This is a genomic window from Variovorax sp. 05N34, from assembly GCF_056397405.1.
This window is the reverse complement of the sequence record NZ_JBFTNI010000006.1, coordinates 1-230,686: the sequence shown is the minus strand read 5'-3', so window position 1 is coordinate 230,686 and position 230,686 is coordinate 1. Positions and strand designations below refer to the sequence as shown.

General features: G+C 63.5%; 200 protein-coding genes and 5 pseudogenes (1 of these 205 cut by a window edge). 83 read left to right on the top strand and 122 right to left on the bottom strand.

Going from position 1 to position 230,686, the window contains the following annotated elements; all coding sequences use genetic code 11:
• Window positions 1–1,138: the 3' portion of a nitrogen regulation protein NR(I) gene (ntrC, locus tag AC1DMA_RS18070; RefSeq protein ID WP_478145079.1), read on the top strand. It extends 401 nt beyond the left edge of the window; only the last 1,138 of its 1,539 coding nucleotides appear in the window; its start codon lies off the left edge, out of view; it ends in the stop codon at window positions 1,136–1,138.
• 23 nt (window positions 1,139–1,161) lie between these two features.
• Here ntrC and AC1DMA_RS18065 read toward each other — a convergent pair whose 3' ends face one another.
• Both AC1DMA_RS18065 and xth read right to left on the bottom strand, forming a co-directional pair.
• Window positions 1,162–1,665 (bottom strand): hypothetical protein, encoded by a 504-nt coding sequence (locus AC1DMA_RS18065; protein WP_478125787.1) that lies wholly within the window; start codon window positions 1,663–1,665, stop codon window positions 1,162–1,164.
• The gene (xth, locus tag AC1DMA_RS18060) at window positions 1,662–2,441 is read right to left on the bottom strand and encodes an exodeoxyribonuclease III (RefSeq protein WP_478145078.1); all 780 of its coding nucleotides are present in this window, start codon (window positions 2,439–2,441) and stop codon (window positions 1,662–1,664) included. Before xth ends, AC1DMA_RS18065 begins: the two co-directional genes overlap by 4 nt.
• A 254-nt stretch (window positions 2,442–2,695) precedes the next feature.
• On the opposite strand from xth, the gene AC1DMA_RS18055 reads away from it, so the two are divergent.
• Window positions 2,696–4,897 carry a hypothetical protein gene (locus AC1DMA_RS18055; RefSeq protein WP_478145077.1) on the top strand — a complete coding sequence of 734 codons (2,202 nt, stop codon included), beginning with the start codon at window positions 2,696–2,698 and terminating at the stop codon, window positions 4,895–4,897.
• A 278-nt stretch (window positions 4,898–5,175) separates the two neighbouring features.
• Window positions 5,176–5,613 carry a hypothetical protein gene (locus tag AC1DMA_RS18050; protein WP_478145076.1) on the top strand — a complete coding sequence of 146 codons (438 nt, stop codon included), beginning with the start codon at window positions 5,176–5,178 and terminating at the stop codon, window positions 5,611–5,613.
• Window positions 5,614–5,859: 246 nt separating this feature from the next.
• Here AC1DMA_RS18050 and AC1DMA_RS18045 read toward each other — a convergent pair whose 3' ends face one another.
• From AC1DMA_RS18045 to AC1DMA_RS18035, 3 genes and pseudogenes are all read right to left on the bottom strand, one after another.
• Window positions 5,860–6,360 carry a dihydrofolate reductase gene (locus AC1DMA_RS18045; RefSeq protein WP_478125856.1) on the bottom strand — a complete coding sequence of 167 codons (501 nt, stop codon included), beginning with the start codon at window positions 6,358–6,360 and terminating at the stop codon, window positions 5,860–5,862.
• Window positions 6,361–6,738 (bottom strand): annotated as a pseudogene (gene thyA, locus AC1DMA_RS18040) (thymidylate synthase); the annotation flags it as partial.
• A 457-nt stretch (window positions 6,739–7,195) separates the two neighbouring features.
• Window positions 7,196–7,471: a helix-turn-helix domain-containing protein gene (locus AC1DMA_RS18035; protein WP_478145195.1), complete on the bottom strand. Its 276-nt coding sequence runs from the start codon at window positions 7,469–7,471 to the stop codon at window positions 7,196–7,198.
• A gap of 215 nt (window positions 7,472–7,686) precedes the next feature.
• Between AC1DMA_RS18035 and AC1DMA_RS18030 the strand changes: the two genes are divergently transcribed.
• The 6 genes from AC1DMA_RS18030 to AC1DMA_RS18005 all read left to right on the top strand — a co-directional run bounded on the left by AC1DMA_RS18030 (window position 7,687) and on the right by AC1DMA_RS18005 (window position 10,250).
• Window positions 7,687–8,154: a hypothetical protein gene (locus AC1DMA_RS18030; protein ID WP_478145075.1), complete on the top strand. Its 468-nt coding sequence runs from the start codon at window positions 7,687–7,689 to the stop codon at window positions 8,152–8,154.
• Window positions 8,155–8,295: 141 nt separating this feature from the next.
• Window positions 8,296–8,655: a hypothetical protein gene (locus tag AC1DMA_RS18025; RefSeq protein ID WP_478145074.1), complete on the top strand. Its 360-nt coding sequence runs from the start codon at window positions 8,296–8,298 to the stop codon at window positions 8,653–8,655.
• 34 nt (window positions 8,656–8,689) lie between these two features.
• Window positions 8,690–9,082: a hypothetical protein gene (locus tag AC1DMA_RS18020; protein ID WP_478145073.1), complete on the top strand. Its 393-nt coding sequence runs from the start codon at window positions 8,690–8,692 to the stop codon at window positions 9,080–9,082.
• The gene (locus AC1DMA_RS18015; RefSeq protein WP_478145072.1) at window positions 9,079–9,288 is read left to right on the top strand and encodes a BPSL0761 family protein; all 210 of its coding nucleotides are present in this window, start codon (window positions 9,079–9,081) and stop codon (window positions 9,286–9,288) included. Before AC1DMA_RS18020 ends, AC1DMA_RS18015 begins: the two co-directional genes overlap by 4 nt.
• Window positions 9,281–9,928, top strand: coding sequence for an RNA 2'-phosphotransferase (locus tag AC1DMA_RS18010; RefSeq protein ID WP_478145071.1), 648 nt, complete (start codon window positions 9,281–9,283; stop codon window positions 9,926–9,928). Before AC1DMA_RS18015 ends, AC1DMA_RS18010 begins: the two co-directional genes overlap by 8 nt.
• 13 nt (window positions 9,929–9,941) lie before the next feature.
• On the top strand, window positions 9,942–10,250 hold the full coding sequence (locus AC1DMA_RS18005) for a hypothetical protein (RefSeq protein WP_478145070.1): 309 nt from the start codon (window positions 9,942–9,944) through the stop codon (window positions 10,248–10,250).
• Between the two features lie 420 nt (window positions 10,251–10,670).
• Here the strand turns inward: AC1DMA_RS18005 and AC1DMA_RS18000 are convergent, their stop codons facing one another.
• Complete coding sequence (locus AC1DMA_RS18000) at window positions 10,671–10,979, bottom strand: hypothetical protein (protein ID WP_478145069.1); 309 nt, start codon at window positions 10,977–10,979, stop codon at window positions 10,671–10,673.
• Between the two features lie 444 nt (window positions 10,980–11,423).
• Between AC1DMA_RS18000 and AC1DMA_RS17995 the strand changes: the two genes are divergently transcribed.
• On the top strand, window positions 11,424–12,239 hold the full coding sequence (locus AC1DMA_RS17995; protein WP_478145068.1) for a hypothetical protein: 816 nt from the start codon (window positions 11,424–11,426) through the stop codon (window positions 12,237–12,239).
• Between the two features lie 135 nt (window positions 12,240–12,374).
• On the top strand, window positions 12,375–12,851 hold the full coding sequence (locus AC1DMA_RS17990) for a hypothetical protein (RefSeq protein WP_478145067.1): 477 nt from the start codon (window positions 12,375–12,377) through the stop codon (window positions 12,849–12,851).
• Window positions 12,852–13,082: 231 nt separating this feature from the next.
• Here AC1DMA_RS17990 and AC1DMA_RS17985 read toward each other — a convergent pair whose 3' ends face one another.
• Window positions 13,083–13,982 carry a helix-turn-helix transcriptional regulator gene (locus tag AC1DMA_RS17985; RefSeq protein ID WP_478145066.1) on the bottom strand — a complete coding sequence of 300 codons (900 nt, stop codon included), beginning with the start codon at window positions 13,980–13,982 and terminating at the stop codon, window positions 13,083–13,085.
• A gap of 346 nt (window positions 13,983–14,328) precedes the next feature.
• Here AC1DMA_RS17985 and AC1DMA_RS17980 point away from each other — a divergent pair, with 346 nt between their 5' ends.
• From AC1DMA_RS17980 to avs1c, 8 genes are all read left to right on the top strand, one after another.
• Window positions 14,329–16,071: an HsdM family class I SAM-dependent methyltransferase gene (locus AC1DMA_RS17980; protein WP_478145065.1), complete on the top strand. Its 1,743-nt coding sequence runs from the start codon at window positions 14,329–14,331 to the stop codon at window positions 16,069–16,071.
• Window positions 16,072–16,423: 352 nt separating this feature from the next.
• Window positions 16,424–18,901 (top strand): hypothetical protein, encoded by a 2,478-nt coding sequence (locus tag AC1DMA_RS17975; RefSeq protein ID WP_478145064.1) that lies wholly within the window; start codon window positions 16,424–16,426, stop codon window positions 18,899–18,901.
• Entirely contained in the window at window positions 18,898–23,109 is a 4,212-nt protein-coding gene (locus AC1DMA_RS17970) for a DEAD/DEAH box helicase family protein (RefSeq protein WP_478145063.1), read from the top strand. Before AC1DMA_RS17975 ends, AC1DMA_RS17970 begins: the two co-directional genes overlap by 4 nt.
• Window position 23,110: 1 nt before the next feature.
• Window positions 23,111–25,342, top strand: a complete 2,232-nt coding sequence (locus AC1DMA_RS17965) for a hypothetical protein (protein ID WP_478145062.1) — start codon at window positions 23,111–23,113, stop codon at window positions 25,340–25,342.
• A complete protein-coding gene (locus tag AC1DMA_RS17960) occupies window positions 25,332–26,180 on the top strand; it encodes a phospholipase D-like domain-containing protein (RefSeq protein ID WP_478145061.1) in 849 nt (282 codons plus the stop codon). Before AC1DMA_RS17965 ends, AC1DMA_RS17960 begins: the two co-directional genes overlap by 11 nt.
• Before the next feature lie 307 nt (window positions 26,181–26,487).
• Window positions 26,488–27,669: an AVAST type 1 anti-phage system MBL fold metallo-hydrolase Avs1a gene (gene avs1a / locus AC1DMA_RS17955; RefSeq protein WP_478145060.1), complete on the top strand. Its 1,182-nt coding sequence runs from the start codon at window positions 26,488–26,490 to the stop codon at window positions 27,667–27,669.
• A complete protein-coding gene (gene avs1b, locus AC1DMA_RS17950; protein ID WP_478145059.1) occupies window positions 27,662–33,484 on the top strand; it encodes an AVAST type 1 anti-phage system protease Avs1b in 5,823 nt (1,940 codons plus the stop codon). The genes avs1a and avs1b overlap by 8 nt, the downstream gene beginning before the upstream one ends.
• Before the next feature lie 13 nt (window positions 33,485–33,497).
• Entirely contained in the window at window positions 33,498–33,761 is a 264-nt protein-coding gene (avs1c, locus tag AC1DMA_RS17945) for an AVAST type 1 anti-phage system protein Avs1c (protein ID WP_478145058.1), read from the top strand.
• 349 nt (window positions 33,762–34,110) lie between these two features.
• Here avs1c and AC1DMA_RS17940 read toward each other — a convergent pair whose 3' ends face one another.
• From AC1DMA_RS17940 to AC1DMA_RS17900, 9 genes and pseudogenes are all read right to left on the bottom strand, one after another.
• The gene (locus tag AC1DMA_RS17940; RefSeq protein WP_478145057.1) at window positions 34,111–35,328 is read right to left on the bottom strand and encodes a hypothetical protein; all 1,218 of its coding nucleotides are present in this window, start codon (window positions 35,326–35,328) and stop codon (window positions 34,111–34,113) included.
• Window positions 35,329–35,640: 312 nt separating this feature from the next.
• A complete protein-coding gene (locus AC1DMA_RS17935; protein WP_478145056.1) occupies window positions 35,641–36,951 on the bottom strand; it encodes a tyrosine-type recombinase/integrase in 1,311 nt (436 codons plus the stop codon).
• The gene (locus AC1DMA_RS17930; RefSeq protein ID WP_478145055.1) at window positions 36,944–37,489 is read right to left on the bottom strand and encodes a hypothetical protein; all 546 of its coding nucleotides are present in this window, start codon (window positions 37,487–37,489) and stop codon (window positions 36,944–36,946) included. Before AC1DMA_RS17930 ends, AC1DMA_RS17935 begins: the two co-directional genes overlap by 8 nt.
• Window positions 37,473–39,449, bottom strand: a complete 1,977-nt coding sequence (locus tag AC1DMA_RS17925) for a hypothetical protein (RefSeq protein WP_478145054.1) — start codon at window positions 39,447–39,449, stop codon at window positions 37,473–37,475. The genes AC1DMA_RS17930 and AC1DMA_RS17925 overlap by 17 nt, the downstream gene beginning before the upstream one ends.
• A 5-nt stretch (window positions 39,450–39,454) precedes the next feature.
• On the bottom strand, window positions 39,455–41,539 hold the full coding sequence (locus AC1DMA_RS17920; RefSeq protein ID WP_478145053.1) for a hypothetical protein: 2,085 nt from the start codon (window positions 41,537–41,539) through the stop codon (window positions 39,455–39,457).
• Between the two features lie 245 nt (window positions 41,540–41,784).
• Complete coding sequence (locus tag AC1DMA_RS17915; protein ID WP_478145052.1) at window positions 41,785–42,603, bottom strand: thymidylate synthase; 819 nt, start codon at window positions 42,601–42,603, stop codon at window positions 41,785–41,787.
• Between the two features lie 165 nt (window positions 42,604–42,768).
• Window positions 42,769–43,231: pseudogene (thyA, locus tag AC1DMA_RS17910) on the bottom strand (thymidylate synthase); the annotation flags it as partial.
• Complete coding sequence (locus AC1DMA_RS17905; RefSeq protein WP_478145051.1) at window positions 43,228–44,658, bottom strand: FAD-binding oxidoreductase; 1,431 nt, start codon at window positions 44,656–44,658, stop codon at window positions 43,228–43,230. The gene AC1DMA_RS17905 and the pseudogene thyA (AC1DMA_RS17910), both read right to left, overlap by 4 nt.
• On the bottom strand, window positions 44,655–45,152 hold the full coding sequence (locus tag AC1DMA_RS17900) for a DUF2069 domain-containing protein (RefSeq protein WP_478125793.1): 498 nt from the start codon (window positions 45,150–45,152) through the stop codon (window positions 44,655–44,657). The genes AC1DMA_RS17905 and AC1DMA_RS17900 overlap by 4 nt, the downstream gene beginning before the upstream one ends.
• Between AC1DMA_RS17900 and AC1DMA_RS17895 the strand changes: the two genes are divergently transcribed.
• The 3 genes from AC1DMA_RS17895 to AC1DMA_RS17885 all read left to right on the top strand — a co-directional run bounded on the left by AC1DMA_RS17895 (window position 45,139) and on the right by AC1DMA_RS17885 (window position 47,486).
• Window positions 45,139–46,347 (top strand): YihY family inner membrane protein, encoded by a 1,209-nt coding sequence (locus AC1DMA_RS17895; RefSeq protein ID WP_478125794.1) that lies wholly within the window; start codon window positions 45,139–45,141, stop codon window positions 46,345–46,347. The two genes, AC1DMA_RS17900 and AC1DMA_RS17895, sit on opposite strands and share 14 nt — an antisense overlap.
• A 70-nt stretch (window positions 46,348–46,417) precedes the next feature.
• Entirely contained in the window at window positions 46,418–46,801 is a 384-nt protein-coding gene (locus AC1DMA_RS17890; RefSeq protein ID WP_478145050.1) for a thioredoxin family protein, read from the top strand.
• A 22-nt stretch (window positions 46,802–46,823) separates the two neighbouring features.
• Entirely contained in the window at window positions 46,824–47,486 is a 663-nt protein-coding gene (locus tag AC1DMA_RS17885) for an NAD-dependent epimerase/dehydratase family protein (protein ID WP_478125796.1), read from the top strand.
• A 33-nt stretch (window positions 47,487–47,519) separates the two neighbouring features.
• Here AC1DMA_RS17885 and AC1DMA_RS17880 read toward each other — a convergent pair whose 3' ends face one another.
• Window positions 47,520–48,326, bottom strand: a complete 807-nt coding sequence (locus tag AC1DMA_RS17880) for an alpha/beta fold hydrolase (protein WP_478145049.1) — start codon at window positions 48,324–48,326, stop codon at window positions 47,520–47,522.
• A complete protein-coding gene (locus tag AC1DMA_RS17875) occupies window positions 48,326–49,636 on the bottom strand; it encodes an O-acetylhomoserine aminocarboxypropyltransferase (protein WP_478145048.1) in 1,311 nt (436 codons plus the stop codon). Before AC1DMA_RS17875 ends, AC1DMA_RS17880 begins: the two co-directional genes overlap by 1 nt.
• Window positions 49,637–49,773: 137 nt before the next feature.
• Here AC1DMA_RS17875 and AC1DMA_RS17870 point away from each other — a divergent pair, with 137 nt between their 5' ends.
• The gene (locus AC1DMA_RS17870) at window positions 49,774–50,214 is read left to right on the top strand and encodes a CBS domain-containing protein (protein WP_478125799.1); all 441 of its coding nucleotides are present in this window, start codon (window positions 49,774–49,776) and stop codon (window positions 50,212–50,214) included.
• 1 nt (window position 50,215) lies between these two features.
• Here the strand turns inward: AC1DMA_RS17870 and add are convergent, their stop codons facing one another.
• Both add and AC1DMA_RS17860 read right to left on the bottom strand, forming a co-directional pair.
• Window positions 50,216–51,280, bottom strand: coding sequence for an adenosine deaminase (gene add, locus AC1DMA_RS17865; protein WP_478125800.1), 1,065 nt, complete (start codon window positions 51,278–51,280; stop codon window positions 50,216–50,218).
• Window positions 51,281–51,315: 35 nt separating this feature from the next.
• Window positions 51,316–52,533 (bottom strand): polyhydroxyalkanoate depolymerase, encoded by a 1,218-nt coding sequence (locus tag AC1DMA_RS17860; protein WP_478145194.1) that lies wholly within the window; start codon window positions 52,531–52,533, stop codon window positions 51,316–51,318.
• A gap of 115 nt (window positions 52,534–52,648) precedes the next feature.
• Here AC1DMA_RS17860 and AC1DMA_RS17855 point away from each other — a divergent pair, with 115 nt between their 5' ends.
• A complete protein-coding gene (locus tag AC1DMA_RS17855; RefSeq protein WP_478125801.1) occupies window positions 52,649–53,305 on the top strand; it encodes a glutathione S-transferase in 657 nt (218 codons plus the stop codon).
• 44 nt (window positions 53,306–53,349) lie between these two features.
• On the opposite strand, the gene AC1DMA_RS17850 is transcribed toward AC1DMA_RS17855, so the two are convergent.
• Entirely contained in the window at window positions 53,350–59,904 is a 6,555-nt protein-coding gene (locus AC1DMA_RS17850; protein ID WP_478145047.1) for an autotransporter-associated beta strand repeat-containing protein, read from the bottom strand.
• Between the two features lie 179 nt (window positions 59,905–60,083).
• Window positions 60,084–60,440, bottom strand: coding sequence for a DOPA 4,5-dioxygenase family protein (locus AC1DMA_RS17845; protein ID WP_478145046.1), 357 nt, complete (start codon window positions 60,438–60,440; stop codon window positions 60,084–60,086).
• A 132-nt stretch (window positions 60,441–60,572) separates the two neighbouring features.
• Between AC1DMA_RS17845 and AC1DMA_RS17840 the strand changes: the two genes are divergently transcribed.
• On the top strand, window positions 60,573–61,667 hold the full coding sequence (locus AC1DMA_RS17840; protein WP_478125804.1) for a PA0069 family radical SAM protein: 1,095 nt from the start codon (window positions 60,573–60,575) through the stop codon (window positions 61,665–61,667).
• Here the strand turns inward: AC1DMA_RS17840 and AC1DMA_RS17835 are convergent.
• The 8 genes from AC1DMA_RS17835 to AC1DMA_RS17800 all read right to left on the bottom strand — a co-directional run bounded on the left by AC1DMA_RS17835 (window position 61,618) and on the right by AC1DMA_RS17800 (window position 71,681).
• A complete protein-coding gene (locus AC1DMA_RS17835; protein ID WP_478145045.1) occupies window positions 61,618–63,102 on the bottom strand; it encodes an efflux transporter outer membrane subunit in 1,485 nt (494 codons plus the stop codon). The two genes, AC1DMA_RS17840 and AC1DMA_RS17835, sit on opposite strands and share 50 nt — an antisense overlap.
• Window positions 63,102–64,310 carry an efflux RND transporter periplasmic adaptor subunit gene (locus tag AC1DMA_RS17830; RefSeq protein WP_478145044.1) on the bottom strand — a complete coding sequence of 403 codons (1,209 nt, stop codon included), beginning with the start codon at window positions 64,308–64,310 and terminating at the stop codon, window positions 63,102–63,104. Before AC1DMA_RS17830 ends, AC1DMA_RS17835 begins: the two co-directional genes overlap by 1 nt.
• A gap of 4 nt (window positions 64,311–64,314) precedes the next feature.
• Window positions 64,315–67,521 carry an efflux RND transporter permease subunit gene (locus AC1DMA_RS17825; protein WP_478145043.1) on the bottom strand — a complete coding sequence of 1,069 codons (3,207 nt, stop codon included), beginning with the start codon at window positions 67,519–67,521 and terminating at the stop codon, window positions 64,315–64,317.
• A gap of 109 nt (window positions 67,522–67,630) precedes the next feature.
• Window positions 67,631–68,239: a 3'-5' exonuclease gene (locus AC1DMA_RS17820; RefSeq protein WP_478145042.1), complete on the bottom strand. Its 609-nt coding sequence runs from the start codon at window positions 68,237–68,239 to the stop codon at window positions 67,631–67,633.
• A gap of 12 nt (window positions 68,240–68,251) precedes the next feature.
• The gene (gene fghA / locus AC1DMA_RS17815; protein ID WP_478145193.1) at window positions 68,252–69,118 is read right to left on the bottom strand and encodes an S-formylglutathione hydrolase; all 867 of its coding nucleotides are present in this window, start codon (window positions 69,116–69,118) and stop codon (window positions 68,252–68,254) included.
• A gap of 34 nt (window positions 69,119–69,152) precedes the next feature.
• Window positions 69,153–70,259 (bottom strand): S-(hydroxymethyl)glutathione dehydrogenase/class III alcohol dehydrogenase, encoded by a 1,107-nt coding sequence (locus AC1DMA_RS17810; protein ID WP_478145041.1) that lies wholly within the window; start codon window positions 70,257–70,259, stop codon window positions 69,153–69,155.
• Between the two features lie 43 nt (window positions 70,260–70,302).
• Complete coding sequence (locus AC1DMA_RS17805) at window positions 70,303–71,139, bottom strand: amidohydrolase family protein (RefSeq protein ID WP_478145040.1); 837 nt, start codon at window positions 71,137–71,139, stop codon at window positions 70,303–70,305.
• A gap of 2 nt (window positions 71,140–71,141) precedes the next feature.
• A complete protein-coding gene (locus AC1DMA_RS17800) occupies window positions 71,142–71,681 on the bottom strand; it encodes an RbsD/FucU family protein (RefSeq protein ID WP_478145039.1) in 540 nt (179 codons plus the stop codon).
• On the opposite strand from AC1DMA_RS17800, the gene aroQ (AC1DMA_RS17795) reads away from it, so the two are divergent.
• Window positions 71,680–72,135 (top strand): type II 3-dehydroquinate dehydratase, encoded by a 456-nt coding sequence (gene aroQ / locus AC1DMA_RS17795; RefSeq protein ID WP_478145038.1) that lies wholly within the window; start codon window positions 71,680–71,682, stop codon window positions 72,133–72,135. The genes AC1DMA_RS17800 and aroQ (AC1DMA_RS17795) overlap by 2 nt on opposite strands.
• Window positions 72,135–72,770: a DNA-3-methyladenine glycosylase I gene (locus AC1DMA_RS17790; RefSeq protein ID WP_478145037.1), complete on the top strand. Its 636-nt coding sequence runs from the start codon at window positions 72,135–72,137 to the stop codon at window positions 72,768–72,770. The genes aroQ (AC1DMA_RS17795) and AC1DMA_RS17790 overlap by 1 nt, the downstream gene beginning before the upstream one ends.
• A gap of 9 nt (window positions 72,771–72,779) precedes the next feature.
• On the opposite strand, the gene AC1DMA_RS17785 is transcribed toward AC1DMA_RS17790, so the two are convergent.
• From AC1DMA_RS17785 to AC1DMA_RS17765, 5 genes are all read right to left on the bottom strand, one after another.
• The gene (locus tag AC1DMA_RS17785) at window positions 72,780–74,408 is read right to left on the bottom strand and encodes a SpoVR family protein (protein WP_478145192.1); all 1,629 of its coding nucleotides are present in this window, start codon (window positions 74,406–74,408) and stop codon (window positions 72,780–72,782) included.
• Window positions 74,294–75,577 carry a YeaH/YhbH family protein gene (locus AC1DMA_RS17780; RefSeq protein WP_478125860.1) on the bottom strand — a complete coding sequence of 428 codons (1,284 nt, stop codon included), beginning with the start codon at window positions 75,575–75,577 and terminating at the stop codon, window positions 74,294–74,296. The genes AC1DMA_RS17785 and AC1DMA_RS17780 overlap by 115 nt, the downstream gene beginning before the upstream one ends.
• Window positions 75,578–75,606: 29 nt before the next feature.
• On the bottom strand, window positions 75,607–77,529 hold the full coding sequence (locus AC1DMA_RS17775) for a PrkA family serine protein kinase (RefSeq protein WP_478125814.1): 1,923 nt from the start codon (window positions 77,527–77,529) through the stop codon (window positions 75,607–75,609).
• Window positions 77,530–78,047: 518 nt separating this feature from the next.
• Window positions 78,048–79,019 carry a tripartite tricarboxylate transporter substrate binding protein gene (locus tag AC1DMA_RS17770; RefSeq protein ID WP_478145036.1) on the bottom strand — a complete coding sequence of 324 codons (972 nt, stop codon included), beginning with the start codon at window positions 79,017–79,019 and terminating at the stop codon, window positions 78,048–78,050.
• A gap of 27 nt (window positions 79,020–79,046) precedes the next feature.
• A complete protein-coding gene (locus AC1DMA_RS17765) occupies window positions 79,047–79,919 on the bottom strand; it encodes a fumarylacetoacetate hydrolase family protein (protein WP_478145035.1) in 873 nt (290 codons plus the stop codon).
• A gap of 120 nt (window positions 79,920–80,039) precedes the next feature.
• Here AC1DMA_RS17765 and AC1DMA_RS17760 point away from each other — a divergent pair, with 120 nt between their 5' ends.
• From AC1DMA_RS17760 to AC1DMA_RS17750, 3 genes are all read left to right on the top strand, one after another.
• On the top strand, window positions 80,040–80,711 hold the full coding sequence (locus AC1DMA_RS17760) for a FadR/GntR family transcriptional regulator (RefSeq protein ID WP_478125817.1): 672 nt from the start codon (window positions 80,040–80,042) through the stop codon (window positions 80,709–80,711).
• 181 nt (window positions 80,712–80,892) lie between these two features.
• The gene (locus tag AC1DMA_RS17755; RefSeq protein WP_478145034.1) at window positions 80,893–81,888 is read left to right on the top strand and encodes a tripartite tricarboxylate transporter substrate binding protein; all 996 of its coding nucleotides are present in this window, start codon (window positions 80,893–80,895) and stop codon (window positions 81,886–81,888) included.
• Window positions 81,885–82,589 carry a molybdate ABC transporter substrate-binding protein gene (locus AC1DMA_RS17750; RefSeq protein ID WP_478145033.1) on the top strand — a complete coding sequence of 235 codons (705 nt, stop codon included), beginning with the start codon at window positions 81,885–81,887 and terminating at the stop codon, window positions 82,587–82,589. The genes AC1DMA_RS17755 and AC1DMA_RS17750 overlap by 4 nt, the downstream gene beginning before the upstream one ends.
• Window positions 82,590–82,868: 279 nt before the next feature.
• Here the strand turns inward: AC1DMA_RS17750 and dnaJ are convergent, their stop codons facing one another.
• The 10 genes from dnaJ to AC1DMA_RS17700 form a co-directional block, all read right to left on the bottom strand.
• Window positions 82,869–83,999 carry a molecular chaperone DnaJ gene (gene dnaJ / locus AC1DMA_RS17745; protein ID WP_478125820.1) on the bottom strand — a complete coding sequence of 377 codons (1,131 nt, stop codon included), beginning with the start codon at window positions 83,997–83,999 and terminating at the stop codon, window positions 82,869–82,871.
• 100 nt (window positions 84,000–84,099) lie between these two features.
• Window positions 84,100–86,034: a molecular chaperone DnaK gene (gene dnaK, locus AC1DMA_RS17740; RefSeq protein WP_478145032.1), complete on the bottom strand. Its 1,935-nt coding sequence runs from the start codon at window positions 86,032–86,034 to the stop codon at window positions 84,100–84,102.
• Window positions 86,035–86,137: 103 nt separating this feature from the next.
• Window positions 86,138–86,713, bottom strand: coding sequence for a nucleotide exchange factor GrpE (gene grpE, locus AC1DMA_RS17735; protein WP_478145031.1), 576 nt, complete (start codon window positions 86,711–86,713; stop codon window positions 86,138–86,140).
• A gap of 131 nt (window positions 86,714–86,844) precedes the next feature.
• Window positions 86,845–87,195 carry an FKBP-type peptidyl-prolyl cis-trans isomerase gene (locus tag AC1DMA_RS17730; RefSeq protein ID WP_478145030.1) on the bottom strand — a complete coding sequence of 117 codons (351 nt, stop codon included), beginning with the start codon at window positions 87,193–87,195 and terminating at the stop codon, window positions 86,845–86,847.
• A gap of 90 nt (window positions 87,196–87,285) precedes the next feature.
• Entirely contained in the window at window positions 87,286–87,636 is a 351-nt protein-coding gene (locus AC1DMA_RS17725) for a winged helix-turn-helix transcriptional regulator (RefSeq protein ID WP_478145029.1), read from the bottom strand.
• Between the two features lie 183 nt (window positions 87,637–87,819).
• Window positions 87,820–88,668 (bottom strand): archaetidylserine decarboxylase, encoded by an 849-nt coding sequence (gene asd / locus AC1DMA_RS17720; protein WP_478125825.1) that lies wholly within the window; start codon window positions 88,666–88,668, stop codon window positions 87,820–87,822.
• A gap of 130 nt (window positions 88,669–88,798) precedes the next feature.
• Window positions 88,799–89,794 carry a Bug family tripartite tricarboxylate transporter substrate binding protein gene (locus AC1DMA_RS17715; protein WP_478145028.1) on the bottom strand — a complete coding sequence of 332 codons (996 nt, stop codon included), beginning with the start codon at window positions 89,792–89,794 and terminating at the stop codon, window positions 88,799–88,801.
• Between the two features lie 95 nt (window positions 89,795–89,889).
• Entirely contained in the window at window positions 89,890–91,464 is a 1,575-nt protein-coding gene (gene garD, locus AC1DMA_RS17710; RefSeq protein ID WP_478145191.1) for a galactarate dehydratase, read from the bottom strand.
• 23 nt (window positions 91,465–91,487) lie between these two features.
• A complete protein-coding gene (locus AC1DMA_RS17705) occupies window positions 91,488–92,786 on the bottom strand; it encodes an MFS transporter (RefSeq protein ID WP_478127907.1) in 1,299 nt (432 codons plus the stop codon).
• Entirely contained in the window at window positions 92,783–93,592 is an 810-nt protein-coding gene (locus tag AC1DMA_RS17700; protein ID WP_478128028.1) for an NAD-dependent epimerase/dehydratase family protein, read from the bottom strand. The genes AC1DMA_RS17705 and AC1DMA_RS17700 overlap by 4 nt, the downstream gene beginning before the upstream one ends.
• A 247-nt stretch (window positions 93,593–93,839) precedes the next feature.
• On the opposite strand from AC1DMA_RS17700, the gene AC1DMA_RS17695 reads away from it, so the two are divergent.
• Entirely contained in the window at window positions 93,840–94,664 is an 825-nt protein-coding gene (locus tag AC1DMA_RS17695) for a FadR/GntR family transcriptional regulator (RefSeq protein WP_478145027.1), read from the top strand.
• Between the two features lie 7 nt (window positions 94,665–94,671).
• Here the strand turns inward: AC1DMA_RS17695 and AC1DMA_RS17690 are convergent, their stop codons facing one another.
• The gene (locus tag AC1DMA_RS17690) at window positions 94,672–95,775 is read right to left on the bottom strand and encodes an ATP-dependent DNA ligase (RefSeq protein ID WP_478145026.1); all 1,104 of its coding nucleotides are present in this window, start codon (window positions 95,773–95,775) and stop codon (window positions 94,672–94,674) included.
• 91 nt (window positions 95,776–95,866) lie between these two features.
• On the opposite strand from AC1DMA_RS17690, the gene AC1DMA_RS17685 reads away from it, so the two are divergent.
• The 3 genes from AC1DMA_RS17685 to AC1DMA_RS17675 all read left to right on the top strand — a co-directional run bounded on the left by AC1DMA_RS17685 (window position 95,867) and on the right by AC1DMA_RS17675 (window position 98,587).
• Window positions 95,867–96,922, top strand: a complete 1,056-nt coding sequence (locus tag AC1DMA_RS17685) for an RNA methyltransferase (protein ID WP_478145025.1) — start codon at window positions 95,867–95,869, stop codon at window positions 96,920–96,922.
• A gap of 215 nt (window positions 96,923–97,137) precedes the next feature.
• Window positions 97,138–97,419 carry an immunity protein Tsi6 family protein gene (locus AC1DMA_RS17680; protein WP_478145024.1) on the top strand — a complete coding sequence of 94 codons (282 nt, stop codon included), beginning with the start codon at window positions 97,138–97,140 and terminating at the stop codon, window positions 97,417–97,419.
• 34 nt (window positions 97,420–97,453) lie between these two features.
• The gene (locus AC1DMA_RS17675) at window positions 97,454–98,587 is read left to right on the top strand and encodes a serine hydrolase domain-containing protein (RefSeq protein ID WP_478145023.1); all 1,134 of its coding nucleotides are present in this window, start codon (window positions 97,454–97,456) and stop codon (window positions 98,585–98,587) included.
• A gap of 31 nt (window positions 98,588–98,618) precedes the next feature.
• Here AC1DMA_RS17675 and AC1DMA_RS17670 read toward each other — a convergent pair whose 3' ends face one another.
• Entirely contained in the window at window positions 98,619–99,065 is a 447-nt protein-coding gene (locus AC1DMA_RS17670) for an SRPBCC family protein (protein WP_478145022.1), read from the bottom strand.
• A gap of 199 nt (window positions 99,066–99,264) precedes the next feature.
• Here AC1DMA_RS17670 and AC1DMA_RS17665 point away from each other — a divergent pair, with 199 nt between their 5' ends.
• Window positions 99,265–99,621, top strand: coding sequence for a hypothetical protein (locus AC1DMA_RS17665; protein ID WP_478145021.1), 357 nt, complete (start codon window positions 99,265–99,267; stop codon window positions 99,619–99,621).
• 115 nt (window positions 99,622–99,736) lie between these two features.
• On the top strand, window positions 99,737–100,282 hold the full coding sequence (locus AC1DMA_RS17660; RefSeq protein ID WP_478145020.1) for a gluconokinase: 546 nt from the start codon (window positions 99,737–99,739) through the stop codon (window positions 100,280–100,282).
• On the opposite strand, the gene AC1DMA_RS17655 is transcribed toward AC1DMA_RS17660, so the two are convergent.
• A complete protein-coding gene (locus AC1DMA_RS17655) occupies window positions 100,253–100,684 on the bottom strand; it encodes a hypothetical protein (RefSeq protein WP_478145019.1) in 432 nt (143 codons plus the stop codon). The genes AC1DMA_RS17660 and AC1DMA_RS17655 overlap by 30 nt on opposite strands.
• On the opposite strand from AC1DMA_RS17655, the gene AC1DMA_RS17650 reads away from it, so the two are divergent.
• Window positions 100,668–100,979, top strand: a complete 312-nt coding sequence (locus AC1DMA_RS17650) for a M23 family metallopeptidase (RefSeq protein WP_478145018.1) — start codon at window positions 100,668–100,670, stop codon at window positions 100,977–100,979. The two genes, AC1DMA_RS17655 and AC1DMA_RS17650, sit on opposite strands and share 17 nt — an antisense overlap.
• A 62-nt stretch (window positions 100,980–101,041) precedes the next feature.
• Here the strand turns inward: AC1DMA_RS17650 and AC1DMA_RS17645 are convergent, their stop codons facing one another.
• From AC1DMA_RS17645 to AC1DMA_RS17580, 14 genes and pseudogenes are all read right to left on the bottom strand, one after another.
• Window positions 101,042–101,860, bottom strand: coding sequence for an ABC transporter substrate-binding protein (locus AC1DMA_RS17645; protein ID WP_478145017.1), 819 nt, complete (start codon window positions 101,858–101,860; stop codon window positions 101,042–101,044).
• Window positions 101,857–102,477 (bottom strand): annotated as a pseudogene (locus AC1DMA_RS17640) (ATP-binding cassette domain-containing protein); the annotation flags it as partial. The gene AC1DMA_RS17645 and the pseudogene AC1DMA_RS17640, both read right to left, overlap by 4 nt.
• A 62-nt stretch (window positions 102,478–102,539) precedes the next feature.
• The gene (locus AC1DMA_RS17635; RefSeq protein ID WP_478145016.1) at window positions 102,540–103,289 is read right to left on the bottom strand and encodes an ABC transporter permease; all 750 of its coding nucleotides are present in this window, start codon (window positions 103,287–103,289) and stop codon (window positions 102,540–102,542) included.
• A complete protein-coding gene (locus AC1DMA_RS17630; RefSeq protein ID WP_478145015.1) occupies window positions 103,286–105,217 on the bottom strand; it encodes a molybdopterin biosynthesis protein in 1,932 nt (643 codons plus the stop codon). The genes AC1DMA_RS17635 and AC1DMA_RS17630 overlap by 4 nt, the downstream gene beginning before the upstream one ends.
• Window positions 105,214–106,467 carry a molybdopterin molybdotransferase MoeA gene (locus AC1DMA_RS17625; protein ID WP_478127920.1) on the bottom strand — a complete coding sequence of 418 codons (1,254 nt, stop codon included), beginning with the start codon at window positions 106,465–106,467 and terminating at the stop codon, window positions 105,214–105,216. The genes AC1DMA_RS17630 and AC1DMA_RS17625 overlap by 4 nt, the downstream gene beginning before the upstream one ends.
• Window positions 106,468–106,555: 88 nt before the next feature.
• On the bottom strand, window positions 106,556–106,954 hold the full coding sequence (locus AC1DMA_RS17620) for a hypothetical protein (protein ID WP_478145014.1): 399 nt from the start codon (window positions 106,952–106,954) through the stop codon (window positions 106,556–106,558).
• A complete protein-coding gene (locus tag AC1DMA_RS17615) occupies window positions 106,951–108,153 on the bottom strand; it encodes a formate dehydrogenase subunit gamma (protein ID WP_478145013.1) in 1,203 nt (400 codons plus the stop codon). The genes AC1DMA_RS17620 and AC1DMA_RS17615 overlap by 4 nt, the downstream gene beginning before the upstream one ends.
• Window positions 108,154–108,165: 12 nt before the next feature.
• Window positions 108,166–108,417, bottom strand: a complete 252-nt coding sequence (locus AC1DMA_RS17610; protein WP_478145012.1) for a hypothetical protein — start codon at window positions 108,415–108,417, stop codon at window positions 108,166–108,168.
• The gene (gene fdh3B, locus AC1DMA_RS17605; protein WP_478127923.1) at window positions 108,414–109,040 is read right to left on the bottom strand and encodes a formate dehydrogenase FDH3 subunit beta; all 627 of its coding nucleotides are present in this window, start codon (window positions 109,038–109,040) and stop codon (window positions 108,414–108,416) included. The genes AC1DMA_RS17610 and fdh3B overlap by 4 nt, the downstream gene beginning before the upstream one ends.
• Before the next feature lie 8 nt (window positions 109,041–109,048).
• Entirely contained in the window at window positions 109,049–112,036 is a 2,988-nt protein-coding gene (locus tag AC1DMA_RS17600; RefSeq protein ID WP_478145011.1) for a formate dehydrogenase subunit alpha, read from the bottom strand.
• Between the two features lie 360 nt (window positions 112,037–112,396).
• Complete coding sequence (locus AC1DMA_RS17595) at window positions 112,397–113,014, bottom strand: TorD/DmsD family molecular chaperone (protein WP_478145010.1); 618 nt, start codon at window positions 113,012–113,014, stop codon at window positions 112,397–112,399.
• Entirely contained in the window at window positions 113,011–115,089 is a 2,079-nt protein-coding gene (locus tag AC1DMA_RS17590; protein ID WP_478145190.1) for a 4Fe-4S binding protein, read from the bottom strand. The genes AC1DMA_RS17595 and AC1DMA_RS17590 overlap by 4 nt, the downstream gene beginning before the upstream one ends.
• Complete coding sequence (locus AC1DMA_RS17585) at window positions 115,049–115,687, bottom strand: DUF3306 domain-containing protein (protein WP_478145009.1); 639 nt, start codon at window positions 115,685–115,687, stop codon at window positions 115,049–115,051. Before AC1DMA_RS17585 ends, AC1DMA_RS17590 begins: the two co-directional genes overlap by 41 nt.
• Window positions 115,680–116,270 carry a DUF3305 domain-containing protein gene (locus AC1DMA_RS17580; RefSeq protein WP_478127927.1) on the bottom strand — a complete coding sequence of 197 codons (591 nt, stop codon included), beginning with the start codon at window positions 116,268–116,270 and terminating at the stop codon, window positions 115,680–115,682. Before AC1DMA_RS17580 ends, AC1DMA_RS17585 begins: the two co-directional genes overlap by 8 nt.
• Before the next feature lie 217 nt (window positions 116,271–116,487).
• On the opposite strand from AC1DMA_RS17580, the gene AC1DMA_RS17575 reads away from it, so the two are divergent.
• From AC1DMA_RS17575 to AC1DMA_RS17565, 3 genes are read left to right on the top strand one after another with little or no spacing between them, the layout of a single operon-like run.
• Complete coding sequence (locus AC1DMA_RS17575; protein ID WP_478145008.1) at window positions 116,488–118,386, top strand: NADH-ubiquinone oxidoreductase-F iron-sulfur binding region domain-containing protein; 1,899 nt, start codon at window positions 116,488–116,490, stop codon at window positions 118,384–118,386.
• Window positions 118,383–121,268 carry a formate dehydrogenase subunit alpha gene (gene fdhF, locus AC1DMA_RS17570; RefSeq protein WP_478145007.1) on the top strand — a complete coding sequence of 962 codons (2,886 nt, stop codon included), beginning with the start codon at window positions 118,383–118,385 and terminating at the stop codon, window positions 121,266–121,268. Before AC1DMA_RS17575 ends, fdhF begins: the two co-directional genes overlap by 4 nt.
• On the top strand, window positions 121,265–122,182 hold the full coding sequence (locus tag AC1DMA_RS17565; protein WP_478127930.1) for a formate dehydrogenase accessory sulfurtransferase FdhD: 918 nt from the start codon (window positions 121,265–121,267) through the stop codon (window positions 122,180–122,182). The genes fdhF and AC1DMA_RS17565 overlap by 4 nt, the downstream gene beginning before the upstream one ends.
• 222 nt (window positions 122,183–122,404) lie before the next feature.
• Here AC1DMA_RS17565 and AC1DMA_RS17560 read toward each other — a convergent pair whose 3' ends face one another.
• Complete coding sequence (locus AC1DMA_RS17560; RefSeq protein ID WP_478145006.1) at window positions 122,405–123,268, bottom strand: LysR substrate-binding domain-containing protein; 864 nt, start codon at window positions 123,266–123,268, stop codon at window positions 122,405–122,407.
• Window positions 123,269–123,440: 172 nt separating this feature from the next.
• Between AC1DMA_RS17560 and phnD the strand changes: the two genes are divergently transcribed.
• From phnD to phnY, 6 genes are read left to right on the top strand one after another with little or no spacing between them, the layout of a single operon-like run.
• Complete coding sequence (gene phnD, locus AC1DMA_RS17555; protein WP_478145005.1) at window positions 123,441–124,322, top strand: phosphonate ABC transporter substrate-binding protein; 882 nt, start codon at window positions 123,441–123,443, stop codon at window positions 124,320–124,322.
• Entirely contained in the window at window positions 124,319–125,134 is an 816-nt protein-coding gene (phnC, locus tag AC1DMA_RS17550) for a phosphonate ABC transporter ATP-binding protein (RefSeq protein WP_478145004.1), read from the top strand. Before phnD ends, phnC begins: the two co-directional genes overlap by 4 nt.
• Before the next feature lie 2 nt (window positions 125,135–125,136).
• Window positions 125,137–125,952 carry a phosphonate ABC transporter, permease protein PhnE gene (gene phnE / locus AC1DMA_RS17545; RefSeq protein WP_478127934.1) on the top strand — a complete coding sequence of 272 codons (816 nt, stop codon included), beginning with the start codon at window positions 125,137–125,139 and terminating at the stop codon, window positions 125,950–125,952.
• The gene (gene phnA, locus AC1DMA_RS17540; RefSeq protein WP_478145003.1) at window positions 125,952–127,190 is read left to right on the top strand and encodes a phosphonoacetate hydrolase; all 1,239 of its coding nucleotides are present in this window, start codon (window positions 125,952–125,954) and stop codon (window positions 127,188–127,190) included. Before phnE ends, phnA begins: the two co-directional genes overlap by 1 nt.
• A gap of 8 nt (window positions 127,191–127,198) precedes the next feature.
• Window positions 127,199–128,296 carry an iron-containing alcohol dehydrogenase PsrA gene (gene psrA, locus AC1DMA_RS17535; protein WP_478145002.1) on the top strand — a complete coding sequence of 366 codons (1,098 nt, stop codon included), beginning with the start codon at window positions 127,199–127,201 and terminating at the stop codon, window positions 128,294–128,296.
• Window positions 128,293–129,738 (top strand): phosphonoacetaldehyde dehydrogenase, encoded by a 1,446-nt coding sequence (gene phnY, locus AC1DMA_RS17530; protein WP_478145001.1) that lies wholly within the window; start codon window positions 128,293–128,295, stop codon window positions 129,736–129,738. The genes psrA and phnY overlap by 4 nt, the downstream gene beginning before the upstream one ends.
• Before the next feature lie 5 nt (window positions 129,739–129,743).
• On the opposite strand, the gene AC1DMA_RS17525 is transcribed toward phnY, so the two are convergent.
• The 13 genes from AC1DMA_RS17525 to dctP form a co-directional block, all read right to left on the bottom strand.
• Window positions 129,744–131,198, bottom strand: coding sequence for an amidase (locus AC1DMA_RS17525; protein ID WP_478145000.1), 1,455 nt, complete (start codon window positions 131,196–131,198; stop codon window positions 129,744–129,746).
• Window positions 131,162–132,583, bottom strand: coding sequence for an enolase-like domain-containing protein (locus AC1DMA_RS17520; protein WP_478144999.1), 1,422 nt, complete (start codon window positions 132,581–132,583; stop codon window positions 131,162–131,164). The genes AC1DMA_RS17525 and AC1DMA_RS17520 overlap by 37 nt, the downstream gene beginning before the upstream one ends.
• Before the next feature lie 59 nt (window positions 132,584–132,642).
• Window positions 132,643–133,512, bottom strand: coding sequence for an ABC transporter ATP-binding protein (locus AC1DMA_RS17515; RefSeq protein WP_478127940.1), 870 nt, complete (start codon window positions 133,510–133,512; stop codon window positions 132,643–132,645).
• 5 nt (window positions 133,513–133,517) lie between these two features.
• Entirely contained in the window at window positions 133,518–134,555 is a 1,038-nt protein-coding gene (locus tag AC1DMA_RS17510; protein WP_478144998.1) for an ABC transporter substrate-binding protein, read from the bottom strand.
• A gap of 51 nt (window positions 134,556–134,606) precedes the next feature.
• A complete protein-coding gene (locus AC1DMA_RS17505) occupies window positions 134,607–135,377 on the bottom strand; it encodes an ABC transporter permease (protein WP_478127942.1) in 771 nt (256 codons plus the stop codon).
• A 22-nt stretch (window positions 135,378–135,399) separates the two neighbouring features.
• Window positions 135,400–136,458, bottom strand: coding sequence for a dihydrodipicolinate synthase family protein (locus AC1DMA_RS17500; protein WP_478144997.1), 1,059 nt, complete (start codon window positions 136,456–136,458; stop codon window positions 135,400–135,402).
• A 4-nt stretch (window positions 136,459–136,462) separates the two neighbouring features.
• Window positions 136,463–137,332, bottom strand: coding sequence for a GNAT family N-acetyltransferase (locus tag AC1DMA_RS17495; protein WP_478144996.1), 870 nt, complete (start codon window positions 137,330–137,332; stop codon window positions 136,463–136,465).
• On the bottom strand, window positions 137,319–138,398 hold the full coding sequence (locus tag AC1DMA_RS17490) for an NAD-dependent epimerase/dehydratase family protein (RefSeq protein ID WP_478144995.1): 1,080 nt from the start codon (window positions 138,396–138,398) through the stop codon (window positions 137,319–137,321). The genes AC1DMA_RS17495 and AC1DMA_RS17490 overlap by 14 nt, the downstream gene beginning before the upstream one ends.
• A 128-nt stretch (window positions 138,399–138,526) precedes the next feature.
• The gene (locus tag AC1DMA_RS17485) at window positions 138,527–139,177 is read right to left on the bottom strand and encodes a TetR/AcrR family transcriptional regulator (protein ID WP_478144994.1); all 651 of its coding nucleotides are present in this window, start codon (window positions 139,175–139,177) and stop codon (window positions 138,527–138,529) included.
• A 97-nt stretch (window positions 139,178–139,274) separates the two neighbouring features.
• The gene (gene aroQ, locus AC1DMA_RS17480; protein ID WP_478144993.1) at window positions 139,275–139,718 is read right to left on the bottom strand and encodes a type II 3-dehydroquinate dehydratase; all 444 of its coding nucleotides are present in this window, start codon (window positions 139,716–139,718) and stop codon (window positions 139,275–139,277) included.
• Window positions 139,719–139,754: 36 nt separating this feature from the next.
• The gene (locus AC1DMA_RS17475) at window positions 139,755–141,053 is read right to left on the bottom strand and encodes a TRAP transporter large permease (RefSeq protein WP_478127948.1); all 1,299 of its coding nucleotides are present in this window, start codon (window positions 141,051–141,053) and stop codon (window positions 139,755–139,757) included.
• Complete coding sequence (locus AC1DMA_RS17470; RefSeq protein WP_478144992.1) at window positions 141,050–141,562, bottom strand: TRAP transporter small permease; 513 nt, start codon at window positions 141,560–141,562, stop codon at window positions 141,050–141,052. The genes AC1DMA_RS17475 and AC1DMA_RS17470 overlap by 4 nt, the downstream gene beginning before the upstream one ends.
• Before the next feature lie 45 nt (window positions 141,563–141,607).
• Window positions 141,608–142,594: a TRAP transporter substrate-binding protein DctP gene (gene dctP / locus AC1DMA_RS17465; RefSeq protein ID WP_478144991.1), complete on the bottom strand. Its 987-nt coding sequence runs from the start codon at window positions 142,592–142,594 to the stop codon at window positions 141,608–141,610.
• Window positions 142,595–142,800: 206 nt separating this feature from the next.
• On the opposite strand from dctP, the gene AC1DMA_RS17460 reads away from it, so the two are divergent.
• The 8 genes from AC1DMA_RS17460 to dctA all read left to right on the top strand — a co-directional run bounded on the left by AC1DMA_RS17460 (window position 142,801) and on the right by dctA (window position 151,075).
• Complete coding sequence (locus AC1DMA_RS17460; protein WP_478127951.1) at window positions 142,801–143,484, top strand: GntR family transcriptional regulator; 684 nt, start codon at window positions 142,801–142,803, stop codon at window positions 143,482–143,484.
• A gap of 22 nt (window positions 143,485–143,506) precedes the next feature.
• Window positions 143,507–144,529 (top strand): Gfo/Idh/MocA family protein, encoded by a 1,023-nt coding sequence (locus tag AC1DMA_RS17455; protein ID WP_478144990.1) that lies wholly within the window; start codon window positions 143,507–143,509, stop codon window positions 144,527–144,529.
• Window positions 144,530–144,546: 17 nt separating this feature from the next.
• Entirely contained in the window at window positions 144,547–145,242 is a 696-nt protein-coding gene (locus AC1DMA_RS17450) for a hypothetical protein (RefSeq protein WP_478144989.1), read from the top strand.
• Window positions 145,243–145,346: 104 nt separating this feature from the next.
• Window positions 145,347–146,207 (top strand): HTD2 family dehydratase, encoded by an 861-nt coding sequence (locus AC1DMA_RS17445; protein WP_478144988.1) that lies wholly within the window; start codon window positions 145,347–145,349, stop codon window positions 146,205–146,207.
• Window positions 146,208–146,240: 33 nt separating this feature from the next.
• Window positions 146,241–147,431, top strand: coding sequence for a CaiB/BaiF CoA transferase family protein (locus AC1DMA_RS17440; RefSeq protein WP_478127955.1), 1,191 nt, complete (start codon window positions 146,241–146,243; stop codon window positions 147,429–147,431).
• 10 nt (window positions 147,432–147,441) lie between these two features.
• Window positions 147,442–148,272, top strand: a complete 831-nt coding sequence (locus tag AC1DMA_RS17435; RefSeq protein WP_478127956.1) for an HpcH/HpaI aldolase/citrate lyase family protein — start codon at window positions 147,442–147,444, stop codon at window positions 148,270–148,272.
• A gap of 42 nt (window positions 148,273–148,314) precedes the next feature.
• The gene (locus AC1DMA_RS17430) at window positions 148,315–149,661 is read left to right on the top strand and encodes a class-II fumarase/aspartase family protein (RefSeq protein WP_478144987.1); all 1,347 of its coding nucleotides are present in this window, start codon (window positions 148,315–148,317) and stop codon (window positions 149,659–149,661) included.
• A gap of 79 nt (window positions 149,662–149,740) precedes the next feature.
• Entirely contained in the window at window positions 149,741–151,075 is a 1,335-nt protein-coding gene (dctA, locus tag AC1DMA_RS17425; protein WP_478144986.1) for a C4-dicarboxylate transporter DctA, read from the top strand.
• Window positions 151,076–151,113: 38 nt separating this feature from the next.
• Here dctA and AC1DMA_RS17420 read toward each other — a convergent pair whose 3' ends face one another.
• Window positions 151,114–152,043 carry a LysR family transcriptional regulator gene (locus AC1DMA_RS17420; RefSeq protein WP_478127959.1) on the bottom strand — a complete coding sequence of 310 codons (930 nt, stop codon included), beginning with the start codon at window positions 152,041–152,043 and terminating at the stop codon, window positions 151,114–151,116.
• Between the two features lie 121 nt (window positions 152,044–152,164).
• Here AC1DMA_RS17420 and AC1DMA_RS17415 point away from each other — a divergent pair, with 121 nt between their 5' ends.
• Window positions 152,165–153,136 (top strand): Bug family tripartite tricarboxylate transporter substrate binding protein, encoded by a 972-nt coding sequence (locus tag AC1DMA_RS17415; protein ID WP_478127960.1) that lies wholly within the window; start codon window positions 152,165–152,167, stop codon window positions 153,134–153,136.
• A 1-nt stretch (window position 153,137) separates the two neighbouring features.
• The gene (locus AC1DMA_RS17410) at window positions 153,138–155,162 is read left to right on the top strand and encodes a 4-oxalomesaconate tautomerase (protein WP_478144985.1); all 2,025 of its coding nucleotides are present in this window, start codon (window positions 153,138–153,140) and stop codon (window positions 155,160–155,162) included.
• A 72-nt stretch (window positions 155,163–155,234) separates the two neighbouring features.
• Here the strand turns inward: AC1DMA_RS17410 and AC1DMA_RS17405 are convergent, their stop codons facing one another.
• The 7 genes from AC1DMA_RS17405 to AC1DMA_RS17375 all read right to left on the bottom strand — a co-directional run bounded on the left by AC1DMA_RS17405 (window position 155,235) and on the right by AC1DMA_RS17375 (window position 161,788).
• On the bottom strand, window positions 155,235–156,086 hold the full coding sequence (locus AC1DMA_RS17405; protein WP_478144984.1) for an SDR family NAD(P)-dependent oxidoreductase: 852 nt from the start codon (window positions 156,084–156,086) through the stop codon (window positions 155,235–155,237).
• Window positions 156,087–156,147: 61 nt separating this feature from the next.
• Entirely contained in the window at window positions 156,148–156,672 is a 525-nt protein-coding gene (locus tag AC1DMA_RS17400; RefSeq protein ID WP_478144983.1) for a carboxymuconolactone decarboxylase family protein, read from the bottom strand.
• Window positions 156,673–156,781: 109 nt separating this feature from the next.
• Entirely contained in the window at window positions 156,782–157,783 is a 1,002-nt protein-coding gene (locus AC1DMA_RS17395) for a Bug family tripartite tricarboxylate transporter substrate binding protein (RefSeq protein WP_478144982.1), read from the bottom strand.
• Window positions 157,784–157,891: 108 nt separating this feature from the next.
• Window positions 157,892–158,455, bottom strand: coding sequence for a carboxymuconolactone decarboxylase family protein (locus tag AC1DMA_RS17390; protein WP_478144981.1), 564 nt, complete (start codon window positions 158,453–158,455; stop codon window positions 157,892–157,894).
• Between the two features lie 22 nt (window positions 158,456–158,477).
• Window positions 158,478–159,350, bottom strand: a complete 873-nt coding sequence (locus AC1DMA_RS17385) for an SDR family NAD(P)-dependent oxidoreductase (RefSeq protein WP_478144980.1) — start codon at window positions 159,348–159,350, stop codon at window positions 158,478–158,480.
• Between the two features lie 193 nt (window positions 159,351–159,543).
• Window positions 159,544–160,602, bottom strand: coding sequence for a LacI family DNA-binding transcriptional regulator (locus tag AC1DMA_RS17380; RefSeq protein WP_478127967.1), 1,059 nt, complete (start codon window positions 160,600–160,602; stop codon window positions 159,544–159,546).
• 82 nt (window positions 160,603–160,684) lie between these two features.
• Window positions 160,685–161,788: a LacI family DNA-binding transcriptional regulator gene (locus tag AC1DMA_RS17375; RefSeq protein ID WP_478144979.1), complete on the bottom strand. Its 1,104-nt coding sequence runs from the start codon at window positions 161,786–161,788 to the stop codon at window positions 160,685–160,687.
• A gap of 114 nt (window positions 161,789–161,902) precedes the next feature.
• Between AC1DMA_RS17375 and AC1DMA_RS17370 the strand changes: the two genes are divergently transcribed.
• From AC1DMA_RS17370 to AC1DMA_RS17360, 3 genes are read left to right on the top strand one after another with little or no spacing between them, the layout of a single operon-like run.
• The gene (locus tag AC1DMA_RS17370; RefSeq protein WP_478144978.1) at window positions 161,903–162,874 is read left to right on the top strand and encodes a Bug family tripartite tricarboxylate transporter substrate binding protein; all 972 of its coding nucleotides are present in this window, start codon (window positions 161,903–161,905) and stop codon (window positions 162,872–162,874) included.
• Window positions 162,875–162,888: 14 nt separating this feature from the next.
• Window positions 162,889–163,689 (top strand): HpcH/HpaI aldolase family protein, encoded by an 801-nt coding sequence (locus AC1DMA_RS17365; RefSeq protein ID WP_478144977.1) that lies wholly within the window; start codon window positions 162,889–162,891, stop codon window positions 163,687–163,689.
• The gene (locus AC1DMA_RS17360) at window positions 163,686–164,474 is read left to right on the top strand and encodes a TSUP family transporter (protein WP_478127971.1); all 789 of its coding nucleotides are present in this window, start codon (window positions 163,686–163,688) and stop codon (window positions 164,472–164,474) included. The genes AC1DMA_RS17365 and AC1DMA_RS17360 overlap by 4 nt, the downstream gene beginning before the upstream one ends.
• Window positions 164,475–164,477: 3 nt before the next feature.
• Here AC1DMA_RS17360 and AC1DMA_RS17355 read toward each other — a convergent pair whose 3' ends face one another.
• From AC1DMA_RS17355 to AC1DMA_RS17320, 8 genes are read right to left on the bottom strand one after another with little or no spacing between them, the layout of a single operon-like run.
• Window positions 164,478–165,527: a tagatose 1,6-diphosphate aldolase gene (locus AC1DMA_RS17355; RefSeq protein ID WP_478127972.1), complete on the bottom strand. Its 1,050-nt coding sequence runs from the start codon at window positions 165,525–165,527 to the stop codon at window positions 164,478–164,480.
• A 6-nt stretch (window positions 165,528–165,533) separates the two neighbouring features.
• Entirely contained in the window at window positions 165,534–166,457 is a 924-nt protein-coding gene (locus AC1DMA_RS17350; protein WP_478127973.1) for a PfkB family carbohydrate kinase, read from the bottom strand.
• A gap of 48 nt (window positions 166,458–166,505) precedes the next feature.
• Window positions 166,506–167,570, bottom strand: a complete 1,065-nt coding sequence (locus AC1DMA_RS17345) for an ABC transporter ATP-binding protein (protein WP_478144976.1) — start codon at window positions 167,568–167,570, stop codon at window positions 166,506–166,508.
• A 4-nt stretch (window positions 167,571–167,574) separates the two neighbouring features.
• The gene (locus AC1DMA_RS17340; RefSeq protein ID WP_478144975.1) at window positions 167,575–168,561 is read right to left on the bottom strand and encodes an alcohol dehydrogenase catalytic domain-containing protein; all 987 of its coding nucleotides are present in this window, start codon (window positions 168,559–168,561) and stop codon (window positions 167,575–167,577) included.
• 10 nt (window positions 168,562–168,571) lie between these two features.
• A complete protein-coding gene (locus tag AC1DMA_RS17335; RefSeq protein ID WP_478127976.1) occupies window positions 168,572–169,384 on the bottom strand; it encodes a carbohydrate ABC transporter permease in 813 nt (270 codons plus the stop codon).
• A gap of 13 nt (window positions 169,385–169,397) precedes the next feature.
• The gene (locus tag AC1DMA_RS17330) at window positions 169,398–170,267 is read right to left on the bottom strand and encodes a carbohydrate ABC transporter permease (RefSeq protein ID WP_478144974.1); all 870 of its coding nucleotides are present in this window, start codon (window positions 170,265–170,267) and stop codon (window positions 169,398–169,400) included.
• A 9-nt stretch (window positions 170,268–170,276) separates the two neighbouring features.
• Window positions 170,277–171,008 (bottom strand): SDR family NAD(P)-dependent oxidoreductase, encoded by a 732-nt coding sequence (locus AC1DMA_RS17325; RefSeq protein ID WP_478127978.1) that lies wholly within the window; start codon window positions 171,006–171,008, stop codon window positions 170,277–170,279.
• A complete protein-coding gene (locus tag AC1DMA_RS17320; protein WP_478144973.1) occupies window positions 171,008–172,288 on the bottom strand; it encodes an ABC transporter substrate-binding protein in 1,281 nt (426 codons plus the stop codon). The genes AC1DMA_RS17325 and AC1DMA_RS17320 overlap by 1 nt, the downstream gene beginning before the upstream one ends.
• Window positions 172,289–172,451: 163 nt before the next feature.
• Between AC1DMA_RS17320 and AC1DMA_RS17315 the strand changes: the two genes are divergently transcribed.
• Window positions 172,452–173,480 carry a LacI family DNA-binding transcriptional regulator gene (locus AC1DMA_RS17315; protein ID WP_478127980.1) on the top strand — a complete coding sequence of 343 codons (1,029 nt, stop codon included), beginning with the start codon at window positions 172,452–172,454 and terminating at the stop codon, window positions 173,478–173,480.
• Here the strand turns inward: AC1DMA_RS17315 and AC1DMA_RS17310 are convergent.
• Entirely contained in the window at window positions 173,477–173,854 is a 378-nt protein-coding gene (locus tag AC1DMA_RS17310; RefSeq protein WP_478127981.1) for a hypothetical protein, read from the bottom strand. The two genes, AC1DMA_RS17315 and AC1DMA_RS17310, sit on opposite strands and share 4 nt — an antisense overlap.
• A gap of 228 nt (window positions 173,855–174,082) precedes the next feature.
• Between AC1DMA_RS17310 and AC1DMA_RS17305 the strand changes: the two genes are divergently transcribed.
• Window positions 174,083–175,174, top strand: a complete 1,092-nt coding sequence (locus AC1DMA_RS17305) for a mandelate racemase/muconate lactonizing enzyme family protein (protein ID WP_478144972.1) — start codon at window positions 174,083–174,085, stop codon at window positions 175,172–175,174.
• 15 nt (window positions 175,175–175,189) lie between these two features.
• Here AC1DMA_RS17305 and AC1DMA_RS17300 read toward each other — a convergent pair whose 3' ends face one another.
• The gene (locus AC1DMA_RS17300) at window positions 175,190–176,722 is read right to left on the bottom strand and encodes a tripartite tricarboxylate transporter permease (RefSeq protein WP_478145189.1); all 1,533 of its coding nucleotides are present in this window, start codon (window positions 176,720–176,722) and stop codon (window positions 175,190–175,192) included.
• A gap of 2 nt (window positions 176,723–176,724) precedes the next feature.
• Window positions 176,725–177,144: a tripartite tricarboxylate transporter TctB family protein gene (locus AC1DMA_RS17295; protein ID WP_478127983.1), complete on the bottom strand. Its 420-nt coding sequence runs from the start codon at window positions 177,142–177,144 to the stop codon at window positions 176,725–176,727.
• Between the two features lie 266 nt (window positions 177,145–177,410).
• On the opposite strand from AC1DMA_RS17295, the gene AC1DMA_RS17290 reads away from it, so the two are divergent.
• A complete protein-coding gene (locus AC1DMA_RS17290; protein WP_478127984.1) occupies window positions 177,411–177,701 on the top strand; it encodes a DUF1330 domain-containing protein in 291 nt (96 codons plus the stop codon).
• A 2-nt stretch (window positions 177,702–177,703) separates the two neighbouring features.
• Window positions 177,704–177,958: a DUF1272 domain-containing protein gene (locus AC1DMA_RS17285; protein ID WP_478127985.1), complete on the top strand. Its 255-nt coding sequence runs from the start codon at window positions 177,704–177,706 to the stop codon at window positions 177,956–177,958.
• Window positions 177,959–177,997: 39 nt separating this feature from the next.
• On the opposite strand, the gene AC1DMA_RS17280 is transcribed toward AC1DMA_RS17285, so the two are convergent.
• The 3 genes from AC1DMA_RS17280 to AC1DMA_RS17270 are packed head-to-tail and all read right to left on the bottom strand — an operon-like array spanning window position 177,998 to window position 181,505.
• Window positions 177,998–178,711 carry a TSUP family transporter gene (locus AC1DMA_RS17280; protein ID WP_478127986.1) on the bottom strand — a complete coding sequence of 238 codons (714 nt, stop codon included), beginning with the start codon at window positions 178,709–178,711 and terminating at the stop codon, window positions 177,998–178,000.
• Complete coding sequence (locus AC1DMA_RS17275; RefSeq protein ID WP_478144971.1) at window positions 178,708–180,150, bottom strand: amidohydrolase family protein; 1,443 nt, start codon at window positions 180,148–180,150, stop codon at window positions 178,708–178,710. The genes AC1DMA_RS17280 and AC1DMA_RS17275 overlap by 4 nt, the downstream gene beginning before the upstream one ends.
• Window positions 180,147–181,505, bottom strand: coding sequence for a uracil-xanthine permease family protein (locus AC1DMA_RS17270; protein ID WP_478144970.1), 1,359 nt, complete (start codon window positions 181,503–181,505; stop codon window positions 180,147–180,149). The genes AC1DMA_RS17275 and AC1DMA_RS17270 overlap by 4 nt, the downstream gene beginning before the upstream one ends.
• A gap of 145 nt (window positions 181,506–181,650) precedes the next feature.
• Here AC1DMA_RS17270 and AC1DMA_RS17265 point away from each other — a divergent pair, with 145 nt between their 5' ends.
• A complete protein-coding gene (locus AC1DMA_RS17265; protein WP_478127989.1) occupies window positions 181,651–182,679 on the top strand; it encodes a LacI family DNA-binding transcriptional regulator in 1,029 nt (342 codons plus the stop codon).
• A gap of 30 nt (window positions 182,680–182,709) precedes the next feature.
• On the opposite strand, the gene AC1DMA_RS17260 is transcribed toward AC1DMA_RS17265, so the two are convergent.
• Window positions 182,710–183,423, bottom strand: a complete 714-nt coding sequence (locus AC1DMA_RS17260; protein WP_478127990.1) for a sugar transferase — start codon at window positions 183,421–183,423, stop codon at window positions 182,710–182,712.
• A gap of 25 nt (window positions 183,424–183,448) precedes the next feature.
• Window positions 183,449–183,763 (bottom strand): hypothetical protein, encoded by a 315-nt coding sequence (locus tag AC1DMA_RS17255; RefSeq protein ID WP_478144969.1) that lies wholly within the window; start codon window positions 183,761–183,763, stop codon window positions 183,449–183,451.
• Between the two features lie 317 nt (window positions 183,764–184,080).
• Between AC1DMA_RS17255 and AC1DMA_RS17250 the strand changes: the two genes are divergently transcribed.
• Window positions 184,081–185,196, top strand: a complete 1,116-nt coding sequence (locus tag AC1DMA_RS17250) for an OmpA family protein (protein WP_478144968.1) — start codon at window positions 184,081–184,083, stop codon at window positions 185,194–185,196.
• A 49-nt stretch (window positions 185,197–185,245) separates the two neighbouring features.
• Here AC1DMA_RS17250 and AC1DMA_RS17245 read toward each other — a convergent pair whose 3' ends face one another.
• Window positions 185,246–186,265, bottom strand: a complete 1,020-nt coding sequence (locus AC1DMA_RS17245) for a chemotaxis protein CheB (protein ID WP_478144967.1) — start codon at window positions 186,263–186,265, stop codon at window positions 185,246–185,248.
• 120 nt (window positions 186,266–186,385) lie between these two features.
• Complete coding sequence (locus AC1DMA_RS17240; RefSeq protein ID WP_478127994.1) at window positions 186,386–187,375, bottom strand: helix-hairpin-helix domain-containing protein; 990 nt, start codon at window positions 187,373–187,375, stop codon at window positions 186,386–186,388.
• A gap of 155 nt (window positions 187,376–187,530) precedes the next feature.
• On the opposite strand from AC1DMA_RS17240, the gene AC1DMA_RS17235 reads away from it, so the two are divergent.
• Together AC1DMA_RS17235 and AC1DMA_RS17230 are read left to right on the top strand one after the other, a co-directional pair.
• Window positions 187,531–187,983, top strand: coding sequence for an SET domain-containing protein (locus AC1DMA_RS17235; RefSeq protein WP_478127995.1), 453 nt, complete (start codon window positions 187,531–187,533; stop codon window positions 187,981–187,983).
• 145 nt (window positions 187,984–188,128) lie between these two features.
• Window positions 188,129–188,488, top strand: a complete 360-nt coding sequence (locus AC1DMA_RS17230; RefSeq protein WP_478127996.1) for a hypothetical protein — start codon at window positions 188,129–188,131, stop codon at window positions 188,486–188,488.
• Window positions 188,489–188,504: 16 nt separating this feature from the next.
• On the opposite strand, the gene AC1DMA_RS17225 is transcribed toward AC1DMA_RS17230, so the two are convergent.
• Together AC1DMA_RS17225 and AC1DMA_RS17220 are read right to left on the bottom strand one after the other, a co-directional pair.
• Complete coding sequence (locus tag AC1DMA_RS17225) at window positions 188,505–189,578, bottom strand: tartrate dehydrogenase (RefSeq protein WP_478127997.1); 1,074 nt, start codon at window positions 189,576–189,578, stop codon at window positions 188,505–188,507.
• 102 nt (window positions 189,579–189,680) lie between these two features.
• Window positions 189,681–190,616 carry a LysR substrate-binding domain-containing protein gene (locus AC1DMA_RS17220; protein WP_478144966.1) on the bottom strand — a complete coding sequence of 312 codons (936 nt, stop codon included), beginning with the start codon at window positions 190,614–190,616 and terminating at the stop codon, window positions 189,681–189,683.
• A gap of 157 nt (window positions 190,617–190,773) precedes the next feature.
• Between AC1DMA_RS17220 and AC1DMA_RS17215 the strand changes: the two genes are divergently transcribed.
• The 9 genes and pseudogenes from AC1DMA_RS17215 to trhA all read left to right on the top strand — a co-directional run.
• Window positions 190,774–191,775 carry a Bug family tripartite tricarboxylate transporter substrate binding protein gene (locus tag AC1DMA_RS17215; RefSeq protein WP_478144965.1) on the top strand — a complete coding sequence of 334 codons (1,002 nt, stop codon included), beginning with the start codon at window positions 190,774–190,776 and terminating at the stop codon, window positions 191,773–191,775.
• A 347-nt stretch (window positions 191,776–192,122) separates the two neighbouring features.
• The gene (locus AC1DMA_RS17210) at window positions 192,123–193,901 is read left to right on the top strand and encodes a ShlB/FhaC/HecB family hemolysin secretion/activation protein (protein WP_478144964.1); all 1,779 of its coding nucleotides are present in this window, start codon (window positions 192,123–192,125) and stop codon (window positions 193,899–193,901) included.
• A gap of 217 nt (window positions 193,902–194,118) precedes the next feature.
• Window positions 194,119–203,796 (top strand): hemagglutinin repeat-containing protein, encoded by a 9,678-nt coding sequence (locus tag AC1DMA_RS17205; RefSeq protein WP_478144963.1) that lies wholly within the window; start codon window positions 194,119–194,121, stop codon window positions 203,794–203,796.
• 714 nt (window positions 203,797–204,510) lie between these two features.
• The gene (locus tag AC1DMA_RS17200; protein ID WP_478128002.1) at window positions 204,511–204,927 is read left to right on the top strand and encodes a hypothetical protein; all 417 of its coding nucleotides are present in this window, start codon (window positions 204,511–204,513) and stop codon (window positions 204,925–204,927) included.
• Window positions 204,928–205,018: 91 nt separating this feature from the next.
• Window positions 205,019–205,495 carry a hypothetical protein gene (locus tag AC1DMA_RS17195; RefSeq protein ID WP_478144962.1) on the top strand — a complete coding sequence of 159 codons (477 nt, stop codon included), beginning with the start codon at window positions 205,019–205,021 and terminating at the stop codon, window positions 205,493–205,495.
• A gap of 119 nt (window positions 205,496–205,614) precedes the next feature.
• Window positions 205,615–206,190, top strand: coding sequence for a class I SAM-dependent methyltransferase (locus tag AC1DMA_RS17190; protein ID WP_478144961.1), 576 nt, complete (start codon window positions 205,615–205,617; stop codon window positions 206,188–206,190).
• 144 nt (window positions 206,191–206,334) lie between these two features.
• Complete coding sequence (locus tag AC1DMA_RS17185) at window positions 206,335–206,916, top strand: hypothetical protein (RefSeq protein ID WP_478144960.1); 582 nt, start codon at window positions 206,335–206,337, stop codon at window positions 206,914–206,916.
• Window positions 206,917–206,976: 60 nt separating this feature from the next.
• Entirely contained in the window at window positions 206,977–208,059 is a 1,083-nt protein-coding gene (locus AC1DMA_RS17180; protein ID WP_478144959.1) for an RDD family protein, read from the top strand.
• 83 nt (window positions 208,060–208,142) lie between these two features.
• A pseudogene (trhA, locus tag AC1DMA_RS17175) lies at window positions 208,143–208,547 on the top strand (PAQR family membrane homeostasis protein TrhA); the annotation flags it as partial.
• A gap of 40 nt (window positions 208,548–208,587) precedes the next feature.
• On the opposite strand, the gene AC1DMA_RS17170 reads toward trhA, so the two are convergent.
• Both AC1DMA_RS17170 and AC1DMA_RS17165 read right to left on the bottom strand, forming a co-directional pair.
• A complete protein-coding gene (locus tag AC1DMA_RS17170) occupies window positions 208,588–208,752 on the bottom strand; it encodes a hemolysin III family protein (RefSeq protein WP_478128007.1) in 165 nt (54 codons plus the stop codon).
• Between the two features lie 36 nt (window positions 208,753–208,788).
• Window positions 208,789–209,683, bottom strand: a pseudogene (locus tag AC1DMA_RS17165) (IS3 family transposase).
• Between the two features lie 242 nt (window positions 209,684–209,925).
• Here AC1DMA_RS17165 and AC1DMA_RS17160 point away from each other — a divergent pair.
• On the top strand, window positions 209,926–210,240 hold the full coding sequence (locus tag AC1DMA_RS17160; protein WP_478128008.1) for a hypothetical protein: 315 nt from the start codon (window positions 209,926–209,928) through the stop codon (window positions 210,238–210,240).
• Between the two features lie 4 nt (window positions 210,241–210,244).
• Here AC1DMA_RS17160 and AC1DMA_RS17155 read toward each other — a convergent pair whose 3' ends face one another.
• A complete protein-coding gene (locus AC1DMA_RS17155) occupies window positions 210,245–211,735 on the bottom strand; it encodes a hydroxysqualene dehydroxylase (protein ID WP_478144958.1) in 1,491 nt (496 codons plus the stop codon).
• A 234-nt stretch (window positions 211,736–211,969) separates the two neighbouring features.
• Between AC1DMA_RS17155 and AC1DMA_RS17150 the strand changes: the two genes are divergently transcribed.
• Entirely contained in the window at window positions 211,970–212,878 is a 909-nt protein-coding gene (locus AC1DMA_RS17150; protein ID WP_478144957.1) for an NAD(P)/FAD-dependent oxidoreductase, read from the top strand.
• Window positions 212,879–212,906: 28 nt separating this feature from the next.
• Here the strand turns inward: AC1DMA_RS17150 and AC1DMA_RS17145 are convergent, their stop codons facing one another.
• Genes AC1DMA_RS17145 through AC1DMA_RS17135 form a run of 3 tightly spaced genes read right to left on the bottom strand, consistent with a single transcriptional unit; the run spans window position 212,907 to window position 215,415 of the window.
• Complete coding sequence (locus AC1DMA_RS17145; RefSeq protein ID WP_478144956.1) at window positions 212,907–213,719, bottom strand: ABC transporter permease; 813 nt, start codon at window positions 213,717–213,719, stop codon at window positions 212,907–212,909.
• Window positions 213,716–214,552, bottom strand: a complete 837-nt coding sequence (locus AC1DMA_RS17140; protein WP_478128012.1) for an ABC transporter permease — start codon at window positions 214,550–214,552, stop codon at window positions 213,716–213,718. The genes AC1DMA_RS17145 and AC1DMA_RS17140 overlap by 4 nt, the downstream gene beginning before the upstream one ends.
• Before the next feature lie 5 nt (window positions 214,553–214,557).
• On the bottom strand, window positions 214,558–215,415 hold the full coding sequence (locus AC1DMA_RS17135; RefSeq protein ID WP_478144955.1) for an ABC transporter ATP-binding protein: 858 nt from the start codon (window positions 215,413–215,415) through the stop codon (window positions 214,558–214,560).
• A 137-nt stretch (window positions 215,416–215,552) separates the two neighbouring features.
• On the opposite strand from AC1DMA_RS17135, the gene AC1DMA_RS17130 reads away from it, so the two are divergent.
• Window positions 215,553–216,428, top strand: coding sequence for an alpha/beta hydrolase (locus AC1DMA_RS17130; RefSeq protein WP_478128014.1), 876 nt, complete (start codon window positions 215,553–215,555; stop codon window positions 216,426–216,428).
• 48 nt (window positions 216,429–216,476) lie between these two features.
• On the opposite strand, the gene AC1DMA_RS17125 is transcribed toward AC1DMA_RS17130, so the two are convergent.
• The 5 genes from AC1DMA_RS17125 to AC1DMA_RS17105 form a co-directional block, all read right to left on the bottom strand.
• The gene (locus AC1DMA_RS17125) at window positions 216,477–217,070 is read right to left on the bottom strand and encodes a DJ-1/PfpI family protein (RefSeq protein WP_478144954.1); all 594 of its coding nucleotides are present in this window, start codon (window positions 217,068–217,070) and stop codon (window positions 216,477–216,479) included.
• Window positions 217,071–217,098: 28 nt separating this feature from the next.
• A complete protein-coding gene (locus tag AC1DMA_RS17120; RefSeq protein WP_478128016.1) occupies window positions 217,099–218,052 on the bottom strand; it encodes a substrate-binding domain-containing protein in 954 nt (317 codons plus the stop codon).
• Window positions 218,053–218,152: 100 nt separating this feature from the next.
• Complete coding sequence (locus tag AC1DMA_RS17115; protein ID WP_478128017.1) at window positions 218,153–219,148, bottom strand: ABC transporter permease; 996 nt, start codon at window positions 219,146–219,148, stop codon at window positions 218,153–218,155.
• A complete protein-coding gene (locus AC1DMA_RS17110; protein WP_478144953.1) occupies window positions 219,145–220,776 on the bottom strand; it encodes a sugar ABC transporter ATP-binding protein in 1,632 nt (543 codons plus the stop codon). Before AC1DMA_RS17110 ends, AC1DMA_RS17115 begins: the two co-directional genes overlap by 4 nt.
• Window positions 220,777–220,787: 11 nt before the next feature.
• The gene (locus tag AC1DMA_RS17105; RefSeq protein WP_478144952.1) at window positions 220,788–221,492 is read right to left on the bottom strand and encodes a GntR family transcriptional regulator; all 705 of its coding nucleotides are present in this window, start codon (window positions 221,490–221,492) and stop codon (window positions 220,788–220,790) included.
• 129 nt (window positions 221,493–221,621) lie between these two features.
• Between AC1DMA_RS17105 and AC1DMA_RS17100 the strand changes: the two genes are divergently transcribed.
• Both AC1DMA_RS17100 and AC1DMA_RS17095 read left to right on the top strand, forming a co-directional pair.
• Window positions 221,622–222,845, top strand: coding sequence for an iron-containing alcohol dehydrogenase (locus AC1DMA_RS17100; RefSeq protein ID WP_478128020.1), 1,224 nt, complete (start codon window positions 221,622–221,624; stop codon window positions 222,843–222,845).
• Window positions 222,846–222,890: 45 nt separating this feature from the next.
• Window positions 222,891–224,363 carry an NAD-dependent succinate-semialdehyde dehydrogenase gene (locus AC1DMA_RS17095; RefSeq protein ID WP_478128021.1) on the top strand — a complete coding sequence of 491 codons (1,473 nt, stop codon included), beginning with the start codon at window positions 222,891–222,893 and terminating at the stop codon, window positions 224,361–224,363.
• A 27-nt stretch (window positions 224,364–224,390) separates the two neighbouring features.
• Here AC1DMA_RS17095 and AC1DMA_RS17090 read toward each other — a convergent pair whose 3' ends face one another.
• Window positions 224,391–224,681: a hypothetical protein gene (locus AC1DMA_RS17090; protein WP_478128022.1), complete on the bottom strand. Its 291-nt coding sequence runs from the start codon at window positions 224,679–224,681 to the stop codon at window positions 224,391–224,393.
• Between the two features lie 397 nt (window positions 224,682–225,078).
• On the opposite strand from AC1DMA_RS17090, the gene AC1DMA_RS17085 reads away from it, so the two are divergent.
• Window positions 225,079–226,965, top strand: coding sequence for a hypothetical protein (locus AC1DMA_RS17085; protein WP_478144951.1), 1,887 nt, complete (start codon window positions 225,079–225,081; stop codon window positions 226,963–226,965).
• 10 nt (window positions 226,966–226,975) lie between these two features.
• On the opposite strand, the gene AC1DMA_RS17080 is transcribed toward AC1DMA_RS17085, so the two are convergent.
• A complete protein-coding gene (locus AC1DMA_RS17080) occupies window positions 226,976–227,884 on the bottom strand; it encodes an FkbM family methyltransferase (protein WP_478144950.1) in 909 nt (302 codons plus the stop codon).
• A 180-nt stretch (window positions 227,885–228,064) separates the two neighbouring features.
• Here AC1DMA_RS17080 and AC1DMA_RS17075 point away from each other — a divergent pair, with 180 nt between their 5' ends.
• The gene (locus AC1DMA_RS17075; protein WP_478144949.1) at window positions 228,065–228,415 is read left to right on the top strand and encodes a VOC family protein; all 351 of its coding nucleotides are present in this window, start codon (window positions 228,065–228,067) and stop codon (window positions 228,413–228,415) included.
• 130 nt (window positions 228,416–228,545) lie between these two features.
• Here the strand turns inward: AC1DMA_RS17075 and imm45 are convergent, their stop codons facing one another.
• The 5 genes from imm45 to AC1DMA_RS17050 form a co-directional block, all read right to left on the bottom strand.
• Window positions 228,546–228,875: an Imm45 family immunity protein gene (imm45, locus tag AC1DMA_RS17070; RefSeq protein WP_478144948.1), complete on the bottom strand. Its 330-nt coding sequence runs from the start codon at window positions 228,873–228,875 to the stop codon at window positions 228,546–228,548.
• Window positions 228,872–229,144: a colicin immunity domain-containing protein gene (locus tag AC1DMA_RS17065; protein ID WP_478144947.1), complete on the bottom strand. Its 273-nt coding sequence runs from the start codon at window positions 229,142–229,144 to the stop codon at window positions 228,872–228,874. The genes imm45 and AC1DMA_RS17065 overlap by 4 nt, the downstream gene beginning before the upstream one ends.
• Window positions 229,145–229,398: 254 nt before the next feature.
• Entirely contained in the window at window positions 229,399–229,707 is a 309-nt protein-coding gene (locus AC1DMA_RS17060; RefSeq protein ID WP_478144946.1) for a hypothetical protein, read from the bottom strand.
• A 212-nt stretch (window positions 229,708–229,919) separates the two neighbouring features.
• Complete coding sequence (locus tag AC1DMA_RS17055; RefSeq protein WP_478144945.1) at window positions 229,920–230,345, bottom strand: hypothetical protein; 426 nt, start codon at window positions 230,343–230,345, stop codon at window positions 229,920–229,922.
• On the bottom strand, window positions 230,246–230,686 hold a 441-nt coding region (locus AC1DMA_RS17050), incomplete at its 5' end, for a hypothetical protein (protein WP_478144944.1). The genes AC1DMA_RS17055 and AC1DMA_RS17050, both read right to left, overlap by 100 nt.

Sequence of the window (230,686 nt, the reverse complement as noted above, 5' to 3'; positions counted from 1 at the left end):
GCGCATGGCGGCCGCGCCGGAAATGCTCGGGCAGGCGCCTGCCATGCAGGACGTCTTCCGTGCCATCGGAAGGCTGTCCCAGAGCAACGTGACGGTACTGATCACCGGCGAGTCGGGCTCCGGCAAGGAACTCGTCGCGCGGGCGCTGCACAAGCATTCGCCGCGTGCCAACGGGCCGTTCGTTGCGATCAACACGGCGGCGATCCCGAAGGACCTTCTGGAGAGCGAGCTCTTCGGCCACGAGCGCGGCGCCTTCACCGGCGCGCAGACGATGCGGCGCGGCCGCTTCGAACAGGCCGAAGGCGGAACGCTGTTCCTCGACGAGATCGGCGACATGCCCTTCGATCTGCAGACGCGCTTGCTGCGCGTGTTGAGCGATGGACACTTCTATCGCGTCGGTGGGCACAACTCGGTCAAGGCCAACGTGCGCGTGATCGCAGCGACGCACCAGGACCTTGAGCAGCGCGTGAAGCAGGGCGGCTTTCGCGAAGACTTGTTCCATCGACTCAACGTGATCCGTCTGCGGCTGCCTGCATTGCGCGAACGCGGCGAGGACGTGCCGGCGCTCACGCGTCACTTCCTGCAACAGAGCGCGAAGCAACTGGGCGTGGAGCCCAAGCGCATTTCCGATGCGGCGCTTGCCCGTTTGGCGGCTTTCAATTTTCCGGGCAACGTTCGGCAGCTCGAGAACATCTGCCATTGGTTGACGGTGATGGCACCGGCGCAATTGATCGAGGCCAAGGATTTGCCGCCTGAAGTGATGGCCGTTACTGGCAATGAAGCGCCTGCCGGTGTTGCAGCGCCCGCTCTGTCGCTGCCTGCGCATGCATCGCTGCCGCTCTCGACTGCCGAGCACGAGATGCCAACGATTTCGCCGGGAGTGCCGACGGCAGCAGCGCCCGCGCCTTATGCGGGTGCGGCCGCTGCTTCATGGGAAAGCGGGCTGGAAGCGGAAGCGCAGAGCATGTTGGCTGCCGGTCGCACGGATGTGTGGGATGCGCTGACACGTCGCTTCGAATCCCGCCTGATCCTGACTGCGCTCGCCAGCACCAGGGGGCGCCGTATCGAAGCCGCGCAAAAGCTCGGCATCGGCCGCAACACCATCACCCGCAAGATCCAGGAACTGGGCCTGGAGTAATTCGCCGGACAGGGGGGGCGCGTTCAGCGGCTGCGCTGGCCCAGCGTCAGCGTGTCGAGCTGAAATTGCCCGCTCCGGTCCCAGAGCCAAGTCTCGACGTAGGTGTGAGCGCCGAGCTTGCCGGGGCTTGGCAGAGGTGACGCTCCCTTGATCAGCTCGGCGATCATCGGCGCGACCTCTGGCGCATGGCTGGGCGTTCGGCTGAAGTACACCCCAGTGACGCGGCCCGTCGCGTCGATGTCCGTTTCCGTCACGACCACCGCATAGACCAACGGCGGAATCTTGCCCTTGTAGATGCGCTTCGGATAGGCCTTGTAGATGTGGGATGCACCGATCCTGCGGTAGGCCCGCACCGCTGGCGTTTGCGCGGTGATCAAGCGCACATTGGCCACTTGGTCCGACGGCCCTGCCTGAGTAGCTTGAGCCGGCGTCGTCGTCCCTTCGCTCTTCTTGTCGGCGTTCAACGCCGAACAGCCGGCGAGGCCGATCACGCCGGCACACGCAGTCAGGGCAAGGGCGAGTCTCATGCGTCGAGTTCGAGAGTCACCGGCGCGTGGTCGCTGGGCTTTTCCCATTTGCGCGGCGCCCGATCGATCACGCAGCCCTTGACGCGCGGAACCAGCGCATTGCTGACCAGGATGTGATCGATCCGGAGCCCGCGGTTCTTCTGATAGCCCAGCATGCGGTAGTCCCACCACGTATAGCTCTTCTCGGGTTGTTCAAAGAGGCGAAAGCTGTCGGTCATGCCAAGCTTCAGCAAGTCATTGAAGTGATTGCGTTCGTCCGTCGTGTGATGGATCGTTTCGGCGAGCCCGACCGGGTCGAAGCTGTCGCGATCTTCCGGCGCGATGTTGAAGTCGCCCAGCAGCACGAGATTCGGATGCGCGACGAGTTCAGCGCGCAGCCAGTCGCGCAAAGCTTCCAGCCACTTCATCTTGTAGGCGAACTTGTCAGTCCCAGGCGCTTGCCCGTTGACGAAGTAGCCGTTGACGATGCGCAGTTCGCCCGATGGTGTATCGATGGTGGTGCTGATCACCCGCGAGTGTTCGTCCGTGAAGCCGTCGATGTTCTTCACCACATCCCGAACCGGCGCGAGGCTCAGCACGGCGACGCCGTTATAGGTCTTTTGCCCGAACACCGCAGCGTGGTAACCGGCCGATTTCAGGATGTCCAAAGGAAACTTGTCGTCGCTCATCTTGAGCTCTTGCAGGCAAAGCACGTCGACCGGGTTGGCGATGAGCCAGTCAAGGACATGCTGAAGGCGCGCGGTGAGGGAATTGACGTTCCAGGTGGCTATGCGCAAGGTTTTCTCCAAAGCTTTCCAGTGAAGTCTAGCTTCGCCCGGCGGTCGGAAGGCGGGGCAGAAGCACGCATTGCACGCATGATGTACGACAACTCCTACACCAGAGATCGACGCATGCTTTCTATTTAGGGAGCTTCCCTCCGTTGACCCGTTCTGCAGCGCCTCAACATAATCGCAGGCCACCCACTCATACGATGACTGATAACGTAAGTGTGCGTCGGCTCCGATTTATCACAAAGGCCAAGGAGACATCAATGTTTTCGCCACGCAAACAGCCCATTGCCATCGCGCTCGGCACGCTCACCCTTTTTCTCGCCGCCTGCGGTGGCGGCGGCAACTCCGGGGGGTGGATTCCACCGACGAGCGGCGGCGGTACCAGCGGGGGCGGAACCACTACGCCTCCACCATCGCGGTCCACCAATGCGAAATCGCTGCAAGCGATCGTCTACGGGTCAGCGGACACCGGCGTTCCCGAAGGCGCCGGCATCCCGATCACGATGATGGGCCAGATGCGTGCGCTCTTCGACCTCATCAAGAAGGCACCGGATTTCACGCAGGTGGTGATGGACCTGGGCGACGGCACTCCCGTCCACGTGCTCGACACGAACACGGGCGACAAATTCCTGCCCGGCAAGCTAGCGCTGGGCCTGTCGTACATCCTGATCGACATGAAGGCCAAGAACGATCCGCAGTACGCGGACTACCTGGCGACCTATCAGCGCGTCACGACGGCAATGATCACGCAGATGAGTGGCGCCAACTATCTCTATGCCAACACCTCGTGGGGCGAGTACTACTATCTTGTGGCGCTCACCAACCTGAAGGCGCGCGGCATGCTCAACGAGGTGTTCAGCGATGCGGTGCTCGCGACACTGGAAAAGCGCCTCACCTTCTGCGATATGTTCGGTCCGGACTCAAGCGGCAAGGCCGACACTTGCCCGGCTGCCGGAACGCCGATCGACGTCACGACGCTCAACACCGCGCAGAACTACTACGCAGTCTCCTACGGCATTGCGGGATTGCGGCAGAAGCTCGGCTGGGGCAACCCCAGCTTTGCGTCACCAACTGATCCGACCGTCGCCACACTGGGTGCGCGCGATGCGCTGCTGCATACGCTCACGACTCACATCCGCAACGACTCATCGGGCGGGTTCTCCGACGAAGCCTCGAACACCCACGCCACCTACTACGATCAGGCGCGCTTCGATCGCTACAGCACTTTGCTGATCGCCGAAGTGACCGAGCGCACCTTCGAGATGGGGAACGAGGCCAACCTGACGGACGAACTCAAGGGCTACCTGCGCAAATCCGTCGACCTGATCCTTCCACAACTCAACACCAGCGGCGAAGGCTTCAACTATGGACGGTCGATCGGCCCATACGGCGATACGGCTTTCATGGAAATCCTGACAGCGGCCGCCAACGCGGGCGTTCTGACCGAGCAGGAAATGAAGATTGCCTATTCGTTCATCTACAAGGCGGCCTACCGCTACGAGACCTTCTGGTATGACCCGACCTTGCCCACGCCGTCGGTGAACATGTGGGTCAAGGGCCGCGGGACAGACGCATATCGCGGGAAGCCGCGCGTCATGGGCGAGAACTTCAGCCTGCTGCACCAGTTCATGTACGTAAACAACTGGTGGAACAAGCTGGGCTACGGCGGCAAGCCATCGCTCGATGATTCAGCTTTCCAGGCGTGGCTCGACACAACCCAGCCGCACTACACGCTCACCTGGTACAACCAGCCGTCCGACACCGCGCATCCATACAGCGCGGCGCTGATCACTGTGCGTGACGGCAAGCGCGTGATCAACCTGAACCTGAGCCAGGCGCCCGACTACAACTCGTTCACGCCTTACTACCCTGTCCCGTTTGCGGACAAGCTGATCTACGGCACGACCGATCTGGGCTATGCACTGCTGGTTCCTCAAGTCACTTATGGCGGCAAGACGTACATCCCAGTCACTTACTACAAGAACCTGAATGTGCAGGAGACGAACGGACAAGTCGTCGTCTCGTTCGACACGACCAAGTTCAGGCAAGCGGCCAAGAACGCGCTCTACACGACCGACATCGATCTGCAAGCGCACACGGTCCTGACCTTCGCGCAGGGAACCATCACGCGCACCGATACGCTGAGTTCAGCGACCTTGGCCGGAAACATGTCGGTCGAGACCGACTTCACATCGTTTGCCGACTTCCAGAACACAGCGGCCGGCGCCGACGGTATTTCGGTGACTTACGCGAACAGCGATGCAACCGGCTACGGCACGACGGGCTTCGATACCTGCGCTTTGTCGAACTTCGATTTGGCAGCGGGTGTCACGAATCCGCTGTCGACCACGCCAATCGGCCAGCTGCATTCGAAGTTCGCCTGCACGACAAATGCCTTTGTCTTGACTCCGAGCACCAACCGCTCCTTCAGTTGGACGTTGAAGTACGCGGGCATGAGCTGATCGGGAAGGCGAGCTTGCCGGACGGCATCCCTGTCATGGACGCCTCCCGGTCTGCCAGCCAGGCCATATCACGCGTAGCAGACTGACGACCGCGTTGATGGCCAGGGCTGTGCCCGACACCATCCCTTGTGCCGGAAAGCGCGAGGGAGCGGTGCTCTTTGAGACGACTCTGATAGGTCCGCCTCACATGCGGGAATACGATAAAAGTATTCAAAAAGAGGGCGATTCACGCAGTCGCCGTCCCTATCCAGATCAACTTGACGGACGCACCATCCCCTATGTACACCGATGCTCCCGCTCGCATTCTGAGTTCATTGAAGTCGTGCCTGCTCGCCTTGCGGCAAAAAGGTACGCAGGCCCGGCCGGTCACGGACATTCCGGCGACTTTCTTGGAGATGCAGGCCCGATTCATCCTGGCCCTGAAGGACCTCGAGGTGGAACGTGACGACGCCACTTGGCTGCTGCGGATCTCGCCAGCACAGTTCTCCGAGGCGCAGATCCTGTGCGTCCAGGACATGCTCACGCTCGACGATCCGGATTTTTGTCTCACGCTGGCCGATGCCATGGCGCCCTGCTCACTCCGCGGCCAGCTCCTGCGCGGCCGCGGTTTCGAAGACTCTGAAGTCTGCCGCCTGCGCCGGCTTTGTCATCGCGCAACGATGCGACAGGCACGTGACCTCTGCTCCGTGTTGCCGTCGTCGTCGATGAGCGTGTAGGCGGCAGTTGCTTCGCTTCGGGCTGCATCCGAAGAGCAGGAATTGCGCTCCATGCACGGCTGTGTGCGCTCGAACCCGGACTGCGGCCTCGCCCAGTCGCCCGGGCAGCCATTCGAACTCGATCTCTCAAGTGATTGCAGCAAGATTCGGTTTCCGTTCCGCGCTCTGCGGATACCATCCGCAGGAATGGTCGGTGAGAACGAGGGCGATTGATTCGGTGAGCGGCTTTTTTGCTGTCAGGGGCACTCAGCATCGTTCCAGCATGACGAAGCTGAATGCAAGCCCGCTGGCCGCCACGTGCGATTCGCGCGCAGTCTCGTGCCAACCGGCACCGAACGTCGGCGCCCAGGCATCGCCTTCAAAGTCGCGGGCGATCTCCGTAATGACTGCACGACGTGCCAGCGGTTCGGCTTCAGCGTAAATCTGCGCGCCGCCGATCACCCACGCTTCGGGCGCTCGATCTTGCTCGCAGAGCGACAACGCCTGCGGCAGGCTCGACACCTTTTCAGCGCCCGCGCTTTGCCAGTCCGCCTGGCGCGTGATGACGATGTTGCGGCGCCCGGGCAGCGGCCGAAAGCGCACGGGCAGCGAGTCCCAGGTCTTGCGCCCCATGATCACGGGCGCTCCCGCCGTCTGCTTCTTGAAGTGCGCCAGATCCTCCGGCAGGTGCCAGGGCATATGGCCGTTCAGACCAATCACGCCATTGGCGGCGCGAGCGAGGATCAGATTGATGCGAGTGCCCACGATTCAGACGGCGACTGGCGCCTTGATGGCCGGGTGAGGATCGTAGCCGACCACCTCGAAATCCTCGTACTCGTAGTCGAAGATGGACGGTGGCTTGCGCTTGATGACGAGCGTTGGATAAGGCCGGGGCTCGCGGCTCAATTGCAGCGCAACTTGCTCGGCATGATTGCTGTAGATATGGCAGTCGCCGCCGGTCCAGATGAAATCGCCGACGTCCAGATCGCACTGCTGCGCCACCATGTGCGTGAGCAGCGCATAGCTAGCGATGTTGAACGGCACCCCGAGGAAGATGTCGGCGCTGCGCTGATAGAGCTGGCAGCTCAACCTGCCGCGCTCGCCCGGCGCTTGCGGCGGCGCCACATAGAACTGGAAGAACGCGTGGTTTTGTGATAACCCATCGGATTGGGGCAGTTTCTTTCCCGCGAGCGAAGTTTTCATGTCCACATTTTGACACCCCAGTGGTCCGCATTTTCAGGCTCTGTTCCTACCGTAGAAGGTGGGGAGCCGTGGTGTGCGTCAACTCGGAGCAAAGCGGAGAGTTGTCCACGCCTTTAAGGCGGGGAGGAAGGCTTTTCCTCCCCCTCGTCTTTGACGTGCGCAAAGCGCACTGATTTGCGCCGGAGGCGCTCCGCAGTCACAGCTCCCCCATAGGCTGCCAGTCCGGGCGAGGTCACTCTCAGCGCGGCGCTCGAGCCGCGGTAGGTTCTCCGGCGGTTAGTGCCCCTGACAGAGCAACCCCGAGGTACAAGCTGGGGGCTGGCAGGGTCCTTCTGCACCTTGCAGCGGCAGGAGGCAAGTCGACGCACCATCCTTTTGGCGCCATCTCCGCCGAGCGAAGCTACTTCTTGACCACAGGTGGTCTTCCGCGCTTGCGTTCAATCTCCAACTGGTCCACAGCCTTCTTTAGACGGACGGGCGACCCAACCAGCTCCTCTGTTTGCAGAAGGACCGTTGACGGTCGCACTTTAAGGACTTCGCAGAAGCGAACGAGCTTATCGAAACCGACGCTAGCAGCTCCCCGCTCGATGCTGTGCACGGTAAGACGCGTGACATGGGCTTGATGAGCAAACCCTTCTTGCGATATCTCGGCGTCTTGGCGCAGCTGCCTCAACACCAAGCCTAACGCCACCCTCCATTTCTGCTCGGAATCCACCCGTCCCCCTTCGAAAGCGCGAAGTGTCCGGGGATACCCGTTTAAAATAAATCAAGTAAACTATATATAGAGAACTATGCATAGTAGACTATGCATTTGAGCGCGGTCTTGAAGTACCGCTATATCGTTTACATCGGCGGTCTCCTGTCGGACTCCGGACGGCCTTTAGGAAGCTCATGAACGTAGCCGGCATTGCCACCACAACGCTCTGCACCCGCCTCGACGATGAGCGGACACCTCAAAGTTTCGAAAAGGTCCGCGGGAGCCGGTACTGGTCTGGCGCTGAAATTCGTGCGCAGGTCTGGTTTCTGGCGGAGGCATACGTTATTACTGAAGAGCCACGGCTCCTCTCCTTTGTGACCACCGAACTTGAGGAGGCGCGGCGGTTTCTCAGACGGTGTGGAACCGCTGAATGGAGCCGCGTGTATGTGCGCCTGCGTGCCCCCCTGAGCGAGGGGTACGGCATGCTCTTCGAGGAACTGGATACGGTCTATTCCACGGCGGATGGAAGCTTGATGTTCCACCTTGCCAACGGCCTGGTGGTAATGACACGCGACCTCAGCGCGGAATCGTCGGGTGGTAAGTCGCAGGAGGTTTTCAGAAGGACGTTTGCAAGGGGACGTAGTGGCTCGCTGGTCTACTGAACATCCTGCTCGGATGGTGATGTTCCTCGACATCAAATACGGCGTCTACGAGGAGCGAACGAGAAGCGCGTTACCTTTGTCGCACCGTCGCTGTTGTGAATGCCGAACCATCGATGCAGCAATGGCAGAAGGAGGCTGAAGATGCCAGTTTGGCGCACCCACCCGGTCGAGAAGCAAAGCACTCTCACGCTCGAGAGTTGGAAGGTCATCGAGTTGCCTGAAGGTGACCGCCATCTGGTGGGTCATTGCGTTGAGAACTTCGAAGGTCGCGTCACATCGGTGGTTCGCCAGTTCGACCCGGGCGCACTCAGAGCCATCACCAAATCCGGCCGCGTCTACCTGCTTCGAGGGCGGCCAGGCTCAACCTTAGATGCAGAGTATGTTTGGAGTCGTTGGGCCGGGCTGAACAACGCGACCTCATGGGCCGATATCACCGAATCGGTATGGCAAGAGCATCTAGCCCAGCAGAAGTCCGGGCCCGGGCATCATGAGCCTATCTGATAGGAGCGGGGTGTCACGAGGATGGGATGAGTTTGTGCTCTACCTCGACTATGACTCACCGCTCCACCGCGAGGACGTCTGGTGGCATCCTAAGCGTGGCGCTTCCATCAAGGCCCGCCCGCATTTCACGCTGTTCCAGTACACCATTGTTGCTCGACGTGCTCGAGCAGTACCCGTCACTACGCATCGTACTGTCGACTTGTTCGCAGCGGCACCCGACGTGTTGCGGCGGCATCCGCGCGATTGGCGCTCACTCCGTGATGGCGACCAGAACTGGCCGGCTTGGTGCCGCGATGAGTTGATTCGAACGCACGACCGCCTCGGCATCAGCGACTCGCCGGTTCTGGCGGAACTGAAAGCAAAGCTCGCAGCGATGATGACACCCAAACTTGCGTTCTTCGCAGCATCGACGGGAGACGATAGATGACTACGCCGTTCGAGCGCACACGCGCCGTCACTGAGACCAGAAAATTCCTGACTTGGCTCGCCGCTGGCCGGCAAGAGACCTCGCCGGAAGATATTCAAAACACTGCTCGAGCGCTGCTTCGGCACTACCCGGAGGGCAGCAATCTGTCGCTCACTGCACGAGTGCTTCCTGTGCTGTGGGCAGAGCCGGGTGCCCCACGTGAATGAACAAGCCAAGCCCGCGCCGCTCGGAGCAACCGCCATGCGACCCGAACTTGTTCCCAAATCGCGGCTGCTCGCCCGAGTACTCAGGCACAGGCCCGACCTCTGGGGTGTGAGCCTCGATAGGGAAGGCTGGTGCACCGTTGAGGCGTTGCTGATGGGCGCCGCCAAGGTTGACCAGGCGATGACCATTGACGAACTCCGGGAAGTTGTTGAGAACAATAACAAACGCCGATTCGCGCTGTCGCCTGACGGCCGGCGCATTCGAGCGGTTCAAGGACACTCCGTTCCCGTTGACCTCAAACTGCGAGCCAAAGTTCCGCCGCCAGTGCTGTATCACGGCACTGTTCGCAAGTACCTAGGCGCGATTCGTCGCGAAGGTCTGCGACCTATGACCAGGCACGCGGTCCACCTGTCAGCAACGAAAGAAGCAGCGGCCACTGTCGGACGACGTCGCGGGGTACCCGTCGTCCTGGTTGTCGACAGCTATGCCATGAATCGCGATGGATTCAAGTTCCGGCAGGCTGAAAACAGCGTGTGGCTCGTCGATAGCGTTCCAACCAAGTACCTGAGTTTCCGCCCGGCTCCGAGTGAGCCCGCCAGCTTGCCGGCAGGGAACCACTCTCTGGACCGGCCTTCACCTTGAAATGGAGTACGTCGTGCGAAAACTAGACTCCTTCGAGCGGACTCTCCTCCGCGACCCTCATGTCAAGTGCGGATTCGACAACTACGAGGTGCTGCAGGGAATCGGCACGCTCACGCGCCAACTCCAGAGCGGACTTGTCGAGTCGGACGCCGATGTTTTGGCAAACTTGAACGCCTGCTCCCTCCAGCCGACGGAGACGGACGAAGGGCCGTCGCTGCTCACGCTCGCCCGCCTCGCACGCGTTGCAGGCAAGCGGCTGGTCATCAGCATCGAGGACGGAGCCGGTGATGACCTCAAGCCCCAATTCTTAGTGAGGCTCTGATGTGGCCAAGTAAATCCCATCCTGACGCCTCCGTAGTCGCTCAATAAGGAACTCGGAATGACCCCGATGCATGACGCCTGTCCGCTCACTCACATCGTCCCAGAGGCAACGAAGGCCGTCGACGGTTACTCGCGTCACGGGTGAACGAGCGATTACTCCTTTCACGGGTATGAAGCAGAGACTTTCGCTGTCATCGCAACTGGGACCAATGCTGCGGGGAGTTCGGCAGAGCGCGCGTTTGAGCCAGGCAGGGCTTGGAGCACGAGTAGGTCTGTCCCAGAAAAGAGTCTCTTCGCTCGAGCTAGACCCGTCGTCTATGACCGTCGCCCAACTGCTGGCAATCACCGCAGAGCTCGGGCTGGAGGTGATGCTGCAGACGCACGGCACCGTTATGCCCCAGAGCGAGTGGTAGCGCTAGCGCTAGCGCTTGCGTCCGCCGGCGAACGGCGCAGCCGCATCTGAAGCGCGAAACAGGTGCTTCCACGTGGCGAACGTCTCTGCGACCAGCTTAAGGTACTCGGGAGGTGAACTCTCGTCCACATTGAGCGATTTGATGCCAAGCTCCGTTGCTCGCCTCGAGAAATCGAGGCCGATAGGACTCGTGAAAACTCGCTGGACCCGGTCCTGAGCGGTGAGTTGGTCGCACGTCACTCCGCTGTAGTCAAGCGGGTCGAGTTCGGTGACGTCGGCACCCGTGCCGACTCGCAGGACGGGCAGCGCGCGGGTCAAAAGGGTTGCTGCGGTGGTCGACGTTGCGTCTAGGCAGCGCTCGATGGCACGTTCTTGCGCCCAGGCGGGGAAGTCGTTGCAGAGGGCAATTCTCCGCTGGACCTTGCCCTTGTGGTCAAGGGTCTCAACGGTGATTCGGATTTGAGCTGGAGGAGGGGCGGCGGGGCGGGGTTGAGGTTGATGCGTCATGGTGCCCTTGTGTAGACCACCTATTTATCGCCACCAGGACCTATATCGAATTCCTCACTCGAAATCGGTTGCCCGCCCATCGGCAATCTGCAACGCATCAATGGCGTGCGGCTGCCTCTCGCTCCGCTGACCGACTGGGTAGTTGCCGTCTACGCCGTCGCCCGACCTCGACACGGATGGTAATCGCTCAAACTGGGCCGACACATTGAGCACAATCGGACGCAGCATGAAGGTAACGGAGCTGAAGGAGATTTGATGGAAGTTCTTCTTGAAACTTGGAGAAATTGGGCAGAGACCGAAGAGGCATCCAACTCGGACCATAGCCTGCCCGCCGACCGGCCACGCTTGAACGAGCTGACGGGCGCCCGGCGCGTGGTGCGTTGGAGCAGTTGGGACGAGTGCCGGAGACAATTTGACCCGTGGAGCAAAAGCAGTCCTCTGCACACAGGTCTCATGCCGTTGCCGTTTGTGGGCGACGTTCGTCACGCTAAGGTCTACTTTCTGTTGCTCAACCCGGGGCTGTCTGCCAACGACTACTATGCCGAGTACGAAGCAAAAGGTTTTCGTCAACGGCTGCTGGCCAACCTTCGGCAAGACTTCGCAGAGACAGAATACCCGTTTTATCCGTTGGACCCCGACTGTGCTTGGCACTCCGGAAACGAGTACTGGGAAGGAAAGCTCAAACACATTGCGCTACAGCTCTGCCTGCGTTTGAGCCTTCCGCACTCGCAGGTCCGCAAGGTCCTGGCGCAAAGCGTCTGCGCCATCGAAATGCTTCCGTATCACTCAGTCAGCTTAGATGTCCCATGGGGTGCGATGAAAAAGTTCAAGTCTGTCGAGCTGGCTCGTGGCTGCGTCAAAGCTCTTATGCCACGCGTGGAGGCTGGTGACTGCATGGTTGTCATAATGCGGCGGGTCGCAGGTTGGGAAGTGAATGTGGACTGCAAGCACGTTGTTCGCTTTTCCGGCGGACAGGCGCGTGGCGCGCATTTGGGAATCAAGAACGACGACGCAGCCGGTGTTCGCGTGGTCGACTTCTTGCTGCCACATTTGACGCCCCATCTCACCTAAGGTCCTTGTGCGCGTGAACATGTTTCCGGACATGCAAGCCCCGCCTGAGTGCCCCCACACTTGGAAAGCATGATGTCAGACGAGGCTCCGCACTCCCCGACGACCGCATCCACAACCGAGACCTCGGGGGTTAGTATGGGCGAACTCTGGGCGCATCGCGAACGCATGGAGGCGGATTCGGCGGCGTTGCTGGGCCGCATGCTCTTCGCGTTCTCGTACCTCGACGTGAATCTCGGATTGGCCTTGGCTTGGGTCAACGACGGCAAGGAATTGGAAGCGCAGACCAAAAAAATCGCCGGCCTTATGGTGAACGAGAAGCTCGCAAGGCTCGAGAGCGAGGTTGCCGCCAAGCACCCGGTGGGCTCGAAGCGCCGCAAGGCCTATGACGCATGGATTTCACGCATGCACAAGGTTAGGCTTCAGCGAAACGAGATGGTCCACGGACGATGGGGCGTGGAACCTCACAAAAATGTAGTCGTGAATATCATCGGGCTGCCCAACGGAGACCAGCGCATCGTCGAGTACACCATCGATGAGCTTGGCGCAGTTAATGAAGAACTGCGTTTGCTGAACCGTGAACTTGGGCGACTACGGGACCTCTGGCCTGTCTGAGTTCAGCGGTCAGGCCAGGGTTCAAGCAACACAACATTGTCGTCTTCCTCTTCGTCGTCAGAGGCTTGGACCGCGAAGGGCCACCGGGCCTCCTCCCACCACGGAAACTCCTTCGGCGACGACACCAAGACTTCACGGATGCCCTGTGCAACGGTGACCGTTGCCCCAGCAAGCGGTTTCGATGAGGTGCTGCTAGTCGGACCAGCTCACAATGCTAGAACGGTTTCTTTTCTAGTCGGATGAAGTTGGCAGGATAGCCCGCAGTTCCTTTTCGTTCTTGAGCGCGACCTGCTTCGTTACCGAGCCTCCCTGAGGTTGGTTGAATCCGAGGTGCTTGAGCAAGTAGAAAAGGAGCGCCTGTCGGCACTCCAGAACGGCCTCACCGTTCACCATGCCATAGTCAAGCTCGACCACACGGCGCCTGGATTCCGAAAGCTGAGGATGAGGGACCAGCACCAGCCGAACGTTGGTTGTCCATTGCGCATCAGCAGCCGCGTCAACGGAAGATGGAACATCTAGCTCTAGAGCCAGCAGGCGAGCGAGAACGAAGTCCCTGAACTCCTTCCGCGCGAAGCAATAGGCGCGGACATGCCATCTGAATCCGTCAAACGCGATTGCGTGCGGCGCTAGGGTGCGCCGTGACGGTCCAGGCCGCGACATTGACTGGTAGTCGGCAACAACAGTGAGCCCGCCGCGAATGGCTCGAAGTAGGCAGACCAAGACTCCACCCGGTACAACCCGCGTCGGAATCGGAGCGACTGCAACGGGCGGCATCCATCCAAGAAATGATGAATCCTTGCTGCGCAGGCCAGAGACGAGCCCTAGCAAATCGTTGAGATAGCGTCCGGGGTCCCCGGTGCTGAAGATAGGCGCGAAATGCTCACCAGCCAAGTAAACACGTGCGCTTCGGTCGTACCGAATGTTCCCGGGCGAGAGCTCCGAGTAGCGGGCGATGTCGAGCGAAGCTTGTGGCACCGAAATGCCGAAAACGTCCATCAGGTCGGACCGATTCAGTTGGCCATCCCATTGGAGTCGGTAGTCGATGAACTCCAGCCTCCGCTCCTGGCTCCACTTGGCCGATGCCTTGCCAGCAGCAGTTGCAGTCGAAGCGGGGACCGGGCTTGTCAACATGGGCCAAGTATACGCTAGCGAATACTAACTAGACTAGTATACTTTTTATACGTACTATGTGGCCTATCCGATTTCAGTCCCAGCTGCTCCGCGACCGACACGCCACCACACAGCCCGAACCGTGCCAAGACACTCGCCTCGACTTGCCGACTGCCGAATTCCGCACACTTTGGCGGGCGCTACGCTGCGCAGAGCGGGACGGCGCGCGAAAGGGCGATATGCTCAGCAGAAAACGACGTCGGCGCCAGACCGCCGTGAAAAGCCGGAGGAGCCGACATATGCACCGTTACGGTTGCACTTCATACCGCAAACATCACTGCTCGGGCCCTCTCCGGGGACCCCTGGCGTGAGCCAGCCTTCTCGCCTATCGCTACTACGTCGAATCCGGCTGCTGGGCGAAGCGGCAAAGCAGCTCGACTGCGACGCGGCCACAGTTGTCGGCACTGCTCTGCGGCTGTGGTGTCGGCACGACTTCCCCGCCGCACCAAAATCAAAGCTTCCGTCCTCCATACAGCTCGAAGTCACCGTGCAGCTGCAGAATTTCGTTCGGCTGCTTCGTGACATGGATTTCGTCGAGGCCTCGTATTGGCTGAGCTCGGCCTACGCCTTGCTGACGGATGAGACATACCGAAAGAAGCTGGCGATGTTCTTCACGCCGGCTTCGCTGACGAGAGGGCTCCTCGACGACCTGGCCGAGCAAAAAGTCGACTTCGGAAAACACAGCTTCTTGGACCCTGCGTGTGGCGGCGCCGCATTTCTGGCTCCGATTGCCTTCAGGATGCGGGAAGCGCTCAAGACAAGGGGTATCTCGCCCAAGCAAAGGTTGAAGCATATTGAGCGGCACCTTTCTGGGACGGACAAAGATGCCACCTTGTGCAAGCTTACCTGCCAGTTCCTCTACATGGCGTTGCACGATGACATTCAAGATTCGGGTTACGTTCCCACGTTCACTATTGAGGCGGCCGACGCGCTGAAGCGCCAGGGTGGACGACTCGGTCGTCAAGATGTTGTCGTCTGCAACCCGCCCTATCGCAAGCTAGCCGCAGACGAAGTGGAGAAGCTGGCCCCCGAATTCGAACACATTGTCGAAGCGCAGCCGAACCTCTATGGCATCTTCATCTACCACTGTGTTCGACTGGTGCGACCTGGCGGCGTGGTCGCGCTGGTCACGCCGACGAGCTTCCTATCAGGTCAATACTTCAGTCGCTTGCGCAGCTTCCTCATTCGCAACACTGAAGTTGAGCACATCGGGATGGTCAGCGAGCGATTTGGCGTCTTCATCGACGTCGAACAGGAAACGGCACTAACTGTGCTTCGTCGTCGGGAACCCGACGAGCGGACAGAAGCCCAGGCGAAAGTGTCAGTGGTTTCTGCCGAAGGAACGTACACCCCAGTCGGAGGGTCCGTCCTCCCGAATCGAGGGGCGGCGTGGCCGATACCTCGCGCGGTGGCCGACGTTGCGCTCCTGAAAAGGGCCGCGAGAAGCCCCTTCCGCCTCACCGACTACGGCTACAAGATTCGCATCGGCGCGTATGTCTGGAACCGTGACAAGCGACCCATGTTCCAGACGCTTCAAGATGCACGGAAGGCGAAGGCAGTCACGGCTGTGCCGCTTCTTTGGTCGAGAGACATCTCGCCCAATGGGCGCCTCCAATTTAGCCCTGAACGAGATGATGGCGGTCACCACTTCGTCGACCTGGGCGACAAACTGCACAAAGCAGTTGTGCTCCAGCCATGCGTCGTCATGCAGCGCGTTACCTCCAACGACCAGCCAAGGCGGCTCGTCGCGGCACCTGTGCCGCCGCCCCTCTTCGCTACGTACGGCGGATTCGTTGGCGAGAACCACGTCGTCATCCTTGAGCCGGCAGTTGATGCGCCGGAGCTGCGACCGTCACAGCTTGCGGACCTACTTAGGACTCACTCGGTGGACAGAATCTATCGATGCATCTCCGGAGCAACCAACGTCTCAGCGTTTGAACTGTCGCAGCTCGCGCTCCCCAATCCAGCGACGCTCAAAAGGAGACTCAGTGAAGGAAGCACGATGGAAGAGGCCGTAAACCTCTCGTATAGCTTCGCCCGTGGGAAGTGAACGCACCAACTCGAACTAGACAGCTATTCCAATGCCACAGTTCAAGTCACTTGCTGAACGACACGCTGACCGCGCGAAGTCACTCCAGCGCCAGGCTGACCGTGCGAAGCAAATCGCCTCACGCCGAACTTCCGCTGCTCCGCCGGGAGCTGCCGCGGCTCAATGCAAGCGAACCGCCCAAGAAGAACCGAAGGCTGCCAACACTCCACCACCCGTCGTCGCTCGAGTTCAAAAGGCTCTAATCCCATTGTTCCGTGACGACAGTGTCGAGCCAAGTGCGCCATCGTCCGCCCTGGTTGCACTAGCTGACCTATATCTGCACGCTGCCGAGCATCGGTCTCGGCACATCGCCATGGTCTGGCCCGCAACTCTCAAAACGTTGACGATGGTTCACGCTCTTGCCACTCTCGCGCGCTGGGAAGACGGCGACAAGTTGGGAATCCGCGGCCTGGTCTTTCCCGTCAAGTCGAATGCGTTCCATCCACTGAATCACATCCACTTCGAACGCAAGGCAGTACTCGAGATTGCTCGAGCCCTCTCGGAAGTGAACCCGTCCAACACAAAGGTCACGAGGTCACTCCCTAGCAAAGACGCCTTCCACCTTTGGCTGACCGACCGCAGCCTCCCGAAGATTGAAGACGAACCCTTCAATCCAACCATTGGCGAGCTACTGCCCCTCTTCCTTGCCCCAATTGACTTTGATGGTTGGAAGCCTTGCCACGAAAGACTACTGGCTCTCATTCGAGCCAAGCTCCTCCGCCGAACAAGCGCCAAAGCTCTCCAACAGAACAGCGAGGCCTTCGGCCAACCTGCCACGGCACCCGACGCACTTTTCGCGCTCGATGGGCGAACGAGCGAGGCCGACCTGCGGCGTGCGTGTCGTCAACTAGCCCGATTCGGCTCACCTGAAGTCGTCATGATTGTCGCGACCCGGGCCGTTCGGTCGGAAGCGCCCGGATGGAGGGGACGCTTGGCGCGCTTCTGCATCATGCTCGAGGAAGTCTTCCCCGAGAAGCCCCCGGGTGTGGTTGTTGTCACAGATGAGCCGTATGCGGCAAATCGGCTCAAGAACGAACTCTGGGAGCAGAACAACAAACGCGAGCACCCGCGGCGCTGGAGAACACCTCACGAGTTCAGCATCCTCGGAGTTCCAAGCACAGTCGACGCCGATGGACTGCATGCACCCGGCGCTGTCGAGGCGCCACATCCGTCACCCCGTGAATTCGATGTGCACATCGTCGACTCAGCGGTCGCGAAGGTGGCCAACCGCCTCGTTCGCATCGCGCAGGATGCCCCTGGCGGAAAGGAAGGAGCGCGTGCGTTGGTGGAGGCCGCGAGCTACATCTCACGCATCGCGGCACTCCCTTGCGGAGTGACGCACATGGCCGAGTATCTGGCGGGCCCAGACGTTTCCGACCGAACCCGCGTCGCTTTCGACTGGCCATCCCACCTTGGGGCAGTCAACGAATTCGAACGYGGCGTCGGTGTCGGCAAAGACCGTCCGGCGTTGCTGGAATGCCTGAGTAGGGCGTCGAGCCTCTACGGCAACTACGACAAGGCAACGCCCTTCGCGCACAAGCTCGCAAGCCTGGTTTCCATCGCAGCCGGGAGCAAGAGGGAACGCGTCGCAGTGGTGTTCACGAACACTCTGTATCGGCGGCTTGCGGAGCGCTTCCTCCGAGCCTACGACCAATACCCTGGAGGTGTCGCTTTCAGCTCGTTCCAGGAGCGTGTCGACTTCATATCAGCAGCTCACCTTGAGGAGCATCTCAATAGGCTCCCCGGGTCCACTCTGGTATTTGCTGGCCTGAATGAGGACTGCCTCCGAATGCTCCTGACGGACGACCGCATACCAGCGCACTCGGTCGTGTTGTTGACCCAGCGAGCAGGGCAGTTCTTGAGGGCAACTCTGAAGCCAATTTCAGAAACATATCCGGAATTTCGCTCCTACAAGCCTCGCATGGAATCAATCCTCCGGCAGCTCAAAGACCTACCCGAGGATGCCTCTGTGCTCTCAACGGGCGACTACGTCCTGCCGACCTTCCGTGTTGAGCTCTCCTCTGAAATTGCACCGCGTGACCACGAGCTAGACCCTGACGCTTGGGCAATTCGACTTGAGAGTGGCGCAACGCAGTTCCGACGCGAAACTTCCGAAGTCTACGTCTATGACCCTGCCTCCCGGTACGCCTCCGATGTTGGCTTCCGTACGTGCCAGGTCCGCTCGCTCGAACCTGGAGACAAACTCTTCCTGATGTCAGCGGAGTTGCGGGAGATGGTTGAGCAGGTGCTTCGCGACGCCGGCGTTCCGATTCAAACAGACAAATCCTTCGAAGCTGCTCTGAGGAGCTATCACGAGCAGGTCCAGAAGCGCTTCAGCCTGCGATTCCCGACCGGCACTGTTCAAGACAAGGTTCGAGCTATGCGGCAGGCCATCCTTGCGGTTGATGGGCGGCTGGACGCTGACCTTGCTAAGGAACAGGCCATGCGTCACTGGATTGACCTCGGCAACTCGACGAACACGCCATTCGAGCAACTTAGGCCCCAGGCACCCCTGCGTGAATCGGCCTTCAGGGCCTTCGCTGAGGTCCTTGGCTTTTCCCCGCTAGAGGCAGCGTACCAGTGGCAACGGGTCATCATGGCGGTCCGCAACTCCAGGCGCCTGGACGGACGGCACGTTTCTGACATCTACGCCTACATGTTGCTGCAGCCTGAGTCAGCCATGGCTAACTCGGGCATCAAACGCCAGACTCTGGCGACGCTCTTCGACAGGGCACGCTCAAACGTCGTGACCGTCGAACATGCTAGCCCACTGAGGGAGGTAAAAAAATGAACCAGCCAGTCCTTCGCTCCGACCCCGCCTTGGTCCCGTCGACACTCAAGGAGGCAGTCGTGGATGGGCTCCTGAATCTCACGTATGCAGAACTCAGTGGCAGCGGGCCCAGTGGCCAGTACCTCTTCGGCGCTCGCCCGCGAGCACTGCTCAACTCGGGCTTCGTTCTTCCGCAGAAGGACCCGTCTGGCGACGATGAGGTGACTTCGCCGATTTGGGTCTCATCCCACGGAATACAGCTCCAGCTCAACGTCGAATCGCCTTCGGTGGTCAAGGTCTCCCCTAATCTGTCGTTATACGTCCGCGTGCTGCCTGAGGAAAACGACCTCAAGCGGCAAAACTGCCGCCCCGTGTTCATGCTTCGTCGAGCTATCGTTGATGAGCTGAAAGCCGAGCGGAACACGAGGCTGAACGAGGCATGGGAGCGGGTCAAGGGTGAATACACCTCTCGGTGGAAGCATCCAACATGGGCTGAGACTCGAGCCAAGATTGTCGAAGCAATCTATGTCGAGAAAGGGATTCCACACCGATTCCTCACTTCCGACCTACCACAAGAAGCCGCCGAGGATATGACCCCGGTCGAAGGCGTAAGCGCCGACGACGAAGCTGGCGACTCTGCGAAGGAAGGGGTCGAAGCACCGACCACCTCCAGTTTTCCCATCAAGGATGAGCACTTCGAGCCGCTTTCCGTGCCCCACAAATGGCTGCGCCTCAATGTGACGCTGCCCGAACTCGAAATTGACACTGCAAAGTCAGTCGAGCAGCTTGAACTTGACATAGCAGACCACGCTGCGCTTATGAATGCGGCGGTGCGCAAGCGGTTGCAGGAATGGGTCAAGTCCGATGACCCCGGGGCGGGTGGTAAAGCTTGGGGATATCGACACCAGTTGCAGATTCCAGCTAGCCAATACACCAACTGGAACGACTTTCTCGACCGAGTTCGCAAGTCAGACTTACGCATCGCGATTCCGGACATCTTGCTATCCTGGGACCTGGAACTACACGCGGACTGGCTTGACCAGTCGAAACGCAACCTCTTCGTCGCGCTTGAGAATGTCAGCCAGATGCCGAGGCAGTTCGCCGATGAGACTGAGGAGTCTGTTTTTCAGGTCTCCTTGCGGCTTGAGTTACCTACATCGTTGCATCAGCCGCTGAAGTTGGAGCGCATCGAGCCCTCTTACCGGTACAACAAGTATCTGGCCTATCCGGCCATGGGCCACAACTGCGGGGTTGAACAAGTTCAATCCACGGCAGACCTGCGAATCCTCCGGACCACTTGGTCGCCGAGGTACACACAACCTCGTATCGTGCCGACCAGTGCTAACGGCGTGCAACGGTCGGTTCGAGAGCTCAGTACGCCGACCGGGCTTGAGGGCTTGGCGCCACTGGTGCCCGCAATGGACGCCTGGCTGAAGAACCTGCCGTCGCGAATCGACCCGGTGGAGGGCTTGGAGCCTGCCGACAGTGTCGGAGCGGCCCGCGAGACCGAAGCATTTAAGGGCGACCTCGCAAAATGGCGGTCCGAGTTGAACTCGGTCGCGGCCGGCCTCGAGTGCCTAAGAGAGTCAAGAGCGGCGTGGAGGACGCGTGGCGCTCAAGCGGACAAGAAGGCCATTGTCTTCGAGGCGTGGTTGGCGATGAATGAGGCGATGGCCGACTTCATGAAGGCCCGATTCAAACGAGACGACAACGAATGGCGGCTTTTCCAGCTTGCGTTTGTCGTTGCCAACATCCCGTGTCTGGCTTCGCGCATGCCGGAGTTCGTGCATCACTTCGACGAGCAGCGCGATGATGCAGTCACGCTGCTCTACTTTGCGACCGGTGGCGGTAAGTCCGAAGCGTTCTTCGGTCTGCTGTTGTTCAATCTCATGCTTGACCGCTTGCGGGGCAAGCATCGCGGCGTAACCTCGCTGATTCGATACCCGCTTCGGCTCCTCACGATACAGCAAGCGCAGCGTTGTGCGCGGGTCCTAGCGCACGGCGAACGTGTGCGACGGCGTAACGGTTATGGAGGTGAGTCGCTGTCAATTGGGTTCTGGGTGGGGAGTGGTGGCTCTCCAAATCGGCACAGCACCAAAGGTGTCAAGAGCATCCCGCTGGTTAGCGCGGCACCTCCCAGCTTGGCCAACGAAGAGAGCCTGAGGGAAAACGACTCCAAGTACTCCGCGGCAATGCGGGCGTGGCGGAAGCTGCCCAAGTGTCCGTTTTGCGGAAGTGAGACGGCCTTGCGCCTCTTCGTAGACCACGGTGACCAAACCCTGGGTCATGTCTGTACAGATATCAGGTGTGATTCGAACGACGGTGCCTGGAAGCCATTGCCCTTCTACATCGTTGACGAGGACATCTACGACTTGGCACCGGCGGTGCTTCTGGGCACCGTAGACAAGCTTGCGCTCATCGGGCATTCGGGGCGCACTATTCGTCGCATATACGGAATGTTTGGCGCCGCCCCTTGGTACAAGCCCGCAACCGGACGCCTCTTCGTTCCAGAGAACAAAGAGCTTGCAGCAGGGCCAACCGCGAAGGGCATGGCCGGTGTGTATCCGGCTTACAAAGGTGGCCAGCGACTGTTCCACGACCCGTTCCCTAGCCTAATCATCCAGGACGAGGCGCACCTACTCGACGAGTCGCTCGGAACGTTCGCGGGCCTGTTCGAATCGACGCTGGATGCCATCTTTGCTCACCTATCAAAGCCATTGGGCGAACTCGTGGCGGCGGACGGGCAGGGTCGACGGCGCCGGGCAAAGGTGATTGCGGCCTCAGCGACGGTGTCCGACCCAGAACGTCAACTCGAACATCTCTATCAACGGTCCATCCCGGCAACACAGTTCCCTGAGCCCGGTCCATCTCTCTACGAGTCGTTCTACTCGGAGCCTTCCGAGGCTGCGCTAAACGAGACGAAGCGACGCGAGAATCAAGACGTCGAGGTAGCGAGCCGACAAGCCCGGGTCTACACCGCGTTCATGACCAACGGCAAACCCCATACGTCAACCAGCGTGTCGGTCTTGTCCGGATTCCATCTCAGCGTAACCCGCCTGTTCGACATGCTCACAATGGGCGGTGATGCAGGGCTGGAGGAGGCGAAGGCGCAACTGATGAGCCATATCTCGTCCGGCCCCCTCCAGGACCTTCATCGACAGGCCCTTGGCTCCGCGAGTGCGTCGGAGCTGGCGACGCTGGTCGACCTGCACCGCATCGCCTTGACCTATGTGACCAACAAGAAGGGCGGCGACCAAATCATGTCGGCGGAGGCCGAGGAGACCCGCAAGCGTCATTTGAACGAAGGCATTCCTCTGGAGGGCATCGACACTCGCCTCATCACCGGCTCTGTCGAGCAAGGTGAAATTCAAGGGGTGGTCGACACCGCACAGAGGCGAGTCAATCCAGGCGAGGTTCTGCCTCCTATTCGGGAGCAGTTGCGGTCCGTAATTGCTACCTCCGCCATCTCGCATGGCGTCGATGTTGATGAATTCAATTCGATGTTTTTCGCCGGCATGCCCTCGGACATCGCTGAGTACATTCAGGCCTCCTCGCGTGTAGGGCGTACACACATTGGCTTCGTTGTTCTTGTTCCGACACCGCAGCGGCGACGGGACCGCCATATCGTGCACGTTTTCGACATATTTCATCGCTTCCTGGAGCGCATGGTTCAGCCTGCGGCCATCGACCGATGGGCTGAGAAAGCCATAGAGCGCGTATTCCCGAGCCTCTTTCAAGCCTACTTGCTGGGAGTCGTTCCCAGCCGCGAACTGCTGCGGCTCCCTGATGATGAGAAGGGTAAGACGCCTGATTTCAGCTTCATACCCAATGTTCGGGCCGAGTTCCGCGCTCGCGGAGACGCATTTCTTGATGAAATCGACAAGTTCATCGAGTTGGCTGTGGGTTTGCGCGATGGTTTTTCGCCCGAGGGCGAAGAGCACTATCGACGTCGCATCGACCAGCGCACACGCAACCTGATTGTGGACACTTGGAGTAGCCCCGTTTGGGGTAGCGGGACGATGGACGGTTTCTTCAAGGGCCAGACCGACCCCATGCTCAAACCCATGACATCCCTTCGGGACGTTGACCAAGGCGGGGTGATTCAGGCCTCTCTCCGGGACGCCACTGGACATCGGCAAACGCTTCCTGAAGTTCAATTGGTTATGGACCTCGTGCGCAACGGCGTGGCTGACAACAGCGGCTCTGACAACGCACAGACTGGAGACTGATATGGCATCAAAGCGGGCATTTCTGGGCTCAGACGAAGACGACAAGACGCTGAGCGCTCCGACAATGGCGCGTTCACGCGGCCAACTCGGCTCCGCCTACGCGCCGGGTGCATTCTTCACATTTGAGGGTGGCCTGGGCGCGTGCATCTCCATTCCTGACCTGTCAGCATCAGTAGACGATGCTCCCATCACAGCCACGACGAAAGCTCAAATCATCCTACGTCTGCAAGAAATCTGGCAAACATGGTTCTCGCGCGCTTACTCGACAGGTTCTACCGACAGGCCAATCGGCCCCGAACAATGTCTGGATGAAGCGTTGCTGAAAGGTGCTTCAGTGGTGCCCTTGGGAGGTGACCGCATTTCCTTCTTGAGCCCCTTGCGGATGGGCTATGCACCGGCACCACTTACTTTTGTCTGCAACAAGTGCCGGCTCTTCAAGAGGTTCGAGTCCGCTCATGACTTGTCAAGAAGCCTGCACGACATGAGGAAGACAAGGTGCACGGCACCCGAGACCAAAGGGCCGTGTCAATGGCGGCAGGTCGACGTCGTCTTCGTGCATTGGTCCGGCGAGTGGATGCCCGTTACCCCGGGACGATGGGAGTGGAGCACGCGCTCCGGAACCTCTCGATTGCATGGAGAGGAATGCACCGTTTGCGGCGGCAACTCTTTCAAGTTGAACACCGACTCGCCCCGAATTGGCAAGTGGCACTTCTACTGCGCGAACCCGACCTGTGGTCACAAGGGCTCTGACGAATGGCGACAGAACGACAAATTCACCACCGAGCTGTTCCGAGACCGGCCTGGCATGGATAAGCGGGTCGGGGAGCGACGCATGGAGCCAATTTCCTATCGTGCGTCATCGGCCTTCTACGCCCAAGCGGACCAGTTTGTACTCTTCCCCGAGTCTGAGCACCAACTGCTAACCTTGCTTGAGCCTCAACGGCAACTTGAACTCGCTGATTTCATCGGCACCCAGTTCCGATTCACGAGCGGCGAAGTCGCGCCTGACGACATGAGGAACGCGCTCCTTGCTGCAGGCAAATCAAGTGAATGGGAATCCTACGAGAACTTTTCAAAGCTGCGCGACTTCGCGAAGGGCACGAAGGATGGAGACGCCCAAGCGATGATGGAAGGCGAACTCAAGAAGCTGGTCACGCGTTGGACGACGAGTGAACCGCCACTTGTGCGTCCGAGGGTTGAACTGCCACCCGCCGTCACGACGCAGATGGCGTTGCGGAGCGAATACACGAGCCGCTTTGACCCGTTCGTCTTGGCGGTAGAGCATGAGGCGTTGAACAGGGGCAAGCTCTCTGCTCCGCCGGACGGAAGCCGCGCGAAGTTCGTGAGGTTCAACCACCTTGACAACGACCTCGCTCCCAAGGACGTAGCCGCCAAGGCAACTCAGGAGGCGGAGACTGCCCGTTTGATGGACAAGCTTGGTTTTGCAGACCTTGGATTGATTCGCGAGTTCGACCTCTGTCGATTCACACACGGCTACACCCGTGTGTCGGCCACACCCGTCCTTGAGAAGCGTGGGCAAAATGTGCCCGTTCGCTTGCGTCTCTTTGATTCCCTTCGCAACAGCAAGCGGCCTATCTACGTCGTTACACAGGCGAACGAGGCGGTCTACGCTAGGCTAGATGCGAAAGCGGTGTATGCCTGGTTGAAGGCCGTTGGCGTTCGCGACCTTCCGGACTGGGATGAAGGCGGCGCGGTCAGACTCGGTGGCCGCCTGCTTGAAGTGGCCCAACCGTTTGGGCGCTACTTCTCGCTCCTGAAAGAGGGTGAAGCTGCCACTTACCGCTACGTCTACACCCTGCTACACACATACGCACACGCTCTCATGAAGAACATCGCCGAGCTGTCTGGGTTAGACCTCGGCTCCATGGGCGAGTACATCTTTCCCTTGGACTTGGCTTTTGTCGTGTACCGTAACGGGACGACTATGGACCTGGGCAACCTGTCGGCACTCTGGCGGAACGAGCACAATCGATTCTTAGCTCGACTCCTGGAACCGTCCACGCACCGCTGCAACTCTGGCCGTCTCTGCGACACAGCTGGCGGCGCCTGTCCAGACTGCATCATGATTCCTGAGACATCCTGCGTGGCTCAGAATCAGCTCCTATCGCGCGCAGTACTGAAGGGCGGACCGCCGCCGCGCGAAGACCTGACGCACAAGGGCCAACGCATTCGGGGCTTTCTTGAGTTAATCAACGAAGGCGATGAGCTCTGACCTGCTAGTAGCGTTCGACGCATTGGCACCTCATGCTGAGGTCAGCGCGGCACTTTGTGCGGCTGCGGGTGAGAACCGGCTGGACCTGCCGTCAAGCATTCATCGCATCTGCACGCGGATAGGGCTGCCGCGTGCCCGCGCGGGGGACCTTGAGCGTGCTCTGTCCGTTGGCCTCCAAGTTGGCATCTTTGGCCGAGCCGGCCCGCTCAGTTGGCACTCTCGTGACAGCGCGTTGGCGGCCCGGCTTGCGCCGCTGCTTGAAGGCGCACGTTTGTATCGAATGCGGGTGCACCAGGACGCCAACTTGGTGGAAGTAGTGCTCACCAAGCCGCCGGCGCCCAGTCGAGTTTCGCGCAAACTCGAGAGCATGCTTTCTGGGGGCTGGGGCTTTCGCGATACCAAACAGTTGCTCCCCGCAATAGCAGGCGCAGCAAAGTCTTCGCTTGTAGTTATGACACCGTTTTTCGATGATGTTGGCGCCGAGGTCGTCATGAACTTATTTGAGAACACCCTCGCTCCAGACAAGTGCCTTATCCTTCGGGCCACTAAAGAGGGCCTCCCCCCTGAAGGGCTGGGAAAGGTTGAGGCGCAGTTGACCACTCTGGGTGTCGACGTCGTCAACTTTCGGCTTGACCGGCCCGGAGCACCGGGCAATGAGACGTTTCATGCAAAAACCGTCCTGGCCGACGACCACTCAGCGTATGTCGGTTCGTCAAACATGAACCAGTGGTCGTTTGAGCATTCCCTGGAGCTTGGGCTCTATGTTCGGGGACAGGCTGCCTGCCGCATCGCAGAACTGCTTCACGCCGTTCGTGCGGTTTCGGGCCGCATGACCTAGGTTGCGAGTGCATCGGCAACTCGCGGGGGCACTCCCTATATTGGTGCTTTTCACTGAATCAAAGGCCTCGACGGTCGCAGCGGGGCCGTTGTCGTTCGGGTTTGACACAACCGAGGCATTTACCAGCACCTCGATTGGCCCTCTGCCGCCGAGCCAAGCCAGGACCGTCGCTCAAACGAGGCAAGCTGAGATGGGCGTCGTACTGCAGGACGCAATATCAGATGAGGAATTGCACAATGCGCCAACGACACACTGAACGAGCCACCCTCACGGATGGCCTTCATCGCCACTCAACCCGCAGCAACTTATGACTAGAGTTAAGATGTATCCGGCGAAGAACGGTGATGCGTTCCTTGTTGACGCTGGCGGCCCGCATATCCTCGTGGACGGTGGCTTTGCGAGTACCTATCAGGACTACATCGCGACAGACTTGGCACAGCTGGCGGCTCACGGCGGGCGGCTCAACCTGGTCATCTGCACACACATTGACGGCGACCACATCGGAGGCCTACTTGAGTTCTTCTCTCTCAACGGCCCCTCGGAAAGACGTGGCATAGAGGTTGGCGCCGTCTGGCACAACAGCCTACGTTCGCTGCCTACCTCAACCTCGAGGCTCGGGAACGTTAACGACCGCATGGTTCTTGAAGCCATCCGCCGGCGTGGATACCAGGACGCGGCAGTCGCTTCGGCCAACCCCATCAGCGCTCGACAAGGAAGCTCGCTTGGCAAGCTCCTTCGACAGTACGCCTACAGCTGGAACTCCGGGGACGGGACGAACTGCATTAGCGATGGCACCGCCCCAATGTCCGTCGGAGGCAACGTGGACATCCAAGTCATCGGACCGAAGCCCGAGCGCCTCGATGCGTTGAGGGACTTGTGGCTGCGCGAGCTCCGAAAACTGGGCTACAGCGGTTCATTGGATGCCAGTGACCTCTTGGACGATGCGTATGAGATGTGGTGCGCTAGTGCGCCGCCGCCAACTGCTCCGAAGGCAGTGTCGATTGCGGCGAGCGCCAATCTGCGTTTGGCAGACGTTTACACGCCGGACACGTCCATCTCGAACGGCAGTTCCATTGCTTTCATCATCTCCGCGGGGACCACTCGGCTTCTCTTGCTGGGGGATGCCTGGGCAGAGGACACTGTTGCCAAGCTCAGGGCCATGCAGCCAGCAGCTGCCCCACTCATCTTCGACGCCATCAAGGTCTCGCACCACGGCAGCCTCCGGAACACGAGCGTGGAGTTGCTCTCGGTCGCAGATTCCCCGTGCTTTCTCATCTCAAGCGATGGAAGCCGCCACGGGCACCCGGACTTCGAGGTCCTGGCGGAAATCGTGGACCGGCCGGCGCCGTTCGAACGGGAGTTGTTCTTCAACTATGAGACGGCCGCATCTGAGCGATTGAGGGCGCATGCCTCGAGGTCTGGAACAGCCTTCACTGTGCGTGTAGTTGATAACGAATGGATTCAGGTGGGAGAAGTTCAATTTGACTGAAGAAGAAATCAAGCAGGCGACCTGTCAAGTGGTCGGCAAAGACGAAGTGGGCACTGGATGGCTCATCTCTTCGAACCTCGTACTCACGGCATATCACTGCGTCGAGGCAGCAGTGACTGCGGGCGAGCCAGTCGTGGTTCGATTCGGCACGGGCACAGCCGCAATCGAGCACACCACAGCGGCTGGTCCATACGACGAGGACCTGGATGTCTGTCTGCTGCAGCTACTTGCCCCTCTCCAGCTTGAACCCATACCCATCAGCGCTAAAGGCCTCCGGCCAGGCGAAAAGTGGAATGCCTTCGGCTACCCAGTGGCGAAATTGCAGCTTGGTCACGTCGTTAAAGGTGAGATTCAGCAAGTGCTCGCCGAGCGGGTGCACCGCATGGACTTGGACCTCTCAGTTGAGCCTGGGACGCACCTGTCGAACTACAAAGGCCTTTCTGGTTCGGCATTGGTGGTGGGGTCAGTCTGCAAAGGACTGTTGCGGCTCAACATCGACAGTGCGCTAGGTGCTGTGAGTTTCGAGAAGCTCAAGGCATTTCTGGAGGCTAACGCCCTCCTGCCACAGGAGCCTTTGAGCGGCAACGCGGCACAAGATTTTGGTACGCGGCCCGCATTCGATGAACTCTTCGAATCGAGCATCGAAAAGAAGGGCGCCGGCTACCTCTTTTTAGAGGGCTCACACGGGGTGGGCAAGTCGACGTACTGCTCAATGTTCAGTCCCCAGTCGCCAGCGGTAGAAAACCTTGGCGTGTACCACTTCACTGACAGCGCCAGCGGGGCGACGCCGGCCCAACAGGTCCAACCAGAGGTCTTCTTCGACTGGGCAAACTCGCTCCTCTCCACGCGGGCGACCGGCAGGCCAGCAAGGCTGATGGACCTCACGTATAGCCAGCTAATTGAGCAGACAGGCGAAGTGCTCAAGTCGCTGGCCGCGCGCAGTAAAAAGGCCGGCAAGACTGGCGTACTCTTTATCGACGGCATCAACGAAGCGGCCTTCGCGGGCGTCGAAACCCTAAGGCGATTGGTTGGACTGTTACCGCAGCGCGTTCCTGATGGCCTGAAGATTGTCATCACGGGCGTTGGGCTGGACTCCCTTGCCGCGAGCCTTGGGCCCATTCTGCAAGGCGCTGAGCGCTTGACGCTTCCCACCCTGGAGCGGGACGTTCAGTACGGGGTCTGCACCGGATATCTGGACGACGACAAGGTTACGACGCAAATCGTGGCGGCCCTCTGTGACCGCGCGATGGGCCACCCGCTCTACCTGCGCTACCTAACCGACTTAGTCAACAGCGGCGCCTCTGAGGTCGACATCGCTGAACTGCCGGTGTTCAGTGGCGCCATTGAGGACTACTACGAGACGATTTGGTCCAAGCTCGCGCTGGACAACGACATTGTCAACCTACTAGGCATCATCGCCCGCCTGCGTTGGGGCATTTCCGTCGCCACCATGACGTGCATGCTCAGCCCTGCCGAACTGGCGGTCTTGCCGTCAACCCTGCTGCGGGTTCGGCACCTGCTTGCCAGCCCAGAGAACACCGCGATTTACCACCCTTCGTTTTCGCAGTTTGTCGTCCACAAGACTGCACTCATCGGCGAATGGGTGCACATCCGCTTGGTCGGCTTTTGCGCCGCCCGCCAGAGCGGTGACTACGGTGTTCTCAACAAGGTCTACCACGCGCTGCGAGGCGGCGAGCAGCAGCAACTGCAGGCGCTTGCGCACTGTCAGCAGGCATGGGTTGACGACTCGGTGCTGCGAGGAGCGGAGCCAGATGTCTTGCTCTCGGACATCGACGAGACGCTAGCAGCAGCAACCAGAGTGGGCACGGCCCTCGACATCATCCGTCTTCTGCTGCTCTCGCAGCGACTGACCTTCCGGTACGACGTACTTTTCGTCCAGTCCGCTGAGCTAGTGGCCAGCGCACTTGTCGCGCTCGGAAAGACGGAAAGCGCACTTCGACACGTCGTACGCAATGGGCGCCTGGTCGTCTCAGCCGACGAGGCGTTCTCCGTAGCATATGCCTTGACGCAGCGGGGCAGCACAGAGCTGACATTAGATGTCTTGGAACTTGTTCAACGCGAAATCAATGTCGTATTTGACAAGATGCGCTCCGGTGACGGCGTAACCCGTCGAGAGTTCTTTACCGCGATAAACCTTCGAATTCACGCCTTTTCCCTCGAAAGGGCTGCAGGCGGAGACCCACCAATCACCAGGTTCTTGCGAGCCATCGTCGAAGGCTTCTTGCGCGGCCCCGACAGCCAGTTCTCGCCAGAGGAAGGGGCCGAAATCCTTCGCAAGCTCTCAGGTGAGATGGCGGGCGCCCAACTGTGCTTGAAGGCTGAGTACCGACCGTTCTCGGAACATAAGCTGCCGATGGACGTGGACTTGAGCCACCAACTGCTCATCTTCCTTCAGACGCTGGTGCATGCCCAGATGTACTCGGAACTCTACGGCATCGCGCTCAACCAGAACATGGTTGCGCTCCTGCTCGAAGACATTGCCAGAGTCATCGACGCACCCCTGGAGACAGACGACCGGCGTTTCTTCTTCACCGATGCCTTGATTGAAGCAGGTGCAACTCCGAGCCTCGTGAAGACGTACTCCGCAGGGGTTGACCTGGGTAACGGGACACTGCCCTTCTACAAGGAGAACCGGTCCGACCCGGACGAATCCGGGTTCGACAGTGCGATTCGGCATCTGCGGGCTTCCGCGTTCCTCGATGAGGGCTACACCACGCCTTCGGTGCGGACTCCGAAAGTCGATGATTGGGAGCAGGACCTACAGGTCCTCGCCAGAGCGCTTGCATGGTGCGATGGCAAGGCCCGCCGGGCCTTCGCTACAGGCGACCAGCTTGCCTTGGATGCGGTGTGGTCATTCGTAGCTGACGACCTCCTGCCCTCGTTGGCATTCACGTTTGAATCGCGCATCCATTGGGACTCGAGTTACCTCTTGCCCGAGGCCGTAATGCCGCGGCTTTACGAACAGCTGGCAAAGCTGTTGCTTGACTGCTTTTCAGCCAAGGCAGTTGTTCTTCTTGATGCATTGGAGCGCGGATTCGACATCCAGCTTGGCCTCTACAACGAGGGCTTTCGCAAGACGCTTAAGAAGGTGCTGCGTCTTTTCATCGAACGTATATCCGGCGGCCCGTATGCCGGCGAAGTCTTTGCGCTGGTGATGCGCTGGAGAGACTACGCCGCCGCGAACGTTGAGAACAGGTTCGAGCTCATTCCGGAGCTCCTGCAGATTGTCCCCTTGCTCGCACGGCTACATGCGGACGAAGAAGCGCTGAGGACCTACCGCATGGTGCTCTCGTTCTCTATGGGACCCAGCTGGTACAAGGAGGACCAGCTGTCCATGATGACAAGCACCTTGGAGGCGCTGCCAGCCGCTTCACCGGTCGCAGGAACTTCGCTCGCCCAGATTGCCACCCTTCTGGAGCGCGCCACGGGCGAGATGACTTTCCAGCGCTATGTACGTGCTGACAAGGGCAACTACATCGGGGAGCTTTGCCGTCGCTCCCTTTTCTCAGATGCCATCAAGTACTTTCAGCACCAGAGCTGCGGCACCCTCAACGAGCTGTTCTCGCAGGCGACTAGCGGAAATCTCGACCGGGTGTCGAAGCTCGTCGGCATGCGCTTTCCTGGGGCCGCACTGGAGGAGCAGGCGGCCTTGCTTGCAATTCTGCGCAACGTCGGGGGGCAAGCAACCTGGCAGCTGCGCTGGGCGCTCTTGGAGGTATACCAGCACGGGGACGAGAGGCACCTCAAGGACTGGGGCCGCCAGTACGCCGCAATTATCTCGGAACTGGCAGACAGACCAGACGACCTCGCGCTGGCGAGCGCCAGGGTACGTTCGATTGTGGCTTCGTTGAACGACGAGCGAGCCTGGCTGCTGCTAAGGAGCCTTATCTCGGGTCTTGCGCCTGAATCCCGCTCTCCATTCGAGCCTTACCTTGAGGCAGCAAGGTCCAAGCTGGAACCCCAACAGGTCCATCAACTCACATCCAGCTTCGGTCTGGTCCACGAAGAAGATGAAAAAAAGGACCTCGAAGCCGCCACGAAGAGTCGCACCGGCAACGACGCCCAAGCGGATGATGACGACGACCGCTTCGTCTTGCCTGGAACGTTCGGTAAACGCTCAGCCGTGCAACCCGCCGACGCGCACCTCGAAGTGGCGCGCGACCAGCTGACAAGGCGGAATTTCGCCGCAGCGGTCCAAGAGAGCCTTCACGCCCTGAAGACCCTGCAGACAGCGGGATGGTCCATCTGGGCGGACAACCACTCGGCGAGGTTTGCCGATGAACTAATTAGTGCTCAAGTCCAAAGCGCAGACGAACTCGCCAGACTTTACGGACCACTGGCCCTAGACGAGCGCCATACCCAACGCTGGGTAGTTGCCTCTCGCCTCATATCCCTTGTGGGAGAGAAAGTCGCTGCGGAGGAGCAGGCATCGCTCCTGGAGGTTTCGATTGACCACATAAGGCAGATTGTGGGCGAGGGCGTGCCGGCCCCCTTTGCCTATATTGGGACCTTCCCGCGCGCCAGTGCGTCTGAGTCTCTCCTGGAGCTCCTGCTTTGGACGCTCGACCACGCGAATTGGGCTCGGCGCGATGCCGCGGCATCCATGCTCTTGTGGCTCGCCCGCTCGGATGGAGCTTGGCTCCCAAATCTCGCCGCTTTGGCCTTCTCGATGGACAGGAGAAATCGCGCAGACATCGCCGCGGCAACACTGGACATCCTCTCACGCGAAAATTCGGCCACTGTCTGGCACCACATTGAATCGCACGTGGATGTTGCTCAAATCGGCGAGCAGTGCCGACATCTGAGCAGACTCGTCACGTTCATGCGAATCGCGGAGCGCGCGGGCAAACGAGGCACTCAATCCGCAGAGGCCGCTGCAAGGACGCTACTTGACCGCTTCAGCGCCAGCAGTGGCATGCCCGCTCCCGCCCGGGACCTGAGGCCGCCTGAATATGTGCCGCCGTCGCTGCAGGGCGTTTGGTACGAGTTGTCCGAACTCGACCTCTTGACGGACGACGCACTCCAGGCGTTCGCCTCGCAGATGGCCGACTGCTGTTCGCCACTGGGCATCAAAACGGCACGCGAGTTGGAGGCTCTGGTCGCTGAGGGCGGCCGAGAGAACGCGGAGTTCTCAAACGGCCGTTGGGCGTCGACCGTACGCTTCGCGCTGAACGCCGCGCTCATCCAGCCCATGCCCGTCAGCTCGCTGAAGAAGGCTGAAGCGGCGCTCCGGACGTACAACCCGGAAAGTCTTGTAGAACCGGACAACGGGAACGACCTACTGGCAAGTCTCATCGCATCCTTGGAGAACGGCAAGGAACGCAGCTTTGCGCCGTCTCATCGGAATCTGGTGTTCCTTGACCTTGGGTGTTTCATGGAGTTGGGGGGACATATCGTTCACGTGGAGCTGACGGCGCACCTCATCCCGCCTGGGCAGCAGCAACGTGTGCGGCCGACACCGCCAAGCTTCAAGGCCACCGAGCTTCCTCGCCCAGGGCCCGAGGAACCTATCGCCGTGTGTGGCAGAGCTCAGCCCGCTATCGCGTACTTAGGCTGCATTAGCCCGGCAATTCCAGCTCCTCGCTTCCTACAGCTCGTGGGGGCACGGCCGTCAAACACCTTTCGGTACCATTGGAGGCACGGAAGCACGGTGACAAATCTGGCTTCCAGCCGTCGTCATGAGGCCGCGTTACTGGCGATTGAGCGCAACGCACTTGCACTGCCCGACGGCTGGCACATGCAATGGATTCTGAGGGTCAATGGCAATGTTCGAGCAGTTCTGAGTAAGTTCTAGGGGGTACCAGACAATGTTTTCGCCGATGCAAACGCCCTCCACGAGGGCCGAGTTCGAGGAGCGGATGAACTTCGCGCGCGAGCAGCTGAAGAACGGAATGATGCATTTCGCGAAGGGGCTGCGGGGGCCTGATAGCCTGCTCAATGTGCGCTACTTGCCGAACCGACGAATAGACCTTCTCAGTATCGACGAGATGGCGCGGTTGAATGCGAACACGAGCTACCAGATGCGCAATTCAGAATTCGGGAAGATGCTGTCCGACGACGAGGGACGTTGAATAAGGCGAGGTGTGGGTTCGTGTCGACGCTCTTGGAGTACGACCGCTGCCACAAGCAAGAATTTTCGAAATCGAACCCCAAGTCCGAGATGGAGCCCCGACTCCGGGGCTGTAGAGCTTGCGACTTCGCCTCAACGAGTGATTCGTTCGCCGGACGCGATTTAAGAACTTGAACGGCCAGCCGGTTGCTCCCATCGACGGGAGCTGCGACTAAAACATCTCCGATGGCATCCGCAACGCGGATGGTCCCGGGCTCCTGTCGTTGAACAGGCACGTATTGAGATTGATTTCGTGAGTGCCGTCACGTCTCCCATATCCGTTGAGATGTGATGCTCGTCTCCCCACGCACTCAACGCGCAAGGCGAGTGAAGCCGGTACTGAGGAAAAAGCGCCGAATGCGAGCCAGGGCCGCCGCATTGTTCAACGAACTCTTCGCGTAGTGGCGCATCGTCTCCAAGGGGTCTTCGCGTTCTCGAATTGTCGGCACAAGCTCCGCGAGCTCGCGCCAGAATCGCTCAGCCCCGTACATGCTCGCAAACACGCCGGCGACCAGGCTGGACCTCTCGCCGTCCGGAAAATCCTGGCTCCACTTTTGCGCATGCTTGCCGGGCCGCTCGGAATCCAGCGCCACTTCGCGCGCCGCGGAGAAATCCGTCGCGACCACCAGAAACTGCTGCCCTTGCTGCTCCTCCAAGATTTGGCATTCGGCTAGGCCGCTCAGAAAGTCCCACACAGCCACCTCCGGGTCTGCGCGGCTCTCGTCTACCCAAAAGCGAGCGCGTACCCATGCGAGCACCTCGCGGGTCGATACGGCGTCAACCCCACGACCGTGCGCAGTGGAAATCAACGAGGCGTACGCGCCGAGCTGCCAAGTCTCAGGCCGCGCTGCAATGGCCCCGTAGTTGCGGACGCGCTGCGAGAGAAACGGTGGGACCCCGGCGCGCGATAGCCCCAGATACTCGAGAGCACGCGCGACCTTCTCCGCTTCGTGCAGTGCTGCATACTGTTCCGGGCGCGAGCGCGCCGCGTTAAGTCTTGCCTTCTGCGCCTTGATGACCCTCTGTTCCGCGAGCGCAATTTGCTCTTGGACATGCCGCTCACGCTCTCGCGCTTCGGCGCGCCGGCGGGCGGATGCCTGCCGTGCCTGGAAGGCGTCTTCCTTGATATCCGCCGCAAGCTGTGCGCGAAGGTCTTCCTCCATCGCTGCCGAATCCGGATGAAAGAGCCAGGCACTGTGCGGTGTTGCGTCGAATAGGCGCGAGGAGAGCGACTCGAAGTCCAGCGTCTTCAGGTCCGAGATGTCGATTTCGAGCGCGCCGAGCCCCAGTTTCTTGATTCTCTGGAGCTTCACGGCATCAACGAAGTGCGTGTACGCCACCTCGACCAGAAGCTCACCGCCTTGGTGGTTCACCACCAAATCGGGCCGTATTGCACCCAGGGACTGCTCCATCCGAACAGCGGCGAGTGACACCGTTCCTCCTTGCCGCAGGAGCGCCGAGCGTTGAAGCACCGGCGTGAACTGTCCGGGCCCCTCCACCATGGCGACGAGTGGCGGGAGGTAGAGCACGCGCCGCTCTTCAATCAGCTGCTTTGCCGCCAGGTGCAGCGCGCTCTCGAGGCCGCCGCGACACAGCGCCGAAGACGCATGTGCAAAGTGCGGGGTAATCCGGCCACCAAGCGCGTGCTTTGCAATCAGTAGCGTTCCACACCCTGGGCAGACACACCCGCACCGCAGCCCGGCTTCCACCCGCAACGGCTCAAAAAGCCTTCCATTCCGCAATCCGAATGGAACCACAACGCCGCCCATGTGAGCAGCGGTCTTCTCGCGATTCAGGGCTGAGTTCACCGAAACCATTTTCCCATGCCGCGCGCGCACGTCTCACGTACGGCGAGACTTTGCAGCCGCGGCGGTAATCGCCTCATCGTCACGGTCAATGAAGGCATTGAGGTAGTAGCGCAGAGACTTCGTGTCCTGGTGGCCGAGGATGTCAGCCGCACGCTCGAGGATGAGTCTTTGCTCGTCCGGGTCGTGCACCGAGCGGCCTTCTTCGACGGTCTGCATGGCAAGCTCATGAACCAGCTTGCTTGCGAACCTTCCGCGCAGCCGGTGGAAGTGCAGTCCTCTTCGGTCGGCTCTACCTGTCACGACCTGGAATGCCCGCGAGAAGATGTGGGAGACGCTTTGCCGGTTCAGCCGCTCACCCGTTATGGCGCTTAGAAAAATCCTGTCYTCCTTGGACCTTTTCTTGCGCTTTCTGAGCATCAAGTCTCGAGGGCTTGTCGCTTCTTCGGTGGAGGTGACAAAAGCGTGTGTCTCCAAAAGGACATCGGCTGTGACCGGAATGGACCGCGGAGCCTCTCCTTTGCCGATGATGGGCATCCAGTACATTCGGTCGTTATCTTTGAGGGTCTGGCACTCAGCGAGGGTGGGCAGCTCCGTGAGGGTGCGCTCAAGGAGCTCGGACTCGCGAATGCCCGAGTCCAGCGCCCACATGGCAAGCAACACGTTTCTTGTATGAGCGGGGTGCGGCCCCGACAGATGGATGTAAAGCAAGTCGACCTCTTCGCCCGTCGGTACCGGCAACAACGGAGATTTGCGCGTCTTGTAGACAAGAGGAGAGGTGACGCGGCGCTCGTTTCGGTGAATGACTTCGACCAGCCTGATAGGGTAGGGCTGCATCCCCGGTGGGGTCACACCGATGATGTTGTGAACGTAGCCCTGTTCCTGGCACCACATGTAGAAGTCAAGAACTACGTAGAGTTTCTTGTTGATGGTTCGCATTCTCTTCTGACGGTCCTGGCGCGCCACGCCCTCAAGCATCCGATTTCGCCATGCCCGCAGCAGAGTGTCATCCGCCTTTGTCCAAGGCTTGCGCGCCACCTGCTGCAGGTTGCGCCAGAATGAGCACAGCGCACTGGCGTACTGAAGCACGCTACCTCTTGCGGTATGCGTGGTGCGCAGGTAGATGAGCCACCTACTTGGCGTTTCAATCACGTCGCCGTACGCATCGACCAGGACGGGCGTATCCTCGTATGCGGCCCCTGCGATGGCGAATGAGGAATCTGACGTCAGGACCTTCGGACCGCGATAAATGCGCCTGCTAGGCAGCGCGCATTCCAAGAACGCCATGTAGCCCGGAACAAGTTGCTCGATGACTTCGGAGAAGTCGCTCGACTCTAAGTCAGTCATGCGACTTCACACCTTCCAAAAGGCTGCCTCCGAGCTTGACCACCTTCTTGTTCAAGCTCTTGATGGTTTCGCTGGTGAGATGCTTGTTCTTCTCCGTCGCACGAACGGCTGCTCGTAGCTTGTGGTTCTCGTCGAGTAACAGGGCGACTTGACTAATGAGGCGACCGACAAGGTACCTGAGGTCTTCGCGCTCAGCTTTGACGCCGTCCAGCTGTGTGCTCAGCGACCGCTTTTTCTTGCGTACGGTGCCCGCGTTCTTGTAAGCGTCTAGCTTCGCTAGGTAGCCTTCGACTTCATCGATTAGCGTGACGCGGGTAGGGGACTGCTTCTTGTTCAGAAGCTTCGGGCTTCCAATCTTCTGGAGGTCACGCTGGGAGTCCTCGAACTGCCGGAACTCCTCCATGTTGGTTGGGTACGCCACGCCGACAAGGGACTCGCCATCTGCGACCATCTGAACGAGCTCGGCGAGACGCGCTCGCTTGCGCTCAAGGTTGGCGTCGCTTCGCGCGCCACGCTCATTGTTAGAAAGCGCTTTCATTGGCTGAGGGCTGCTGAAAATTGTTGCGCACAAAGCTCTCGATTCTCCGGTGGCGCTCCTGCATGACGCGTTTGGCCATAGTTTCCGCAGGCGCGTTGACGATGGCGATGTGCAAACGATTCGACTTCCCCCGCCAATGCTCTTGCCTTGACTCGTCGGTGCAGAAAAACAGGCATCCGGCGCACTTGTCCTCGCTAGACGTTTCTGGGTCGACGGTCGCTTTTGAGCGCACGTCCTCCGCGGTGACGCAGGCCGCTCGCCGAAGATTCGAATGCGCACTCTTGACGCCGCAGTAACCCCACAGCGTGGCTCGCAGGTCCAACTGGCGCTGCTCAATCAGCCGTGTGAGAACAGGAAGCTGCTCGCTCTCGTCGGCCAATTCAACTTGGGAAAGGGCGCGGGTGATTGCCCGTTCAAGCGACTTGCCGAAGATGCCTTTGGGCTTGACCTTGCCCAGGGCGACGTCTCGCAGCTTTGCGAGGGTGAACTGCTTGCCAGCCTCCATGTTGTCGCGCTTCCACTCCTTTGAGTTCGTGTAGGACCTCATGTGCTTCAAGTTGACGTGCCCGAAATACAAGGACAGTGCGATGAGGGAGGGGTGGTCGTACCGCCAGCGGTAGATGAGGGCGAAAAGTTTCCGAAATTGATGCGCGGCCAGCTGCCAATCCGCTCCATCGTCGGACTTCACGAGCTTCCCGAAGTTGGCGAGGGCGTTGCGCAAACGCTGACCGAGTCGTCCCGTGCCTCGAATAGCTGCGAACACGGCGTTGTCGGTGTCGACCCCACGCAGTTCCTTCAAGTAAGCCAGGGCACGGATGGAGTCGGCTACCGACCAAGTGCACGGAAAAGCGTCGTACTTGGCGCGCTTGCCAACATAGCTCGTGAACCAGTGGCCAGTCTGCGCGTCACCCTGCAGGCGGTCGTAATTCAGGGACACGAGCTCGGTCATGCGGCGAGCCGTGAAGGTGCCGCAGATGACGAAGCAAGCAACCGGCAGGTGCGTGCTGGTAGCCACGTACCAGGTGATGTGGTCTGGATTCTGTCCGGGCTTTGTCTGGAGGCGGATTGGCCAGCCTCTGCTAGCCGCCACGACATTGAAATCTGACATCGTCTTGGCTAGGTGCGCTCGCTGGTCCTTTTGCGTTAGAGGTCGAAACGCGAGCACGCGCTGGACCTCTGCGAGGAATGGGCCGTACTCATAGAGCCAATTGAACGCCATCCCCACAAGGTTGCACGCGTAGTCGACCGGAAGCGTGCGCGTGCCGACGGCAGGCTTTCCCCAGCGCTTGATGAGCTTGGCAATGTCTCCCAACGACGGCTCGAAGGACAGCCCATCAGCAAATCGGCCGCGATATCTCCACAGAAGCTGAAATGCTGTGACCCGTGACCGCAGAGCTCCGATGGAGACCTGCTTGGGCGCCAACTGGCGAAGTTCCGGCAGCTCTCCCTTCGCAATGAACGCGGCGAACAGTGAACGGGCGGCGGGCAGGAATGCGTGTTGTGTGCTGGGAATGCCTGCTTCGACGAGGGCGGAAGTCAGGTCCATCGGCGCAGCGGTGCCACTCACCTTGTGCTTCTCCAACATCGAACCAACACGCTCTTGACTCTGGAGAACTCTGTCCAGGCCGCATGAGGAATCGTAGATGAAGTTGCGCAGGTCTTCGCCCGTGAGGTGGCCGAAGTAGTGGATGCCGCGCACTTTCATCCACTGCACCAGAATGCCGAAGCTGCTGACAAGCCCCGCAACGCTGGCTCCTTGCTGCCCAACGGTCGTTGGTGCCGCGGGGTATTCGGCCAAGATGATGGCGTCGATGGTCGCCAGCAGATGGCCGTTCTCTGGCGCAGACAGCATGGAGCCGTCCGCGAGGAGGCGGTCGACGGATGCTTTGACGACGCCACCGGTCTCTTTGATTTGATACTGACCCAGGGCAACGTGCTTGAAAAAGGTTGAGGATGGCATGCGAGTCACTCCCGAACAAGAACAGGGTCGAAACCCGCGGCCAGGAGCTCCTGCGCCTTGCGCCGGGCAGTCGGCATGAGGTAGGCGAAGCGGCTGCGCTTGGCCTTATGGATGACGGCAGTGGAAAACGCGTACAGGTCTAGCCAGTTATCCGCCCAGGCGTCTTGCTGTCCCTCGCCAGTTACGTCCAGCTTTTTGGACAGGGACTCATTGACGGCAAGAATCTCCGTCAGGCTTTCGACGTCCGTGATGAACACGCGTACGTGACAGCTCGAGCAGCACCGACCTACGTCCGGGCAAGACGCACCGTCATTGTCGGCCTTCCCGCCGCGTGCGGTCGCATCGCGGCACAGGAAGCCAAGGCCCGTGCGGACCGCCTTGTTCACCAAGAAGTCTGCTGCTTCCGGCGAGTAACCCAGCACTTGGGGCCCGCCAGAGGCATGCGTCGCGAAGGCCGCCTCCAAGAGCGTCTGGTACTCGCGAATCTTGCGCGTGAGCAGCAGGCGCGTAGCCAGCCGCAATGCGTAGATGGGGGTGGTTGCACTGCCGACGGCGTGCGCTAGCGTGCGTCCCACCTTGTCCAGGTCGCCCCCGGTCCTTCCGCTGACCTCGACTCCGACTGCTATTCGGATGGCGCTTGGCGTCCAGACCTGAGGCATCTGCCTGTCGCGTTGCATGTATCGGAAGTTGAAGGCAAGTACATCGCTAGTGAGGACAGACGGTTCTCGGAAGAACCTGAACACAAACAGCGCGTTTCCGAGGAGGTCGGGGAACATTTCCCGACGCGTCAGCGTCATCACCTTGACGTCGCGCAGCGCCTGCGCCGCCGTGACCTTCACACCGGGAGTCTTCAGCGGCAGCTGCTTGATGATTGGTCCCGGCCCCGCGCGGTCCTTGAACGAGATGAAGTCGACGAAGTTTGGGTCATCTGTTGCTTGCTCTGAGTCCGTGGTTAGGGTGAGTGCGGTGGATACGTTTGCACCACTGTCCACCAGATACAAGATGACGGCCGCAGCAATCCCCGTGCGGTGCAGCGCGAAGCACCCATCGAAGTATTCGCGGCCGCCCAGCTTCCAGTAGGCGTTCTTCATGAAACTGGGCCACGACTTCTGCACGTCTGCAGGGACATAGGGGCCGAATTTCTCCTGGAAGAACTTCAGGAAGTTTCCGACAGCTTTGTCACCAAGCTCGGGCGAGAACACGGCCCAGAGAGGCGCGCGCAACTTGTTCTTTGGCAGCTTCTGGGCACGATGCACGGTTCGAGCGACCGATTGCCCTGAGGTGTTCAGCAGCGTTTGGCCTTTGAGCCAGACATCTCGCCAATGTATGAAGGCAGCTTCCGCCGTAGCGCGGACGTCCGCGAGGGCCTTAGCATTGATGCCAAAGATGGCTTCAGCCACTGCAACTTCGTCGTGGAGTACGCTGACGGGTACTTGGGCCGCAAGTGCTCTGAGTACGTCTCTAGCTTCTTCTCCTTTCATCGGAAGATATAGGGAGTCGATGTGGGCTTCCAGTTGCGCCAGCAGTTCCGGCGTGACCGGGTTCTTGCTCGACTGCTCAACCAGCCCTGGGCGGTGCTTGCCCGACGCGTGATAGTTCTTGGGAAGAGTGGGGCGCTCGCACTTGGCTGCGAGTGCGCAAGACGCGAGCTCGTCCAGGCCCCTGAACAAGTTGCCGATTTCCTCGGCGAATGTGGTCAGGGCTATCGGGCGACGCTCGAGCGTCGCGACGTATGCGGCGACTGTATTGCGCCATACCTTCGCGCCCGCACCTGAATGAATTGAGGAGAACCGCTTAAGAGCGGGGCAGTTGTTGTCTCCGGAGATGGCGAACTCAGCAAGTCGCTTGAGAGCCCGGTACGAAGCAATTGCGTGTGCTTTTGAGAACCTGGTGAGGTACTCAACGTGAGCTTCAGCCAGCGAGCTTGCCAGCCGCAGCCTGAGCACTTGGCCGAGAGGTGCGTAGTCGAAGTCGCGCTTGAACTCCGGAACGTAGTACCGGAGCTCACTGACCTTCCGGTAGTCCAGTGGGATGTCAGGTGCCGCGCGGCGGCGGTGTAATCGAACGAATGCAGGTTTCTTTGCAAGCATGGGCACTCCAAGTCAGAGAAGAAATAAATCTCTGACGTCGGAGCGCTTCAGCTGCTGCATTGCTGGGCGCTGTTCGCGGGCAAAAGACCGCGGGTCCTCCCTGCGGACCATTCAACTACTTCAAGCTAGCCGTGTGCCCTGCTAGGGCCTTTTCCATGAGCAACCATTGCCCGCAACTGGAAGGGTCGAATCCCCCCGCTCGAAGGCCGCGATGTTAGCAGTATTGCGCGCTTTCCCGCAAGCGGTCAGACGGCGACTGCACCCTTGATGTGGGGGTGTGCTTGGTAGTTGAGCAACTCGAAGTCTTCGAACCGATAGCCGTCGACGCCGTCCGGCTTGCGCAGGAGCCGGAGCTGAGGGAATGGGAAAGGGGTGCGCGTGATTTGCGTGCGCACCTGCTCAAGGTGATTGGAATAGATGTGGACATCGCCGCCTGTCCACACAAAGTCGCCGACCTCTAAGTCGCACTGGTGTGCCAAGAGTATCTGCAGCAGCGCGTAGCTAGCAATATTGAAGGGCACGCCAAGAAATACGTCGCACGAGCGCTGATACAACTGCAAATGCAGCTTTCCGCCCATCACCGCAGTCTGAAACAGGCAGTGGCATGGAGCCAACTTCATTGACGGCAAATCGCCAACATTCCAGGCGCTGACGATTTGGCGCCTAGAGGTGGGGTCCTTCTTGATTAGCCGAACGAGCTCGGCGATTTGGTCAATGTGCCGGCCGTCAGCTGCGACCCAGTCTCGCCATTGCTTGCCGTAAACCGGCCCGAGGTCGCCGTTCTCGTCTGCCCACTCGTCCCAAATGGAGACCTTGTTCTCCTGCAGCCATTTGACATTCGTGTCGCCGCGCAGGAACCAGAGTAGCTCGATGGCGATGGACCGGTAGTGCAATTTCTTTGTGGTCAGGAGCGGAAAGCCTTTGGCTAGGTTAAAGCGCATCTGGTGACCAAAGACCGCGAGAGTGCCGGTTCCGGTGCGGTCAGGTCGCTCCACTCCCTCATCCAAGATGCGGCGTACTAGGTCCAGATACTGATTCTCGGGGTGGTAGGCGTCTGTTGTCATGGCTTAAAGGATTGGCGGGTTTGTCGAGAGTGTAGGTAGCCGAAGGCTAAGGGCGTCCGGCCGCTTAGATGCCAACTCGGCGCGGGAAACCTTTCCCGCACGCTGACCGGCCAGTTTTCCTTTTGCGACAAGAACTTGCGGTCCGCGGGAAAGAGTTGGCAGTCACAAAAACGTGGCAAGGCATCAGCGCCATCTTCGACAACTCGGCGACGTTCCACGCGCTGACGATGATGCGGCGCGAATCGGGATTGCTGCGAAGCGTGTCGATCACCTGTTGGATCTGGTCGATATGGCCACCGTCCGGCGTGGGCCAACTGCGCCATTGCACGCCGTAGACGGGGCCCAGGTCGCCGTCTTCGCGCGCCCATTCGTCCCAGATGGTGACGCCTCGTTCCTTGAGCCAGTTGTTGTTGCTCGAGCCGGTCAGGAACCAGAGCAGTTCCTGGATGATGGACCGCAGGTGCACCTTCTTCGTGGTGACCAGCGGAAAGCCTTCATTGAGATCGAAGCGCATCTGGTAGCCGAACACGCTCTTGGTGCCGGTGCCGGTGCGGTCGCCTTTCTGCACGCCCGTCGTGTCGACGTGGCGCATGAAGTCTTCGTATTGCGAGCGGATGGGGCGGTTCATTGAAGGGTCTCCGTCCGGATCACACGACCCGGATTCAGGATGTTCTGCGGATCGAGCCCGCGCTTGATGGCACGCATCATGCCAAGCGCCACGGGCGATTTGTGTTTTTCGAGCTTGTCGACCTTGAGCGAGCCGACGCCGTGCTCGGCCGAAAACGAGCCGTCGAACTTTTCCACCGCGTCGTAGACGAGCGTGTTGATCCGGTCTTCGTGCTCGCGCAAGAAGGCGCCGTTGTCTCCGCCCGCCGGCGCCTGCACGTTGTAGTGCAGGTTGCCGTCGCCGAGATGGCCGAAGTTCACGAGGCGCACGCCGGGAACCTCCCGTTGCAGGAGCGCATCCGTGTCGGCAACGAAGGCTGGAATGCGCGACACGGCGATCGAGATGTCGTGCTTGATGTTGAGCCCTTCCTCGGCCTGCGCGAGCGGAATGCTTTCGCGCACGTGCCACAGCTGGTGCGCCTGCGTGAGGTTCTCGGCGACGACGGCATCCGTCACGCAGCCGCTCTCGAATGCCGTTTCGAGCAACGCCTCGAAGCGGGCGCGGGCGTGATCTTCGGATTCGCTGTCGGAGTTTTCGAGCAGCACGCAATAGGGCACGGCCGCATCGTCGATGAAAGGCACGCGCATCGCGGGGAAGTGCTTGGCCACGAGGCTCAGCGCGAACTTGCCCATGACCTCGAAGCCCGTCAGACCAGGGCCGAGGCGCTTGTGCGCGAGGCCCAGAAGCGTCACCGCGTGCTCGAGCGACGGCACTGCCGCCCAAGCCGTGAGTTGCGCGGCCGGCAGCGGGTAGAGCTTCATCGTGGCGGCTGTGATGATGCCGAGCGTGCCTTCGCTGCCGATGATCAGGTCGCGCAGGTCGTAGCCGGTGTTGTCCTTGCGCAGCCCGCTGGTGCCTTCCCAGATTTCGCCCTGGGGCGTCACGACTTCGAGGCCGAGGCACAGATCGCGGGTGTTGCCGTAGCGCACGACCTGCGTGCCGCCCGCGTTGGTCGCGAGATTGCCGCCGATGGTGCAGCTGCCTTCCGCCGCAAGGCTCAGCGGAAACAGAAAACCGGCGTTTCGGGCCGCTTCCTGCAAGGTCTGAAGCACGCAGCCGGATTCGACGGTCATGGTGAGATTCGCGGCGTCGATGCTGCGAATCGCATTCATGCGCTGCAGGCTGAGCAGCACCTGCTTGCCGCTGTCGTCCGGAATCGATCCGACCGCAAGGCCCGTGTTGCCGCCCTGCGGCACGATGGATGTTCCTTCGGCGGCGCAGGCCTTGACTACTTCGGCGACCTGCCGTGCATCGGCTGGCCGGACGACCGCCAGCGCCTTGCCGCGCGAGCGCTTGCGCCAGTCCTGTTCCCAGGCGGTGAGATCGCCTTCGGTCAGGACGTTCGATGCGCCCACGATGGCGCGGAGTTTGTCGATCAGGACGCTCATTGCGTCGCTCCTTCAAGGCCTCTGGCCACTGCGGCATGTCGCAGGCGCAGCCGGACGTGCCATGCGCAGGCAGTGAAGAGCGCGAGGCACAACACGACCTGCAACAGCGCCAGCATCTGGCTGACGTGATTCGTGTCGCTCCAGGCGCGCACCACGCCTTCGGTGAAATAAAGCCAGATCATCAGGCTGACCCAGCGGTACGTGTACATCCGGTTCTTCAACAGACCCGAGAGCGGAATCACGAGCGGCAGCACCTTGAGCGCCAGCCAGGAGCCGCCGGGGCGCAAGGGCGCCAGCCACAGTTCCCAGGCGAGCCCAAGCACAATCAGCCCGACGAGGCTGCCGACGGCCAGCCAGCGGGTCGCGGAAACGGATGCGGAAGGGGCGGAGGAACTGATCACAAGAGAAAAAAGTAGGGGCGTCACCGATCCAGAAATACCGCAGAACCGGCTCTGCGCGGCTGGGGTGAGCCAGTACGGCATGATACCGGCCATGAATTTCTGGAGGGACCTGCAAAACTTTCCATGGGCCAACACTGCAGCGGTGCTCCGCGAACGTTTTCGGGAAGACAGGCTCGGTCTCACGTCGAGTAGCCTGACCTTCACCACGACGATCGCACTGGTGCCGTTCTTTACGGTGGCACTCGCGCTCTTCACGGTTTTCCCGATGTTCGCGAAGATGCAGGGCCGGGTGCAGCGGTGGCTGATCGAGAGTCTGATCCCCGACAACATCGCGCGGCAGGTGCTCGGCTACCTGAATCAATTTGCCAGCAAGGCGAGCGGCCTGGGCGCAGCGGGCCTCGTCGTGTTGCTCGTCACTGCCGTCGCGTTGATCCTCACCATCGACAAGACGCTCAACAACATCTGGCGCGTGCGCAGCCCGAGGCCGTTTGCCCAGCGGGTGCTGATCTACTGGGCCGCCATCACGCTGGGGCCACTGGTGCTTGCGTTGAGTCTCAGCACCACGGCGGCTTTCTTTTCGGCTTCGCGCGAAGTATTCGGCGGCAGCGTGGTCAAGCTGCTGTTCGATGCCTTCGAATTCTTCCTGCTGGCGGGCGGTGTGGCGGCGCTCTATCGCTTTGTTCCGAACACGCACGTGAAGTGGACGCATGCGTGGGCTGGCGGGGTGTTCGTCGCGGCGGCGATCGAGATTTCAAAGCGCGTGCTGGGCTATTACCTCAGCTTGGTGCCCACTTATTCAGTGCTGTATGGCGCCTTTGCGACGGTGCCGATCCTGCTGGTGTGGATCTATGTGGCGTGGTTGATCGTGCTTTTTGGCGCGGTGATCTCAGCCTATCTGCCGAGCCTGCTGGCCGGCGTGGCGCGCCGCGGCGGCGCGGCGGGATGGCCCTTGCAACTGGCCATCGAAGCCCTGCAGCACCTGGCCGATGTCAGGGCAACGCCGGTAAAGGGACTGGGCGCGGCTGAACTGGTGGCGCGGATGCGCGTCGATGCACTCCAGCTTGCGCCGGTGCTCGAAACATTGGTGGCCATCGACTGGATCGCGCAGATTGCCGAGGACAAGAACGACGAGGATCCGCGCTTCGTGCTGCTGGCGGAACCGGCCATCACGCCGGTAGAGCCATTGCTCGTGGATTTGCTCATGCCGCAGGCACCGCCGCTCGACAGCCTCTGGCGCAAAGGCCCTTTGATCGGGCTCCGGCTGCAGGATCTGCTGGTCTATCGATAATGGCGGCGAACGCTCCGTCGATCCCGACCATCCGTCGACGACTCCGACCGCATCAACGACCGAACTGGCCTTGACCGACTCAACAACTTCAGCAGCCTCCGAGACGACTGGCGATCCGCTGTGGGTCGTTTGCCTGTGCGCCGAATGGTGCGGCGCCTGCCGCGAATACCGGCCGCTGTTCGAGCAGGTGGCGCGCGCGCATCCGCACTTTCGCTTCGCCTGGGTCGATGTGGAGGACCATGCAGACGTGGCGGACGACTTCGACGTCGAGACCTTTCCGACGATGCTGATCGCGAACCGCGACGGCACGCGCTTTCTCGGCCCCTTGCTGCCGCACGCCGAAACGCTTGCGCGCCTGCTCACCGCTTTGCAGCCGCCGCAGGCTTCCACTCCCGAAGTTCATACGCTCCTGAGTGCGCTGAGGCGCGAACCTGAAACCTTTTCGGTCGCCTGAAGCGATCCGTCGAAAGCGCCCGATGAGAATCATGATTTTTGGCGCCACCGGAATGGTGGGGCAGGGCGTGCTGCGCGAGTGCCTTGTCGACGGCGATGTAACCCAAGTGCTGAGCGTCGGCCGCAGACCGCTCGGCGAGCAACATCCCAAGCTGCGCGAACTCATCCTGCCGGACCTGACCGACTACACGGCCGTCGAAGACCAACTCACCGATTTCGACGCCTGCTTTTTCTGCCTGGGCGTTTCCTCGGTCGGCATGAAAGAAGAAGACTACCGCCGCATCACTTACGACCTCACCTTGGCGGCGGCGCAAACGCTGGCGCGCCTGAATCCGCAGATGACTTTCGTCTATGTGTCGGGCGCGGGGACCGACAGCACGGAGCGCGGCCGGGTCATGTGGGCGCGCGTCAAGGGCGCGACGGAAAACGCGCTGATGCGGCTTCCCTTCAAGGCGGCGTACATGTTCCGGCCGGGGTTCATCGAGCCGATGCATCGCGTGCGGTCGAAGACGGCGCTCTACCAGGCCGTGTACGTGATCGCCCGGCCGATCTTTGGCCTGCTTCGCCGATGGATGCCCGACCGGGTCACGACGACCGTGCAGGTTGGACGCGCGATGCTCGTGGTTGCCAAGCGCGGTGGCCCCGCACCATTGATCGAAGTGCCCGACATCAACGCGCTTCGCTGAAGCTGCCGAGGCAACCACAGCAGCCGCCCGCCCTCAGTTCTTGAGGAAAGCGTTCAGCGCGAACAGCACTTCGTCCGGCGCTTCGGACATCAGTGCGTGCCCGGCATTCACTGTCGCGACTTTGGCGCCGCGCGCTTTCGCAATCAGAGTTTTCGCAGCGCGTGGTGGCGTCATCTGGTCGGCGGCACCCAGCACGAAGAGCATTGGGCATTGCACCTTTGCCATCGCTTCTTCGCCATTGGCATAGTCGTTGCAGGCCCTGAAGCCCATGTGAAAGACATTGGCGCTTGTATTGCTTGCCAGCACTCGCCGCATCAGCGCGCGAGAGCCGCCGTAGAGCCAAGTCCCTGGACCGAGCGATGACGGTGGCGGTGCGAGAAGCGAATGCGAAAAGTTGTTGACCATCGCGATCGCCCGCTGCGGATCGTTGAGCGCTCCATCGAGCAGGGCGGGCGACACCGTCATCGGATAGGCCGTGCCGACCAGCGCGAGGTGGCTGACGCGCTCCGGCGCGCGCGCAGCGGTTTCGAGCGCGATCAATGAGCCGAAGCTGTGACCGACCAGCGCCGCCTTCTTGACCCCGGCCGCATCGAGCAGGCCGATGACGAAGCCGGACGCGTCTTCGACGGTCGCCGGCGGCGGCCCTTCGCTCTTGCAGTGGCCGGGCAGATCCACCGCCAGCACGTTCCATCCATGGTTGGCGAACCAGCGGCTCTGGAGAATCCAGACGCTGTGATCGTTGAGCACACCGTGGATGAAGACGACCGTAGGTTTTGCAGGGTCGAGCGTCTTGCCGCCCGTGTAGCAATAGGTGGCGTGGCCATTGACGAGCAGTTCCATCAGGCACCCGCCTTTTCTGCCGCTTTCAGCGCGCGCTTGAGATCCTCAATGAGGTCGGCAGGGTCTTCCAGGCCGATCGACAGGCGGATCGTCCCCTGCGAAATACCCGCGCTTGCGAGTGCTTCGTCAGTCATCCGGAAATGCGTCGTGCTCGCTGGATGAATCACCAGGCTGCGGCAGTCGCCCACGTTGGCGAGATGGCTGAAGAGCTTGAGCGCTTCGATGAACTTCTTGCCCTGTTCGCGGTTGCCCTTGAGATCGAAACTGAAGACAGAGCCGGCGCCTTTTGCGCCATGGCGCAGCAGCTTGCCCGCAAGTGCATGGCTGGGGTGCGATTCGAGCAGTGGATGCCCCACACGGGCGACGAACGGGTGCGAGGCAAGAAACTCCACGATCTTTTGCGTGTTGTCGATGTGGCGTTCCATGCGCAGCGGCAATGTCTCGATGCCTTGCAGGATCAACCATGCGGTGTGCGGGCTCATCGATGCGCCGAAATCGCGCAGCCCTTCGCGCCGAGCCCGCAGCAGGAACGCGCCGACGGTGCTTTCCTCGCTGAAGACCATGTTGTGAAAGCCGTCGTAGGCCTCGGTCAGCTCCGCAAACTTGCCCGAGCGCTCCCAGTCGAAGTTGCCGGAATCGACCACGACTCCGCCAATGACGGTGCCATGGCCCGACAGGAACTTCGTGGCCGAGTGGTAGACGAGGTCAGCGCCCCAGTCGAAGGGCTTGATGAGGTAGGGAGAAGTCAGCGTCGAATCCACCAGCAGCGGCACTTTGGCTGCGTGGGCAATCTCGCTGACCGCGGGGATGTCCAGCACGTCGAGGCCGGGATTTCCGACCGTCTCCCCGAAGAGCAGCTTGGTTTCCGGCCGGATGGCGGCCCGCCAGCCGTCGAGATCACCCGGCTTGACGAAGGTGGTCTGGATGCCAAATCGGCGCATCGTGTAGTGCAAAAGATTCTGTGAGCCGCCGTAAAGCGCGGTGCTCGCCACGATGTGCGAACCGGCGCCCATGAGGGTCGCGATCGACAGATGCAGCGCCGCCTGTCCGCTCGCGGTGGCGATCGCGCCGATGCCGCCTTCGAGCGCCGCGACGCGCTGTTCCAGCACCGCGTTCGTCGGATTGCTGATGCGCGAATACACGTGGCCTGCGCGCTCCAGGTTGAAGAGCGCCGCCGCGTGGTCGCTCGACTCGAAGACGAAAGAGGTGGTCAGGTGGATCGGCACAGCGCGCGCGCCGGTGGCGGGATCGGGCGCTGCGCCGGCGTGCAGTGCCAGCGTGTCGAAGCCGGGGTCGGAATAGCCGGGCATGAGGACCTTTCAGTGACGTTGCTGCAATGCCCCGTTACGCGCGCAATCCCTGCGCCGCCGTCGTGGGCCTGTGGATGGGCGGTGATTGTGGGCTATATTCAAATCGGCACGCCGCCGAGCAAGTGAGGAGCAACACGATGAAAGTCAGCGATATCCTGCGCGTCAAGGGCAACACGCTCTACACGGCCACGCCCGATCAACCCCTGGCCGATGCCGTTACCACCATGGCCGAGAAGGACATCGGCTCGCTCGTCGTCATGGAGCATGGCGATCTGGTCGGCATGCTGACCTTCCGCGAAGTGATCCTCGCCATCGTCGCCAACGGCGGCCAGGTCGGCGGCACCCTGATCCGCAAGGCGATGGACGACCATCCGGTCACCTGCACGCTCGAAACCGATCTCGACGAAATCCGCCGCATCATGCTGGAGCGCCACGCGCGCTATATGCCCGTGATGGACAAGCGCATGCTCATGGGTGTGATCAGCTTCTACGACGTCGCAAAAGCCGTGGTGGACAGCCAGAATTTCGAGAACAAGATGCTCAAGGCGTACATCCGCGACTGGCCCGCGGAGGAATAGCTCAAAAGCGGGTGCGAAGGGCGTCGAACTCGGCGCTCCATTCTCCGCGCCATTTCCGGCGCTGCGCCTCGTCGATCCACGCGCCGTCCAGGCCATTCAGCATGAAGCCTCGCAGGTCGTCGCGGCTGAACCCGAAATCTCGAACCATCATCAACCACGCTTGCGTGGGCGTGACCTTGTGCAGGGTCGGGTCGTCCGTATTGGGGTGAATGCGAAGGCCGAGCCCAGGCATGCGGCGGATCGGATGGTCAAGCGCCCATCGCTCAGGCGGCAGGGTCCGCAAGTAGTACGAGTTGGTCGGCACGACCGTGAAGATCACGCCCCGCTCCGCGCACTCCCGCGCGAATTCGGGGCGGTCGACGACGGTGTAGCCGTGGTCGATGCGATCGACCTTCAGTACGTCGAGCGCGGTACGCACATTCGTCCACGGCATGCCGAATTCGCCGGCGTGCGCGGTGGTCTTCAGACCGGCGCGTCGCGCGTCGCTGTAAGCCTGCATGAACAGTTCCGGCGGACGATCGTTTTCGCGGTAGTCGATGCCGATGCCGATGACTTCATCGCAGCGGTTGCCAACGACCCATTGCACCATCTCGACAGCTGCTTCGGGGCTGGCCTCTCGATCGATGGCCGCGATCAGTCGGCTTGTGATGCCGAACTGCTGTTCGGCGTCGTGGATGGCGCGCACGATCGCGTCTTGCGCCTTTCGATAGCCGATGCCTGATTGATGCACGGTCCCGGTCGGATTCCAGAAGAACTCGCTGTAGCGAACGTTGTGACTGGCGGCATCCTGAAGGTATTCGAGCGTGAGCCGATGCAGGTCGTCCGCACTGCGAACCAGATGCGAATCGAGTGCTCGGAGCACCCTCAAGACGCCGACCGGCTTTTCACCCCGTGTGTAGAAGCTTTCGATTTCATCGTCGGCCAGTGGCGCGCCGGCAGCGCGATTGAGTGCGGCGAAAGTGTCATGCCGAACGGTGCCGAACAGATGGCAATGCAGTTCGACCTTTGGAATCGCGTGAAGGAATGATTCGAGCGGTGAAGCGGGGTCGTGTGCGGGCTGGGTCATGACGCACAGTCTAGGCCGGCGGGCCGGCTCCTGCGCTAGTGCAACTCCGCAGCCGCATGAATCGTCTCCCGCACGCGCGGGTAGATCTGTGTGTTCCATTTGCTGCCGCTGAAGACACCATAGTGCCCGACGCCGGCTTGCAGGTGATGGGTCTTGAGATACGGGCGCACGCCAGTGCACAGGTCCTGTGCGGCCACCGTCTGGCCGACCGCGCAGATGTCGTCGCGCTCGCCTTCAACCGTCAGCAGCGCAGTGCGGCGGATCGCTCCGGGGTTGACCTTGCGCTCGCCCACGGTGAGTTCTCCGCGCGGCAGATCGTAGGTCTGGAAGACCCGCTCCACTGTTTCCAGATAAAACTCCGCCGGCAGATCATTGACCGCCAGGTATTCGTCATAGAACGTGCGGATGGTCGCGGCCTGTTCGATTTCGCCGTCGATCAGATGCTGGTACAGCTTCCTGAACTGCTGCTTGTGCCGATCCGGGTTCATGCTCATGAACGCGCTGAGCTGCAGGAAGCCGGGGTACACGCGGCGCATCATTCCTGCGTGCGGCCAAGGCACGCGGCTGATCAGGTTGCGCTCGAACCAGCTGATGGAGCGGTCGGTGGCGAGTTTGTTCACCATGGTCGGATTGATGCGGCAATCGACCGGGCCAGCCATCAGCGTGAGGCTGCGCGGTGTCGCCGGGTTGTCGTCTTCGGACATCAGCGCGGTGGCAGCCAGCGCCGCGACGCAGGGCTGGCACACGGCCACCATGTGCACGCCCGGACCGATCGCCTCCAGAAACGCAATGATCTGCAGCGTGTACTCGTCCAGCCCGAAACCGCCATGCCAGAGCGGCACGTCGCGCGCGTTGTGCCAGTCGGTCACATAGACATCGTGGTCGCGCAGCAGCGTGCGCACGGTTTCGCGCAACAACGTGGCGAAATGGCCCGACAGTGGTGCGGCCAGCAACACCGGCGGATGCACCGCCGTGGTGTCCTTGCGAAAGTGCAGAAGGGTCCCGAAGGGGGCAGCCAACGCAGCTTCTTCGTGGACGGCGACTTCTTCGCCGTCGACCATGACGCTGTCGATGCCGTAGGCCGGACGTGTGTGCGTGAGCCGCAAGCGTGAATAGACCTCCATCGCCGCCGAGATGCGGCGAGCCATGCTGCGGTCCGAATGCGGATGCCACAGCGCGCTGCCGAGGTATTGCGCCGCAAGCCGTGACGGCGAAAGCAAGTCGGCGTTGGTTTGATAGGCCCGATACAGCATGCCCGTGACGCAGGCAAGTTGCGGGCCAAGTTCCGCGGCACGACGCGCGAGGCGCACCTTTCTGGCACAAGCCTTGCACGGCTGCATGGCCGATCCGGCAATGAGGAGCGTCAGCATGGCCAAACCCGTTCTCACCATCAGCAGCAAGAACTACGGCGCGTGGTCGCTGCGCGGCTGGCTGATGTGCCGCCTTGCCGGACTCGATTTTTCGGAAAAGGTGATCCCGCCCGATGACCCGGCAATGAAGGCGGAGATGCTGCTGCTCTCGGCTTCGATGCTCGTGCCGTCACTGCAGCATGGCAACGTGAAGGTGTGGGACACGCTTGCCATCGGCGAATACCTCAACGAGATCAAGCCCAAGGCCGGCCTTCTGCCCGCCGATGCCAAGGCGCGCGCGCATTGCCGGGCAATTTGCGGTGAGATGCATTCGGGCTTCAGCGCGATGCGCGGATCGCTGCCGATGAACGTCAAGGCCAAGTTTCCGGGCTTCAAGATCTGGTCGCGTGCGCAGACCGATATCGACCGCATCGTCGAGATCTGGCGCGAGTGCCTTTCGGCTTACGGCGGTCCATTCCTTTTCGGCGAGACACCGTGCATGGCCGATGCGATGTATGCGCCGGTGGTGACGCGCTTCATGACTTACGACGTACACCTCGATCGAACCTGCGCCGCCTACTGCAAGCGCATCGCCGAACTGCCCGCGATGCAGGAGTGGATCAAGGCGGCCAAGCAGGAGCCCGAAGAAATCGACGAGCTCGACGCTGAATTCTGAATCCGTCCGACCGGTTCATGCCGGCCGGATTCGGAACCCGCAGATCAGAATTTCACTTTCAGGCCGATCGATCCCTGCACCGAGGAGCTCACTCGCGTGTCCCCGCCGGAGTGGAAGAGCTTGCCGAGTTCGCCGTACACGCTGGTCGCCGGCGTCAGGCCAAGGGTGAAGCCGATGGCCGCCTCGGTGGACGTGTAGCCGATTTCGTTGGAGATCGGCGTGGTCGCGACCGGAGCGATGAAGCTGGTCGTATCGGTGCCGCCGAAGCCATGCCAGACGTTGAGTCGTCCATACGGCTGCAGTCGACCGATGCCGGTGGTGTAGTCGCCGGTGATGCGCACGCCGATGCGCCCGATCACCGCTGTGGCCGTGTCCTGGTCCACGACCGCGCCGCTGATCCGTGCATTCCCCAGCGCCTGGCGGTTGACGATCAACTGGGCCTGCGGCTCGACTCCCCAGCCGCTGCCCAGTGCGAATCGCTGGCCCACTTCGGCTGACGCGGTCACGCTGTTGCCGCTGCTGTCGCTTGCGAAGCCGAGCGGGGGCGTGCCCGTAATGTCCTGATGGCCGTACTGCAGCACGAAATCGGCGTACTGTCCCTGCGGATTGGCATAGGTGGCGTAGCCGCCCAGGTAGGTGGTGTCCGCGCGCAGATTGCCGGCATAGCCGCGGCTGAGGGAGTTCAGGCCGTAGAAGCCGTCCACATGGGTGTCGGCGCGCAGGTAGCCGGCATACAACCCGGCATGCCAGGTGGTGTCGGTGTAAAGGTCGACGCCGGCCTGCGCTCCTTGCGTGCTGGCATTGCTTTCCGGCGCGGTGATGCCGCTTTGTTCGATGGTGGTGGTCCCGTCGATGACACGGGCCCACCCGCGGCGATTGGAAGTGCTGCCGGAAGCTTCGGTCGTGACCGTTTCGTCGCCCATCCTGCGATGCAGGTTCGACAGCATCGTGAGATCGCTTTGGCGCAGCACGCTCGGCAGCGCAGCATAGAGAGGCACTTCGGCGCGATAGGCCGGCAGTGGCGTTGCCGCTATGGATGCGGGCCCAGATGCCGCTGCGGGAGCGACTGCGGCGCCCGTTGCAGTGGTCGGCGTGACGGGGCCGCCGTCGGAGCGCAAGTACCAGTTTTCGCCTGCGCCACTGTTGTCGGCGGCATAGAGCCGGTACTCGAAGGCGCCCGCGTCAACGTGGCCGTTTGCCAATGCGAATGCGTCCTTGGTCGTCTGGGCGGTCGTGGTCGCGCCGTTCTGGGCGCTGATGATGTTGATGCCGCTGCCCGCGGTTCGTGCGCCGAGGCCACCGAGGTTGGTGATCTGCACGGTGGTCTTGCCGCTCGCGCTGGCGCCTGCGCCGTTCAGTATCAATCGATCGGTCACGCTGCCACTGTCACCCAGCGCAGTTCCCAGGCGGATGACGCCGGCGTTGCCGGAATAGGCGCCGTTGATGGTCAGGGTCGAGCCCGGCGCAGCGCCCACCAGCGAGACAGTGCCGCTGTTGCTCAGCGATGCAACGGTCTGGCTGAAGCCGCCGGTGTCCAGCGTTGCGCCGGAAGCCACCGTGTGCGCCGAAGTCGCGCTGAACGCGTTGGCCGCGCCCGCGCGCAACGTACCTGCCGCCACTGCGGTTGCGCCGCTGTAGTTGTTGGCGCCGGAGAGCACCAGCGTGCCGCTGCCGTTCTTCGTCAGGGCGCCGGCACCCGAGATCGCGCCGGTCAGCGTTTCAGTGAAGCTGCCTGTGTCGATGATGGGGTCGGTGATTCCGGTGAGCACCACGGCATTGGCAACCGTCAAACCGTTGACGGTGAAGCCGAGCGTAGTGCCTTCGTCCATTGCAATAGCGCCAGTGCCCAGGGCAGCGTTGTTGCCGACGTTGATCTGACCTGACTTGAGGGTGGTGCCGCCGCTGTAGGTGTTGGCGCCCGCGAGGATCAGGGTGCCGGCGCCTGTCTTGGTGAGGCTGCTGCCGCTGATCGCTCCGTTGAGCGCAGCGTCATGGCCATTGGTGTCGAAGGTGCCGCCACCCGCGCCGATCGTCACTGCGCGTGCGCTGGCGAAGCCGGCACCATAGCGCAACGTGGCGTTGTTCAGAGCAAGGCCAGCGGTCGCAGCGCCGAGGTTGTTGTCGGCGCTGACTTGAAGTACGCCGGCGTTGACCGTCGTGCCGCCGCTGTAGGTGTTGGCGCCCGCCATCGTCAGCGTGCCGGCGCCGGTCTTCGTGAGAGCGCCACCGCTGATCACGCCGTTGAGCGAAGCGTCATGGCCATTGGTGTCGAAGGTGCTGCCTGCGCCGATCGTCACTGCGCGTGCGCTGGCGAAACCGGCACCGTAGCGCAACGTGGCGTTGTTCAGAGCAAGGCCACCGGTCGCAGCGCCGAGGTTGTTGTCGGCGCTGACTTGGAGCACGCCTGTGTTGACTGTCGTGCCGCCGCTGTAGGTGTTGGCGCCCGTCAGGGTCAGGGCACCAGCGCCTGTCTTCGTGAGGGCGCCACCGCTGATCACGCCGTTGAGCGAAGCGTCATGGCCATTGGTGTCGAAGGTGCTGCCGCCCGCGCCCATCGTCACAGCGCGTGCGCTGGCGAAACCGGCTCCGTAGCGCAAGGTGGCGTTGTTCAGGGCAAGTCCGCCGGTCGCAGCGCCGAGGTTGTCGTCGGCGCTGACTTGAAGTACGCCACCGTTGACGGTCGTGCCGCCGGTATAGGTGTTGGCGCCCGCTAGGGTTAGCGTGCCGGCGCCGGTCTTCGTCAGAGCGCCACCGCTGATCACGCCACTGAGCGCAGCGTCGTTGCCGTTGGTGTCCAACGTACCGCCGCCCGTGCCCATCGTCACTGCGCGTGCGCTCGCGAAACCGGCGCTATAGCGCAATGTGCCGTTGTCGAGCGCAAGGCCGCCGGCCGCATCGCCAAGGTTGTTGTCGGCGCTGACCTGAAGCACGCCGCCGTTTACGGTCGTGCCGCCGCTGTAGGTGTTTGCGGCGGTCAGGATCAAGGCGCCAGCGCCAGTCTTCGTGAGAGCGCCGCCGCTGATCACGCCATTGAGCGAAGAGTTGTTCCCGTTGGTGTCCAACGTACCGCCGCCCGCGCCCATGGCCACTGCGCGTGCGCTCGCGAAACCGGCGCCGTAGCGCAACGTGCCGTTGTCGAGCACAAGCCCACTAGCCGCATCGCCGAGGTTGTTGTCCGCGGCGACCTGAAGCACACCGCCATTGACAGTGGTGCCGCCGTTGTAGGTGTTGGCGCCCGCGAGGGTCAGGGTGCCGGCGCCGGCCTTCGTGAGAGCGCCGCCGCTGATCACGCCGTTGAGCGCAGCGTCATTGCCGTTGGTGTCGATGGTGCCGCCACCCGCGCCCATCGTGACTGCGCGTGCATTGGCGAAGCCGGACCCATAGCGCAACGTGGCGTTGTCGAGCGCCAGGCCACCGGTCGCGGCGCCGAGGTTGTTGTCTGCGCTGACCTGAAGCACGCCGGCTTTGACAGTCGTGCCCCCGCTGTAGGTGTTGGCGCCCGCGAGGGCCAGGGTGCCGGCGCCTGTCTTGGTGAAGCTGCTGCCGCTGATCACGCCGCTGAGCGAAGCGTCATTGCCGTTGGTGTCGAAGGTGCTGCCTGCGCCGATCGTCACTGCGCGTGCGCTGGCGAAGCCGGCTCCGTAGCGCAATGTGGCGTTGTCGAGTGCAAGACCACCGGTCGCAGCGCCGAGGTTGTTGTCTGCGCTGACCTGAAGCACGCCGCTGCTGACGGTGGTGCCGCCGTTGTAGGTGTTGGCGCCCGCGAGGGTCAGGGTGCCGGCGCCTGTCTTGGTGATGCTGCTGCCGCTGATTACGCCGCTGAGCGAAGCGTCATTGCCGTTGGTGTCGAAGGTGCCGCCACCCGCGCCGATCGTTACTGCGCGTGCGCTGGCGAAGCCGGCTCCGTAGCGCAATGTGGCGTTGTCGAGCGCAAGACTACCGGTCGCAGCGCCGAGGTTGTTGTCTGCGCCGACCAGAAGCACGCCGCCATTGACAGTGGTGCCGCCGTTGTAGGTGTTGGCGCCCGCGAGGGTCAGGGTGCCGGCGCCGGCCTTCGTGAGAGCGCCGCCGCTGATCGCGCCGCTGAGCGCAGCGTCATTGCCGTTGGTGTCCAAGGTGCCGCCGCCCGCGCCCATGATCACTGCGCGCGCGCTGGCGAAGCCCGCTCCGTAGCGCAACGTGCCGTTGTCGAGCGCAAGCCCACCGGCCGCATCGCCGAGATTGTTGTCGGCGCTGACCTGTAGCACGCCGCCGTTGACCGTCGTGCCGCCGTTGTAGGTGTTGACGCCCGTCAGGGTCAGCGTGCCGGCGCCCGTCTTGACGAGCGAGCCTCCGGTCGCAGTGACCGGGGGGTTGTACACACCTCCGTCCTTGTCGACGAACCCTGGGCCAGTATCGGAGATGACTCCGCCGATCGTGCTATTGGTGCCCCGCGCACCGACTGTCAAGACCTTGCCGCCGAGCACGACGTTCCCGTCGCCGGAAAGCTCGCCGATCGAGATCCCGCTTGTCGCTTCGCTGATATTCACAGTGCCCGCGACGGCATTGGCGATGGCTGCTCCGCTGAGATCGGAGGAGTCCTGCAGGTAAACGCGCCCGCCGTTGTTGGCGATCGCCGCGCTGCCGCCCGTGCTGGTGCCCAAAAAATAGATGCGCGAGTCGGTGCCGTTGACCAGGGTGGACGCGGCTGCCGTGGCATCCCGGAAGAGGATCAACGCGCTACCCGCTGCGTTGATGATTGTGGCCGTCCCCGCGCTGGCGCCGTTCGAGAAGGTGACGCCGGAATTGAGCCCCAGTTTGTTGGGGCTGACGTGGGTCGTGATTTTCAGGTTGCCGGCGCTGGCACCGCCACCGTTGAAGTCGAGTTCGCTGTTGTTGTAGATATCGACCAGGTTGCTGTTCGTGCCCAGCGTGCCCGAGCCTGTCACCTCGACATTGATGCGGCCGACCTGACCGCTCGTTCCAAGCTGGATGGCGCCCGTGAATGCGGTGTTGTTGCTGCTGCTCAACGTCAGGCGCGTCGGATCTCCAGTGTTCGATCCGCCGTTCTTCAGTGTCAGGGTGCCACCTCCGCTGAGTTTCCCGCTGAAGATATTGCCTTGGCTGTCGTTCACATCGATGGTGCCGCCGTTGACGTTCACGGCAATGTCACGCGCCGAAACGAAGGGCGGCGGGTTCACGGCCGGCAGCGGAAGAGGCGCCGGCAGACGCAAGGTGCCGCCATCGAAGGTCAGGCCGGCGTCGGGGCCGGTCGAGCCCAGGTTGCTGTCCGAGGACACCTGCAGTATTCCGGCGTTCAGCACGGTGCCGCCGCTATAGGTGTTGTTGCCAGACAGGGTCAGGGCGCCAGCACCGGTCTTGGTGAGAGCGCCGCCGCTGATCACGCCGTTGAGCGAAGCGTCGTTGCCGTTGGTGTCGAAGGTGCCGCCATCCGCGCCCATCGTCACTGCGCGTGCGCTGGCGAAGCCGGACCCGTAGCGCAATGTGGCGTTGTCGATCGCGAGGCCACCGGTCGCAGCGCCGAGGTTGTTGTCGGCGCTGACCTGAAGCACGCCGCTGTTGACGGTCGTGCCGCCGCCATAGGTGTTGTTGCCACTCAGCGTCAAGACGTCCGTGCCCTGCTGCACCAGGCTGCCGCTGCCTGAAACTACGCCTGCGTAGTCGTATGCGTTAGACCGATTGAAGACCAACCGTCCGTTGTCCGTCACGTCGCCGTTCAGCGAGCCGGTGGTGCCGCCGGTTCCGATCTGCAGGGTTCCGCCTGTGTTGATCGTCAGATTGCCTGTGCCGGCCGCACCGCCGACACCGGCGATGCCGCTCGTACCGTTTCCGCCTTGAACGCCGCTAAAGTTCACGTCAGCCGAGGCATTGACCGTGCCGCTGATCGACAACGTGCCGTTGCCACCCGCGCCGCCCATGCCACCTGTTCCCCCATTGGGCGTGCTGCCGCCGCCGCCGCCGCCTGAGCCGCCGAGGTTGATTGCACCGGCGACATTCAGGACGGCGCCAGCGCTCACATCGAGGACGCCATTCGACCCGGCCCCACCGACGGCACCAGGCGTCGTCCCCCCGCCGCCGCTCCCGCCGCCGCCACCCCCGCCGACCCAGACGGAGCCGGTCACGTCGGTGGTGCCGGTCAAGGTCAAAGAGTTGGGCTGGACGGTGTCGCCCACCAACGCGTTGCCGCCGGTGACGCCAGCGCCATTGGCGCCGCCATTGCCGGGCACTCCGATGTCACCGCCAATGACGAATCCATTGCCGCCGCCGCCCGAGCCGAAACCGCCGCCGGCGCCGCCGGCGATCGCACCACCCGATCCACCACCGCCTCCGCCACCGATGCCACCGGCGCCGCCGTTCCCCGCATTGGTGCTCGAAATGCCGCCTGCGCCACCAGCGCCGACGAGCAGGTTGGTATCCGCATGCGCGGTAGGCGCCAGGGCGGTGACCGCCATCAGGACGGCGGCTCCCGCGGCGCCGAAGGCCGCGCTGGCAGCGCTTCCGGTTGCGCAACCGCCGGGACCGGATGTCCGGGCGTGTTCGGAGACAGCTTGACGGCTTCCCGTCGAGCGATTGAAGACGAGGCGATAGATACGGTTCATTGAGACACGACTCTTGTTGCTTAAAAATGGAACATTTCGTATTCAGACGCGTCGGAGTGTATCTTTTGTTAAATATTAAGTACTAGATATTTTTGCGGGTCGGACGTAAAGCCGCCGCGACAAGGCGATCGAAAGCCCGCCCGCAGGGGCGCTGAAACGCTGTTGCTTGTGGGCCTGGTTCAGTCCGCCGGTTTGCGGAACATGCGCAGATCGAGCGGCGACTCGTTGCCGAGCCACATCGCGTGCGCCGTGTGGTCCGTGTAGTCGTCGCCGGTGACGCCGTGGACGAACACATCGAGCCCGTTGCGGTGCTCATCCAGCCAGCCGATTACTTCGTCGAATTCGGCAGCGTCGAAAGCAAGCTGGCAACTCCAGTGCGGGTGCGGGCCAACGAGCCGCTCGTGCACCCTGCCGACCACGACCAGCAGACTGTGCCCGGCATCTTCGGCCAACTGCTTCGCTTGCGCGACCGTCTCAGGGCCGAAATAGATGTGGGCGTGGTATTGCGGATAGAGGTTTTCAGGGCGGCGAGGCATCGTTGGACACGCAGGGCGGGAGGGCCAGAGCTTACGCCGTGTGACGTGCTTGTGGCCGCCACACGCGCTTGCTGCGGCAATCTTGAAATGGTGAAATACTGTTTGTCCATACAGTATTTCGGGGGCGCCGCCATGACCGACACCATCATCCCTCTTCATGCCCTCAAGGGCCGAGGTGCGGCCACGCGCCTTGCGCATCGGTTCGAGCGCGACGCGCGCAATGCGTTCGACGATGGCTGGGGCACTCTGGAAGAGGGCGCCGCCGACGCAGACGCATTGCCTCCGCTCGCCACGGAGGTCCGCTTCGAGGACGTCAAATCCGTGCTCAGCCACAACGATTCCCCGGACGTTCCGTTCGACCGTTCGCTCAATCCGTACAGGGGATGCGAACACGGGTGCATCTACTGCTTCGCCCGGCCCACGCACAGCTATCTCAATCTTTCGCCGGGACTCGACTTCGAAACCAAGCTGATCGCCAAGCGCAACATCGTCGAGGTGCTTCGCGGCGAGCTGGGCCGCAAGGGCTACAGGCCCAGCCACCTTGCGATCGGCACTGCGACCGATTGCTACCAGCCCATTGAGCGTGAACTCCGGCTCACTCGTTCGGTCATCGAATTGCTGAAGGAGACGCACCATCCCTTCGGCCTCGTCACGAAATCGAGCGCGGTCGAGCACGACCTGGACCTGATCGCACCCATGGCGGCCGAGCATCTGGCGGCGGTGTACGTCACCATCACCACGCTCGATGGCGAGGTCGCGCGCAAGCTCGAGCCGCGCGCCGCCGCGCCGCATCGGCGCTTGCGCACCGTGCGCACGCTAGCCGAAGCGGGCGTTCCGGTGGGCGTGAGCGTGGGGCCGCAGATTCCCTTCGTGACCGAAGACATGGAACAGGTTCTCGAAGCCGCCTGGAATGCCGGCGCGCGCTGCGCTTTCTACACGGTCGTCCGGCTGCCATGGGAGGTCGCGCCGTTGTTCAAGCAATGGCTCGAACTGCACTACCCGCAGCGCGCGGACCGGATCATGGCGCGCATCCGCGAAATGCGCGGCGGCAAGGACTACGACGCCGATTTCGCCACGCGCATGAAGGGCAGCGGACTGTGGGCGGACCTGATTCGTCAGCGGTTCGAAAAGGCGACGGCCCGCATCGGGTTCAATCGCGATCGCATCGTGCTCGACCTCAGCGCGTTCCGACCACCTGGCGCAGTGGGGCAGGGCAGTCTGTTTTAAGTTCCGCCGAACCGCGCGGCTCGACCCCGCACCAATCGCCGCCCAGCGCCTTCACGAGAAATACCGAGGTTTGCATGCGCTGCCCCATGATCTGCGCGGCTTGGCGCTCCGTCGAGAGCACGGCCTGCTGCGCTGTGATGACGTCGAGGAAGGTCGTGGCGCCGCCCTGGTAGCGGGTGGAGGCCATGTCCAGCACGCGGCGCGCGCTTTCGACGGCAGTGAAAGCCTGCGTCGACGCATGGTCGAGCGACGCGACGCCGGTGATGCCGTCTTCCGCTTCCTGCATCGCGGTGAGCACGATGCGCCGGTAGTTGGCCACGGCGACGTCATACCCCGCGCGAGTGAAATCGACATTCGACCGGATGCGCCCGCCGTCGAAGATCGTCTGCGTTGCCGAGACGCCGAGCGACCAGAGCAGGCTTCTTGCGTCGAAGAGCGTGGCGAGCGTGCTGCTGTCCACGCCGCCCGTGGGCAGCAACATCACGCTCGGATAGAAGGCCGCCGTCGCAACGCCGATCTGCGCATTGGCGGCGGCCATGGCGCGTTCCGCCGCCGCGACGTCCGGACGGCGCTCCAGCGCGTCCGAGGGAACGCCGATCGGAATCGCCGGTGGTGCCAGCGGCTTCACGTCCGCGGCAATGGAAAACGAAGGCGCCGGCGTTCCGGTCAGCGTGGCAATCGCATGCTCGAACTGCGAGCGCTGCTTTTTCAGCGTGTCGACCTGCGCGAGCGTGTTGTCGAGCAGCGCCTGCTGCTGCGCGACGTCCAGACCCGACACCGCGCCCAAGTCATGCCGGTCAGTGACGAACTGGAGCGCTCGCCGCTGAAGCTCGATCGATCGCGCCAGCACGTCGAGTTCGATGTCCGTCGATCGCAGGTTGTAGTAGCTCGATGCGAGATCCGTCGTGAGCAGCAGTCGCGTGTTTTCGAGGTCGGCCGCCGATTGCGCAGCCGATGCCGTTGCGCCTTCGACCGATCGCTGCACGCGTCCCGCCAGATCGGCTTCATAGCTGGCCGTGAAGATCACGCCGAAATCGTTCTGCACTGTCGACAGGTTCGGCACGGCGTAGTTGGTTAACGGTCTGTTGGCCGAAATCTTGAACCGCTGGGCGCGCGTGCCGACACCCAGTTGTGGATAGCGGGCGGCCTCGCTTCCTGCGAGCGTGGCGCGGGCCTGCGCCAGCCTCGCATTGGCTGCGGCGAGCGTGGGACTGTCAGCGAGCGCTTTCTGTTCGAGCGCATTGAGCTGCGCATCGCCGAAGCGCTCCCACCACGGCCCCTTGTCGGATGCATCGCTCGGCGTCCCCTGCCGCCATGGTTCTTCGACTTGCCAGCTCACGGGCACGTCGACGGATGGCTTCTTGTAGTCCGGCCCAACGGCGCATCCAGCCACGGCTGCAACCGCCAGCGCGATCAGCGCGGCTCGCACGAACATCACGCCGATTCCTTGGCCACAACGACGACGTCGCCTTCGGCCAGCGAGTCGGAAGGATTCAGCACCAGCCGATCGGTGCCCGAGATTCCATCGAGCACTTCCACGGTCTCGCCATAGTTGCGTCCGAGATTGATCGGGCGCAGGTGGACTTTTCCTTGTGCATCGACGACCGCAACCCGCGTGCCTTCGGCCCTGAAGAGCAGCGCGTTGGCCGGAATCGTCAGTGATTTGCTCGCGGCAAGCGGCAGCGACACCTGCACGTAAGCGCCCGGCAGCAAGACGCCGTCCTTGTTGGGCAGCGAGACCTCGACCTGCATCATCCGCGTGGCGCTGTCGATGCTGCCCGACGTCCGTGCCACCTCGCCCTGAAAGCGTTGGTCGCGCAGTTCGGCTTGCGTGACGATCACAGGCTGTCCCGCCTTGATGAGTTGCGCATAGGCTTGCGGCACGTTGATGTAGACGCGCAACGGGTCGGTCTGCGCGAGCAGGAACAAGGGCCGCCCGCTGCCCGCGTCGATCAGGTCGCCGACGTCGACATTGCGCCGCGTGATCATTCCGGCGAAGGGCGCCAGCACGCGTTTGAATCCTTCGGTCTGCTTCAGGCGCTGGACGTTGGCATCCGCGGCCGCGACGTTGGCGGTCGCCTGCGCGAGGGCGCTGCGGCGTTCGTCAAGGTCCTGCTGCGAAACCACGTCCTTCTTGCGCAAATTTTCCCAACGCGCGACGGTGCTCTTCGCCAGGTCGAGACTGGACGCGGCTTGCTGGCGCGCGGCGATGGCCTGCGAAAGCTGCTGGTCGATCTCGGGGGTTTCGATCTCCGCGAGCAGATCGCCCTTTTCGACATGGCTGCCGATGTCCTTGGTCCACCGGCGTAGGTAACCGCTGGCGCGCGCCGAAATCGGCGACTGCACATAGCCTTGCAAGGTGCCCGGCAGCGCCAAGGTCTGGCCGGCGGCGGGCGTCTGGGGCAATGCGGTCTTGACGTATTGGGCTGCGCGCTCGGCGGTGCCTATTTCGAGCGCGCGCGCATTGCTCATGCGAACGAACACGATCCGCGCCGCGCCGATGGCGAGAAGCGCCAGCACGATCAGTACGGCGATGCGCGTACGCCGGACGATCTGGCGCCTGCGGGGCAACTCGTGGTGATCGCCGTCTTCGTCGGCGGCGATGGGGTGGATGCCCAGTGCCGCGTGGCGTTGCTCCGTCATGGGGTCAGGTCTCCTGGGGCTCGGCCCCGAGCGAAGGTGGTGTGGCTTGGCGCGCCGCCTGGCGATGAGCGCGGCGGCTGTGGGTTTCTGCGAAGACGGCCGGCACGAAGAAGAGTGTCGACACCGTCGCGAAGAGCAGGCCGCCGATTACTGCGCGGCCCAGTGGCGCGTTCTGCTCGGCGCCTTCGCCGAGGCCGAGCGCCATCGGGATCATGCCGATGATCATCGCCAGCGCCGTCATCAGCACCGGACGGATGCGCGTCGCGCCCGCTTCGAGTGCGGCCGACAACGGCGGTATGCCTGCCGCCAATCGCTCTCGCGCGAATGCAATCAGCAAGATGCTGTTGGCGGTCGCCACGCCCATGGTCATGATCGCGCCGGTCAACGCCGGCACGCTGAGCGTGGTGCCCGTGATGAACAACATCCATGCGATGCCGGCCAGCGCAGCCGGCAGCGCCGTGATGATGATGGCCGCATCGATCCACGACTGGAAGGTCACCACGATCAGCAGATAGACCAGCACGATCGCCATCGCCAGTCCGACCCCCAGGCCGATGAAGGACGACTGCATCGTCTGGACCTGCCCGCGAAGGGTCGCCTGGCTGCCGCGCGAGAGCTTGGGCCGCATGTCGTCCACCAGCGCTTTGACCTTCGAAGCGACGCTCGCGAGGTCCGTGCCCTGCACGCTGACATAGACGTCGATCACCGGCGCGATGTTGTAGCGCGATGCGACCGCCGGTTGCCGGCCCGCTTGCGCGTCGACGAGATTGCCGAGCAATTGAGGCGCGCCGCTCCCCGCGCCACCCGAGCCGGACGCCACCGGAATGTTGAGCAGGGAATCGAGGGAGTCCACCGTGTATTGGGGCGATTGCACCGCAACGCTGTAGACCACGCCGTTCTGAGGGTTGAGCCAGAAGGCCGGCGCCGTCTGCGAACTGCCGGACAGCGCGATCAGCACGTTCTGCCCGACGTTGGCCGCGGTCAATCCGAACTGCTGCAGGCGCGTCCGATCCATCTGCAGATTGAGACCTGGGCCGTCCAGGCGCTGGTGGACGTGGGCATCGACCGCGCCGGGAATCTGTCGGATGGCCTTCACCAACTCCGCCGCGCGTGCCGCATTGCCGTTGAGGTCGTTGCCGCTGAACTGCACGTCGATGGCCGCTGGCAAGCCGAAATTGAGGATCTGCGTGACGATGTCCGCCGGCTGGAAGAAGAACTCCGTGCCCGGAAAACGCTTGGGCAATTCGGCACGCAGCAGCGATACGAATTCCTCGGTGGGGCGATGGCCTTCGCGCAACGAAAGCAGGATCTCGCCGTCGAGCGTTCCGATGGTGCCGGCGTTGCTGTAGGACAGGTTGATGCCGCTGTTGGGCACGCCCAGGTTGTCCAGGATGGTCTCCAGCTGGTCGTGGGGCACCAGTTCGCGGATGACCGCTTCGACTTGATCCGCAAGGCGCGCCGTTTCCTCGATGCGGGTACCGGTCGGCGCGCGCATGTGCAGGCGGATCTGCCCTGCATCCACACTCGGGAAGAAGTCCCGGCCGAGCACCGGATACAGCAGGCACGACAGCAGGCAGAAGCCCAGGAAGAGGGCAATGAAGCGGTTGCGGCGGGACAGCACCGCCGAGAGCACCAGCGTATAGGCGCGGCGTACTCGCTCGAACCGCGCGTCGAAGCTCCTGTAGACGCGTTGCAGCATGCTCGGGTTCGCGTCGGCGGCCGCCTTGGCATGGACGCCGCCCATCAGCAGCATGACGAGCGTTGGCACCAGCGTTCGCGAGAGCAGGTAGGACGCCAGCATGGCGAACACGACGGCCTCCGCGAGCGGCACGAAGAGGAATCGCGCCACGCCCGACAAAAAGAACATCGGCACGAAGACGATGCAGATGCACAGTGTCGAGACGAATGCCGCCGGCCCGATTTCGCCCGCGCCGACGAGGATGGCTTCGTTCAGTTCCGTGCCCATGTGCAGGTGGCGCTCGATGTTCTCGATGGTCACGATCGCCTGGTCGACCAGAATGCCGACGGAGAGCGCAAGGCCGCCGAGCGTCATCAGATTGAGCGTCTGGCCCAAGGCATAGAGCACGAGGATCGACGCCAGGATCGACAGCGGAATGGTCAGCCCGATGATCAGCGTGCTGCGCCAGTTGCCGAGGAAGAGCAGCACCATCGCCGCAGTCAGCGCCGCGGCGATGAGGGCCTCGAACACAACCCCCTTCACTGCGGCTTTGACAAAGACCGACTGGTCGAACAGCGGCGTCACCTTGATGTCCGCCGGCATTCCTTGCGCAGCGGCCGGCAACAGGGCGCGGATGTTGGAGACGATGTCCAGCGTCGAGGCGCCGCCGTTCTTGAGCACCGACAGCAGCACGCCGCGCACGCCGTCCTGTCGCACCACATTGGTTTGCGGCGAGAAGCCGTCGCGCACATAGGCCACGTCGCGCAGGTAGGTCGTGGCGCCGCCCGTGGTGCGCACCGGCAAATCATTGAGGCCCGCGATGGCTTCGGGCGAACCGTTCATGCGCACGCTGTATTCGGTGGCACCGAACTTGACGGTCCCCGAGGGCAGGATGAGGTTCTGCGCGTTGACCGCATTGACGACGTCGGCCGGCGAGAGGCCGCGCGCCTGCAGCGCCTGCGTGTCGAGATCGACCGAGATCACCCGGTTCTTGCCACCGTACGGAAAAGGAACCGCCGCGCCCGGCACCGTGATGAGTTGCGGCCGCAACTGGTTGATGGCGGCGTCGAACAGCGCGTTCTCGGCCCTGGTGGGACTGGACAACGCCAGCTGAACCACCGGAATGCTCGATGCCGAATACTTGATCACCAGCGGCGGCGTGATGCCCGGCGGCAACTGGCGCACCTGCGTCTGCATCGAAGCGACGACCTGCGCAATGGCAGTCTCGATGCTCGCGGTCGGCTGGAAAAACACCTTGATGACCGACACGCCGGCCAGGGATTGCGATTCGATGTGCTCGATGTCGCTGACTGTCGTCGTCAGCCCGCGCTCGGTTTGGCCCGAAATGCGCTGCCCCATCTCTTGCGCCGGCAGGCCGCCGTAGTTCCAGATGATGCTGATGACCGGAATGTTGATTTCCGGAAAGATGTCGGTCGCCATCCGCAGCAGCACGAACGGAGTGGCCAACACGATCAGCATCGCCATCACGATGAAGGTGTATGGACGACGCAGAGCCAGTTGGACCATGGACACGACTTGTTACTTCTGCAAGAAGAGGCCGCCATCATAAAGAGAGATGACCTGCGCCATTGAGCCGGCGCAGCACCTTTACGTTCCCTCGCTGGCTTGGCTCTGGCTTCGCTCAAGCGCCTTGGCGCAACCCGAGGGCATCGAACACGCGGATTGCCGCATAGGCGTCGTTGGCTGCATAGCGCAGTTGCGCGTCGGTGAGCTGCCGGTTGGCCCAGTTCGAAGTGGTTGCCTTGCGCGACTTGACGAAGCGCTGATCGAAGACGAGCGCCACGGCTGTCTTCACGCCAATGGACTTGCGATAGCCGCGGCGGCGGAATTCGGAATCGATGTCGAACACGGAACGAGGCTCGATGTCCAGCCGCTGACGGATCAGGCTCAAGTCGCTGGAGAGCCCGAAGCCGGCCTTCAGCAGATCCGCCGAGGCCAGCAACTCGCGGAGCACGCCATGCAGTTCGGTGCGGTGCAGCTGGAACAGCCATGCCTCGGACGGTGTCGCGAACTGCACGACGTGCGGCCCGCTGGAGACTTCGAACTTCGCGAAGGTCGGCTTCGATTCGGTGTCGAAGCCCACGACGCGACTGGCCAGGAGCGCGGTGGCCGCGGCTTCGGCGTCTTGCTGCGTGGCGACCACCCTGATGTCCCGAAGGCCAAGGCCTTCGAAGGGTTGAAGCAGCGCGATCTGCTCGCGTTCGGGTAGCGGGTGAAGGCTGTCGTTCATTCAGGAAGCCGCTCAGGCTCGCAGCAACTTGTCATGGTGCGCGAGGTGCTCGGCGACAAAGCTCTGGATGAAGTAATAGCCGTGGTCATAGCCTTCATGACGCCTCATCGTGAGAGGCTGGCCGGCCGCGCGGCAGGCGGCCTCGAACACATGCGGATGCAACTGCTCGGCGAGAAACTTGTCGGCAAGCCCTTGGTCGATGAGGATGCCGCCGGGGAAGGGCAGCTCGGTCTGCGATTGCATCAGTGCCGACGCGTCATGGGCGAGCCACGCATCGCGATCCTCCCCCAGGTAGCCGCTGAACGCCTTTTCGCCCCACGGGCATTGGCTCGGTGCGCAGATCGGCGCAAACGCCGAAAGCGACTTGAATCGGCCGGGATGCCGCAACGCGAGCGTGAGCGCGCCGTGTCCGCCCATCGAGTGGCCGAAGATGCCGATGCGTTGCTCATCGATGGGCAGCGCCTGCGTTGCCAGAGGCAGCAGCTCGTTCATCAGCCAGCTCTCAATCCGCCAGTGTTCGGCCCATGGAGCGGACGTCGCGTCGAGATAGAAACCGGCGCCGATGCCGAAGTCCCAACTCGAAGACGCGCCTTCGATGCCTTCTGCCTTCGGTCCTCTTGGGCTGGTGTCCGGTGCAATCAGGGCGAGCCCGAGTTCGGCGGCCATACGCTGCGCGCCAGCCTTGACCATGAAGGTTTCCTCGTTGCAGGTCAGGCCGGCAAGATAGACAAGCGCCGGCACCGGACCGCGTTCCGCCTGCGGCGGCAGAAAAGTCGAGAACCGCATCGGCAGGCCGATCTCGCGGGACGGGTGTTCGTGAAAGCTTTGCACCCCGCCAAAGCAACGGTGTTCAGAGAGAGTCTTCAGGCTGTCGGTCATTTCCATGCGCTTCATGGCCGTGCTCCTTGCCCGACTAGTAAAGAACGACTCCGCGAATCGATTCGCCGCGCTTCATCAGGTCGAAGCCCTTGTTGATGTCTTCCAGCGGCATGGTGTGCGTGATGAGATCGTCGATGTTGATCTTGTTTTCCATATACCAGTCGACGATCTTCGGCACATCGGTGCGTCCGCGGGCCCCGCCGAAGGCCGAGCCTTCCCACTTGCGGCCAGTGACGAGTTGGAACGGCCGCGTACTGATCTCCGCGCCCGCTTCGGCCACGCCGATGATGATGCTTCGGCCCCAACCCTTGTGCGTGCATTCGAGCGCCTGGCGCATCACCTGCGTGTTGCCGATGCATTCAAAGCTGTAGTCGGCGCCCCCATCGGTGAGCTGCACGATGGCGTCCACCACATTGGGCGTGTCCTTCGGGTTGATGAAATGCGTCATGCCGAACTTGCGTGCCATTGCCTCGCGCGCGGGGTTCAGGTCCACGCCGATGATCTTGTCGGCGCCAACCATCCTGGCGCCCTGGATCACGTTCAGGCCGATGCCGCCGAGACCGAAGACCACAACGTTCGCGCCTGCTTCCACCTTGGCCGTGAAGATCACCGCGCCGATACCGGTGGTCACGCCGCAGCCGATGTAGCAGACCTTGTCGAAGGGTGCGTCTTCGCGGATCTTGGCCAGCGAAATCTCGGGCGCCACTGTGTAGTTGCTGAAGGTGCTGGTGCCCATGTAGTGAAAGATGGGCTTGCCGTCGATGCTGAAGCGGCTGCTGCCATCAGGCATCAAACCCTTGCCCTGCGTGCCGCGGATGAGCTGGCACAAGTTGGTTTTGCGCGACAGGCAGAACTTGCACTGACGGCATTCCGGCGTGTAGAGCGGGATGACGTGGTCGCCCTTCTTGAGGGTGGTGACGCCGGGGCCGACGTCGACCACGATGCCTGCGCCCTCATGGCCGAGGATGGCGGGGAAGATGCCTTCCGGGTCAGCGCCGGAGAGCGTGTAGTAGTCGGTGTGGCAGATGCCCGTGGCCTTGATTTCGACCAGCACTTCGCCGAAGCGGGGGCCTTCGAGGTCGATGGTTTCGATGGTCAGGGGCGCGGCGGATTTCCACGCGACGGCGGCTTTGGTTTTCATGGCAAGACAGGAAAAGTGAAGATGCGGGGACGTCCCAGATGCGTCACTTTATGCCATAGAACTTCGCCGCATTCGCACCCAGGATCTGATCCTGTTCGGCAGGCGAAAGGGCGTCGAGCAATTCGAGCGTGGCCCCCATCCACGCTGGATAGCTGCCTGCGAGGTTCAACACCGGCCAATCGCTGCCCCACATCAGCCGCGAGGGGCCGAAATGCCGAAGCAGATGATCAACGTACGGGCGCAGTGTGACCGTGCCCCAGCCGGGTGCGGCCTCTGTGGCGAGGCCCGAAAGCTTGCAGAAAACGGGCGTGGACCGCGCGAATTCCGCCATGTCGCCGGCCCAGGACTCGAACTGGCCGTGTGCGATGTCCGGCTTGGCGGCATGGTCGATCACCATCGGCAACTCGGGATGGCGCTGCGCGAACGCCAATGCGGTTCCGATCTGGTAAGGCTTGATCAGGAGGTCCAGGCGCAAACCAAGCTCCGTCATCGTCTGGATCGCCGGTCCGAGGCGCGCGTCGAGAATCCATTGCGCATCAGGCAAGTCCTGCAGCATCGGCCGCAATCCCTTGAACAAGGGCGCTTGCGCAAGTCGGCGGATGCGCTGCGGCGCGTCTGCCGCCGCAAGATCCGTCCAGCCTACGACTGCGCGCACACGGCTGGCCGGGTCAGCGGCCAGCGTCAGCAGGCGCCACGTTTCGGCCTCTGTCGGCGCCGCCTGCACCAGCACCGTGCCTTCGATGCCGGCCGCATCGAGGAAGGGTGCGAGATCGGCCGGGGCGAAATCTCGGTGGATCGGGTGCAGCGCAGGCGTGTCTTCCAGCCAGCCGTAGTCGCCGAAGGCCGGCGACCAATAGTGCTGGTGCGAATCGATGCGCATGGTCAAGCCTGGGCTTTTGCGCGTACGACGCCTTTTCGCAAAAGCACATTGCCGTACAGGCGCGTTTCCCCGGTCTGCACGATCGCGAAGGCTTCGCGGGCTCTGGCATAGAAACTTTCGCGAGGCAGCGATTCGGCGCGGAGCGCGCGGCCCTCCGCCTGTTCGGCCGCCGTCTGAAATTCGCGCACGATGTCCGGGACTTCGTCAGGTGACCCGACCACCGCCATGGTGGCGAGCGGCGCGTCGACAAAATCGTCGATCGGCAAAATGCTCAGCACGGCCTCAACCACCGGCACGGCGGCGCAGCCGTCCATGCGCACCAGCCTGCGCGCACAAGCCGCTGCCGGAAAATTGGCGTCGACCAAGGCAATCTCGTCGCCATGGCCCATCGAGGCCAGCAGGTAAAGCAGGTCGGCGCCGAGCAGGGGGTCCAGTGTTTTCAGCATGGCGTGTTTTACCGCGGATCCAGAGGCCAGGGCCAGAGGTTCAGTAGCACTGGCACTGGTGGTAGAGCGCTGCGACACCTGATAAAAACGGACCATGACAAAGATCCTCGTTCTCAATGGCCCCAATCTCAATCTGCTCGGAACGCGTGAGCCTGCGCAATACGGGCAAGAAACTCTCGCGGATGTCGAGCGGATGTGCCAGGAAGCGGGGGCCAAGGTCGGTGTGGAGATCGAGTGCCGCCAGAGCAATCACGAAGGCATGCTCATCGACTGGATCCATGAAGCCGGTCGGGAGGTCGCCGCTGGCCGCATGCTCGGCGTGGTGATGAACCCGGGCGCCTACACACACACGTCCGTGGCGTTGCACGATGCGATCAAGGGGGCGAGCGTTCCGCTTGTCGAGCTTCATATCTCGAACGTGCATGCGCGGGAGGAATTCAGGCATCACTCATACATCTCGCCAGCCGCGCGCGGGATCATCGTCGGGTTCGGCGTGAAGGGCTACCCGCTCGCGATCGAAGCGCTGGTGCGCGTGAGCGCCGCCGCCTGATGGGCACGCGAGCAGGGCTCTTCGAGGCACCCGATGGCACCCTCCGCTGCCGGTGGTGCGAATCGACGCAGGTCTACCAGGACTATCACGACAGCGAGTGGGGCTTTCCGGTCACGGACGATCGCCGGCTTTTCGAGAAGCTGTGCCTCGAGGGCTTTCAGGCGGGCTTGAGCTGGCTGACGATTCTCAACAAGCGCGAAGCCTTCAGGCGCGGCTTTGCGCAGTTCGATGCCGAGCGCGTGGCGCGCTTTGGCGCCAAGGACATCGAGCGCCTGCTGGCCGATGTTGGCATCGTGCGGCATCGCGGCAAGATCGAATCAACCATCAACAACGCCAAGCGCGTGATCGAACTGCGAGAGGAATTCGGCTCTCTCGCGGCCTACGCGTGGCGCTTTGAGCCGGATGTGGCGACGCGGCCGAAGCGCATCACGCATGACGCGCTGCGAGAGATGACCACATCCGCCGAGTCGATCGCGATGTCGAAAGACCTGAAGAAGCGCGGCTGGAGCTTCGTCGGCCCGACGACGGTCTATGCATTCATGCAGGCAATGGGCCTGGTCAACGATCACGTCGAAGGCTGCCATGCGCGCGAGTCGGCGTTGGCCGCCCGCGCCAAGCTGAAGCTTCCGCACTGAGCAACTGCCTCAAGCCGCCTGCGGCCCCGACACTTTCCGGTGGCTGATCCGGCCTTGGCCGTCGACGCTTTCGAGGTGTACGTCGAAGCCCCACAGCCGCGCGACGTGCTTGAGCACCTCTTGCGAGTCGTCGTGCAGGGGACGGTTGTTGTGCTGCGTGTGGCGCAGCGTGAGAGAGCGGTCGCCGCGCAGGTTCACGCTCCAGACCTGGATGTTGGGCTCGCGATGGTTCAGGTCGTACTGGCGTGACAGCGATTCGCGCAATTGGCGGTAGCCGCTGTCGTCGTGGATGGCCGACACCTCGAGCTCGGATTCGCTTTCTTTGTCGCTGACCGCAAAAAAGCGGAAGTCCCGCATCAGCTTGGGCGACAGGAACTGCCCGATGAAGCTCTCGTCCTTGAAATTGCGCATCGCATAGTCGAGCGACGTCTGCCAGTCGGATCCAGCGATGTCCGGGAACCAGCGCTTGTCTTCTTCGGTCGGCTTCTCGCAGATGCGCCGCAGATCGGTGTACATCGCGAAACCGAGCGCATAAGGGTTGATGCCGCTGTAAGCCCGATGGCCGATCGGCGGCTGAAAGACAACGTTGGTGTGCGACTGCAGCCACTCCATCATGAAACCGTCCGCCAGCAGGCCTTCGTCATAGAGCGTGTTGAGCAGCGTGTAGTGCCAGAAGGTTGCCCAGCCCTCGTTCATGACCTGCGTCTGCCGCTGCGGATAAAAGTACTGCCCGATCTTGCGCACGATACGCACCACTTCGCGTTGCCAAGGCTCCAACAATGGTGCGTTTTTCTCGATGAAGTAGAGAAGGTTTTCCTGCGGCTCTGCCGGGAAGCGCTTGGCTGCTTCTTCTTCCTCGGCGGTGCGGCCGGCGCGTTTGGGCAGCGTGCGCCAGAGGTCATTCACCTGTTGCTGGAGGTGATGCTCGCGTTCCTCGCGGCGTGCCTGTTCCTGGCTGAGGGACAGCCGTTGAGGACGGCGATAGCGGTCGACCCCGTGATTCATCAGCGCATGGCAGGAGTCGATCAGGTCTTCGACCGCCGACACCCCATGGCGCTCCTCGCATTCGCTGATGTAGTGCCGCGCGTAGACGAGATAGTCGATGATCGAGGACGCGTCCGTCCACATCTTGAAGAGATAGTTGCCCTTGAAGAAGCTGTTGTGGCCGTAGGCGGCATGGGCGATCACCAGCGACTGCATCGCCATGGTGTTCTCTTCCATCAGATAGGCGATGCACGGATCGGAGTTGATGACGATCTCGTAGGCCAGTCCCATGTGGCCGCGGCGATAGTTCTTCTCGGTCGAGATGAACTGCTTGCCGTAGGACCAGTGGCGATAGATGACCGGCATGCCCACTGAGGCATAGGCGTCCATCATCTGCTCGGCGGTGATGATCTCGAGCTGGTTGGGGTAGGTGTCCAGCTTGTAGCCGCGCGCCACCCGGGCGATCTCGCCGTGGTATTGCTCTATCAGCTCGAAAGTCCAGTCCGAAGGACTGGGCAAGGGCGTTCGTGTCTTTTCGTTCACGCCGGTCCTCTTTCTTTCTTGAACAACTCGCGGAACACCGGATAGATGTCCTGCGCGTCGGAAACCTTGCGCATCGCGAAGTTCTTGTGCGAGTCGATCAGCTGGCTGTATTCCTCCCACATGTTCTGTTCGGCTTCGGCAACCTGCACATAGGCGTAGTAGCGCACCAGCGGCAGCAGGTGTTCGCTCAGGAGCTCACGGCACCGGCCGCTGTCCTGGTGCCAGTTGTCGCCGTCGCTGGCCTGCGCACCATAAATGTTCCATTCGCTGCTCGGATAGCGCGCCCGAACGATGTCGAGCATCAGCGTGAGTGCGCTCGAAACCACGGTGCCGCCCGTCTCCGTCGCGTGGAAGAACTCTTCTTCGGTGACTTCGGCAGCCTGTGTGTGGTGGCGGATGAAGACCAGGTCGATCTTCTCGTAGTGCCGCGTCAGGAACATGTACAGCAGCATGAAGAAGCGCTTGGACATGTCCTTGCGCGACTCGTCCATCGAACCCGAGACGTCCATCAGGCAGAACATCACCGCCTTGGCGGAAGGAACCGGTACCCGCACGCGATTGCGATAGCGCAGGTCGATCGGATCGAGGAAAGGCACGTGCTTGGCCTTGCTGCGCAACTCTTCGAGCTTGGCTTCGGTTTCGCGGATTTCACGCTGCACGAGGGCATCGGCGACACGGGGGCTGCGCTGCAGATGAAGCAGGTGCGCTTCGAGTTCGCGGATCTCGCGCCGGGAGTCGCCGCCGAGCGCGATGCGTCGCGCCAGCGCGCCACGCATCGAGCGCACGACATGCAGGTTGCTCGGGTTGCCGTCGCTTACGAAGCCAGCCCGATGGCTCTTCCACTCCGGGACTTCGGCCAGCTGCGTGCGAACCAGATGGGGCAGGGCGAGGTCTTCGAAGAAGACCCGCATGAACTCTTCCTTTGTCAGGCGGAAGACGAAATCGTCCTCGCCGCCTTCGCCGTCACCGGCCTGCGAGCCGCTGCCAGAGCCGCCGCCGCCCTGCGGCCGTTCGATGCGGTCGCCCTTGACGTACTCCTTGTTGCCCGGATGCACATATTCACGGTCGCCGCCCTGGCCGTGACCGAACACAGGCTCCGACACATCGCGTTTGGGCAGCGTGATGTCCTCGCCCTGCTCGAGATCGCGGATGCCGCGGCCGCTGACCGCGCGCCGCACGGCTTCGCCGATCTGCTCGCGATAGCGCCGCAGGAAACGCTCGCGGTTGCCGATGGACTTGTTCTTGCCTGACAACCGACGGTCGATGATCTGCTGCAGCATTGCCACGCCAGACCTCCTTCTTCAACTCATCATGAACTCTTGCGTACGCGCAAATACCATTCGCACAGCAGACGCACCTGCTTGGCGGTGTAGCCCTTCTGCACCATGCGATTGACGAAATCCTCGTGCTTCTTGAGCTCGTCGGCGCTGCTCTTGGCATTGAAGCTGATGACCGGCAGAAGCTCTTCGGTGTTCGAGAACATCTTCTTCTCGATCACCGTGCGGAGCTTTTCATAGCTGGTCCACAGCGGGTTCTTGCCTGCATTGCCGGCGCGCGCGCGCAGCACGAAGTTGACGATTTCGTTTCGGAAGTCCTTGGGATTGCTGATGCCCGCGGGCTTTTCGATCTTTTCCAGTTCTGCGTTGAGCGATCCACGGTCGAAGACTTCTCCCGTGTCCTGGTCGCGGTACTCCTGGTCCTGGATCCAGTAGTCGGCGTAGGTGACGTAACGGTCGAAGATGTTCTGGCCGTACTCCGAGTAGCTTTCGAGGTACGCCGTCTGGATCTCCTTGCCGATGAACTCCGCATAGCGCGGCGCCATCAGCTCCTTGATGTACGACAGGTACTTCTGCTCGGTCTCGGGCGCGAACTGCTCGCGCTCGATTTGTTGTTCGAGCACATACATCAGGTGCACCGGATTCGCCGCGACCTCGCTGCTGTCGAAGTTGAAGACCTTCGAGATGATCTTGAACGCGAAGCGTGTCGAGACACCGCTCATGCCTTCGTCGACACCCGCGTAGTCGCGGTACTCCTGAATGGACTTGGCCTTGGGGTCGGTGTCCTTCAGGTTGTCGCCGTCGTAGACCTGCATCTTGCTGAAGATGCTGGAGTTCTCGGGCTCCTTCAGGCGCGTGAGCACCGAGAACTGCGCCATCATGCGTAGCGTTCCAGGCGCGCAGGGCGCATGCGCCAGTGATGAGTTGCGCACCAGCTTCTCATAGATCTTGATCTCTTCGGACACACGCAGGCAGTACGGCACCTTGACGATGTAGATCCGATCGAGAAACGCTTCATTGTTCTTGTTGTTGCGGAAGGCCTTCCACTCGCTCTCGTTGCTGTGCGCGAGCACGATGCCGTCGAACGGAATGGCGCCGAAGCCTTCAGTGCCCTTGAAGTTGCCTTCCTGGGTGGCCGTCAACAGCGGATGCAGCACCTTGATGGGCGCCTTGAACATCTCGACGAATTCGAGCAGGCCCTGGTTGGCGAGGCAGAGGCCGCCGGAGTAGGCGTAGGCGTCAGGATCGTCCTGCGCGTAGTCCTCCAGCTTGCGGATGTCGATCTTGCCGACCAGCGACGAGATGTCCTGGTTGTTCTCATCGCCAGGCTCGGTCTTGGCGACCGCGATCTGCCGCAGCACCGAGGGGTAGCGCTTGACTACCTGGAACTTGCGGATGTCCCCGCCGTACTCTTCGAGCCGCTTCACCGCCCATGGCGACAGAATGCGCTGCAGGTAGCGGCGCGGGATGCCGTATTCCTTCTCGAGGATCTCGCCGTCTTCCGACGCATCGAAGAGACCGAGCGGCGATTCATTCACCGGCGAGCCCTTGATGGAGTAGAAGGGCACGTGTTCCATGAGCTGCTTGAGACGCTCCGCGATGGAGCTCTTGCCGCCGCCCACTGGGCCAAGCAGATAGAGGATCTGCTTTTTTTCCTCGAGGCCCTGCGCGCCGTGCCGGAAGTACGACACCACCTGTTCGATGGCATCTTCCATGCCGTAGAACTCGCGGAACGCAGGGTAGATCTTGATCACCTTGTTCGCGAAGATTCGCGACAGGCGAGGGTCGTTTCGAGTGTCCACCAGTTCGGGCTCGCCGATGGCTTCGAGCATGCGCTCGGCCGCGGTGGCGTACGCCATGGGCTCCCGCTTGCAGACCTCAAGATATTCCTGCAGGGACAGGACCTCTTCGCGCGTACGCTCGTAACGAGCGGCGAAGTTACTGATGACATCCATAGACACCTCCATCGAGTCAGCGGGGCGCTGCCCGGAGTCTCCGTGCTGCACACGTTGCATCGTTCGCAGGAATGGTGCCAGGTGATGTGTGCACGCTTTGGATTAACTCCTCAAGCAGGAACTCGCTCAAAGCATAGAACAAAGAACGCGTCCAGCAAATTGCTTTTCGGATAAGAACCACAACGAAGTTGGAAAGTTCAGAGTAAAAGTTGCACGAACCTCGATCAATCGCAATTTCCAAGTCCGCATGACGCGCATGGCGGACCTCCCGCACGAGATGCACAAGATGCTCACGCGTCCACACCAGCGTAACCTGTCCGGTTTCGTCGCGTGCGGCTGTCGGTGCTTTCCATATATCTTGAAGATCTATTTCTATGGGTTTGCAACGCTTGAGCCGTGCTGCCGGCTTACGAATAAACACTGAAGAGGTGAGAATCTCGCATCGGTATTCACAAGATGGCCGGCGCACAACAAAAAGGCGGCCATTGGGCCGCCTTTTTTCGCCGATTTTCGAAGGGTCATTCGACCTTGCCGATCTTTCGCACAGCCTCTGTCATGGCGCTTGCATCCGCATTCCAGTAGGTCTGGAACTCTGGCGCATCCAGATAGGCGATCGGACTTCCCGCCTTTTCGATCACCTGCGCGACGGCAGGGTCCGCTGCAACCTTTGCAGATGCGGCCCTGAGCTTGCGAACGATGTCTTCGGGCGTTCCCGCAGGAACGAAGAGCCCCGACCACTGCGCGAACTTCACCTTGTAGCCGGACTGCAAAAGGCTCGGCACATCCGGAAGCGCCGCCAGCGGCTGATCGCCCCAATGCGCGAGCGCGCGCAGTCTGCCGCCCTTGATCTGCTGCACCACCGTGGACGGTCCGCTCGCGACCGCATCGACCTGGCCTCCGAGAAGCGCAACGACGGCCGGACCCGCTCCGGTGTAAGGAATGTGCGTCATGCGAAATCCTGCGGAGTTCTTCAGCATTTCCATCGGCACATGCATGGTGCCGTAGTTGCCGGAGCTCCCATAGTTGTAGGCACCGGGCTTGGCGCGTGCGTCCGCGACAAAGTCGGCGAGCGTCTTCCATGGCGCATCCGCGCGCACGACCAGTACGGTCGGATCGGCGGTAAAGCGCGCGATCGGCTTGAACTGGCTCATCTGGTAAGCGGGCTTGCGGTCCAGGATGACGTCGGCTTCCGGAAGGATGGAGATGGAGGACAGGCTCATCAGCACTGTGTAACCGTCCGCCGGTGCTCGCGCGACGTAGCCGATGCCGACCGCGCCACCGGCGCCGGCCCTGTTCTCGACGATGACCGGCTGCTTGAGCTCGCGTGACAAGGCTTCGGCAACTGGCCGCGCCACGGTATCGGCAACGCCGCCGGGCGGAAAGGGCACGATCATCGTGATCGGTTTTTCAGGCCATGAGCTTTGCGCGAGTGCGCTCGCAGCGGCGGTGATCAGCGCGGCGCCCAGCAGCGCACGTCGTGAGGGGTGCATGTTTGTTGTCTCCGTTGTGTCGGGTAATCAGACGAACCGGTTCTCGAGCACGCCCAGCCCGTCGATCTCGATGCGAACGACGTCGCCCGGCTTGAGGTACTGCGGCGGCGTCAGACCCATGCCGACTCCGGCGGGGGTGCCGGTCGCGATCATGTCCCCCGCGTGCAGCGTGATGCCGCGGGAGCAGGTTTCGATCAGCGTGGGAATGTCGAAGATGAGATCGGTGGTCTGGCCGTCCTGTCGCGCTTCGCCGTTGACCCAGCAGCGCACCCGGGTACGCGTGCCATCAAGTTCGTCGGCAGTCACGATCCAGGGCCCCATCGGGCAGAAGGTGTCGAAGGACTTGCCCAGGTCCCATTGCTGGTGCCGCATTTGCACGTCGCGCGCCGTGACGTCGTTGACGATGGTGTAGCCGAACACATGCGACATCGCGTCGGCCCGCGAAATGTTGCGGCCGCTTTTGCCGATCACCACCGCCAGTTCCGCTTCGTAGTCGATCTGCGCCGAAATGGCCTCGCCGGGCAATTGCACCGGGTCGTGGGGCCCGATGACGCACTCGGGCACCTTGGTAAAGACGATGGGCCACGCATCGACGCTGGCCGCACTGTTCTTGAACACCGAGCCCGACAACTCCTTTGCATGCGCGTGGTAGTTGCGGCCGACGCAGAAGATGTTCCGGCGCGGCAGCGGGATCGGCGCTTCCAGCTTGACGTCGCCCAAAGCGATGGGGCTGCCCGCAGTCGGCAGCGCGGATGCGCCAGAAGCGTGTGATTCGATGAGGGGCAACGCCCCGCGAAGGGCCGCGGCGGGGTCGAGTTGAAGCGGCGTGACGGTCAGTCGATCGTCGGAGACAAGGCCGACGTGCCTGCGGCCTTGATATTGATAGGTTGCAATGCGCACAATGATCTCCTCTATGGCGACCAAATGCTACCAATCGAATACCAAGTCCACAATAGAGCCCAGCCCGCGTCCGGACCGCCAGGGTCGGCGCGCTCTCTTCAATTCAATCCATCTGCGATCGTGCACAGTGCCCTGAACTTGCGGGAAGCCATCCTCGAAAACCTGAAGTCGCGCGCGTGGCGGGCCGGCCATCGCTTGCCGACCGAACGGGAGTTGAGCAGCCAATACGGGCTCAGCCGGTCGACCGTTCGCCGCGTGCTCGCGGACCTGAAGGGCAGGGGGTTGATCACTCAGACGGTCGGCAGCGGCACCTACGTGAGCGACGAAGTGGGCCGCGCGCTCGCCGACATCAGCAGTGGCGAGTCGCCGCTGGCAACCAGTCCGGCCGAGCTGATGAGCGCCCGACTGGTGCTCGAACCCGCCATCATCGCCATGGTGATCGGCAACGCGACCACTGCAGACTTCGAAAGAATGGAAAACTGCTGCGAGCGAGGCGAGGCCGCCGCCACCATCGAGGAGTTCGAATTGTGGGACGGCAAGCTGCATGAGGCGATCGCTGATGCCGCTCACAACGCGTTCATTTCCACTGTCTTCCAACGCATGAACGAAGTCCGTGCGCAGAGCGAATGGGGCATGCTGAAGCGGCGCAGCGCAACGCCCGAACGCCGGCTCGCCTACCAGCGCGAGCATCGCGACCTTGTGGCGGCGTTGAAGGATCGCGACGGAGCGCGAGCGAGCGAACTCTGCCTCGGCCACCTGGTTCATGTGCGGAAAAACTTGCTCGGCTATTGACGGTGCGTGGCGCACCGTAACGCTGGGACAGCGAGCCTGCGCGCCGTTGGACTAGCGGAAACCCGCCCTCGCATTGACCCGGTCCGGGCCCGCCGGTATATTGGCCTGGATTGGCGTGGAGGCATACCAATTCATACCAATTGACTGAGCCTGCCGGGCCGGGGCGCTCCTGGAGACAACCGTGAACACACTATGGAGTCGATGTCTGCGCCTCGCGCCGCACTGCTGGGCTGCAGCCTTGATTGCGTCGGCCCCGTTCGTGGCGGCCAATGCGCAGGACTATCCGTCGCATCCGGTGCGGATCATCGTGCCGTTTGCCGCCGGCGGACCGGCCGACGTCTACGCACGATTTGTTGCGGTGCGCCTGCAGGAGTCCCTCGGGCAAGGGTTCGTGGTCGACAACCGGCCGGGCGCGGGATCGGTCATCGGCACCGAGGCTGCGGCAAAGAGCCCGCCGGATGGTTACACACTGCTCCTGATGTCGAACGCGCATACGGTCAACGAATCGCTCATCCCGAACAAGCCTTACCAGTTGATGCGCGACTTTGTCCCGGTGACGCCCATCAACTCGTCGGATCTCGTGCTGGTCACTCGCAGCGGGTTGCCGGTCAACAACCTGGGCGAGTTGATCGCGTTGGCAAAGGCCAAGCCCGGCGCGCTGACCTATGCGTCTTCCGGCCCCGGCACGCCTTATCACCTGGCGGGCGAACTCTTCAAGGCCATGGCAGGGGTGTCGATCCTCCACATCCCCTATAGGGGCAGCGCCGGTGCGCGCACTGACGTGCTGGGCGGCCAGGTGGACATGATGTTCGACGCCGTACCGACCATGACCGAGCATGTGCGCGGCGGCCGCGTGAAGGCGATCGCAACCACCGGCCTCACGCGTTCGGCCGTCATGCCCGACGTGCCGACCGTGGACGAAGCCGGCGTGCCCAAATACGAAGCGACGATCTGGCTGGGCCTGATGGCGCCCAAAGGTACGCCCGCCGCCGTCGTCGACCGCCTGAACGCCGAGGTCCAGAAAATCGCGTCGAACCCCGACGTGATTCGGGCCTGGAAAGCGCAAGGCGCGACACCCATGCAGATGAACGTCGCCGATTTCACGCGATATATGAATCAGGACATCGCGAAATGGGCGCGGATCGTCAAGGTGTCGGGCGCAAAGGCGGACCAATGAACATCCTGTGTGCGGGGGCGGCCCAGGGGCTGGTGAGGGCGCTGCAAGGCGTGTTCCTGGAACTCACCGGCGCCAAGGTCGAGGGCCGTTTCGGCGCGGTCGGCGCCATGAAGGAAGCGCTGCTTGCCGGAGAGCCTTGCGACGTGATGATCGCCACGGCCGCCATGGTTGCCGATCTGCGGGCCGAGCGTCGGCTGGTGCAAGACTCGGAAGCTGCGCTAGGGCGCGTTCGCACCGGCATCGCCGTCCGACAGGGCGAGCCGTTGCCGCAAGTCGGCTCGCCCGAGGCGCTGAAAGCCAGTTTGCTGGCTGCGAAGGCGATCTATTTTCCAGATGCATTGCGCTCGACCGCCGGCATCCATTTCGCGGCGGTTCTTGGGAAGCTCGGGATCGCCGAGACAGTAGCGTCGCGCCTGCGCACGTTTCCCAACGGCGCCACAGCCATGAAAGAACTCGCCTCCCACGTCGGGCCGGGCGCCATCGGTTGCACCCAGATCACCGAAATCAACTACACGCCGGGCGTCGCACTCGTGGGGCCTCTGCCGGATGCCTTTGAATTGGCCACCGTCTACACGGCCGCAGTCAGCGCGAAGGCGCAGCAGCCCGAACTTGCACGGCGTTTCGTGGACTTGATCGCAGGCCCCCGGTCGCGCTGCCTTCGCGCGCAGGGCGGCTTCGAATTCACCGCACCCGGCCCCTAGCGGACGGGAACTTTTCATGATCCAACCGACGGTGAAAAGCGCATGACGATTCTGCAAACGCTGAGCCGGCTGGCTGTCGGCGCCCGCAAYCGGTTGGCCAGATCGCGCTGGCTACCGCCAACCCGGCGAAGCGTTAATCTTCTAACCAGCCCAAGCCCTCTCCAGCCCCGCCTTTCGTGAAACACCGCGGAACTGGCTTCGCCAGGCCGCCGGTGTTGCCCCCGGTCAGGGGGTAGGCGAAGCGACACGAAGTGCGCGCAGCCTGGGGGCGAACAACACCTAACTAAAGAATTCTTTCGCCTTGTCGAACCACCCCTTGTCGGTGGGGCTGTGCTTCTCGCCACCCTTCTTGAGCGACTCGTCGAGTTCCTTCAGCAATTTGCGCTGGTGCTCCGTGAGCTTGACCGGCGTTTCGACGCGCACATGGCAATACAGGTCGCCCGGGTAGCTCGACCGCACGCCCTTGATGCCCTTGCCGCGCAGGCGGAACTGCTTGCCGCTCTGGGTCCCGTCGGGAATGTCGATCGCGGCCGGCCCCTTGAGCGTCGGGACGCTGATTTCGCCGCCAAGCGCCGCCGTCGTGATGCTGACCGGCACGACGCAGTGAAGATCGTCACCGTCGCGCTCGAACAACTCATGCTTCTTGAGGCGTATCTCTATATAGAGATCGCCCGGCGGCCCGCCATTGGTCCCGGGCTCGCCGTTGCCGGTGCTGCGAATCCGCATGCCGTCGTCGATGCCGGCCGGGATCTTCACTTCCAGCGTCTTGTTGTTCTTGATCTTTCCCTGGCCATGACAGGTCGTGCATGGTTCCGGAATGATCTTGCCGGACCCATGGCAGGTCGGGCAGGTCTGCTGCACGCTGAAGAAGCCCTGGCGCATCTGCACCGCGCCTTGGCCGTGGCAGGTCGTGCAAGTGATCGGCTTGGTGCCCGGCTTGGCGCCGGTGCCCTTGCAGGTGCCGCAATCGTCCCAGGTGGGAATGCGGATCTGGGCGTCCTTGCCGTCGGCCGCTTCCTCGAGCGTGACTTCCATCGCGTAGCTCAGGTCGCTGCCGCGATACACCTGCCGCCCGCCCTGGCGACCGGCGCGCTGCCCGAAGACGTCCCCGAAGATGTCGCCGAACGCTTCAGCGAAGCCGCCGAAGCCTTCCGCACCCGGGCCGCCGCGCATGTTGGGGTCGACACCCGCGTGGCCGTACTGGTCGTACGCGGCGCGCTTTTGCGGATCCGACAGCATTTCGTAAGCTTCCTTGACCTCCTTGAACTTGATCTCGGCGTCCTTGGAGTCCCCGTGGTTGCGGTCGGGGTGGTGCTTCATCGCAAGCTTGCGATAAGCCTTCTTGATTTCCTCTTCGCTGGCGTTCTTGGGAACGCCGAGGGTTTCGTAGTAGTCGCGTTTGGTGGCCATGGTCGAGGTCGGGCGGAGTCGTCTTCAGGAAGCAGGGTCAGGAAGCGGAAAAGGCTGGACCACCTTGCAGCGGGTCCAGCCTTGGTTCAGGGCATGCAGATCAGCCCTTCTTGACTTCCTTGACTTCGGCGTCGACCACGTTGTCGTCCGCCGGAGCACTTGCAGCTTCCGGGTGGGCGCCGGCCGCGCCGCCTGCTGCGCCGGCCGCAGCCTGCGCGTCGGCGTACATCTTCTCGCCGAGCTTCTGGCTGGCGGTCATCAGCGTGTTGGTCTTGTCCTCGATCGCGGACTTGTCTTCACCCTTGAGGGCTTCCTCGACGTCCTTGATCGCGGCTTCGATCTTTTCCTTCTCGCCGGCTTCCAGGCTCGCGCCGTGTTCGCCGAGCGACTTCTTCACGCTGTGGACCATGGCTTCGCCCTGATTGCGGGCCTGCGCCAGTTCGACCTTCTTCTTGTCCTCGGCCGCGTTCAGTTCGGCATCCTTCACCATCTTCTGGATCTCGTCTTCCGACAGGCCCGAGTTGGCCTTGATGGTGATCTTGTTTTCCTTGCCGGTGCCCTTGTCCTTGGCGCCGACGTGCAGGATGCCGTTGGCGTCGATGTCGAAGCTGACTTCGATCTGCGGCGTGCCGCGCGATGCCGGCGGAATGCCTTCGAGGTTGAATTCGCCGAGCAGCTTGTTGCCCGAAGCGACTTCGCGCTCGCCCTGGAACACCTTGATCGTCACCGCCGGCTGGTTGTCCTCGGCCGTGGAGAAGGTCTGCGCGAACTTGGTCGGGATCGTGGTGTTCTTCGTGATCATCTTGGTCATCACGCCGCCCATCGTCTCGATGCCGAGCGACAGCGGGGTCACGTCCAGCAGCAGCACGTCCTTGCGGTCGCCCGAGAGCACCTGGCCCTGGATGGCAGCGCCGACGGCGACGGCTTCATCGGGATTCACGTCCTTGCGCGGGTCCTTGCCGAAGAACTCCTTGACCTTGTCCTGCACCTTCGGCATGCGGGTCATGCCGCCGACCAGGATGACATCGCTGATCTCGGTCACGCTCACACCGGCATCCTTGATGGCGGTGCGGCAGGGCGCAATGGTGCGCTCGATCAGTTCGTCGACCAGGCTTTCGAGCTTGGCGCGGGTCAGCTTGATGTTCAGGTGCTTTGGACCTGACGCATCGGCCGTGATGTAGGGCAGGTTGATGTCGGTCGCGGCACTGTTCGACAGTTCGATCTTGGCCTTTTCGGCGGCTTCCTTCAGGCGCTGCAGCGCGAGAACGTCCTTGCTCAGATCGACGCCCTGGTCCTTCTTGAACTCGGAAATGATGTAGTCGATGATGCGCTGGTCGAAGTCTTCACCGCCCAGGAAGGTGTCGCCGTTGGTCGACAGCACTTCGAACTGCTTTTCGCCGTCGACGTCCGCGATCTCGATGATGGAGATGTCGAAGGTGCCGCCGCCGAGGTCATACACGGCGATCTTGCGGTCGGCCTTGTCTTGCTTGTCCAGGCCGAAGGCCAGTGCTGCCGCCGTCGGCTCGTTGATGATGCGCTTGACGTCCAGGCCCGCGATGCGGCCGGCGTCCTTGGTGGCTTGGCGCTGGCTGTCGTTGAAGTAGGCCGGCACGGTGATCACCGCTTCGGTCACGGTTTCGCCGAGATAGTCTTCGGCGGTCTTCTTCATCTTGCGCAGGATTTCGGCGCTGATCTGCTGGGGAGCGAGCTTCTTGCCGCGCACTTCGACCCAGGCGTCGCCGTTGTCGGCCTTGGTGATGCTGTAGGGCATCAGGTCGATGTCCTTCTGGACTTCTTTTTCCTCGAACTTGCGTCCGATCAGTCGCTTGACGGCGTAGATCGTGTTCTTGGGGTTGGTGACCGCCTGACGCTTGGCCGAGGCGCCGACCAGCACTTCGCCGTCTTCCTGGTAGGCCACGATCGAAGGCGTCGTACGGGCGCCTTCAGAGTTCTCGATCACACGCGTGACGTTGCCTTCCATGATCGACACGCACGAATTCGTGGTGCCGAGGTCGATGCCGATGATTTTGGCCATGTTGTTGCTCCTGGGATCTGAAATAAGGTTGTTGTGAACTTGTGGATAACCGGGTGCGATTCAAGGGATGAAACGGGGGTTTCCTGTGGGTTTCTTGTGGGTTTCAGCTCGGGCTGCTGACGGTCACGAGCGCGGGGCGAAGGATGCGGTCGGCGATCGTGTAGCCCTTTTGCAGGACGCCCACGACGGTGTTGGGCGCTTGTCCCGCGGCGGGCACGACTGAAATCGCCTGGTGCAGGTGCGGGTCGAACTTGCTGCCGGCGGGCGGCGCGATTTCGATGACCTTGTTGCGCTCGAGCGCGCTCTTGAGTTGCCGCAGCGTGGCTTCGGTGCCCTCGCGCAGGTGCTCGATCGTCGCCTCCTGCACCGCCAGCCCGGCTTCCAGGCTGTCCAGCACAGGCAAAAGACTTTCCGCAAATCCCTCGATCGCGAATTTGCGGCCCTTGCTGACTTCTTCATCGGCGCGGCGGCGAGCGTTCTGCACGTCGGCTTGCGCGCGCAGGACCTGATCGGTCAGCTCTGCGTTCTTTGCCTTGAGCGCGGCAACTTCGGCCTGGGCGGCTTGGGCTGCGTCCAACGCGTCGGCTTCGTTGGCGGCTTGCGCGGCTTCCAGCTCTTCGGGGCTGGGCTCGCCTTGCAGGATTTCAGGATTCGATGGGGGGTTTTGCGGGTCTGACATGCTCATAAAAGCCGGCGGCCAGGCCGGGAATCAACGAAAACGATGGATAGGCAGGCATCTTGGGCCTGCCGCAGGGGTTTTCAAGGCAAAAAAATGCGCCGTGAGGCGCATTTTGAGGACCCCGGATCGGCTCAGTGCGCGTCGAGCAACTCGACGTCGAACTTCAGCGTCGCATTCGGCGGGATGACGCCGCCGGCACCGCGGGCGCCATAGCCCAGGGCGGCCGGAATGATCAAGGTGCGCTTGCCGCCGATCTTCATGCCGGCGACGCCTTCGTCCCAGCCCTTGATGACCTGCCCGGCGCCGAGCGAGAAGGCAAACGGGTCGTTGCGGTCATGGCTGGAGTCGAACTTGGCGCCCTGCACGCCGTCGTTGAAGAGCCAGCCGGTGTAGTGCACGTGTACGTGGTGGCCAGCCTTTGCTTCGGCGCCGTCGCCGACGGTGGTGTCTTCGTACTGGAGGCCAGAGGGAGTGGTGGGCATGGTGCGCTCCTTGGGAATGTGGAAGGAAACCGCGCAGTTTAACGAGCCCGGGCCAGCCGCTTGCCAGGGCCCGAAGAAGGGCGCGTTGGCTCAGGGCGTGGAGGGCGGCGTTTTCTTGACTTGCCCCTGCTGCTGCTGCCCCTGCTGCCGAACCTGATGCCATTTGCCGGCAAAGGCTTGAAGGTCGGAAAGGCGCTTGAGCAGATCCTGTCCGCTGAGGGTCAGGCTGTAGCCCTCGCTGCCGTGATTGACGAGGCCCGCTTCGCGGAGTTCCTTGATGCGGGTGTTGAGCGTGTTGGGTGTGATGCTGCCGACGCTGTCCTGCAAAAGCCGGAAGGTTTGCGCATGTCCGTCCCGAAGAGCCCAGAGGACGCGCAGCGCGTAGCGAGCTTCCAGCAGCGCGAGCAATTGGCTGACGGCTGCGTTTTCCTTGCTGCTCATCGACTTCATCTCCTCGGGGAGCGGCGGGCTGATGTCCGCCTGTTCTTCTTGTGACGGGTACGTGACCACCCGAAATGGCCGGCGACTATAGCCCGAAAGGTAGGCTGCTACAAGTTTTATAGCTGTCGGTGCAAGCCTGCTGCGGGCTGTAGCCCTTTGGCTACACCGCGTGGCTGGATTGGCCTAGTCGGCGTAGTTCGCCATGGCCTCGCCGAGGCGCACCGGCCGCGCCGGCGCCCAGGCCGGGTTGAACACCACCGGCGGCGCCGGAAACAGCATCACGACCGTCGAGCCAAGCAGGAAGCGGCCCATTTCCTCGCCTTGCCCAAGCGTGATCTGCTTGTCGGCGTAGTGCCATTCGCGCACTTCCCCGCCGCGCGGCGGATTGACGACGCCATGCCATACCGTCGCCATGCTGCCGACGATGGTTGCGCCGACCAGCACCAGCACGAACGGGCCGCGTGCCGTCTCAAAGACGCAAACCACACGCTCGTTGCGCGCGAAGAGGCCGGGCACGCCGCGCGCGGTGGTCGGATTCACGGAGAAAAGGTCGCCGGGCACGTGGATCATGCGCAGCAGGCGGCCGTCGCATGGCATGTGGATGCGGTGGTAATCCCTGGGGCTCAGATACAGCGTCGAAAAACTGCCGTGCGCGAATTGCGCGGCGAGTGTGGCGTCGCCGCCGACCAGCGTGGTCGTCGAGTACCTGTGGCCCTTTGCCTGGAAGATCTGGTCGCCCTGGATCGCGCCAAACTGGCTGATGGCGCCATCGACGGGGGACACCAGATCTGCCTGTGCAATCCGGCGCGCGCCGGGCTTCAGGGCACGCGTGAAGAAGGCGTTGAAGCTCGGGTAGCTGGCGATGTCGCTGTCGAGGGCTTCGCCCATGTCGACGCCGTATTTGGCGACGAAGCGCCGGATGATCCAGGTCGTCACGGCGCCGCGCTCCTTGCCGGCAACCCATCCGGCGAAAGAGGTCAGCGCTTGCTTGGGGAGCAGGTACTGCGGAAGGACGGCAAAGCGATCGGACAAGGCTGCGTTTTCGACAAGGGGATCGACGATTCTATAGACCGCTCAGGCCGGCGCCGGGCCGCCCCAAGGCGGCCTGCGGCCCCCTCGGGGGGCAGCGAGTACACGAAGTGACGGAGCGTGGGGGGCCAGTTCATTCCGCCTTGATGTTCGCGGCCTTGATCACCTGCGCCCACTTCTCGACCTCGGCCTTCTGGAAGGCAGCGATCTGCGCGGTCGTCATGTCGGCCGGCTCCATGCCGAAGCTCTTGAGCTTTTCCTGCATGTCGGGCTGCGCGAGGATCTTGCGGATCTCGTTGTGCAGGCGGTCGACGATCGGTGCGGGCGTGCCGGCGGGCACGAAGATCGCCTGCCACGACACGACTTCAAAATCGGCGAGTCCGGGCACGCCCGACTCTGCCACCGTGGGCACATCCGGCATCGAAGGCAGCCGCTTGGCGGAAGTCACGGCGATGGCACGCAGCTTTCCGCTCTGGATGTGCGGACCGGCCACCACCGTGGTGTCGAACATCATGTCGACCTGTCCGCCGATCACGTCCTGGATGGCCGGGCCGCTTCCCTTGTACGGGATGTGCGTGAACTTGACGCCGGACTTGTAGGCCAGCAGTTCGAGCGCCAGATGCTGCGAGGTGCCCGTGCCGGCCGAAGCCGACGACAAGCCGCCTTGCTTGGCCTTGCTGGCCGCAAGCACGTCTTTCAGCGTCTTGTACGGACTGGCCTGGTTGACGACCAGCACCACGGGATTGGTGCCGATCAGCGTGACCGGGGTGAACGACTTGATCGGGTCGTAGCCGATCCGTGGATAGAGGCTCACGTTGATCGCGTGCGAACTGATCGTGCCGCCCAGCAGCGTGTAGCCGTCAGGCGCAGCCCGGGAGGCCACCTCGGAGCCAACGCTGCCACCGGCGCCGCCCTTGTTGTCGACGATGACATTGGTGCCGAGCGCCGGTCCCAGCTTCTGGGCGATCAGGCGGCCGAGCACGTCGGTCGTGCCGCCCGCGGGGAAAGGTACGAGATAGGTGATGGCCTTTCCCGTCGGCCACTGGCCTTCTGCGAAGGCGGGCAGTTGCGCAAGGACTCCGCCGAGCGAAGCGAGAGTGGCGGTTTGGATGAGGGTGCGACGTCGCATGATTTGTCTCCAGGGTTGGAATGCCGCGCTTGAGATTGTTGGAGGTCGCGGAACTTGGTTGCGTGGTGTTGCTGTGATCTTGCTGTGGACTTGGTTCAGGTCACCGGCGCGGGGTTGAAAAGCACGAGCGCGTTGTGCAGCTTCCACTGCTCCGCCCAGGTCTTCTTGCGGCCGCTGGCGACGTCGAGCATCAGCCTGAACATCTCCCAGCCGACGTCGGCGATGGTCTTCTCTCCGGTGGCGATGGTTCCGGCATTGATGTCCATCAGGTCGTGCCAGCGGCGCGCGAGGTCTTCGCGCGTGGCGACCTTGATGACCGGCACCTGCGCCAGGCCGTAGGGCGTGCCGCGGCCCGTGGTGAACACATGCAGATTCATGCCGGCAGCCAACTGAAGCGTGCCGCAGATGAAATCGCTCGCCGGWGTGGCCGCATAGATCAGCCCCTTCTGGCGCACCTTCTCGCCCGGCGAGATCACGCCCGAGATCGGCGCGCTGCCCGACTTCACGATCGAGCCCATCGCCTTCTCGACGATGTTGGACAGGCCGCCCTTCTTGTTGCCCGGCGTGGTGTTGGCGCTGCGGTCTACGCGGCCCTTGTCCAGGTAGGCGTCGTACCAGGCCATCTCGCGGATCATCGCTTCGGCCACTTCGGGCGTGGTCGCGCGCGAGGTGAGCTGGTCGATCCCGTCGCGCACTTCRGTCACTTCRGAGAACATCACCGTSGCGCCMGCGCGCACGAGCAGGTCGGTGCAAAARCCCACTGCCGGGTTGGCCGTGACGCCGGAGAACGCATCGCTGCCGCCGCACTGCACGCCCACGACCAGTTCACTCGCRGGCACGGTTTCGCGGCGCCGCGCGTTCAGGCGCTCCAGATGCTCTTCGGCCTGGCGCATGATCGAATCGATCATCGACATGAAGCCCACGTGCGCTTCGTCCTGCAGGCAGACGACRTCGAGCTTGCTGTCCGCGTTCTCGCCGACGTCCGCCACATTTCGCTCGTCGATCAGAGGAATCGTGCCCGGCGGCATCAGGCGCTCGGGCTGCAGCTTCTCGCAGCCCAGGCTCACCAGCATCACYTCGCCGCCGAAGTTCGGATTGAGGCTGATGTTGCGCAGCGTGCGGATCGGCACGAYGGCGTCCGGCGCATCGATGGCCACACCGCAGCCGTAGGTGTGCTCCAGCGCCACCACGTCATCGACGTTCGGGTATTTCGGAAGCAGCTCAGCCTTGATGCGCTGCACCGCGAAGTCCGTCACGCCCGCCACGCACTGCACGGTCTGCGTGATCGCCAGGATGTTGCGGGTGCCGACGGAGCCGTCCGGATTGCGATAGCCCTCGAAGGTGTAGCCCTCCAGCGGAGGCATCTCGGGCGGCTTGACCGTCGCGATGGGCAGGCCCGTGAGCTCTCGCGCGGCCGGCATCCTGAGCAGCCGCTCGTGCACCCAGCTGCCTGCGGGGATGTCCTTGAGCGCATAGCCGATGGTGACGTTGTAGCGGCGCACTTCGCCGCCTTCGGGGATGTCCACCAGGGCTACCTTGTGCGCCTGCGGGACCTTGTCGGCCAGCGTGAGGCCCGAGGGGAACACGGTGCCGGCGGGCAGGCCGCCGTCGTTGGCCACGATCGCGACGTTGTCACGATCGTGCATGGTGATGTAGAGGGGCTTCGTCATGTTGCCCGAGTTGCTCAGGTCGCTCACTTGGCCATCGCTCCTGCGCCCACGGGCGCCCAACGGGCGGTAGGTGTCCGATCGCCGCTTCGAGCCAGCAGGCACACGACCACTGCCGCGATGATGTCGAAGACCGCGAGCACGACGAAGAGCGGGCTGTAGCCGATTTGCGTGACGAGCACGCCGAACAACGCCGTGAACGCGGCAGCGCCCAGGTAGCCCGCCATACCGCCCATCCCCGTCGCCGTGGCAACCTCGTTCTTCCCGAACATGTCGGAGGTGATTGAATACAGCGCGCCCGAGAGCGTCTGGTGCGCGAAGCCGCCGATGCACAGCAGCGCGATCGCCATGTAGGGGCTCTCGACGAAGCCGACGCTGGCCGGGCCGATCATGAACAGCGCGCCGACGACGAAGACCATCTTGCGCGACGTGAACAGCGACACGCCGAAGTACTTGTGGAACAGCGGACTGAGATAGCCGCCCAGCACGCAGCCGATGTCCGCCGCGAGGAAAGGCATCCACGCGAACATCGCCACTTCCTTCAGGTTCATGTGCCGCTCGGTCATCATGTAGAGCGGAATCCATGCATTGAAGGTCTGCCAGGCCGGCTCGGAGAGGATGCGCGGAATGCCGATGGCCCAGAAGTCGCGGCTGCGGATCATCTCGGTCCAGCGACGCTTGGTCGCGCCGGCATCGCTGTGCTTGGCTTCCTGGCCGGCGAGGATGTAGTCGCGCTCGGTGTCCGACAGGCGCTTCTGGTCACGCGGATGGCGATACAGCAGCATCCAGACGAAGCTCCAGACGATGCCCAGGCCGCCGACGATCAGGAAAGCCCATTGCCATTGCCCGTGCATCAGCGACCACACCACCAGCGGCGGCGCGAGCAGTGCGCCGATCGACGAGCCGATGTTGAACCAGCCGATTGCAACCGACCGCTCCTTGGCGGGGAACCATTCTGTCGTCGCCTTCACGCCCGCCGGAATGCCGGCCGCTTCGGTGAGCCCCAGCAGTCCGCGAAAGAACGCAAGGCTCTGCCAGTTGGTCGACCAGGCCGCCGCAGCGCAGGCCAGCGACCACGCCAGCGCGAAGAGCCCGAAGCCGAGCTTGGTGCCGATCGTGTCGAGCAGATAGCCCGCGACCGGCTGCATGAATGCATAGCAGAGCTGCCAGGCCACCACGATGTGCGAGTACTGCTCGGTCGTGATGTTCAGGTCTTTCATCAGCGTGGGGGCCGCCACCGAAAGCGTGTTGCGCGCGAGGTAGTTGACGATCAATCCGGCCGAAACCAGAGCGACCATCCACCAGCGAATGCCCTTGATCTTCATTGCGTGTCTCCTTGGTCTTTGCGCGAGTAGTCCAGGCCGACGAAGCTGCCGCCCTGAAAACGTTGGCCCAAGGCATCGAGTGGGTTCGGCCGGGCCAGGATTTCCGCGGCGTACGCCTCCGCGTCTTGCGTGGGCCGAAAGCCCAGGTGTTCGGCGCCGCGGTTGTTCCACCAGCTGCGCTTGTTGGCCGAGACGCCCCACACGACGGTGAACCCCACGTGCTCGGCTTCGATGCAGCGATCGATGAAGTGCAGGAAATCCTCGTGGCCGAACCACGTGCTCAGGTGGCGCGGTTCGGTCGGCCGTTCGAGGCAACTGCCGATGCGCACGCAGACGCTTTCGATGCCGTGCTTGTCCCAGTACATGCGCGCAAGCGCTTCGCCCCAGACCTTGCTCAGCCCGTAGAAACCGTCGGGGCGCAACGCGCAATCGAGGCCGAGATGCTCGGTGACCGGGTACATGCCGATCGCATGGTTGGAGCTCGCGAAGACGACGCGGCGCACTCCCTGCCGGCGCGCACCTTCATAGACCGCGACCAGGGCGCTCAGGTTGTTGTCGATGATCTCGGGCAACGGGCGCTCCACGCTCGTGCCTGCAAGGTGGATCAGCACGTCGACGCCTTCGAGCAGCCGGTCGACCACGGCGCCATCGCGCAGGTCGCCGTGCATCACGTCTTCGCCGTCGACCAGCGGCACGAGCGCCGTGCGGCCGGCGGCGGAGCGCAAGGGGAGCCCTCGGGCGACCAACGCCTTGCGCAGAACGGCGCCGAGCTGGCCGCCGGCGCCGCTCAACGCGATTTTTTTCAACGTAATTTCGGGTGAAGGGGGCATGAAAGTCTCCGTCTACTCATCAGATGTCCGATGACAAGTAGCGACTATGTTCGATCTTCTGGCCGGCTTTTATCAGGGTAAACCCAAGTTTCTGCGGTGGATTTGTAGCTGAATGCTGCCACATGATTGCGAAAACGCGCAACCCATCATTGGATGTCCTACAACAAAGCGACTTGTTGTTGGAAGTGCTAGGACAACCTCCGCACAGTTCTATGATTGGCGCATGCAAGAACCTTCGCCCACCTTTGAGGAAACCTCCGCGGACACCGATCTGCGCGCTGCGTCACTGGCCGGTCGCCGGCCGGGCAAGGGGTTGACGCACGAGCTGGTCGAGGCTCTCGGCGGGCAGCTCAAGAGCCGGGCGATCAAGCCAGGAGACAAGCTGCCGACGGAGGCGGTGATCATGCAAACCTTCGGCGTCAGCCGCGGCGTGGTGCGCGAAGCCTTGTCCCGCCTGCAAGCCGCCGGCATGGTCCAGACGCATCACGGGGTGGGGACCTTCGCCCTCGAAATGGCGGCGCCGGGCCGCTTCCAGTTCGGCAATGCGGCATCCAGCGGCGGCGGCATCTTCGACATGCTGGAGATGCTCGAACTGCGCACCAGCATCGAATCGGAAGCTGCCGGGCTCGCGGCACTGCGCCGAAACGACGAGCATCTTCAGGAGATGCGCAGCGCGCTCGACGACTTCGAAAAGCACCTCGCGACCGTCGGTGAAACGGTTTCGCCCGATTTTCGATTTCACCTCACCATCGCACAGGCCACCGGCAACCACTATTTCGGCGAATTGATGAGCCATCTGGGGCTGGAAGTGATCCCGCGCACGCGCATCTCCTCGTCTTGGCTGAACGTCGAGGAACGCGAACAGCATCTGCAGAAGGTCAATCAGGAGCATCAGGACATCTATGCGGCCATCGAGCGCCGCGATCCCGATGCGGCGCGTGCGGCCATGCGCATCCATCTGGTCAACAGCCGCGAGCGGCAGCGCAAGGCGCACGCAGAACCTTTGCGAGCGAATTCGAGTGCGAGGTCGAACTTGCCCGAGGGCTGAGTCGCGCTCAATGCTCGCCGGCGAACACCTCGGCGAGCGCATAGGGCGCGACCACTTCCAGCTGGTCGAAGCGGCATGCATCGGGCGGCTTGTCGAAACGCCAGCGCATGAAGATGGCGGCGTGGCGGAAGCGCCGTCCCTGCAGATGGTCGTACTTGACTTCGCACACACGCTCGATGCGCAGCGGTTGCCAGCTCAGATCCTTGCCGCTGCTCCATCGGCTCTGCGCCCCAGGCATGCGCTGCACCGCCTGGCCGTTCGGATCGCCCCAGCGCGCCCACGGATGGCCGTCCAGTGTCTTCGGCCGCAATGGCGCCAGTTCCTTGGCGAGTGCGCGTCGCGTCTCCATGCTGAAAGCCGACGTCGAACCGACATGCTGAAGCACGTTGTCGTCGTCGTAGAGGCCCAGCAGCAGTGAGCCGACCGCATCCTCGCCGCTCTTGTGCCAACGAAAACCGGCGACCACGCAATCGGCGCTGCGCACGTGCTTGATCTTCAGCATGGCGCGCTGGCCCTGCCGATACGGGCTGTCCGCCGGCTTGGCGACAACGCCGTCGAGACCGGCCCCTTCGAAAGACTGCAGCCATCCGACGGCCGTGCCGTGCGAAGTGGTCATGGGCGTGAGATGGATGGGCGGTGGCACGTCCATGAGCAGCGCCTCCAGCAGCATCCGACGCTCATCCTGCGGCCGGTCCGATATGTCCGCGCCGTCCACCGCGATCAGGTCGAAGGCGACGAAAGAGGCCGGGGTCTCGTGCGCGAGCCGCTCGATGCGGGACGCAGCCGGGTGAATGCGCTGCTGCAACGCGTCGAAGTCCAGGCCGTTCGTGCCGGCGACGACGATCTCGCCGTCGAGCACGCAGCCCTCGGGGAGCGCACGCGCGAGCGCTTCGAGCAGTTCCGGAAAGTAGCGATCGAGCGGCTTCGTATCGCGGCTCTGAAGGCGCGCCGAGCCGCCTTCCCGAAACACGATCGCGCGGAAGCCATCCCACTTCGGCTCGTAGAGCCAGCCTTCGCCTTCGGGCACTTGCGCCGCAACGGATGCGAGCATCGGTTGCACGCTGCCGAAACGAGGCGCAAATGAATGCTCGGAAGGAAGCTCGGACGCCATGATCGACCCTAGCGCCCGACGCGGAGCGGCTGCTGTAGTCGCAAGCAGACTCAATGCCTCGGCTTCTGTCTCATCCATCACAATCGGCCGGATGTCGACGCGAATCCACGAAATCAAACGACGGCTGCAGGACGCCGGAGCCGGCCCGCTGCACGAACATCGCGTCCTCAGGCTGTGGTCGCACGCGCTGCCGCGCAGCAGCGGAAAACGCCGGCCGGAGAGTTTCTTCCCGTCATCATTGCTTGCGGCGCTGCCTTCCATCGAGGCTGAACTCGCGGGCTTGGCGCGCATTCAGGCCATCCACCCCGGCGCCGATGGTTCAGAACGCCTGCTGGTTGCCTTGGCGGACGGGCAGACCGTCGAAAGCGTGTTGCTGCCCAGAGAGGGTCTGTGCGTGTCCTCGCAGGTCGGATGCGCCGTCGGTTGCCAGTTCTGCATGACCGGTCGCGACGGACTGCTGCGCCAACTCGGGAGCGCGGAGATCATTGCCCAGGTCGCTCTCGCGCGCACCCGCAGGCCGGTGCGCAAGGTGGTGTTCATGGGCATGGGCGAGCCGGCGCACAACCTCGACAACGTGATGGAAGCAATCGATCTGCTCGGCACCGCGGGCAACATCGGGCACAAGAACCTGGTGTTCTCCACGGTGGGCGATCCTCGCGTTTTCGAGCGACTGCAGCAGGGCCGCGTCAAGCCGGCGTTGGCACTGTCGCTGCATACGACCAACGCCGAGTTGCGCAGAAGGCTCCTTCCGCGCGCGCCGAACCTGAGCCCCCAGGAACTGGTTGCCGCCTGCGAGAGTTATGCGCGCGCGACCGGCTATCCGATTCAATACCAGTGGACGCTGTTGGAAGGCATCAACGACAGTGAAGAGGAAATCGAAGGCGTCGTGCGGCTGCTCTCGGGCAAGTACGGCGTGCTCAACATGATTCCCTTCAACGCCGTGGAGGGCGTGGCGTTCAGTCGCCCATCGGGAGAACGCTGCAAGGCGATTGCGCGCACGCTGCACGAGCGCGGCATCCTGACGAAGCTGCGCTATTCGGCCGGGCAGGACGTCGACGGCGGCTGCGGGCAGCTGCGGGCGCGCGCAGCCGGCGTGCAAGCCGGTGCGCAGGTGAAGTTTCACCGCGCTCCGTCCCTGGAGGCATAAGTGGAGTTCCGAGTCGCCGGAGGCTCGCAAAGGCGATCGGGGTGGCGCGGAATCGGTCACTGCTGCCATCTGGCGCGAAGCCTACTGGCGAATGCGTCTCACGCCTAGCCCAACGTCGGGCGTGCAATTGTTTGAACTCCGTCGTTCAATCGCACGCGCCAAGGTACCCCCACCCGCCATACAGCACCCGTCCCCCCAGATTTCAGGAGACCATTTTGGATGCGACCGCCACTGTTGGAGCTGCCCTCGATATGGCGCGCAGCCGCCTGGCTGGAGCGCCCTCGGTGGCGATCTATGCGGCCAGCGTGATGCAGCTCGAGTACCTGATGGCCGTGCTCGAACGAAAGGTGGCGGTCGACCGTGCCAAGCTGCGCGACATCATGGTCGGGCAATACAGTACGAGAGCGCTTCAACGCTCCGACGCCGTGTTCGCCAACGCGCTGACGGACGCGCAAGGGGTTGCTGCCAGGCTGGCGCAGGGACTCAGGCCCGATTGACCGCGTCAGATTCATGTGGGCCAATGGAGGCAACATGAGACGGCGCCAGTTTGCTTCACTCGTTGGCGGGACTGCGCTCGCATCCCTCCCTGGATTGCCGGCGTTCGCGGGTCCGCTCGCTCGCTGCGGTGCGCTGAACGCGGGAGACGACCAGCTCGTCGATGCCGTGGTGCTGTGCGGGATGGCTGATCAGCTCGCGGTCTCATCCAACATACATGCCGTGCTGGTCGCCCGCGGAGGGAAGCTGGTGTTCGAGAAGTACTTCAGCGGTCCCGATGAGGTCCCCGGTTTCTTTTCTGGCAGCCGGGTCAAGGATGTCGTCTTCGACACCGACACGCTGCATGATCTGAAATCGGTTTCAAAGAGCGTTGCGTCGCTTGCACTCGGGATCGCCATCGATCGCGGATTGATCCGCAGCGTTGACGAACCGATCTTCAGCTTCTTCCCCGAGTACGCGGATTTGCGTTCGCCTGAAAAGGATCGCATCCAACTGGTGCACGTGCTCACCATGACGATGGGCCTTGAGTGGGTGGAGGCGGCTCCAGCCACCGAGGAGAACAACGATGAGTCGCGCATGCGGCGGGCGGCAGATCCCTGTCGCTACGTCCTTGGCCTGGCGTCCACTGCGCCGCCGGGCCAAGAGTTTTTCTACAACACGGGGGCGCTTGCGCTGGTGTCCGCCATTGTTCGGAAGGCGACAGGACAGCCTCTGGACGAATTCGCCCGGGAAGTGTTGTTCGAGCCTCTGGGCATCACGCAGTTTGAGTGGCGCCGCGTCAAGGGGCATACGGATGCCGGAGGTGGATTGCGCCTGCGTCCGCGCGACATGGCGAAGATCGGACAGCTTGTGCTCGCGGGTGGGCGATGGAACGGCCGACAAACCGTCTCCAGGGAATGGATCGAGACCTCGACGTCCCCAAAGGTCAAGACGACGGACGGTCAGAACTATGGGTATCTGTGGTGGCTCGGCCGCGTCCAGACTCCTGCAGGTGGGGTCCATTGGATTGGCGCACTCGGGCGAGGCGGGCAGTCAATCCGCATCGTCCCCGAGCGCGACCTCGTGGTCGTGGTGACGGCAGGCTACTACCAGGACTACAGCCCGGAAGCGTTCAAGTTGCAGTTCGGGGTTTTCAGGGACGTTCTGCGGGCGCTGCCGCCCCCACGCTGATTGCAGGCCGGCGAGCGCAACGGCGAGACCCTCAGCCCGGAATGTTCGGCTCGACCAGTTGGGCCAATGCGATGAGCGATTCCTGCCAGCCGAGGTAGCACATTTCCGGCGGGATCACCTCCGGGATGCCTTCCTGCACCACCGACATTTCGGTGCCACACGATACGGGCGTGAGCGTCACGGTGGTCTTCATGGCGCCGGGCAGGTTCGCATCATCGAAGGTGGCGTCATAGGAAATGCGCTGGCCCGGAACCAGTTCCAGGTATTTGCCGCCGAAAGAGTGGCTGTTGCAGGTGCCGAAGTTGGTGAAGGACATGCGCCAGGCTCCGCCGACCACCGGTTCCATGCTGTGGACCTTGCCGAGGAATCCGAACGGCGGCAGCCAGCGCTCGAAAGCGGCGGGATCGACAAAGGCGCGATAGATGCGCTCGGCCGGCGCGCGCAGGACGCGGTGCAAACGGACAGTGTTGGTACCCATGAATGTTTTCTCCTGAAGTGCAGAGGACGGCCCTCGTTCATACGACGAACGAGCGCGGGGGAAATCGACATGCCACACGCAGTCTACTTGCGACATATGGCATGTCTCGGGCGGAATGGCCTCCGAAATGAACGCTGGATGAACTTTTTCCATTCGCACACCTTCAACTTGTCGGACGACGGCCGATAAAGGAGGAGCTATGGACAAGCCAGAATCAAGACCTTCGCCGGAACTGCTGACCCGCATCCCGAGAGAGAGCGTTCTCCAGGATGATGGGGAGCACATGCTCGTCTCGACGAGAGGCGTGGAGGGCTCGAAGAGCGATGGCCTCCTTCTCCGGCGATGCGATTTTTCGATCGCGGCGCCGCTGGGCTGTGAGTTCCTCGGCCAATACAGGAAGCGGTCGGACGGCTTTTGGCACGCGACCATGCGCACCAGTCCCAGCGGCAATGGCACCTTCGGGCCACCGCAGGCGGCGATCTATGCGACAGAGCTCGACGCGCTGGTCAACCTCTGGGCCAACCGCCGGCATTTTGGTCTGCGCATGCGGGTTTGAGGATGATCTGCCGGGTGCGGCCAGCGCTGCGCGCGCTGCGCGAGATTCGAACAATCATTGCTTGCACTGGCCCAGGCCAATGGGCACCATACCGCTTCACTTTCGAGGACACAGCTTGGCTGAACGAACATCCGCGTCCGGGCGACGCTCCCAGGCGCAACCTATTGTTCTGGTGCTCATGGGAGTCTCGGGCTGCGGCAAGACGACCGTCGCGGCGATACTCGCGGGCCGACTGGGTTGGCCTTTCGAGGAAGGCGATGAACTGCATCCGCCATCGAACGTCGAGAAGATGAAGGCCGGGCATCCGCTCAACGATGAAGATCGCGCGCCCTGGCTGGAGAAGATCGCCGACTGGGTCGATGCGCGCATCGATGCCGGTGAAAACGGCGTCATCACGTGTTCCGCCCTCAAGCGCTCTTATCGCAACGTGATCAACCGCCGGGGCTCGGGCGTGATGTTCGTCTATCTCGCCGGCTCTCGAGAAATGATTGCCACGCGGCTGGCGGCACGCCACGGCCATTTCATGCCGACGAGTCTGCTGGACAGCCAGTTTGCCGATCTGGAGGAGCCTTCGGAGCCAGAGCCGGCGATCCGGATCGACATCGGACCAGCGGCTGCCGTGCTGTCGCAGTCAATCATCGAAACACTCGGCCTGGAATGAATCCGTCCAACGCGCCGACCGGTCAGCGACGCGCGGCGTCGACGACTTCACGGATCGCGTCGGCCACGATCCGCGGCTGCTCAGATGGATGTAGTGGCGGCTGCGGGTCTCGGTGACATGCCTGGCGCCGGGGAAGCGCTTGGCGAGAGCGTCCTGCGCCGAGACTTGCGCCGACCACAGCGCCTCGATGAACTCGGCGGTCACGTTCGGCGGGAAGGCGCCGCTGGCGATGTCTTGGGCGGTGATCGGGGGCTGGTCGGCCGTCAGGATGGTCATCGGCACCTGGCGCACGCCTGGAGCTGAAGTCACCTGCTCGAAAGAAGCCACCGTGGCGACGCGTTCCGGCAGGAGATTGATCGACTCGAGCACGTCGCGCCGTGCCGGCGTGAGGGCGTCGTACAAGCCGGGCGATCGCGTCGCGCGCGGGCAGCCGATGGGCAAGGCCGGCAGCTCAGGCACTGGCGGCGGGCCGCACGCGCACTTCCAGGTGATGGATCGCTTGTCGGTCCTGCACGCGAACGGCCTGCCCTACGAGTTCGACGCCCTCATGCTCACCGGACGCACGCCGCCGCTCGCCCAGGTGCTGCCGTATTTCGACACGCTGGAGCCAATCCCGATCTCGACCGCGGTCACGGGCGAACGGCGCAACGCGCTGCCGCTCGGCGGCGATGTCGTGAGCTTTCCGGCCGCTCCCTGAGGGGCCGCTCGATCCACGCTCGCCCGCTGGGGCTGTCGTTCGTTCGCGCGGCGTGAAGCGATCTAGTTGCTTGCATTGGGAAAGAACAACTGCTCGCCGCCGATCTTGTAGCTTGCAATCACCGATTGCCCGGCCGGCGAGGTCACCCAGTCGACGAACTTCTGTGCGCCCGCGCTGTTGAGCTGCGGGAATTTCGCGGGGCTGACGACCATCACGCCATACTGGTTGAACAGGCGCTTGTCACCTTCGACGAGCACCGCCAGGTCCGCACGGTTCTTGAAGCTCAGCCAGGTGCCACGATCGCTCATCACGTAGGCACCGCTCGATGCAGCGATGTTGAGCGCCGGCCCCATTCCGCAGCCGCATTCCTTGTAGCCAGCCCCCTTCTTGTCGCTGGGCAAAGGCTGGGCAGATGGGGCAATGCCGGTTTGCGCCCACAACCGGCGCTCGGCCGCATCGGTGCCGCTGTTGTCGCCGCGTGAGACGAAGGGTGCGTTGGCCGCGGCGATCTTCTTCAGCGCGGCGACGATGTCCTTGCCCTTCACGCCGGCCGGGTCGTTCTTCGGCCCGACAAGGACGAAGTCGTTGTACATGACAGGCAGGCGCCTGGCTGCAAAACCTTGCGCGACGAATTTCTCTTCGGCCGCCGTGTCGTGTACGAAGAGCACATCGGCATCGCCGCGCTTGGCCATGTCGATCGCCTGGCCGGTGCCGACTGCCACGACCTTGACGTCGATGTTGCTGGCCTGCTTGAACGCTGGCAGCAGATGCGCAAACAAGCCCGACTGCTCTGTCGACGTGGTCGATGCCATCGTGATCGTCTCTGCTTGTGCAGCCAAGGCGCTCGCCGAGATGAGGAGCGCACAAAATATCTTTCTCATACCAACTCTCCTTTGAGGAACAGGGCAGCTTCATCCGGCAAAGGGCCGGCGAAGAATTCATGAACAGGCAGATCGACCACGATGCGACCGTGCTCCAGATAGATGACACGGCTTGCGAGCCGCTTCACCTGCCCCAGGTTGTGGCTGGCGAACACCAGCGTGCGGCCATTGGCGACCGTGCCTATCAATCGCTCGACTTCGCGCTTGGCAGTGGGGTCCAGGCTCGCGGTCGGTTCGTCGAGGAACAACACGTCCGGCTGCAGCACCCATGCGCGCGCGAGCGCCACGCGCTGCTGCTGCCCGCCCGAGAGCGTGCGCGCGTTTCGCCGCGCGAGGTCGGCCAGCCCGACCCGATCGAGGGCGAGGCTTGCCTGGAACTGCGCCTCGCGCCATCGCGTGCCGTGCAGCCAGAGCGGGAGCGCGACGTTGTTGCGGACGCTGGCGCGCAGCAAGTGCGGCCGCTGGAACAACATGGCCTGCGCCCAGCGCTGAACCTTGTTGTCGAATGTGCCCTCGGCATGCGCCACGAGGCCGTGCAGCACGCGCAGCAAGGTGCTCTTGCCGCTGCCGTTCGCGCCGATCAGTGCGACCCGTTCTCCGGAGCGGATCGACAAACTGACCCCGACGAGGGCCGGCACGTGGCCGAAGCGCACGTCGACACCTTGCAGATCGAATAGCTTCACGAGGCCACCTCGATCCGGCGCCGCGCAGATGCATCGAGCGCGCCGCCGTCAATGCGCTCGCGCCAGCCGCGCAATATTGCAATGCCGATGTTGAGCAACAGCACCACTGCCAGCAGCACGAACCCGAGCGCCAGTGCGAGGGGCAGGTCGCCCTTGCTGGTTTCCAGCGCGATGGCTGTGGTCATCACCCGTGTGAAACCGTCGATGTTGCCGCCCACGATCATCACCGCACCGACTTCGGACACCGCACGGCCGAAGGCGGCGATGACCACGGTGACCAGCGCATAGCGCTCGTCCCACACGAGCAGCAGCGCACGCATGAATGAGCCGGCGCCCAGGGAGCGCAACTGCTCGCCGTGAGCGCGATCGGCATCTTCGATGGTCTGGCGGGCGAGGGCGGTGACCACGGGCAGCACGAGGATCGTCTGCGCGATCACCATCGCCTTGAAGCTGAAGAGCCAGCCCAGGAAGCCGAGCGGCCCCGAGCGCGACAGAAGCAGGTAGACGACGAGCCCCACCACCACCGAAGGCAATGCCAGCAGCGTGTTGAGCAGTGTGAGCAACACGCCGCGCCCGGTGAAGCGGGTCACCGCGAGGCAAGCGCCCATCAAGAGGCCGAAGGTGCATCCCGCGAGGCAAGCCGCTGCGCTGACCGCGAGCGAACGACCGACGATGGACAGCAACACAGGGTCTGCCGAAACAACGAGGCTCCCCGCCGCAGCGGCGCTATCTGCAAAGGTGTTCACGCTCGGCTTGCAATTTCGACGCGAAAGCCCAGCCGGCTCAGCGCCTCGCGAGCCGCTGCCGATTGCAGCAGGGTGATGAAGGCTTGCACCGGCGCACGGTCCCTGCGCGCCTTCGGCACGACGAAGTCATAGCGCTCTTCCTGCACCGGGATGAAGCCGAGGCCGTATTGCCGCGCGACAGTGTCGATCGCCAGGCCCCAGTCGGCGCGCTGCTGCGTGACGGCGACCGCCACTGCGTTGTGCGACTTGGTCTGCACGCCATAGCCTGCCGGCCTGGCGCCGTCGAGCAGGCGGTCGATGAGGATGCGCGTTCCGCTGCCGGCGTTTCGATTCACCATCGTGCATCCGGGCTCGTTGGTTGCCGCTGCGATGGCGGCGCCAGCATCACGCCCCTCGAAGCGCGCATCCGACGCACGGTAGACGATGCCTTGCATGCGACCGTATCCGGTGATCAATTCAAGCGCCGGCGTGAGCAGCGGCCGGTTGTAGACACCGGTCGCCGGGTCCATCAGATGAATGCCCGCCAGATCGCATTCGCCGCGCTTGGCGGCCATCAGCCCGCCGGTGCTGCCGACGTTCATGGCCTTGACGCGAAGCCCCTGGCGCGTCAGCTCGCCGATCAGCCAATCCAGCCCGACGCAATGGCTGCCGATGAAGATGAGGTCGGCGGCATCGAGCCCCTGGCTCAGCAACTGCACCTGCACGGGCGCGCCCGCATCGACGATCTCCGTGTGCTGGCCGATGGTGATGAAGCCATCCGCTCCACTGAAGGTGGTGACCGAGCCCGAACCCTTGCCCATCGGATAGGCCGCCATGCCTGCTTCGCTCGGCACCAAGCCGACCAGGAGGTATTCGGTCCGGCCACGCTCGGAATTCACGCGCATGGGCAGCGTGGCCGCCACATGGTTGCGTCGCTCCGGAGGCAGGCCTGCGAAGGCGCGGATCACTGGCGCCAGGAACTCATGGAACGTGAAGACCGCCGAAGTCGGAAACCCCGGCAGGATCACCACAGGCTTGCCCCGCGTGACAGCCAGGCACACCGGCTTGCCAGGCTTGAGCGCGACACCGTGCGCCACCACGCCAGGGTCGCCAAGCGCGGCAACCACCCGATAGGAGAGGTCGCCTTCGCCCTTGGATGTCCCGCCCGAGAACACCACCGCATCGCAATCGAGCCCCCGCATGAGCGCGGCGGATAGCGCAGCCTCGTCGTCCGGAATCACGCCCAGGCGCACGGGCTCGCCACCGAGTTCCTCGACGGCGGCGCTGATGATGGCTGCGTTGGAGTCGTAGACGGCTCCCGTGGGCAATGGCGCGCCGGGCGCAACGATCTCGTTGCCGGTGGAGAAGATGGCGACGCGCGGCTTGCGGTGGGCGCTGACCTTCGCAAGACCGAGCGCCGCGAGCACGCCGATCTCGCGCGAACTCAGAACCTGCCCAGCGCGCAGCACGGTTTCGCCGCGCGCGATGTCGGTGCCGGCGTAGCTGACGTTCTCGCCCGCCGTGGCGACGCGGCGGATCTGCACGCGGCCATCGTCCGCATCGGCATCGGTGTATTCGACCATCACCACCGCATCGGCGCGGCGCGGCAGCATGCCGCCTGTGGCGATCGCCGTCGCCTGGCCGCTTGCCACCTCGTGGCGCGGAACGATGCCCGGCGCCAGCGTCTCTCCGGTGAGCGCCAGCGTGCGCGCCTGCTCCTCCATCGCGCCCCAGGTGTCGGCGGCCTGCACGGCAAAGCCGTCGACGTTCGAACGATCGAAGCCGGGCACGTCGATAGCGGCGATCACGTCTTCGGCGAGCACTCTGCCCAGAGCGTCGGCGAGGGGAATGGTCTCGGAGCCCAGGGGCGAGAGCTTCAGGTGCTCGCGGAAGCGGCGCTCGGCCTCGTCGCGCGTGACGACATCGAGAAATTGCGATTGGGCTTTCACGGGCACTCGTAGAGATGAACAGTGACTTCAGTCCCGGGCCCGAAGCCTTCGCTTTCGGCGGGAGCGACCACGAAGCCATCGGCCCGCGTGGTCGAGCTCAGCATGGACGCGCCGGACAGCGCAAGCGGCTCGATACCCGATGTGCCGATCTTCACGCGGACGTAGTCGACGCGTCCCACTTGCGAGACGATCTTGCGCGCCACGATGGCGCGTGTCTTGGGGTAGGGCCAGTCGGCGGGCCGCCCGCCGAGTCGACGAATCGCGCGGCCGGCGAAGAAGTCGTAGGCACACAGGCACGAGACGGGATTGCCCGGCAGAAGAAACACCAGCGCGTCGCCCACGCGGCCCATGCCCGCCGGGCTCGAAGGCCGCATCGCGATGCCGTGGATCGCCAGTTCGCCCAGTTCGGCCAGAAGGCGCGGCGCATGGTCCTCGGCGCCCACGCTGGAGCCGCCGGAGACGAGCACGACGTCGGCACCCGCCGCTCCCAGCGCCTGTGCAATGACCCGCGGGTCGTCGCCCAATCGCTGATGGGATTCGAGCAGGCCACCGTCGCGCGCGACCAGGCCACGCAAGGTCATCGAGTTGGCGTCGTAGATCTCGCAAGGCCCCTTGGGTTCGCCGGGCGGGCGCACTTCGTTGCCGGTCACCAGCAGTCGCACACGGGGGCGGCGGACCACCTCCAGATGAGCGAAACCGAGCGAGGCGGCCAAGCCTGTGTCCTGCGGCCGCAGACGCCGGCCGGCGACCAGCGCCGTGGTGCCGCACGCAATGTCTTCGCCGATGTGGCCCACGTGCTGGCCCGGGGCGACGGCCCGCGTGATGGTCAGGCGCCCATCCTGTTCGCTCGCGTATTCGGCCGGCACCACGGCATCCAGTCCGTGCGGCACCGGGGCGCCGGTCATGATGCGCAGCGCTGCGCCCGCGGGCACTGCGCCCTCGAAAGGCCGGCCGGGCCATGCATGCCCCACGAGCGCGAACTCCAGCGGGTTGTAGTCGCCGGCGCCTGTGGTGTCGCTGCCGCGCAGCGCATAGCCGTCCATGGCCGCGCGCTCGAACTCGGGCACCGCGATGGGGGCGATCAGGTCACTCAGAAGCACCCGGTCTGTGGCCTCTTCGACCGCCACGGATTCGCCATGCAGCAGCGGCGTATGGGCGTCGATCCAGGCGAGCGCCGCGGGCACCTCCGCGCGCTGCGTGAAGCCGCGCATGCGCACATCGGCGGGGACGGTTCGTTCGGGTGTCGGCATGCGGCCAGTATAGGATTTGGACGCAGCGGCCTCGCGGACGCGGCGCTTGAGAGATGGCCAGCGCTGCGCTTGCGCGAGAGCGGCGGAATTACTTCTTCGGAGCGGGATTGGTCTCGGCCGAGGTCTGGTTCGAACTCGGCGGGGCAGTCGCCGTGGTGGATGGCGAATGCGCGCCCGAGGCTTCGATCGGCTTGGTCTCGCCCGTCGGCGCCGGGGCCACATACGGGCCCGGGTCCACGCAAGGTGGCGTCGTCATCGCCGTCGGCAACGGCTTGCCGGCTGCTTCGGCACTGGCGCGGTACTTTGCTGCGACCCGGTCTTGCGCCTTGCAGAGCTGGTATGCGTCTCTCTTGGTGTTCCACGCCGTGCGGGCGGCTGCTTCCGCTGCCTTGGCCTGGGCTTCGGGCGTGGGTGCCGGCAGCTTGGCGAACGCCGATGACCCAGCCAATGCGAGCGCCAGCGCACATCGTGTCAGTTCGCGCTTCATACGGAGCTTCCTCGCGCGCTCAGCGGCGTCACTGGGGCCGGGCCCGGATCGCCGGGCTTCGGCGTGCGCTGCGCCGGGATCTTGCCCGCCGCGATGTCGTCGTACCAGAGCCGATGGTGCTCGCGCGCCCAGGTCTCGTCGACGTAGCCTTCGCGCATCGCCTTGTAGGCGCCCGTCATGCCCAGCGTGCCGATGTAGATGTGACCCATGATCAGGGCCACCATGCACAGCGTGGCGACTGCATGCACCATGTGCGCGATCTGCATCGCGCCGCGCGTGTAGACGATGCCCGGCAGCAGCTTGTCCAGGAACAGTCCCGAGCCGATGACGATGCTGCCAAGAAAGAGCACGCCGCCCCAGAACACCAGCTTCTCGCCGGCGTTGAAGCGATGCGACGCGGGCTCCTTGCCGCCGAACAGGCCGCCGCCGTGCCGCAGCCAGGTGATGTCCTCCGCGCGCGGCCAGTTGCTTCGAATGAAGATGAAGATCATGAAGATCGTGGTCACGACAAACAGAGGCCCGACAAAGTTGTGCACGGTCTTGAGCACATAGGTGAGATAGCCGAACAGAGATCCGCCAAGCACTGGCAGAAGGAAAAACCTGCCGAATGCCATCACGATGCCCGACAGCGCGAGCGTGACGAACGCGATGGCATTGGACCAATGCACGGCGCGCTCGAAGGGCGTGAAGCGCTCGATCTTGCGGCCGGTCTTCGCACCATGCAGGCGCATCGGGCCGCGCGTGAAGTAGAAGATCGCCAGCGCCAGCAGCGTGACGAAGAGCAGCGCTGCGCCATATGGAATGATCCAGTCGTTGCGCACCTGGCGCCAAGCCTCGCCGGCGTTGGTGAAGCGCGAGCCTGGATACTGCACGAAGCGCTGGATCAGGTTGCCGGCTTCCGGCGCCTCGCTCAGGGGCAGGCTGCTGTAGCCGGTGACGCCCCCGCTTACCTGGCGCCACATCGGCGCGTTGTTGCCGGGCTGTACCCGGTTGCGCTCGCCGTTGGTCTGTGTGAGGTAGTTCGGGTCGGCGCTGGCCTCGGGCTTGACCTCGAAGATGTTCTGACTACGGATGCCGCCTTCTGCTTGCGGCGCCGGCGCAGCAGCCTGTGCCAGCGCCGCCACACCGCACCCCAGCAGCGTGGCTGCCAGCGCCGCGGTCAACGCCTGGCGGATGCGGTCGGTGAAGCTCATGCGCATGCGGCCTCCGGCTCAGTTTTCCTTGGTGTACTCGTTCTGACCGTCGGAGCGAAGCTTGATCTGCTGCTCCCACGCGTTCTTGTCGCCGACCTTCCAACCGGGCGCGGTGAAGGCTGTTGCGGTGTTGGGCTGCGTGCCCGTGCCACTCCAGGGTGTCGCGTCGTACTTCACGCCCTCGGCGTTCGTCTGCGGCTTCTCGGTGCAGGCAGCAAGGAGCGTCGCACTGGACGCAAGCGCGAGGAAGGCCACTGTCGCGGACCTCACTTCTTTTCTCCAGCAGGGGCAGGGGGGTTTCCGGCCTGCTGCGAACCGTAGGCCGTGCCCCAGCCCCAGACCTCGGCGCCTTTGCCGCGATGCAACACGCGAGTGCGAAAAATGTCTGCCACCACGTCACCGTCCCCGGCCAGGAGCGCCTTTGTCGAGCACATCTCGGCGCAGGCGGGCAGCTTGCCTTCGGCCAGGCGGTTGCGGCCGTACTTCTCGAACTCCGCTTCCGAGCCGTTGGCTTCGGGGCCGCCGGCGCAGAAGGTGCACTTGTCCATCTTGCCGCGCGCTCCGAATCTTCCCTCCGACGGAAACTGCGGTGCGCCGAATGGACAGGCATAGGAGCAGTAGCCGCAGCCGATGCACACGTCCTTGTCATGCAGCACCACGCCTTCCTCGGTGCGGTAGAAGCATTGCACGGGGCACACCGCCATGCAGGGCGCGTCGGAGCAATGCATGCAGGCCACCGAGATCGACTTCTCACCCGGCACGCCGTCGTTGAGCGTGACCACGCGGCGGCGGTTCACGCCCCATGGCACCTCGTTCTCGTTCTTGCATGCCGTGACACAGCCGTTGCATTCGATGCAACGCTCGGAATCGCAGACGAACTTCATTCTTGCCATGGCAGCTCCTAGGCTTTCTCGATGTTGCAGATCGTGGTCTTGGTCTCTTGCATCATGGTGACGCTGTCATAGCCGTAGGTGGTTGACGTATTGATCGCCTCGCCACGCACGATCGGCGCCGCGCCGGTCGGGTAGTAGGCGAGCAGGTCCGCGCCCTGCCAGCGGCCCGAGAAGTGGAACGGCATGAACACCGTGTCGGGCCCGACGCGCTCGGTCACCAGGGCCTGGACGTTGAGCTTGGCGCCGGTGGGCGTATGCACCCAGGCACGCTCGCCATTGCGGATGTTCTTCTCGGCCGCGACCTTCGGATGGATCTCGATGAACATCTCCTGCTGCAACTCGGCCAGCCAGGGGTTGGAGCGCGTTTCCTCGCCGCCGCCTTCGTACTCCACGAGCCGCCCCGAAGTCATGATGTAGGGGAACTTCTCGGCCAGCTTGTCGGCAATGTTCTTCTGCTGGATGCTCTTGTAGAGCGTGGGCAGGCGCCAGAACGCCATCTTGTCGTCGTGCGTCGGATACTTCACTGCCAGGTCGGGCCGCGTGCCGTAGAGCGGCTCGCGATGCTGCGGAATCCCGTCCGGAAAGTTCCACACCACCGCTCGCGCCTTCGCATTGCCGAAGGGATGGCAGCCGTGGTTCTTCATGAACACGCGAATCATCCCGCCGGAGTTGTCCGTCTTCCAGTTCTTGCCTTCAGCCTTGGGCTTTTCGGCGTCGGTGAGTTCGTCCCACCAGCCCAGCTTCTTCAGCAGCAGGTGGTCGACCTCGGGGTAGCCCGTGGTGATGTCGGCGCCGAGCGAGCAGGAGCCGTCCTCGGCCAGGAGATTCTTGCCGTCGCGCTCCACGCCGAAGTTCGCGCGGAAGTTGCCGCCGCCATTCATCACGTGCTTGGAGGTGTCATAGAGATTTGGCGAGCCGGGGTGCTTGAGTTCCGGAGTTCCGTAGCAGGGCCACGGCAAGCCGAAGTAGTCGCCTTCGATGTCGTAGCCGTTGACCTTGTCCTTGACGGAGCCCTTGGCCTTGAGGGTGCGCACGTCGAAGGCGCCCATGTTGCGCATGTGGGCCTGAAGCCGCTCGGGGCTCTGGCCCGTGTAGCCGACCGCCCAGCAGGACCTGTTGATCTCGCGCAGGATGTCGTCGGGCAAGGGCTCGTCCATGCCCTTGACCTTCTGCATCTTGTAGTTCTTGCTGAGCTCCTTGCCGAAGCCAAGGCGATCGGCAAACTGCTGCATGATCATCTGATCGCTGCGGCTTTCCCACAGCGGATCGATGACCTTCTCGCGCCACTGCAGCGAACGATTGGAGGCCGTGACGGAGCCGCTGGTCTCGAACTGCGTGCAGGCCGGCAGCAGATAGACCGCGCGGTTCGGGTTCTGGTCCTCGGGCCGGCCCGGCATCGCGGCCATCGCTGCCGTGGCCGATGGGTAGGGGTCGACCACCACCAGCAGGTCGAGCTTGTCCATGGCCCGCTTCATCTCGAGCCCGCGCGTCTGCGAATTGGGCGCATGTCCCCAGTAGAAGACGCCGCGCAGGTTCGAATCCTGGTCGATCAGCTCGTTCTTCTCGAGCACCCCGTCGATCCATCGCGAGACGGTGATGCCTGGCTTGGTCATCATCGCGGGCGATGCGAAGCGGCCTTTGATCCAGTCGTAGTCCACGCCCCAGACCCCGGCGAAGTGCCTCCACGAACCCTCGACCAGACCGTAGTAGCCCGGCAGCGAGTCGGGATTGGGGCCGACATCGGTGGCACCCTGCACGTTGTCGTGGCCGCGGAAGATGTTGGTGCCGCCACCTGCCGTGCCGACATTGCCCAGGGCAAGCTGGAGGATGCAGGAGGCTCGCACGATGGCGTTGCCGATCGTGTGCTGCGTCTGCCCCATGCACCACACGACGGTGCCCGGGCGGTTCTCGTTGAGCAAGGTCGCGATCTTGAGAACCTGGGCTTCGTTGACGCCGCAGGCCTCCTCGACCTTGTCGGGCGTCCACTTGGAGAGAACGTCCGCGCGAACCTCCTCCATCCCGTAGACGCGATCGTTGATGTACTTCTTGTCTTCCCAACCGTTCTTGAAGATGTGGTGCAGGATTCCGAACAGAAACGGAATGTCCGAGCCCGAGCGAATGCGCACGTATTCGTCCGCCTTCGCTGCCGTGCGTGTGAATCGCGGATCGACCACGATCATCTTGCAGCCGTTCTCCTTGGCGTGCAGGATGTGCAGCATGCTGACCGGATGCGCTTCGGCCGCGTTCGAGCCGATGTACATCGCGACCTTCGCATTGCGCATGTCGTTGTACGAGTTGGTCATGGCGCCGTAGCCCCATGTGTTCGCGACACCCGCGACCGTGGTGGAGTGACAGATGCGCGCCTGGTGGTCGCAGTTGTTGCTCCCGAAGAAGCTGACGAACTTGCGCAGCAGGTAGGACTGCTCGTTGCTGTGCTTGCTCGACCCGATCCAGTAGATGGCGTCAGGACCGCTGGCCTTGGTGAGTTCCTTGAGCCTGGCGACGATTTCGTCGAGCGCGGTGTCCCAGCTGATGCGCTCGTACTTGCCGTTGACGAGCTTCATCGGATAGCGCAGCCGGTACTCGCCATGGCCGTGCTCGCGCAATGCCGCACCTTTTGCGCAGTGGGCGCCGAGATTGAGCGGGGAATCGAACACCGGCTCCTGGCGCACCCACACGCCGTTCTCGACCACCGCATCGGAGGCGCAACCGACCGAGCAATGCGAACAGACCGTGCGCTTGACTTCGATCTTGCCGGCACCGAGCCCCACAGGCGTGGCGTCGGCGGCCTGCGCCTTGCGCATGAGCGTGAGTTGGCCGGCGGCCACGCCGACCCCGACGCCGAGGCCCGAGCGCCGCAGGAAGGCGCGCCTGTCCATGGTCGGCAAGGCGTTCGCGAGACCGCGCCGAAGACTGTCGACGAACGGCGAGACGGCTGCAGACCCACCGGCGGCGCTTCGACCGGGATTGCCTGGAGCTTTTCTTGTCAGCAGCATCGGGAGTTCCTCAGGCAGACGCGGTCTTGTAGTACCGCTTGACGTGCTCGCTAAGGGAATACCCGCCTCCCTTTTCGGGGGCAGGCGGCAGGGCTGAAGGAGCGACCGCCGGCGGCGGATCGACGACCTTTGGCAACACGGAGACGGCCGTGACGGCGGCGCCAAGGGACGCACCGCCAAGGAAGAATTTCCGACGGGATGCCGGCTTGGGGCCGGCGCACTGGCTGTCCTGCATATTGACTCCAGGAGTGGCTAGAGTTAACGAGACGTCGAATCCGCTACTTGTCCTGAAATGCTAGTCCAGGCCGCAGCCGTGGGCAACCGCGTATTCCGCTAGCTCCAGTTCAGCACGACCTTGTTTCAGGCCAGCATGTCGAAAGCCTGCGTCTCCACTTCCGCGAACGCGCGCGTGAAGGCAGCGAGCACCGCGTAGAACCGCGCCTTCGGATGCTGAGACACTCTCTCGCACAAAGCCGGCAGCCACGGCTGGATGTGCTTTGCAAACATGGCCTGCTGCTGGGTCAGGTTCGCGACCTCAACGTCGTCCTCGGCGATCAGGTAGCGCATCACTTCGAACAGGCAGGCGATATGGTCTTCGGTTTCGGAGATGGTCTCGGCACGCGTGAGGCCCAGCCGATCAAGATCGTTGCGCAGCTGCACGAGTGGCTTGTCGTTGAGAAAGCCACTCATGTAGTGCGAGCCGAAAAGGTCGATCTCGGGCTTGCCGAGGCCGCCGAAGAGCGCGTCGTATTCGTCGTGCGCGGCGGCGGCGCTGGTGTCGCTCGCGATGCCCACGAGTCGGCGCCACGGTTCTTCGAGAAAGGCACCAGTGGCGGGCGCTTCCGTTGGTGCAACCCGGAAGGCATCGAGCAGCTCGGCGTCCGGTGGCGCATACCAGAGCCGCGCCAGCAGGCCGTAGAGCTCGGCGCGTGCGATCTCCTCGTCCAGTGCCGAGGACGTGGGAAGCTGGTGGCTCATAAAGGCGCGATCTTCACTTCGTCGGTGGCGCTGTAGATGTCGATGACCCGACAGTCGCTGCACATCTTGAGGCGCTCGATCGCTTCACCCTGGAACATCGCATGGCCAGCCAGTCTGCCGAGCATGGCCTCGATCGCCTTTTGCGTGCCGAAGGGCTTGCCGCAGCGGATGCAAGCCCAAGGCTTTGCCTCGTTCAGAAGCACCGACTGCTTGCGCTCGGGCGAAGCCAGCAAGCGTGGCACGAGCGAGATCGCGTCCTCGGGACAGGTCGTCGCGCACAGGCCGCACTGAACGCAGTTCTTCTCGATGAAGCGCAGCTGTGGCGCACTCTGGCTGTCCTGCAATGCGCCGGCAGGACAGGCGCTGACGCAGGCGAGGCAAAGGGTGCACTTTTCCTTGTCGACCGCGACGGCGCCAAGCGGAGAGCCCGCGGGCAGCGCGACCGCCAACGATGCTTCGGCCTGCGCTGCCAAGGCGGGCGCTGCGCTCATCAGGTGATCGAGCGCCATCTCGAGCCGGTTGCGCTTGTCGGCTCCTGCCGTGAAACGGGCCGCGATGGCGGGCACGCGCTGCGCCGTCGTGCTCAAACCCGCAAGCGCGGCATCCAGCACGGCCGTCGAGTTCGTGTCGACCACGTGAAAATGCGTGCCGGAGTAGCCCAGGCCCCGCAACAGCGCCTGTGCGATTTCCATCTGCTTCTTGAGCGCCGTCACGTACTGTGGCGCTTCTTCGCCGGTGCTCAGCGCAATCACCTGAGAGGCGCCAAAAGCGATGGCACCGAGCCAAAGGTCGACGCCCGTGCTCGCCACATGGAAGAGGCCCACCGGAATCACCCGCGCCGGCAGGCCCTGCGCCTTGCCAAGTTGCGCCTGCCTTCCGAGCTGTTCGACCAGTGTCTGCCCGCCCTCCTGGCTGTGCAGCAGCAGTGCCGCATCGCGGCCACCCGACGCGCCGTAGGTCGCCAGCAGCGTGCGCAGCTTGAGCCCCTGGTCGGACGCACGCGGATAGGTGTAGCCCAGTGCCCCCGTGGGGCACACGGTGGTGCAGGCGCCGCACCCGATGCACAGGCTCGGGTTGACCACGATGCGCTGCCGGTCCTTCTCGCTGCTGATGGCATGGGCCGAGCACACTTCGACGCAGGCGTTGCAGCCGACCACCTCGTTGCGGCTGTGCGCGCAAAGACTCTGCCGGTAATCGAAGAACTTCGGCTTTTCGAACTCCCCGACCATCTCGCGCAGGCGCAGCAGCGTCTGCAGGCCTTCGGCATGCGCGACTCCGCCTGGCAGGTGAAAGTAGCCCTGCGGCGGCGCGTGCCAGTCGATGCGCGGCTCAGTGCCGAGATCGAGCACCAGGTCGAAGGCCGCGTCGAGCACCTGCGGCTCGCGACTGAAATCGATCGCACCAGCGACGGTGCAGGCGCGCTCGCAATCCCGGTGCGATGTGCACTTGGCGTTGTCGACCTGGTAGTCCAGCCCGATCGCCTGTTCCGGGCAGGCGGCAACGCAGGCGTTGCAGCGGGTGCACAGGTCGAGGTCGATCGCGTTGTCGCGCGTCCAGCGAAGCGTGAACGCGCCGAGCCAGCCCGTGAGCGAGTCGATATGCCCTGCGATCACGGGCCAACGGCGTTCCTGCGCGCCGCCAAGTACGCCGGGACCCTGCGCCAGGAGAGTCACTTCGAGCGTGTCGCCGACCAGCGTTGCCGCACGCTCGGCCGCATCGAGTGCGCCGATGATCAGCAGCCGCCCATGGCTCGTGTAGCCCACGGTCGCGACGGGCTCGGGCTCAGGCAGCGCGGCCGCTGCCAGCAGCGCCGCGATCTTGGGCATTGCATGTTTCGCGTCGCGGCTCCAGCCGCCGGTTTCGCGAATGTTGACGAAGCGGATCGGCGAGACAGCGTCGGGCGTGCTCGTGGCGAGCTCGCCGAACAGCCGCTTTTCCTGGGTGCAGGCGACCACCACGTCGTCGCCGGACTGGATCGCGCGCTGGAAGGACGGCGCTTCGCGGCGGCACAGCGCCGAGTGCAAGGGAAGCGTTTCAGCCAGCGCCGTTCCGAGGGTTTTGGCCTCGAGTGGCATCGTCTGGTTGCAGTCGCAGATCAGCGTGGTCGTCATCGCTCTCTTGGCTGGCCGGCTGCGCTTCGGCAACCGGCGGGCTTGGAATTTCACCGGAATCCCGAGACTGTGCCACGTCCTCTTCCTCCGTGGTCCTAGGGGGTTCCGCGGGGGGCGGCTCGCGCACTTCGTCGAAAAGCTTCAGGAAGCTGGCGCTCGCCATTTGGCGCAGGACGCTGTCGGGCAGCGGCATGGGCTTCGAATAGTCGTCGACGTAGGTGTCGAGGCCGTCCATTGTGTTGAAGTGGGGATCGGAGAAAAGCTTTTTGAAGGCCGCATTCCTGACCTCGGGCGCGACCTCTTTGGCCACGAAGGGCCTGTAGTCCGATTCGACACCCAGCCCCTGCACATCCACGAGGGTGAGCGCCGGTGTCGCCGGAGGTTTTTCGCCTTCGGCTTCGGGCCCGGAGGCTGGGGCGGAAGCGGCCGGCGCACTCGCAGCCGCTGTCACCGGAGCGGGCGCCAGCGCGGGCACCGGCACGGGTGCTTCTTCCGGTGCTGTCTTTCCGACCCGCATCTCCTGCTTGCGCCGCGACCATCGCCCCATGAAGCCTTCAGACATCGCCAGCCCCCCGTCCGCGCCTCTTTTCAGTGGTCACGCTCGCGGCATTGCCGAAGCGGTCCACCAGCGGCCGGAAGCTCTCGGGCCGCCGACGGCGCTTGGGCTCGATCACGTAGTGCGCGTCGACGAACGCGCGCAGCCAGTCGATCACCTCCGGCGGCGCCGGCACCTGCTCGACCGTTTCCTGCGCGTCCAGCCAGCGACCGGCTTCGTAGTAGCTCAAGGTCACGACGACCGGGCGGGGGATTGGCTCAGGGCCGAGCGTCGCCTCCTCGTCCATGCGCCAGAGAACGAACCAACACGGGGCCGGCGCGGTGGCGTTCAGATGGTAGCCCTCGGCTTCGTCTCGAAACAGCTCGACCTTGAAGCCGGGGTGCAGCCAATGCTGCTCGCCGCTCTCGCAGTGCAGCATGCGCGGCTCGGTGCCGAAACCCGGCTCGTCGGGCATCACGCGCTCGAGGCGCCAGCGCCACTGCTGCCAGCGGCTGGAGGGGCCATGCAGGCGCTCGCGGCGCATGACGACGGCCACGTCGAGCGTTGGGCGACCGGCGCCATCGGGCGCTGGAGTTCCGGACGAGGGCATGAAGTGAACAATAGCCGATGCTGATGGTTGCCGTCATTCATTCCTTGAATCGGCCTATTGCGCAATCGTATTTGACCCAGCGGGCGCGCTCGACGACAGTCCGCACCACGCAAAAAGGGCATCGCATGCCCAGGCATCGACAGCGAACGTATCACTGTCAGCCTGGGCTTGAGCCATCGATAACAATCAAGCCGATACAGCAGGAACGACCCACCCTATGAATCACCCAGGTCAGCGCAACGAGGTCAAGGCGGTGGCAATCGCGTCGGCCGAAGATCTTCGCCAGCGCATTCGCAGCAAGAGCAAGCTCAAAGGCCGTCAGCCCGATGAGGTTTCGATTGCCGAAGTCCGCGCCCTCATCGGCGAGCGCCCCGCGGAAGGCCATCGCCGCGACTTGCTGATCGAGAACCTGCACAAGATCAACGATGCGTGGCGGGGCCTGCAAGAGCGGCACATGGTGGCCCTGGCCAAGGAGATGAACATCCCGATGGCCGAGGTCTACGAAGTGGCAACCTTCTATCACCACTTCGATGTCGTTCGAGCCGGCGACCAGGCCGCGACATTGACCGTGCGTGTGTGCGACAGCCTGGCGTGCGAGCTGGGCGGTGCGCAGGACTTGCTGGCAAGGCTGCCTTCAATCCTTGGCAGCGAAGTGCGTGTGATTGCCGCGCCTTGCATCGGTCGGTGCGAGCAGGCGCCCGCCGTCGCGGTGCATCAGACGGCTGTGCCACTGGCGACTGTGGAAAAGGTCGCGCAGGCTGTCGAGGTGGAACGCAAGAGGTCCGCCGCAGACATGCCCGCACGCCCTGGACACTCTTCTCCGATGCCCTTCGACGTCGCGTCCTTCGCTGAAAAGAGCGTTTCGCCTCCAGTCGCCCAAGTCGAAGCGACACCCCCGGCGACCGGCTACGCAACCTACCGTGCGAACGGCGGCTATGCGCTCGCGGCAGCAGTCGCCAGCGGAACGAAGGCGCACGAGTCCATCATCAAGGCCATGGAAGATTCGGGCCTGCGCGGCCTCGGCGGCGCGGGCTTTCCGGCGGGCCGCAAATGGCGCATCGTCCGCGACCAGCCGGCACCGCGACTGATGGCAGTGAACATCGACGAAGGCGAGCCGGGCACCTTCAAGGACCGAACCTATCTCGAGCGCGACCCCCACCGCTTTCTCGAAGGCCTGGTGATTGCGGCGCAGGTGGTGGGCACCGACGTTTGCTACGTGTACCTGCGTGACGAATACCACGACTGCCGCGCACTGCTGCAGTCCGAGCTGGACAAGCTCTATGCGGACCCGCCCTGCACGCTGCCGCGGATCGAGCTTCGGCGCGGCGCTGGCGCCTACATCTGCGGCGAGGAGTCCGCGATGATCGAAAGCATCGAAGGCAAGCGCGGAGAGCCTCGCATGCGGCCTCCTTACATCGCGCAGGTCGGCCTTTTCGGTCGCCCGACGCTGGAGCACAACTTCGAAACGCTCTACTGGGTGCGTGACATCGTGGAGAAGGGGCCGCAGTGGTTTTCGGGCTTCGGCCGCAACGGACGCAAGGGACTGCGATCGTTCAGCGTGAGCGGCCGTGTCGCGGAGCCCGGCGTCAAGCTGGCTCCCGCAGGCATCACGGTGCGCGAGCTGATCGACGAATACTGCGGCGGCATGTTGCCCGGCCATGAGTTCTATGCGTACCTGCCGGGCGGCGCCTCAGGCGGCATCCTGCCGGCCTCGATGGGCGACGTGCCGCTTGACTTCGACACCCTGCAGCCGCACGGCTGCTTCATCGGTTCGGCCGCTGTCATGGTCCTCGGTCACCAGGACAAGGCGCGTGACGCGGCACTGAACGTCATGCGCTTCTTCGAGCATGAAAGCTGCGGCCAATGCACGCCGTGCCGCGTCGGTACAGGCAAGGCCGCGGCCCTGATGCAGGCACCCGTTTGGGACAACGTCACGCTCGAAGATCTGAGCCAGGTCATGGGCGATGCATCCATCTGCGGACTGGGCCAGGCGGCGCCGAACCCGATCCGCTGCGTGCAGAAATACTTCCCGCAGGAAGTCGGCGAAAAGGGCACGCCGCCCTTCGTTCCGCCACCGAAGAACCCCGCGGCAACCGAACAAGGGAAAGCAGCATGAACGCCCCGGCACGCATCGCGGAATTGACGCCGCAAACCGTGGAGTTTCAGCTCGACGGGCAAACCATTCAGGCCTTCGAAGGCGAAACGATCCTCGCGGCCGGCGCCCGGCACGGCGTCGACATCCCGCGCCTTTGCTTCAAGGACGGCTACCGCCCCGACGGCAACTGCCGGGCCTGTGTCGTCGAGGTCAAGGGCGAACGCACGCTCGCGGCGAGTTGCTGCCGCAACGTCACGGCTGGCATGGAAGTGCAATCGACCAGCGAACGTGCACGCAAGAGCCAGAAGATGGTCGTGGAGATGCTGCTGTCCGACATGCCCGACCAAGGCTACAAGTGGGTCGGCGACGATGAATCGCAGCAGCACGGCGAACTCAGCGCCTGGGCCAGCAAGCTGGGAATCCAGGTGCGCCCCGAACTCAGGGCCCTGAGGCGGGAGCAGCCGGCGTCGGACGTCAGCCATCCCGCGATGGCGGTGAACCTGGACGCCTGCATCCAGTGCAATCGCTGCGTGCGTGCATGCCGCGAAGAGCAGGTCAACGACGTGATCGGCTATGCCTTGCGCGGCGAAGCGAGCAAGATCGTGTTCGACCTGGACGACCCGATGGGGGCGAGCACGTGCGTGGCTTGCGGGGAATGCGTTCAAGCCTGCCCGACCGGCGCGCTGATGCCCAAGTCGCACATCGGGCCGCAGGCGGTGGACCGCAAGGTCGATTCGGTCTGCCCGTTCTGCGGCGTTGGCTGCCTCATCACCTACAACGTCAAGGACGAGAAGATCGTCAGCGTCGATGGCCGCGACGGCCCGGCCAACCACAGCCGCCTGTGCGTGAAGGGTCGCTTCGGCTATGACTACGTCGACCACCCGCAGCGCCTGACCAAGCCGCTGATTCGCAAGCCCGGCTTCCCCAAGGACGAAACGGACGCACCGCGGCCCGGCCACTGGAGCGAAGCCTTTCGCGAAGCAAGCTGGGAAGAAGCGCTCGCCTACGCATCGGGCGAACTGGTTCGGCTGCGCGACACGCATGGCAAGAAGTCGCTGGCCGGTTTCGGCTCGGCCAAGGGCAGCAACGAAGAGGCGTACTTGTTCCAGAAGCTGGTCCGCACCGGCTTCGGCAGCAACAACGTGGACCACTGCACGCGCCTATGCCATGCATCGAGCGTCGCGGCATTGCTGGAGGGCGTGGGCTCGGGCGCGGTGAGCAATCAGGTCAACGATATCGAGCACTCGGACATGGTGATCGTGATCGGGTCGAATCCGACGGCCAATCATCCGGTCGCCGCGACCTGGATGAAGAACGCGGCGAAACGGGGCACGAAGATCGTCCTCGCCGATCCACGCATCACCGACATCGGCAAGCACGCATGGCGCACGCTGCAGTTCAAGGCCGACACCGATGTCGCCATGCTGAACGCGCTGATCCACGTGATCATCGAAGAGGGCCTGACGGACGAGCAGTTCGTTCGCGAGCGCGCGAACAACTTCGAAGCGCTGCGCGAGAACGTCAAGGGATACAGCCCTGAGGCGATGGAGCCCATCTGCGGCATTCCTGCGCAGACTTTGCGCGAAGTGGCTCGCGAGTTTGCCAAGGCCAAGGGTGCCATGATCTTGTGGGGCATGGGCATCAGCCAGCACGTGCATGGCACCGACAACGCGCGCTGCCTGATCGCGCTGGTCACCGTTGCGGGGCAGATCGGCAAGCCGGGCTCCGGCTTGCACCCTTTGCGCGGACAGAACAACGTGCAGGGCGCCAGCGATGCCGGCCTGATCCCGATGATGTTCCCCAACTACCAGCGCGTCGACAACGCCGGCGCGCATGCGTGGTTCGAGGATTTCTGGGGCATGAAGCTCGACGAGAAGCCGGGCTACACCGTCGTCGAAATCATGCACAAGGCATTGGCGCCCGACAGCGATCCCCACAAGATCCGCGGCATGTACATCATGGGTGAGAACCCCGCGATGAGCGACCCCGACCTGAACCACGCGCGGCATGCATTGGCCTCGCTGGAGCACCTGGTGGTGCAGGACATCTTCATGACCGAAACCGCCTGGCTGGCCGACGTGGTGCTGCCCGCAACCGCCTGGCCCGAGAAGACCGGCACCGTGAGCAATACCGACCGCATGGTGCAGCTTGGCAAGCGCGCGCTGAACGCGCCGGGCGAAGCGAAGCCGGACCTGTGGATCATCCAGCAGATCGCGAAGCGCATGGGCCTCACATGGGACTACCCGGGCGAAGAGAGCGGCGTGGCTGCCGTGTATGAAGAAATGCGCCAAGCCATGCATGCGGCCATCAACGGCATCACGTGGGAGCGGCTGCAGCGCGAATCGAGCGTGACCTATCCGTGCCTTTCCGCGGAGGACCCGGGGTCGCCCACGGTGTTCATCGAGAACTTCCCGACAGCGGATGGCCGCGTGACGCTCGTGCCGGCGGACATCATTCCGGCCGATGAGCGTCCGGACGCCGAATATCCATTCGTTCTGATCACGGGCCGTCAGCTGGAGCACTGGCATACGGGCAGCATGACCCGCCGCGCGACAGTGCTCGATGCGCTGGAGCCGATGGCCACCGCGTCCATGAATGGCAGTGACCTGGCTGCCATGGACCTGGCACCGGGCGACGTCATCACCGTGCAGTCGCGCCGCGGCGAGGTGGCGATCCACATCCGCCGCGATGACGGCACGCCGCACGGCGCGGTCTTCATGCCCTTTGCCTACTACGAAGCGGCGGCCAACCTGATGACCAATGCGGCGCTGGACCCCTTCGGCAAGATTCCGGAGTTCAAGTATTGCGCGGTGCGCATCCAGCGCGGCGGCGAGCCGAAACCGGCGGCAGGCTACGGCACGGGATCGATCAACCCGAGGACGAACGAGCCCGTGCTCCCATGACCGATCAGCAATGCGCGTCGGCCGGCGAACTCGACGAACTCGAGGCCGAGGACGAAGCGCCCTCGGCCTTCGAAGCCGTCTCGCTTCCGAGGCAGGCAGACGCGCCTCGCATGAGCCAGGCGAGCGCCGCGCTGCTGCGCCGCATCGAGATCGTCGACCAGCACGGTGAGCATCGCCCGATTCATATTCCGGCCGAGCGGCCGTTGACGGTCTTCGTCGACAAGCGCGAACTCGTGACGTTGATGACCTTGGGCGCGTCGCCGGAGTTGCTGGTGCTCGGCTACCTGCTCAATCAGAACCTCATAGAGCGTGCGAGCCAAGTCGAGAGCATCCACGTCGACTGGGAGGTTGGCGCGGCGGCCGTCAAAACGCATGCGGGCGTCAAGGACCTCGGCAAGAAGACCGCGCGACGGGTCGTGACGACAGGGTGTGGGCAAGGCACCGTCTTCGGCGATGCAATGTCGCAGATCGATGCGGTGCGCTTGCCGACCGCGGAAACGGCACGCATCGCCCAGGGCACGTTGCTGCGCATCCTGGAGCTGATGCGATCGCGGAACAGCGTGCATCGGCAGGCGGGTTCGGTGCATGGCTGTGCGCTTTTTCATGGAAGCGACATGCTGGTCTTTGTCGAGGACGTGGGACGTCACAACGCGATCGACACCATCGCCGGGTGGATGGCCATCCACGGCATTTCCGGCGGTGACAAGACCTTCTACACGACCGGTCGCCTGACGAGCGAGATGGTCATGAAGTCGGCCCATATGGGTGTGCCGATCATCGTTTCGCGCAATGGCGTCACGGCCATGGGGCACGAACTGGCAGAAAAGCTGGGCATGACGCTTTTCGGGCGTGCGGCCAATCGCCACTTTCTTTGCTATGTCGGGTCTGAGAGGTTCGATGCCGAACGGATGTAGGCCGGCCGGGACCCTGGCCTTCTACTGAGGCAATACCGGAAGCCGCCGCGCGACGTCCAGGATCTGCTCGCGCTAGGCCGACCGTGAACCGCCGCGCGAAGTGGTTCGCGTGCAGAACGAGATCATTGCCGCGTTGTGCAACGCGCATTCCCATCGGTCGCGCGGGCTCGACAGGGTTGCGCTGCAGCGTCCACAGATGGACGCGATGGAGAGCGCTGATGCTCAGGCGTCCTTGCCGATGACTTCGTAGAAGGCGCGGACCATCCGCGTATCACGCCGCTCGGCAAGGCACATCACGTGAGCGAACGTGCGCACCTGCGCATCGCTGATGCGCACCGCGTGCAGGCCAGGACCGGGCACGTACTCGACTTCCGACACGGCCGCGATGCCAAGGCCCTGCAGCACTGCCTCGCGGATGATCTCGCGGCTCGCTACTTCCATCACCACCTCGGTCTCCACGCGCGCAGTGCGCAGCGCGGACTCGATGGCCTTGCGGGTCGTCGAACCCTGCTCGCGCAGGATGAGCCGCTCGCCTTGCAACTCCGCGGTACGAATGCTGCGCCGATGCGCAAAGCGGTGCTCGGCGTTGCAGAAGATCACCACCGGGTGCTCGGAATAGGGGACCGATACGAAGCGTCGGTCCTTGAGTGCCTGCGCCAGCACGCCGACGTCCGCGGAATAGTTGAGCAGCCGGTCCATCACGTCCTGCGAATTGCCGGTGCTCACCGACACCTTCACGCCGGGGTATTGCTGATTGAACGCAACGAGCATTCGCGTCACATGCGACGGCCCTACGGCCGCCACGCGCAGGTGCCCGCTGCGCAGTTCGCCCGACTCGCGCAGCAACTGCACGGCCTCACTCTCGAGGCTGAAGATCTGGCGGGAGAGGTGCAGCAATCGCTCGCCCATCTCCGTGAGCCGCACGGGTCGACCCGTGCGATGGAACAGTTCAACTTTGTAGAGCGCCTCAAGCTGGCCGACCTGCGTCGTCACGGTCGGTTGGCTGACGTGCAGGCTCTGCGCCGCACCCGTGAAGCTGCCGGTGACGGCCACCGCGTGAAATGAGCGCAATTGTGTCAGCCGCATGAATCCAGCCTTGGTGTTATCCCGGCCGAACTATAGGTTCAGTCAATACATAGGTCAAAAAACTTGAATTGGCTGAATGTGGTGCAAGCGCCGAAAGTGCGGCCATGCGTCACGGATTCGTCATGTGGCGCTACAACAGTGACGGTTCCTCAGTTCCGCATCGGAGACCTCGATGAAATTCACGCGTCGTTCCCTTCTTGCCTGTGCACCTGCCGTGCTGGGCGCTCCCCTTGTCGGTTTGGGTTCAAGCCCCGCGCAAGCCGCCAACGTGCTCACGGTGGGCCTCATCCCTTCCGAAGACTCTCGCGCCATGATCGCAAACAGCCAGGCCATGATGGACATGCTGTCGAAGGCGCTGGGCATGCCGGTCAAGCCCTTCGTGGCCGCCGACTACAACGGCGTCATCGAAGCGCTGCGCTCCAAGCGGCTGGACGTCGCCTACCTGGGCCCGTTCTCGTACGTGATGGGCACGACCGTGGCGCCGATCGAGGCATTTGCGGTCGCCGAGACCAAGAAGGCCGGCCGGACTTCGTATCACTCCTTGATCGTGGCTCGCAAGGACAGCGGCATCAAGACGATCGCCGACCTCAAGGGCAAGACTTTCGCCTTCGTCGATCCGACCTCGACCTCGGGCCACCTGTTCCCGAAGGCGGGGCTGATGAAGGCGGGCTTCAATCCCGACAGCGACTTCGGTCGCGTCATCTTCTCGGGCTCGCACGATTCCAATGCCGTGGCCGTGCAGAACAAGAAGGTCGACGCGGTGGCGATCGCGGACCGCATCCTGGACGCCGCCATCGCGAAGGGGCTCGCCAACCGCGATGACCTTGTGGTGGTGTGGACCTCCGATCCGATCCCCGAATCGCCGACCGTCTGGCGCAAGGACCTCGACCCCGAACTGAAGAAGCGCGTGCAGGCGGCCTTCCTCGAAGTGAAAGACATTCCGTGGTCGGACCAGGGAATGCTCAACGGCTTTCATCCCACCAACGACAAGGCGTACGACATCATCCGCGAGACGGCCAGCATCCTCCACCTCGACCTGAAGGCAATGAAGTGATCGAGATTCGTGGCCTCACGAAGCGCTACGGCGCTTTCGATGCTCTCAAGAGCGTCGACCTCGACGTGAAACCGGGTGAATTCCTGGTGGTGCTCGGCCCTTCGGGCGCGGGCAAGTCGACCCTGCTGCGCTGCATCAACCGGCTCGTCGAGCCCAGCAGCGGTGACGTTCGCATCGACGGCAAGCTCGTCAAGTCCGACGCCGCGAGCCTGCGCCGGCTTCGCTGCCAGGTGGCGATGATCTTTCAGCACTACAACGTGGTGCCTCGCCTGTCGGTGCAGAAGAACGTGCTGACGGGCCGGCTCGGCGCGATGCCTTCGGTGCTGTCGTGGCTCCAGATCTTTCCGCGCAAGGACGTGGAGATCGCGCTCGAATGCCTGCGCCGCGTGGAACTGGAGGACAAGGCGGAACTCCGCACGGACACGCTCTCCGGCGGCCAGAAACAGCGGGTGGGCATTGCGCGCGCGCTGGCGCAGCAGCCGAAGATCATCCTCGCCGATGAGCCCGTTGCGAGCCTCGATCCCAAGACGTCGCGGACGGTGCTCAACTACCTCAAGCAGGCCAGCCGCGAACTGGGCATCTCGGTGGTGTGCAACCTCCACCAGATCGACTATGCCAAGGAGTTTGGCGAGCGCATCCTGGGTGTTTCCGGCGGCCGCATCGTGTTCGAGGGCGGACCGGAACAGCTCACGGGGGATGTCCTGCACCGCATCTATCCGGGCCTTGACGAGAGCGAGTCACGCAACGCGGCGGCGCTCGCGGCGTCGGCACCTGAACCCGTACTGCGCCACCTGGCGCTGGAGGAGGCCTGATCATGCATGTCGGTTCCTACACCTTCCTCGTGTCGCGGCCTGGCGGCAGTCTCGGCTGGGCGCCTCGCATCACAACCGGCGTGGCCATGATGGCCGTGCTCTGGTGGGCGGCCCTGGGCGCGCAGGTCAGCTTCGGCGAACTGGCCAAGGGCTTGCCCTGGATCGGTGACTTCCTCTCGCGCATGCTGCCGCCCAACTGGGCGTTCGTCGAAAAGCTGATCACCCCCGCCATCGAAACGGTGCAGATTGCACTCTGGGGAACGCTGCTGGCCGTGATCCTGGCAGTGCCGGTGTGCTTCTTCGCGGCGCGCAATCTCACGCCGAACGCGGTGGTCTACCAGATCACGCGGCAAGTGTTCAACGTCACGCGTGGCGTCAACGAGATCATCCTGGCGCTTGTGTTCGTGGCCGCGGTCGGGCTGGGTCCGTTCCCGGGCGTGTTGGCCTTGGCCGTCCACGGCGCGGGCATGCTGGGCAAGTTCTTTGCCGAATCCATCGAGGAAATCGATCAGGGGCCCATCGAGGCACTGCGCTCGACGGGCGCGGGGCCGATCCAGACCATCGTCTTTGGCGTGCTGCCGCAAGTCGTCACGGCCTGGATCGCAGTGATCCTCTACCGATTCGAAACCAACCTTCGCCAGGCGACCGTCCTGGGCATGGTCGGCGCGGGGGGCATCGGGTTCGAACTCGTGGGCAGCATGAAGCTGTTTCAGTACCGGGACACGGCCACCTGCATCATCGTGATCATCGCCATGGTGATGGTTGCGGACTACGTCTCCACGCGTCTGCGCGCCTGGATCCAGAAAGGAACCCACTGATGAACTCGCAAGCGGAAGCAATTCAGGTCAACGGGCGGCATTACGCCAAGCCGCGCGCGCCGGTGGTGGTGGTCTGTGTCGATGGCTGCGAGCCCGACTACATCACCCAGGCCATCCAGGCTGGCTCTGCGCCTTACCTGCAGCGCATGCTGGCGCAGGGGAGTTCGCTGATCGGCGATTGCGTGGTGCCGAGCTTCACCAACCCGAACAACGTGTCGATCGTGACGGGCGTGCCTCCGTCGGTCCATGGCATCTGCGGCAATTACTTCTATGACGTCGAAGCGGACCGCGAAGTCATGATGAACGACCCCACCTACCTGCGCGCCCCCACGCTGCTGGCTGCCTTCGGCAAAGCGGGTGCACTGGTGGCGGCAGTGACGGCGAAGGACAAGCTGCGCACCTTGCTGGGCCACGGCCTGAAGGGCATCTGCTTTTCGGCGGAGAAGGCGGACCAGGCCACGATGGCCGAGTGCGGCATCGACAAGGTGCTCGACCTGGTGGGCAGGCCCGTTCCGTCGGTCTACAGCGCCGATCTCAGCGAGTTCGTCTTTGCGGCGGGCGTGCGGCTGCTGGAGACCCGCCGCCCGGACCTGATGTATCTGTCGACCACCGACTATGTGCAGCACAAGTGCGCCCCGGGCACGCCCGAAGCAAATGCCTTCTACGCCATGATGGACGGCTACCTCGCAAGGCTCGATGCCCTGGGCGCCGTCATCGGCCTCACGGCCGACCATGGCATGAGCCCCAAGACGGACGCCGCGGGCAATCCTCGCGTGCTCTACCTCCAGCAGGAACTGGACGCGCAGCTCGGCAATGGCACCACCCGCGTGATCCTGCCCATCACGGACCCCTACGTCGTCCACCACGGCGCCCTGGGTTCGTTTGCGACGGTGTACGTCAACAGCAACGCGCGCGAAGGCGTGCAGGATCTCTTGGCGGCGCTCCCTGGCGTCGAACTGGTGGTGACGCGGGAAGAGGCGGTCAGCCGCTTCGAGCTGGCGGCGGACCGCATCGGCGACCTGGTCGTTATCGGCGATCACCTCACCGTGCTCGGCACGAGTGCCGCCAAGCACGACTTGAGCGGCCTGACGGTKCCCTTGCGTTCCCACGGCGGCATCTCCGAGCAGAAGGTTCCCCTGCTGTTCAACCGGCCCGTTCGGGGCGTGGCATCGCACCGTCGTCTTCGCAACTTCGATGTGTTCGATCTGGCCTTGAATCACACCACCGACTTGAGCTGAACCTTTCCATGTCCAACGAATACTTCAATCCCGTGCGCAGCGTGTACGGGGTAGGGGCCCTGTCGTCCCTGCCGAAGCTGCTGGAGGGCCGCAAGGCCGTCGTCGTGACCTTTCCGGAAGCGCGCCAGCTCGGGCTGGTGGCACGTCTTGAACAGCTGCTCGGACCGGCGCTCGCCGGCGTGATCGACAACGTGCAGCCCAACCCCGACGTCGCCGAGTTGCGCCCGCTCTATGACGCCTTCTGGCGCGACCCTGATAGTGCGGAAGTGCTGGTTGCCGTGGGCGGCGGCAGTGCGATCGACACCGCCAAGGCGCTCATGGTCGGCACGGCCAGTCATCGCTTCGACGAACTGGTCGCGGCGCTCGCGGCAGGCAAGAGCGTCACCCCCGCGCACGTGAAGACGCTGATCGCCGTGCCCACGACCGCTGGCACCGGCAGCGAAGTCACTCCATGGGCCACGGTGTGGGACCGCGGAGCCGGCAAGAAGTACTCGTTGCATCTGCCCGAGACCTGGCCCGACGTCGCGCTGATCGACCCTGCGCTGATGCTGTCCTTGCCGGCGCCGGTGACATTGCAAAGCGGGCTGGACGCGCTCTCGCATGCACTGGAATCGATCTGGAACGTGAATGCGAATCCGCTTTCGGACACCTTTGCCGTGGCGGCCGTGCATGACGTCTTCGATGCCTTGCCGCGGCTGATGGAGAGGCTGGATGACATCGAGCTGCGCGGACGCATGGCGCTCGCCGCGCTCAAGGCCGGCATGGCGTTCTCCAACACACGCACGGCTCTGGCGCATTCGATCTCCTACGAGATGACCTTGCGCTACGGCGTCCCGCACGGCATTGCCTGTTCATTCCCGCTGCCGATGGTGCTGGAGCGCGCCATCGGCCGCCATGCCGGACGGGATGCCGTGCTCCAGCGGGCCTTGGGCCCTCTCGATGATGCACCGCAACGTCTGGCGACATTCATCGAGCGGCTGGGCGTGAAGACCCGCTTTGCCGACTACGGCGTGACGGACGAGCAGGCCGAGCAAATGGTCGCCTTCGCACTGAATGGTGCGCGAGGAAAGAATTTCATCGGCACATCCATGGAGGAGACAGCATGAACGCCATCCTGGAAAGCATCGAGTTTCGCGCCGAGGCGCTGCGCATCGGCGGTGAAAGGATACACACCAGCCGAGCGATCGACGTGCGTAATCCGTTCAACGGCGAACGCGTAGGCAGTGCGCCGATGGCAAGCCTGGAGGACGTGCGCCGCGCGTTCGACATCGCGCATGCCTATGTGCCCACTCTCACGCGCTACGAGCGGTCCGCAATCCTCAATCGCGCCGCTTCGCTCTTGCGCGAACGAACCGAGCAGGCGTCCGATCTCATCACCGCTGAATCGGGCCTGTCGAAGAAAGACAGCATCTACGAGATCGGCCGTGTGGCCGACGTGCTGAACTTCGGCGCCAATGAGGCGTTGCGCGACGATGGGCAGGTGTTCTCGTGCGACCTCACGCCGCACGGTAAGAAGCGCAAGGTGATCACCACGCGCGAGCCGCTGCTGGGCGTGATCACCGCCATCACACCTTTCAACCATCCGATGAACCAGGTCGCGCACAAGGTGGTGCCCGCCGTGGCCACCAACAACCGCATGGTGCTCAAGCCATCGGAGAAGGTGCCGCTGTCGGCCTACTACTTCGCCGACCTGCTCTACGAGGCGGGGCTGCCCCCCGAGATGCTGCAGGTGGTGACGGGCGATCCGCGGGAGATCGCCGACGAGCTTCTCACTCATCGGCACGTGGACCTTGTCACCTTCACCGGCGGCGTTCCCATCGGCAAATACATTGCCGCCAAGGCCGGCTACCGGCGCATCGTGCTCGAACTCGGCGGCAACGATCCTTTGATCGTCATGGACGACGCCGATCTGGACAGGGCGAGCGATCTCGCTGTGCAGGGCTCGTACAAGAACTCGGGCCAGCGCTGCACCGCCGTCAAGCGCATGCTGGTGCACGAGAAAGTCGCCGCGGCCTTCACCGACCTCGTCGTCGAGAAGTCGCGGGCCTGGAGCTACGGCGACCCCATGGATCGGGACAACGACATGGGAACCGTGATCGACGAGCCTGCAGCGCAGCGCTTCGAGCAACTCGTGAACGAGGCAGTGTCGCAAGGCGCTCGACTGCTCGTGGGAAACAAGCGCGAAGGCGCCCTCTATTCACCCACGGTGCTCGATCGGGTGCGGCCGGAGATGACCTTGGTGCGGGAAGAGACCTTCGGGCCGGTGTCGCCCATCATCACCTTTGGCACCATCGACGAAGCGATCGCGATCTCGAACGGCACCGCCTACGGACTTTCGTCGGGCATCTGCACGCATCGGTTCGAGGACGCCACTCGCTTCGCCAGGGAGCTGAAAGTGGGTACCGTCAACCTCTGGGAAGTGCCCGGCTACAGAATCGAGCTGACGCCCTTCGGCGGCATCAAGGACTCTGGCCTGGGCTACAAGGAAGGAGTGCAGGAGGCGATGAAGTCGTTCTGCAACGGCAAGACCTTCACGATGCCTTGGTGACGCACTCACACGTGTGCCATTGCCGGTCGCCGATGCGCCCAGGGCCGCGCCTCTTCGAGTTGCGCGGCCAGGCTGAACAGCAGACCCTCGTCGCCATAGCGCCCCGCGATCTGGCATCCGATCGGTATCTGGTCGTGGGTCCAGTACAGCGGGACTGAAGCCGCGGGCTGCCCCGTCACGTTGAACGGATAGGTGAAGGGAAGGTAGGCGACCATCCTTGCCATCCAGGCGGCCACGTCGCCCGATGCGGTATCGAACCAGCCGATCGGCCGCGGCGTTTGCGCCAGTGTGGGTGTGAGCCAGACATCGAAGCGATCGTGAAAGCCGGCGATGCGCCGCGACTGCCGATGCAGCATCTGCAGGTTGAGCACGTAGTCGCTCGCGCTGAAGCGTCGACCTTCTTCGGCGAGTGCCGCGGTGAGGGGCTCGACAGATCCTGGCGACGGCATCGAGCCGCCGGTGGCTCGGGCGATGTTGGCCATCGTGTTGACGGCGAACACCATTCGGAAGCCGTTCTCGACGGCCTCGGCGTCGTAGTCGGGCGAGGCTTCCTCGACGTGATGGCCGAGCGATTCGCACAGCTTCGCCGCGTCCTGCACCGCTGCTACGCATTCGGCGTCGACGGGCACTCCCGTGGGAGCCCGTACTGCGAACGCGATGCGCAGCCTGCCCGGGGGTTGGCTGGCGCTGTCGAGAAAACGGCGAGGCGGCGGCGCCGCCGCGTACGGGTCGCCCGCCATTGGCCCGGCGAGCGCATCGAGCATGGCGGCGCTGTCGCGCACGCTGCGGCTCACCACGTGCTGATGGGCCAACCCGTTGAGCCCTTCGCCGCCCTCCGGTCCGGCCGTGATGCGCGCGCGCGTGGGCTTGAGGCCGAACAGCCCGCAGCACGACGCCGGAATGCGGATCGAACCACCGCCATCGGTCGCGTGCGCGATTGGCACCATGCCGGCTGCTACGGCCGCGGCCGAACCGCCACTGGAGCCGCCGGGCGACAGGTCCAGCCGCCAGGGGTTGCGCGTCACGCCATAGAGTTGGGATTCCGTCATCGGCGAAAGGCCGAACTCGGGCGAATTGGTCTTGCCGATGATGACCATTCCCGCGCGGCGCATGCGCGCCACGATCTCGCTGTCGGCCGCCGCGATGTTCTGCGCATAGAGCTGCGAGCTCGCGCTGGTCGCCGTGCCCGCGACCGAGGCAACGAGTTCCTTGACGAGCATCGGCACGCCGCGGAAAGGGCCGTCCGGCAATCCCGCCGTGATGGCAGTGCGCGCCGCGTCGTACAGCGGCGTCACGATGGCGTTGAGCGCCGGATTGCGCGCGTCGATGCGCGCGAGGGCCGCATCGAGCAGGTCCTGGGCACTGATGTCGCCCTGCCGCACGAGCGCGGCGAGCGAGAGTCCGTCGTGGGATTCGTAGTCGATCATGGCGTGGGCAGGTTCGCGGCGGGCGGCGGCCATTGCGCGCTCGGCATCGCTTCGGTGGCGGAAAGGTCCATGTCGGCGGCCGCTGCGAATCCGGTGCATGCGAGCGACCCGATCGACACCTGGCCCTCATGAATGCGCAGACGCACGCGGCCGTTCTCGGTGTGATAGAGGTCGGGGTGTACCCGCAGGAATGCCGCCGCCTCGGCGTTCGGGCGCCCCGCAAAGCCATCGAGAAAGTGATGCGCGTTGCGCTCCACATGCGCGATTCCGAGCAGGCTCACGAGCGCCAGGTCCTGCTGGAGCGACACGCCCGGTTGCGTGGTCAGGTCTTCAGCCGACATGAAGTAGCGTTCGCCGTTCGCCGCGTTCCAGGCGCGGCAGCGAGCGAGGTTGAGCACCGACTTGTAGAAGCCCTTGCAGGCTTTGGTCGATACGCCCCGGTAGCCGAGCTCGCGCGCTAGCGGGAAGGCATCGAGGTCGCCGTCCGATTCGTCGATGAGGACTGGCTTGTAGCGCGCCAGCGGGGCCACCGGTGCCGACAGCGCGGCCTGCCGTGCGATGGGTTGCTCAACGAAGAGCGTCGCGGCGCACAGTCGTTCGAGCGCCGGCTCGCTCGCCATGGCCCGCCATAGCTCTGCGGCCGCATCGGCATCGGGGTACTGCTCGTTGCCGTCGAGCGTGACCTGCAGTTCGCCGGGCACCGTGTCGAGCACCGATGCGATGCGTCGAAGCCGATCGAGGTCGGCGTCGAGCTGGCCGGACACCTTGAGCTTGAAATAGCGATGGCGATGCCGCGCGACCACTTCTTGCAGCGTCTCGGGCAAGCCATCGTCGACGCGGCTGCCGGGGAGCTGGTCGGCCGCGACGATCGGATCGAGCAGGCCCACCGTGTGTCGCACATGCAGCGAGGTCGCCGGCTGCAGTTCGCGAAGGAACGACGGCAGCGCGAAGTCGCCAAGATCGGGCGCGACCGCTTGCGTTTCCATGCCCGGCAGGTTGACCTGCATTGCGCGCCAGAAACTCAGGCCTTCGATGCGGCAGAGCGCATCGAGCACCGCTCGGTCGAGCAGCGCGGGGCCGTAGCTGGTGACCAGAGCCGGCAGTGCTTGCGAAGCGCCAGCGTCGAGTAGCGGACGGTAGTGATGCGCGAACAGACCGAACGCCGTCGAAGGCCCGGCCGCAAGGTACGCGTCGCGCGCGAGTTCGAGTGCCCGGCGCAACTGGTGCTGGTTGTCGCTGTCCGACAGGCGCGGGTCCTTGTCGAACCACTTCGCAGACAGGGCCTCGGCGGCGTAGCCCACGCCCTCGCGGCCATCGGCGTGGCGCACGCGCACACGCACGATGGCCTGCCGGCCTTCGGTCACGGTGATGACGCCGAAGCGGAACGGCATGCGCAGCCGGTATGGCGATTCGAACATGTCGACCGCCACAACGTGGAGCCGGGGCGCGGCAGGGTGCATGGCGTTCACCGCGCGCGCTACCAGTGCGGGCCGGCGCGCGTATCGCCGCGCCCGGCGCTGCCCGACAGCTCCGTGTAGATCTCGAACGAGAGCCGTCCCATCTCGCTGGAAGCACGCGACTCGGCGGTGCGGGGACGCGCGATCGGAACGGCATGCACGTTGGCGACGCGCCCGGGGCGCGGTGACATGACGACGACGCGATCCGCAAGGAACACCGCTTCGGGAATCGAATGCGTCACGAAGACGATCGTCTTGCGCTTGCCGTGGTGCGCGGCCTGGTCCTCGCCCCAGATGCGCAGCAGTTCGAGGTTCATGTCGTCGCGCGTCATCGCATCCAGCGCGCCGAAGGGCTCGTCCATCAGCAGGATCGGCGGGTCGAGGATCAGCGCACGGCATAGCGACGCGCGTTGCTGCATGCCCCCGGAAAGCTCGCCTGGCCGTTTGGCAGCGAAGTCGCCCAGCCCCACGAGCTTGAGCAGCTGATGCGCCCGGTCGCGGTACTTGCCGGTATCGAGCCCCGAGAGTTCGGCGGGCAACAGCACGTTGTCGAGCACCGAGCGCCACTTGAGCAGCAGCGCAGCCTGAAACACCATGCCGACCTTCGGGATCGGCCGCTCGACGACGGTGCCGTCGACGCGGATCGCGCCGCTCGTGAGCGGCCGCAGCCCCGCGATCGCCCGCATCAGCGTCGATTTGCCGCAGCCGCTCGGCCCCACGAGTGCGACGAACTCACCCTCGTGGATGGTGAGCGAAATGTCGCGCAGGGCTTCCACCGGGCCGCTCTCGGCGGGGTAGACCATGCCCGCACGATCGACCTCGATGAGGGGCCGGGTTGCGGGCGCATGGGCGAGGTTCGCGGCGGCCATGCCTTCGGCTGCTTCGGCCATGTGCCTCACTTCACGGACAGCGGCATGGCCACCTTGGTGAAGTAATCGGTGGTGTAGACCGCCTTGCAGTCGACCTTCTTCGGCAGGCCCATGTAGGTGTTGACGATGTCGGTCGAGCCGCACATCTTCTTCTCGTCGATGAAGCCGATGCCCGAGTCCGCATAGGTTCGCGTGCGCATCAGCTCGAAGCCGAGGAGCATGTTCGCCTCGATGATGCCGGGGTCGATTTCAGGCACCCGCTTCTTGTAGATCTCGAGCGCTTCCTTGGGGTTCGCCATCACGTCGCGCCAGCCCATGTACGACGCTTCGAGAAAGGCCTTGAGCTGCTTGGGCTTGTCGGCCATCGTCTTCTCGCCCGCCATGATCGCCATCGCGTAGAGATCGAAGCCGTAGTCCGACCAGGCCAGGCGTGCGACCTTGCCCGGCCCGCCCATCGCCTTGTCGTAGAAGGGCAGGCCGGTGGTGTAGTCGGCCACGCCATCCACGCGCTTTTCCGCGATCGCCGCCTGCTTGGCGGTCGGCTCGATATTCACCCAGCTGACCTTGCTCGGATCGATCTTGTTGAGCCGCGCAAAAGCCGGGAAGGCAAGGCGCTGGCTGTCGCCGGCCGGAGCGCCGAGGGTCTTGCCTTCCAGGTCGGCGGGCTTGAGCAGCGGCGTGTCGATGCGGCTGAAGAAGGTCATCGGCGTCTTGTCGAACACCATGCCGACGATCTTCACCTTGGCACCTCGCGACACCGCCGAGATGATCGGCACGGCGTCGGCAAGGCCGGCATCGGCGCGGCCGGTGTCGACCTTGGCGATCGAATCGCCCGAACCCTTGGACGCTTCGATCTTCACATCGAGACCGCGCTGCGCGTAGTAGCCCTTGTCGAGCGCCACCCAGTAGGCCGCGTGATCGCCCACGGCGAACCAGTTGAGCGCGAAGGTGAACTTCTCGAGCGGCTGCGTCTGCGGCTGCGTCTGCGCAAAGGCGGGCGCTGCCAGCAGGGTGACGAGCGCCGCGCAGGCGGCGGCGAGGGGAACGGCGATCCGGGAGGTCATGGTGGCTTCCTTTCGATGTCGTGACGATGATGAAAGACGGGCAGGCATGGATCAGGCGGGCTTGTCCTCGGCCCAGGGCGCGAGCAGGCGGGACAGCACTGCGACGAGGCCGTAGAGGAGGAGGCCGAGAATCGAGATCCACACCAGCGCGGCGAAGGCGGCCGGCGTGTTCATGCTGCTCTGCGTGGTGATGATCACGTAGCCCAGTCCGCGCTGCGAAGCGACGAACTCGCCCACGATCGCGCCGACGACCGCCGAAGTCGCTGTCACCTTGAGAGCGCTCAGGATGTAGGGGTAGGCATTGGGGATGCGGATCTTGAGGAACACCTTCCACTTGGGCGCGCTGAAGACGCGGCCCAGGTCCACGAGGTCCTGGTCGATCTGCGTGAGGCCGACGGCCGTGTTGATGACCACCGGAAAGAAGCCGATGAGCGCGCCGATGAGCATGTTCGGCAAGATGCCGTAGCCGAGCCACATCAGGAACAGGGGCGCGATGGCCACCTTGGGCAGTGTGTTCACGAAGACCAGGAAGGGCGTGAGCGCGCGCGAGATGCCGGCCGACCATGCGATCGCCATTCCGAGCAGCACGCCGGAGAGGCCCGCCAGCAGGAAGGCACCGAGGATCTCGATCGCGGTGATCCACGTGTGGCTGAGCCAGGGGATGTCGCCGCTGGTCATCGCCTGGAGCACCGCGAGCGGGCTCGGCAGCAGGTATTCGCGAATGCCGAACACCGACACCGCCAATTGCCAGAGCACGATGAAGGCCGCGAACAGCCCGAAAGCGGGCAGGTAGTGCAGGAGGGTCTTGCCGAATCGGTTCATGTCAGGGGGACTCGTGCATCTTTCAGGCCAGCCATCGGTCCAGGTGGGCCGCGATGAACTCGTCGTCGGCCAGATCGGCGTGCATCGCCAGCACCCGGTCGATCTCCTCCCGCTGCCCGGGGCTCAGTCCCTCGTTCGGATCGAGGCACCAGATGCCTTCGAGCAGGCCTTGCCGGCGCAGCACCTCGTGGCAACCGGCGATGCAGCCGTGGAAGTTGTGCGCGACGTCGAAGAAGGCGCTGTTGCAGTCGGTGACGCGGCTGTCGAGCGCGAGCATTCTTGCATCCACGGGACGTCCCTGGTCGACGGCCGCTTGGCATTCGGCCAGCAGCTTCACGGCGCCGGAGGTCCACACGGACCAGTGGCCGAGCAGCCCGCCGCGGAAGCGCACCGTCACCGGCGCCCCGTCGCGCATCACGGTAAAAGGCGTCACGAGATCAAGCACGATGTGATCGTCGTTGCCCGTGTAGAGCGTGACGCGCGACTCGGCGCGGGCATCGACGACGCCTCGGACCACGTCGAGCGTGCGGTAGCGGTTGAAGGGCGCGACCTTGATGGCGACCACGTTCTCGATCGCCGCGAAGCGCGCCCAGAAGGCGGCGCTCAGGTCCATGCCGCCGACAGCCGGCTGCAGATAGAAGCCGATCAGCGGGATCTGCTCGGCGACGGCTTCGCAATGTTCGATCAGCGTGTCTTCGCTTTCGCCCTTGAGCGCCGCGAGACTCAGCAGGCCGGCCTGGTAGCCAAGGTCTCGCGCGAGCCGGGCTTCACGCGATGCCTGGGCGGTACGTCCGCAAACGCCGGCCACCATCGCGAGTTCGCGTCCGGGTTCGATCCAGGCGCGCGCGGATTCGGCAGCGAGCCGAAGCACCTCTTCGTAGAGGCCAACCTCACGGATGGCGAACTGCGTCGTGTGCACGCCGACCGCGAGCCCGCCTGCACCGGCGTCGAGGTAATAGCGCGTCAGCGCACGCTGCCGGCGCGCATCGAGCGCGCGGCGCGCGTCGAGTGCCAGCGGATGCGCCGGGATCGCCAGTCCGCGTTGAAGCAACTGGCGGATGTCGGGGGTGAATGGCTTCATGGATTTATCCGAACTCGGGGCCGGCGATCACGAACGACCGATCGTCGACGCACGCGATGCCGTCCGGCAGCGTCGACGCGAGCGCCATGCGCACGAAGGGACGCTGGACGCGCAAGCCGCGTGCGCGCAGGTCATCGGCCAAGGCCGTCCAGCGTGAAGGGAGGTCGAGGAAGACGCGGCCATTGCAATGTGCGAAGGCAGCGTCGAGCAAGGCCGCGGCCTGGTCCATCGTCTGCGCGACCAGGGGGCCGATCTGGAAGGCGCTGCGGCCGCGGCGGGCGATCACGAATCCAATTGCTCCGCGGGCGTCATCGAGCAACATCCACGCGCGGGTGCCGTTGCGTTGCAGGAAGTTGCCAAGCACCGTACGGCGTTCCAAGCCCGAGGCGGCTGTATCGAGTGCGATGATGGTGTCGACGTCACCGGCATCGGCCGGGCGAACGCGCTCATCGTGGCGCGCACTGGGCAGGGCCACGACCTCGCCCTCCCATCGCTCGATGTCGAAGCCCGACTGGAAGCCGAGCCGCCGGTAGACCGGCTCGCCCGCTGGCGTCGCGTCGAGCACCGGAGTGATGCCTTCGTGCTGCAAGTGGTCGATGCAGGCCCCGAGCAGGTGCGTGGCGAGACCGCGATGTCGCCATTCCTTTGCCACCAGCACCATCGAGATCCAGCCCAGCCGCCCATAGCCCAGAGCGGCGGCCGTCGCGACGAGCTGGCTGTCGGCCGTGCGCCATCCGAGCGCCTTGCCGTGCTGAACGAACAGCTGCCAGTCGTCCGCGGTCTGGTTCCAGCCGGACGCATCCGACAGGGCCATGCCCGCCAGAACGTCGGCCGAGTCGAGCCTGACTTGCGTCAGCGACTCAGAAGGTGCCATCCCGCACCTCGAACTTGGTCGGCTTGTTGAAGCTCTCGCGCTCGTTGCGCACCCAGTCGGCCACCCAATCGAGCATGGCGCCGAGCGGCACGAGCGGATAGCCGAACAGCCGACTGGCTTCGGTGGTGTCGGAAAGAAGCGCCGTCGGAGCCTCCTGCCCGGTGATGTGCACGTCGACGCCGAGCCTTGCCGCGAACTCGTTCGCGAGCCATCGCACGGAAATCGTCTCGGGGCCCGTGCAGTTGATGGGGGAGGGCGGCACCGTGCAGTGGCGCAGCAGGCGCAGCACCTGCGCATTGGCGTCGCCCTGCCAGATGACGTTCACATAGCCCATGCTGACGTCGACCGGCACGCGGCGATGCACCTTCGACGCGATGTCGAACAGCACGCCATAGCGCATATCGATCGCGTAGTTGAGCCTGAAGATGCGCCCCGGCGTGCCATGCCGGATGCTGAAGTACTCGAACATGCGCTCCCGGCCGATGCAGGACTGGGCATAGTCGCCCAGTGGTGCGGGCGGAGTGCGCTCGCTCGCGCCTTGCTGTCCCAGCGGTGTCAGCGGATAGATGTTGCCGGTCGAGAAGCTCACGATGCGGGCTTCGCGGAAGGTGTCGGCCACCAGGGCCGGCACGTGCGTGTTCATGGCCCAGGTGAGTGACTGGTTGTCCTTGGACCCGAACTTGTGACCGGCAGCGAAGACGATGTTCGACACGCGCGGCAAGGCTTCGATGGCCGAACGGTCGAGCAGGTCGCAGGCGATCGTCTCGATGCTCCAGCCTTCCAGGCGATCGCGCACGGCCGGGTCGCTGAAGCGCGCGACGCCGATCACGCGCTTGTGCGGCGCGGCATTCTTCGCGAGGCGCGCGAGCGTGGGGCCCATCTTGCCGGCCACGCCGAGGATCATCAGGTCGCCCTCGACCTGCGCAAGGTCGTCGACCAGCGCCTGGCTCGGTCGCGCCAGGAACTCGTCGAGCGCGTCGACGGATTCGAAGCGCTCTGGCAGGGCGGTGGGATCGAGCAGCGAAGCGGTGCTGCCGGACGGGCTTGGCAATGACGATGTCTGCATGGGATACGACCTCGGACTTCAAACGCGTTGCAGCTTAGGAGGCGCGCGAGGTCGTGTCAACCGTTTGGTTGAAATCTCAGGGAAGACGATGAGTCGACGAGTCGATCGCCTCGCGCCGGATGCGTTCGCTAGGCGCGCAGTCCGGCCATGGCGAAGGACACCACGTGGCGCCGGTATCCGTCCACGGCCTTTGCATCGCCGAGGTCGCGCGCGAAGATGGACGACAGCGTGAGCCGGTTCGAGAAGTAGAAGTACGACATGCCCGCGACGGAGATGTACAGCTCGACCGGGTCCACGCCGCGCCGGAACACCTTGGCGGCGATACCGCGCTTGAGCGTCTGGGCGATCAAGGCGATCAGCGGCGAGTTGGTCTCGCGAATGGCGCGCGAGTCGCGCACGTGCCGCGCGCCGTGGGCGTTCTCGTGGTTCAGCAGGCCGATGAAATCGGGATGCCGCGCCAGGTAGTCGAACGAAAAGCCGATCAGTGCCGCCATCGCCTCGGCCGGCTTCATATCGCCGAGATTCAGCTCGCGTTCGAGCGAACGGATCTCGGTGTAGACCACTTCCAGTGCCGTTCGATAGAGGTCTTCCTTGCTTCCGAAGTAGTAGTAGATGAGCTGCTTGTTGACGCCCGCGCGCGCCGCGATCTCATTGACACGGGCCCCTGCGAGCCCCTTGGCGGCGAACTCGCTGCGTGCCGCGACGAGGATGGCCGTGCGTGCCGCGCTCGAATCGGATTCGGCCTGGTCGGAGGTGGGAGCGGCGCGGCGAGGGGGCATCGGCTGTCAGGTCGGATCGAAGTGCGCGGATTATCCGCGCGCGGGCCAACAAAGCGCGCCATTGCGCCGCCGGTCCAAAAACCGGCTGACCTGTCGATCAGGTCGTCGCTCCGTCGAGCATCTCCAATATCGCCTTGATGGCAGCGCGATATCCACCGGGGCCGAGGCCGGCGATCACGGCCGTTGCCACTGCGGACATGTAGGAGTGGTGGTACATCTCTTCGCGGCGATGGATGTTGGACAGATGGACCTCGATGATCGGACCCGGAAACATCTTGAGCGCGTCCATGATGGCCATCGAAGTGAACGAATAGGCCGCCGGGTTGATGATGATTCCGCTGGCCGTGTCGATGGCTTCGTGAATCCAGTCGATCAACTGCGTCTCGCTGTTGGACTGGTGGAACACCACCGGGACCGCCCCGGCTTCGTCGCGGCACATGGCTTCGATCTCCGCGAGCGTGGTCTTGCCATAGATCGCGGGCTCGCGCTTGCCGAGACGGTTGAGATTCGGACCATTCAGGATGAAGAGCGGTTTCGTCATGGTGAGTACGCTTTCGACGCAGACAGGGAGACAGGCCTACCCCTTGTAGCCCATCAGGCGCGGGAGCCACAGTACCGTTTCGGGGACGAGCGTGAGGATCGCCAGCACGACGATGGCCATGCCGATGAAGGGCGCAGCCTCACGCACCACGACCATCAGCGGCTGCTTGGTCATGTTGGCCACGACAAATAACAGCAAGCCGAACGGCGGGGTCAGCAGGCCGAGCATGATGTTGACCACCACGACCACGCCGAAGTGCACAGGATCGATACCGAGTGCCTTCGCCGCCGGAATCAATATCGGCACGATGATGAGCAGGATGGTGGAACCCTCGAGCAGGCAGCCCAGCGCCAACAGGATTGCATTCACCAGCAGCAGATAGACGAGCGGCGTCAGGTGGAAGGCGCTGATGAACTGCTGCACCGACAGTGGAACTTGCTCGATCGTGACCACGTAGTTGAAGACCAAGGCCCCGGCAATCAGCATGCCGACCGAGGTGGTCGACCGGGCGCTCCCGAGCAACACGTTGTACAGCTGCCGCCATGTCATCGAGCGATAGATGATCGCGGATGCGAGTAGTGCGTAGGCAGCCGCGGCCGCGGCGCCTTCGGTCGGCGTCATGACGCCGCCGTAGATGCCGAACAGCAGCACCACGGGCAACATCAATGCAGGCAACGCGTCAAGGGTGATGCGCGGAATCTCGCGCATCGGCACAGGCGGCTCGACAGGGTAGTTGCGGCGCCTGGCAATGAAGGCGTTGGTGATCATGAAGACCAGGCCCAGCAGAAGCCCCGGGACGACCCCGCCCAGGAAGAGATAGCCGATGGATGTGTCCGACACCAGCGCATAGATCACCATCGGAATCGAAGGCGGAATGATCGGACCGATGACCGCTGCCGACGCGGTAATGGCGCCCGCATAGGCGACCGGATAGCCGTTGCGCGTCATCATGCCGATGATCACCTTGCCGATGCCCACGGCGTCGGCAATTGCCGAGCCGGACATCCCGGCGAAGATGATGTTGGCCACCACGTTGACGTGGCCGAGGCCGCCTCGAAATCGTCCCACGAGCAGGAGGCAGAACTTGAGCAGCCTGTCCGTCAGGCTGCCGCTGTTCATGAGCTCGGCCGCGAGAATGAACAAGGGAACCGCCAGCAGCACATAGCTGTTGAAGAGCCCGTTGAGGATCTGCTCGGCAGCGGTGCCGAGATCGAGCCCCGCAAGGACGAGGTAGAAGATCGAGGCGCCGATCATCGAAAGCCCGATCGGCAGGCCGAGGATGGCCAGCATGACGAGGACGATGATGCACAGGGTGAAGTGGCTGGGCATGCTCATGCCGCGCTGTCCGACATGCTGCCGGCTTCAGGTGGCGCGCCCTTGATGGCCCGCCAGGCAAGCCGGATGTGCTTGAAGATGATGGCCAGCGAGAAGATCACGTAGACGGCGTAGAGGATGTCGAATCGCATGTGCAGGTAGGCGGTGTGCTCGCGCCTCATGAAGGTCACGTAGTTCCAGGTGGCAGGCAGCGATATGACGAAGAGCACGGCGATGGCGATGCTGGACACCGCCGTAAAGGCCCGCTGGGTACCCGGAGAGACCACCCCATAGACGATGTCGAAGCGGATCTCGTCCTGGTCAGAGAGAACGAAAGCCGCGCACCAGAGCACGGCCCACAACCAGCAGAGAACGGTCACCTCGTCGGTCCATCCCAACGGCTGGTTGAGGACATAGCGAAATCCGATCTGGAGCAAAAAAGACACGAACATGAGCGCCATCAGCGCCACGGCAACATCGTTGGCGCGCCTGCGCAGCCACGAACCCGTCGTGCGAAGTCGAGTAAGCATTGTTTGAGTTGATGCCGCACGCCGCGCAGTGCGGCGATGCGGACGTCAAAGGGCGTTGATGCGCTCGAGCGCGCCCTTGGGCCACTCGCTGCCGTACTTGTCGACGTATTTCTTTTGCGCGAAGGTACGGAAGGCAGCCAGGTCCGGGGTGTAGACCTTCTTGCCTTCCTTCTTGAAGTAGTCCTGTACTTCCTTTTCCTGGGCCACGAACTTGGCCGTGTAGTCGTCGATCGCCTTTTCCGCGGCCGCCTGGAATTTCGCCTGCTGCGCCGGCGTCATCGCGTCCCAGATCTTGGTCGTGATCACCATCACGTCGTAACCCAGCACATGCCCGGTGAGCACGAACTGCGTGGTGACTTCGTCGAACTTCATGAGGCGGCTCGCCACCAGCGGGTTGTCYTGGCCGTCGATCGCGCCCGACTGCAGCGCCGTATAAACCTCGGCGTAGGCCACCGGCGTGGGATTGACGCCGATCGACTCGCCCAGAAACTGCCAGTACTCGCCCGGAGGCATGCGCAGCTTGATCCCTGCGAGATCGGCAGGCGTCTTGATTTCCTTGGTCGGCTTGAGGTTCACGTTGCGCGAACCGAAGTACACCGGCGTGATGACCTGGATGCCAAGCTGGTCGCGCGCCATCTTGATGAACTCGCGACCCACATCGCTCTTGAACGTCTTCTTCAAATGATCGACGTCGCGAAACAGGTACGCCGACGTCATGAGTGACCACGCCGGGATCTGTTTGCTGATGTCGGCTGGCGCGAGATTGCACATCTCGAGATTGCCGCGCTGCAGCGCGACCAGTTCCGCTCCCTGCTTGAACAGCGTGTTGCCCCAGTAGGGCTCGAAGTCGTAGCCGTCTTTGATGGCGGCGGCCAGATTTTTGTAGGCCTCCGTGCGCAGATCCTGCTCGGTGAAGGCGGAACTGAAGCGCAGCTTGGTGCGGTTTTGGGCGAATGCCGAGGGCAGGGCGCCCAGCGCCAACGCCGAGGCGCCGGCTGCGAGCGTCGCACGACGCGAAAAGGTCGAACTCATGAAGTCTCCGTTGTATGTGCCCCGAGGGCGACCATTGAGCCGTTGCCGTTCTCGACTGCGATGCGTTCGCGGCGGAGCGGCATTGATATATTATGAAATCGTTGGAGGATTAGCAATGCGTCTGAGGATCAGGGTATTCTCTGATCCCCAACGGCGCAGCTGCAACTGAAACCTGTGCTGAACTTCGATCCTTCCAGGAGCGACCCGTGTTGACCGACCTCTCCCTCGATTCCCCAGACAGTGCCACCGCCAGCGGGATTGCCTATCGCCGCATCCGCTCGGACATCGTGCTGGGCCGGTTGACGCCGGGGCGCCGTTTGCCGCTCGAGCGAATGAAAGAGGCTTACGGCGCCAGCGTCGGCACGCTGCGCGAGCTCTTCAACCGCCTTGCCACCGAAGGCTTGCTCGTGGCCGAAGGGGCGCGCGGTTTCCAGGTCAGTGCGGTCTCCTCAGCCGACCTTCGCGATGTGGCATCGATGCGGCTGCTTCTGGAGAGCCACGGAATCAAGGAATCGTTTCAGCGCGGCGACCTGGAGTGGGAAGGCCGCGTGGTCGCGGCCTATCACAAGCTCGCAACCATGGAAAAGAGAATGGCAGCCAACGAGCCTTCTCCTCCGGAAACCTGGCGCCAGTACGACTGGGCGTTTCACGGCTCGCTCATCTCCGCATGTGGCTCCGCCTTGCTGCTGCAGACCTATGCGTCGATCTGCGACAAGTATCTGCGCTATCAGATGATTGCCGCCGTCTTCCGCGGGGAAGAGGCGGCCGACGAGCACCAGATCCTGCTCGAAAGCGCGCTCGCCAGGGACTGGCAGCGCGCGCAACAGGCCCTGATCACTCATGTCGAGGATTGCGTCACGCAAATGGCATCGGTGCTGGACGCCGCCTGAAACAGATACTTGTGAGGACCGCATGACATCTTCTTCCGGTGGCCCGCTACGCATGGGCATTCTGGGCGCCGCACGCATCGCACGTTTGTTTGTCGAAGCCGTGCGGCCCTCGGCAAAGGTCGTGGTCGCCGCCGTTGCGAGCCGCGACGTGGAGCGCGCTACCGCCTTCGCGCGCGAGCTCGGCATCGGCCGCGTCCATGCAAGCTATGACGCGCTATTCGCCGACGCAGACATCGACGCGGTGTACGTGCCGCTTCCCAACAACCTGCACGCGGAGTGGTCGATCCGGGCCGCCGACGCTGGCAAACACGTCATGTGCGAGAAGCCGCTCGCTGCCAATGCGGCGCAGGCCCGGGCCATGTTCGCGGCCGCCGAGAAGAATGGCGTGTACCTTGTCGAAGCCTATCCGTACCGGGCTCAGCCGCAAACGCTCAAAGTTCGCGAACTCGTCGCGGCAGGCGCCATCGGCCGCATCCAGCTCATCGAGGCGTCGTTCGGATTTCCTTTGACGGACGCTGCCAACATCCGCATGGACCCGAATCTTGCGGGTGGCGCGCTGATGGATGCGGGGTCCTATCCGGTGAGCTTCGTGCGCACCGTGGCAGGTGCCGCGCCGTCGCGCGTGTCCGCGCTGTCGCGCTGGGGCGCGACCGGTGTCGACGTGAGCACAATGGCCACGCTCGAGTATCCGGACGGTCTTCTCGCGCAGATCTCGTGCAGTTTCACCACGGCGCGGCATCGGCATGCGTTCATTGCCGGGGACGCGGGTTCGATCAGCACCACCTACTTCAACGATACCGGGCCCACATTTCCACCGCTTGTGAATGTGCGGCGCGGCAATGGATGGGATGCGGCGCATGAAGTGATCGAAACCGAAGCGCTCCCAGGCTTCCTGGCAGAAGCGGAGTCGTTCCACGATCTCGTGCGCTTCGGCTGGAGCAAATGGACCGGCGCCACGCCCACCGAATCGATCGACATTGCGATGACGCTCGATGCAATTGCGGCCAGCAGTCGCCATGGCGTTCCGGTTGTACTTGACCGATAAGCGGAGGGACAGGAGACATGCCGCTTCTAGGAAATGCAGCGCTGGCCATGTGGTGGGACATGGCGCCCGAAATCAAATCCGAGTTCGAAGACTGGCACTCCCACGAACATTTTCCCGAGCGGCTCGGCGTGCCCGGCTTCCGGCGGGCATCGCGTTGGACGAGTGCCGTCGGGGGCGAAGGCATCTTCGTCATGTATGAGCTCACGTCGTACGCGGTCCTTTCATCGACCGCCTACGTCAGTCATCTGAACACGCCATCGCCGTGGTCCTCGCGGATGATGCCGCACCACAGGAACATGGTGCGCAGCCAGTGCCACGTGCTCGAGTCATCGGGCGCCAGCGCCGCACGGCACGCGTTGACATTGCGTGTCTCGCCACTGGAGGGCCGCGCTGACGACCTGCGCACATTCTTTAGGACACTCTCTGCCGTTCTGGTCCAGAAGCCGGGAATCGTGGGCGCCCATCTATTGCGGCATCAGACGCCGCCCGTTGCCGAAACCACCGAGCAGCGCATTCGCAACTCCGCCGATCGCGTGGCTGACTGGGTGTTCGTGGCCGTTGGCTACGACGCGCTGGTCGTGGAGTCGCTGGTCCATGCCGATGTCGGTGTAGCGGCCTTGCGGGCGTCTGGTGCGGCCGAAGGCGCACTGAGCGGTCTCTACACGCTCTCGCATTCGGCAACGGTCGAGGACGTCGCCGGTTTATTGCGCTGATTGCATCAATAGGTCCAAACAATGCAATTCCGCTGATCTGACCTGCGCCGCACACTTGCTCCCCAGAACTGCTGCCGTTTGGCGCAGTCAACAAGGAGACAACAGTGGACGCACAGCGAGACCAGCTGCGATCGTGGATCGGACGCAAAGAGACGTTCGAAGACAGCATCTACCCCACGCCTGTCATTGCGTTGACAGCGACTCTCGACCATCTCTCGACGCCAGTCATTGCGGGTACTCCGCTTCCGCCACTTTGGCATTGGCTCTATTTCCTGCCGATGCATCGCCAGAGCGATATCGGCGCCGATGGCCATGCCAGGCGCGGCGGGTTCCTTCCGCCCGTTCCTCTGCCTCGGCGCATGTGGGCTGGCGGTCAGTTCGAGTTCCGCTCCCCGATTCGAGTGGGCGACCGCGTGGTGCGCACCTCGACGATCGATGACGTCACAACGAAGGAAGGCCGCACCGGCAAGCTCGTGTTCGTGAAAGTGCGTCACGAGGTACGTTGCAATGACGCACTCGAGCCGGCGCTCGTGGAGTTCCACGACATCGTCTATCGCGAAGCACAGGCTCCGAACGATCTCGTGCCACCACCCCAGGCGGCGCCGGCCGATGCCGCCTGGCGCCGCGAGATCGTGCCGGACGATGTGCTGCTGTTCCGCTACTCGGCGCTGACCTTCAATGGCCACCGAATTCACTACGACCGGCAGTATGTGACGCAGGTCGAGGGCTATCCGGGCCTGATCGTGCACGGTCCGCTGATCGCGACCCTGCTGATGGACCTTCTCCGCCGCGAGTTGCCAGATGCCGACGTGGAGAGCTTCCGCTTCAAGGCCGTGCGTCCGACTTTCGACCTGAACGCTTTTCAAGTCAGCGGCCAGCCCCAGGCCGACGGCAAAACGATTCGTCTATGGGCCTCGGATCACGAAGGCTGGCTGACGATGGACGCCACCGCAGTGCTGCGCTGACCCTCCCACCACATCGTCAAGAGAGAAAGACTCATGCAGCCACTCAAGGGCATCACCGTTGTCACGCTGGAGCATGCGATTGCCGCTCCGTTCGCCACGCGCCAACTGGCGGACCTGGGCGCCCGCGTTATCAAGATCGAACGCCCCGGATCAGGCGACTTCGCCCGCGGCTACGACGAACGCGTTCGCGGCCTGGCGTCCCATTTTGTCTGGACCAATCGCTCCAAGGAAAGCCTCACGCTGGACGTGAAGCACCCTGATGCGGGAGAGGTGCTCGAACGGCTGATCATGGAAAAGGCCGATGTGGTTGTGCAGAATCTGGCGCCAGGTGCTGCAGCACGCCTCGGACTTGGCTACCGCAAGCTCTCCAGCGCCAAGCCAGGATTGATCGTGTGCGACATCTCCGGCTACGGCGACGACCCGCAAAACCCAGGCCCATACCGCGACAAGAAAGCCTATGACCTGTTGATCCAGAGCGAGGCCGGTTTCGTCTCCGTCACCGGTACGCCTGAGGAGCCTTGCAAAGCCGGCCCCTCGATCGCAGACATCGCTGCGGGCATGTATGCCTACAGCAGCATCCTCGCGGCGTTGTTGCAGCGCGGCCAGACTGGCAAGGGCCAGCGCATTGACATCTCGATGCTGGAGTCGCTGGCGGAGTGGACAAGCTATCCGCTCTACTACGCCTTCGACGGTGCGGAGCCGCCGCCGCGCACCGGCGCGAGCCACGCGACGATCTATCCGTACGGTCCGTTCCCGGCCGGTGACGGCACCACCGTGATGCTGGGCCTGCAGAACGAGCGTGAATGGGTCAGCTTTTGCGACAAGGTGCTGGAGCAACCCGGACTCGCAAGTGACCCGCGCTTCACGGCGAATTTCAAGCGAGTGGCAGAGCGCGTGGCACTGCGCCAGATCATCGTGGACGCTTTCGAGCCGCTGAGCGGCAGGCAGGTGGTCGAGCGGCTCGAACTTGCACAGATTGCCAATGCGCAGGTCAACACCATGAAGGAAGTCTGGGCGCATCCGCAGCTCGAGGCACGGGGGCGCTGGACCCAGGTGGGCACTGCAATGGGACCGGTACCGGCCATGCTGCCACCCGGCACCTGGGACACAGGGCCCCGCATGGACCCGGTGCCTGCACTCGGCGAGCACACGGACGCAATCCTGACCGAGCTCGGCTACAGCGCGTCCGAGATCGTCGGGCTGCACACATCCAAAGCCGTCTGAGGTCGCTGTGATGCCCGCCGAATTGCAATCTGCCGCTCGCACCTATCTCTTCGTGCCTGGGACCAGGCCGGAACGTTTCGACAAGGCGCTGGCCAGCGGCGCCGACACGATCGTGTTCGACCTCGAGGACGCTGTGGCCTTTGACGAGAAGGCCCAGGCGCGCGGCGTCATCGCGGCGTGGCTGCAAGCAGCAAAGCCGGCAGAGCGCTCGCGCATCGTGGTGCGCATCAACGACGCTGGCTCTCGCTGGTTCGCTGCCGACCTCGAGGCTCTGCGCGTCATCCCTGGAACCAGCGTGCTCCTTCCCAAGGCCGAGACCGCTGCGCAGATTGGTGAAATCCAGGCTGCGCTGCCCGGTTCCGCTGTCCTCGCCCTCATCGAAAGCGCGCGCGGCGTCTCCGAAGTGAACCGCATCGCGGCCGCCGGTACGCGGCGCCTCGTGTTCGGCACGCTTGATTTCGCCTTGGACCTTGACATTGACATCTCGACGGATAGCGCAGGGCTTTCCTATGCGGCGAGCCGCATTGCGGTGGCGTCGCGCTTGGCTGGCCTGCCTGCGCCGGTAGCAGGCGTCACCCCCCAGCTCGACGACGAGCGGCGGCTGCTGTCCGACCTTGCCGAGGCGCGACGGTTTGGCTTCGGTGCCAAGCTGTGCATTCACCCACGCCAGGTTCTGCCGGTCCACGCGGGGCTGCGTCCGAGCGCGGAGGCGCTGGACTGGGCCCGGCGGGTGCTGGTCGCCGATGCCGCATCTCCCGGCGTTGCGCGGCTTGACGGACGCATGGTCGACCGGCCCGTCGTCCTTCAAGCGCAACGCACGCTCGCGCTGGCCCGCGACTGACAGACCTGATCAACAACATCCACATCAGAAAGAGACAACAGCATGGCCTCCACCATCATCGATTCGCGCATCTTTGGCGACATGTTCAGCGACGCACGCATGCGCGACGTGTGGTCCGACGAGAACCGCACCGCGAAGTACCTCGACATCGAGCGGGCTCTCGCGAAGGTCCAGGGCGAGCTCGGCATCATTCCCAAGGAAGCAGCCGACGAGATCGTCCGCAATTGCAACCTGTCGCAGATCGACTGGCCCAAGCTGAAGGCCAAGACCGAGCAGATCGGCTATCCCATCATTGCCGTGGTCAACCAGATCAATGCGAACTGCCGGGACAAGCTCGGCGAGTATTGCCATTGGGGCGCCACCACACAGGACATCACCGACACGGCCGCCGTGCTGCAGATGCGCGAAGGGCTCGCACTCGTCGAAGCAGATCTTGATGAGATCGGGGAAGCACTTGCCGCGCTGGCGAAGAGGTACCGCGACACGCCTGTCATCGGCCGCTCCAATCTCCAGCAGGCGACGCCGATCACCTTCGGCTACAAGATGGCCAGCATCCTGGCCGGTGTCGATCGTCATCGTGAACGCCTACGGCAACTCAAGCCTCGCGTCCTGATGGGCGAATTCGGGGGTGCATCGGGAACCTTGTCCTCGCTGGAGAAGGGCGCCATGGAAACCCAGACTGCGCTGATGAAGGAGTTGGGCCTGGCGCAGCCCTTGATCTCGTGGCACACGGTGCGCGACACCATCGCGGAAGTGGGGGCCTTCCTCGGCCTGGTCGGCGGCTCGCTTGGCAAGATCGCCATGGACGTCAAGCTGATGATGCAGACCGAAGTGGCCGAAGTCTTCGAGCCGTTCGCGCCGGGCCGCGGCTCGTCGTCGACCATGCCGCAGAAGCGCAACCCCATCTCCTGCCTCTATATTCACGCCAACATTTCTGTTGCGCGCCAGCATGCGGCGGCGCTGATGGATGCAATGGTGGCGGACCACGAACGCTCGACCGGGCCATGGGAAATCGAGTGGGTGTCGCTTCCCGAGATCTTCTGCCTGATATCAGGGGCATTGAAACAGACCAAGTTCGTCCTGAAGGGGCTTGAGGTCGACACGACTCGCATGCGCGCCAATATCGACATGACAAACGGTCTCGTGATGTCAGAGGCCGTGATGATGGGGCTTGGCCCGTACATCGGCCGTGAATACGCCCACGATCTGGTGTACGACTTGTGCCGCCAGGCACTTGCCGACAACCGACCGCTGATCGAGATCCTGGTCGACCACCCAGAGATCTGCAAGCACGTCTCGCGTGCCCAACTCGATGCAATGTGCGACCCGGCCAACAACCTCGGCCAAGCCGGTGTCATGGTCGATCGCGTGCTCAGCGCGCGGCGCTGAGACCGTTCAGTCCGCCGCTTCAATCCAACCGGCGCAGACCGGTATGCATTCGTGCGCCTTTCAAACCGGAGACAACGTCGTGAACACCCGAAAACTCTTGAAGCTTCTCTATGTGCAGGTCCTGATCGGCCTGATCCTCGGCATCACCGTAGGCCACTATTGGCCGGATTTCGGCGCCAGCCTCAAGCCGATCGGCGACGGTTTCGTCAAGCTGGTGAAGATGATGATTGCGCCGGTGGTGTTCTGCACGATCGTCACCGGCATCACCTCGCTGGGTGATTCAAAGGAAATCGGCAAGACGCTTCTGAAGGCCATGGGTCTGTTCTATGCCCTGACGATCCTCGCGTTGATCACCGGTCTCGTCACCGTCTTGGTCATGCAACCAGGCGCCGGCATGCACATCGATCCAAAGAACCTGGATGCCTCGGTGGCGACACGGTTCGCGAATGAAATTCACATCCATGGCTTTACCGACTTCGTGCTTCACATCATCCCCAATGCCTTCTTCGGTGCGTTCGCCGACGGCGAGGTATTGCCGGTGCTGTTGCTGGCCGTGTTGTGCGGCTTCGGCCTGACCCGCATCGGAACGGCAGCCAAGCCGGTGCTCGAAGGCATCGACGGCTTCTCGCACATGCTTTTCGCGGCGTTCGGCATCATCATGCGACTGGCACCGTTCGGCGCTTTTGGGGCGATGGCCTTCACCGTCGGCCGCTACGGCATCAAGTCGATCGGTTCGCTCGGGTTGCTGATCGGCACTTTCTATGTGGCCTGCATCTTCTTCGTCGTTGTGGTGCTGGGGGTACTGTCGCGTCTGCACGGTTTCAGACTGTGGCAGCTGATGCGCTACATCAAGGAAGAACTGCTGGTCGTGCTCGGCACCTCCTCGAGTGAACCGGTGCTCCCCCGTCTCCTGCTCAAGCTTGAACGGCTGGGTTGCAAGAAGGGCGTGGTCGGGCTGGTGCTGCCGACAGGCTATTCGTTCAATCTCGACGGAAYGGCCATCTATCTCACGCTGGCGTCGATGTTCATCGCTCAAGCCTGCGATATCCATCTGTCATGGGGCCAGATCGCATCGATGCTGGGGATCATGCTGCTGACCTCCAAGGGCGCGGCAGGCGTGACCGGCAGCGGCTTCGTCGCGCTGGTGGCCACGCTCACCGTCATGCCCGAACTGCCGGTTGCCGGGGTGGCGCTGATCGTGGGCATCGATCGCTTCATGTCCGAGGCGCGCGCACTCACCAGCACCATCAGCAACGCCGTGTGCTGCGTCGTGGTTTCGATCTGGGAGAACGCCTGCGACAGGGAGGTGCTAAGGCGCGAATTGGCCGCCAACTACGGCGATACCGAGCACGAACTCGAAGGGGGCTCCGTGGACTTGCCAGTGCCGCTCGGGAACACCGGCGCTGCGCACTGACATCCGTCCGAGCCCTGGGCACGGCCCGTTCCTGATCGTCAACTCACCGCGCGGCGGCCTTCCGGCTTGCCGCGCTTTGCTTTCATCCCGGAGAAGAAGGCATAGAGTTGCTGCGCTGCCGGCGACAAAGTCCGGCCTTTGCGCCGGATGAGGCCGATCTTGCGGGTGATCACCGGGTCATGAAGCGGAATGCTCACCAGCAACGGGTGGTCCGCGTCCGGCATGGCGATCGAGGGCACCGCAGCCACGCCGAGTCCCGCTTCCACAAGGCCGAGCATCGTCGTGACGTGCTGAGTCTCGTAGATGCTCTGCGGACGGCCAGGCAGCCCGGAAAGGGCCTGATCCAGCAGCAGCCGGTTGCCCGACGCCTTGCTCACCGAGATGTAGTCGTATTGCGCCAGTTCGGTCCAGCTCACACGGCGCTTTCCGGCAAGCGGATGGTCGCGCCTGCAAGCGGCGACGAAACGCTCTTCCAGCAAGGGCTTGAACTCGATGTCCGGCTCCTCGCCGCCGACGAAGTTCAGCCCGAAGTCGGCCTCGCCCCGCGAAACGGCCGAGAGCACTTCGTTGGCGCTCGCATCGAAGACCCTCACCCGGATCTTGGGGTATCGCTCGTGGTAGCGCGAAATCACCTGCGACAGGAAGTAATAGACGGTCGAAGGCACGCAGGCGATCGTCACCTCGCCCATTCGCGTGGCCGCCACGCCGCGGATGCCCAGGAGCGTGTGGTCAAGGTCGTCCAGGAGCTGCTGGACTTTTCGATCGAAGTCGCGCCCCACTGAGGTCAGGCTCACGCGCCGGGTGGTGCGATCGAGCAGTCGCACGCCCAGCGCCTCCTCGAGCTTTTCGATGCGTCGACTGAAGGCCGGCTGCGAAACATGCAGCGCCTCGGCAGCCTTGCGAAAGCTGTTGAGCTCGGCCACAGCCCGGAATGCTTGCAGGTCGTTGAGATTGAAGTTGATGGGCATGACGGAAAGCTCCTGAGCGACATCACTGATCCACAGTTTGCATCAATCGATCATCAACATGCAATTCACAGAAGCCTGCGAAGAGCGGACCATTCGATCCAGGTTCACCGGAGCAGACAAATTGAACACCCAGAAGATTCGCGGGATTGCCGCGGTTGCGTTGGCGGCATCCTTGGCTTGTGGCAGCGCGGCAGCGGCCTTTCCTGAAAAGTCGCTCACGCTCATCGTCCCGACTGCGCCAGGGGGCGCCAACGACGCCATGGCGCGCGTCATCGGCCAAGCCATGTCGGCGATCCTCAAGCAGCCCGTCATCGTCGACAACAAAGCTGGTGCCAACGGTGCGATCGCCAGTGAATATGTGATGCGTGCGGCGCCTGACGGCTACACACTCATGCTGGGCTATATCGCCACGCATGCAATGAACCCGGCGCTGCAAAAGCTGCGCTACGACCCTTCCAAGGACTTCGAACCCGTCGGCATGGTCGGGTCGTCGGCCACGGTGATGGTGCTCAATCCAACTGTCAAGGCAGGCAATGCGAAGGAAGTCGTGGCGATGCTGAAGGCTGCGCCGGACAAGACCAGCTACGCATCCGCGGGCAATGGCACCGCGCCGCACTTTGCGGCCGAGATGTTCAAGCTTTCGACCGGCACCAGCATGCTGCACGTGCCCTACAAGGGATCCGCGCCGGCGATTACCGACACCATGGGTGGCCAGACGCAAATCATGTTTCCAAGCCTCTTTACGGCGATGCCCTATGTCAAGGCCGGCAAGTTGAGGGCTGTGGGCGTGGCAGGGCCCAGGCGCTCGGCGCTCATGCCCGATCTGCCAACCCTGCAGGAGCAGGGCATCGCGGACGTCGACGTCTCTCAGTGGTACGGCATCTTCGCGCCGGCCAAGACGCCGAAGGCGGTGATCGAGCAGCTCAACAAGGTGCTCAATGAAGCACTTGCCGACAAGAGCGTGGTCAAGCGCCTGGAGGACCACGGTGCCGAAGTCTCGACCATGACGACCGACCAGATGCGCACCTACGTCGCGCAGGAGCAGATCAAGTGGAAGAAGGTGGTTCAGGCCGCCAAGATCACCGCAGATTGAGATGAACAGGTCTATCCCTTGCGTGCTGATGCGCGCCGGTACTTCACGGGGTCCATTCTTCCTGCGCGAATGGCTGCCGGACGGCGACGAGGCCCGTGATCAGGCGCTGATCGGCGCCATCGGCGCGTCGGACCCGTTGCAGCTCGACGGCGTGGGCGGCGGCAGCACGCTCAACAGCAAGGTCGCCATCGTGTCGCGTTCGTCTCAGCCGGGCTGCGACATCGACTATTTGTTCGCGCAGGTAGGCGTCGGCCATCGTTCCATCGACACCCGGCCGAATTGCGGGAACATGCTATCTGGCGTCGCGCCTTTCGCGATCGAACAGGGGTTGATTCCTGCGACGAACGGCACCACCAGCGTTCGGGTCTACAACGTCAACACCAGATCGCGCATCGACGTGACGGTGCGAACGCCCGGCGGCCGCGTCACTTACGAAGGCGACGCGCGCATCGATGGGGTGGCCGGCACGTCGGCGCCGATCCTGCTCAACTTTCTCGACGCGTGGGGGGCGGTCACGGGTCAGGTCTTCCCGACCGGCCGGCGCATCGACACGATCGGCGGTATGGAGGTGACGTGCATCGATGCCGCCATGCCGCTGATGATCGTGCGCGCCGGCGATCTCGGTCTCACCGGGCGCGAGAAGCCTGCGGCGCTCGATGCGGACGCGACCCTGCTCGAGCGGCTGGAGGCCCTTCGGCTGGAGGCCGGACGCAGGATGGGTCTGGGCGACGTATCCAACAGCGTCATTCCAAAGCCGGTCCTGGTGAGCGCTGGCGAATTGAAAGACAGCATCACCTCGCGCTACTTCACTCCGCGCAAATGCCATTCATCACATGCCGTGACCGGAGCGATCGGAGTGGCGAGCGCGTTTGCGCTGCCGGGGACCGTCGCGAGCGGGGCAGCGCGCGAACCGGGGCTCCACAAGCTGGTCGTATTGCATCCTGCGGGACAGATCGACGTCGAAGTCGAGTTGAGGGGCAGCGGCGGTGCCGCGCGCGTGGAACGCGCGGCCCTGGTCCGCACGGCGCGAAAGATCATGCAAGGCGAACTGCATCTACCCGACTATGTGTTCTCCCGTCCTGAAGCACGAGACGCGGAGTCGTGCGACTTCCCGCAGAAGGCTCTGACCATCATCGTGCCGACCCGCGCTGGTGGAGGCAACGACACCATGGCTCGCATCATCGCGGCCAAGCTGGGCCCGCTGCTCGGCCAACAGGTGCTGGTTGACAACCGGGCCGGGGCGAATGGCGCCATCGCCAGCGAATACGTGGTGCGCTCTGCGCCCGACGGACACACACTGATGTTTGGCTACGTCGGTACGCACGCGATGAACCCGGCCCTGCAAAGCTTGGGCTACGACCCGGTCAGCGATTTCGAGCCGGTCGGGCTGATCGGTTCTTCGCCGACCTTGATGGTCACTCATCCTGATCTGGATGCTGCCGACCTGCACGCGATCGTCGCCAGGCTCAAGGGCGCACCGCGCTGTTTCAGCTACGCATCCGCCGGCGAAGGGACGCCGCCGCACTTTGCCGCCGAACTGTTTCAGCTCAGCACCGGGACGAGCATGGACAGTGAAACATACGAGGGAGCGGCGCCTGCGATTGCTGACACAGTCATGGCTCGAACGCAGATCATGTTCCCCAGCTTGTTCACCGCATATCCGTTCATCCGTGCGGGGCAGCTGCGCGCGTTGGCAGTGGCAGGACCGAAGCGTCTGAAGGCGCTTCCTGCGGTGCCGACACTCGCAGAGATGGGCGTAGCGGGGGTCGATGTCGTGCAATGGTATGGACTGTTCGCGCCAGCCGGTACACCGGCCGCAGCCATCGATCGCCTCAACAAGGCGCTGAACGATGTGCTTGTCGATCCAGAGGTCGTCGAACGCTTCGAAAGCCACGGCGCGCGCACCGAACCCGGGAGTGCCAACGCGCTTGCACAAAGGATGAAGGAGGATCTGGACCGTTGGCGCCGAGTCGTCGCTCAGGCAGAGATTGCACCGAAAGAGTCGCGCCCACTCGATCTTGATTGACGCGTGGGTCCCAGCGGCTTGGTGCCAGCGTGACGAAGGCCCTCATCGTCTGTGGCGCAGGCGTCGGGCGGCTTACGTGCGAGCGACGCCCACGCCCAGTCCGCCATCGACCATCAGCGCGTGTGCGTTGACGTAGCTCGATTCATGTGAGATCAGGAACAGACAGCTGTATGCCACTTCCCAGCCCGTGCCCTGGCGGCCGAAAGGCACGGCCGCCGCGCGGCTCGGCCGGCGCCGTGAGGCGTCGCGGCCCATGGGGGTATCCATGAGGCCCGGCAGCACTGCGTTGCAGCGGATGCCCTTGGGCTCGCCAGCTACCGCGATGGAGCGCGCGAGCGCCACCTGCGCTGCCTTCGATGACTCGTAGGCCGGATTGCGCCCGGTGTTGCGCACCGCTGCCAGCGAGGACATCAGGACGATGGACGAGCCCGGCGACATCACCTCCAGCGCCGCTTGACTGAACAGCATGTGACTGCGCACGTTGACCGCGTACTCCTCGTCCCATGTAGCAGCAGATTGGTTGGCGAGCGGCAGCGCGCGAGAGATGCCGACGTTGAGCACCATCCCGTCGAGTCCGCCCAGGCGCTCGGTGCAGCGCCGCACCAGCGGGGCGATCGCGGCGGCATCGCGCACATCGGCCACTTCGGCGAAGGCCCTGCCGCCTTCGCGTTCGACCAGTTCGCAGGTCCGGTCCACCGCGGGCTGCGACATGTCCACGCAGGCCACACTCGCGCCTTCGCGTGCGAACAGCAGCGAGATCGCACGGCCGTTGCCCACCGGCGGGTCTTCTTCGGGAATGTCGCGCTGGCCGGCGCCGATCACAAGCACGCGACGGCCCTGCAGCCGGCCGCGGCCGGGCGCCCGGCCCAGCGCTTCTTCGTGCATCTGAAGGGCGGGTGCGAGTTCCTGGGGAGCGAGGTTCATGGTTCTGGGAGCTGTTGTTGTCGGAAAGAGCAAAGGGTGGATGCCCGGCGGGCGGTGCGGTTCACTCGATCGTGCCGGGTGGTTCGATGTCGACCTCGAAGTTCTCGAGAAATCGGCTGACCAGCATGTAAAAGCCGATGACCAGCGTGAGCTCCGCGACGATGCCCGGCGAAAGCCGCTGGCACAGCGCCTCGAACATCGCGTCGGGCGCCTTCACATGCAGCAGCACCTGATCGGTGTAGGCAAGCACCATCTTCTCGGTCTCGTCCAGCGCGGCGGTGTTGGCATCTTTTTCGAGCGCTGCAATCTTGTCTTCTGCGAGTCCCACGCGGCGGGCGACTCGCTTGTGCTGGTGCACCTCGTAGGACGCGCCGCTCAGGATCCCCACGCGCAGGATCGCAATCTCGCGCAGCCTGGAGTCGAGCTTGTTGTCGCGCAGGATCGCACCGCCGAGAGCGAGGAAGCCCTCCGCAGCCTTGCCCGCGTGCGGGAGCATTCGGTAGAGGTTGAGCGGCGGGCGCGAAGCGATGAGGCGCGTGTACGACTCGGGAGCTTGCGCGAGGTCGAAGTAGGGAATGCGGGCCATGTGTCTCGTGAAGTGGTTGGAGGGAATGAAGGAATGCCCGGCCCCGCGTTGCGGGCGCCGGCCGGTCACACTGCTCGAGGCAGATCGCCCGCATGCGGCGTTTGCCGCCTCAACGGGTTTCTCCGACAGTGCTCGCGATCAATGATTTGTAGAGCGCCACTTCGTCGGTCAACATCTTCTGGATTGCGGGCAGGTCATCCATCATCGGTTCTGATCCGTTCGCGCGGAGCGATGCCGGGTACTCGTGACCATTCAACACGCGACGGACCGCTGCCTTGAGCTTCTCGGTGACGGGAGCGGGTGTTTCGCTGCGGACCAGAAAGATGTCCCAGCTGTAGTAGGAGAACTCGGGAAAGCCGCTCTCGGCCACCGTTGGTACGTCGGGATAGTTCGGATGCCGCGATGTGCCGGTCACTGCGAGCGGGCGGATCTTGCCAGCCTTGATGAGCTCCTGTGTTGCCGTGGCGTCGCCATAGGCGATGTCGACACGCCCGGCAGCAAGATCTGGCAGGGCGACCGGATATCCCTTGTACGGCACGTTCTGCAGCTTGATACCGGCCATGTTGGCGAGCCGCTGCGACGTCAGGTAGTAGCCATCCGAGTAGGTGGCAATGGTGAGCGGATTGGGCCTGGTTTTCGCGACCTCGGCCAAGGCACGCATCGAGGTGATTTTCGAGTCGGGCGGCACGGTGAAGATGGCCGGCGCGCGCAGCATGCCTCCTATCGGCTTGAAGTCCTTGAACGGGTCGTAGGGCAATGTTTTGCCGAAGGCGACGGGGATGGTCATTCCTGAGGAACTCCCCACCAGCAAGGTATAGCCATCGGCCGGCGCCATTTTGACGCCCGAGAAAGCAATCACCCCGTTGGCGCCGGGACGGTTGTCCACCACCACCGGCTGGCCGATTTCCTTGGAAAGCGCATCGGCAAAATTGCGTGTGCTGGTATCCAAGCCGTTGCCGGCGGGAAACATCAGGATGATTTTGAGCGGTCGATCCGGAAATCCCGACTCTTGCGCCGCAGCGCCAGCACTCGTCAAGAGCGCAGCGCCTGCGGTCGCGGCCATTGCGAGAACCGCCATTTGTCGACGAGTTCCGATAAAGGTGATGTTCACTGGTCTTCTCTCCTTCGCTTTCAGGCCATAGGCCTAGACACTGTCTCCCTGAGTAAAAAAGGACGGCTTGACTGTCGCGTTGTCTCCTGAGGCGAAAACCAGGCCCTCTCACATGCGCGCGAGGTACTCCTCGTAGCCCGGCTCGAGTTCAACGTCCATCGTCTGCAGAAAGCGACTCACGCAGACGTAGAAGCTCGCAGTCAGCACCAGCTCCACGACGGCCGCATCGTCGAAGCCGCAAGCCTTGAGCTGCACTACCGTGGCCTCGGAGGCCGAGGGGCCACGAGTGACCTCCTCGGCGAGCTGAAGCACGGCGCGCTCGCAGGCATCGAAGAGGTCGGAGGCGCGCCAGTTTGCGAGCGCATCGATCTGCGCATCGCTCACGCCGGCGGCGATGGCCATCGGCAGGTGGTGCGCCCATTCGTAGGCGGTGCCGGCGACCTGTGCGCCACGCAGAATCAGCAGTTCACGCACGGGGCGCGAAGTCTTGGCGTTCAGGCGCAGCGGCCAGGCGAAATCAAGCCAGGCACGAAACATCTCCGGCGCAGTGCCAAGCACGCGGTACAGATGGGGCATGTGGAAGTCGGGCCCGCGCGCCGCGCGTACCTGATCGAACAGGGCTTTCGCGGCGGGGTCTTCGGGATGATCGGGAAGCAGGGGAACGCGGGGCATGGCGTGGTCTTTCGAAATGGGCTCAGGCGGCCTTTGCTTCGGGCTTCGGGTCGGGCTTGAGGCCCGGCGAGGGCGCGTTGCCCGCGGTGGTGCCAGCGTCCACCGGCAGGATCACGCCCGTCACCCAGCGAGCCTCGTCGCTTGCAAGGTAGGCCACGGCATGGCCCACGTCCCACCCAGAGCCCTCTGTCTGCAGCAATGAGCGCTTGCGGCGCTGTTCGCGCACCTCGGGGGTCATGCGCCCTGCGACCATCGGCGTGTAGACCATGCCCGGCGCCACACAGTTGACGCGGATGCCCTCGACGCCGTGGTGCGCGGCCATGGCGCGGGTCATGTTGACCACCGCGCCCTTCGAGGTCGGATAGAGCAGGGCCGGTGTGCCGCCGATCAGCCCGGCAACCGAGGCGATGTTGACGATGGCGCCGCTGCCGACCTTGCGCATCTCGGGGATGGCGTACTTGGCCATGAGCATCATTGAAGTGACGTTGACGCGCAATGCGCGGTCCCACTCCTCGACGTCGAGGTCGACCGCGTTGCCGGCGGGCCCGCCGATGCCGACGTTGTTGACGAGGATGTCGACGCGCCCCCAGGCCTCGACCGCGCTGGCCACCGCCTGGCGGCACTGCGCGGCCTCCGACACGTCGCATGCCGCGGCGAGGGCTATGCCACCGCCGGTCGAGATCATGCGTTCGGTCTCGCGGGCGGCCTCCAGCTGCATGTCGAGCAGCAGCACCCGAGCGCCACGGCGTGCGAGCAGGATGGCCGCGGCACGGCCATTGCCAATCTCGGCGGTGCGCGAACCAGCGCCAGTCACGATGGCGACACGCCCTTCGAGGCTGCTGCTCGCCGCTTGGGAATGGGTCGTTGAGGAAGGAATGGATGAGATGGTGTTCACGGCGAGGGCACCCGGCCGATCAGTGGGCGCAATGAATGAATGACGTCCCGCAGCTTAGGACCGCATCTGAGTACAAGGAACGGTGTTTCTCCTAGGGTGAAACGTTTCATCAAGAGGTGTATGGCCGATATGATCGGCGCTCGCGCGCGCGACCGTCAGGCGAGTAGAACGAGTGGAGAGCGCGAAGGCGCGCTCAGTTCGGCATGCTTTTGCGGCGCTTCGATGGCTGGGCCGGGGCCGGCCCGCACGAGCCGCGCAGCACGAACTGCGTGGGCACGATCACGCGTCGCGGTGGCGCGTCTGTCATTTCGCGCATGCGCTCGAGCAGCATCCTTGCGCCGTCTTCGACGACGAGATCGAGGTTGATCGTCACGCTGCTGATTGGCGGGCGGTGGCTGCGCGCGAAGTCCGGGTCGCCCATGGTGACGAGCGAGATGTCCTGCGGAATGCGCAAGCCTTGCGCCGCGATGGCGTTCAGCACGTCAGCGAGCACGCTTGTGCCAAGCGTGACGAGGGCCGTCGGACGCACCCGGCCCTCGAGCAGCCGGGTGACCTCCTCGAAGGCCGGGCTGGTCGAGGTCGCAAGGCGCACCAGGTGCTCAGGCCGCGTCTCCAGGCCGTTCGCCTTGAGCCCTGCCTTGAAGCCCTCGATGCGCCGGCGCATCGGTCGGTTCTGCGTGCCAGCGACCAGCAGGCCGATGTCGCGGTGGCCAAGGCTCGCGAGGTGCCGCACTGCTTCCCTCATGCCGCGCCCATGGTCGAACAGCAGTTGGTCCTGCTCGACGTCCATGTCGCGGTCGAGGATCACCACCGGCATGCCCAGCTTCTCGACCGCCTCCAGAATCGCGGGATCGCGTTCATTGCCGGGCGCGATGAGCGCACCGTCCATGCGTCGGCTCTTGAACATCGAGAGGATCTCGAGCTCACGTTGCGGATCGTTCAGGCTGTTGGCCAACAGCACCATGTAGCCGGCCTTGCGCAGCTTGGCCTCGAAGCTGCCGTAGAGTCTGGCGTACAGCGGGTTGGAGACGTCGGTGAGCATGCACCCCACCGTGCTCGAACTGCGCGAGCGCAGCGTCTTCGCCGCATGGTTGACCTGATAGTCGAGCTCGCGCATTGCGCGCTCGACGCACTGGCGCACCTCGGGGCTGACGTTCTCGACGTTGTTGATCACCCGCGAGACGCTGCCGAGCGACACGCCCGCGAGCGTGGCCACATCCTTGATGCTCGCCTTGCCGGCCTTGGGGTTCATATCGTGTGAGCTCTTTCCCGAAGCGCGAGATTCTATGCAAGACGAAGCTGAGCGCGGTGCCGAGCGCCGCCTTGGGCGATCCTCAGCGAACGATGCGAGAACTGTCGCGCACGACAAGGCGGCAGGGCACGACGTGCAGTTGCCGCGGTATGGGCTCCCTTTGCGGACCTTGCGCCATCAACTCGAGCACCAGGCGCGCGGCTTTCATGCCGATCTCGTAGGGCGCGGGACGCATGGTGGTGAGGGCGGGGTGCAGGTGCGCTGCAATGGGTGCATCGCCAAAGCCCGAAACGGCGCAATCGCCGGGCAATTGGAGGCCCAGCGAAGGCGCCTGCAGAATGGCGCCGGCAGCCATGCTGTCGTTCGCGAACACGATGGCTTGCGCGCGCGTTCGCCGAGGTTCCTGCTGAAGGCGGCGCATCACCTCCGCGCCCGCTTCGAATTCATCGGCTGCTTCGGTGGTCGTGACGATGTCGATCTTCAAGCCGGCGTCGCGCATCGCCGCCGCATATCCCATCGCGCGTTGCTGCGCGCGAAAGTCCTGTGACACGGGCCGCATCGCGAAGCGGATGCGTCTGGCGCCTTGTTCGATGAAGTGCCGCGCGAGCTCCACCCCCACCTGATCATGCGGAAAGCCGACCTGATGAAACGGCCGCCCCGGCACGACGCCCCAGGTCTCGACGACCGGCGCACGCACCGCGCGCAGCAGCGCTTCGGTGTCGGGTGTGTGGTCGTCGCGCGTGACGATGAGCGCGCTCGGGTGCCAACCCGCGAAGGCGCGAACGGCACGTTCCTCGAGCTGCTGCGAGTAGTCCGTGTTGGCCAGCAGCAGTTGCAGGCCCGCGGTGTCGAAACCGTCGGTCATGCCGCGCACAAGGTCGGCAAAGGTCGTGCTCGCGGTGTTCTGCATCACCGCGCCCACCACGCGCGCCTGGCCCGAGGCGAGCCGGCCTGCCACCTGGCTGGGGACATAGCCCGTGGCCGCGATCACCTCGCGCAGCCGCTCCCGGACCGCCTGCGACACCTTGTCGGGCGCATTGAAATAGCGCGACACAGTGATCGACGACACGCCGGCCAGAGCCGCTACATCGTGGATCGTGTGCGTGACCAGCTTGCGCCGCGGCGCGCGCACGCGCGGCTCTTCCGAGGCGCGGGCGGGGAGGGGTTTCTTGAGGGTTCGAGGCATTGACGGGGAGCGCGGTGAACTATACATTCGAGCGAAATGTTATCGGTAACATCATCCGCGGCAAAAACGCTGCGGACTGAGCCATCGCTCGATTACTGGACGGAGACACAAGACATGAAAGTTCGCTTGGCCCTCGCAGCCTCGCTCGCATTCGCATCGGCGCTCTCGGCTCATGCCGAGGGCACCTTTCCCGACCATCCGCTGACGCTGCTCGTGCCGTACCCCGCAGGCGGCGTGGCCGACCAGATCGCGCGCCCGCTTGCGCAGGCGCTGTCGCAGCGGCTGGGCCAGCCCGTGGTCATCGACAACCGTGCAGGGGCCAACGGCAACATCGGCTCGGCGTGGGTGGCGCGCACTCAGCCGGCCGACGGCTACACCATGCTGCTGGGCTCCACCAGCACCCTCACGGTGAACCCCGCGCTCTACAAGTCGGTGGGTTACGACGTGCTCAAGGACCTGCAGCCCGTCACGCTCACGCACCAGATGCCCAATGTGCTGGTGGTCGGCGCGGCCACCCCTTACAAAAGCGTGGCCGATGTGATCGTGGCCGCGAAGAAGAAACCCGGCGACCTTGTCTTCGGCTCGGCCGGCAATGGCAACACCATGCATCTCACGGGCGTGGAGTTCCAGGACAAGGCCGGCGTGAAGCTCACGCACGTGCCCTACAAGGGCGGCCCGCCCGCGCTCAACGACGTGCTCGCGGGGCAGATCCCGATGATGTTCCACAACCTGCCGGCGGTGGTCTCGTACAAGAAGGCGGGCAGCGTGCGCGTGCTCGCGGTGGCCGACACCAAGCGCTCGCCCGTCATGCCCGACGTGCCCACCTTCGCGGAGGCCGGCGTCCCGGGTGTGGTGAATATCGTGTGGAACGGCATCCTCGTGCGCAGCGGCACGCCCGCGCCGGTGGTGGAGCGCCTGAACAAGGAGTTGCGCGCCATCCTGCAGTCGCCCGAATTCCGCAAGCCCCTGGAGGCACAGGGCTACGAGGTGCTGTCGTCCACGCCACAGGAGATGGGCGCGCTGATCGCCAAGGACACCCCCGCCATGGCCGCCGTGGTCAAGCAGGCCGACATCAAGATCGACTGAACCGAACGCTCCGCATGAACGACCCTCTTCACAACGCATTCCGCCACCGTCTCACTCAACCCGGCACGATGCTGGGTACATGGCTCATGTCGGRCATTGCCAGCACCGCCGAAGCGCTGGGCCGCGCCGGCTTCGACTGGCTGCTGGTCGACCAGGAGCATGTGCCCATCGACGAGCGCGACACGCTTCACATCCTGCAGGCACTGGCCGGCACGACTGCTGCGGCCGTGGTGCGCCTTGCGGCCAACGACCCGGTGCTGTTCAAGCGCGCACTCGACCTCGGCGCGCAGACGGTGATGGTGCCCTTCGTGGAGAGCGCGGAAGAAGCGCGCCGCGCCGTGTCGTATGCGAAATACCCGCCCGAGGGCATCCGAGGCTATGCGGCCATGCATCGCGCAAGCGGCTATGGCACCGCGAAAAACTACAACGCTCGCGCCAACGACTCGGTGTTCACCGTGGTCCAGCTCGAAACCCCGCGCGCCGTGGCCGCGCTCGAGGACATTGCGGCCGTGAAGGGCGTCGATGCGCTGTTCCTCGGTCCCGGGGACCTGTCGGCGAACATGGGCCACATCGGCAACATCCTGCATCCCGAGGTGCAGGACGTGATCGCCGACGTTGCTGCGCGCTGCCGCAAGATCGGCATGCCGTGCGGCATCGTGGGGCCGACGCCGGCGGTGGTGTCGAGCTTCATCGCCATGGGCTATTCGTTCGTGGCCGTGGCCTCGGACCTGGGCATGCTGATGCAGCAGGCCACGGCCTTCATCCAGGCCATTCAGCCGAGCCTGGCGCGCGGCTTCGACAGCAGCGTGTATTGATATCCAACGCAGAGGTCGTGCAGGCGCTGTATTCACAGGCCGGCCCGGTGCTGGTCTTCATGGCTTGCGTGGCGCTGGCCACCTACACGCAGAACCTCACGGGCTTCGCCTTCAGCCTGGTCCTGCTGGGGCTGGTGTCGGTGTTTCATGTCGCCACGGTCAGTGACGCGGCCAACGCAGCCATGGTGCTGAGCCTGGTCAACGCGTGGACCTATTTTCGCGCTCGGCCCGGCGTGGTGCCCTGGCGCTTGATGCTGCCCGCTCTCAAGGGCAGCACCTTGGGCGTGATGGCGGGACTGGCGCTCCTCGCGTGGCTCAGCGGCAGCGCTGTGTCGTGGCTGCGCGGCTTGCTGGGGCTTTCGATTCTCGGTTGCGCGGCGCTGCTGATCTTGCAGGGCAAGCCGCTGGCACGGGTGTCGCGCCCGTGGAGCTTCGGGCTCATAGGCGCTCTCTCGGGCTTGCTGGGCGGCCTGTTCGCGAGCTCGGGGCCGCCCATCGTGTTCCACATGTACCGCCAGCCCCTGGACCGCGAACTGGTGCGCCGCGCTTTGCTATTGATGTTCGCTTTGAACTCGCTGGTGCGGCTGGTGATCGTGCTGGCGATGGGGCATTTCTCGCTGCGCTCCGCATTGTTGGCCGCCTGCGCGCTGCCCATGGTCTATGGCGCCACGCGGCTGCACCACAAGCTGCCGAACCGGTTGAAGCCTGAGACGCTGAAGTGGCTGGTAGGCGGCCTGCTGGCCGCCGCAGGTTCGACGCTGATCGCGACCGCGTGGGCGCAATAGTGCTCAGGCGTAGGCGGCGCAGAACTCGCCTTCGGTCTTCATGCTATCGAAGGCGCTGTAGTCGGCCTGCCAGGCGTTGCCCGCGCGCAGCGTGAGCGCTTCGAGTTCGGCGAGCGTGGCGCTGCCTTCCTTGCGCAGTTGCTCGGCGCAACGCTCCAGATCGGGGAAGTTCTGCAGCGCGGCCCACCAAACGGCACGGCCCGCCAGAAAGCCGTGCGCGCCGGCCGCATAGGCGTACTCCATCACACGCACGAACTGCGGCGAGGTCACGCCCGCAGACAGCATCACCCACGGAATGTTCGCGCCCTTGCAGATCGCGCCAATCTGGTCGAACCAGGCCTGCGCGGCGAGGTGCGCCGCGCCGCCGTCGCGCGCCGGCAGCGTGGCCCCGGGGAGCGGGCTTTCAAGCTTGAACAGGTCGACGCCGTATTCGGGCTTGGCGAATTCGCGCACGCTTTCGATGACCAGCTCGGGCATCTTTTCGGGCGACTCGATGTAGTCGACCGTGTGGCGCTCGCTCTTGGGGAAGGGGTACACCAGCAGCTCCAGCACCAGCGGAATGTCCCACTGGCGGCACTCGTCGCCGATCTTTCGCACATAGTCTTTCTGGTGCGCGATGACGTCGGGCTCTGCGTCCGGCCGGTACCACGCGAGCACCTTCACGCCGTCGCCGCCGGCGCGCTTGATCTTCTCGACGCTCCAGTCGTTGATCGAGTGCGAGAGCCGGCCGCCGGGAGTGTCCCGGAAACGGTGGTCTTCGAGTGTCACGACCAGCCCGGTGTGTGCGGGCAGTTTCTGCAGCGCGGCCGGAAAGGCGTAGTTGGGGTCGAACAGCATGGCGCTGGCGTGCGCACCGAGTGCGTCGACCAGCGCGCGTTTGACATTCACCATGTCGCTGAACTTGACGTCCGCCGGCGCAACGCCCCGCTTGGCGCCGATGAGTTGCGCGATAGGCGGGCGCTGGTCGAGCGCGACCATGGTGAAGTGGCCTTCGGGCGTGGCCATGCGGCGCATGCCCCATTTCTTGCCGAGGTGGAGGGCGGGCGTGGTCATGGTTAGTTACTCCTGGATGGATTCGACGAGGGACATCGCAGTGGCGAAGTCGGGCACGCCGGCGCGTCCGCCGGGCCGTGTGCACTTGATCGCCGCCACTGCGGCGGAAAACTGGAACGCGCGGCGCACGGGCCACTGCGCACCGAGGGCGAAGGCCAAGGCGCCGTGGAAGACGTCGCCGGCACCGGTGGTGTCGATGGCATTCACTTCGAAGGCCGCCAGGGCGTGTTGGCCCGCGGCATCGGCCCAGCGGACGCCGCGTTCGCCGAGCGTCACGGCTGCGAGCTTGCAACCGCGCGAGAGGGCGAACGCCAGTTGTTCGTCGACACTGCCTGCATTGACGGCGTAGCCCGCGAGGCCAGGTTCAGAGAACACGGCGAAGTCGGTGTGGGGCAGCAACAGGTCGAAGATGGCGGCATCGGCCACGTCACCGTCGAGCACGGTCGGCAGGGCGCGTTCGCGTGCGGCGCTGAACAATGCCAGTGCGCCTTCGGGCCAGCGCGGGTCGGCAAGAACAGCGTCGGTTCGGCCCAGCGCTTCGAGTGGCAGCCATGCCGGGTCGATGGGCAGATCCGCGCCGCGGAAGTTCACGATCATGCGTTCGCCGCGCTTGTCGACCACGATGCCCGACAGGGAGGAGCGTGCGCCTGCGAACAGCTTGAAGTGCGAGACGTCGACGCCGAGCGTTGCAAGTTGCGACTTCATCTCGTGGCCGGCGCTGTCTTCTCCTGCGCGGCCCCAGAACTGGACTTGCGCGCCCAACTTCGCGGCGGCGGCTGCTGCGTTGGCGGCCATGCCGCCGCCGCCTTCTCTCACATCATCGGCGCGTGTCTTGCCGCCGCCTTCGGGCAGGGCTTGTACTTGCCACGTGATGTCCAGCGCTGAAAGGCCCAGGCAGATCACGCGGGGGGAGGGGCGTTGCGGGTTCATTTCAGATTCCCAACGGACAGGCATGAGCTCCGCTGCATTTGAATCACCTCAACCATGCAGCACAGCGCCGTGTTGCGCATCGAACAGATGGCACTTTTCCATATCGAACGCCAGCGTGATCGTTTCCTTGGGCCGCACCTGCAACTCGGGTGCGACGCGGGCCACATGCCGCGTACCGGCGCGATCGAAATAGACCAACGTGTCCGAACCCAACGGCTCGACCACGCTGACCTGAACGCGCAGCCCTGGCGCGTCCGCAGGCAAGACTTGAATGTGCTCCGGCCGTACACCCAGCACCGCGGGCCCGGCAACGCCGGCACAACGCGGCGGCATCGAGAACACCGTGCCGTCGTCCATGCGCACGTGCGTGCCCTCGGCTTGCAGGTTGAAGAAGTTCATCGCCGGCGAACCAATGAAGCCTGCAACGAACTGGTTGGCCGGTGACTTGTAGACCTCTTCGGGCGTGCCGAACTGCTGGACGACGCCGGCTTTCAGCACCACGATGCGGTCGGCCATGGTCATCGCCTCGACCTGATCGTGCGTGACGAAGATCATGGTGGTCTTCAGCTGCTGCGACAGCGCCTTGATCTCGGTGCGCACCTCGGCGCGCAGTTTGGCATCGAGGTTGGACAACGGTTCGTCGAACAGGAAGACCTTCGGGTTGCGCACCATCGCGCGCCCCATGGCCACCCGCTGGCGCTGGCCGCCCGACAGGGCCTTGGGCTTTCGGTCGAGATAGGGCTCGATGCGCAGCATCGCTGCAGCGCGGTCGACACGGCGCGTGATTTCGTCCTTGGGCGTGTTGCGCATCTCCAAGCCGAAGCCCATGTTGTCGCGCACCGTCATGTGCGGATAGAGCGCGTAGTCCTGGAACACCATCGCGATGTCTCGCCGTGCTGGAGCCACGTCGTTCACGCGCGTGTCGCCAATGTAGAGGTCGCCCTCATCAATGGGCTCCAGCCCCGCGATGATGCGCAGCAAGGTCGACTTGCCGCAGCCCGAGGGGCCGACGAAGACTACAAATTCTTCGTCGCGGATCTCCAGGTCGAGCGAAGGGACCACGGTCACTTCGCCGAAGCGCTTGACCAGGCCTTTCAGACGGATGGACGCCATGCGTTTACTTTCCTGCGCGGTCAAAAGCCAGCAGCGGCTTGACGAGCTCGCCCGCCACGAACCGGCCGAACATCTCGGGCAGTTGGTCGATGCCGAACTGTGCGTCGACCAGCTTGCGATAGCGTTTCTTCTCGCCGCGCAGCAACTCGACGTTGAGAGCGAAATCACTCTTGGGGAAATAGAAGGTGCGCACCATGTAGAAGTCCTTGCGGCGGATGGCCTTGTTCTCCTGCACCGGCCAGGGCTTGTCGCTCTCTCCGATGAGAATGAGCACGCCGCGCGGCAGCACGATCTCCATACCCAGGCTGCGGGCCGCATGCGCGCCGCTGCATTCCACGATGAGCTTGAAGCGCTTGCTGCTGTCGCCCACCGGATGGCGCCTGGCCCCGAATGATTCGGCCAGCTGCAGCCGCTCTTCCTTCAGGTCCGACACATACACCTCGGTGTAGCCCATGTTCTGCAACGCGATGAGCGCTCCGATACCCACCGGACCCGCTCCCGTCACCAGCACCGGCCCCGTCGTCTCCGGCGGCACCAGCGGCTTCACGAACCGGATGCCGTGCGCGGCCGTGCCGATGGTGTCGAGCAGCAGGGGGGCGAGTTCGTCCTCGATGTCGTCGGGCACGCGCAGCAGGCACTGCTCGGGCACGCTCAGGTATTCGGCGTAGCCGCCGGGGCGGTTCCACCCTACAAGCACCGATTCGTTGAGGCACATCTGCGTGTCGCCCGCACGACACGATTCGCAATGGCCGCAGTGCACCGGGATGTAGACCAGGCAGCGCTTGCCGTCGAGCGCATGGCCCGGCTGCTGCACCACTCCGAAGATCTCGTGCCCCGGCGTGATGGTCGCGCCGTTGAACCATAGCTTGGTGTCTGAGCCGCACAGCGCAGTGCGGCGCACGCGCAGCAGCACCTCGCCGGCGGCAGGCACCGGCATGGGCGCCTCGCCGATGGTGATGTTCTTGTCGCCATGAAAAATTGCAGCTTGCATGAGAGGTCTCCTAGCCTTTGACCGCGCCCATGGACAGGCCCGACACGAGCCTGCGCTGGACGATGAAAGCGAGAATCAGCGGCGGAAGCGCGATGAGGGAAGCAGCCGCCATCAGCGCGCCCCAGTTCGACGCGCCTTCGCCAATGAAATTGAAGGACGCCGCGATGAGTGTCTTGGTGTCACCGTTTGACAGCACGAGCGCGAACAGGAAGTAGTTCCACGAGAACACGAAGGACAAGATCGACGACACGACCACGCCCGGCATCACGAGCGGCAGCGCGATGCGCCACAGGATGCGCGGCACGCTGCAACCGTCGACTTGCGCGCTCTCCAGCACACTGCGCGGAATGTTGTCGAAGAAGGGCAGCAGCACCCAGATCACGATGGGCATGGTGATGGCCGCGTGAGTGAGGATCAGCGCCCAATAGCTGCCGATCATTCCGGCCTCGCGGAACATCACGTACCAGGGCAGCAGAAAGAGGGTGCCCGGTGCCATGCGCGCCAGCAGTGTGACTGTGGCGGGCCACGTGATGCGTGTCCACGATACGGCGAACGCCGCCGGAACGCCCAGCAGCAGCCCGATCAGCGTCGAGCCCGCGGTGATGACCGTGCTGTTCCACGTGTAGTGAAGAAACGGTGTGGTGCCGAACAGCGTGCGGTAGTTCTCCAGCGTTGGTGTGAACAGCACCGTCGGCGGATAGGCCGTCACCTCGGCCGAGGGCTTGAAGGACGAGAGCACCATCCACGCGATCGGCAGCAAGATCAGGACCGCCACGAAGGCGATCTGCACGAGGCCCAGGCGCTGCACCAGCTTGCCGTTCATGGACTTGCCTCCTTCACCATGCCACGCGCCTGCGCGCCTGGGTGAGCACCATGACCGCGCCGAGCACGATGGCCGACAGCGTGATCATCAGCGCACTCGAATAGCCAATGTCGAACAGCTCGAAGCCCTTGCGGAAGCCATAGATGTTCAGCGTGTTCGACGCGTTGCCGGGGCCACCCTGCGTAGTGATGTAGATGATGTCGAAAAAGCGCAGCAGGTCGACGCTGCGCAGAATGGCCGCTGTGACCAGCGTGGGCGCAAGTAGCGGCAGCGTGATGCGCCAGAAGGTATTCCAGCGCGAGGCGCCGTCGATCTGCGCTGCCTCATACACGTTGGGCGGCAGCGATTGCAGGCCGCCGAGCACGATGAGCGCCACGTAGGGCGTCCACTGCCAGGTGTCGATCATGGCCACGGTCGGAATGACCCACACCGGAGAGGCCAGCCAATCGGAACGCGGCAGTCCCACGGCCTGCAGCAGGTAGTTGGCCGCGCCGATGGACGGGTCGAGCACTACCAGCCACATCATGCCGACCACCACGGGGGGTAGCACGAAGGGCGAGATCATCAGGGTGCGCACAATGCCAGACAGTTTCCTGGAGCCGTGCAGCAGCAGCGCGATCCACGTGCCCAGCACGAGTTGCAGAACCAGCGACAGCAAGTAGAGGACGAGCGTGATCTTCAGCCCGTTCCAGAACTCGCCGTCGCCCGCCATCTCGACGAAGTTCAGGCCCCAGTTGAGCTTGGGCTTGGCTCCGAAGCTATACGAATGCAGGCTGAACCACACCGTGTAGGCGAAGGGGAACGCGATCATCGCGGTCGTGAAGATCACGGCCGGAAAGGAGAGAAACGCGAGTTGGCCGCGCGTGCCGATCGATTGGCTCATGCTGCGTCTTCAACCCGCGAGAAAGCCGCCGTCGACGGCCAGCACCGTGCCGGTGACGTAGTGCGCGGCGCGCGAAGCGAGGAACACCGCACTGCCCGCGATGTCGTCAGGCTGCGCCCATTGGCCCAGGGGGATGCGCGACCTGATGCGTTCGTAGTGCGCCTTGTCCTGGCGGCCGGCCGCGTTGATGGCGGTCTCTACATAGCCCGGCGCGATGGCGTTCACGCGCACGCCGCGCTCGGCCCAGGCGAGCGACAGCGACTTGGTGAGCATCACCACGCCGCCCTTGCTCGCGCAGTAGGCGGGAATGAACGGGAGTGCCACGAAGGCGTTCATCGACGCCACGTTGACGATGCTGCCCTTGCTCTTTTCGAGCAGCGGCAGGCTCGCGTTGCACAGGCGGAAGGTGCCTGTGAGGTTCACGTCCAGCACGCGCTGGAAGGTCTCGATCTCGAACTCCTTGAAGCGCGCGAGGATGCCGGCGCAGTTGACCAGCGTGTCGAGGCGGTCGAGTCCGCCGACGAACGCGGCGACGGCGTCGTTGTCGGTGACGTCGAGCGTGCGCAACGTGAGCCTGCCGCTCTGTTGCAGCGAGGTGGCTTCGAGTGCCTCGTCGTCGACGCCCGTGGCGATGACGCTGCAGCCCATGTCCATGAAGGCGCGCGAGATGGCGGCGCCGATGTCCCCGGCACCACCGACTACCAGCACGCGGTGGTCCGCGGAGAAGTCGAAGACAGCCATCAGTCTTTGGCGATCAGCGCGTCGAGCTGTTTGTCGGCGTCGGCGCACGCTTGCGCGGGCGTCTTCTGTCCGAGTAGCAGTTCGGTCGCGGCTTGGCCGATGAAGTCGCGCGAGGCCGGGTTCTGCACGATCGGATAGCCAACTTCGGAGGTGCCGGTGCGGCTCAGTTCGTTCACCGTCGCGACCCATTCGGTGCGCACGGGTTGCTCGTCCATCCACGCCTTGTAGCCCGGCGACTTGGCCACGGCCGCGCGCGGCGGCGCGACGCCGTCGACCGCCAGCTTGGCCTGCACGGCCGGGCTGGTGGCCCACTGTACGAAGTACCAGGCGGCTTCCTTGTTCTTGCTGTGGGCCGACACCGACATCGTCCAGCCGATGACTGTCGGGTGCGAGCCGCCGGGGCCGGCGGGGAGCACGGCCACGGCCGTGTCTTTCAGGCGGGCGCCACCGTCCATCACATTGCGCAGCTCGTTCGACGACTCGAAAGCCATCGCCGCCTTGCCCTCCTTGTAGAGCGAGGAAATTTGATAGAAGCTGTAGTTGACGACGCCGGGCGGCCCGTAGTCCTTGAGCAGCTTGGAATAGAGCGCCAGCGATGCCTGGCCTTCCTTGCTGCATAGCTGCGACTTGTTGTCCTTCATGTAGGTGCCGCCCATGTTGTGCAGGAACACGCTATAGGTGAAGGGCAGGGCGGGCTTGAGGCCGCGCGAGACAAAGGGCGTCACGCCGGGTTCGCAGCTCTTGAGCTTGGCGGCCACGCCTTCGAGCTCGGGCAGGCTCTTGGGCAGCGACACGCCGCACTTCTGGAACAGGTCCTTGCGGTAGTACAGGACAGGGCCCTCGACGTTCATCGGGATGCCGGTGAGCTGCTTGTCGTAGGTCGCGTCCTTGAGCATGCCCGCGCTCAAGTCGGCGAAATCGTAATCTTTGGCGCTGGCGGTTTTGACGAACTCGTTCAGATCGGCATACCACCCGGCCTTGGCGAACTGCATCCCCTCGCGCGAGGGCAGTGACATGAACACGTCGACCTCGTCGCTGCGCGAGTTCATGACCGTGACCAGCCGTTGGCGCATCTGCTGCTCTTGATAGGAGTCGACCTTCAGCGTCATGCCGGTCTGCGCCTCGAAGTCGGCCTTGTGCTTCAGCAGGGCATTGGCCACCGGGTTGTTGTTGGCGAGGAAGGTGATGGTCGTGCCCTGGTGCTTCTTCCAATTGAAGTCCTGTGCATGAACGCCGAAGGCGCACGTGGCCGCGACAGCGAAAGCGATGGCTCGTCTCATGTCTTTGTCTCCTGTGATCGTCATGTAACCGTTTACAAAATTATCTTGGCAAGGACAGAGGCTGTCAACGCAGCGAACCGACTCAATGACGGCAATTCATAGGGGATTTCCCTTGAAGTTTGACCCGGTGGCGCTCGTACCGCTTGCTGTAAACTGTTTCACGATGAAGCCAAAAACAGTCGGTATTCGAGAAGTTGCCAAGCACGCGGGCGTCTCGACGGCTTCGATTTCTCGCGCGCTCAACAACCCCGAATCAGTGAGCCCGGACCTGCGAATGCGCATAGATGCGGCTGTTGAGGTTTTGGGCTACATCCCCGACGCGGCGGCGCGTGCGCTGTCGTCGCGCCGCACGCGCACCATCGGCGCCATCATCCCCACGGTGGACAACGCGATGTTCGCGCGGGGCATCGAGGCGCTGCAGATCTATTTGTCGCTGCAGGGCTATCTGCTGCTGCTTTCAACCAGCGGCTACGAGCCGGAGACCGAAGCGCGCCAAGCGCAGAACATGGTGAGCCGCGGCATCGACGGCCTGATCCTGCGCGGGGACACGCACACCGATGCGCTGCGCAGGCTGCTCGCCTCGCAACGCATTCCGTTCGTGAACGTGGGCGTGTACCACCCGGACAAGCCGTACGCGTCCGTAGGCGGCAACAACGAGGCCGCAGCCTATCGGGCTTGCAGGTATCTCATCGAGCTGGGGCACACCCGGGTCGGCATGGTCGCGGCGATTTCGTCGAACAACGACCGTGCGACGGCGCGCGTTGCGGGCGTACATCGCGCGCTCCAGGAAAGCGGGCTCACGCTTCGGCCCGAGTGGTACATCGAGGTGCCCTATCACCTGGACGATGCGCGCCAGGGCGCACGCTCGCTGCTATCTGCCGCAAAAAGTGACTGGCCCACCGCCGTTGTCTGCGGCAACGACGTGATCGCGTACGGAGTGCTGCTCGAGGCGGAGCGGCGCGGGCTCCATGTGCCCGACGATCTGTCGGTCATGGGCTTTGATGATCTCGAATGGAGCCGCCACCTTCGGCCCAGCCTGACGACCATGCATGTACCGACGGACGAGGTGTGGACGCGGGCGGGGGACTATCTGGTGAAGTCGTTGTCTGGGAAGCAGGTGGCGTTGCATCATGAAGTCGATGTGTCGCTCGTGGTGCGCGAATCCACCGGCAAGCCGCGCCTGATCCGCTAGTCCGGCGCTGTCCGGGCTTTGATCTGGCTTGGGCCCATTTCTGCCGGCGCCAGGCTGATCGCGTGGCGGTCCGTAGCTGGGTAGTGCCGCACGATCTGCTCTCGGTCGATCAGCTTCTTTCGATCCTCGGGATCGATGCTCGGTCGCGTGATCTCGTCCCCGAAGGCGGCGCGAATGGCGGCCATCGAGACCCATGAGGAAACGACCGTGACTTCGGTGCTGCCATCGCCGAGGTCTCGGAACAACGCCGACGATCGCTGGCATCCCTCGAAGGACTGCAACTCCGGAAGCTTCGTACGTTCAAGATGGGCTTGGCACTCCTCGTGCAGCGGGGTAAGGATCCAGAAGGTCCAGGTCCGAAGGATGGCAGTCATGGGGAAGACAGGTGCATGGGTGCGCTTGGAGAAATGAGTCGGGGCGGCCGATTGTGCTCCGACCAGCATGGAGGATGAAAGGGACAAAGTCGCAATCGGCGCGCCAACCGGCGGTTGGGTCCGTTTGGGTGGCTCGGATGCATTTGCGCTCATGCCTGCGGGGTGCAGTACGTCCACTATCCTGGGCCTACTATCCTGGCTTTGTTCGCCCGTCACCGGAGCATTGCAATGCGCAACATCGAAAGAATCACAAGTCATCTGTTCCAGGTTCCGCTTGACGAAGTCCTGACCGACGCGAAGCATGGGGCGCATACCCATTTCGAATTGATCACCGCGACCGTGAGGCTCGCCGACGGCAGGGAAGGCACGGGCTACACCTATACCGGTGGAAAGGGCGGCCATGCGATCAAGGCGATGATCGACCACGACCTGGCTCCAGCGCTGATCGGCATGGATGGCGAGGACGTCGAATCCATTCATGACTTCAGCGAGTGGCACGTTCATTACGTGGGAAGAGGCGGCATTGCTTCGTTCGCAATCTCGGCCATCGACATCGCGCTCTGGGATATCCGCGGAAAGACTCGGCAAATGCCGCTCTGGCAACTGGCAGGCGGCACCGGCAACACTTGCAAGGCCTACTGCGGCGGAATCGACCTGCTGTTCCCCTTGGACAGACTCCTGGCGAATGTGAGGGGCTATCTCGCGCGCGGCGCCAATGCCGTGAAGATCAAGATCGGACGGGAAGATCTTGAAGAGGACGTCGAGCGTGTCCGTGCGGTCCGGCAACTGATTGGCGACGACCTCGCGCTGATGGTCGACGCCAACTATTCGATGAGCGTGGACGAGGCCATCGTCGCTGCCCGGCGCCTCGCGCCTTTCAACATCCTCTGGTTCGAGGAACCGACGATTCCGGACGACTACCAAGGCTACGCGAGGATTGCCGCCGCGACAGGCGTGCCGTTGGCGATGGGCGAAAACCTGCACACCATTCACGAGTTCGACCATGCTTTCGAGCAGGCGGCTCTCTCTTTCATTCAGCCCGATGCTTCCAACTGCGGCGGCATCACCGGCTGGTTGAAGGTGGCCGAACGCTCACGCCGGCATGGCATTCCCGTGTGCTCCCACGGCATGCAGGAGCTGCACGTCAGCTTGCTTGCCGCGCAACCGAACGCAGGCTGGCTGGAGATTCACAGCTTCCCGATCGACGAGTACACCGCCCGGCCCCTGGTGCTGAAGAACCACCTCGCGGTCGCGCCGCCAGAACCTGGCATTGGCGTCGCGTTCGATTGGGAGAAGCTGGAGCCGTTTCGCGTTCGTTAGCGCTCGCGCCGTGGCTCAGACATCGGCCGTTTTCACAGGAGGCGCAGCGACCATCCGCCGTAGCGAGTTCTTCTTGCGAATCTGAAAGATGAACGAGACCACCTGCCAGGCGATGAAGAACGCGATGAGCGCCATCAAGGTGCCGCTGATCGGGCGCGTGAAGAAGGTGGTAAAGCTCCCGCGGCTCAACAGCAGTGCGCGGCGGAAGTTCTCTTCGAGCATCGGCCCGAGGATGAAGCCCAGCATCAGCGGTGCGGCATCCAGCTGCAGTCGCATGAACATGTAGCCCATGAGCCCGAATGCCGCCGTGATGTAGATGTCCTCCAGGCTGTTGTTCACGCTGTAGGTGCCGATGCAGCAGAAGAACAGGATCGACGGGAACAGCACGCTGTAGGGAATCTTGAACACCGACAGCCAATAGCGCACCAGCGGCACGTTCAGCACCAGCAGGAAGACATTGCCGATCCACATGCTCGCCACCAGGCCCCAGAAGAGCTCCGGGTGACTCGCGATCATGTTGGGCCCCGGCTGGATGCCCTTGATGATGAAGGCGGCCAGCATCAGCGCCATCACGGCGTTCTCGGGAATGCCGATGCTCATCAGCGGAATGAAGCTCGTGCGCGCTGCCGCCTCGTCGGCCGCGGCCTGGCCGGCGACACCTTCGATGCAGCCGGTGCCGATCTCGTGCTTGTACTTGCTGACCTTCTTGTCGATGGCGTACGCCGCGAACTGCGCGATGGTCGGGCCGCCGCCGGGCAGGATGCCGAGGAACGAGCCCACGACGCTGCCGCGCAGGGCGCTGGGGATGATCCGCTTGAACTCGGCCCAGGTCGGGATCAGGTTGATCTTGCCGTTGAAGGGCGAGCGTTCTTCCTTCGAGTCGAGGTTCTTCGTGATTTCGGCAATGCCGAAGCAGCCCAGCGCGATGCTCACGATGCCCACGCCGTCGATCAGGAAGGGCAGGTCCAGCGTGAAGCGCGCGAGGCCGCTGTTCACGTCGGTGCCGATCGTGCCGAGCAGCACGCCGATCATGCACATCGCCAGGCCGTTGAGCAGGCTGCCGGTCGTGACGAAGCTCACGCAGACAAAGCCCACCATCATCATGGCGCAGTAGTCGGCCGGTCCGAAGAGGAAGGCCACTTCACCGAGCATCGGCGCGAGGAAGGCCAGCACCAGGATCGCCACCGAGCCGCCGATGAAGCTCGATACCCCCGCAGTGAAAAGCGCCAGTCCGGTCTTGCCCTTGAGCGTCATCTGGTAGCCGTCGATGCACGCGACGATGCTGCTCGCGTGGGGGATCTTCATCGTGATCGCGCTCACGCTGTCGCCGTATTGCGCACCGTAGTAGATGCCCGCCAGCATGATGAGCGCGCCGGTAGTGGGGATCGAATAAGTCAGCGGCAGCAGCAGGCTGATGGTGGCCAGCGGCCCCAGGCCGGGCAGCAGGCCCACGAGCGTGCCGACCGTGCAGCCAATCGCGCAGAACATGAGGTTCTGCAGGGTCAGGGCGTGCGAGAAGCCGAACGCCAGGTTGTTGAGGACGTCCATCATCAGTAAAGCGGCAGGTTCAGGCCGAGAAGTTTTTGAAGGACCAGCGCCATTGCGACCAGGCCGGCGGAAATCTTGACGTTGCGCACCCAGGAGTAGGAAGAGCCGGCCAGGGTGGAGCAGAAGACCATGAAGATGATTCCGACGATCATGTTCACGTAGGTGGAGATCAGTGCAAGTCCGCACAGACTCGCGATGATGATGGCGATGTTCTTGAAGTTCAGGTTGAGGCGCACTCGCTCGACATAGAACGCTCGAACCACGGTGATCACGCCAATCACCAACAGCATCGCACTCACTACCGCGGGAAAGAGTCCCGGCCCCGCGCGACTGAAGTCTCCAATCGGGTAACGCAGTGCCTGGAGTCCAAAGGCGAGTGAGATCGCCATGAGGAATAACCCTCGGACAAGATTTAGATTCATAGGGTCGTGATGAGTGCGAGTCGATGGGCGGACAGTCCCGCACTCGTGCAATGACTCTCCACATTCCCGAAAGAAAGTCGGGCGCCCTATGGTCTTGTCGGCCAACTGAGCGGAGTCTGACCAAGGCGTGAGGGAAATTACGTACCGGGCGCGAGGCTCAGCGACTCCTTATGATCAGATTCGCGAGAACCGGCCGGACAGTCCGAAGCTCGGTCCATTGCAATCACCAAAGCACACAATCACCAAAGCACAGAAGGAGAATTCGCATGCCGAAAGCCTATTGGGTCAGCGCGTACCGCGCAGTCAAGGACGCCGACAAACTGGCGGCCTATGCAAAGCTGGCGGGCCCCGCCATCACAGCCGGCGGCGGGCGCTTTCTAGCGCGCGGTGTTCCGGCGCAGGTCTACGAGCGCGGGTTGAAGGAGCGCACGGTGCTCATCGAGTTCGACAGCGTCGAGCAGGCCAGGGCGACGCATGACAGCGCCGACTACCAAGCCGCACTGGCTGCGCTCGGCGATGGGGCCGATCGGGATCTGCGGATCATCGAAGGGGTCTAGCCATGCTGCAGATGCGCCCCGGATGCGAGTGCTGCGACCGGGATCTGCCACCCGATTCGACCGCCGCGCGGATCTGCTCGTTCGAGTGCACGTTCTGCAGCGACTGTGCCGAACAGCGCCTTGGCGGACGTTGTCCGAATTGCGGCGGTGAATTGCTGCGGCGCCCGATGCGCCCAGCGGCCAAGCTCGTGAACTCTCCGGCTTCGACCACGCGAGTGTTCAAGCCCGAGGGTTGCGCAGTCACCGAGTCGACGTGAGCGTTGTCGCGTCGACTCACGGGTGCCGAGCGACGGGCGTCAGATCGCGTGCACGAGCAACACCACGCCGGACGTGATCGCGAAAACCTGAACGAACGCGCGCAAGAACCGGCCGTTGATGCGTTCGTGCACCACGCGGCTGAGTGCAGCGCCAATCAGCAGTGCCGGCAGCAGGCTCAACGCGGCCACAAGCTGCGTTGATTCGATGCGGCCCGTCGCCATCAATGTCGCCAGCGACACCAGCTCTCCCACCAGAAAGCACAAGGCGATGGTCGAACGCACGATGGGCGGCGCATGGTGCTGGTACACCAGCGCCAACGGCGGCCCCCCGATGCCGGTGGCGGTTTCGGTCACACCGGTGACGAGTCCGGCTGCGACAAAGGCCGGCCGGCCCGGCGAGAACGCCGGCATCACGAGCGTGACGAGCGCAGCGGCGACGGTCGACAATCCGACGAACAAAGCCAGGTGGTTGGCACTCAGCACGGCCAAGACCCACAGCCCACCCGCGGTTCCGAGGACGCGTCCCGCCGTGATCCAGCTCGCACCGCTCCGATCGATCGCGGAACGTTCGCGCCACGCGACATAGAAGTTCAACGGCAGCATCAGGACCAGCACGCACACCGGCAGCAACTCCGGCCGCAGGAGGCCGATCACGGGCGCGACGATGAGCGCAAAGCCCACGCCGCTCGCGCCTTGGACAAAGGCGGCGAACAGAACGGCCAGCGAAATGACGATCAGGTGCTCGACGGTCACTGCGCGGCCCCGATCATTGCAGCCGCCCTTGACTTGCGATGCTGCGCCGCGGTCGGATGCAGGCGCTGGATCGGTGCCCGTGCGATCGCCTCGCCGGCCGCGCGTGCGACCTGCCGCATCAGCGAGCGCGCATCCCAGTCGGTCGGCCAGCCCTTCCAGAGGCGCAGCTTTCCTGCGACGAAGACGGCATCGATCTGATCCCTGTTGCCCAATCGCACGAGGTCCCACGTCAAGTCGACCGAGGTGCACATCTCCGGCGTATCGACGTCGACAAGCAGGAAGTCCGCCTCCTTGCCGGGCGCGACCTCGCCGATCACGTGGTCCAGGCCGATGGCGCGCGCGCCATCGTGTGTCGCATGGTCGAGCCACGTCCAGCCGCCGCCGCATGACGCGTCGCCGATGGCAAGCCCGAAGGCGAGCTTTTGCGCTGCCTCGGCCGCGTCCATGAGGCGGAACGCATCGCTGCGGGTGGCATCCGTGCCGAGTCCGAAGCGGATCCCCATCGCTGCCATCAGGTTGGCCGGCGCGACCGCATTGCCTTTCCACTGGCTTGCGACCGGGTTGTAGCTCACGGCCGTGTCGGTTTGTCGAAGCAGGGCGAGTTCGCTCGGCGTCACCAAGGTGCCGTGCGCGATGAGCACTTGTGGCCCGAGCGCGCCCAGGTGCGCCAGAAGCTCGAGCGGCCGCATGCCGCGTTGAACGACCGAACGTTCCACCGACGCGAGGTGCTCATTGACATGCGTCTGGAAGATCGTGCGTGCCTCCGCGCAAAGCGCCGAGACACCCACCAGCATCTCGTCGGAAGCCGCTTCGGGCACCGAGATCGCAAGCGATGGATGAATCAGCGCCGCGCCCGACCACTTCTGAAGGAAGCGTTCGGCGTGCGCCTTCAAGGCTCTGCGTTCGGCCGGTGTGCTCTCGTTGCCCCCGTCGTTGCAGATCAGGCCGAGCACGCAACGAAGGCCCGCCTCCTGCGTGGCTGTCGCGAGCGCGCCGATGTCTCCCTTCGCGCGCGTCCCGGCATCGCAGACGGTGGTGAAGCCTCCGCGCAGCGACTCGAGCGCCGCCAGCTTCGACACGCCATGGACGAACTCGTCGTCCAGGCTCGCTTCCAGTGGCACCCAGACGCGGCGAAAGATCTCCGAGGGTTCGCCGTAGGCCAGCGACTTGCCAAACGATTGCGTCAGATGATGGTGCGCATCGATCATCCCTGGCATCAGTACCTTGCCCGGAAGTCGAAGGGGCGTCAGATGCGGATAGCGGGCGGCCAGCACTTCGGCGGGGCCGATGTCGCGGAACTTGCCGCTCTCGACGAGGATGGCGTGGTCCCGCACCGGCCCTTCGCGCAGCATGAGGTGATCGGGGGCCAGCAGCAGCGAGTCCGCCGCAAGGTGGGATGCAGTGTCGCCGGCATTCAGGGGATAGGTGGAATTCATCATTGGGCGGCCGGTGCCCCTTCCGGGGCCGGCGCTTCGTTGCTGTCGTCGCGGGGCGCCGCGGCGACGTGGTGAAAAAGGATGTTGAGCACGATGGCGGTGAGCGCGCCCATCGCCAGGCCGTTGCCCAGCACGAGTTGCAGCGTTGGCGGGAACTTGCTGTAGAGGCCGGGCACGAGGATCGGCAGCAGGCCCATGGTCAGCGCACCGGCCAGCACGAACATGTTGCTGCGCTCATGCAGGTCGACCTTGCGCAGGATGTCGATGCCGATCGTGCCGATGATCGCGAAGACCACCATCGCGGTGCCGCCCACGACCGCCTCTGGAATCGCACTGGCGAGCCTGCCGAGCGGCGCCGTGAGCGCGATGAGAACCAGGATGGCGCCAGCCGTGGCCGTCACGTAGCGCGAGCGCACATTGGTGGCGCGCACGATGCCGATGTTCTCGCCGCTCGTGATGATCATCGAAGTGCCGAAGAGCCCACCTGCCAGCGAGATCAGCGCGTCGCCGCGGATGGTTCGCGGCACGACGTCGCGCGGCTCGATCTGCTTGCCGACGACCTCGGCGACCGCAATCGTCTGCCCCGTGGCCTCCACCATTGAAATGACGCTGAAGATCAGGAGCGGCAACGCTGCGACCAGGTCGAAATGCGGCATCCCGAAGGGCAGCAAGGTCGGGAGGCTCCACACCGGCCCGCTCGCCACGCCGCTGAAATCCGTCATTCCGCACACGGCGGCGAGGAGCGTGCCTGCCACGAGTCCCAACAGCACCGCCAGCTGTCCCAGCATGCCCTTGAACACGCGCGCAAAGAGCACCGTGAAGCCGACCGTGGCGAGCGCGAGGCCGATGTGCGCAGGGTCCGAGAACCCGGGTGTGCCCGGCTTGCCAGCGATGATCCCGCCGTAAACCTTGACGAGGTTGATCGACACGAGCATCAGCAAGGTGCCGATGACGATCTTCGGAAAATATTTGATGCAGCGCGAAAAGACCGGCAGCACGAGGAAGTAGAACAGCGCCGTGAGGATCACCGCACCGGAGGCCGTTTGCAGGTCGCGCTGCTGCGCGATGGTCAGGAACATCACGATGGGTGCGCCGCCGGGCACCATCACGAAGGGAAGCCGCGCACCGAACTTCCACGGCCCGAAGGATTGCAGCAAAGTCCCCACGCCGCAGAGAAGGAAGGTGGCGCTGATGAGGTTGATCGTCAATTCCGACGACAGGCCCAGCGCCTTGGCAATCAGAAAGACTGACGTGATGGGCACGGCGGCTATCACAAGCACATGCTGCAGGCCGAACAGAAGCATCTGCGACCAGGGCAGCACGGCATCTACGGCAGGGGCGTCGGAAATACGGAACATGATCGATTCCTTGGATCCGACCGTCCCCAAATCGATTTGGGAGACGGTGCAAAAAAATCCGCCAGTGGCGGGCTGAAGTACATTTCAGGAGGATTCCCAAAACGATTTGGGGAATTCAATCACTGTCTTTGAAAAAGGTCAATGGATGATTCCGAGCACTCTTCGCAAGGTCAACATCAAGGACGTTGCGCGCGAAGCGGGGGTGTCGCCGACCACCGTTTCTCATGCGCTCAATGGCCGCGGGCAAGTCGACGCCGACACGCGGGTGCGCGTCGAAAAGGCGGCCCTGAAGCTCGGCTATCGGCCCAACAGGCACGCGCAGCGCTTGCGAACAGGCGAGGCGCACATGATCGTGCTGCTGTCCTCCATGCCGTTCGCCGTCGCGGGCGGTCCTTCGCGCTTGGGGTTCATGATGGAAATCGCCGCAGTCGCAGCCGCTGCGGCCCTCCACCGCAACCTTGCACTCGTTCTGGCGCCGCCGATGGAAACCGGCAGGGTTCCGCTCGAGTTGCTGGAGGTCGATGGTGCGCTGGTCATCGAGCCGTCCGCCGGCGACGCCAACCTGGACTACCTTGCGCGCCGGGGCCTGCCGGTCGTGACTATCGGCAAGCCCTACGGAATGTCCGAGACTGCGCCGCACGTGGACATTCATTCGAAGGCGACGACTCGGCTTCTGCTCGAGCACCTGCATGCACAGGGCGCGCGACGCGTCGCGATGATCCTGGGCTCGGCGCAGCGCAATTCCTATGTTCAGGCGCGAGCCGCGTACGACGAGTTCATCACCGAGCACCCGCAGCCCTTGCTGTTCGGCATGGCAGATGAGGCCCAGGGTGAGGACGGGGGCTGGGAGATGGCGCGCTCGCTCCTGGCTGCACACGCGGAGATCGACGCTTTCTGTGTGCCAGTGGATGCATTCGCTGTTGGCGCGGTGAAGGCAATCCGCGCGGCCGGCCGGCGCATTCCCGACGATGTGATGGTGGTCACGCGATACGACGGCCTGCGTGCCCGCACCTGCGAGCCGCCTCTTACGGCGGTGGACCTGCATCTCGATGAAGTCGCGCATCAGGCGATCGACTTGCTGTTCGACCATCTGCGAGGCGAAACGGAGCGCCGTTCGGTCGCGGGGCCGACGGCGCAGTTGGTGCTTCGGCAGTCGTCATCCCGCAATCCATGACGCCCGGTCTGGTCGACCGCGCGCAGCCATTCAAGACGATCCGTCCCCACTCAGCACGACCCAGACCGTGCGCACAAGAATTTTTGCATCGAGCCTGAGCGACCACTCGGAGGCATAGCGGGCATCCAGCGCCACACGCTCGGAATAGGGCAGGCGATTGCGCCCGCTCACCTGCCAAAGGCCGGTGATGCCGGGTCGCATCTGGCAGTAGTGCGGCCAGCCGAGTCCGTACAGACTGCGCTGGCGCACCATGCAAGGCCGCGGGCCCACGAGGCTCATGTCGCCCTTGAGCACGTTGAAGAACTGCGGCAGTTCGTCCAGGCTCAGCCTTCTGATCACGCGTCCGACGCGCGTGACGCGAGGATCGTCGTCCAGCTTCTGGAACTCGTTCCAGCGCGCCCGCGCGGCAGGGTTCTGCTCCAGGTGAAGCGCGAGGACCTTGTTCGCTCCTCTCACCATCGTGCGGAACTTGTAGCAACGAAACGGTCGACCGTCCTGACCCAGCCGAACCTGCCCATAGTGCACCGGCCTTCCCATTCCGACGAGCACGACGGCTGCAACGAGCAGGTAGAGCGGACCGAGCATCACGAAGAAGGCCAAGGCCCCGACGATGTCCACCGAGCGCTTGACTGTGCGCTGAGCGGGCGTGAGGCAATACGGCTCCGGGAAGGCCTCTGAAGAAGCGCTGCTCGCGTGCACCCAGCTTGGCACGTCGCGTCGCGCGTAGGGATGGGCAGGGGGCATGAACGGCCTCTTGGGGAATGGCGGTTCAGCGGCCGGCAAGCGCCCAATACCAGAACAGCAATGCCGCCATGAGCAGAACCACATTGAAAAAAAGCGAAGGCCGTGCCTGCTGGCCACCCTTGTCGCCCTTGTGCCCCTTGTCATTGTGAGACTTCGGCGCGGCAGAGTCGTAACTAGCCGCTTCATGCGGCGCCGCCGCAGGCGAGGAGCCTTCGACGACGTTCGCGGCCGTGCGAATGCCGCTGAACTTGCCTGCGCAACCGCGACAGTAGCGCGCGCGGTCGGGATTGGCGGTGTGGCAGGACTCGCAGAACTTCGTCATGGCGGACAGCGAATGCACTCGAGTTGAATTCCGTGGTCACCATTGCAAAGCGAAGTCCGGCGACGAGCGCCCGACTCGAAAAAAGCACACGCGGAGACTCTTGTTACTACGCCGGCCCGGCGGCTTTGTAAGACAGCGCCGGATGCTTTTGTCCCAGCGCACGTTGCCAAGCGGCAACTCAAGCGTGCTAAAAATCCACGCGGGCATTGAATACCGGCGGCCATAGGCACAGACTCCGTAGCGCGTATGCGAGTAGCAAGTGAGCGCTGCATCCATTCCTTCGCGTCACCTGCTCCGGCAAAGCTTCTCATCAACATCAACCCAGTGAGGCTTTCATGTTCGATCGACGCGCTTTCGCAATCAGCTGTGTACTTGCCATCCCGAGCGGGGCCTGCCTGGCGCAGACCAGCTTCGCGCCGGACCAGTACTTCGACAACCGCTGGTACATCACGCCATTCGGCACCTACGTGCATCCAGACGACAACTGGAATGCCAAGAACGGCTGGGGCGGAGGCGTCTCGATCGGCAAGCCGATCAACCCCTACTGGAACATCGAGGCGCGCATCCAGTACGAGGAGCTCGATAGCAAGTTCGGCACTGCGTTCGGCGTCTTCAACACCCGCGACAAGTACAAGAACCTCAGCGGCACGCTCGATGCGCAGTGGTTCTTCCTGGGCCGGCAGGGGATCAATCGCTGGCAGTCCAACAGCGTGCAGCCCTATGTCGTTGGCGGTATCGGCGCGCTCGACAACAAGGTCGACACCTTGTTCGCCAGCAGCAGCAGCCATACCAGCTTCACCGCCAATGCGGGGCTGGGCGTGGTCTGGCCGTTTTCGTCCTGGGGCCGCCTGATGGCCGATGCACGCTACCGCTATGTCGACAACGCCAGCAACGTCAGGCTGGCAAGCCGACAGCAGATGAACGACTGGATGTTCACCGTGGGCTTGCAGATCCCGTTCGGCCCGCCGCCTGTCGTGGCGCAGGCGCGGCCGCCGGCGCCGCCGCCCGCAGTGATGCCGCCGCCTCCACCGCCGCCTCCACCTCCGGCCGCGCGCAACTTCGAACTCAAGGCCGATGGCACCTTCGCCTTTGCCAAGTCGGACTTGACTCCGGCCGGCCGCGCGCGCATCGACAGCACGCTGCAGGAGCTCAGGTCCTCCGGCATCCGGCTGCGCTCGATCTCCATCGTCGGGCACACCGACCCGATCGGCAGCCTCGAGTTCAACCAGCGCCTGTCAGTGGCACGTGCCAACTCGGTGCGTGATTACCTGGTCGCCAACGGCGTGCCGGCCAACATCATCCAAACCGAAGGCCGGGGTCCGTCGGAGCTCAAGATCACTGAAGCCGAGTGCCGGGCGCAAGGCAAGGCGAGGAACCGCACCGCGCTCATCGCCTGCTTCGAGCCGAACCGGCGCGTGGATATCCGCGCCACGGGCGAACAGAACTCTTGACGAGTGCAGCGTCTGCGGGTCGCGCTTTCTGCTTTGTCAGCCCGGCCCGCTATTGCGCGTTGAAGTCCGCGGGACTGGGCGCCTTCATCGTCAGCTTGTGCAATGCGGCGATCATTTCCGACAGCTCGTCGGCCTCGTGCAGAAACGCTTGCGCGGAAGCAGAAGTGGATGCGTGCGCACCCTGCGCTTGGGCCAGACGGCAAAGGATGCTTTCCTTCTCCTGCAGCGCGCGCAGGCCGGTCCAAAGCGCTGCGTCGGTGACCATCTCCTGCGACGCCGCCAGTGTCCGCAAGCTGAAGGCGTGGCCGGTGTGACAGCGATAGCGCACCGGATGCTTGTCGTTGAGCTCGAACAACACACCGCCGCAATCCGGGCAACTGAAAGTGGACGCTTCGGCAATGGTTTTCAGGTTTTCCAATCTGTGCTCTCCCAGGCTGACTGCGTGTTCGCGCCGCAGGCCCTCGGGCGCTTCGTGCGTGGTCGCGGTGCTCATGTGCTGCTGTGCCAGATGAAGCAAAAGGTCGGGCATTGCCGAGAGCGGCAACACATGATCAGGCTGCAACGCTGCCATGGCGGCGCGGGGCATGCTGGGCTCGAAGGCGTCGGCCGGGTCCTGCACGATGGCGATGCCGCCGCAATCCTTGATGGCGCAAAGTCCCGCGCTGCCATCGTCGAGCATGCCAGTGAGCACCACTCCCACGGCGCGCGGACCGCACTCCAGAGCGGCAGAACGGAACAACGGATCAATGGCGGGCCGGGCGTGGTGTTCCTTGGGCCCACGGTTCAGTCGAATCAACCCATCCTGCAAGATCATGTGCTGGTCGGGCGGGGCGACATAGATTTTGCCGCCCACCGGTACTTCGCCGTCTCTCGGCTCGACCGCCCGATTCGGCCCACGGCTGTTCAGCAGATCCGGCAGATGGCTGCGATGTGCGCCGATGTGCCGGACGAAAAAAATCGGCGCGGGAAAGTCCTCGCGCAAGGCAGCGGCCAGCCCGAGCATGGCTTTCACGCCACCGGCCGAGGCCCCGACGCAGATGAACGATGGAAGGGGAGGCGGACTCGTCATGTCTTCGCAAAGATAGCCACGAGACCAACCTAGATGGAGATGGCGGCATGTCTTGTAAGACGGCAGCCCTTGCCCCTGAAACCAAATGCCGGCCTCCAGGAAAGCAGTCGCCGCGCCAGTTCAGTTGCGTTGGAGCGCGGGCGTCCGGCGATAGGGCTGCTTGACGACGTACGCGCCAAGAAATCCGCTGATGCGTTCCGCGGCAGCCGAGCCGATTCCTCGGATCGATCTGACATCGTCGCGCGAAGCGGCGCTGCGCAGTGCACCCAATGTCTGGATGCCGCGGGCGGCAAGGAAATCCACCGAAGCACCCAGCCACGGCCGCAATTCCCCGATGGGCGTGTCGGCAGTGGTGGGCGCGACGAGCTCCTTGGTCTCGATCAAGCCTCGACGCCAAAGCTCGATGTGCGAGACCGAACATGCGAACGGGCGGCCGGTCAGCAACAGCGCATCGTAGATTTCGCGCGCCTCGCGTTTGCCGTAGCTCTCGCAAAGCAAGTCCAGCGAGAGCTTGCGCAGGTCGCCGACCGTGGAGTGGCAATGGTCCAGCGCACGCTCGAGCGTCGACACCCTGAGCCCCAACGAAGAAACCGAAGCGGAATCCCTGAGGCCACGAAGCGCCGATGACCGTGCCTCGCTGGAAAGTGCAAGCACTGCCTTGCTTTGCTCAATGGCTCGTTGTCTTTGGTTCGGATTGGGGAGGAACTCCAATCCCACTTGTGCCAATGCGTTTCGCAGACGCGAGAGAGTGTTGGAGCCAATGGAGCCCTGGGCCATCAATTCCCATTCGCTGATGGCAGAGAGATCCTCGATGCAGTAGATGCTCCGCGACGTCAATACTTTGCGAACATCCGTTCGCAATGGAATCTCATCGATGGGTGTCTCGCGGCCGAGTCCGAGGGGGGCGTCCAGCGGCAGGGACGGCTTCGGGTGCCAGTTGAAGTGCGGGAAGTGAAACGGCGTTTCCGCGCTGATCACGCGTTCCCTGACGGCAATGGCATGGCTGCGCCTTGCCTCCAGTATCGCGGAGCGCAGGGCACCCAGGCAGGCCCGCAACTCTTCGTCAGGCAACTGCGCCAAGTCGTTGATCGTTCGGATTTGGCGGGTCATTGCCGCCTCCGCTCCGGATCGGAACGTCCTTTACGGAAAACTACGTATGGCATGGACCTTAGTTTGGCCGTAGGTCGCCGGTGTCCGCAATTGCACTTTGGTGCCAATGCGCGTGACCTCTACAATTCCCGACGATGGCAAAGCGACAAAATCGGATGAATAGCACCCCCTCCATCAGGGTCGGTCCCAGCGGTGTGCATGGACTGGGTGCTTTCGCCACGCGGTCGCTGCCGGCCTTCGCATTGCTGGGCCTCTATGAAGGCCGGCGCTACTCGCCCGAGGAAATCGCAGCCAAGGATTGGGACGACCAGCTCACCTATCTGTTTGCCTTGTCGAATCACGAAACGATCGACGGTGGCAAGGGCGGCAACGGCACCCGTCACCTGAATCACGCATGCGATCCCAACTGTGAAGCGGTCGAGGAATACGACGACGCCGGGCAATTGGTGCTGAAGTTCCAGACGCTCGTGCCGGTGGAGGCAGGGGACGAACTCTTCATCGACTACTGCCTGACGGCGGACGACGGTTCGCCGGCATCGAACTATCTCTGCCATTGCGGCTCGTCCAATTGCCGGGGCACGATGCTTGCGCCTGAAGACGCAGCTTGAGTTCTCTACACACCTTGCCACGTACGTGCGGATACGTGTGGGCCGGGATTTACGGCCGTCGGCGACAGATCGAGAATGGGACCGCTCTGCTCACAGGCCGCATGACGTATGCGACACGCGCGAGCGCTATCTTCAGGAGGCCAGCATGGGTTCGAAGTTCATTCTCGGGCTGTGCGCCGCATCGACTGCCATTTTGGCGGGATGGACGACGATGGCGGCGGCGCAGTCGGACAGCTATGACAGTCTTATCGCGCGCTGCAACGACGGCACGCTGCCGCGTCCGGAGCGGGACGCGTGCATCCGCGATGCCGGCCTCGCGCTGCAGCGTGCGCAACAGGGAAGCTCGGGCAACTCGCAGACCGAGGACCGGTCCACTGTCGTGACGCCTTACGGTTCGTCGCGCGAGGGCACCGATTCGAGCACCACCTACACATCGGACGACGGCCGCGCCGTCATCGTTCCGCCGGCGGGTTCGGCACCGCCCGCGGATGCGGTGACGCAGTAGACGAGGGCGCGGTATTTCATGTCTCCTGGCTCAAGAGGCTGCAAACCGCCTCCGTGACCTGAGCCGTCGTCGCTTTGCCGCCGAGATCCCTGGTGTGCAAGGAGGGCTGGGCAGTGACCTGTTCGATGACGGCCATCAATCGATCGGCTGCGTCTTGCTCGCCCAAGTGCTCCAAGAGCATCACCACGGACCAGAAGGTGCCGACCGGGTTTGCCAAGCCCTTTCCCATGATGTCGAACGCGGAGCCATGGATGGGTTCGAACATCGACGGGTAGCGGCGTTCAGGGTCGATATTGCCTGTCGGCGCGATCCCGAGACTTCCCGCCAAAGCGGCTGCGAGGTCGCTGAGGATGTCGGCATGCAAGTTCGTGGCGACGATGGTGTCGAGCGAAGCCGGCTTGTTCACCATGCGCGCAGTCATCGCATCGACGAGTTCCTTGTCCCACTTCACGGCTGGAAACTCGGCAGCCACCTCATTGGCAATCTCATCCCACATGACCATCGCGTGACGTTGTGCGTTGCTCTTGGTGACCACGGTGAGTTGCTTGCGTGGGCGGGACTGCGCCAGCCGGAACGCAAACCGCAGGATGCGCTCGACGCCCGCCCGCGTCATCATTGAAACGTCCGTGGCGACTTCGATGGGATGCCCCTGATGCGCCCGGCCGCCGACGCCGGAGTATTCGCCCTCCGAATTCTCGCGGACGATGACCCAATCGAGGTCTTCTGACTTGCATCGCTTCAGTGGCGCGTCGATGCCCGGGAGGATGCGGGTCGGTCGCACATTGGCGTACTGGTCAAAGCCCTGGCAGATCTTCAGGCGAAGGCCCCACAGCGTGATGTGGTCAGGAATGTCCGGATCGCCCGCCGAACCGAACAAGATGGCGTCCTTGTCGCGCAGGGAGTCCAGGCCGTCGTCCGGCATCATGGCTCCGTGCTCTCGGTAGTAGTCGCCGCCCCAGGCGAACGTTTCAAACTCGAAGGCGAACTTGTCGCTGCGGGCGGCCAGTTTCTCGAGCACCTTCTGGCCTGCCGGGACGACCTCCTTGCCGATCCCGTCTCCCGGAATGGTTGCAATCTTGTAGACCTTCATGTTCTTTGGACCTCGATGATGGGAGCATTGAACTGTAGGGACTCAGGCGCCGCGCAAGTGGCGTCAGGTTCAAACCGGTCTTAACCTGAAGTCAATGATCCCTCAGCGAAACGTTCGCCCGCTGGCCTGCCATTGAGCGAAGGAGTCGGCGATGAAGTCCACGAAGGCGCGCACTCTGGCAAAGGAGTGCTGATTCCTTGGGTACACCGCATAGATGTCGGCATCGGACGTGTCGTACTGAGGCAGGACGTGGACGAGCCGACCGCTTTGCAGGTAGCGGCCCACGTCCCATTCGGCGCGCATCACGATGCCATGGCCGTCGAGTGCCCAATTGACGGCAATCTCCCCGTCGTTGCTCGTCAGGTTTCCCCGCACCTTGATGACTTGCGCCTCTGGCCGACGACCCTTGCTGGGGGTCAGGCGCCATACGCCGTAGCCCTCGTCGCCCTGGCGAATGGTGATGCAGTTGTGCCGGAGAAGGTCGTTCGGCGACATTGGCATTCCGCGCCGCGCCAGGTAGGCAGGAGACGCGCAAAGCAGGCGTCTGTTCTCTGCGAGCTTTCGGGCGACGACGCGCGTATCCGGCGGCGCTCCAAAGCGGATGCAGACGTCGTATGCGTCCTCCGTCAGGGCAGGCGGTCCGACGGAAAGTTGAAGTTGCACCTCGACCTCTGGATGGCCCTTCGTGAACCTTGAGATGAGAGGCGCCACATGACTGCGCCCGAAGCCCAGGGTGGCGTTGACACGCAACAGCCCCCTGGGCTGGGCCTTGCTCGCGCCCAGTGCCTGCTCCAGTTCGTCCACGCCAGCGAGGATGCGCTTCGAATGCTCCAGATAGATTTCACCTTCGGGCGTCAGGCCCATGCGGCGAGTGGATCGGTTGACCAGCGAGAACCCGAGCCGCGTTTCCATCGACGCCAGGTGCTTGCTGATGGCGGCTGTGGAGATTCCAAGTTCTCGCCCGGCGGCGCTCAGGCTACCCGCCGATGCGAGAGTCGCAAAGAAAGACAGGTCCGACGGCTGAATGCGTTTTGACATTTCGCGATTCTCGCTGCCTTGAAGGGGCAGGTTAACTCCAGGTTAAAACCGGTTTTCCTTTCATGTCGCTCATGCCGGCGTCTCGCTGTCTAGAGTCAGACCTCCCGGGCCGGGCTCGCTGGCGGCCTGTCGAAATCCACCAAAGCAGGAGACACCCATGTTCAATCTCAGCCGGCAAGGCGCGCCATGCAGCAGGCGCCGCGCCTTTTTGTCGCTAGCTACTGCCACCCTTTGCCTGAGCTCTGGATTCGCTCAAGCGCAGACCTGGCCTTCGAAGACGATCAGCCTGATCGTGCCCTTCCCAGCGGGAGGTACCACCGACGTGCTGGCGCGTGCACTGGCCGATCCGCTTGGCAAGGCGCTCGGGCAAGCCGTGATCGTGGAGAGCAAGCCGGGTGCAGGCGCGACCCTGGGCGCTGACTACGTAGCCAAGTCTCAGCCCAACGGCTACACATTGCTCGTGGGCGCGGTGCACCACACCATCGCGACCAGCGTCTACAAGAAGCTGCCATACGACTTCCAGAAGGATTTCGCGCCGCTCACCACCATCGCGATGGTGCCCAATGTCCTGGTCGTCAGCAGCGCATCGCCCGCCAAGGACGTCGCCGGACTGATTGCGTTGGCCAAGTCCGCCAAGGAACCTCTGCCCTATGGCTCGAACGGCAATGGCACCGCGCAGCACCTCATTGGCACGCAGTTCCAGAACGAGACCGGCATCAAGATGCTGCATGTACCTTACAAGGGGAGCGGACCCCTGACTGTCGACCTGCTGGGCGGGCAGGTGGCGATGTCGTTCGACACGGTGACGCCAGTGCTGCCGCACATCCAGGCCGGAAAGCTGCGGCCTCTTGCGGTCACTACGGCGAAACGCTCTAGCGCTTTGCCCGACGTGCCGACGCTCGATGAAGCAGGGTTGAAGGGCTTCGACATCGGCACCTGGTTCGGCGTGTTGGCGCCAGTTGGTACCCCCAAGGACGTTCAGGCGCGACTGGCGTCCGAGATGGTAAAGATCATTCACTCACCCGAGTTCAAGGCACAGATGGCCAAGATCGGCGCCGAACCTGTGGGCAATTCCCAGCAGGAAATGGCGAGGCAAATTGCGGAAGAGACAGACAAGTTCGCGAAGCTGGTGAAGGGCAGCAACATCACGATCGACTGACAGCAGAGTGCGTCTCTAGGCCCCGCCCTCGTGGCGGCATCCTCCTCACGGGCAATGGCTGACACGCGCTGTCGCCAGCGTCCGAGCGCAGCAACGCGCCGCGCCGATGTTCTCGGATCACAAGAGTTGGCTATCGCCCAGCAGGCCGGCACGTCACAGACCAGCTGTTCGACTCTCGTTCGGCGGATAGCGCTTCGCAGCGCGCGTAAGAGATTTCCATTGCACATTCAGACGAGTCTGATGGGCTGCTTTGTCGCAGCCATCCCTAGACTGATCGGCAAGAGGCGTCCGCTATTTCTGCGCGCCAAGAAGCTGATATCCGCGCCCTCCGACGCGGCAACAAAACAATGGCCTTTCTTTCCCGCCGGTGGGCGCGTCCCACGGTGGCTGCTCGCCGCGTTCCGAAACTCTCAGTTCCTGCACTCTCGCCCCTCCTCGTGACGGGGCTGGCCGCGTCGTTCGCGGTTCACGCACAGATCGCATCGACACCTCGTCCCGTCATCGAGGAGCAGCGCCAGCAAGAACGCGAGCGCGCGCTGCGCGAACAGCAGGAACGCGCGGTGGACGCACGCCTTCCTCGTCAAGCAGCTACGAAAACACAGCGGCTGCCAGACAACGAAACGCCGTGCTTCCGCATTGATCGCATGGTGCTCTCTGGCGAGAACTCCGACGACTTTCAATGGGCGCTCGCCGCCACCGCCGGCCCCCAGAGCGACGACTCCCCCGTGGGTCAGTGCCTCGGCACCGAGGGCGTCAACATCGTGCTCGCCCGCATCCAACAGGCGGTCATCGCACGTGGATATGTGACCACACGCGTGTTGGCTGGTTCGCAGGACCTCACCCAAGGCGAACTCACTCTCACGCTGATTCCTGGCCGCATCGCCGCCATCCGCTTCGATGGCGGGGGCGCGCCCACCAGCCTGCGCACGGCCGTCCCCGCGCGAATGGGCGATCTCCTCAACCTGCGTGATATCGAGCAAGGTCTGGAGAACCTCAAGCGCGTGCCCGCCGCGGAGGCCGACATCCAGATCGAGCCCTCGAGTGCCGCGAACGCGCAGCCCGGTGACAGCGATCTTGTGGTCAAGTATGCGCAAACCCGGCGTCCGCGCGCCTCCTTGAGCCTTGATGACAGCGGCACTGAGGGCACGGGCCGCTACCAGGCGGGCGCCACGGTTTCCGTCGACAACCCCTTCGGCTTGAATGACCTCTTCTACGTCAACGCCTCCCACAGCATCGACGGCCACTGGTTCACGAATCCCGACAAGGGCACCGCCGGCCAGATCGTGCACTACTCCGTTCCTTATGACGATTGGCTGCTCAGCGCCACGGCATCGCAGAACGACTATCACCAGAGGGTGGCCGGCGCCTTTGAGGACTACACCTACAGCGGTGAAAGCAGCAATGCCGGGGTCAGTGTCTCCCGACTGCTTTATCGCGATCAGCACCGCAAGACCGTCGCGAGTGTCCAGGCCTTCCGGCGGGCCTCCCACAACTACATCGACGACACGCAGATCGACGTCCAGCGCCGCACAGTTGGCGGCTGGGAACTCGGGCTGAACCATCGAGAGTTCATCGGCCCGGCCACGCTCGACGGCAATCTCGTCTACCGCCGCGGGACCAGTGCGTTCGGTGCAATCCCCGCGCCCGAGGAGCTCTTCGGCGAAGGCACCTCCCGCATGCGAATCATCACGGCCGACCTGGGCCTGAACCTGCCCTTCGAACTCGATGGACAGACGCTGCGCTATTCAGGCCTCTGGCGAGCGCAGTGGAATCGCACACCACTCACGCCGCAGGACATGTTCTCCATCGGCGGGCGCTTCAGCGTGCGCGGCTTCGATGGCGAATTGACCTTGTTCGGTGATCGTGGGTGGCTTGTCCGAAACGACATCGGTTGGGCGCTCGGAGCGACCGGCGCCGAGCTCTATTCCGGCATCGACCACGGCGAGGTCGGAGGCCTCTTCGTGGACCAACTCATCGGGCGACGGCTCACCGGCGGCGTGATCGGCCTGCGCGGTGAGTACCAGGGGCTCAGCTACGACGTCTTCGTCGGTGCGCCCATCAGCAAGCCCGACGGCTTCCAGACCGCCAGCGTCACGGCCGGATTCAACCTGAACTTCAGCTTCTAGGGAGGACATGCCAGCCACGACCTCACCTCTCTTCCACCTCAGACAAAGCGTGCAGCAGGCGGCAAGACGCATCTGCCGTCCGCGCGCCTTCCGAGTTGATCTGTCCTCCGCACGCTTTCGGTGTGGCCCTGACTGGGCGCACATCTCGAAGGCAGTGCTCCAAACATACAAGGCCGGCCGTGACATCGCGCGCCATTGACTCCTGCGACAGCGAACCATGAACAAGAACCTGCACCGAATCGTCTTCAACGCCGCGCGCGGCATTCGCATGGTTGTGCAGGAGACCGCCCGCAGCGCGGGCAAGTCGACGACGACCGCCACGGGACTCGGTGTGGCACTCTCAGCGTTGCTCGGCGTCGCCTCGGCGCAGGCGCAGATCATTGGGGCCCCGAACGTACCCGGCAACCAGCGGCCCACGGTGCTCACCGCTCCGAGCGGAGTCCCGCTCGTCAACATCCAGACGCCCAGCGCCGCAGGCGTCTCGCGAAACGTATATAGCCGCTTTGACATTGAGCAGCGGGGCGCGATTCTCAACAACAGCCGCAAGAACGTGCAGACGCAGCTCGGCGGTTGGGTGCAAGGGAATCCGAATTTGGCCACCGGCCCCGCGCGCATCATCGTCAACGAAATCAACTCCGGGAATCCGAGCTACCTTCGGGGACCGGTAGAAGTCGCAGGCCAGCGCGCGGAGGTCGTCATTGCGAACCCGGCGGGGATCTCCGTCAGTGGGGGCGGCTTCATCAATGCGTCAAAGGCTACGCTGACGACCGGCGTTCCCCAATTCAATGCCTTCGGCGGCCTGGACGGGTACCGCGTGAGTGGCGGAACCATCAGCATCGACGGCAAGGGCCTGGACCTCAGCCAGACTGACTACGCCGCGATCTACGCCCGTGCGATGCAGGTCGATGCAGGCATCTGGGCCAACGACCTCAAGGTCGTCACCGGCGCCAGCGACATCAGCGTCGACGGCTCGGCCATCACCCCGACCGCGGGCGCGGGGCCGGCCCCAGCCTTCGCCCTCGACTCCTCCGCCCTCGGCGGCATGTATGCCAACAAGATCGTCTTGGTCGGAAGTGAGGCCGGTCTTGGCGTGCGCAACGCCGGCGACATCGGCGCGGGAGTGGGCGGCCTCATCGTGACTGCCGAAGGGCGTTTGGAGAACACGGGCTCGCTTCAGTCGCAGGGAAGTACTGCCATCAGCGCTCCCGCCCTTGCGAACAGCGGCACGATCCTGAGCACCGGCAGCACCACCGTCGTCACGCAGGGCGATCTGAACAACTCCGGCACCATCGAAGGCCAACGCGTCGAACTCGCGAGCGCGGCCGCCGATGTGGTGAATTCGGGCACCATCCGGCAGACAAGCACGGCCGCGCTGACCATCGCAGCCCCTTCGCTTTCCAACGCGACGGGGGGCGTGATTGGGGCCGAACCGGCGCTTGCTGCGCCTGCGCCGGGCACTCCGGGCAGCGGCAGTGCGGGCGGCAGCGATCCCGCGAACGCGGGCAGCGCGGGAGGCTCGGGCGTCACCACGCCCCCAGCCGCAAACGGGGGCGGCACCACGGAGGCGCCAGCCTACCTGCCATCTTCACCTGGGAGCATCACCGCCGCCAACGGCACGATCAGGAACGACGGCGGCAAGATCTACGCGGGTGGTGCGGTCACTCTGCAGACACCGCAAGTGAACAACGCCGGTGGCTCGCTCGCGGTGACCGATCTTGCTGTCACGGGGCCGAACTTCTCGAACGCCGGCGGAACGCTGAGCATCGCCAACAGCTTCAGCGCCAACGTGGGCAGCTTCGACAACAGTGCAGGCGGCAAGCTGAATGCGGGAAGTGTGTCTGTCGTCACGACGGGCGACTTCAATAACGCGGACGGATCGATCCAGAGCAACGGCGACGTAGCATTGAACATCGGTGGCACGGCCAGTAACGAGCGCGGCACGATCTCCGCCGCTGACACCTTGACCGCGATTGTCTCCGGCGCACTGCAGAACGCCTCCGGATCGCTGGCGGCCAATCAGGCCGTGTCGATTCAGAGCCAATCCCTGGACAACACGCTCGGCTCGGTGAACTCGGCTGCAGCCGGCCTCTCGCTCAACGTCACGAACAGCTTGGTGAACTCCGGCAACATCGGCGCGGCAACGGATCTTTCCGTTTCAACGGGCAGCTTGAACAACGCCGGCAGCCTGCGCGGTGCCAACGACGGCTCGGTGGCGGTGGCCGGACAGCTCGTCAACGACGGTAGCATCACGGCCGGACGGAACACGACCGTGAGCGCGGCCAGCCTGCAAGGCGGGCGCACCGGCATTCTCGGCGCTGCAGTCCAGCACGATGGCAGCCTCGGTGTCGCGGGCGATCTGAACGTCAGCACCAGGGGTGTCCTGGTCGCCGAGGGCACGAACCTCGCTGCGGGCAATGCCATCCTGCTTGGTGCCAGCGTCGATCTGTCGGCAAGCCAGACCAGCGCCGCTAACATCGCCGTCACCGCCACGCAAGGCGACGTGACCACCAGCGGAGCCACCGTCGCCACCGCGGGCATGCTCAGCGTCACCGCCAACGGCCCAGCAGGACAAGCACTGGTGAACGAGGGCGGAACCCTGAACGCCGGGCAATTGGACCTGCGCGCAGCGAATATCATCAACACGAACGGCGGCGAACTCGTCCAGACCGGTGCCGGCGCCACCACCATCGCCGCATCGGCCACCATCGACAACAGCGCCGGGCGCATTGCCACCAACGGTCAGGACTTGAGCCTGCGGGCCAACATCATCGCCAACACCAGCGGCAGGATCGAGCATGCCGGTACAGGCACCCTACGCATCGAGGCGAATGGCTTCGACGGCGCCGACGGCCAGATCACCAGCAATGGCACATTGGTAGCCGCGGTCACCGGCCACTTCAATCAGGACGGTGGCACGACCACTGCGAAGCAGATCACCCTCGATGCCGGGTCGCTCGGCAGCCGGGGCGGCAAGATCATCCAGACCGGATCCGATGCCACGCGCATTGACGTCGTCGGCATGATCGATAACAGCGGTGGCGCCACCATCGCGAGCAACGGCGCTACCACGATCGCGGCCGGCAGCTTAAACAATCGGGCAGGATCGATTCGCGCGGCCGGCACCGCCGACCTGAGCATCAGCACGGGCGGCCTGCTCGACAACAGCGCGCAGGGGGACATCGGCGCGGGCGGCAATCTCGCCCTGGCCACCGGGAGCCTCGTGAATGACTCCGGTCGCGTCACCGCTGTGGACGATCTCACGGCGACCGTGGCCGGCGCCGTGTCCAATGTGGACGGCACGCTCGCCGGGAACGGCGACACGACGATCTCGGCGGACAGCCTGGACAGCACCCGCGGCGTGGTCGCCGCAGTCAACGGCGACTTGCGCGTCACGACGGTCGCCGCCACCGTGAACGCGGGTGGCACGATGCAGGCTGGCGGCAATGTCGCCCTCGCCAATGGTGGCCTGGACAACAGGGCCGGCAAGGTCTTCGGCAACGCGCTAGATATCGATACTCGGGGCAATGCGCTCTCGAACGTACAAGGCACGCTGGCCGCCGCGACCACCGTCGGGCTGAACTCGGGCGCGCTCATGAACGATGCCGGTCTGATCCAGTCCGGCGGCGCCATGACCGTGAACACGAACGGCCGAGGCCTGAGCAACAGCAACGCGGCGAGTTACCCAGGAGGCCAGGGCGGGATCGCCAGCGGCGGCACGCTCGACCTGAATTCTGGCAGCGTCAATAACACTGCGGGCTACATCGGCTCGAAGGACGCACTCACCGCCAGCACGGGCGCTTTCTCGAACGTCAATGGCGGCGCCGTCTTCAGTCAGTCGAGCGTTGCCATTGATACTGATGGCGCAACCTTCGACAACTCGGGTGGCCAGACCCAGTCGATTGGCGACCTAACCCTCAGCGCGGGTGACATCGCGAACACGGCCGGCTTGATCCGCTCGGTTGCGACCGCGACGCTGAGCGCCGACACCATCACGAACTCGAACGCGCAGGGCACGGACCAGGGCATCGAAGGTCAGAACGTTGCGATCACTGTCGGTAACCTCGACAACACCTCGGGCGCCATCCGCTCCGACGTCAACACCACCATCACCAGCGGCGGCAGTCTCAATAACACGTCGGGGCTGATCTCGGCCGGCGACACGCTGCACATCGTCGACCCGAACGCGGCAAACCCGGCCGCTAAGACTCTGAGTGTCACCAATAGCAACGGCACTCTCGTGGCAAACCAGAGCCTGATGTTGGACGCTGCCAAATTCAGCGGCGACGGCACCGTCGTCTCGGGCAAGGACCTGAGCATCGCACTGGTCCAGGACATCGTGAACGACGGTGAGGTCAGCGCCAATGGCGAGCTCTCGTACACCACGCTCGGCACGCTCACCAACAACGGCAAGTTGCTAGCGGGAGGCACGCTCACGGCCGGTGGCAGCACGGTCGAGAACACCGCCAATGCCGAGATGAGCGGCGCCGACACGCACATCATTGCCGGCATGCTTAACAACCGGGGCCTGATCGACAGCCACGGCCAGACGCGAATCGATGCCGGAACCGTCAACAACATCGGAACCGGACGCATCTATGGCGATGCGGTCGCGATCGGCGCTGGCACACTGAACAATGACGCGGAGACCATCGCCGGCGTGAGTTCCGCCGCCACCATCGCGGCACGCTCCAGCCTTGACGTCGGCGCCGACACGATCAACAACCGCGACGGCTCGCTGATCTTCAGCGCAGTCGACATGTACATCGGTGGTGCGCTCGATGCCGCCGGCCAGGCTATCGGCAAGGGCAGCGTGCTCAACAACCTGAGCGCGTCTTTCGAGTCCCTGGGCGACATGTCCATTGCGACAGGAACCGTCAACAACTTCGATACACATCTGGTCATCGGGCAGACCCAGGAGAGTGGTCCGCTCATCAACACCGTGATCCCCACGGGCGGGTTCGAGGCACCGCGTTCACGCTTCATCCTCGACCCTGATGACCGGTACACCTGGTACATCAATGACGACGGCACGCTGACCCCGCTAGGGCGGGGCTGGATCGAGAAATACCGCGCGACCACGACAACAACTGACTATGTCGTGGACAGCGCGCCGTCGCGACTCGTCGCCGGTGGAAACATGTCCATCGACGGCCTGCTGCGCAACCACGACAGCAAGGTGATCGCCGGCGGGAGCTTCACCTCTACCCAGCCCGTGGACAACTACGAGTCCCCGGCGCAGAAGGTCACGCGCGTCGAGGGCTGGGACGTTTCGATCTCCGGCTTCGACACCAGTGGCAACAACGACCTGACCGACTATCCCTCACACCTCATCGAGCAGCGGATCGACTCCATCAAGCTGGGCGGATTCGAGTTCAAGGAGAACCTCAACGCGACCCAAGGCTACAACGCTGGGGCAGCGTCGATCGTCAACGGGCCGGGCGGCTCTGCCGGTCAAGCTGGTGGCGTTTCGGGCGGTAGCGGACCGGGCGCCGTCATCGAGGTCGCCTCCGCCGTGAAGGGTTCGGCATCGGCGGCCGGAAGCGGTGCAGGAGCAGCAGGCGCCATCGATGCAGATGGCACCGCCGGCAGCGCGCGCGACGTCCCCACGGTCGTGCGGACCAGCGCGCCGGACACGCGCGTGCCCAGCGCCAGTCTATTTCGCACGCAGGCAGGCGGCAACTATGTCATCGAGACCGATCCGCGCTTCGCGAGCTACCGCAACTGGCTCAGCAGCGACTACCTCTTCAATGCGATGGGGTTCGACCCCAACAGCGTGCAGAAGCGCCTGGGTGACGGCTTCTATGAGCAGAAGCTCATCCGCGAGCAGGTGGCACAACTCACCGGTTACCGCTATCTGGATGGCTTCTCCAACGATGAGGAACAGTATGTGGCGCTGATGAACGCCGGGGTGACCTTCGCGCAGAAGTATCACCTGACGCCGGGCGTCGCCCTCACGGCCGAGCAGATGGCGCAGCTCACGAGCGACATCGTGTGGCTGGTCGAGCAGATGGTGACGCTGCCTGACGGCAGCACCCAGCGCGTCCTCGCGCCGCAGGTCTACGTCCGGGTGCAGCCCGGCGACATTGATGGTTCTGGTGGCCTGCTGTCGGCAGACAGAACGATCATCAAGGGCGCGCCGGGCGCCGGTGATCTGGTCAACAGCGGCACCATCGCCGGCCGCTCGCTGGTGTCCATCAGCGCCGACAACATCAACAACCTGGGCGGGCGCATCTCCGGCGGCAACGTGGCGCTGGATGCCCGAGCCGACATCAACGTCATCGGCGGCACGGTCGATGCGCGCGATTCGCTGGCGCTCGTGGCGGGCAACGACATCAACGTTCGGACGACCACCAACAGTACGCAGGGCACCAACGGGAGCCTCACCAGCATCGACCGAATTGCGGGGCTGTACGTCACCAACCCGGGCGGTTCGCTGATCGCGAGCGCTAGCCGGGACGTCAATCTCGTCGCCGCGGAAGTGGTCAGCGCCGGAGCAATAGGCGTGGGCGCCGGACGAAATATCAACCTGGGCACGGTCACGGAGTCGCGCAGCAGCGCGGTAGTGTTCAATGCGCGGAACGGATATTCCGAGTCGCAGAGTCTCGACATCGGCTCGGCGATTCAGGGCACGGGCGACGTTCACCTCGCAGCGGGCAACGATCTCAATATCAGGGCCAGCAGCGTCGCCAGCGTCGAAGGTTCGCTGGTAGCCAGCGCCGGCCACGACATTAATATTGAGGCGGGACAGGCCAGTGAGTCCAGTACCTCGTACAGTCATGCGGAATCCAAGAAGCTCCTCTCGCGTTCCAGTGCGACGGACTTCAACAGCAGCTCGACCACCGACGTGATTTCCAGCAGCTTGAGCGGCAACAGCGTCGCGCTGGTGGCCGGCAACGACATCAACGCGCAGGCCGCGCAACTGCGTTCCGACAAGGACATGAGCCTGGTCGCGGGCCGAGACATCAGTCTCACCACAGCGGACCAGGTCACCCTGGATTCGCACTACAGCGAGCGGACCAAGAAAGCCACCGGTCTGGGCATGCTCACGGGCGTCTCCCTGGGCGCTGGCGACGTGGGCGCCAAGTTCGTTGCCGGGAGTTCGAGCACTTCCATCGAATCCACGACTTCCACCCTGGCCGTTGGCACCACCGTCTCCGCAGGCAGCCTGCAAATGGTAAGCGGCCGCGACACGACGCTGCAGGGAACGACCGTCGTCGCGGACAACGACATCATCATGCTGGCTGGGCGCAACCTCACCATTGAGAGTGCACAGAACACGACCACCGGCAGAAGTTTCGACGCCAACAGCAAGAGCGGCATGATCGGCACGCGGACCAATCCCTCGCTTGGCAATGTCAAGAGCACGGAGGCGGTCTCGGGCAGCGGCGAATCTCAGTTCAGCAGCCAGGTCGCGAGTCTCAAGGGCAACGTGACGCTAATAGCAGGAGATACCTATCGCCAGACCGCTAGCAGCGTGATGGCCGTAGGTCAAGCTGGCGAGTTAGTCGGCGGAGACGTGAACGTTCTAGCCAAGAACGTCGTCATCAACGAGGCTTACCACACCGCACAGTCGTTCGACGTGATCCGGAACTCCAGCACAGTGATCGGCGGAAGCGCGAGCGTCGGGGGCATTTCGACTGACAGCCTGCGAGGCGCCAAGAGCACGGTCCAGGCAATAGACGAGACCAGCGACAGCCGTATGCAAGCGCTCGGCGTGATCAATCTCGCGATGTCGGGCAAGCAGGCCTATGACACCGCAGCGAGCTTGGCGACGGGAGGGCGCGTGGGCTACAAGGTCAGCGTGAATGTCAGCCGCGGCAAAAGCGAGAGCAGCAGCACCACCAAGGCCAGCGAGGCGGTCGGTTCCAGCATCGTCGGTTCGAACAACGTCAACATCGCCGCCACCGGCGGTGGCGAAAACTCCAATATCCACGCCATTGGCTCAACGATCACGGCGGGCAACACGGTCAACCTGGCGGCCGACAACGCCATCACTCTGGAGGCCAGCAAGAATACGTACGAGCAATATGGCGGCAACAGCAGCAGCGGCGCGAGTGTTGGCGTCGGCTTTGCGGGCGGCAGCCAGAATGGTTTCACGATTGAGTTGGGGGTGAGCCAGGGGCGCGGGAAAGAGGACGCGTCCGACCTGAGCTACAACAGCACGCACGTCAGTGGTGGCAAGGCGGTCAACGTTGCGAGCGGCGGTGACCTGAACATCAAGGGAGCCGTCATCGACGGCGAGCGCGTCGCGGCTGTGGTGGGAGGAAACCTGAACATCGAAAGCCCGCAAGACACGAGCCGTCAGGTGTCCAGGCAGAGCAGCTCAGGCGCGAACGTGAGCCTATGCATCCCGCCGATCTGCTACGGCGTCAGTACTGTGGGCGGAAGCGCGGCGAGCGCCAAGGCCAGCGGCGATTTTGCGAGTGTGTCCGTGCAGTCGGGCATCAAGGCCGGCGATGGTGGCTTTGCCGTCAACGTGAGGGGCAACACGGATCTGAAGGGCGGCGTCATCAGCAGCACGCAGGACGCGATCGACGCGGGAAAGAACAGCTTCAGGAGCGCCAGCATCACAACCAGCGACCTCGTGAACCACAGCACTTCGAACGGCAGCGGCTATGGGATGAGCGGACGCGTTGGCATGACAGCAGGAGACCAATCTGCGGCGAAGGATACGGGCACGAATGCCGCGCAGAGCGACTCTCGTCCTGGCGGAAGCGCCGGCATCGGCAGCGCCAGCAGCAGCGAGACGAGTGTCACGAAGGCAGGCATTGGCGGAGTCGCGGGCGATGAGAGCGTGAGGACCGGAGACTCCAGCAGCACCGGAGCGTTGGTGAAGGACCGGAACACCCAGACCATCCTGAACGACGTCCAGTCACAAGTGCAGATCACGCAAGAGTTCGGGCAGAAGGCCGCAAGCGCTTGGGGAGAGTATGCCAATGGCAAGCTCGTGGAAGCGCTAAATGGAAACGATCCGGAAGCTGCCGCATGCTGGGGTGACGGCGGTTACTGCAGGGTCGCCGGACATGCGGTGATTGGGGGCCTCGCAGGGGGCGCTGCTGGCGCAGCAGGTGCCGGCCTGGGCGCGGCGACGGTTCCCAACATCGGCGCGGCGGTCGGCAAGCTGGGACTGTCGGGCGCCGCGGCGGATGCTGTGACCGCAGGTCTCGCTGCCGCCGTCGGGTACGCGGCGGGTGGTTCCGGCGGTGCAGCGGGCGCATTCAACGAAGCTGCGAACAACTATCTTTCGAGCGGCCAAGTGCGCGAGATGATGGGTAAGCTGCGCGATTCGCCAACGCAGTCGGAGCGCGACAAGATCTTGAAGGAATACGCCGAGTTGAGTGCGAAGCAAAGCGACACGATCACAGCTTGTTCACCAGCCGAATGCGCGCGAATTGCTGGGGAAATCCAAGGCGGGAAGCAAGCATTGAATGATGCGAAATCGGCGCTACGCGGTTTGGCCGGAGAGTCTTCTTCGTATGGTTCGATTCTGGGAACTCAACGGAGCGACCAACAGTTCGTCTATGCCATTGGAAATGGCTGGGTCGATTCGAACGGGCAGACGCTTGATGTGTCAGCCCACATGAGGGCTCAAGGGAAGGAAATGGCCAACACTATCTCGTCGGCGGCCTCATACGCAAGTGCGGGATGCGCTGCCGCGATCATATGCGCACCCGCCGTGCCTGTGCTTGGCGGCGTAGCATGGGGTGCAAGCGCCGCATCGGATCTTATCTTTGACCCAAATCCTGGTGCTCTGTTGATCGACTCACGAATCGACAAGGCCCTCATAGGTATCGGGAATCATCTCAAAATTCCGACTTTTATAACCACCCCGATTGCGGAGGGTATTAAAAATTCAGGAGAGCTGGGTGACCTGAAAAATCAAATAAAGCCATGAGTCCACATAGAAAAGTGATCCACAAATACTCTGAGCTCGGAACGCTTGGTTTCCTAGGGTTTTTTTTCGAGCATCCATGGATTCGGTATCCCCTCTTCATTTTGGGCGGGCTGCTACTCGGTCTTGGATGGGTGTTGGGCATGCAGATCCAAGCGGAACGGACGCTCTCTAAGAGAAGCGATACGGCTCCATCAGATAGAGACCTGGGATAGTTGGAAATTCTTCACAGTATGAACAACGGCGTCGAAGACGTCGAATTATTTGACTTGTGTGCAACTGACGCGTATCAAAAGCTTTGCATTCGAATTTACCCTTCGATGGATTCGGACGTAGAAAACAATGACTTTACGCACGTTGTTTCACCGCCAAGAACCGAACAAAAAGGGCGGAATTGGTTTACGAAATGAGCTCTGATCTATCTTGATATATCGGCCAAAATGCGCGCGCAGGGGAAGGAAATGGCCAGTACCTTTTCGACTATTGCTGCATACGGTGCTGCCGGCTGTGCGGCATCCGATGCACACCTGCCGCCGCTGTAATTTCAGGCATAGGAATGGGCGCAGACATCGCGAGCACAGTGATGTTTAATAGAAACGCTCCTTCCTTCTTTGCAGGCCTAGGTGTGGATGAAGGTCTCAAAAGAATATATCAATATTTGCATATCTTTCAACTTATTGCCACGCCAATTGGCGAGGTAATTAAAAATTCCGATGAATGGGACGCATGGATTGGGGGAGCCTCGCCTTGAAGAGAATAATCTATCGTTATTCGATTCTGGGTATTCCTTGCGGTCTCCTTGGTCTAATTTTCGACAATGCATTGATGCGAAATTTCCTATTCATAGTTGGCGGCGTTCTCTGCGGCTTGGGGGCGGTTATTCTGACCGAGTTTGAAGCCCGTAGAACGATGGAAAAAAAGGGCATTGATCTAAATGCTGCTTTTGGAGAATCACCCCTCTCGACGCGTCACAAGAGTCGCGCTGAACGGGTGGTTTACGGATGCGCGGTGCTGGGCATCGGGGCAGGACTTTTTGCTATTCCACTTGAACCCGGGTGGATTCCCAAGCTTCTGCTCGTAGCTTCGGGTGCGTCGTGTTGCTTAATTTGGTTTCTTGACCGGGATGGCAAATAGATGGCCCTCACTCCGCCGATGTATGCGTAAGACGCGCGGAACTGCAATCCAATTGATCGTTGCAACACTTTTCCTCCTCGGAGGTTGCGCAATGCGCGACATCAACCCTCAAGCCGCTGCTGCAGAGGAGCGTGTTTTGCACGGGACCTTTCGGTCAGTCACGCCGGGCGCGGCCAAGCTCGTGCTGCGCAGTTCCGGGGCAGGTCACGCCGTCGTCTATTCGGTCGGCACGGCCAGCGAGGCATGTCAGGGCTTCGAGCAAGCGGGCAACGTGGCCTACAGCGGACGCGGCGTGGTCTTCTCATGGATCGCCCGCATGAACGAAAGAACGCGCAGCGCGTTGTTCAAGACACAGCCGTACATAGAGCGCGAGGTAGACCCGGGACGTATCGTCCAATCCAGGCAATCGGCAATTGGCAACAGGCCAACACACCAGCGACCCTGCCCATGGGTACGGGCAACTGTGGCCCGCTTGTCGCGAGATTTCTTCCAGTCGCCGGCCACGTCAATGTCGTTGACTTTGCTTGGCGAGACGGCCTCAGTTGCGCTCAGCTCGAAACGGATATGACCGACCGCTGCGCACCCATGCCGGTGCGGTCCGACGCCACGCAGAGTTGCCCGGCGTCAAAGAGCTTGGCTCCGTAACCCGGCCCCATGCCGAGCAGCACAACCCAAACGATTTTGAAAATGGAACCAATGGAAAAGCCTTGCCCGTCGATCTCTTCCGCCGCAGTCCTGGCGCCGCATTCGCCGCTGCAGGCCTACTACGGTGATGAAGCTGAGCACGCGCAGTTCCTGCGCGGCATCTTCGATGCCACCGCGCCTGACTACGATCGCATCGAGCGCTTGCTGGCGCTCGGCTCGGGACCATGGTATCGGCGTTCCGCATTGAAACGCGCCGGGATCGCAGCCGGAGACGAAGTGCTCGACGTCGGCATCGGAACCGGCTTGGTCGCACGCGAGGCATCGCTACTGATTGGCCCCGGTAGCCGACTGGTCGGAGTGGACCCCAGCCCCGGCATGTTGTGCGAAGTGACGCTGCCGGGCATCGAGCTCTTCGGCGGCCGGGCCGAGGCGTTGCCGCAATCCGATGCGAGCAGCGACTTCCTCAGCATGGGCTACGCGCTGCGCCACATTGCTGATGTGAATGCGGCCTTCGCCGAGTTCTTCCGCGTGCTTCGACCAGGTGGCCGGCTGCTGATCCTTGAGATCACCAAGCCCAAAGGGACCGTCGGCACGGCGCCGCCGGATTCGACGACGTGAAGCGTCACGTCGAACTCGGAATCTTCTCCGAATACACCGCTGTCAAAAAGGCCTGAGCCCAGTTCGTAGGGGCCGAGGCACCCCGCAATTCCCCGGGGGTGCTCGCCTGCGCCTTCGTTTCATCACTCGTCAACTTCAAAAGCAATGAACCTGTCTCGCCTCCCATTTCTGGCCATCTCTGGGGCCATTCTTCTCTCTGGCTGCGCCACCCGCTTGGAGCAACCCATCAGTGGCTACACATGCTGCAACCTTCGCCCCAGCTACGGCTGGGTCTCTAGCAACAACGTGCTGGGGGGCCCGATTCTCCCGGCCGGCGAGTCGGCGAAGTTCGACAGTGCGAAGCGCGATCTGTATTTTTACGGCACGGTTGGCGGCGAATACATGGCATTGCGCGATGACGCAGCTCGTAGCAATGAAGGTACGCAGCGCTGGCTGCGCCAGATCGTGGTTCCCTCGGACCCCAAGCTGGAGCTCTCAACCTGGAGCCCTGAAGTGCAGAAGGCGGTGTACTCCGCCAAAGTCATGGTTGGCATGACGCGTCGTCAGGTGCTGATGGCCCTCAGCTACCCGTCGCGCGACGACACAAAGGACCTGGAAGCCAGCGCCTGGCGGTACTGGACGGCGCAGGAAGACGAGACGGTCAATGTGCACTTCGGCGCCGACGGCACGGTCAGCGGGTTTTCTGGCAAGCCCTCTGCGGTCCGCACGGTCGAGTTCAAGCGCTGATCCCAGTTGGTAGACCATCGTTCGCAACCTGGTCTCGAAAATCCATCTTTAAAGGGTGCCATGCATCAAGGAATACAGCCCGATGACGATGTACAACTGCCGCCTTCGTCGTCGGCAATCGGCTATGCAGCGGCTTCCTCTGGCAGGACGGTGGGGGAGAAGGTGAACCCGCCATGTCACGCATCGCCATTGGCGGGTGCATGGCGTCGCTACGGCGCACTCTATATCGACATCACGGTCGGCGGCGTGTTGATCCTGGCGTTGCTAGCACTTGTCGGTGGTATCGACCTCGTGGGTAGATCGCTTGCCGCAAGCGCAATCTTTGCGATGACTTTCCTCCCCCTAGTCTTGGGCCTGTGCGTCGTTGCTTATGGAGTATTCGGCAATACGCCGGGCAAGGCACTGTTGGGCCTGCAGGTGATCACAATCGCCGGCGCGCGCCCAACGCTTGGACAATTCGCGCAGCGTCAGGGCGCGTTGTTCCTACAGGGACTTTGGGCCGGTATACCTCTCGCCTCGTTCATCGGCCAGCTGTGGCAGTTCAAGCGCGTTTCTGCAGGTCGACCCGCCAGCTACGACGAGGGCAAGTTCAGTGTCGTTGCTCGTCCGCTTGGCTCAGTTCGCATTGGCGTCTTCTGCCTCATCGGCGTCGGCTTCGTAGTCGGCCATTCATACCTGCAGTCATTGGAATCTTGGACGAATCCAGTGACCAGTGTCAAGGCCAAGCTTCCGAGCGGATGGAACGTGCGTGAGGTCAAGCGCGACAACGGCGGACAGCTCTATATCTTCATCTCGACCAGCCACCAACTTCAAGGGATGCTTTGGCGTGATCACGAGCGCGATGAGATCGCAGCCGCGCACGCGCAGGGGGCGAAGGCAGAGGCACTTATCAGGCGCGGCCTGGCGCGCGACGCGAAAGCGACGGTCGCGGGTTTACCCACATTCGGCCTGACCGGCACCATGGAAATCGAAGGCAAGCGTCGTCCAGTTCTAATAGCGCTCATCCGCGATGGCGCGGATGTCTGGCAGTTCACAGTCATGGGTGATCCGGGTGGCAAGGTTGATGCCGCAGCCGCACAAGCGTTGGGCGAGTCGGTCTTCAAAACAATGCCCCGTACCGGCAATGAGCAAGCCGAACCATGACCATCTTGGCGAGTTGAGTTGTCCGCCAATCACTGCGTCGGGTGGCACGTGGCCCAACCAAATGAAGTGAGGTACTGCTCTCAATGAATCAATTCACTTTGCATGGAACGCGATCGGAATCGCGAGGTGTCCGGACGCGTCAAAGCAGTTCCACGGCGGAGCGCAATCAAACAGCGATGGAAGAGCTGATGAACGCTTTGAGTCATGGCGTCGGGTTCATGCTTGCCGTCGTGTCGTTGCCAGTCCTGGTGTACAGCGCGTCGCAAAGAGGCAGCGCCGCTCCGGTAGTCGGAGCGAGTCTTTTTGCGGGGACGATGATCGTCCTGTATTTGATATCCACTCTGTACCACGCTCTGCCCGCCGGGCGGACCAAGTCCGTCTTCAACAGGCTGGATCACGCGGCCATCTATCTTTTCATTGCCGGCAGCTACATGCCGTTCGTGCTCGGTGTATTGCGTGGCCCTTGGGGTTGGGCGTTGTTCGGGGCGGTTTGGTCCGCGGCAGCGCTGGGCGTAACGGCCAAACTATTCAATCGTCTTCGGCAAAGCGCACTTTTGAGTCGAACAGAAAAACAATGGCCCCAGCCGTGTAGGCAACGCCGCCGGCGACGAGCCAGACCAGGCCACTCGCAGACATACGCTGATACAACGGCACAGCTGCAACCACGGCCACCCAGCCCATCGCGACGTACAAGCCGGTCGACCAAAGCGGAAGTCCGGGGTTGCAAGATTAGTTGATCTCGGTGGTCGTTGAGATGATTCGAATTGCATCGGCAGCGCGCTGGCGATGCAATTCGGCGAACTTCGCTGGCGGCATTCGCTGGCAACTGCTGTGTGGCCTGACCTCGTTGTAGTCCTGTCGCCAGAGCGTGATGGCTGTCCTGGCCCGCGCCAACGTCTCGAACCACTGCCTCAGGCATTCGTCCCTGAACTTGCCGTTGAAGCTCTCGATGTAGCCGTTCTGCATGGGCCGACCGGGCTCGATCAGGATGTGGCGGATGCCGTGACTCTGCGCCCAGCCCATGAAGGCTCTGCTGGTGAACTCCGGGCCGTTGTCAGCGCGAACGGCCAGCGGATAGCCCCTGAAGACCGCCGCCTGGTCGAGCAGCCGCGTCACGTATAGACCCGAGATGCCCCAGTCTACGGAGATGCTCACGCACTCGTGGCTAAAGTCATCGGGCACCGTCAGGCACTTGATGCGCCGGCCGGTGCTCAGGCTATCGCTGATGAAGTCCATGCTCCATACCTCGTTGACCGTGCGGGCCAGTTGCAGCGGCACGCGCTCATTGACCGGCCGCTTGGCCTTCTTGCGCTTGCGCACAGCCAGGTTGGCGGCGCTGTAGAGCCGGTAGACCTTTTTGTGATTCACGCCGGGGAAAAGCGGACGCAGCATGTCGCGGATGCGCCGATAGCCGAAGCGCCGGCGCGCGTGCGCGATCTCGACGATCGAGTTCACGCAGCCGCCTGGCATCGGGCACATCCATGCCGCCGTACTTGGCGCGCCATTTGTAGAAGGTCGCGTCGCTGAAACCGCCCTTGCGGCACAGGTCCTTGGTCGGCAGGCCGGACTCGGCCTGCTTGATGAAACCGATGATTTGCTCTTCGGTGAATCTGCTCTTTCTCATGTCGGTCATTCTCCAAGTTGACGGATTTCACTGCCATTACGCTGGTACGGCTGGGCGGGGCAGGTCATGACAGCCTTCGGGAGGTTACGCCGGGCGCGGCCAAGCTTGTATTGCGCAGTTCCGGTGCAGGACACGCCGTCGTTTATTCGGTCAGCACCGCCAGCGAGCCGTGCCAAGGCCTCGAGACGGTAGGGAACGTGGCCTACAGCGGACGCGGTGTGGTCTTCCCCTGGATCGCCCGCGTGAACGAAAGAACGCGCAGCGCGTTGTTCAAGACGCAGCCCTATATCGAGCACGAACTGGACCCTCGCCAAGGCGTTCAAGTGAAGGCGATCGGCAATTGGCAGCAAGTGAGCACACCCCGCAACCTTGCGACCAGCACCGGCAGTTGCGGACCGCTGGTCACGAAATTTCAACCCGCCGCCGACCACGTCTACCTCGTCGACTTCGTCTGGCGAGACAACCTCAGTTGCACGCAAGTGATCACGGATGCAACCGACCCAAGCACGCTGCGGCCCGTGCAATTCGACCTTGTTCAATCTTGTCCGACGCCATGACACATCAACAACGAGTCGTTCGCTTTCCAGAAGAACTCCGTCGTCTCAGCAGTGCAGGAATGCCTTGCGTGTCCGGCAGGGGTTCCGCAAGGCGCAGCACGCGGCCGTGCGTGGCCGCCACTTCCTCAGCGGCGAGAGCGCCCGAGCGTGCGGCACTTTCCATCGAAAAGGGCAGGCCGGTGGCGATCCAGTCGCCAGCCAGCCACAGGCCCGGGATGCCCGATGGCGCCTCGGGCCGCATCGCCTCGACGCCCGGAGCGGCGCAGGGCACCGCGAGCGGGATGCGATGGATTCGTGCATGCCGCAGGCCTGCCGCTGCCGCTTGCGGGAAGAACTCGGCGAGCTCCCGGCGGGTTTGCGACACGATGTCGGCGTCGCTCGCGGCCCACGCATTCGCCTCGACGTGGATCGCGTTGCTCGCGACCCATGCGCATCCGTCGTGTGCGGAGCGGATATTGGACAAGTCGTAGAAGTCCATGTTCAGGTCCCCGGGTGCGCTCACCCGCGCCCAGAAGCGCTCGCTGCCCAGCTTGCGATCGAACCACAGCACCGTACTGATGTAGCGGCTCGGCTCCAGTCGCTCGGCGCTTTGCTTCAGGGCGCGCCATCTTGCGCCGGCATTGGCGCCGCGCACTGCAAGACTGGCAAGGCCGTGCGGGTCCAGTGCGAGCACGCCTGCGCGGCCTCGCAGTTGGCTTCCGTCCTGGAGCAAGAAGCCAGCGAAGCGCCCATCTTCGTTCAGCACAACTTCACGCACCGCTGCCGAAGTCCACACGCGACCGCCGGCCGCTTCGACGGCCTTGATGCATCCGGGCGCATAGAGTTCGCTGAGTGCGATGCGCGGGAAGCCGAAGCAATAGCCGCTGCGGCCTAGCAGCAGGCGAAACACCCGCATCATCGAAGCGGCGGAACAGCGTGCGAGCGGTACGTTCAACAAGGCCATCGTCGACGAAGTCCAGAACCAGTCGATGAAGCGTTGGCTGACGCCTCGCTCTTTCAGGTAGCCGAGCGCGTCCTGCCCGTCGAGCGCCAGTGTGGTGGTCTCGTTCAGCCGCATCGCTTCCCAGACCACGCGAGCGTTGGACAGCAGGTCAGCCAACGAAACACAGCGCAATGCATTGCGCAAGTTGGGCAAGCCATGCAGCGGGGGTGGCCAATTCGCCGCGTGCATCCTCAGTTGCCGGCCCGCGTCCAGCAAGGTGATCAAGGGATCGTGTTGCCAGAGCACTTGATCCGCGGTGCCCAGGCGCTCGAGAAGCGACACGAAGTTCCGGTGTTCGCTGGTGATCACGTGCGGGCCGATGTCGACCCAGTCGCCGGTGGCCGGATCGCGCCAGCTTGCGGCCCGGCCGCCGAGATGCGGCTGCGCCTCGACCACCACGACGCGCAGCCCGCAACCGGCCAGGGCCGCCGCGCACGAAAGTCCTGCGATGCCGCCGCCCGCGACGAGGACGTCACTGGATGAAACGCAGTGGCGATCGTGAACGGCAGGCATGCGAGCGGGAACGCAATTGGCATGCCGCTTGCCCTGTCCTTTGCCGTGAGTAGGCCGAGCTGTCGAAGGACAACGGAACCCGCCTTCGCCGTGATGACTCGTGCCGGTCCACGCCGTAAAACTCGCGGCAAATTTTGCCGAGGGGGCTGCACGTGGCCGTCTTTCCATCTGCAACAACCCCGATCAGGAGCTTTGAATGACGCATCGAGTTGGGCCGATCAGCAGGGGGCGGCGATGACCGATCCCGACATCGCCATCATCGGCGGCGGGCCGGCGGGACTGGCCGGCGCGATCTGCCTCGCACGCCTTCGGCGCTCTGTCTGTGTGGTCGATGCGGGGCGCAGCCGGCTCGCGACCATCCCGCGCACCCGCAACTATCCCGGCTTTCCGCAGGGCATCGCCGGCGCCGCGCTGCTCGACGCGCTGCGCCAGCAGGCGGCGAACTATTCGATCCGCAGTATCGGCGCGAGCGTGGAAACGCTCGAGAAAGTGGAGCGGGGCTTCCGCCTCGGATGGGAAGGCGGCTCACTCTCGGCATCGCTGGTGCTCCTGGCCACCGGCGCCAGCGACGTTCCCCCGCCCATGCCGTACCTCGCAGAGGCGGTGCGCGCCGGTCTGCTGCGCTATTGCCCCGTGTGCGACGGCTATGAGGTGATCGATCGGGCGGTTGGCGTCATTGCGCAGTCGACCGCGGGGCTGGAAGAAGCGGTCTATCTGCGGCATTTCACGCCTCACGTCACGCTCTTCATGCTCGAAGGTGGCACAGCGCTTGGCGAGGCGGAGAGGCACCGGCTGCGCCAGGCAGGCATTCGCGTGAGCGAAGACGCGATCTCCGGCATTCGGCCGCTGGAGGGAAGGATCGTCGTGCGCCACGGCGATGGCGAGAGCGTCTGCGATTCCATCTATAGCGCGATGGGCCTGCGGGTTCATTCGGGCCTGGCCGGCAGTCTCGGCGCCGAGACCGACGAGAGCGGTTATCTGGTGACGGACCGCCATCACGCGACGACGGTGGCGGGGCTCTATGCGGCGGGCGACGTGGCCGTGGGGCTCAACCAGATCACGGTCGCGGCCGGCGGAGCGGCGATCGCAGGCGCCGCCATGCATGTGGCATTGCGTCGAAGCGAGACGGCATCGCAAGCATAGGTCGCGTGCAGGCGGGGGCAGGGCACGACTAGCTGCCGGTCGAGGCGTAGCGCCGAAGTCCCACGCGCCAGGCGCCGAAGGCAAGCGCGAGGAAGACGAAGCCAGCGAGCGGCGACACGAGCCCGACCCACGCAGGCGCACCCAGCGGATCTGCCCTGCCCAATATCGCGAGCACAGGGTAGTAGGCGACGCAGGCCAAGGGCACCGCAAAGGTCAGCGCATATCGAAACCATCGAGCATAGACAGCCAGCGGAAACTGCGCCGCTTGCACGCCGCCGTAGGTGAGCACGTTCGCAATCTCCAGGCTCTCGACGGTCCAGAAGGACAGCGTGCCCTGCAGCACGAGGATGCCGAGAAAGAGCGCCACGCCGCCCGCCAGTGCGAAGAGGGCCGTCGCGACCGTTGCGGGCGACCACGCGATGTCTGCCTGCACGGTCGCGAATGCCATCACCGCCAGTCCTTGCATCAGCCGTCCCAGCCGGCTGATGCGCACGTCATGTGCCATGAGTTGCAGCGCCAACGGCCGAGGTCGCAGCAGGAGACGGTCGAACGCGCCGGTGCGCAGGAATTCAGTGCCCAGCGTGTCGAAGCCGCGTCCCAGCGCATCGCCGATGGCAAACATGCAGTTCACCAGTCCGTAGAACATGGCGACCTCACCGAGGCGCCATCCCTGCAAGTCGCCGAAGCGATGAAAGAGTGCCCAGACCGCGATCATTTCGATCCCCGTGCCCACGAACTGCCCGAACGTGAGCATCAACGCCGAGGCGGGATAGCGCGCCTGCCCACTCAAGGAGGCAGCCATGAGTCGCCCGAAAAGAGCCAGTGATCCCGGTCGCGTCATCCGCCTTGCACCTGCAGTTGGCGCATGGTCCTGACCATTGCCGCGTGGCCGATCGCCACCAGGAGCAAGATCCAAGCGGCTTGCAAGCCGAGCCCCACGAGGGCCTGTGCTCCCGCGAGCTGGCCGAAATAGATCCGCGCCGGGATGTCCATGACGCCCGCCAGCGGCTGCAGCAGAAGCCACTGCTGCCACGCGTCGGGCAGCAAGACCAGCGGAAGCAGGTTGCCTGAGAAAACGATCACGGTCGGTGCAGCCAGCGCGTTGATGCCGCGCTCGTTCAGTGCCGAAGCCGCGGCGATGTTGAGCAACATCACGAACGACGTCGATAGCAGCAGCGCCAGCATGGCGGACGCGGCGAAAGCCAATCCGGCAACGATCCCTGCCGGTGCTTGCCATGCCCAATCGCCCAGGCCCGCGAGGGGCAGCACCAGGCCCGCGAAGGCCGCCATGAGCGCCATCCGCGGCAGAACGCGTGCCGCAATCCAGCCGGCCGAGCGCGCGAACCACAGCGCATAGGGATCGACCGGCCGCAGCCGATCGTAGGCGACCGAGCCCGTGCGCACCGCCTGTGCCACTTCCGGGTCTCCGAGCCACGGCAGCAGCGCGAGCAGTCCCTGGGCCAGCCAGGTATAGGTGATGGCCTGCGAGAGCGACATCGGCGCGCCGGCGGCGGATGCACCACCATAGAAGGCCGCCAGCACCATGACCTTGATGCCGCCCCACCAGCACTGGGTCGCGAAGCCTGCGTAAGCGGCGGCGCGGTACTGCAGCATCTGCAGGAACCGTGATGCAAAAGCGGCGACGTAGGGACGAAGAAGTTCGCGAGGCGCCATGCGGCTCAGGCCTCCGCCGCGCCGTGCATCGCATAGAAGCGCGCGATCACGGCCTCGATGGTCATGCCCTCGTCCTCGGCGTCGTCCGGCAGTCCTTCGTCCAGGCGGCGCGCCGCGATGACTTGTGAGCGCAGCGCTTCGACAGGGCTGTCGGCCAGCACGCGGCCATGGCCGATCACGATCACCCGCTGCGCAAGCGCCTCGATGTCGTGCATGTCGTGCGTGGTCAGCAGCACCGTGGTCCCACGCTCGCGGTTGGCGCGCAAGACGAAGTCGCGCACCGCCAGTTTCGACGGCGCATCGAGCCCGATGGTGGGTTCGTCGAGAAAGAGGATGTCCGGCTCGTGCAGCAGCGCGGCCGCGATCTCGGCGCGCATGCGCTGCCCGAGCGAGAGCTGGCGCACGGGCTGGTCGAGCAGCCGCTCGAGATGCAATAGCGCCACGAGTTCATCGCGCGTCCGGGCGAAGCGCACCGGGTCCACGCGATAGATGTCGCGCAGCAGTGCGAAGCCATCGTTGACGGGAAGGTCCCACCAGAGCTGTGTGCGTTGCCCGAACACGACGCCGATGCGACTCACATGGCGCTCGCGATCGGTGAAGGGGTCGCGCCCGTCGACTTCGACGCGCCCACCATCGGGTCGCAGGATGCCCGCGAGAATCTTGATGGTGGTCGATTTGCCCGCGCCGTTCGGGCCGATGAAGCCGAGCAGTTCGCCGCGCTCGAGCTCGAAGGAAACGCCGCACAGCGCATCGACAGTGCGATATCGAGGCCGCACCAGCGCGCGCAGCGCACCAAACACTCCCGGGTCGCGCTCATGGACCTTGTAGGTCTTGAGCAGGTGGTCGACAACGATCTGTGGCATGGCGCGGCGGACGCGAATGCTACACGATGAAGCTCAGGGCGCGGTCTCCTGGAAGGGCGGCACGCGCGCGGCGAAATCCAATTCTTGGGCCATCATCAGCACCTCCTCCTTTTTAGTCGCTTCGGTTGAAATACCCCATGCCCCTCGAACTCCCTCATGGCTTTGCAAACCAGCAAGAAATCGACGAGTCGTACAACCCGCGGCTGCGCGCGGTCGACCTCAACGCCTCACTTCAGCACTATGCGGAGAGAAGCGAGCAGGCCCGCCAGCAGCTGAACTATCGAGCTCGTGTGCCCTATGGTCCGACGCTTGCCGAGACGCTGGACATCGTGCCGGCAGAGCGGCCAGGCGCACCGGTCTTTTTCTATATCCATAGCGGCTACTGGCGCTCGAACGCCGCACGTGACTTCATGCAGGTGGCGTTCGGCGCGCACGCGCGGGGCTTCACGACGGTGCTGGTCGACTACGCGCTGTGCCCACAGGTCACGCTCGACGAGATCGTGCGCCAGGTTCGGTCGGCCGCGGCGTGGGTCATCCGGAACATCGCCGAGCACGGCGGCGATCCGGGCCGCATCGTGATCGGAGGGCACTCCGCAGGGGCTCATCTGGGCGCGATGCTTTTGTGCACCGCATGGCGGGAGGACTACGGATTGCCGGACGATCCGTTCTCGGGTGCCGTGCTGGTGAGCGGTCTCTATGACATTGCGCCACTGCGCTTTAGTTATCTGCAGCCGTCGATCCAACTCGATGAGGCGAGCGTCTTGCGCAACTCGCCGGTGCTTCACATTCGCCGGTGCCGAACGCCGGTGCTGCTCAGCTGGGGTTCCCTGGAGCAGGCGGCCTTCGACCGGCAGTCGACTGCAATGCATGACGCCTGGCTCGCGGCTGGCAACGAGGGCGAACTCATGGTGCAGCCGAACGAGGATCACTTCACGGCGATCAGCGCTTTTGAGGATGGCAACAGCGGTCTATGCGCCGCTCTCGAGCGCATGGCCGTCTCCGCTGCCCGTTGAAGGCACGCTCGACGCCGGCGACATCGCGCCGGCGCCTAGCGCATCACGTCACTCGTGCCGGATTTCGGTGCCCAGCACCTTCAGGCATTCGCGGATGAAGGCGGCCAGCGCCGTCCATCCCTTGGCCGAGACCATCGTGCCGTCCACGTAGGCGTCGGTAGGCGACAGGTCGATAAAGGTGCCGCCGGCCAGCGTCACCTCGGGCTCGCAGGCGCCCAGGCCCGCGACCTTCTTGCCGCGCACCACGCCGTCGACCGCGATCAGGATCTGCACGCCATGGCAGATGGTGAAGATGGGCTTCTTCTTTTCGTGGAAGTGCCGCACGATCGCCTGCACGCGCTTGTCGGTACGGATGTACTCCGGGCCGCGGCCACCGGCGCAGTAGACGGCGTGGTACTGGTCGAGCTGGGTCTCCGCCTCGGAGAAGGTCTTGTTAATGGCCGCATAGTGGCCGAGCTTCTCGGTGTAGGTCTGATCGCCCTCGAAGTCGTGCAGCGATGTCTTGATCAAGTCGCCCGCCTTCTTGTCGGGGCAGACGACGTGAACTGTATGGCCCACCGCCTCCATGGCTTGCTGGAAGACGAAGATCTCGTATTCCTCGGTGAACTCGCCGGTAAGCATGAGGATTTTCTTGCCTGGCATGGTGTCGCGCTCCTTTGGTGAAATTGGCTTAGAAGGGTGAATCGGGGAAGTAATATTCCTTGGCGTTCTTCTGTGTGATCAGCGGTGCGTCCAGCTTGAGCGAGCCGCGTACGGGCGCCTGGCCGACGAGGTTGGCCACGGTCAAGTAGATGGCTGTCTTGATCATCGAGGGCGGGTAGGGCGTTTCCACCGGCGTCACGGCGTCGTTGTCGATCACCTTCTTGATGACGTCCTTCATGCCGTTGCCACCCAACGCGTACTTGATGTCCTTGCGCTTGGACTGCTTGATCGCCTCCAGCACGCCCAGGAGCATGTCGTCGTCGTTGGCCCACACCGCGTCGATCTGCGGATACTTGGCCAGGTAGTCCTGCATCAGCTTGAAGGCCTTGTCGCTGTTCCAGTCGGCGTACTGGATGTCGAGGACCTTCAGGTTCGTGCCCTTGATGCCGTCCTGGAAGCCCTTGATGCGCTCATCGTCGATCACCGTCGGGATGCCGCGCAGCACGACGAGGTTGCCCTTGCCGCCGAGCTTGTCCACCAGGAACTTGGCCGTGTTGCGTCCGACGGCAATGTTGTCGCCCGCCACGTACAGGTCCTGGATGGTTGGATCGCTGAGCCCGCGATCGACCACGGTGACGAAGGTCCCCTTGTCCTTGACTGCCTTGACCGGCAGCGTGAGCTCTTCGGATGTGTGCGGAAGGATCACCAGCGCCGAGAGCTTGCGTCCGGCGGAAAGGTCTTCAAGCGCGCTCACCTGTGCCGATGCCGACGGCGAGGTCTTGACCACGACTTCGATCTGGTCCTTGTAGGCACTGTTGATTTCCTTGGCTGCCGCCTGCGCGTGGTAGACCACGCCTGCGGTCCAGCCGTGATCGGCAGCCGGAATCGACACCGCGATCACCTTCTTGTCGGCGCCGTAGGCACCACCTGTCGCCAGCAGCGCTCCCAACGCCGCCACTGCTATCCATTTCGACTTGAGCATTTGTCACCTCCAACCTATGTAGATTGATGTATGGACCGGAATCATGTGCACCCGAGTGGTCCGGACACGGGGCAATTTCACAAATAAATTGTTTGGCGGATCACTTCTTCGAGAGGCGCTGGACCAGCATCGCGATGATGATGATTGCGCCTTGCACTGCGCCCACCAGATACTCGGAGACGAGGTCGGACAGCACCATCAGGTTGGCAATGAGCTCGAGCACGACAGCGCCGGCCAGCGTGCCCCAGATGCGCCCCTTGCCGCCGCGCAGCACGGTGCCGCCGATCACCACTGCGGTGATCACCTGGAGTTCCCACAGCAGGCCGGTGGTCGGCGTGGCAGCACCGAGGCGCGGCACATAGCAAATGGCCGCGATCGCCACGCACGCGCCTTGCACCATGTAGGCGATCGTGCGGGTCTTGATGACCGAAATGCCCGAGTAGCGCGCCACGTCCTCGTTGGCGCCGACTGCGGCGCAGCGGCGACCGTATTTCATGCGGTAGAGGATGAAGGCGCCCACGGCAGCGACGGCGAGCGACACGAGGATCGGGATGGGCACGCCGCCTACAGTGCCGAAGTAGACCGGGCGATATGCATTGCGCAGTGACGAGTCGATCGGGATCGTGCCGCCGTCCGACATGTAGGTGATGAGCGAGCGGAAGATGCCCATCGTGCCCAGGGTGGCAATGAAGGGTTCGATCTTTCCCACAGTAACGATCAAGCCATTGAAGAGTCCGCAGAGCAGGCCCACCAGCAGTGCGACCGCCATGCCGGCCGGGATGGCCCAGACACCCCATTCGGGTGCCATCCGGTTCATGAGCATGATCATCACGCCGGTGATGAACGCAGCCATCGAGCCGACCGAAAGATCGAGCCCGCCCGAAGAGATCACGAATGTCGCGCCCACGGCAATGATTGCAATGAAAGCGCTGCGTGCGATGACGTTGGCGAGATTGGTGGCGGAGAGAAAGTCGCTGTTGATCAGGTAGCCGATGGCGAGCAACGCAACCAGCGCGACGAACGGACCGGCCTCGGTCCAGTTGATGTGCAGTTCGCGCTCCTGCCGCAGCGGCACGTCCTGGGTGATGGCGTTCATGGGGCTTCCTCTTCGATGGAGCTCTGGGTTGCGATGCTGGGTGCTGGCTCGCCGTCGGTGGTGGCAAGCAATGCGATGTTGTGCTCGGTCATGCGCTCACCGCTCACCTCGCCGGCGATGCGGCCCTGGCGCATGACCAGGATGCGATCGCACACGCCGATGAGTTCCTGCATCTCGGAGGAGATCACGATGCAGGCCTTGCCGCGTGCGACCAATTCCTGGATGAAGGCATAGATCTGCGCCTTGTTGGCGATGTCGATGCCCCGTGTGGGCTCATCGATCACCACGATCGAGGGGTCTGTCAGCAGCACCTTCGCGAGCAGAAGCTTCTGCTGGTTGCCACCGGAGAGTTGCCCAGCGCGCGTGCTCTTGCTCTTGAGCCGGATGTCGTATGTGCGGATGGCTTCCTGGAGGGCGTCCGCTTCATGGCGCTTGCGCAGCCAGATGTGAGGGTGGAAGCGCGACAGTGCCGAAAGTGTGAGGTTGGGCGCGAGGCGCTCATTGAGCAGCAGTCCCTTTCCCTTGCGGTCTTCGGTCAGGTAGCCAATGCCGAGCTCGATGGCCTCGCGAGGCGATCGGATGTGAACGGATCGGCCATCGAGCTGGACCTGCGCCTTGGCAGGGCGCAATCCCAGCAGGCCTTCGAACAGTTCGGTTCGGCCCGCGCCGATCATTCCAGCAAAGCCGAGAACCTCACCGCGGTGCGCGACGAAAGACGCGTCGTGGACCACCCCCGGCACGGTCGCGTTTTGCACATRCAGGATCGGCTCGCCGGGCACCCCCGCCTTGGGCGGATAGAGCGCGGAGAGTTCGCGCCCCACCATGAGGCGGGCCATGTCGAGTTGACTCAGGCTGTGCCCGGGATGAGTCCCCACGGTTCGGCCGTCACGCAACACCGTGACCTTGTCTGCGAGGCGCTGAACCTCTTCAAGGCGGTGGCTGATATAGAGCACCGCAATGTTCTGCGACTTGAGCCTGAAGATGATGCGCAGCAGTCGCTCGACTTCTTCGCCGGTCAGCACCGCCGTGGGCTCGTCGAAGATAACCACCCGATGCTCGTCGAGCAAGGCGCGGGCGATCTGGACCAGTTGCCGATCGGCCAGTGGAACGTCACGCACCAGCGCGCGCGGAGAGGCATGGCAACCCAGTTCGGCGAGCTTCTGCGCGGCCAGCCGATACATGGTCCGATCGTCGACCATGCCGTTGCGCGTCAGTTCACGGCCGAGGAAGAGGTTCTCGGCCACCGTGAGGCCGTCCGCCAACAGGATCTCCTGATGCACGAGCACGATGCCCGCGTCCTGCGCCTGGTGCGGTCCGGTGAAGTGCACCGGCCGGCCGTCCAGGGAGATCTCTCCTTCGCTCGGCGGTACGTGACCAGAGAGGAGCTTCATCAGCGTGGACTTGCCCGCGCCGTTCTCGCCAATGATCGCGTGAATCTCGCCGGGGAAGATATCGAGCGTCACTCCGCTCAACACGGTCACGCCGGCGTACTGCTTGCCGAGTTCGTGCGTGCGCAGCAGCGGGGCGGCGGTTCTTTCAGTGGCCGGGGTATCGAATGCAGCTTCGGTTTCTGCAAGCGGCGCCCTGGCGACAGGCGACCAGGGGCGCTCGAGCATCTGTGCGGACATGGATCGCGCGCTCAATCGAAGGCCGGCAGCAAGCGGTCGCGCGAGCGCTCGATGTGCGCCCGCATGGCTGCCTTGGCGGCATCCGGGTCATGGGCGGCAAAGGCGTCGATCAGCGCCTGGTGTTCGTCCAGGGCATCATCCGTGACGCGGCGGTGATACATCAGCCGAAAAATGTGGAAGTGAGCGTGCTGGTACGTGAGGGTCTGGCGGATGAGCTCGTTGCCCGCAAACTGCATGATGCGGTCGTGAAACACCTCATCCTGGCGCGCGAACGCGGAGTAGCGCAGTCGCTCGTCCTTGCCGTCGACGCGGGCCATGCCACCGGCGGCCTCGCGCAGTTCTTCGATCTTTTGCGCGTCCATCGCCGCGGCCGCCTTGGCCGCGCCGTCGGGCTCCAGTAGCAGGCGAAGCTCGTACAGCTCGTCGAACCGACGGCGCGTGATCTGCGGCGCGGCACGGTAGCCCACCAAATGCTGCTTGACCACGAGCCCTTCGCCTTCGAGTCGGCCCAGCGCCTCGCGGATCGGCGTCTGCGAGACGTTCAGCTCCCTCACGAGGTTGTCGACCGTGATGCGTTCGCCCGGCGCGATCTTCAGCGCCATCAGCTGACTGAAGATGGCCCCGTACACGTCCCCGGACAAACTGGCCCGATGGAACCTGTTGCCTCTGTGCGGTGCTTGCGCGCCTTCCTCGTTTTCGCTGGCGGTAGTGCCCACTCTGTCTCCTGCATGAACTGATCGCAGCTTTCGCGGCAAGCGCCGGGATGACGCGATCCGAAAGATACGATATCCTATAGGATCGTATTTGAGGGTGCAAGTTTAAATTAACCCCGAAGGATAAAAACCATGACGCTTTTTGCCGCGCTGCGGCTGCCGCCGGAGATCTTGTTTGGCAAAGGGCAGCGCCATGCGCTCGCCGCCGTCGCGTGCAAGCACGGGCGCCGCGCGCTGGTTTGCACCGATGCGCGTTTCGCTGCAACGCCTGAATTCAAATCGATGATGGCGGCGCTCAAGGCAGCCGACATCGAGGTACGCCTGCTCGACAACGTGGAGCCCGACGTTCCCCTGGAAAGCGTTGGCGTCAACGCGGAGGCTGCGCGCGCCTTCTCCCCGGATATGGTCATCGGCATCGGCGGAGGCAGCTGCATGGACATGGCCAAATGCGTGTCCCTGCTCCTGACCCATGGCGGTCGTTTGCAGGACTACTACGGCGAGTTCAAGGTGCCGGGACCCGTGCTGCCGGTGATTGCAATGCCCACCACCTCCGGCACCGGCTCGGAAGTCACCCCGGTCGCCGTCGTGAGCGATCCGGACCGCACGCTCAAGGTCGGCATCTCGAGTCCCCATCTGATCGCGGTGGCCGCGATTTGCGATCCCGAACTGACGATGACCTGTCCGCCGCGCCTGACGGCCATCGCCGGGGCCGATGCGATGACGCATGCCATCGAATCGTTCACCGCCGCGCGCCGCGAACCCAGCGCCGATTTGCCGCAGCGCCACGTCTTCATCGGCAAGAACGCGTTGAGCGATCATTTCGCGTTGCTTGCCATTCGATTGCTCGGCCGAAGCCTCGAAAAGGCAGTTGCCAACGGCAGCGACGAGGACGCGCGCGCCGACGTGATGATGGGTGCACTCGCCGCGGGCTGCGCCTTTGGCACGGCCGGGACCGCGGCGGCCCACGCGGTGCAATACCCCGCCGGTGCGCTGACGGACACGGCGCACGGCCTGGGCGTCGCCACGCTCATGCCCTACGTGATGAGCTTCAACCGATCCGCCGCCGGTGCCGAACTGGCGCAGATCGGGCTAGCGCTGGGCCTGGAAGCCAAGGGCGACGAGCAGGCCCAGGCCGGCGCCGCGATCGACGAAGTCAGTCGCCTGTTCAAGGCCATCGGCATCACGACCACACTGGCGGAGCTGGGCCTTGCCGCCGACAAGGTCACATGGACTGCCGAGCAGGCCATGGGCATCGAGCGCTTGATCAAGAACAACCCGCGACCCTTCGATGCCGCAGCCATGCACCGTCTGGTGCAGGCCGCTTTCGACGGCGACCTGCAGGCCGCGGCCCGCTGAACTCCATCTCTTCTCATCATTGCTTTGACCATGAATGCTTCTTCTATGGAATCCCAATCCGCGCTTGCTCCATCGGTTCTGGCGGACGTGCGCCATGAGCTTTATGTCGACGGCCAATGGCGGGCCGCCACCGGTGGCCGTCGCATCGATGTCGTGGATCCGTCCACGGAGGCGCTGATCGCGACCGTCCCCGATGCCACCGTCGAGGACGCTGCCGCCGCAGTCGAAGCCGCAGCCAAGGCGGCGGCTGGGTGGCGCGCCACGCCGCCGCGCCGGCGCTCTGAGATCCTGCGTCGCTGCTTTGAATTGATGACTCAGAGAGCCGAGTCCCTCGCCGCGCTCATCTCRCTCGAAAACGGCAAGGCGCTGCGCGATGCGCGCGGCGAAGTGGCCTACGCCGCCGAGTTCTTCCGCTGGAACGCCGAAGAGGCCGTGCGTCTTTCGGGCGAATTCGGCATCGCGCCGTCGGGGACGAACCGCATCATCGTCGACTACGAACCCATCGGGATCTGCGTGCTCATCACCCCGTGGAACTTCCCGGCGGCCATGGCGACGCGCAAGATCGCGCCCGCACTGGCGGCCGGCTGCACGGTGATCCTCAAGCCGGCGAGCGAAACGCCGCTCACGGCCTATGCCCTGGCCGCGCTCTACGAGGAAGCCGGCGTTCCACCCGGTGTCGTGAACGTCCTGACCACATCCACGCCCGGTCCGCTGACGGCCGCGATGCTCGCCGACCGCCGTGTGCGCAAGTTGTCGTTCACCGGGTCTACAGGCGTGGGGCGGGCGCTGCTCGCCGAGGCTGCCAAGCACGTGGTGTCATGTTCGATGGAGCTTGGCGGCAATGCGCCGTTCATCGTGTTCGACGATGCAGACCTGGAGGCCGCGCTCGACGGCGCCATGGTCGCGAAGATGCGCAATGCGGGCGAGGCGTGTACTGCCGCCAACCGCATCTATGTGCAATCGGGCATCCACGATGCCTTCGCGCAGGGGCTCGCGCGCCGCATGGCCGCAGTGCGCGTCGGCTCCGGCATCGAGGCCGAAACTGAATGCGGGCCGATGATCACGCGCAAGGCAGTGCAGAAGATCGATCGGCTCGTGCAGGACGCGGTGCGCCGCGGCGCAAACGTCCTCTGTGGCGCTGAAGCACAGGATGGGCCGGGTTACTTCTACCGCCCGACGGTGCTGACGAACGTTCCGCGCGATGCCGAGATGGCGCACGAGGAAATCTTCGGGCCCGTCGCACCGATCAGCCGATTCGAGACCGAAGACGAAGCCATCACGCTCGCCAACGACACCGAATACGGCCTGGCTGCGTACGTCTACACGCGCGACCTCGCCCGTGGCATGCGGGTGTGCGGGCGCATCGAATCAGGAATGATCGCGCTCAACCGTGGCCTGGTCTCGGACCCGGCGGCCCCTTTCGGTGGCGTGAAGCAAAGTGGGCTGGGCCGGGAGGGCGGGCAGCGTCACGGGGTCGCGGAATACATGGAAGCGAAATACATCGCAACGAGTTTCTGAGAGACCTCTGAGCGGCCCTGGAGCCAGCTACCAGGGACGGCGCACCTGATCGCCCGGCCATACGACGCGAATCAAGCTCACGACCGCAACGATGGCCAGCGTCATGCCCGACATCCAGAGCCATCGCTCGTGGTCGGCGAGCAGTTGAGAGAACTTGGCGCTCAAGCTCGCCAGGCCGGCCACCAGCATGGCCAGCAGCGCTACGAGCATGCAGTCCAGCGTAAAGATGTCCCAGGCCAGATCGTCCGGGAATTTCAGCCACACGTGTTTGAAGAGCGGTTCGTTGCTGCGCAGTCCGTGGGTCCGAGTTGTTGCCATTTCTTTCCTCCTGGGAGTCCATGCAGTCTTCGTCTGTAGGACGACGACTGCAATTTGCGCTTCCTGGCTTGCGTTCACAAGGTCATCGCAGCTCTGCGTGTTTCTTGACATATGGCGCGACTTCTGCCAGCCGAGTAGGTCTTGACTGCCAAGCCGTGGGTCACCTACGTCACAGGACGATTCGAATGTAAATGCTGCACCGCAAAATGCATACAGAGGGAAAACAAATGCAATCAAGCTTGAGGCGTCGGAGGCATCCCACATACAAAGCAGGCTCTTTAACAGGAGCCCACTTTTGAAATCTTTTGAGAAGTTCGCACTTTTATTTGCCGCAAGCGCCGTCAGTGCCGGGATCGCCGGTTGCGGAGGCGGAGGATCCAGCGGCGGCGCGCCATCCATGGCAGCAGCGACCGGAACATCGGCCTCTGCCGAAGCCGCCAACTCACCCCGCACTTCTGCCTTGGCTTCCGCACCGATCGATGCGGACGTCGTTGACTCTTCCCTTGCCGTCAATCCCGATGCGTACAAGAGCATGGCCGCCGTGCTGAGCGAGGACGCCGGCATCGCGTATCGCTATGGACCCGATGCGGCGTCGTACGGGTCGGCAAACACAGGTCCCGATCTCGCCGAGCGCACGAGCACCAAGCTCTCCGCGCCTGCCCAGGATGTCGCGTTCTACTGGAACGTGGGCGGGCCCGTGTCCGGCAATGCCGGTCTCTTTTCAACCAACCAGGCCAACATGCTCTTTGCGGCGGACGATCCGTCGCAGCGCGTTGGCGTGAGCCTGCTTCAGGTGTCTGGCTACATGTACAACGTGTTTGCCGGACTGCCGCAGTTGCCGTGGCAGATCTACCAGCAAGGCCAGGGCATCGATACGCCGAACGTGATGAACTACAAGGCGTCGGGCCTCACGAACGGCAACCCGGTCGCGATGGGGCGTTGTCAAGGCGGCGCCGGCTTCTGCGCCGAAGGCATCGTCGCATTCCAGAACGGCGTGCTCGGCACGGTGGGCAGCAACACCGCCAGCAACAACGCGACCGCGACTCTCGCGCCGAACAAGGTGCCCACAGGTGTTGCCGTGACCAACGGCAACGAGTTCGCGTTGGTCACGGTGTGGGACACCGAAGCCATGAAGGGCCAAGTCGCCGTCGTCGCGTTGGCTGGCCTGTGCGATGGTTGCGATGCCATGAACTCCTCCGGTCACACGAGCAACGGCTTTACGTTTTCGGCCTGGCACAACTGGTGGAACGAGTGGATGGGCGTCTACCCCGGCCTGCCCAACATGGGCAACACCGCCTTCATGAAGGTGCTGGGCTACGTGGACATCCCGGGCATGAACGCACCGACCGAGATCGCAGTCACCACCAACCTGCACCAGTTCGATAGCGTGCAGCCCGGTGGCCTCTTCATGGGCGCGGCGAACTCGCCGCTGACCAACAACTGGCAGAGCTTTACCGATGGCAGCAGCAACTACCGCCGCTATGCCAAGGGCGGGGTGGCAGTAGTGATTTCGAAGTCGGAGCAGAAGGCCGCCTTCATCGACTTGAAGCCACTCTTCAGCTACATCAACAGCGTGTACTTCAGCTCCAATGTCGGCGTCACGAGCAACTATGGACAGGCAAGCGACCAGTGGCCGTACACCTTCGACAAGGAAGCTTCGCAGATGCCGACCGTGATCAAGACCGTCTCCATGGGTGATCGCCCGACGGCGGTGAGAACGACCATGTCGACCGGCAGCCCGCGCGCCTGGATCGCCACGCAGGACGGCACGCTGCACATCTACAGCCTGAACGGCTACGCACCTGGCGGCGCCGTCGCCACGCCATCGCCAGACGACATTGCCGAGGTCGGCACCGTCGGCGACATCGGCCGCAATCCGACCTCGCTTGCGATGTCGAAGAGCGATCCGAGCGGCACCACCAGCGATCCGATGAACCAGCAGGTCATCGTGGGCTCACGCGGAGACAACAAGATCTCGTGGGTGCGCTTTGCTTCGGATGGCAACAGCGGCAGCGTCGTGCGCAGCATTCAGCACAACAAGCTGACCGACCTGATCGCGGTGGAAGATGCCGACAACTTCGCCAACATCAACAATGTGGTGACCGTGACTGACTACGGCGGCAAGGCGGTGCGCAACTACCGCTACGGACCGGTGATCTTCTCGGATGGCGGCGCCTGCCCGAGGCCCAACGGATGTTCCATCAACGGATCGACGGCCGAGTACGAGGGCGCCATGACTGTACCGGGCAAGCCGTTCCAGATCTCGACATCCAACGTGCCGTGACGCTCCGGGGTCATACGAGCAGTAGGTCCGTCTGACCCTTGCTCGATGCCAGCTGTCCAGCCAGCGCGTCGAGCACCTCGAGCGAGAACGGACGAAACGCATCGTCGGTCTCGCTCAGGTCGCAGAACGATGCATAGCCGGCCAGCTGGAGTGCGTGCCTGAGCCGTTCCATGCCGCCACTGCGCGACAGGCCGTCAGGCAAGAACTTCATCACAAAAGGGGGCTTGTGCTGCAGTGTGCGGGTGCCGCCCGCCAGCACATAGCCTTCATATCCCTGCGTGTCCATCCAGAGCAGGGCTGAACCGAGATCGACACCTTCCGTGATCCGGTCGAGGCTCTGCGAAGGCACCTCGATGCGCTCCTGGCTTGGGTCCGCGCCGTCGAGGCCGTTGCTGCCGTCGCCGCCGTAGCGCGCCCGATGGTTGCCGTAGTTGATGGTCGAGAGTTCGAATACGAGGCTCTCGTCGTTCTTCTCCCCCAAGGCAACGTTGTGCGTCGCGATCCGGTCCGACAGCCGATTGATCTCGACATTGGTCCTCAGCAGCGAATAGTTCAGGGGCTCCGGTTCGACCGCGATGGCGCTTTCGAACAGCCCGCGCTTGACCGCGGGGATGCAGATCGTGCCGATGTTGGCGCCGATGTCGATCAGGCAGGTCAGATGGCGTCCGTTCAGCAATGAGGCCACCCGGCGCAGCATGGAAAAGTTGTAGGGCTCGCGATGCTTGAACAGCCACTGCCCGATGACCTGGTCGCCCGCTGCGACCACGAAGACTTCGGACGGGCAGGGCGCCAGCAGGAAGGCTTCGCGAGGCGCGGTGTCCCACAGCAGGCGCGCCACAAGTGGGCTGTGAAAGAACCGATGCGGGCCGACACTCCGAACAGATTTCAGAACGCTTTGATAGATCGCGGTTTTCAGCATGGCGCTTTCTCCGTTCGGCCGTGGGATCGCCGGGCTTAATGTGGCGAAGACGGGGCTCCCGGGTGTGAGAGACGGCGCAATGGTTGTGTCGGAGAGAAGAGCGAGCTGATTTCGTCAGTGAGCTTTCAAATAGGATCATCGGCAAATTCGCCGGAATCCGATCAACGTGAAGGAAGCAAATTGCAAGTCAAACGAATCGTCGCCAATTTCGCTGTGCTCGACCTCAGCAGGGCTCGGGCGTTCTATCAGGGCGTGCTCGGGCTGGAAATCTTGATGGATCATGGCTGGATTCAGACCTATGGGTCTCAAGCCGAAATGACCGTTCAGGTGAGCTTCGCCTCGGAAGGGGGTTCTGGCACTCCGGTGCCTGACTTGTCAATCGAGGTGGACGATGTGGACGCTGCGTTCGAACGCATGAGGGGTGCTGGGTTTGCGATTGAGTACGGACCTGCTGACGAACCGTGGGGCGTGCGCCGGTTCTTTGTTTGGGATCCGTTTGGGAAGCTGGTCAATGTTCTCGCGCATGTTTGAGGCGAGGTCTTCTACTCACCGTGCTGTCTGAAGGAAACGACTTCCTGAGGTACTTGCTGGACTCAGCGTGCGTGCTGGCGATCCAGCGCCCTGGATGGTTGCATTTTTTAATGCCCTCAAGCGCCTCAATCTACAGCTCGGCCGCCGCGAGTTCCTTGCGAACCTGCACGTCATCAACGTTGCCGTCAGGCCAGACCCATTTGTTCCAGTTTTCGATCAACCATGTTGTGGACACGAAATGTCCGTTTGCCGACGCCTCTGAAGGTAGAACCTGAAAGCAGTTGATGCCAGACTTGTGTCCCGTGATAGTTCTCAAACACCTTTCGGAAGAACTCTCCGGCCCCTCGCAGATCATCATTACAACTTCCGCTTCAAACGGGTAAGTAGCCGGGAACTTTAACAACATGCCTCTGCTGATAGAGGGCTTCTCGTACGCAATTAGCTTTTGCCAGCTTTTCATTTGGCGGACTGATTTTTCAGTAGGGTAGAGATTTTTTCGCGCAATTGTATTGTGTCCAACTCGTATGCTTCTTTCTCTTCTCTCGGGTTGAACAGGTCCACCAAGCAGAAAATGGTTGACAACCGCTCATTCAGCTGTTCATCGTCGTTCTGGAGAATTTTTCCGTCTCTCTCAATTTTCCAGAGTTCGGAAAAGGCATCGACAAAGGTGGCGGCCGACACTCGTCCTTTGACGAAAGAATTGGCAAACTCAAGAATTGTGATGCTCATTGGAGTATTTCGCTGTCCATGAATTTTGTAAATTGAGGCGTGCGAGGTGTGAGTTTGAAGCCCGTGATGGGTTTTCCGCTAGCATCAAGAACAGCGATGTTATTGATTACTGAATCTCTGACAAAATCGTATGTCCCCTTTTGGAGCCATTGATGTTTACTAGATCCGAGCAGAACGGAAGTAGTTATCACCCAGAGCCATTGCACGATTGGGCACTGTCCGAAGCATATGCAGCTAAGCGCTGGAATAATACGCTAAATTTTCTTTTCATTTTCGATCAATAACAACACCTCCGCAGAACCTAGCGATGCTCGTATTAAATTGGCGACGTCTGCGACTTCGTTCGCCCTTTCTTTAGTGTTAACTCTGATCAAAAATAAGGATTTTGCATTTTCCAATCCTTGCTCATCTGCAATTTCCCGATGTACTGCTGTCGCCTCTTTGGCGGGGCCCACGATAAAGTTATGCAAAAAGTGGGAAGCGTGATTCGCCTGAGCCTCAGTCATCAATCGATTAACGCTCTCAACTTTTTGTGTTGAATAGCAAAAAATATCTATGGCCACGATAGTTCTCAAAAAAGTTTAACGACAGAGCCAGTTCGATTGATGATCAAAATCTGGCCTAGCCCGTCGATTGCCCGAGATGCGCCGGCCGAGGTTGTGATGCGGTGCCGTCGTCCGCGGAAGCCGAGCCCTTCGCGCCGAGGCCATCTCGATCATCGTTGCGATGCCGTTTCCGCCTGCAACATCACCGGCTCGTCAGGCCGGAGCATGTATCAGCGCAGCCTCTTCACCGCCGCACGTGGAAAAGGCGACGCCTTGGAAAATTTCACACCGCTGCGCGATTCGGAGTGGAAATTGCGGCTGTCGGTGACCGAGGTGCGCGAACTGGCTTCGGTGACTGTACCAAGATTGATGTCATGTCCCGCGTTGATGAGTGTGCGGCTGCCCGCGCCCGTGTTGGCAACGATCGCGCCGACCACATTGATGTCGTTGCCGGCGCTGGCGACCAGGACACCGTTCGGATTGGGGACATAAAGGCCCGCAATGCGATCGATTGCGGTGGCGCTTGACTGCGCACCCTGCACGCTACTCGTCGTCGTCACGACATTGACGTCGCGTCCAGCTGTCGCCACCAGAGAGTCGCGCGCATCGACCGTCCCGCCAATGACATTGATGTCATTGCGCGCGTCCAGCGCCACATTGCCCCCGAGATGCGCCCGCCCAGGTTATCGATGTTGTCCGCGGTGATGGCCACGAGCGAGCGCCCGGCCACGGTGCCGCTGTTGGTGAAGTCGCCTTCACCCGCCTTGTTCTTGATGCTCAGGCGGTCGGCCGACAGCAGCGCACCGGAGCCGTCGATGTCCCCGGGCTGCACGCGCACATACACCTGCGGCACGAGCACCTGCTGGGTGCTGCCATCGGCAAGGGTCACGGTCTGCTCGACGAGCCAGACGATGTCGCTCGTGAGCTGGGCCATCTGCGCGGCAGTCAGGGCGATGCCGGGGGTCAATCCATACTGCTTGGCGAAGGTCACGCCCGC

Bases quoted from the DNA above. Each gene is read 5' to 3' on its own strand.
- AC1DMA_RS18065 (WP_478125787.1), bottom strand. From the start codon at position 1,665: ATGAGACTCGCCCTTGCCCTGACTGCGTGTGCCGGCGTGATCGGCCTC.
- AC1DMA_RS18055 (WP_478145077.1), top strand. From the start codon at position 2,696: ATGTTTTCGCCACGCAAACAGCCCATTGCCATCGCGCTCGGCACGCTC.
- AC1DMA_RS18050 (WP_478145076.1), top strand. From the start codon at position 5,176: ATGTACACCGATGCTCCCGCTCGCATTCTGAGTTCATTGAAGTCGTGC.
- AC1DMA_RS18030 (WP_478145075.1), top strand. From the start codon at position 7,687: ATGAACGTAGCCGGCATTGCCACCACAACGCTCTGCACCCGCCTCGAC.
- AC1DMA_RS18025 (WP_478145074.1), top strand. From the start codon at position 8,296: ATGCCAGTTTGGCGCACCCACCCGGTCGAGAAGCAAAGCACTCTCACG.
- AC1DMA_RS18015 (WP_478145072.1), top strand. From the start codon at position 9,079: ATGACTACGCCGTTCGAGCGCACACGCGCCGTCACTGAGACCAGAAAA.
- AC1DMA_RS17995 (WP_478145068.1), top strand. From the start codon at position 11,424: ATGGAAGTTCTTCTTGAAACTTGGAGAAATTGGGCAGAGACCGAAGAG.
- AC1DMA_RS17990 (WP_478145067.1), top strand. From the start codon at position 12,375: ATGGGCGAACTCTGGGCGCATCGCGAACGCATGGAGGCGGATTCGGCG.
- AC1DMA_RS17985 (WP_478145066.1), bottom strand. From the start codon at position 13,982: ATGTTGACAAGCCCGGTCCCCGCTTCGACTGCAACTGCTGCTGGCAAG.
- AC1DMA_RS17970 (WP_478145063.1), top strand. From the start codon at position 18,898: ATGAACCAGCCAGTCCTTCGCTCCGACCCCGCCTTGGTCCCGTCGACA.
- AC1DMA_RS17965 (WP_478145062.1), top strand. From the start codon at position 23,111: ATGGCATCAAAGCGGGCATTTCTGGGCTCAGACGAAGACGACAAGACG.
- AC1DMA_RS17960 (WP_478145061.1), top strand. From the start codon at position 25,332: ATGAGCTCTGACCTGCTAGTAGCGTTCGACGCATTGGCACCTCATGCT.
- avs1a (WP_478145060.1), top strand. From the start codon at position 26,488: ATGACTAGAGTTAAGATGTATCCGGCGAAGAACGGTGATGCGTTCCTT.
- avs1c (WP_478145058.1), top strand. From the start codon at position 33,498: ATGTTTTCGCCGATGCAAACGCCCTCCACGAGGGCCGAGTTCGAGGAG.
- AC1DMA_RS17930 (WP_478145055.1), bottom strand. From the start codon at position 37,489: ATGAAAGCGCTTTCTAACAATGAGCGTGGCGCGCGAAGCGACGCCAAC.
- AC1DMA_RS17925 (WP_478145054.1), bottom strand. From the start codon at position 39,449: ATGCCATCCTCAACCTTTTTCAAGCACGTTGCCCTGGGTCAGTATCAA.
- AC1DMA_RS17920 (WP_478145053.1), bottom strand. From the start codon at position 41,539: ATGCTTGCAAAGAAACCTGCATTCGTTCGATTACACCGCCGCCGCGCG.
- AC1DMA_RS17915 (WP_478145052.1), bottom strand. From the start codon at position 42,603: ATGACAACAGACGCCTACCACCCCGAGAATCAGTATCTGGACCTAGTA.
- AC1DMA_RS17905 (WP_478145051.1), bottom strand. From the start codon at position 44,658: ATGAGCGTCCTGATCGACAAACTCCGCGCCATCGTGGGCGCATCGAAC.
- AC1DMA_RS17895 (WP_478125794.1), top strand. From the start codon at position 45,139: ATGATACCGGCCATGAATTTCTGGAGGGACCTGCAAAACTTTCCATGG.
- AC1DMA_RS17900 (WP_478125793.1), bottom strand. From the start codon at position 45,152: ATGGCCGGTATCATGCCGTACTGGCTCACCCCAGCCGCGCAGAGCCGG.
- AC1DMA_RS17885 (WP_478125796.1), top strand. From the start codon at position 46,824: ATGAGAATCATGATTTTTGGCGCCACCGGAATGGTGGGGCAGGGCGTG.
- AC1DMA_RS17880 (WP_478145049.1), bottom strand. From the start codon at position 48,326: ATGGAACTGCTCGTCAATGGCCACGCCACCTATTGCTACACGGGCGGC.
- AC1DMA_RS17875 (WP_478145048.1), bottom strand. From the start codon at position 49,636: ATGCCCGGCTATTCCGACCCCGGCTTCGACACGCTGGCACTGCACGCC.
- AC1DMA_RS17870 (WP_478125799.1), top strand. From the start codon at position 49,774: ATGAAAGTCAGCGATATCCTGCGCGTCAAGGGCAACACGCTCTACACG.
- add (WP_478125800.1), bottom strand. From the start codon at position 51,280: ATGACCCAGCCCGCACACGACCCCGCTTCACCGCTCGAATCATTCCTT.
- AC1DMA_RS17860 (WP_478145194.1), bottom strand. From the start codon at position 52,533: ATGCTGTATCGGGCCTATCAAACCAACGCCGACTTGCTTTCGCCGTCA.
- AC1DMA_RS17855 (WP_478125801.1), top strand. From the start codon at position 52,649: ATGGCCAAACCCGTTCTCACCATCAGCAGCAAGAACTACGGCGCGTGG.
- AC1DMA_RS17850 (WP_478145047.1), bottom strand. From the start codon at position 59,904: ATGAACCGTATCTATCGCCTCGTCTTCAATCGCTCGACGGGAAGCCGT.
- AC1DMA_RS17845 (WP_478145046.1), bottom strand. From the start codon at position 60,440: ATGCCTCGCCGCCCTGAAAACCTCTATCCGCAATACCACGCCCACATC.
- AC1DMA_RS17840 (WP_478125804.1), top strand. From the start codon at position 60,573: ATGACCGACACCATCATCCCTCTTCATGCCCTCAAGGGCCGAGGTGCG.
- AC1DMA_RS17835 (WP_478145045.1), bottom strand. From the start codon at position 63,102: ATGTTCGTGCGAGCCGCGCTGATCGCGCTGGCGGTTGCAGCCGTGGCT.
- AC1DMA_RS17830 (WP_478145044.1), bottom strand. From the start codon at position 64,310: ATGACGGAGCAACGCCACGCGGCACTGGGCATCCACCCCATCGCCGCC.
- AC1DMA_RS17820 (WP_478145042.1), bottom strand. From the start codon at position 68,239: ATGAACGACAGCCTTCACCCGCTACCCGAACGCGAGCAGATCGCGCTG.
- fghA (WP_478145193.1), bottom strand. From the start codon at position 69,118: ATGACCGACAGCCTGAAGACTCTCTCTGAACACCGTTGCTTTGGCGGG.
- AC1DMA_RS17810 (WP_478145041.1), bottom strand. From the start codon at position 70,259: ATGAAAACCAAAGCCGCCGTCGCGTGGAAATCCGCCGCGCCCCTGACC.
- AC1DMA_RS17805 (WP_478145040.1), bottom strand. From the start codon at position 71,139: ATGCGCATCGATTCGCACCAGCACTATTGGTCGCCGGCCTTCGGCGAC.
- aroQ (WP_478145038.1), top strand. From the start codon at position 71,680: ATGACAAAGATCCTCGTTCTCAATGGCCCCAATCTCAATCTGCTCGGA.
- AC1DMA_RS17800 (WP_478145039.1), bottom strand. From the start codon at position 71,681: ATGGTCCGTTTTTATCAGGTGTCGCAGCGCTCTACCACCAGTGCCAGT.
- AC1DMA_RS17790 (WP_478145037.1), top strand. From the start codon at position 72,135: ATGGGCACGCGAGCAGGGCTCTTCGAGGCACCCGATGGCACCCTCCGC.
- AC1DMA_RS17780 (WP_478125860.1), bottom strand. From the start codon at position 75,577: ATGCTGCAGCAGATCATCGACCGTCGGTTGTCAGGCAAGAACAAGTCC.
- AC1DMA_RS17775 (WP_478125814.1), bottom strand. From the start codon at position 77,529: ATGGATGTCATCAGTAACTTCGCCGCTCGTTACGAGCGTACGCGCGAA.
- AC1DMA_RS17770 (WP_478145036.1), bottom strand. From the start codon at position 79,019: ATGCACCCCTCACGACGTGCGCTGCTGGGCGCCGCGCTGATCACCGCC.
- AC1DMA_RS17750 (WP_478145033.1), top strand. From the start codon at position 81,885: ATGAACATCCTGTGTGCGGGGGCGGCCCAGGGGCTGGTGAGGGCGCTG.
- dnaJ (WP_478125820.1), bottom strand. From the start codon at position 83,999: ATGGCCACCAAACGCGACTACTACGAAACCCTCGGCGTTCCCAAGAAC.
- dnaK (WP_478145032.1), bottom strand. From the start codon at position 86,034: ATGGCCAAAATCATCGGCATCGACCTCGGCACCACGAATTCGTGCGTG.
- grpE (WP_478145031.1), bottom strand. From the start codon at position 86,713: ATGTCAGACCCGCAAAACCCCCCATCGAATCCTGAAATCCTGCAAGGC.
- AC1DMA_RS17730 (WP_478145030.1), bottom strand. From the start codon at position 87,195: ATGCCCACCACTCCCTCTGGCCTCCAGTACGAAGACACCACCGTCGGC.
- AC1DMA_RS17725 (WP_478145029.1), bottom strand. From the start codon at position 87,636: ATGAGCAGCAAGGAAAACGCAGCCGTCAGCCAATTGCTCGCGCTGCTG.
- AC1DMA_RS17715 (WP_478145028.1), bottom strand. From the start codon at position 89,794: ATGCGACGTCGCACCCTCATCCAAACCGCCACTCTCGCTTCGCTCGGC.
- AC1DMA_RS17705 (WP_478127907.1), bottom strand. From the start codon at position 92,786: ATGAAGATCAAGGGCATTCGCTGGTGGATGGTCGCTCTGGTTTCGGCC.
- AC1DMA_RS17695 (WP_478145027.1), top strand. From the start codon at position 93,840: ATGCAAGAACCTTCGCCCACCTTTGAGGAAACCTCCGCGGACACCGAT.
- AC1DMA_RS17690 (WP_478145026.1), bottom strand. From the start codon at position 95,775: ATGGCGTCCGAGCTTCCTTCCGAGCATTCATTTGCGCCTCGTTTCGGC.
- AC1DMA_RS17685 (WP_478145025.1), top strand. From the start codon at position 95,867: ATGTCGACGCGAATCCACGAAATCAAACGACGGCTGCAGGACGCCGGA.
- AC1DMA_RS17675 (WP_478145023.1), top strand. From the start codon at position 97,454: ATGAGACGGCGCCAGTTTGCTTCACTCGTTGGCGGGACTGCGCTCGCA.
- AC1DMA_RS17670 (WP_478145022.1), bottom strand. From the start codon at position 99,065: ATGGGTACCAACACTGTCCGTTTGCACCGCGTCCTGCGCGCGCCGGCC.
- AC1DMA_RS17665 (WP_478145021.1), top strand. From the start codon at position 99,265: ATGGACAAGCCAGAATCAAGACCTTCGCCGGAACTGCTGACCCGCATC.
- AC1DMA_RS17645 (WP_478145017.1), bottom strand. From the start codon at position 101,860: ATGAGAAAGATATTTTGTGCGCTCCTCATCTCGGCGAGCGCCTTGGCT.
- AC1DMA_RS17625 (WP_478127920.1), bottom strand. From the start codon at position 106,467: ATGCCGACACCCGAACGAACCGTCCCCGCCGATGTGCGCATGCGCGGC.
- AC1DMA_RS17620 (WP_478145014.1), bottom strand. From the start codon at position 106,954: ATGAAGCGCGAACTGACACGATGTGCGCTGGCGCTCGCATTGGCTGGG.
- AC1DMA_RS17615 (WP_478145013.1), bottom strand. From the start codon at position 108,153: ATGCGCATGAGCTTCACCGACCGCATCCGCCAGGCGTTGACCGCGGCG.
- fdh3B (WP_478127923.1), bottom strand. From the start codon at position 109,040: ATGGCAAGAATGAAGTTCGTCTGCGATTCCGAGCGTTGCATCGAATGC.
- AC1DMA_RS17600 (WP_478145011.1), bottom strand. From the start codon at position 112,036: ATGCTGCTGACAAGAAAAGCTCCAGGCAATCCCGGTCGAAGCGCCGCC.
- AC1DMA_RS17595 (WP_478145010.1), bottom strand. From the start codon at position 113,014: ATGAGCCACCAGCTTCCCACGTCCTCGGCACTGGACGAGGAGATCGCA.
- AC1DMA_RS17590 (WP_478145190.1), bottom strand. From the start codon at position 115,089: ATGCCACTCGAGGCCAAAACCCTCGGAACGGCGCTGGCTGAAACGCTT.
- AC1DMA_RS17585 (WP_478145009.1), bottom strand. From the start codon at position 115,687: ATGTCTGAAGGCTTCATGGGGCGATGGTCGCGGCGCAAGCAGGAGATG.
- AC1DMA_RS17580 (WP_478127927.1), bottom strand. From the start codon at position 116,270: ATGCCCTCGTCCGGAACTCCAGCGCCCGATGGCGCCGGTCGCCCAACG.
- AC1DMA_RS17575 (WP_478145008.1), top strand. From the start codon at position 116,488: ATGAATCACCCAGGTCAGCGCAACGAGGTCAAGGCGGTGGCAATCGCG.
- fdhF (WP_478145007.1), top strand. From the start codon at position 118,383: ATGAACGCCCCGGCACGCATCGCGGAATTGACGCCGCAAACCGTGGAG.
- AC1DMA_RS17565 (WP_478127930.1), top strand. From the start codon at position 121,265: ATGACCGATCAGCAATGCGCGTCGGCCGGCGAACTCGACGAACTCGAG.
- AC1DMA_RS17560 (WP_478145006.1), bottom strand. From the start codon at position 123,268: ATGCGGCTGACACAATTGCGCTCATTTCACGCGGTGGCCGTCACCGGC.
- phnD (WP_478145005.1), top strand. From the start codon at position 123,441: ATGAAATTCACGCGTCGTTCCCTTCTTGCCTGTGCACCTGCCGTGCTG.
- phnE (WP_478127934.1), top strand. From the start codon at position 125,137: ATGCATGTCGGTTCCTACACCTTCCTCGTGTCGCGGCCTGGCGGCAGT.
- psrA (WP_478145002.1), top strand. From the start codon at position 127,199: ATGTCCAACGAATACTTCAATCCCGTGCGCAGCGTGTACGGGGTAGGG.
- phnY (WP_478145001.1), top strand. From the start codon at position 128,293: ATGAACGCCATCCTGGAAAGCATCGAGTTTCGCGCCGAGGCGCTGCGC.
- AC1DMA_RS17525 (WP_478145000.1), bottom strand. From the start codon at position 131,198: ATGGCCGCCGCCCGCCGCGAACCTGCCCACGCCATGATCGACTACGAA.
- AC1DMA_RS17520 (WP_478144999.1), bottom strand. From the start codon at position 132,583: ATGTTCGAATCGCCATACCGGCTGCGCATGCCGTTCCGCTTCGGCGTC.
- AC1DMA_RS17515 (WP_478127940.1), bottom strand. From the start codon at position 133,512: ATGGCCGAAGCAGCCGAAGGCATGGCCGCCGCGAACCTCGCCCATGCG.
- AC1DMA_RS17510 (WP_478144998.1), bottom strand. From the start codon at position 134,555: ATGACCTCCCGGATCGCCGTTCCCCTCGCCGCCGCCTGCGCGGCGCTC.
- AC1DMA_RS17505 (WP_478127942.1), bottom strand. From the start codon at position 135,377: ATGAACCGATTCGGCAAGACCCTCCTGCACTACCTGCCCGCTTTCGGG.
- AC1DMA_RS17500 (WP_478144997.1), bottom strand. From the start codon at position 136,458: ATGAAGCCATTCACCCCCGACATCCGCCAGTTGCTTCAACGCGGACTG.
- AC1DMA_RS17495 (WP_478144996.1), bottom strand. From the start codon at position 137,332: ATGGCACCTTCTGAGTCGCTGACGCAAGTCAGGCTCGACTCGGCCGAC.
- AC1DMA_RS17490 (WP_478144995.1), bottom strand. From the start codon at position 138,398: ATGCAGACATCGTCATTGCCAAGCCCGTCCGGCAGCACCGCTTCGCTG.
- AC1DMA_RS17485 (WP_478144994.1), bottom strand. From the start codon at position 139,177: ATGCCCCCTCGCCGCGCCGCTCCCACCTCCGACCAGGCCGAATCCGAT.
- aroQ (WP_478144993.1), bottom strand. From the start codon at position 139,718: ATGACGAAACCGCTCTTCATCCTGAATGGTCCGAATCTCAACCGTCTC.
- AC1DMA_RS17475 (WP_478127948.1), bottom strand. From the start codon at position 141,053: ATGAGCATGCCCAGCCACTTCACCCTGTGCATCATCGTCCTCGTCATG.
- AC1DMA_RS17470 (WP_478144992.1), bottom strand. From the start codon at position 141,562: ATGCTTACTCGACTTCGCACGACGGGTTCGTGGCTGCGCAGGCGCGCC.
- AC1DMA_RS17455 (WP_478144990.1), top strand. From the start codon at position 143,507: ATGACATCTTCTTCCGGTGGCCCGCTACGCATGGGCATTCTGGGCGCC.
- AC1DMA_RS17450 (WP_478144989.1), top strand. From the start codon at position 144,547: ATGCCGCTTCTAGGAAATGCAGCGCTGGCCATGTGGTGGGACATGGCG.
- AC1DMA_RS17440 (WP_478127955.1), top strand. From the start codon at position 146,241: ATGCAGCCACTCAAGGGCATCACCGTTGTCACGCTGGAGCATGCGATT.
- AC1DMA_RS17435 (WP_478127956.1), top strand. From the start codon at position 147,442: ATGCCCGCCGAATTGCAATCTGCCGCTCGCACCTATCTCTTCGTGCCT.
- AC1DMA_RS17430 (WP_478144987.1), top strand. From the start codon at position 148,315: ATGGCCTCCACCATCATCGATTCGCGCATCTTTGGCGACATGTTCAGC.
- AC1DMA_RS17420 (WP_478127959.1), bottom strand. From the start codon at position 152,043: ATGCCCATCAACTTCAATCTCAACGACCTGCAAGCATTCCGGGCTGTG.
- AC1DMA_RS17410 (WP_478144985.1), top strand. From the start codon at position 153,138: ATGAACAGGTCTATCCCTTGCGTGCTGATGCGCGCCGGTACTTCACGG.
- AC1DMA_RS17405 (WP_478144984.1), bottom strand. From the start codon at position 156,086: ATGAACCTCGCTCCCCAGGAACTCGCACCCGCCCTTCAGATGCACGAA.
- AC1DMA_RS17400 (WP_478144983.1), bottom strand. From the start codon at position 156,672: ATGGCCCGCATTCCCTACTTCGACCTCGCGCAAGCTCCCGAGTCGTAC.
- AC1DMA_RS17390 (WP_478144981.1), bottom strand. From the start codon at position 158,455: ATGCCCCGCGTTCCCCTGCTTCCCGATCATCCCGAAGACCCCGCCGCG.
- AC1DMA_RS17380 (WP_478127967.1), bottom strand. From the start codon at position 160,602: ATGAACCCCAAGGCCGGCAAGGCGAGCATCAAGGATGTGGCCACGCTC.
- AC1DMA_RS17375 (WP_478144979.1), bottom strand. From the start codon at position 161,788: ATGCCTCGAACCCTCAAGAAACCCCTCCCCGCCCGCGCCTCGGAAGAG.
- AC1DMA_RS17370 (WP_478144978.1), top strand. From the start codon at position 161,903: ATGAAAGTTCGCTTGGCCCTCGCAGCCTCGCTCGCATTCGCATCGGCG.
- AC1DMA_RS17355 (WP_478127972.1), bottom strand. From the start codon at position 165,527: ATGACCACGCCCGCCCTCCACCTCGGCAAGAAATGGGGCATGCGCCGC.
- AC1DMA_RS17350 (WP_478127973.1), bottom strand. From the start codon at position 166,457: ATGAACCCGCAACGCCCCTCCCCCCGCGTGATCTGCCTGGGCCTTTCA.
- AC1DMA_RS17345 (WP_478144976.1), bottom strand. From the start codon at position 167,570: ATGGCGTCCATCCGTCTGAAAGGCCTGGTCAAGCGCTTCGGCGAAGTG.
- AC1DMA_RS17340 (WP_478144975.1), bottom strand. From the start codon at position 168,561: ATGCAAGCTGCAATTTTTCATGGCGACAAGAACATCACCATCGGCGAG.
- AC1DMA_RS17335 (WP_478127976.1), bottom strand. From the start codon at position 169,384: ATGAACGGCAAGCTGGTGCAGCGCCTGGGCCTCGTGCAGATCGCCTTC.
- AC1DMA_RS17330 (WP_478144974.1), bottom strand. From the start codon at position 170,267: ATGAGCCAATCGATCGGCACGCGCGGCCAACTCGCGTTTCTCTCCTTT.
- AC1DMA_RS17325 (WP_478127978.1), bottom strand. From the start codon at position 171,008: ATGGCTGTCTTCGACTTCTCCGCGGACCACCGCGTGCTGGTAGTCGGT.
- AC1DMA_RS17320 (WP_478144973.1), bottom strand. From the start codon at position 172,288: ATGAGACGAGCCATCGCTTTCGCTGTCGCGGCCACGTGCGCCTTCGGC.
- AC1DMA_RS17315 (WP_478127980.1), top strand. From the start codon at position 172,452: ATGAAGCCAAAAACAGTCGGTATTCGAGAAGTTGCCAAGCACGCGGGC.
- AC1DMA_RS17310 (WP_478127981.1), bottom strand. From the start codon at position 173,854: ATGACTGCCATCCTTCGGACCTGGACCTTCTGGATCCTTACCCCGCTG.
- AC1DMA_RS17305 (WP_478144972.1), top strand. From the start codon at position 174,083: ATGCGCAACATCGAAAGAATCACAAGTCATCTGTTCCAGGTTCCGCTT.
- AC1DMA_RS17300 (WP_478145189.1), bottom strand. From the start codon at position 176,722: ATGGACGTCCTCAACAACCTGGCGTTCGGCTTCTCGCACGCCCTGACC.
- AC1DMA_RS17295 (WP_478127983.1), bottom strand. From the start codon at position 177,144: ATGAATCTAAATCTTGTCCGAGGGTTATTCCTCATGGCGATCTCACTC.
- AC1DMA_RS17290 (WP_478127984.1), top strand. From the start codon at position 177,411: ATGCCGAAAGCCTATTGGGTCAGCGCGTACCGCGCAGTCAAGGACGCC.
- AC1DMA_RS17285 (WP_478127985.1), top strand. From the start codon at position 177,704: ATGCTGCAGATGCGCCCCGGATGCGAGTGCTGCGACCGGGATCTGCCA.
- AC1DMA_RS17275 (WP_478144971.1), bottom strand. From the start codon at position 180,150: ATGATGAATTCCACCTATCCCCTGAATGCCGGCGACACTGCATCCCAC.
- AC1DMA_RS17270 (WP_478144970.1), bottom strand. From the start codon at position 181,505: ATGTTCCGTATTTCCGACGCCCCTGCCGTAGATGCCGTGCTGCCCTGG.
- AC1DMA_RS17265 (WP_478127989.1), top strand. From the start codon at position 181,651: ATGATTCCGAGCACTCTTCGCAAGGTCAACATCAAGGACGTTGCGCGC.
- AC1DMA_RS17260 (WP_478127990.1), bottom strand. From the start codon at position 183,423: ATGCCCCCTGCCCATCCCTACGCGCGACGCGACGTGCCAAGCTGGGTG.
- AC1DMA_RS17250 (WP_478144968.1), top strand. From the start codon at position 184,081: ATGTTCGATCGACGCGCTTTCGCAATCAGCTGTGTACTTGCCATCCCG.
- AC1DMA_RS17245 (WP_478144967.1), bottom strand. From the start codon at position 186,265: ATGACGAGTCCGCCTCCCCTTCCATCGTTCATCTGCGTCGGGGCCTCG.
- AC1DMA_RS17240 (WP_478127994.1), bottom strand. From the start codon at position 187,375: ATGACCCGCCAAATCCGAACGATCAACGACTTGGCGCAGTTGCCTGAC.
- AC1DMA_RS17235 (WP_478127995.1), top strand. From the start codon at position 187,531: ATGAATAGCACCCCCTCCATCAGGGTCGGTCCCAGCGGTGTGCATGGA.
- AC1DMA_RS17230 (WP_478127996.1), top strand. From the start codon at position 188,129: ATGGGTTCGAAGTTCATTCTCGGGCTGTGCGCCGCATCGACTGCCATT.
- AC1DMA_RS17225 (WP_478127997.1), bottom strand. From the start codon at position 189,578: ATGAAGGTCTACAAGATTGCAACCATTCCGGGAGACGGGATCGGCAAG.
- AC1DMA_RS17220 (WP_478144966.1), bottom strand. From the start codon at position 190,616: ATGTCAAAACGCATTCAGCCGTCGGACCTGTCTTTCTTTGCGACTCTC.
- AC1DMA_RS17215 (WP_478144965.1), top strand. From the start codon at position 190,774: ATGTTCAATCTCAGCCGGCAAGGCGCGCCATGCAGCAGGCGCCGCGCC.
- AC1DMA_RS17210 (WP_478144964.1), top strand. From the start codon at position 192,123: ATGGCCTTTCTTTCCCGCCGGTGGGCGCGTCCCACGGTGGCTGCTCGC.
- AC1DMA_RS17205 (WP_478144963.1), top strand. From the start codon at position 194,119: ATGAACAAGAACCTGCACCGAATCGTCTTCAACGCCGCGCGCGGCATT.
- AC1DMA_RS17200 (WP_478128002.1), top strand. From the start codon at position 204,511: ATGGGACGCATGGATTGGGGGAGCCTCGCCTTGAAGAGAATAATCTAT.
- AC1DMA_RS17195 (WP_478144962.1), top strand. From the start codon at position 205,019: ATGCGCGACATCAACCCTCAAGCCGCTGCTGCAGAGGAGCGTGTTTTG.
- AC1DMA_RS17190 (WP_478144961.1), top strand. From the start codon at position 205,615: ATGGAACCAATGGAAAAGCCTTGCCCGTCGATCTCTTCCGCCGCAGTC.
- AC1DMA_RS17185 (WP_478144960.1), top strand. From the start codon at position 206,335: ATGAACCTGTCTCGCCTCCCATTTCTGGCCATCTCTGGGGCCATTCTT.
- AC1DMA_RS17180 (WP_478144959.1), top strand. From the start codon at position 206,977: ATGCATCAAGGAATACAGCCCGATGACGATGTACAACTGCCGCCTTCG.
- AC1DMA_RS17155 (WP_478144958.1), bottom strand. From the start codon at position 211,735: ATGCCTGCCGTTCACGATCGCCACTGCGTTTCATCCAGTGACGTCCTC.
- AC1DMA_RS17150 (WP_478144957.1), top strand. From the start codon at position 211,970: ATGACCGATCCCGACATCGCCATCATCGGCGGCGGGCCGGCGGGACTG.
- AC1DMA_RS17145 (WP_478144956.1), bottom strand. From the start codon at position 213,719: ATGACGCGACCGGGATCACTGGCTCTTTTCGGGCGACTCATGGCTGCC.
- AC1DMA_RS17140 (WP_478128012.1), bottom strand. From the start codon at position 214,552: ATGGCGCCTCGCGAACTTCTTCGTCCCTACGTCGCCGCTTTTGCATCA.
- AC1DMA_RS17135 (WP_478144955.1), bottom strand. From the start codon at position 215,415: ATGCCACAGATCGTTGTCGACCACCTGCTCAAGACCTACAAGGTCCAT.
- AC1DMA_RS17130 (WP_478128014.1), top strand. From the start codon at position 215,553: ATGCCCCTCGAACTCCCTCATGGCTTTGCAAACCAGCAAGAAATCGAC.
- AC1DMA_RS17125 (WP_478144954.1), bottom strand. From the start codon at position 217,070: ATGCCAGGCAAGAAAATCCTCATGCTTACCGGCGAGTTCACCGAGGAA.
- AC1DMA_RS17120 (WP_478128016.1), bottom strand. From the start codon at position 218,052: ATGCTCAAGTCGAAATGGATAGCAGTGGCGGCGTTGGGAGCGCTGCTG.
- AC1DMA_RS17115 (WP_478128017.1), bottom strand. From the start codon at position 219,148: ATGAACGCCATCACCCAGGACGTGCCGCTGCGGCAGGAGCGCGAACTG.
- AC1DMA_RS17100 (WP_478128020.1), top strand. From the start codon at position 221,622: ATGACGCTTTTTGCCGCGCTGCGGCTGCCGCCGGAGATCTTGTTTGGC.
- AC1DMA_RS17090 (WP_478128022.1), bottom strand. From the start codon at position 224,681: ATGGCAACAACTCGGACCCACGGACTGCGCAGCAACGAACCGCTCTTC.
- AC1DMA_RS17085 (WP_478144951.1), top strand. From the start codon at position 225,079: ATGGCAGCAGCGACCGGAACATCGGCCTCTGCCGAAGCCGCCAACTCA.
- AC1DMA_RS17080 (WP_478144950.1), bottom strand. From the start codon at position 227,884: ATGCTGAAAACCGCGATCTATCAAAGCGTTCTGAAATCTGTTCGGAGT.
- imm45 (WP_478144948.1), bottom strand. From the start codon at position 228,875: ATGAAAAGCTGGCAAAAGCTAATTGCGTACGAGAAGCCCTCTATCAGC.
- AC1DMA_RS17065 (WP_478144947.1), bottom strand. From the start codon at position 229,144: ATGAGCATCACAATTCTTGAGTTTGCCAATTCTTTCGTCAAAGGACGA.